Source organism: Myxococcus sp. CA040A, assembly GCF_013336725.1.
GTDB lineage: Bacteria > Myxococcota > Myxococcia > Myxococcales > Myxococcaceae > Myxococcus > Myxococcus llanfairpwllgwyngyllgogerychwyrndrobwllllantysiliogogogochensis.
Window position 1 is genome coordinate 170,937 of record NZ_JABUMR010000001.1, and the last position, 224,774, is coordinate 395,710.

A 224,774-nucleotide genomic window follows, 5' to 3' on the forward strand; every position below is an offset into this window, starting at 1 on the left:
GCATCACGATCAACATGGGGATACCCGCTTTCTCTCCGCTAATTGACGCCGGGAAGCCGGCGTTGTGAGGCCTCGAGGTTTCGAAACCTCGCCTGCCAGTTCCGCACAGTGTTCGCTCGCGAGCAACCCGGACGACAGTGCCACTTGCGGCTCGCGCTCCAGGCGACCCAGCATGGAGGGGGGGCAGCGCGGATGTGGGAGAGCACGTGTCGAACCCGGACGTCATCGTCGTGGGCGCGGGACTATCGGGGCTGGCGTGCGCGCGAGCGCTCGTCCAATCCCGCTTGAAAGTGATGCTCCTGGAGGCCGGAGCGGAGCCGGGTGGCCGCGTGCGCACCGACGTGCACGAGGGTTTCCTGCTCGACCGGGGATTCCAGGTGTACCTCACGGCCTATCCGGAAGCTCAGCGGATACTGGATGTCGAGGCGCTGAAGCTCCATTGCTTCATGCCCGGAGCAAAAGTGTGGAGGGGCGGGCGGCTGCACACGGTGGTGGACCCGCTGCGTCAGCCCGTGACGGCGCTCGCCCATCTGTTCGGTTCGGTCGGCACGTTCTGGGACAAGTTGCGGGTGTTGGAGCTGCGGCAGTTGGCGCGCTCGGGCGAGGAGGTGGACGTGTGGCTGCGTCCCCAGCGCACGTCGCGGCGCTATCTGGAGGAGCTGGGCTTCACGGAGGAGATGGTGGAGGGCTTCCTCAGGCCCTTCCTGGCGGGCGTCTTCCTGGACCGTTCGCTGATGACGTCCAGCAGGTTCCTCGAGTTCGTCTTCCGCATGTTCTCCTCGGGGGACGCGGGCGTGCCGGAGCAGGGGATGGGCGCGATTCCCGAGCAGCTCGCCGCGAAGCTGCCTCCCGGGTGCCTGCGCGGACACGCCCCCGTGGCGGAGGTGTGGGGCCACCGTGCGCGGTTGGCGGACGGGGAGATGGTGGGTGCGCAGGCGGTGGTGGTGGCCGCGGACCCGCCGGCCGCGGCACGGCTGCTGCCCGGCATGCCGGTGCCGATGATGAACGCGGTGACGTGTCTTTACTTCGCCGCGCCCGCGCCTCCGGTGGAGGGGCCCTGGTTGGTGCTCAATGGCGAGGGGCGAGGCGTGGTGAACAACGTGGCGATGATGAGCGAGGTCTCTCCGGCGTATGCGCCGCGCGGACAGTCCCTCGTGTCCGTGTCGGTGCTGGGCGTGTCCTCGGATGGGGAGGCGCTGCGCGCGCGGGTGTGCGAGGAATTGAAGGAGTGGTTTGGCGCGGGCGTGGCGGAGTGGCGGCATTTGCGGACGTACTCGCTGCCGTTCGCGTTGCCCGCGCAGACGGTGGAGGCGCTGGAGCCTCCACACCGTCCGGTTCGACTGTCACCCGGGCTCTACGTGTGCGGTGACCATCGGGACAGCGCGTCCATCCATGGTGCGCTGGGCTCGGGGCGACGCGCGGCCGAGGCCGTGCTCACGGACCTGGGGCTGTACTCGTAGCGAGGGCAGCGCGCACGGTGGGCACCGCGTTTGCGAGGCGAGCACCGTGTTCGAGCCACATCTCCGCGCGCGTGGGCTCATGCCGCGGCCCAGCGAGCGCCGCGCTCCATCTCGAATCGACGAGCGCGGCGTTCAGGCTTCGGCTCAGCGAGCGCGGTTCTTGCCCTTGCGCTTCGTCGCCCCGCGAGGGGCCTTGGGCGCCTTGGCCTTCGCCGCGGCACCTCGCGTCGCCTTGACGGACGTGGAGCGCTTGGCGCTCACCGTCGCACCGCGCCGCTTGCGGCTGAGGGCTCCCCCGGACCGCTTGCTGGTCGCGGTAGGACGCCGCCGCTTCGCGGCCTCGGCCGCGCGCTCCGCACGAGGTGCCTTCGCGGCGCTCTTGCCACCCGCGCGCTTCGCGGCCTGCTTCCCACGCGCCTTGCCGCTTCCCACCTTGCGACGGGCATTCTTGCGCGCACGGCCCTTCGTCTCCTCGCCCACACTCGCCGGAGCCGCGCTCACGGTGGGCGCCACGGGGGCCTTCGCGACGGGCGCCACTTCCCGCACCACCGCCACGCTGGCGGTGACCGGCACGGCGACGCTCGCCGCCGGAGCCACGGGCGCCGTCCTGGCTCGGGTCACCGTTCGCCGGGGGCCCGTCGCGGCAGCTCGCTTCGCCCGGGGCGGCGGCGCACCCAGCAGGTCCTCCGCGGCGCCGGCCTCCTCCGTCCACTGCAAGGGGAACGACTCCGCGGTCAGCGGACCCGAAGCCAGGAGCAACGGCGCCGCCAGCTCATCCGCGCCAGAGGCCACGGCCGCCATCGCCGTCACGAGGCTGAGCGTCGTGGGCGCCGCTCCACCCAGCGGATAGAGCGCCACCGAGCCCATGTCATTCCAGCCCACCACCAGATAGCGGAAGGCATCCGGGTGGCGCGCGCGCAGCGTGCTCATCACCAGGACGAAGGCGTTGAAGCCCCCGTCATCGAAGCGCACCAGCCACTGGTTGCCGAGCGGCTGACGCACGCGCCGGCGGGGCTTGCTGAGCTCGGCTCGGACCACTCCCTGGATGGCGGCGCGCGCCGAGGGGGCCGCCGTCGGAAGGATGTCGCAAGTGAAGACGGCGAAGGAGGTCTGGGACATCCGGCCATCATTCCCTATCACTCACAAGGCTGTCTAATGCCGCGGCCTCGATTTGCGCGAAAGGCCGCCAGCGCTGTCCACCAGACGTCGGCGGAACAGTCCCGCCACGGACCTCCAGCCCCGGATAAGCAGGGCGGAGGTCCATGGCCGCCGCCGTCAGCTCGCGGCCTGCGTGGGCACCGCCGGGGCCGGAACCTCGGGCACCGGCGCCTTCGCGGCCTGCCCCGCCACCTGCGTCAGCAGCGACGTCAGCCGACGCGCGAAGCGGTTCGGGTCGGAGATGGTGCTGCCCTCGGTGAGCAGCGCCTGGTCATGCAAGAGTTCAATCCACTCGGACACCTGCGCCTGCGCGGGGTCCTTCTCGTGCACGGCCTTCAGGTGCTCGATGACGGGGTGCTTGGGATTGACCTCCAGGATGCGCTTCACGCGCGGCATCCCCTTGCCCCGCTGCTGGAGCAGCCGCTCCAGGTACGCCGGCGAGCCGCCCTCCGGCACCACGAGGCACACCGGCGAGTCCGTGAGCCGGTCCGACACGCGCACCTCGCGCACCGAGTCCTGCAGCACGTCCTTCATCTTCGCGGTGAGTCCCTTCAGCCCCTCCGAGTTCTGCTCGTGCTCCTTCTTCTGCTCGTCGGTGGACTGCAGCTTCAGGTCCGCCTGGAGCGCGGACACCAGCGGCTTGCCCTGGAACTCGCGCAGCCCCTGCGCGGCCCACTCGTCCACCGGGTCCGTCATGAAGAGGACCTCGTAGCCGCGCTGCTTCAGCGCCTCCAGGTGCGGGCTGTCCTCCACCGCCTTCCGGGACTCGCCGTACATGTAATAGAGCGCCTCCTGGCCCTCCTTCATGCGCGACACGTAGTCCGAAAGCGACGTCAGCCCCTCCTCGCGCGAGCTCTCGTAGCGCAGGAGGCCGCCCAGCTTGTCCTTGTGCTCGGCCTCGGTGGCCAGGCCCTCCTTGAGCACCGTGCCGAAGGACTTCCAGAACGCCGTGTAGTCCTCGGGCTTGTCCTTGGCCAGCTTCTCCAGGAGGTCCAGCGACTTCTTCACCACGTGCTTGCGGATGGCGCGCACCACCTGCGAGTCCTGGAGCAGCTCGCGCGACACGTTCAACGGCAGGTCATCCGAGTCGATGACGCCGCGCACGAAGCGCAGCCACTGCGGCACCAGCTCCTCGCAGCGGTCCATGATGAACACGCGCTTGACGAACAGCCGCACCCCGCGCTGCTGCTGCGCGTTCAAGTCGAACGGCGGGTTCTTCGGCACGAAGAGCAGGCCGGTGAACTGCTGGTTGCCGTCCGCCCTGAAGTGCGTCCACGCCAGCGGCACGTCCCAGTCATGGGTCAGGTGCTTGTAGAACTCCTGGTACTGCTCGTCGGTGATTTCGCTCTTCGAGCGCTGCCACAGCGCGCTCGCCTTGTTCACCACCTCCAGCGCGACCTCCGTCTTCGCGTCGTCCCCCGTCCCGGTGGTCTTCTTCACCTGGAGCTTGATGGGGTGGCCCACGTAGTCGGAGTACTGCGTAATCAGCGAGCGCACCCGCCACTCGTCCAGGAACTCCTTCTGGTCCTCCTTCAGGTGGAGGATGACGGCGGTGCCCCGGGCGGCGCGCTCGGCGGGCTCCACGGTGAAGGAGCCGTGGGCCTCCGAGGACCACTTCCACGCCTGCGAGTCCTTGCCCGCCGCGCGGCTGACGACTTCCACCCGGTCCGCGACGAGGTAGGCGCTGTAGAAGCCCACGCCGAACTGGCCGATGAGCTGCACGTCCTTCTGCCCGCGCTGGGTCGCCATCTGGAGGAACTCGCGCGAGCCGGAGTGGGCGATGGTGCCCAGGTTCTTCACCAGCTCGTCATGGGACATGCCGATGCCGGTGTCCTCGATGGTGAGCGTGTTCTTCTCCGCGTCGGGGGTGATGCGCAGCTCCAGCTCCGGCGCATCCGACAGGAGCTCCGGCTCCGTAATCGCGCGGAAGCGCAGCTTGTCGAGCGCGTCCGAGGCGTTCGACACCAGCTCACGCAGGAAGATCTCCTTGTGGCTGTAGAGCGAGTTGATGACCAGGCTGAGGAGCTGGTTGATCTCCGCCTGGAAGGCGTGGGTTTCCCGCTGGGGGGCAGCTTCGACGGTCATGGGTACAGGGCCTCCGGGCGCCCGGGTGGGCGGCAAGCGTCGTCTCCCCATAACCATGGAAAACAGCTTGTCGAGGGGAGGGCGCCCGGGAGCCTGCCGTCGGGCCGGGCCCGTGAAGGCCTGGCACCCGGGTCCCCCCTCGGGTGGGTTACAGGGGAGGGTAGATGGGCGGGTAGTTGTAGCCGAAGTTGCTGTCCCAGTACGTCTGTCCGTTCACCTCGTAGCGGACGTAGTAGGCCGGGGTGCCCGTCCCGGCGGGAATCCGGGCCTGCCAACGCTCCACGCCCTGGGCGTTGGGGCTGGAGACGTAGGAGTAGCCCACGGAGTACCCGGTGGTGAAGGTGGCGGCGACCTGGTGCGAGGTGGCCCACCCGTCCGTGGAGTACACCACGGTGACGTTCTTCGAGTAGGCGAGGTTCTTCACGTCGATGCCGATGTCCACGTCGCCGGTAGGCTGCCAGTAGCTCGTGCCCACCAGCACGTTGGCGCGCGGCAACAGCGGCCCGTCCGCGCGGCCCAGGTGGTAGTTGGCCCCGCCGTTGTTGTCCCAGTACGTCTGGCCATTCACGGTGAACTTCGCCACGAACTCCAGGTCGCGCGTCGGCTGGGGCGTCGTCCCCCAGCTCTGGTACTGCCGCGTCACCTTCCACAGCTCCAGCCCCGCGCCCGCGTCGCCCGCGTACGAGGCGGCCAGGTCCGTCCAGGTGCCGTCGGGCTGCTTGTCGTGGATGGCCACCTGCTTCTCGTAGGCCAGGTTCTTCACCACCACGAAGTACGTGACGTCCTGCCACGTCTGCCCGTAGCGGGTGCCCACGGTGCTCACCGCCTTGAGCAGCTTCACCTCGTCCGCCGCGAGCGCGGAGGCCGACGAGAGGCCCACGGTGAGCCCGGCCAGCACGCACAGCGCCGCGCGCCACCGGGAGAGGAGAGAGAGTCGGTTCGTCGTCATGAAAACCTCTTCATGAGCCAGCCCCTCGGCCGGCTCCAGGAACCTGGGGAATCCAGGGCTCTCCCATGTTGGCAGCAGGCCCCGACGCGCGTCGCGTCACGCGTCATGGGACCGTCTGGTTGAAATGTTCTGACGTACACGGGGGCGACGCATTGTTGGGAGGGCGGGCGGGGTTGGAGTAGGGAAGAGCCATGAACCGAACCCTCCTGTCCCTGCTCGGGGCGGTGCTGCTGTCCGGCTCCGCTGTCGCCGAGGAGAAAGCCCCCACCTCGTTCCCCGACGCCGCGGAGCTGCAGCGGCTCACCGCGCGCTTCGCTCCGGTGGAGCTGCGGGTGGACCTGAAGGCCCTGCCCGACAACGAGCGCCGCGCGCTGGGCCGCATCGTCCAGGCCTCGCAGTTGATGGACGCGCTGTTCCTGCGCCAGCGCTGGGCGGGCAGCGAGACGGTGCTGCTGAATCTCTTGAGGGATGAGTCGCCCCTGGGCCGCGCGCGCCTGCACGCGTTCCTGTTGGACAAGGGCCCGTGGAACAGCCTCGACGAGGGGCGGCCCTTCCTGCCCGGTGTGCCCCCGAAGCCGGAGGCCGGCAACTTCTACCCGGCCGGCTCCACCAAGGCGGAAGTCGAGGCCTGGATAAAGGCGCTGCCCGAGGCGCAGCAGAAGGAGGCCACCGGCTTCTACACCACCATCCGCAAGGGCACCGACGGCAAGTTCATCACCGTGCCGTACAGCGTGGAGTACCAGGGCGAGCTGGCGCTGGCCGCTTCCCTGTTCCGCGAGGCCGCCGCGCTGACGAAGCAGCCCACGCTCAAGGCGTTCCTCACCTCGCGCGCGGACGCGTTCCTGTCCAACGACTACTACGCCAGCGAAGTCGCGTGGATGAAGCTGGACGCGAGCATCGAGCCCACCGTCGGACCCTACGAGGTCTACGAGGATGGCTGGTTCAACTACAAGGCCGCCTTCGAGGCGTTCGTCGGCCTGCGCGACGAAGCGGAGACGGGCAAGCTGTCCAAGTTCAGCGACCACCTCCAGGAATTGGAGAGCAACCTCCCCATCGACCCGAAGCTGCGCAACCCGAAGCTGGGCGCGCTGGCCCCCATCCGCGTCGTCAACAGCCTCTTCTCCTCGGGTGACGCCAACCGCGGCGTGCAGACGGCGGCGTACAACCTGCCCAACGACGAGCGCGTCACGGAGGCCATGGGCTCCAAGCGCGTCATGCTGAAGAACGTGCAGGAGGCCAAGTTCGAGCGCGTCCTGGTGCCCATCTCCAAGGTGGCGCTGTCCGCGAAGGACCAGAAGGACGTGGCCTTCGATGCCTTCTTCACGCACATCCTGATGCACGAGCTGATGCACGGCCTGGGGCCGCACAACATCACCGTGGGCGGCAAGGCGACGACGGTGCGGCAGGCGCTCCAGGTGGCCTCCAGCGCGCTCGAGGAGGCCAAGGCGGACATCTCCGGCCTGTGGGCGCTCCAGCGACTGATGGACACGGGGGTCATCGACAAGTCGATGGGCCGCACCATGTACACGACGTTCCTGGCCTCCGCGTTCCGCTCCATCCGCTTCGGCACGGACGAGGCGCACGGCAAGGGCGTGGCCCTCCAGCTCAATCACTTCCTCGACACCGGCGCGGTGAAGGTCAACGCGGATGGAACCTTCTCCGTGGTGCCGGAGAAGATGCGGCAGTCCGTCGCCTCCCTGACGAAGCAGCTGATGGAAATCCAGGGCAGGGGTGACCGGAAGGCCGCCGAGGCCCTGCTGGCGAAGATGGGCGTGGTGCGGCCTCCGGTGCGCAAGGTGCTGGAGCGCCTGAAGGACGTTCCGGTGGACATCGCGCCCCACTACGTCACGGCGGACGAACTCGTTCGCGAGGCCACCGCACCCGCGGCCGACGCCGGCGTGCGGAAGTAGCCACGGTCGCTGGTTCGCCCCCACGCGCGGTGCGTTTCCCGTGCGCGGCGGGCGGACCGGCCCCATGAGTCAGGAGAGATGGAGAACTCGGCCCGCTATCGCTCGGCCCCGCTTGGCCCCTGGGGCGTCCTCGTCGCGCTCGTCATCCTGGGCGCGTGGGGAACGCATCTGTCGTGGATGCTGTTGTCGCCCGAGCTGCCCTGGGACTCCCCGCTCACCTGGCTGCATGTCGCCTTGCAGGCATGGCTGTGCACCGGCCTGTTCATCACCGGCCATGACGCCATGCACGGCACGGTGGCCCGACAGTCCTGGGTGAACGAGACGGTGGGCACCGTCGCCTGCTTCCTCTTCGCCGGCCTGTCGTACCGCCGACTGGTGCTCAACCACCACGCCCACCACGAGCAGCCCACGGGCGACGCGGACCCGGACTTCTCCACCCGCACCCAGTCCTTCTGGCCGTGGCTGGGGACGTTCATGGCCCGCTACACCACGCTCCCGCAGCTGGGGGTGATGGCGGCCAAGTTCAACATCTTCGTCTTCATGGGAGTCTCCCAGCCGCGCATCCTCGCGTTCTGGGTGCTGCCCGCCGTGCTGGGCACGCTGCAGCTCTTCTACTTCGGCACCTACCAGCCGCACCGGCGCCCGGAGACGCCGGACATGGCGCCCCATCACGCGCGCACCCTGCCGCGCAACCACCTGTGGGCCATGCTGTCCTGCTTCTTCTTCGGCTACCACTGGGAGCACCACCAGTCCCCTGGCACGCCCTGGTGGCGACTGTGGCGGGTCAAGGACGCCCGCGCCGACGCGTCGCGCGCCGCCTCCGCCGCCCGCGATGTAACCGCCGGACGGGTGGGCCCGTTATAAAGGGGCATGAGCGACAAGCCGCCCGTGGAGCCGCCCGGCTCCGAAGTCACCCCTGAACCGCTCTACCTCCGCCGCCGCGAGCTCCTGAAGAACGCGGGCCTGTTCGCCGGCACCGCCGCCGCCGTCGCGGGGGGCCTGTACCTCCTGAGCGGCAAGCAGCGCCGCGCCATGGACGCCTATGTCCCGGACGCGGGGCAGGTGACGGGGCCCGTGGCGAAGGCGACGGGCGTCTTCGACACGGACGAGCCGCGCACGCCGTACGAGGACGTCACCACGTACAACAACTTCTACGAGCTGGGGCTCGACAAGAACGACCCGGCCCGGCTCGCGCACCTGCTCAAGCCCCGGCCGTGGACCGTCACGCTCGACGGCGAGGTGCACGAGCCCCAGACGGTGGACATCGACCAGCTGCTCTCCTGGTTCTCCATGGAGGAGCGCGTCTACCGGATGCGCTGCGTGGAGGCCTGGTCCATGGTGATTCCGTGGCTGGGCTTCCCGCTGGCCGCGCTGCTCGCCCGGGTGAAGCCCACCAGTCACGCGCGCTACGTGTCCTTCACCACGCTGATGGACCCGGAGCAGCTCCCCGGCCAGACGCGCCCGGTGCTGGACTGGCCCTACGTGGAAGGGCTGCGGCTGGACGAGGCCCTGCACCCGCTCACCTTCATGGCCATGGGCCTGTACGGCCGGCAGCTCCCCGCGCAGAACGGCGCGCCGCTGCGGCTCGTCGTCCCGTGGAAGTATGGCTTCAAGGGCATCAAGTCCATCGTCCGCATCAGCCTCACGCGCGAGCAGCCCTTCACCACGTGGAACCTCGCGGGGCCGGAGGAGTACGGCTTCTACGCCAACGTGAACCCCGCCGTGGCGCACCCGCGCTGGAGTCAGGCCACCGAGCGGCGCATCGGCGAGGGCTTCGAGCGCCGCCCCACGCTGCCCTTCAACGGCTACGCCGAGCAGGTGGCCCACCTCTACACGGGGTTGGACCTGCGGAAGAACTACTGAGCCATGGCCTCGCCTCCGCATCCGTGGCTCAACCCCGCGCTCGCCGTGGGCGGCCTCGCGCCCCTGGCGCTCCTCGCCGTGCAGGGGCCTCAAGGCGCGCTGGGGCCCAACGCGGTGGAGACGGCGCTCAACCAGACGGGGCTGCTCGCGCTGGTGCTGCTGCTGGCGTCGCTTTCATGCACGCCCGTGCGAATCGTCACCGGGTGGACGTGGCCCGCGCGCATCCGCCGCACGCTGGGCCTGTTGGCCTTCACGTATGCGTGCGCGCACTTCCTCACGTACCTGGTGCTGGACCAGGGCCTGTCACTGAAGGCGCTGCTGGAGGACCTGGTGAAGCGCCCCTTCATCACCGTGGGCTTCACCGCGCTGGTGTTGCTGGTGCCGCTGGCCGTCACCTCCACGAACCGTTGGGTGCGCCGGCTGGGCTTTCCCCGGTGGCAGCGGCTTCACCGGCTGGCCTACGTGGCCGCGGTGTTGGGCGTGGTGCACTTCGTGTGGCGGGTGAAGCAGGACGTCACCGAGCCGCTCGTCTACGGCGCGGTGCTGGCGCTGCTGTTCGCGGTGCGCGTGGGAGAGGCGATGCGAAAACGCCGGGCCCGCACCGCTTCGGCGGCCCGGAACCCGGCGTGAGTGACGGCGCGAGCCGCTTGGGGGACTACTTGCGCGGCAGCGGGAGGATGGTGTCCACCAGCGTCATGAGCTGTGCGCAGCTCACCGGCTTGCGGACGAAGGCGCTGATGCCGGCCTTCTGACCCAGGGCGCGGACCTCCGCCACGTTCGGGTCTCCCGTCATCATCAGGATGGGGACCTTGGCCAGCTTGGGGTTGGCGTTGGCGCGAATCTGCGCCGCGAAGTCGGCGCCGTTCATCCCGTCCATGTGGAAGTCGGTCAGGATGAGGTCGATGGTCTCCGCCTCGGCGACCTTCAGTCCCTCTTCGGCGGACTCCGCCTCCAGGAACTCGAAGTTGCGGGCCATCAGGTAGATTTTCAGCAGCGTCCGGATGGAGCGGCTGTCATCCACCAGCAGGACACGCTGGGGCACCGCGCCCGCGGTGGTCCGGCCTCCCAGAGGGCGCGCCGGGTCCGTCGTGGTGCGGTTGGGTACGGGCTCTGGGGAGGGGAGGGTGCCGGCCTTCATCGGATCATCAACCTCTGGTGGGGCTGTCCCCCTGGAGACCCAATCATGTTGACGGAAGGACATGCCGAAGTCAAAGCACCGTCCTTCCTCTCGTTTTTCGAGCGTGGGGCGTCCCATACCCCACTTGACGAAGCGGGAATCAGGGGGCCTCGAGCACGAACGCCTGGCTCTCCACCCCGGTCAACCCGATGCCCGTGGCAATCGCGGGCGCCAGCTCGTTGGGCACGCGCCACGTCTGCCCGGTGGATTGGATCAGCACCACTGAGTAACGCCCCTTCGGCAGTCCCTCCAACCGCGCGGGAGCGGCCGGGTCCCGAGCATCCAGGGCGACCGCCTGCACGCCGATGTGCAGCTCCGCCACGGGGACGGGCGTCATGCGCGGGTTTCCAGCCTCATCCGTGAGCGCCGGGTAGAGCGCGTCCGGCACGAGCGCCGCCGCCAGCACCACCAGGTCCGGCTGACCATCGCGGGTGCCGTCGGCGTGCGGATAGTCGGTGCCATTCGCATCGAGGATGCCGTTGCGGTCCAGGTCGTTGTCCTCGAGCAACCCGGGGGAGTCCGCCAGCTTGCGCACGACGACGCGCGGCCAGAGGTCGCCGAATCCGTCGCGGTTGGCGTCATCCGGGACGCCGTCGCGGTTGGCGTCCACGTAGCTGACGAGGAACGCCTTGGGGCGCTGCTCCACCGCGCCGCCCTCGATGTTCTGGGGCACCAGGCGCAGCACCTTGGGCGGCCCGCCCGCGGTGAGCACGGCGTCTCCGCCGACGATGACGCTGGCCTGGAACGCGGGCCGGTCCACCGGCACCTGCGCGCTCGCCTGGGAGAAGCTCACCGTGACGTTGGTGAGGGGCAGGGGATGGCCCTCCTGGTCCACGGCGACCTCCAGCGTCAGGGGGATGCCAGTGGTGGGGTCCACGGCGGCGCCGCCGACGTCACCCTGGTTGGGCTCGCTGGTGACGCCGTACCAGGGATTGAAATCGGAGCGGTGGCAGGGCGCCGCGCCGGAGCGGCAGGAGTCCACGTCGATGAAGCCGCGCAGCGTGTAGCGCCCCGCCGCGACGAGGCTGAGCGAGAACGGCGCGGTGAAGGGGCCGGGCGCGTCGGTGCCGAGCGCCGGGCCGAAGAGCTGCTCGGCCGGAACGACGGTGAAGGCGATGGGGCGGCCGGTGCCCTGCGGCGGCGGTGGCCGGTCCGCGTCGTAGATGAACACCACCGCGTTGCCCCGCGAGCGCGACTGCACGACGAGGCTGCCCTCGATGCGGGCGGTGTGGATGTTCTGCCGTCCGTCCGCGGTGGGGACCACCGTGGGGGACTCGCAGCCCGCGACGAGCAGGGACGCGGCGAGGACGCCTCCCAGCGACTGCTTCCAGGAAGGGAGGGTGCGGCTCATGGAGTCACCGTCAGCGTCGCGTAGACGCGCCGCTCGATGCGGTTGCCGAAAGGATGTTGGGAGTGAGCGGAGCCGAGCTGGCTGCCCACCAGCGCGACATCCACCGTGTTCTTCACCGCCGCGTAGCCGACGCGCGCGTTGATGACGGCGTAGGCGCCCAGCGGGTTGGACAAGAGCTCGATGCGGGTGGGGTCCGACGCGGCGGGCTCGCGCTCAATCCACGTGGTGGACGAGGTGTAGGCCACGTCCACGCCGAACTCCAGGTCCGCCTTGGTGCGGTAGGTGACGCCACCGTACAGCTTGAGCTGCGGCGCCTGGCTGCACGGCCCACACGCCTCCTTCTCCTCCAGGTCCGACGTCACGTTCTGGAAGGCGGCGCTCGCCTTGATGCCCAGGCCGTCCACGGGGGCCAGGGTGAGGCCCGCTTCCACGCCGCGCGCGGTGTAGATGGAGTCCTCGTTGACGAAGCGCGAGCGGCCGATGAGGTAGTTGCCCGAGGCCGCGTCATACGACTCGCCGGCGGGCAGCCGCTCGAAGGCGGACAGGCCGATGAGGTCCTTCACCCGGTTCTGGTAGAGGGCCACATCCCAGTCCATGCCCAGCTCCGCGGACTCGCCGCGCCAGCCCAGCTCGAAGGCGGTGAGGCGCTCGGGGCGCAGCGCGGTGTTGCCGGTGGTGAGCGCGCTGGCGCCGTTGACGCCCTGCACGGGAACGAGGAGGCGCGTGTAGCTCTCCAGGAACGTCGGCTCACGGAAGGCGGAGGCCGCGCTGATGCGGAACGCGTGGCCTTCAATCGGGATGAACAGCGCGGAGATGCGCGGCGAGTGCGCGAGGCCCGGCGTCCCCGCGTCCAGCAGCGGGTGCCGGTCCACGCGGTAGCTTGCGACCAGGCGCAGGGGCTCGGCCAGCCGCCACTCGTCCTGCACGAAGGCCGCGGCGTGAATCTCCTCGCGCAGCGGGCCCAGGTAGTCCCAGCCCACGCGCTTGAGGCGCCCCTCGACGCCCACGTTGAGCTGATGCTCGCCGCCCAGATAGAAGGCGCGCGCGAAGAGCAGCTCGGCGTTGAAGAGGTTGGAGCTGATGTCCGTGCCCAGCGAGCGCTGTCCAATGGGCTCGTACTGGGGGCCTGCGCTGCCGGAGATGTGGTTCCAGAACGTCTTGAGCTTGAGGGGCCCCAGCTCCACGTCGCCCTTGGCGTAGGCGCCCAGGCCGTCCATGAAGTAGTTGCGCAAGAGGCCCAGCGGATAGATTTCCGTGGTGTAGCGGTGCACGCCGCCGGACAGGCCCACCTGCTTGTCGTCCGCGAAGGTGTAGACGGCGGACAGGGTGGCGCGCGCGCCGCGCATGCCGATGTCCGGGTCCGGGTCCCTGAGCACGATGTCCGGACGGTTGCTGGCGTAGTCGCGGCTCCACTTGTCCGCCTGCGAGTACGCCACCGACGTGCGGTAGCGCAGCGCGCCCGTGTTGCCGTGGCTGAGGAACGAGCCCGCCACGCTGTTGCCGGTGCCGGCCGTGACGTTGAAGCGCGCGCGGGGGCCGGAGCCCGGGGGCTGGGTGATGATGTTGATGACGCCCAACATGGCGTTGGCGCCGTACAGCGCGCTGCCCGGGCCGCGGATGACCTCGATGCGCTCGATTTCGTCCAGGCCGATGGGGATGGTGGACCAGAGCGTCAGGCCGAGGAAGTCCTGGTACTCGGTGCGGCCGTCCACCAGCACGAGCACCTTGTTGGCGATGCGCTGGTTGAAGCCGCGCAGCGACACGTTGGCGCTGCCGATGCCCAGCGACATCACGTCCGCGCCAGGCACCCGCCGCAACAGCTCCGGCAGGCTGGTGGCGCCGGACAGGCGGATGTCCTCGGCGGTGATGACCGTCGTGGCGTTGGGCGCCTCCAGCGAGGACTGGGCGCGGCGGCTCGCCGTCACCACGCGCTCCTCGTAGGGCACCGCGCCGTCATCGCCGCTCGCCGCCTCCGTGAGGCCGGGCAGCGCGGACGGGACATATGTGGACGGCGTCGCGGTGCCCGGGCCCGTCGTGGGCATGGTCTCCGCGCGCTCAATCGCCTTCTCCAGCCGCTCCAGGAGCGCGCCCAACTGCTGCTGCGACTGGATGCTGGCGGGCGGGGGCGGCATGGGCAGCGCGGAGTTGTCCTCCGGCTGCGCCGCGGCCTGGCTCGCGCGCTGCTTCTCCTCGAGCGCGGCGATGGTGGCCTCCACGGAGGCCGCGTCCGCCGGACTGCTGGTGACGTAGCGCTTGTAGGCGTCGAGCGCCTCCGCCGTCCGGCCCGCGTCCTGGTACGCGCGGGCGATGTTGTAGAGGACGTTGGGGTGCGGCTTGATGGCGTAGGCCTGCTCCAGCTCGGCGATGCCCTCGTCGTATTCCTTCTTGCCGATGAGGCTCATGCCGCTGCGGAAGTGGCGACGCGCTTCGAGACGTGCGTCCGCCAGGACCTGCGTCGCGCACAGACACAGCGCGAGCAGGCCCACTCGTTGAAGGGCTTTGTAGTGTCTCACTAGTACGGGTTGTCCTTGAATTTGTCGTTCGAGTCAGAAGCCCGCGGGGGACGGGGAGGACTCGACTTCTTCTTGAGCTTTTGGGTGACGAGCTGCTTGGTACCGGAGCCCGTGGCGGTGATGGTGACGGGCTGATAGCCGTCCATCGTGAAGGTCAGCACCGCGCTGGCGCTGCCATCATCGTCCAGGGGCACCTTGAGGTTCAGGGGCGTTTCGCCATGGTCCTTGCCGCGGTAGCGCACGCGGGCGCCGCTGGGCTCGCTGGTGATTTCGAAGCGCACCGTGGGGCCGTTGCCGGGCACGAGCGGCGCCAGCGCCAGCTCATCATCCGCGGCGCCCAGGGCGGCCGTCGCCGGGGAGTTCGCGGCGGCGGCCGGCTGGGTGGGGACGGCCGGGGGCTGCGTCGGGTTGGCGGGCGCCGTCGCGGTGATGGGGGGCGAGGCCAGGGGCTTGGGCATCGGCGTGGAGGGGCGCAGCGCGAACGCCAGCGCGACGGCGCCGCCCAGCAGCAGCGAGCCGCCGAAGATGGCGAGCGGCACCATGCTCTTGCCGGGCTTCGCGGGTGGCTCCTCGACGGCGATGTCCAGCGCCATGGTGCTGGGGCCGGAGCCGGCGCCAGGCGCGCTGATGGGGCCGCTGCGAGGTCCGCTGCCGACGCCCGTCAGGCGGGGGCCGCTGAAGACGCCGCTGACGCCGACGGCGTGCGCGACTCGGCGCATGGCCTCCAGCACCTCGTCCATGGACTGGTAGCGCTCCACGGGGAGCTTGGCCAGGCACTTCATCACCAGCGCCTCGACCTCGGCGGGCACGGCGTGGCCGGGCCAGATGGCGCCGAAGGGCGGCGGCGGCTCGTTGATGTGCTTGACGATGACGTCGATGCTCTGCGCGGCGAGGAAGGGCGGCTGGCCCATCAGCATCTGATAGAGCACCACGCCCATGCTGTACACGTCGCTGCGCGGGTCGGCGATGTTGCGCGCCTGCTCCGGCGCCATGTACTGCGGCGAGCCGAGGATGATGCCCGCCTGCGTGAGCGACGTGTCCTGCTGCGCCTCACTCTCGCCGATGAAGGACTTCACCAGGCCGAAGTCGAGCACCTTGACGATGTCGTGGTCCGTCTCCTGGTTGAGGACCATGACGTTGGCGGGCTTGAGGTCGCGGTGGATGAGGCCGACCTTGTGCGCCTCGCGCAGCGAGCGGGCGATCTGCTGCGTGATGTTGAGCGCGCGCGCCCACGGAATCGGTCCCATCTGCGTGAGCAACTGGCTGAGCGTGAGCCCATCCAGGTACTCCATCGCGATGTAGTAGATGCCGTCGTCCGTCTTGCCGTAGTCGATGACGGTGACGGTGTTCGGATGGCGCAGCTTCGCGGTGACGCTGGCCTCCAGGAAGAAGCGCTTCTGGAAGCCCGGGTCCTTGCCCTCGTCGTTGTAGTGAGGGTTGAGGACCTTCAGCGCGACCAGTCGGTCCAGTGGCGCCTGCATGGCCTTGTAGACGCGGCCCATGCCACCGGCACCCAGGGTCTCCAGGATGCGGAAGCGCTCATTGAGGACCCGTCCAAGAAGCGGGTCCACCAGCTCGGGTGGGGCGCCATTCGTCGGGGCGTTGCTTTCGATCATGTCTGCCCCCACCGACCGGGAAGGCACACGACGCTCCGGTCGAACATGCGCTGGAATGCTAACACCGCAATCGTCCACTCCCCAAGCGACCTGCCAGGTTGGCGCAGTGCATCAAACGCCGAGAAACCGGCCTGGGCGCGCCAAAGTCCAGCACCGGACATCGTTTGATACGAGGCGTGTGTCAGCTGGGACGGCTGGACTGGCACGGCGAGCGACTGGGAGTGCGAGGGCCACGAATCCGAGCAGGCGTGGGGGCGTCTCAAGGGAGCGGCCGAGCGAGGTGGAGCGCGTTAGGGTGGCGTCATGAGCGTCCACCTGACCGAGTTGCTTTCTTCCGCGCCGCCCTACCCGAGGCGGGTGGTGTGCATGACGGAGGAGACGACGGAGGTGCTCTACCGGATTGGCGCGGGGGAGCTGGTGGTGGGCGTGTCGGGCTTCACGGTGCGCCCGCCCGAGGCGCGCAAGAAGCCCCGGGTGTCGTCGTTCCTGGACGCGAACTTCGAGCGGATTCTCGAGCTGAAGCCGGATCTGGTGCTGGGGTTCTCCGACCTGCAGGCGGACCTGGGCCGTGAGCTGTGCAAGCGCGGCGTGCCCGTGTACCTGTTCAACCAGCGCTCGCTCGCGGAGATACTGCAGACGGTGCGGGTGACGGGGGCGCTGGTGGGGCGCGCGGAGGCGGCGGAGAAGCTGGCCGCCGAGCTGACGGCGAACCTCACGCGACACGCGGAGGCGGCGCAGAAGCTGCCTCGACGGCCGCGCATCTTCTTCGAGGAGTGGCACGAGCCGCTCATCTCCGGCATCCGCTGGTGCTCGGAACTGGTGGAGCTGGTGGGCGGCGAGGACATCTGCCGCGAGTCGCGGGCGTCGCAAGGCGCGAAGGGCCGCATCTTCGAGCCGGAAGAGGTGGCGCGGCGCAACCCGGACGGCGTCATCGCGAGCTGGTGTGGACGCAAGGCGAAGCGGGACAAGATCGCCGCGCGGCCGGGCTGGTCCCAGGTGCGCGCGGTGCTGGATGACCAGCTCTACGAGGTGAAGAGCAGCCTCATCCTCCAGCCGGGGCCGGCGGCGCTGTCGGACGGCGTGGAGCGTCTGGCGCGCATCGTCGCGGCCGTGGCCCGGGGCGAGAAGCTGCCCGTGCCGAAGGGCGCGGACCTGCGCGGAGCGTGAGTCGCGGGCTCGGACCTGTCGTGACGAAGCGCTCCCTCGATGGAGGGAGTGACACGCGGAAGGCGCCTTCGCGCCGACGTCGAGCGCCTATGCTGGATGCCACAGGACACGCGACTCGGAGGTGTGACGTGGAAGGGTTTCCGCTGCGGCTCAAGTGGCAGGGTTCAACCGCGGGCGAGTACAGCCGCGATGCGGTGGCTGGCACGGACGGCAAGCCGGACCTGCTCGTGAGCTCGGGTACGAATTACGGAGGCAATGACGCGCGCTGGAATCCGGAGGACCTGTTGGGCGCGTCGGTGGCGCAGTGCCACCTGCTCACGTTCCTCGCGCTGGCGAAGAAGCTGCGGCTGGACGTGCGCTCCTACGAGGACCAGGTGACGGTGTTCCTGGACACGGTGGAGAAGGTGAAGCGCGTGAACAAGGTGCGGCTCGCGCCGCTCATCCGCGTGGCGCCCGGCACGGACGTGGAGAAGGTGCGTGAGATGTTCGTGAAGGCGCACAAGTACTGCTTCATCGGGCAGAGCATCACCGCCGAGGTGGTGATGGAGCCGACCATCGAAGTGCAGTCGGAGGGGTAGGGCGTGTCGCGGGCCGTGGCTCCGAAAGGGCCACGGCTCACCGCTTCGCGCGAGGCTTCTTCTCCGCGACCTTCTTCACGACGGTCTCGGTCGACGTCACGGGGCGGCCACTCTCCGAGCGAACTTCCAAGGCGCGCACCGGTCGCCCCTGCTCCGTGTCCACCAGGACGGAGTGGGCCTCGTCCGGCTGGAAGCAGTGGTGTTCACCCCACTGCCTCAGTCCGACGAGCACCTGGAACAGGTCCCGCCCCTTCCGCGTCAGGACGTACTCGTGGAACGCGCTGCCATCCGAGGCGGGAACGACCTCCAGGATGCCGTGCGTGACGAGGTGGCGCAGCCGGGTGGAGAGGATGTTCTTCGCCATGCCCAGGCTCTTCTGGAACTCGCCGAACCGGCGCACGCCGTCGAACGCGTCGCGGATGACCAGCAGCGACCACTCGTCGCCGATGATGTCCACGGACCGCTCGACAGGGCACTCCGCCCGACTGGGAGGCTTCTTCTTCGCCATGTCGGGTTGAAATATCAAAACCCCGTCGCTAATTCCGGGTGGTTTCATTTTGAAACCATATTGCGGCGGGTGGTTCATGCGGAGTGGGGCGGAGGCGCGGAGCGCCGAGGGTGGAGACGTGCGCCCGGTGGAGGAGGTGGCTGCTCGGTCGGAGGGTGACGCCGCGCCGCCGTTGTCGCGTGCCGTGATGGCGTTGTTCGCGGTGGCATGCGGGTTGGCGGTCGCCAACGTCTATTTCGCCCAGCCGTTGTTGGATTCGATGGCGCGGGACCTGGGGTTGCGTCCGGCCCTGGTGGGCATCGTGGTGACTGTCACGCAGGTGGGGTACGGCCTGGGGTTGTTGCTGGTGGTGCCGCTGGGAGACCTGGTGGAGCGTCGCCGGCTCGTCGCGGTGCAGATGTCCTTGTCCGTGTTGGCGCTCGTCGTCGTGGGACTCGCGCCCACGGGGGCGGTGTTGCTCACGGGGCTGGCGGTGGTGGGCCTGCTCGCGGTCGTCATCCAGGTGCTGGTGGCCTTCGCCGCGACGCTGGCCGCCCCCGCCGAGCGAGGCCGCGTCGTCGGGCTGGTGACGAGCGGTGTGGTGATTGGCATCCTCATGGCGCGCACCGTGGCGGGGTTCCTGTCGGACCTCGCGGGCTGGCGTTCGGTCTATCTGGTCTCGGCGGGGGCCACGCTGTTGCTCGTCGTCGCGCTGGTCCGTGTCCTGCCGCGCGAGCGCGTGAGCACGCACCTGTCCTATTCGGCGCTGCTGCGCTCGGTGTTCACGTTGTTCGTGGAGGAGCCCGTCTTGCGCGCGCGGGCGGTGCTCGCGCTGTTGATGTTCGCCTCGTTCAGCACCTTGTGGACGCCGATGGTGTTGCTGCTCGGAGCGCCTCCGTTCTCGCTCTCGCATTCGCAGGTCGGCCTGTTCGGCCTCGTGGGCGTGGCGGGCGCGCTGGGGGCGTCACGGGCGGGGCGGCTGGCCGACCGGGGCTGGGGGAACTGGACCACCAGCGTCGGACTCGTCGTCTTGCTGGTCTCGTGGTGGCCCGTCTCGCTGGCGCCGAAGTCACTGTGGGCGCTGGGCGTGGGCATCGTCGCCCTGGACCTCGCCATCCAGGCCTTGCATGTCACCAACCAGAGCGAGCTGTACGCCGTACGTCCGGAGGCGCGCAGTCGGCTGGTGGCCGGCTACATGGTCTTCTATTCCATCGGCAGTGGCGCCGGGTCCATCACCTCGACCCTGGTGTTCGCGCACGCGGGTTGGAGCGGCGTGTGCGTCCAGGGCGCGGCCATCGCCGCCGTGGCCCTGCTGTTCTGGGGGCTCACACGCTTCAGGGCGAAGGAGCCTGCTCGCTGAACCGGTGCCCCGCGCCTGGGGCGTCCCGCGTCTGTCACCTCGCGGTGGAGGCCGATGGTTCGTTCGCGGGGCACGTTCACCTCACGGGGCGGGAGGCGCTTCGTGACGCAGCATGACTTGGAGGTCCTCCTGAATGGGCAGGGGCGTGAAGATGCCCACGTTCGAGCCCCCGGTGTTTCCCAGCGGCGCGCGTCCGAGCCAGGACCCGGGCGCGGCGAGCAACAAGCGGGGGAGTTGTCCGAACAGCTCCCGGACGTCACCGTGCCGCCAGGCCCAGACGAACATGGCGCCATGCACCTGGAGGTGAGGCCATGCATGGGCCTGGCTCAGGACATGGGCACGTTCCAGGAAGTGCCACGCCGCCTGGAAGTCGCCCCGGGTCTGGGACTCGGAGGCGCTTTGGAGTTCGTGGTCGAAATGGGCTCGGAGGGTGGGGTGCATGGGGAGCTGGCGTCGTTCACAGGCAGGGGGAGACAGCGTCGTTGGATGCGAGCGGGCGACAATTCCGGGCCGTGTCCGATTCGAGCTGCAGGGTGACGTGCTCGATGCCGAACCGGTCATGGAGCAGGCGCTTGAGGTGGCTCAGGCGCGAGTCGTCCAGCGGTTGCTCGCTCACGACGAGATGCGCCGTGAGTGCCGCTTCGGTGGTGCTCATGGCCCAGACGTGGAGGTCATGCACCTCGGCGACGCCGGGTGACTGGGTCAGCTGCAGCCGCACGGAAGGCATGTCGATGTTCGCCGGAACGGCATGCAGGGCCAGGTTGACGGAGTCCCGGAGCAGCCCCCAGGTCCCCACGAGGATGAGGAGCGCGATGCCGAGCGTCACCCCGGAGTCCAACCACATCCAGCCGGTGAAGGAGATGAGGGCGCCGGCCAGGACGACGCCGAGCGACACGCCCGCGTCGGCGGCCATGTGCAGGAAGGCGCCTCGGATGTTGAGGTCGCTCTGGCGCCCCTTCCAGAACAGCAGCGCGGTGGCGGTGTTGATGAGCGTACCCACTCCCGCCACGAGCATGACGGTACCCGTGGCGACGGGAGCGGGTTGCCCCAATCGTTGCACCGCTTCCCAGCCGATGGCGCCCACCGCGACGAGCAGGAGCAGCGCATTGAGGAGCGCGGCCAGGATGGACGCGCCGCGCAGTCCATAGGTGTAACGCTCCGTGGGCTTGCGACGGGCCAGCACACTGGCGCCCCAGGCGAGCACCAGCCCGAGCACATCGCTCAGGTTGTGTCCGGCGTCGGCGAGCAACGCAAGCGAGCCCGAGATGAAACCGAAGGTGGCCTCGACGGCGACGAAGGCCAGGTTGAGGCCGATGCCCAGCGCGAAGGCCCGGCCATGTGTCGAAGGAGTGTGTTGGTGGGAGCCGGACATGGGCGACGACGCCTCCAAGGCTGAGTGCTCGTGGCGGGCCCGCCCTTCGTGATGAGAGGGGCTGTCCGCCTTCACCCAGGAAGACGCCCGCTCCTGGTCGGGATTACACCCGGGTTTTTCGGTGGGGACCTTCCGCCTCGGAAGAGGCGACGCCGCACTCCAGGGACTGTCACTCCGAGCGACCCGACGAGCGACCGAGGGCCGAGCCGGCCCGTGGCTCGGCTTCCTCGTGGACAGGACGCACGAGAGGTTCACTGAGGCGCCATGACGGAGCCGTGGGCCGTGGCTCGAGCTCTGCGTGGACAAAGAGGACGCGCGAGGTTCACTGAGGCGCCATGACGGAGCCTCGGGCCGTCGAGGAGCCTCATGGGAGGGCGCACGGCCCGGGACAGAGTCAGGTGCGGGGGATGTTGTCCTGGAGGTGTTCGAGCGCCGCGTGCCAGCGTGTGAGCTGTTCCGGGGACACATCGAGTCGCGCGAGCCACGCCTGGAAATAGCGCTCCAGCTCGGCGGACCTGGGGTGGCTGCCTCGGTGATGGCGGATGAAGTCCTTGTAGTTCTGGACCTTGTCGGCGCGGAGCATGTCGTTGACCTCGGGCTCGGCGCTGAGCGCGATGTCGTCGGGCCCCTTCAAGTCCGGTCGATGGGACAGCGCGGCATTGGCGGTCTCCCGATAGTCCAGCGCGAGCGCGAGGACGCGCGGCTCATCGCTCACTCCGTCGACGGGAGGCCCGGAGAGGTCCGCCCCGGTGGCGAGAGCGTAGGCCCAGGCGGCGGCTCGTGCGTCATCCTCCTGAACCAGCGGGTGCAGGCAGTACGCGCGTTGGGCGTGGTCGCTCGCGCCCAGGGCTCGGAGGACCCACAGGCCCTCGTCGATGTGGTGCAGGTATGGGATGCCGGAGCGTCGAGCGCGGCGCTGTCCGTAGAACGTCTGAATCGCGCGGTACTCGCGGGCATCCGCGTCCATCTGGCGAGGATGACAGTCGGCGCTCCACGCCGCAATCCGGAGGGCCGTGCGATGAAGATGCTCACGCGGAAGGCCGCGCATGCCAGGATGGCGGCGTGGCGCTCCCGCTGCTCGTGCTCATCGTCGTTCCTCTCACCCTGTCCTCGTTCCAGGCGGAGCCCGTTCCCGAGACGCCGGCTCCCGCCGTCGCGTCTCCTGCTCCATCGCCAGGCGAGGCCCGTGCGACGGAAGAAGGGGAGAAGGCTCCGGCGGGGACCTCCGTGGAGCCCGCGCCAGCGCGTCCCCAGGGCCTCTCCCAGGAGAACTACGAGGAAGCCCTCATCGTCGAGGCGCTGACGCGTCACGGCCGTCAACTGGAGTCGTCACCCGAGGGCATGCCGCTGGCCGAGGTGCTCGTCGACACCGAGGAAGTGGTCGCGGAGAGCGACCCGTATCCGAACTTCCTCAACATCTTCCACATCCGTACCCGCGAGGAGGTCGTCCGACGCGAGGTGTTGCTCCCACCGGGGCAGCCGTATTCCACGCGGCTCGCGGACGAGACGGCGCGCAACCTGCGCGGGCTGCGGTTGTTCTCCGTGGTGCGAGTCGTCCCGGTGAAAGGGAAGGTGCCCGGGACGGTGGCGCTGCTCGTCGTCACCAAGGACATCTGGTCGCTGCGCCTCAACAGTGACTTCTCCGCGGTGGGCTCTCTGCTGCAGTACCTGCGGCTCCAGGGCACGGAGCAGAACTTCCTGGGCCGAGGCAAGAAGCTGGCGCTGGACTTCACCCTTCGCCTGGACACGCTGAGCTTCGGACAGAGCTACACCGACCCGCGCGTGCTGGGCAGTCGCTGGTCCTTGAGTGAGTCCGCCGCCCTCATCATCGGACGCGAGAGCGGCAAGGCCGAGGGCTCGCGGGGAAGTCTCTCCGTCAGCCGTCCGCTCTATTCGTTGTCCACGCCGTGGAGCGTGAGCACGTCCGTCGCGTGGAACGTGGAGACCAATCGCATCTACCGGGGCGCGGAGATATGGCAGCTCCCGTATCCCGACGGCCCGACGGTGCCCTACGTGTACCGCACGGAGGAGGTCGCGGGCGCGGCCTCGTACACGCGCTCGTATGGCCTGCGCTACAAGTGGAACGTGAGTGGCTCGCTGGGCGCGTACCACTACTCCTACGACCCGCCTTCCTCGTCGATGCTGACGGAGGGACAGTCCGACTGGTTCCGCCGCAACTACCTGCCGCGCGCGGAGGACGCGGGCTACGCCTCGGTGTCCCTGCGTGCCTTCGAGGCGCGGTACGAGGTGCTGCGCGACGTGGACTCGTACGTGCTCTCGGAGGACTACCAGATGGGGCACTGGGTCTCCGCGACGGTGCGCTACGCGCCTCCTGTCTTCGGGGACGACAACCACTTCACGGAGGCGGGGCTCGCGGCGCGCTACCGCCTTCGCTGGGGCGAGGCGCTCACCACCGTGTCCGCGTCAGGCGCCATCCGTCGGCAGCTCGGTGAGGGCGCGACGTGGAACAATCGCCACTGGGCCGCGGAGCTGGCGCAGGTGTCGCCCAAGATTCTCGGGGGACGCTTCGTCGCGCGCGGCCTGCTGGATGTGAACATCGATGACCTGTTCGACCGAATCACGCTGCTGGGCGGTGGCAACGGGCTTCGCGGCGCGCCGGCGGATGAGTACTCCGGCAAGCGGATGCTGCTGGTGAACGTGGAGTACCGCACCGCGCCCGTCGTCATCAAAACGGTGCACGTGGGCGGGGTGCTCTTCCTGGACTCGGGCAGCGCGTTCAACGACAGGCCGGACATGGTGACGTCGGTGGGCGTGGGCCTGCGCGTGCTGTTCCCCCAGTTCAACGTCGTGCCGTTCCGCCTCGACTTCGGCTACGTGCTCAACGGAGACCGTCCTCCCATCGGGAGTCGCTTCTCGCTCGCGGGCGGTCAGGTCACGGACCTGCGGCCGAGCTTCCTCGACTCGCCGCTGTAGCGCGTCCAACTGTGCTGCTCCCGCTCACAGCGGCTCGCTCAGCTTGTCGTTGTAGCGCTGGGTCGCCACGAACGGGTGCCGGCTCGCTCACGGCGGCTCGCTCAGCTTGTCGTGGTAGCGCTGAGTCGCCACGAACGGGTGCCGGCTCGCTCACGGCGGCTCGTTCAGCTTGTCGTGGTAGCGCTGAGTCGCCACGAACGGGTGCCGGCTCGCTCACGGCGGCTCGTTCAGCTTGTCGTGGTAGCGCTGAGTCGCCACGAACGGGTGCCGGCTCGCTCGCAGTGGCTCGTTCAGCTCGCCACGTTCGCACGGAGTCATCTCGAACCGGCGCCGCCGTGCCTCACGGCGGCTCGACGCGCAGCAGCTCGCGGAACAGCACCTCCGCCGCATCGCGGAACAACTCACCGGAGGCGAGCAGCCCGCCGCAGTGATGCGGCTCGCGCGCCAGCGTCATGGCCACCGTGCGCTTCAGCACCGCGTCCCAGAAATCCTCGGAGCCCTCGGGCAGGAGGAACTCGCGGATGATGGCGCGAGGCCACGGAATCACCGTCGTCGGGTCCGCGTCGCTCAGCGACGTGAAGCAGTCCAGGTCGATGTCGAGCAACACCTGGTCCGCGCGCTCCAGGACATCTCGCACCGCGTCACCGGGGGCGGGGTGATTCCACGCCTCGGACGCGCGGTCCACGGTGGGCACCACCACCAGTCGGTGCGAGCGACCCTTCGTGTCCACGTAGGTCTCGCCCGCGAAGGAGCCCCGGGGCCGAGTCCTGGCCACCAGCAAGGCATCCCCCACCAGCCCCGCCTCCATCGCCGCGAGGATGTGGTCATAGTTGCGCACATCCAGCGACCACCGGGCGTGCTCGTCCAGCGCGCGCAGTCCCGCCGAGCGGTCGGGCACCTTCCCGGGCTCTCGCGGCACCACCACGTCCAGGTGCCTGTCGAGCGTCACCAGGAGGGCAGGGGAGCCCGACTCCCCGAGCGCGCACGCCCACGAAGGGAGGGCCAGCCGATGGGGGTCGAAGACATAGGCGTCCGAGGGCCCTCGCCCGCCTCCCAGCCCCAGTCGGATGATGCCCGCCAGCCTCAGGTGCCGCGGGGCGTCGTCTTCGGTCTGCATCCCTCGGGAATCCTCACATCTGTTGTGCGTTTGCTCAGCTTGCGCGGCGGCCGAGTGTAGGCTCCCCCGCACCTTTCCGTGAAAGGAGCCCCGCCACCGGCGGGATTTCGACGACCCATGCGCCAGGTACTTACCGCCGCGCTCCTCTTCGTGAGCACGTCCGCACTCGCCCAGGAGATGAAGCCCCTACCCATGTCCCAGACGGAGCGGAAGCAAGACACCTTCCTGCGACAGCTCACGGAGACCCGCAACTTCTCGAGCGGTCGTCCGGTGAGCATCAAAATCACCCCCGACGAGAAGCAGGTCCTCTTCCTTCGCACCCAGCCCACCTCCAACGTGCAGACGCTCTACGCGTTCGACGTGGCGTCCGGGCAGACGAAGGAGGTCCTCACTCCCGAGGCGATTCTCAAGGGCTCCGACGAGACGCTCACCCCCGAGGAGAAGGCCCGCCGCGAGCGCATGCGCGTCAGCGCCCGAGGCTTCACCTCGTACCAGGTTTCGGATGACGGCACGCGCCTGCTCGTCCCCTTGTCCGGCCGCCTCTACGTGGTGGAGCGCGCCAGCGGCAAGGTGACGGAGCTCAAGACGGGCCCCGGCGTGCTGGACCCGCGCTTCTCCCTGGACGGCAAGCAGGTGGCCTATGTCCGGGACAATGACGTCTACCGAATCGACGTCGCCGCGAACAAGGAACAGCGGGTCACCAAGGGCGGCTCCGACGCGAAGTCGCACGGCGTGGCCGAGTTCGTCGCCCAGGAGGAGATGAGCCGCTTCTCCGGTTACTGGTGGAGCCCGGACGCGAAGTCGGTGGCCTACACCGAGTCCGACACCGCCGAGGTGGAGAAGCTCACCATCGTCGACGTGATGCACCCCGAGCGCGGCGGCGAAATCTTCGCGTACCCGCGCCCCGGCAAGCCCAACGCCAAGGTGCGCCTGGGTGTCACCCCCGTCACCGGTGGCAAGACGACCTGGGTCCAGTGGGATTCGGCGAAGTACCCGTACCTGGCCACCGTGACGTGGGCGAAGGGCGCCCCGCTCACCATCCTCGTGCAGAACCGGGTGCAGACCGAGCAGCAGCTGCTCGCGGTGGACCCCGCCACGGGCAAGACGCGCGAGCTGCTGGTGGAGAAGGATTCCGCCTGGCTCAACCTGGAGCAGGACTTCCCGCTGTGGCTCGAGGATGGCAGTGGCTTCCTCTGGTACACCGAGCGCAACGGCGGCCCCGAGGTGGAGCAGCGCAAGGCGGACGGCTCGCTGGAGCGCACCGTGGTGAAGCCGGACGCGGGCTTCCGCGGCATGACGCGCTTCGTCCAGAAGGACCACACCCTGTACTTCAACGGCGGCCCCAACCCCACGCAGAGCGCGCTGTGGCGCGTGAAGGCGGGCGGCGCGCCGGAGCGCGTGACGGGCAACAAGGACGGCGTCGAAGGCGGCTCCGCCTCACGCGACGGCAACGTGCTCGTCGTCAACGGCTCCAGCCTGAAGAGCATGAGCCGCACCCAGGTGCTGCGCGCGGATGGGACGAAGCTGGGCGAGCTGCCCGAAGTCGCGCAGGAGCCGCCCTTCATCCCCAACACCGAGGTGCGGCAGGTGGGCCCCAAGGGCTTCTGGGCCTCCATCACCCGCCCGCGTGACTTCAAGCCGGGCAAGAAGCTGCCCGTCATCGTGGAGGTCTACGGCGGCCCCACCACCACCGTCGTCCACCACAGCATGGCGGCGCACCTGATGCCGCAGTGGATGGCGGACCACGGCTTCATCGTCGTGAAGTTCGACGGGCGCGGCACCCCGCTGCGCGGCGCCGCGTGGGAGCGCGAGGTGAAGTACGACTTCGCCACCATCACGATTGAAGACCAGGCCGCCGCCATCCAGGAGCTGGCCAAGGTGCTGCCGGAAATCGACATCAACCGCGTGGGCATCGAAGGCTGGAGCTTCGGCGGCTACATGGCCGCGCTCGCCGCCCTCAAGCGCCCGGACGTCTTCAAGGCCGCGGTGGCCGGCGCCCCGGTGGTGGACTGGCTCGACTACGACACCCACTACACCGAGCGCTACCTGGGCCTGCCCCAGGAGCACCCGGAGGCGTACGAGAAGAGCTCGCTGCTCACCTACGCGAAGACGGACAAGCCCATTGGCAAGCTGCTGCTCATCCACGGCACCGCGGATGACAACGTGTACTTCTTCCACACGCTCAAGCTCAGCGATGCGCTCTTCCGCGCCGGCAAGCCCCATGAGCTCCTGCCGCTCAGCGGCCTGACGCACATGGTGCCGGACCCGCTGGTGAAGGAGCGCCAGTGGGAGCGCGTCATGGAGCACTTCAAGAAGAACCTGTGATGTGATTCCGGGCTCCGGGCGTTCGCGCCCGGGGCCTGTCGCCGTACCCCGCAAAAGCAAGAGGCCCGGTTCCCTCAACTCCAGGGGCGGGCCTCCGTTCATCGGCCCTCCGCGCGGAAGGGCCAGGACCTACGACGACGTTTCAGCCCGCGCGAACGTTCTGCGCCTGCAGGCCCTTGGGGCCGCGCGTCACCTCGAACTCCACCTTCTGACCCTCGGCGAGGGTGCGGAAGCCATCCATGTTGATGGCGGTGTGGTGGCAGAAAACGTCCTCACCTCCGCCGTCCTGGGTGATGAAGCCGAAGCCCTTCGCGTCGTTGAACCACTTCACGGTACCGGTTGCCATTGCACTTCCTTCAGTCTCGCGGGGCGACGTGTGAGAGCCGCCCGTTCTTCCCGCCCCCCGACGACCGGGAGACAATGTCCAGTTGTAGTGAAACGCCTGCCTGGAAGTCCAGCCAGCGGCCTGGAATGCCCGAGTTGCACTGAGCTCGGGCCTCCCTGGTAAGTCGCGGCGCGGCGCGTCACCTACAACTCAGACGTCGAGGAGAAGGCGCTCCGGGTCCTCGATGCACTCCTTCACGCGCACGAGGAACTGGACGGCCTCGCGGCCATCGATGAGCCGGTGGTCGTAGGTGAGTGCGACATACATGATGGGGCGGATGACAATCTGCCCGTCGCGGACGACGGCGCGGTCCACGATGTTGTGCATGCCCAGGATGCCCGTCTGCGGCGGGTTGATGATGGGCGTGGACAGCATGGAACCGAAGATGCCGCCGTTGGTGATGGTGAAGGTGCCGCCCTGGAGGTCGGCCAGGCCCAGCTTGTCGTTGCGAGCCCGGGTGCCCAGGTCCGCGACGCCCTTCTCCAGCTCCGCCAGGGACAGCTTGTCCGCGTTGCGCAGGACGGGGACGACGAGGCCGCGGCTGCCGCTCACCGCCACGCCAATGTCGTAGTAGTGCTTGAAGATGACGTCTTCGCCGTCAATCTCCGCGTTGACCTGCGGGAAGGCCTTGAGGGCTTCAATCGAGGCGCGGACGAAGAAGCTCATGAAGCCCAGCTTCACGCCGTGCTTCGCCTGGAACTTCTCGTTGTACTTCTTGCGCAGCGCCATCACCTCGCCCATGTCCACCTCATTGAAGGTGGTGAGCAGGGCGGCGTTGGACTGGGCCTGGATGAGGCGCTCCGCCACGCGCTTGCGCAGGGGCGTCATGCGGACGCGCTCCTCGCGGGCGGCGTTGGGGCGGGGGCCCGAGGGCTGGGCGGGGGCGGCGGGCTGGGAAGGCGTGGCCGGGCGGTTGAGCTGACCGAGCACGTCCTCCTTGGTGATGCGGCCGGCGGTGCCGCTGCCCTTGAGCTGGGTGACGTCCAGCTTGTTGTCCTCCGCCATCTTCCGGGCGGTGGGCGTCATCCGCGCGTCCGCGCCAGCGTCGGCGGGAGCGGCGGCGACAGGGGCCGGGGCAGCAGCGGCGGCGGGAGCCGGAGCAGCGGCGGGCTTCGCGGCGGGAGCGCCGGCACCGGCCTCGATGAGGCCGAGCACGTCACCCACGCGCACCTTGTCGCCCTCCTTGAAGGCGACGCTGGCCAGGGAGCCGGCCGAGGGCGAGGGCACGTCGATGGTGACCTTGTCGGTCTCCAGGACGACGAGCGGCTCGTCCGCGGACACCGCGTCACCCTGCTTCTTGTTCCACTTGCCGACGACCGCTTCGGTGATGGACTCGCCCAGCGGGGGCACTTTCAGTTCAACGGCCATTCTTGGTCCCTCGGAAGATGGCTTCCTCGATGATGAGCTGTTGCTCGATTTCGTGAGTCTTGGGGAAGCCGGTTGCGGGGCTGGCGGCCTCCGCGCGGCCGATGTAGCCCAACTTCACCTGCTGCTGCGAGCGCGACGAAGCCAGGTCGTGCAGTCGCGGGAACATGAAGTGCCACGCGCCGGCGTTCCGGGGCTCCTCCTGCACCCAGAAGACCTCCGCGAGCTTCGGCAGCTTGCCGACCAGGTTGGCCAGCTCGTCGAAGGGGAACGGGTAGAGCTGCTCCAGCCGGACGATGGCGATGCTGTCGTCCTTGCGCTCGTCGCGCGCCTTCACCAGGTCGTAATAGACCTTGCCGCTGCAGAGCAGCAGCCGCGTCACGCCTTCCGGGGCGACCTTGTCCAGGATGACCTCCTGGAAGGAGCCCGTGGCCAGCTCGTCCAGCTTGCTGGTGGCCTCCGGCCGGCGCAGCAGGCTCTTGGGCGACATGATGACCAGGGGCTTGCGCACCGGGCGCAGCACCTGACGGCGCAAGAGGTGGAAGATCTGCGCGGGCGTGGTGGGGTAGCAGACCTGGATGTTGTCCTCGGCGGACAAATCCAGGAAGCGCTCCAGGCGCGCGCTGGAGTGCTCGGGGCCCTGGCCCTCGTAGCTGTGCGGCAAGAGCAGGGTGATGCCGCTGAGCCGGCGCCACTTGCTCTCCGCCGCCGCGATGAACTGGTCGATGATGATTTGCGCGCCGTTGGCGAAGTCACCGAACTGGGCTTCCCAGATGGTGAGGCCGTCCGGCACGTCCAGGCTGTAGCCGTACTCGAAGCCCAACACGCCCATCTCCGACAGGGCGCTGTTGACGACCTGGAAGCTGGCGCGGCCGGTGGCGAACTGCTTGAGCGGCGTGTACTCCTCGCCCGTCTGCACGTCGTGCAGCACCGCGTGGCGGTGGCTGAACGTGCCGCGCTCGCAGTCCTGACCCGACAGGCGCACCGGGTGGCCCTCGGAGAGCAGGGTGGCGTAGGCGAGCGTCTCGCCCTCGCTCCACTGCAGCTCCTCGCTGTCCAGCATGCCCAGGCGCTTCTTGATGACGGTGCGCTCCACGTCGCGGTGGACATGGAAGCCCTCGGGCACCGTGCTCAGTTGCTGGAGCGCGCCGCGCAGCTTCGCCTTGTCCACGCGGGTGGCGACCTGGGGCGCGTTCTTCACCGAGCCGCCCTGGTAGGGCTTCCACAGGCCCTCCAGCGCGCTGGGCTCCTTGAACTGGCTCTCCTGGCGCGCGCGGACGAGCGCCGCGTCGAACTCCTGGAGGCAGCGCTGCTTGATGGCCTCCGAGTCCTCCGCGGAGATGCGCGACTGCTCCGCCAGCGCCTTCGCGTAGAGCGTGCGCACCGTCGGGTGCTTGCGGATGAGCTCGTACATCGCCGGCTGGGTGAAGGACGGGTCGTCACCCTCGTTGTGGCCGTAGCGCCGGTAGCAGATGAGGTCGATGACCACGTCGCTGTGGAACGTCTGCCGGTACTCGGCCGCCAGCCGCGCCACATGGACGCACGCCTCCGGGTCATCCCCGTTCACATGGAAGATGGGGATGTCCAGCATCTGCGCGATGGCCGTCGCGTAGATGGAGGAGCGGGAGTCATGCGGGTCGGTGGTGAAGCCGACCTGGTTGTTGATGACGACGTGGATGGTGCCGCCCGTCGCGTAGCCCTTGAGGCCGGACAGGTTGAGCGTCTCCGCGACGACGCCCTGGCCCATGAAGGCCGCGTCGCCGTGGATGAGCAGGGGCATGACGCCCACGCGCTCGGTGTCCCCGCCGCGCTCCTGCTTGGCGCGCACGCGGCCCTCCACCACTGGATTGACGGCCTCCAGATGGCTGGGATTGAAGGCCAGCGACAGGTGCACGTTCTTGCCCTGGCGCGTGGTGTGGTCCGACGAGAAGCCCATGTGGTACTTCACGTCGCCGCGGCCCAGGTACGCCTTGGGGTCCTTGGGGCCGTCGAACTCGCTGAAGATCTGGCTGGGCTGCTTGCCCAGGATGTTCGTCAGCACGTTGAGGCGGCCGCGGTGGGCCATGCCGATGACGATCTCCTTCAGGCCCATGCCCGAGCCGACCTCGGCGATGGCATCCAGCATGGGGATGAGCGCCTCGCCACCGTCCAGGCTGAAGCGCTTGGCGCCCACGTACTTGGTGTGGAGGAAGTTCTCGAAGCCCTCCGCGTAGGAGAGCTTGGTGAGCAGGTGGCGTTGATCCTCCACGGTGAAGTCCGTGCGGTTCTCGCTGTGCTCCATCCGCTGCATCAGCCAGCGGCGGCGCTGGCTGTCGAGGATCTGCATCACCTCCACGCCGATGCTGCCGGTGTAGGTCCTGTGCAGGCGCGTCAGGAGGTCGCCAAGCTTCACGCGCTGCTGCGGGAAGGTGTTGCTGCTCTCCACCTCCTGCTCACGCTCGCGCGCGGAGAAGTGGCTGTCGTCCACCATGCCCACGTCCGCGACGTGCTCCAGCGCGGGGCGCGGGCGGCCGAGCGGATCCAGGTTCGCGCGCAGGTGGCCGCGCAGGCGGAAGGCGAACAGCGCCTGGTCCACCTTCGACTGCAGCTCCAGCGCCTGGGCCTGGGCCGTGCTGGCGGGAGCCACGGGGGCAGCGGCGGCGGGCGCGGGCGTCTGGGCCGCGGCCGGAGCCTTGCCATTGGCCTTGGCCGCGGGTGCGGCCGGCGTGGGGGCCTCCAGCAGCTTCGCGTTGAAGATGGGACGGCCGGCACCATCGTTTCGCTCGAACACCTCGCGCCAGCTTGAATCCACGCTGGCGGGGTCCTCGAGATAGCGGGCGTAGAGCCCCTCGATGAAGTCGATGTTGGCGCCGGAAAGGAACGTGTCCTGGAAGTTCGCCATGGCGGTGTCGTCTTTTACTGGAAGGGCGCCCCGTTGGGGGTTTTTCGCGGCATCTTTGTTGAGCCTCGGGGGGCACCCCAGGGGTATGGCCGCTTCAGGGGAGCAGGAGGATTCATGCCCCTGTTGAGCGCAGCTTCACCCTTGGAATTCCCACGGACCGAAACCCTGCTTCCTCCCCGGGATGGGAAGACCCGGACACCCGGGGACTCCCATCGCCCGTTTCGTCCCGTTTCGGGCGAAAGGAGTGCTAGACAGCCCGCTCCCCACCCCTTCCTCTCCCACGAGGCCGCCGCACATGCTGCTCCAGGGTAAGAAGCTGCTCATCACCGGGGTCCTCACTCCCCAGTCCCTCGCCTTCGGCATCGCCGAGCACGCGCTCGCGCAGGGCGCGGACATCGTCCTGACCGGCTTTGGCCGGGCCAAGTCGCTCACCGAGCGCAGCGCCAAGCGCCTCAAGGCGGGCACCGAGGTGTTGGAGCTGGACGTGACGAACCCCGCCCACTTCACGGCGCTCACGGAGTCGCTCAAGCAGCGCTGGGGCCGGGTGGACGGGGTGCTGCACAGCATCGGCTATGCCCCGGACGACGCGCTGGGCGGCAACTTCCTCAACACGCCCTGGGAGAGTGTCCAGACGGCGTTCCGCATCTCCGCGTTCTCCCTGAAGGAGCTCGCCGTGGCGTGCATGCCGCTGATGCCCCCGGGCGGCTCCATCGTCGCGCTGGACTTCGACAACCAGAACGTGGCGTGGCCCATCTACGACTGGATGGGCGTGTGCAAGGCGGCGCTGGAGTCCACCGCGCGCTACCTGGCGCGCGATTTGGGCCCCAAGGGCATCCGGGTGAACATCCTGGCCGCGGGGCCGCTGGCCACCATGGCGGCGAAGGGCATCCCCGGCTTCAAGGCGCTGGAGCAGGGCTGGGGCAAGCAGGCCCCCCTGGGCTGGAACTCCAAGGACAGCCACGACATGGTCTCCAAGACCGCGTGTGCCTTGTTGTCCGACTGGCTGCCCTCCACCACGGGCGAAATGATCCACGTGGACGGTGGCTACCACGCGATTGGCGCACCGCCGGTGGACCTCAAGACGGACGAGGGGGCACAGCCCGCAGCGTCCAAGCCGGCGAGCGAGTAGGCCGGAGGGGGCGAACCCCGAGGTCATCCGACACCTGCCCGCCCGCTGTCACGGCGGGCGGACCCCCCCGCTATCTACCGTGTGAGGCCTCACGGTAGAGTCTCCAACGTTTCGCAGGGGTATCCCGCCGCGTGGGCGAGCCTTTGCGCAGGAGCCGTGGCACCGTGAGCACCAACAGCACCAAGGTCTTGCTGGTGGACGACAGCCCGACCGTTCGGAACATCGTCAAGATCTACCTCATGAACCTCCGGGTGGAGGCGCTGGAGGCGGACGATGCGACACGCGCACTGAAAATCCTCCAGCTCGTCCCGGTGAATCTGGTCATCGCGGACATCAACATGCCGGGGATGGATGGCATCACCTTCGTCAAGGAGGTGAGGGCCAGCCGCAACGCGCAGCTGCGCACGGTGCCCATCCTGCTGTTGACGGCGGAGAAGAGCGTGGACCTGCGCCAGCGCGGCACGGAGGCGGGCGCCAACGCCTTCATCCAGAAGCCGGTGTCCCACCACGAGCTGACGGAGACCGTCCGTCAGTTCCTGTCCAAGGCCTGATGCCGTGAGCCTGCCGTCCCTGCTGCTCGTCGACGACAGCGACGCCATCCTGGCGCTCGAGCGCGCCATCCTCTCCGGCCACTACACCATCCACACCGCGAGCAACGGCCGCGAGGCGCTGGAGAAGGTCTCCCGCCTGCGGCCCGCCGCGGTGTTGCTGGACCTGTCCATGCCGGAGATGGACGGTGACGAGGTCCTCCAGCGGATGAAGTCCGACTCCGCCACGGTGGACATCCCCGTCATCATCATCTCCTCGGAGAAGTCTCGCGCGGAGGCGTGCATCGGGTTGGGGGCGGAGACGTTCCTGGCCAAGCCCTTCCGCGCCGACGAGCTCCTGCTCGCGGTGGGAGAGGCGCTGGCCAACTCGCGGCGGCGCGCGCGCACCGGCTCGCTGCTGGTGCTGCGGGTGACGGTGGGCACGCTGGAGTTCGCCATTCCCCTGGACTCGGTGCGCGAGGTGCTGCTGCACCCGGCGACGCGGCCGTTGCCCACGGCGCCTTCGTACCTGCGTGAATACGTGGAGGTGCGGGGCGAGGCGCTGTGCGTGCTGGACGTGGCGCGGCGGCTGAGCGTGGAGCACTCGATGCCGCGCGTGGAGCGCATGCTGGTGGTCATCCAGGTGGACGGGGTGGCGCTGGCGCTCGCGGTGGACACGGTGAAGGACCCGGAGGAGTACGCGGCGGCGGACATCGACCGGCGCGAGCGCGTGGGGGGCGCGGACCACGGCCCGCTGCGCGAGGGGCTCATCGGCATGTTGCGCTCGGGCGGCCACCTGCTGCCCATCCTGGACCCGCGGGTGTTCGTCGCGCGCGGCCTGCTGCGGGAGCTGCCTCGGATGGTCGAGGCCGCGGAGGCCAGGCGGAGCGCATGAGCGCAGAGCTCGACCCGCGGCTTTTGACCCGAGCGCGGGAGGTGGTGTCATCCATCACCGGCTTCCGCGACGACGCCATCGCCAACGAGGCGATGGAGCGCGTCGTGCGTGGAGAGCTGGCGCGCGGACGCTCGTCGGCGGACCTGCTGGGGGAGATGCTCTTTCCCCAGTCGACCCTGTCCGGCACGTTGGTGCGCGCGGCCCTGGTGGGGGAGACGTACTTCTTCCGCCAGCCCGAGCACTTCCGCTACCTCTCCCAGGTCGGCGTGCCCGCGGCCCTGCGCCGGGGCTCGCTGGCGCTGCGCGGCTGGAGCGCGGGCTGCGCCACGGGCGAGGAGGCGTACTCGCTGGCCGCCGCGCTGCAAGCCTCCGTGCCCCACGGCTTCCCGGTGGAGGTGCTGGGCACGGACCTGCACGAGGCCAGCCTGGAGACGGCGCGGCGTGCCTCGTACGGCACCTGGTCCCGGCGCGAGTCGGCGCCCCGCCTCTTCCCGCTCTATCTGGACGGCGTGGACCGACAGGTCACCATCCTCCCCGTCGTCCGGCGCATCACCTCCTTCGCGCAGTCCAACCTGCTGGCGCCGCTGCCCGAGCGCTTTGGCCGCTTCGACTTCATCTTCTGCCGCAACGTGCTCACCTACTTCTCCCTGTCCGCGCGGGAAGCGGCCATCGCCCTGCTGGCCCGGGCGCTCAATCCCGGCGGGTTGCTCTTCCTAGGCGCCGTGGAAGCGGACCGGGTGCCCGCGGGCATGGTTCGCGAGGGCACGCCAGAGCTCCAGACGTTCCGTCTGCTGGGGCCGGGCGAGTCCGCCTCGCCCACGCCCGTGCCCCGCTTCGTGGAGCGCGCCGCGCCGCCCGCGCCCCTCATCCGTCGTCCCATGGCCACGCCCGTGCCCGTGCGCGCGCAGGTGACGCCGCCGCCGCCGCCCGCGCGACTCCACCTGGAGGCGCTGGAGCGAATCGAAGGGGGCGACGTGGACGGTGCGTCGGCGGTGCTGGAGTCGCTGGTGCGTCAGGCGCCCGACTATCTGCCGGGCCTGCTGGAGCTGGCGCTCCTGCGCGAGCGCTCCGGGGCTCGCGAGGCGGCGGTGCCTCTGATGCGGGCTTTGCGCATGCGCGCGGAGAGACTTCCTCCGGACCAGCTCGTGGACGGGCCCGAAGCCCTTCCGGCGCGGTTCTATCAGGCGTCCGCTGACGCCTACCTCAACCTGGGGGCGCTCGAATGAAAATCCTTCCTCGGAGCATGGAGGAGGCTCAGGAGCAGGAGGCGGTGGAACTCCTGGAGAGGCGCGCGTCCCGGCTGCGTGAGCAGGCGGAGACGACCGTCGAGGAGGCGGTGCATTGGATCGCCGAGTTCCCCCTGGGCGAGGAGCGCTACGCGCTCTCCCTGGAGATGCTCCGCGCGGCGCTGCCGCTGCGCATGGTGACGCCGGTGCCGCTGTCCGCGCCCCATGTCGTCGGGGTGCTGCGCTTCCAGGGCCAGGTGCTCTCCGCGCTCAGCCTCGCGTCCATGCTGGGAGGCCATGGCTGGCGGCAGGACCCGGCCGTGCTGCTGGTGGTGGACCGAGGCGACGGCGAGCTGTGCGCGCTGGACTGTGAGGCCATTCCCCGGCCCACCACCCTGCCCATGAGCGTGGTGGAGGCCGCGCGCGTGCGCGCCGAGGGGCCGGTGATGGAGGTCTTCACCCAGGACCGCCAGCTCATCCACCTCATCGACCTCAAGCGCCTGTTCACCACGCGCTCGACGGGAGGACGCAATGCCCGTTGACCCGATGCTGCAGGGGCTCGTCACGGGCTTCGCCGTGGAGGCCCAGGAAGTCATCCAGAAGGTCACCATGGACCTGCTGGAGCTGGAGCGAGAGGGCCTGGATGCGGGCGCGCTCGCCAGGCTCTATGTCCGGCTGGGCCGGCACCTGCACACCCTGAAGGGCAGTGCCTCCAGCCTGGGCCTTCAGGACTTGGGCGACATCGCCCACAAGCTGGAGGACGCGCTGGCTCCGCTGAAGGCGAGCACGCGCAAGATGCCCCGGTCCGTGGTGGACGTGCTGCTGCACGGCCTGGACCTCTTCATGCTGCGCGCCCAGGCCCACGCGGATGGGCGGGGTGACGCGCTGCCGGACCCGGCCGCCGCGCTGGCGCAGTTGGTGGCCGAAGGGCCCCCGCCCGAGACGGTGGGAGCGCTGCTGGCGGGCGCGGCCACCTCGTCGGCCCCCGTCGAGCCCTCCGCGACGCCCGAGGAGAACGCGCTGGTGGAGGCCGCGTCGGCGCTCAATCCGCAGGACGCGGTGCCAGAGTCGGCGGACACGGGCTGGCGGGTCAGTGTGCGGCAGGTGACGTCGCTGATGCGCGAGGTGGAGCGCCTGCGCGAGGTGCGCCTGCGGGTGGAGGAGCGCGGCCGCGAGCTGGACCGCGTGGTGACGGTGCTTGCCAAGCAGGGGCTGCTGGCGGAGACGGCCGAGGCGCGCACGCTGCTGTCCGGCACGTCGCGCTCGCTGCGCACCGATGGCGAGGAGACGAGCGACATCGTCGACGCGCTGGAGGACGGCCTGAAGGCCATCACCACGCGCCCGGTGCGCACGATTCTGGACCCGCTCCAGCGCATGGTGCGAGACCTCTCGCGCCAGCTCGGCAAGGAGGCCCGGCTGTCCGTCGTGGGCTCGGAGCTGTCGCTGGACAGGCGCCTGTTGGAGAAGCTCCAGGGCGCGCTGGTGCACCTGCTGCGAAACGCGGTGGACCACGGCCTGGAGATGCCGTCCCAACGCGAGAAGGCGGGCAAGCACCACGAGGGCGCGCTCACGCTGCGCATCGAGCAGCAGGGCAACCTGCTCTTCCTGGAGTGCTCGGATGACGGCGCGGGCATCGACGTGATTCGCGTGCGCAAGGTGGCCGAGTCGCGCGGGGTCGTCACCTCCGACGAGGCGGAGCGGCTCAACGAGAACCAGGTGCGCGACCTCATCTTCCGCCCCGGCTTCAGCACCCGCTCCGACGTGACGGACACCTCCGGCCGCGGCGTGGGCCTGGATGCGGTGCGCGCGTCGGTGGAGGGGCTGCAGGGCCGCATCGAGGTGAACAGCACGCCGGGCCAGGGCACGCGCTTCGTGATGACGCTGCCGGTGGACCTGGGCAGCTCGCCGGTGCTGGTGGTGCGCGCGCTGGAGCAACTGGTGGGCCTGCCGATGCTGGCGGTGGAGGCCACGCAGCTGGCGCGCGCGGACTCGCTGCGCATCGGCAAGCGCAAGGCGCACCTGGAATACCAGGGGCAGTTGTTGCCGGTGGTGGACCTGGGCGCGCGGCTGGGCCTGCGGGCCCTGGCGCCTCCGGTGGAGGGACAGCCGCTGCTCATCGTCCAGAGTGGTGGCAAGCGCGTGGCGCTGGGCGTGGACGCCGTGGTGGGGGACCGGGACCTGGTCATCCGCCCGCTGCCGTCCGAGGTGCGGGACGTGCCCGCATGGCAGGGCGCGGCGACGCTGAGCCGGGGTGAGCTGTTGCTCATCTGCCGGCCGGACTGGCTGGTGACGGAGTCGGGGCAGGCCGCGGTGGCCGCGCAGCGCCGGGCGCTGGTGGTGGACGACTCGCTCACCGCGCGCGCGCGCTGCACCGGGCGATGCTGGAGGCGGGTGGCTTCAGTGTGCACCTGGCGGCCAGTGGCGCACGCGCCCTGGACCGGCTGGCGACGGACACGTACGACGTCGTCATCTGCGACCTGGACATGGAGGAGATGGACGGAACGCAGCTCATCGCCCGCCTGCGCGAGAAGAAGGAGACGTCGTCCTTGCCCGTCATCCTCGTCTCCGCGCATGACAGTGCCTCCGCGCGGGAGCGGGGCATGGCGGCGGGCGCGGATGGCTATCTCAGCAAGCGCGAGTGTGCCGCGGGTCGGCTCCTCGCCGAGGTGCTCGACGTGATGAGTCGCAGGGGAGGGCGCGCATGAACACCCGTCGCCCGATTCGCGTGCTGGTGGTGGACGACTCGCCCACCATGGCCAATACGCTCACGGCCCTGCTCACCGAGGACTCGCGCATCGAGGTCGTCGGTCGGGCTGGGGATGGCAACCGGGCCGTGCAGCTCGCGCGCCTGCTCCGTCCAGACGTCATCACCATGGACCTGCTGTTGCCGGGCCTGGACGGGCCGGCGGCCATCGCGGCCATCATGTCCCAGTCCCCCGCGCGGGTGCTGGTGGTGAGCGCCGTGGCGGAGCAGCGGGGCGTGGACCTGGGCTTCCAGGCGATGAGCGCCGGCGCGCTGGAGCTCATCGGCAAGCCCAACGTCACCAACGTGGAGGAGCTGCGCCGGTGGGGGCGCGACCTGGCCCACTCTGTGTGCCTCATGGCGGAGGTGCCCGTCATCTCCCGCCGCCAGCGCACCAACTCCGTCACGCCGCCGCCCATCGGCGCGAGGGTGGACGTCTTCGGCGTGGTGGCCTCCACGGGAGGCCCGCCCGCGCTCGCGGAGCTGTTGTCCAAGCTGCCCCGCGACCTGCCGGTGCCGCTGCTCATCGCCCAGCACATCACCGTGGGCTTCACCCAGGGCATGGTGCGCTGGCTGTCCCAGGTGACACCGCTGACGGTGGACGTGGCCCGGGACGGCGAGCGGCTGGAGCCGGGCCGGGTGTACTTCCCCCAGGACGGACAGGACTTGCTGGTGGACTCCGCGGGCCTCGCGCGCATGCAGCGCAGCCGGGGAGGGCCCTGCCCCAACGGAGATGTGCTGCTGTCGTCGCTGGCCTCGGCGTTCGGCCGGCGCAGCGGTGGCGTGGTGCTCACCGGCATGGGCGAGGACGGCGCGCGGGGCCTGTTGGCCATCCGCAACGCCGGGGGTGTCACCTTCTCCCAGGACGAGGCCACGTCCGTCGTCTATGGCATGCCGCGCGCGGCGCTGGAGCTGCGCGCCACGGACCAGGGCGTGCCGCTGGCCTCCGTGCCGGACCTCATCCTCCAGAGCTGCATCCCTCCCAACTTCCGCTCCGGTGGACGCGGAGAGGGCGGAGTGGGCCGATGACCTCGCCCGTGCATGTTAGCCCCGAGTCGTTCGCATTCGCCCCGCGCTCGCGCGGGCGTCGTCCCGAAGTTTTCCGGGTGGTGATGCCGTGAGCACCGAACAGACCTCGTTCACCACGCAGCTTGGCCAGCAGTTCCGTCAGTCGCTCGGACTGGCGCCGAAGCTCGTCCTCGTCACCACGCTCGTCAGCGCCACGGTGGCCGCCATCCTCACCGGCATCGCCACGCGGCGGCTGGAGAGCGACCTCATCGACAGCCACATGGGCGAGGGGCAGCTCTTGTCCCGCAGCCTGGCGGTGGCCGCCGAGCAGGGTGTGACGGCGGGTATCGCCGCGCTCCAGCCCATGCTGGACGTGTCGCGCACCAGCGAGGACATCACGTACGTCTTCCTGACGGACGCCACCGGCAACGTCCTGGCGCACAGCCTCCCTGGCGCCTTTCCGCAATCGCTGAAGGAGGCGACGGCGGCGCAGGGCGAGGTGAGCGCGGAGACGGGCTGGGGCGCCGTGCTGGAGGTCGAATCCGAGGGGAAGACGCTCCACGCGATGAACGTGTCGGCGCCAGTGGCCGGTGGCCGGCTGGGCGCGGTGCACGTGGGCATCTCCCGGGACCACATCGACGACCTGGTGTCCGCGCTGCGCTGGCGGATGATGGGCTTCGCGCTCCTCCTGGTCGCTCTGGGCGTGGCGGTGGCGGCGGCCTTCGGGCGCAGCATCGTCCGGCCCATGCGCGAGCTGACGGAGGTCGCCGGCCACATCGTCGAGTCCGGAGACCTCACCCGTCCCATCCAGGTGAAGAGCGGCGACGAGGTGGGCCGGCTGGCCAACTCCTTCGCGCAGATGGTGGCCCGGCTGCGCGAGGTGACGCTCAACCTTCAGCAGGCCGCGCAGGCGCTCACGCAGTCCACCGAGCACCTCAACACCTCCTCCACGGACCAGGCGCAGACCATCTCCCGTCAGGCCGCCGCGCTCCAGGAGACGCAAGTCACGGCGCAGGAAATCAAGCAGACCTCCATGCTGGCCGCGCAGAAGGCGGAGAGCGTGCTGTCGGTGGCGGAGCGCGCGGATGCGCTGGCCCGCTCGGGCGAGGCCGCGATTGAGCAGACGATGGCGGGCCTCAACGACATCCGCGTCCAGGTGGGCGAGATTGCCCAGAAGATTCTCGAGCTGGGCGAGCGCACGCAGCAGATTGGCGGCATCACCCAGACGGTGAAGGACCTGGCGGACCAGTCCAACATGCTCGCGCTCAACGCGGCGATTGAGTCGGTGCGCTCGGGTGAACACGGCAAGGGCTTCGGCGTGGTGGCGCGAGAAATCCGCGCGCTGGCGGACCAGTCCATCCAGGCGACCACGCGGGTGCGCGAGCTCCTGGACGACATCGCCAACTCGGTGACGGCCGCGGTGCGAATCACCGAGCGCGGCGCCGAGCGCATGGAGGCGGGCCTGGCCCAGGTGCGCACCAGTGGGCAGAACCTGCGCGAGCTGTCGTCCATCGTCCAGGACAACGCCGCCGCCGTCCGTCAGATTGCCGCCGCCGTGAGCCAGCAGAACGTGGGCATCAATCAAATCACCCTGGCCGTGAATGACCTCTCCAAGATGATGGATGAGACGGTGGCCCGCATCGGCTCCACGGGTGAGGCGGCCACCACGCTGCAAATCATCTCCGAGCAGCTCTCCAGCGCCGTGAAAATCTACCGCGTCGAGTAGCGCCGCCCAGCGGCACCCTGGATGCGAAGAGGCCCCGACTCCCTCACCTGGGAATCGGGGCCTCGTCATTTCCGGACGTCCGCGCGCGGGCTGCTACGCCAGCGCGGGCTCGGGCTGCACCGCAATGGCCTGGAGCTTGAGCCCCTCGCCACCCGGGTCCACGTCGTAGCGGGCGGTGCCGCCGTTCTTCAGGTCACCGAAGAGCAGCGCCTCCGCGAGGAGCTTCTTCAGCGCGTTGTCCACGAGGCGCGCCATGGGCCGGGCACCGAAGGCCGGGTCATAGCCATGCTCGGCCAGCCACGCGCGGGCGGCCGGCGTCAGCTCCAGCTTCACCTTCTTCTCGTCCAGCATCTTCTGGAGAAGGCGGACTTCCTTGTCGACCACCTTGAGGATGATTTCAGGCGGCAGACCGGAGAAGAGAATCCACCCGTCCAGCCGGTTGCGGAACTCCGGCGTGAAGGTGCGCTCAATCGCCTTCTTCGCGCGCATCGCATCGGCCGGCTTCGTCAAATCGCCGAAGCCGATGGACTTGGTGCTCATCTCCTGGGCACCCGCGTTGGTGGTGAGGATGAGGACGATGTTGCGGAAGTCGGCCTTGCGGCCGTTGTTGTCCGTCAGCGTCGCGTGGTCCATCACCTGGAGCAGGATGTTGAAGAGGTCCGGGTGGGCCTTCTCGATTTCATCCAGCACCACCACGGCGTACGGATGCTTGCGCACCGCGTCCGTGAGCAGGCCACCCTGGTCGAACCCGACGTAGCCCGGAGGGGCGCCGATGAGCCGGCTCACCGTGTGCTTCTCCGAGTACTCGCTCATGTCGTAGCGCAGGAACTCCACGCCCAACGTCTGCGCGAGCTGCTTGGCCAGTTCCGTCTTGCCCACGCCCGTGGGGCCCGAGAAGAGGAACGAGCCGATGGGCTTCTCCGGCGCACGCAGACCCGAGCGCGCCAGTTTGATGGCGCCGACCAGGTCCTTGATGGCGCTGTCCTGCCCGAAGATGACCGCCTGCAGCTCCTTCTCCAGATTCTGGAGCTGGACGCCTTCGCTCGCGGACACGCTCTTGGCGGGAATCTTCGCCATCTTCGCGACGACGGCCTCCACGTCCGCGCCGGTGACGGTGTTGGTGCGCACGCCCTCCGGCTTGAGCTTCTCCGCCGCGCCCGTCTCGTCGATGACGTCGATGGCCTTGTCCGGCAGGAACCGGTCATTGATGTGCTTGGCCGCCAGCTCCGCCGCCGCGCGAATCGCCTCCGGCGTGTACTTCACGCCGTGGTGCTCCTCGTAGCGGCTCTTCAGCCCCTCCAGGATGAGGACGGTGTCCTCGACGGAGGGCTCGGCGACCTCAATCTTCTGGAAGCGCCGCGACAGCGCGCGGTCCTTCTCGAAGGACGACTTGAACTCCTGGTACGTCGTCGAGCCGATGCAGCGCAGCTTCCCGCTCGCCAGCGCCGGCTTGAGGATGTTGGACGCATCCATGGAGCCGCCACTGGTGGCGCCCGCGCCGACAATCGTGTGGATTTCGTCGATGAAGAGGATGGCGTCCTTCTGCTCCTGGAGCGCCTTGAGCACGCCCTTGAGCCGCTCCTCGAACTGGCCGCGGAACTTGGTGCCCGCGAGCAGCGAGCCCATGTCCAGCGAGTAGACGACGGCGTTCTTCAGCGGCTCCGGGACGCGGCCCTCGTGGATGTAGAGCGCAAGCCCCTCCGCGATGGCCGTCTTGCCCACGCCCGCCTCGCCCACGTAGAGCGGGTTGTTCTTCCGGCGGCGGCTGAGCACCTGGATGGTGCGCTCCAGCTCCTTGTCGCGGCCGATGAGCGGGTCGATTCGCCCCTCCTTGGCCTCGATGTTGAGCTGGGTGGTGTACACCTCCAGCGGGTTCTTGCGCGGAGCCTCTCCCTCGTCATCGTCACCCGCGGGCGCGTTGCCACCCGGGGCGGCCTCGGACGCGTCGTCGTCGCCGGCCTCCTCGTCCTTGGAGATGCCGTGGGAGATGTAGTTGAGCAAATCCAGCCGGGTGACTCCCTCCTGCTGGAGCAGGTAGAGGGCCTGGCTCTCCTCCTCACGGAAGAGGGCCACCAGCACGTCGCCCCCGTCGATGAGCTTCTGCTCGGCGGACAGGGCGTGCATGGCGGCGCGGTGGAGCACGCGCTCCACGCCAATCGTCTGCTGCGGCTCGGCCTCCACCCCGTCCGGCAGGCGTTCGACCGTCTCCTCCAGGAAGGAGACGAGCCGCTCCTGGAGGCGCTTCACGTTGGCCCCACACGCCTTCAGGACCTCGCGCGTGCGCGAGTCCTTGGTGAGCGCGAGGAGCAGGTGTTCCAGCGTCAGGTACTCGTGGCTCATCTTCCGCGCCTCTTCCAGGGCGGTGCGGAAGCTGGCCTGCAACTCTTTGGCAATCAGCGGTCCTGCCACGGTTCAACCTTCCTCGGGTTCCATGGAGAGCCGCAGCGGGAACCCATTGTCCCGAGCCGCGGCCTCCACCGTCTTGAGCTTCGTCTCGGCGACCTCGAACGTATAGACGCCGGCCACTCCGACTCCGTTGTAATGAACGTGCAGCATGATCTGCACGGCATCCGACTCCGACTTGTGGAAGACCTCCCTCAGGACGGCCACCACGAACTCACGCGTCGTGTAATTGTCGTTGTGCAGAAGCACTTTGTAGAGCGTCGGTTTCTTGAGCTTCTGCTTGGGTACGGTCTCCGTGACGACGGAGCTATCGTGCTCGTCCTTCTGCGCCATAGGTTCTTCGGACTCCCTTTGATGACCGCGGAAGCGGGCCGTTTCAGGCCTCTCCCTTGAAACCTGTCTCCGCCCGCCACTGAGGCAGCCCTCCCCGGACGGCTGCCCGCTCGTGCTCCAGGAAGCCACGCACCGCCCGCTCCAGCCCGGGGTGGAGGAGCAGGTGGGCACTGTACGTGAGGCGAGGCTCGAAACCCCGGGTGAGCTTGTGCTCACCCCCCGCGCCAGGTTCGAAACGCGTCAGCCCCTGCTCAATCGCCTCCGTCACGGGGTGGTAGAGGCAGACGTTGAAGTGCAGGAACGGATGCTCCTCGAAGCAGCCCCAATAACGGCCGTAGAGGACCTGTGGCGCCCTGAAGTTGAACGCGCCGGCCACCAGCGCCCCTTCCCTCCGGACCTCCACCAGCTCGCAGCGGTGCTGGAAGTTGGAGAGCATCCGCGCGAAGAAGTCGCGCGTGAGGAAGCGCGCGCCCCACGGGTACTTGTCCACCGTGGAGACGTAGAGGCGGTACAGCGTGTCCACGTCCACCGACTGGAGGGCCTCGCCTCGCAGGGTGCGCAGCGTCAGGCCCTGTTCGGCGGGGGCGCGCATCTCCCGCCGCAGCTGGTTGCGCCGCTTGGAGTGGAAGCGGGCGAGGAAGTCCTCCATCGACTGGTAGCCGGCGTTGCGCCACTGGTACTGGACGCCCAGCCGCAGGGCGAAGCCCTGGGCCTCCAGCGTGGGCAGCTCCTCCTCGGTGGGAAAGAGGACGTGGATGCCGGAGAGGTGCTCGGCGCGGGCGAACTCCAGGGCGCCGGCATACAGCTCCGCCTCGCGGGCCGCGCGGTCCTCGCCGGGCGCCACCAGCACGCGCCGGCCGGTGGCGGGAGTGAAGGGGACGGTGAAGACGAGCTTCGGGTAGTAGCGCAGGCCCGCGCGCTCGGCGGCGGTGGCCCAGGGCGCGTCGAAGATGAACTCTCCCTGGCTGTCGTCCTTGAGATACGCGGGCGCGGCGGCGACGAGGCGCGACCCCCTCCACAGCGTCAGGTGCCGGGGGTGCCAGCCTCGCTCCGGCACCGCGCTGCCGCTGTCCTCGAGCGCGGCCAGGAAGGCCCACTCCAGGAAGGGCAGGGCCGCCTCGTCCACGAGCCCGTTCCACAGGGACGCGGGCACCTCGTGGATGGAGGGCAGGATGCGCAGGGTGGTGGGCAGCGGGGTGGACATCGGCGTCGGCGCACGGTGGGTTCGTGGGGTCAGCCTATAACGACGGCGGGCCCCCCTTGCCACGGCCGGCCGGCCCCTACTTCCCGCGTGTCAATTCGGCGGCAAGGAAGCGGCCTGCTTCGGCCAGGCCAGCGTCACCTCGTCGACGTCCCTCCTCGGACTCCATGACCCGGCGGGCCGCGTCGCTGGCGGTGCCTGCCTCCAGGTCCGCCAGGACGAGGAACGCGCTCCATGCGGGTGACGCGGGCGCCACGCGGCCCGGGCGGGTGGGGCGATCCGACAGGGTGGTGGCGACCTTCTCCAGGAGCCCGTCGTCATTGAGCCGCTTCGCGGTGCCCTTCATGGAGGCCCACGCGGACTCCAGCAGCGCGGGCAGCATCCTCCCGGCGAGGGCGGCGGAGAGCCGCTGTCCGGCCTCCTCCTCGTCGATTTGATGCGCCTGGGCGTAGGTGGGGGCCAGCTTGGCGATCACCACCGCACGGGTGGCGAGATGGGCAAGTCGGGGAGGGTAGGACATGGGCGCTCCAGTGGGCGCCGTCGACGACCCGGGCGCGAGTTACCAGCGGACCAGCAGACGGTAACCGTCCGCGCTGCGCTCCTCTACCGTGATTCGCGGCTGGGCGTTGGCCAACTCCAACATCCGTTCCAGGCCACCGGCCATCAGGTCCGGTCTGTTGTAGCGGTCGGTGATGTGCAGCCGCCGGCCTCGCTCACCCACCTGGGACATGGTGATTTCGATGTCCGCGCGGCCCATCATCGCCAGGTAGCGGGGGATGCGCTCCGCGGCGCGGGCGGGGCCAATCATGGGCAGGGCCACCGCCGCCACGCGTCCCACCAGCGTCTCCGCGAAACCGTTGACGAGCGTGCGGCCGACCTGCCGGTAGCCCTCCTCGTCATTCAGCTCTCCGAAGGCCTCCTGCCGGGCGAGGGCCGCCGCGCGCTGCCAGACCTGGACGGGGTAGTCCATCTCCGGCCGCTTGATGTCGTAGCCCAGCGCGGCCAGCTCCTCCACCAGCCGGCCCGACGCCTTCAGGCCCCGCACGAACAGGCCCTCCAGCACGCTTCCAGGGATGCGGGGCGGCGGAGGCTGGACCTGCTCGACGGGTCGGCGCAGCGGACTGATGGCCATGTGAAGCTCCCAGGGGAGCAGAGGTCCGTCCACCATAGTGGAGTTCCGTTTCTGCCGCGAATTCGGGCTGTTCTTTTATTTCCCGATGAGTCACGGGAAGCGGACGTGGCGGGGAGGGGGGCGGCGGTTTGATTCCCCGAGGGTCGGGTTGCTATGGGGCCGCGAGCGCCTTAGAGGAGAGGACCGAGGAGAACTGCATGTCGGTGAACATCCAGCTGGAATGGACCCCCAACCCGAGCACGCTGAAGTACGTGGTGGATCGGCGACTGTTGGCGGGCGGCGCGGTGAGTATCACGAATCCCCAGGATGCCCAGGCGAAGTCGCCCCTGGCGCGCAAGCTCATGGACGTGCGCGGCGTCACGGCGGTGATGATTGGCACCAACTTCGTGACGGTGACGAAGGGTGACGAGGGTGAGTGGGACGAGCTGAATGACCAGGTGATGGAGACGCTGGATACGCACCTCACGGCGAACGAGCCGGTGGTGGACGAGGAGGCCATCGCGGCGGCGCGTCAGGCGACCGCGAGCGACGGTGGCGGTTCGGTGGAGGCCCGCATCCGGGACATCCTGGACGCGGAGATCCGTCCGGCGGTCGCGATGGATGGTGGCGACATCACGTTGGACCGCTTCGAGGACGGCATCGTCTACCTGCACATGAAGGGCTCGTGCGCGGGCTGTCCGTCGTCGACGGCGACGCTGAAGATGGGCATCGAGGGGCGCCTTCGGGAAATCATTCCCGAGGTCCTCGAGGTGGTGTCCATCTGAGGCGCAACGTCAAGGCTTCACAGGTCCGGCGGGAGCTCCTGCCGGACCAGTCGCAGGCGCTCCTGCGTGAGCTGCACCTGCTCACGCGCGAGGGTCACCTCAACGCGGATGCGCTGCGCAAGCTCAAGCAGGTCAACCACCTGATGGGCTTGTTGCGTCCGGCGGTGGAGGACGTGAAGGCGCGTCATCCCGAGTCCTCCGTGTTCGTGGACGCGGGCAGCGGCAATGCGTACCTGGGGTTCGTGCTCTACGAGCTGTTCCTGAAGGACGCGGCCACGGGCACGTTGCTGTCGGTGGAGGGGCGGCCGGAGCTGACCGAGCGCGCGAAGGGGCGCGCCGAGCGGCTGGGCTTCTCACGGATGCAGTTCCAGACGGCGCACATCGACCAGGCGGCGTATCCGGAGCGCGTCCATCTGGTGATGGCGCTGCATGCGTGTGACACGGCCACCGACGACGCGCTCATCGCGGCCGTCCGTCATGGCGCGGACCACGTCGCGGTGGTGCCGTGCTGTCAGGCGGAGGTCGCCGCGCAGCTGAAGGAGCACCGGCAGGCGGCGCACGGGAGCATGGGCCTCCTGTACGCGCATGCGTGGCACCGGCGCGAGTTCGGCTCGCACCTGACGAACGTCATCCGCGCGCTGACGCTGGAGTCGTTCGGTTATCAGGTGACGGTGACGGAGCTGACGGGCTGGGAGCACTCGTTGAAGAACGAGCTGATCCTCGCCAGGCGTGTGCACCGGGACAACCGGCGAGCGCGCATCCAGCTCGAGCGACTGCTGGCGGAGACGGGCGTGAATCCGAAGCTGACGCGGGAGCTGGGCGTGAAGCCCGCCGCGTCGGTGGGCGTGCCGTTGCCCGCCGAACCGCTGCCCGAGGCGCCGCAGGCGGCGTCCTCCGAGGAAGCCGCACAGACCGCTGAGAGCTGAGCGTGTGACGAGGAGGCTCGTGAAGGGCCTCCTCGTGGCACGTGGCCGCCGCGCACGGGTGTAGAGCGTGCGCGGACCCGAGGTTTGCCTCGTGCCTCATGTGAGACTAAGTTGTCTCATATGAGACGGACAAGAGCCGCCGCTCCTTCCCCCGTAGCGTCTGGCTCGGATACTCGAGCGAGCATCTTGAGCGCGGCGGCTCGTGCGTTCGCGGTGGACCCCTCCGCGTCACTCGTCGATGTGGCCCGGTCCGCGGGAGTCGGACGGGCGACGCTTCACCGGTACTTCAGCTCCCGCGAGGAGCTCATCCGCGAGGCGGGGTTGGACTCCCTGGTGCAGCTCGAACAGGCGTTGAAGGCGCACCGGTTCGAGCGGCTGGCTCCCGATGTGGCCCTGGAGTCCCTGGTGGGCGCGCTGACCCCCTGGGGCGACAGGCTCCGGTTCCTCCTGGTCGTCTCCGAGCTGAGTCAGGAGCCTTCGCTCAAGGCCGCTGAAGCCCGGGTGGATGAACAACTCATGCGCATCCTGCTTCGCGCCAGGGACGAAGGCGTGCTGCGCCAGGACCTGCCGAGCGCGTGGTTGTTCGCCACCTTCGAGGCGCTTCTGTATGCGGCCTGGACGTCGGTCGCCCAGGGTGACCTCGCCGCGAACGATGCCGCTCGAACACTTCACGAGACGCTGCTCCACGGCCATGGCACCGGGCGCCCCGCTGGCTCCAAGAAGGCGCGCCCACGATGACTCCGAAGCCCACGGAGCGGCTTCGCGGCATCGATATCGCTCGAGCCTGCGCCATCTGCGGGATGTTCGTGGTGCATGCGTTCCTCGTTCTCGGGCCTCCCAGTTCTGGCCTTTCGGGCTGGGAGCGCATCGTGTTCAACCTGACCGAAGGGCGCGCCGCCGCCACCTTCGTCCTCCTGGCGGGCCTGGGGGTGGGGCAGCTGCTCTCGCGACGGGAAACCACCGACTCACGTCGCGTGCTGTGGCGTCGAGCCCTCTTCCTGGGGGGGCTGGGAGTGCTCAACCTCATCGTGTGGCCCGGCGACATCTTGCGGCTCTACGGCGTCGCGCTCTTCGCCGCGCCGTGGTTGCACCGCTGGTCATCCAAGGCCCTCTCGGGGCTCGTGGCCGCGCTCATCCTCACCTTTCCGCTCGCGGCCGTCCTCGTGGACTGGGATGCCCGTTGGGACTGGGCCACGCTCACCTACCGGGGCCTTTGGACTCCCTCCGGCTTTGTCCTCAACCTGGGGGTCGATGGCTTTCGTCCCTTGCTCCCCTGGTTGGCGTTCTTCGTCCTGGGCCTGCGGCTGGCCCGGCTCGACTGGCGCGACAGGGCCACGCAGCGGCGAATGCTGTGGGCGGGCATCTGGCTGTTTGTCCTGGCGGAGCTCGCCTCGGCGGGGCTGGTGCGGCTCGCGATTCAATGCGCGATGGGTGAGCGGTTGGGGGCACAAATCGTGACGGCGCTCCTCGGTACGCACTCCATTCCGCCCATGCCGTTGTTCATGCTCTCCGCGCTGGGCATCGCCTGCCTGGTCCTGGGTGGCGGCTTCGTGCTGGGGGACCACCTCCCGCGACGCCTTCAGGAGGCGCTGGTGTCCACGGGGCGTCTGGCGTTGACCTGGTATCTGGGCCATGTGCTGCTGCTGGTGGGGCTCGCCCTCGCTGGATACGGCAACCGCCTCTCCGCGCCTGCCGCCATGGGGGTGGCGTTCGCTGGGTTCGCGGGTGTCGTCGCCGTGTCGTCCTTGCGAGGCGGAGCACCCATGCTGCTGGAGCGAATGCTCCGGCGCTTCTCCACACCGAGCCCCCGTGCTGACAAGGCGATGGAGTCACCGCCCGAATCGCCTCGCGAATGAGTCAGAAGGGCGCGGGGCAGTCGAAGGTGATGCCTGCCCCTGTTCCAGGATGCTGGAGGGTAAGCGACTCCGCGTGGAGCATGAGTCGCGCTCCCCCGCGTCCGTAGAGCCGGTCGCCGACGATGGGCGCACCGAGCCCGAGCGGGTGCGAGGCATGGACCCGGAGCTGATGAGTCCTTCCCGTGAGCGGAAAGAAGGCCACGCGGGTTCGCCCGTCGCGCCGTTCGAGGACTCGCCACTCCGTCACGGCGGGCTTGCCGTGGACGGTGTCGTGAATCTGTCGAGGGCGGTCATTCAGGTCGACGCGCATCGGGAAGTCGATGCGGCCCTGGTCCTCCTGGATGAGCCCCTCTACCCACGCGACGTAGCGCTTGCGCACTTCACGGTGCACGAACTGGCTCTGCAGTGCCGCATGCGTGCGTGAGTCGCGCGCCGCGACGAGCAGGCCCGACGTGTCCAGGTCCAGTCGGTGTACCAGGAGCGGGCCGGTGGCCTCGGGATGACGCGCTCGAAGCCGCGTGAGCACGGAGTCCGTGAGCGACTCTTCGCGCCCAGGCACGGACAGCAGCCCGTGGGGCTTGTCGATGACGACGAGCCACGGGTCCTCGAACAGGACGGTCAGCGCGCCAGGGGCCGCGGGTGGCGGCACGAAGGTTCGTGGCGGGGAGACCTGAAGTCCTTCCAGCATGAAGGGGAGCAGGGGACCGCACTTGTCGCGACAGGCGGCGTAGTACGCGCCGGAGACACGTCCTCCCGCTGGAGGCGGTGCGCCCCACCAGAACTCCGCGAGCGCGATGGGGCGCAGCCCGTGAGCATGCGCGTATGCGAGCAACTTGGGGGCGGCGCAGTCGGCGGCACCGGAAGGCGGCTGGCCGCGCTCGTAGAGGGCTCTCAGGAGGCGACGCTCACCGCGCGCGCTGGTGATGGCGTAGGTGTCGTGGATGCGCCGCATGAGCGCGCGACTCACCATGTGGCGCAGGCGCTCCAGGGCGCGGAGTCGTCGTTCCCGTCGCGCGAGCTGCGGCTCGATTCGCTGTCGCTCCTCCGCGTGGGTGGCTTCCAGACGGCGTCGCTCGGCTTTGTCCCCTCGACTCTCCTGGTCGAGCGCATGGAGCGCGGCGCGTTGCGCGGCCTCGTCCCGCGTATCCGGTGCGGTGGTGTCCATCGAATCGGCTGAACCCCGCCGCTCCCGCGCGGCCGTCTCATCCCGAGCGGGCCACGCGAGAGGCCGCACTGAATCGGCCGGGCCTCCTCGCTCCCCAGGGGGATGGGAGTCCATGGGAACTCCTGGATGCTCCGGAGATGGCCGCGTCCTCGTGAGCTCCGCCCGACGTGCATGACGCTGCTTTCGACGCGCCTCGTGTCGCTCACGCAGCGCCGAGAGCTCCGCCGCGTGTCGAGCCGACTGGGCCTCATGGGCGGCCCGAAGCGCGATGAGCTCGGGCTCGGACCCCAGGGCTTCGGAGCGAGCCAGCAGCGCCTTCACCGTCGCCTCGCCCTCGGGCTCCAGGCGTGCTCGTGCCTCACGGTCGAACAGCGGTGGGACGAAGCCCTCGATATCCCAACGTCCGGCGAGCATCCCCGAGAAGGCTCTCAGGAACCCGACGCGTCCATCGGGCTGGCGCACCACCAGCACGCCGAACATCTTCCCGCCTTCGGGACTCTCCAGCAGGGACAGCGGTACGTCCGCTGTCAGGTGTCCCGAGCGGAGCTCCACCTGGAGGACCTCCGCGGCCTGCCGCGCGAGCGCCGAGGGCCCCAGCTCATCGAAGGGGCTCGGGAAACTTCCCGGTTCATCGGGAAGCTTCGTCCGGGGCTCGAAGAGAGTGACACGCGGGTCCACGTGTCCACCGCTAACATGAAACCCGGGCCCACTGCGAACGGGCCCGGGAGCCGAGCGCTCCCTGCGTTACTGGAGCGCGACCTTCCCATCCGGCTTGCGCTGGAAGCGATACAGCACGAAGCCGACAGCGAGCGCGATGGCACCCGCGATGAGGTTCTTCCGCTGGGCGCTCAGCGCGAACACGACACACAGCGAGGCGGCGGCGATGGGAATCACCGGTCCTCCCGGGATGCGGAACGCATTGGCCGGCTGCTGGAGCTTGCGCCGCAGCACGGGCACGGCCACCGCGGTGCCGAAGTACGTCGCCAGCCGGGCCACCACGGAGAGCGTGGCGAGGAACTCGAACGAACCGGTGAAGGCCAGTGGGAGCGCGATGGCGGTCTGGGTCACGATGGCGACCATCGGCGTGCGGTAGCGCGGGTGCAGCGTGGCGAGCGCCGCCGGACCGAAGCCATCCTGCGCCAGCGCGTAGAGATAGCGAGGCCCCGCGAGCACCGTGTTGCTGTTGGTGCCGAGGATGGACAGCACTCCACCCACCGTCATCAGGAGCCCGCCTCCGTTGCCCAGGAAGCGCGCGGCGGCGTCCGCCAGCGGCGTCTTCGAGTCCACGACGCCCGGCAGCGTCCCCAGGGCGACCCACTGCACCGCCGTGTAGATGAGTGTGACGACGCCAATCTGGACGATGAGCGCGAAGGGCACGTCCCGGCGCGGATTCTTGAACTCACCGGCAGGCGCCGCGGTGTTCTCGAAGCCCGCGTAGGCGAACAGGAGCAGCAACACGGCGGCGCCCAGGTCGCCGTCACTCTTCGCCACCACCGAGGTGGCCAGCGGCGCCGACACGAAGAAGATGCCCACGGTGATGAAGACGAGCAGCGGCACCGTCTTGGTGATGGCCAGGAAGACGGCGGTGCGCGCGCCGCCCTTCACGCCGACGACGTTGATGGCGGTGAGCGCGAGCAGGGGAATCGCGATGGCCAGGCCCTGCCCCACACCCTCGTTGGCTCCAGGCCACAGGTAGCCGAGCGCGCGGGAGAAGCCGACGGACAGCGAGGCCACCGAGGAGACTCGGGCGAGCCACGTCATCCACCCTACCTGGAAGCCCACCAGCTCACCGAAGGCCTCGCGCGTGTAGAGGTACGCGCTGCCGGGCTTGTCGAAGTAGCTGGCGGCTTCCGCGAAACACAGCACGAGCAGCAGCACGGCCAGTCCGGCCACCACCACCGCGCCCGTGCTGGCGGAGCCGAGGTTGGCCGCGGCGGCGGCGGGCAGGAGATACACCCCGCTGCCAATGACGTCGTTGATGGAGAAGCCCACCAGCTCCCAGCGGGAGACAGCGCGCTTCATTCCAAGGTCTTGGGGAGTCGAATCGCTACCAGTCGTCATGGTGGGGTGGGGGAGGCCGGGGTGGACCTGACAGGGAGGACCACTGGAGCATATACGGGGAGAAACCGCGAATTCAGGGACTCCCGAGCCCCACGCGAGCCGTGACTCCGGCGCGCGAACCTCACCCCTTCAAATACGACTCACGCCGTCAGCAGCAGCCGACACCGCAGCCCGCCATTGCGCACGGGAAGACTGCGCGCGCCGGGCAGCTCCAGCGCCTTCACCAGGGCGGAGTCCTCCGGAACCAGCAGCGCCGCGCGCCAGCCCGCGAAGCCCTTGCGAACCAGGGTGCCGAGCGCGCGGTAGAGGCCGGGCAGGTCCTCCCCTTCGCCCAGGCGCTTGCCATAGGGCGGATTCGCGACCAGCAACCCGGGCCCACCCGGGGGCGCGGTCAACGTGCGCAGGTCCTTGCGCTCCAGCGCGAGCGTCATGCCCGCGCGCCGAGCGTTCCTGCGCGCCGTGCCCAGCGAACCCGCGTTGATGTCATAGCCATACACGGCCGCGCGCGGTGCCGTCAGCGTCTCCGCCTCCGCGCGCGCCTTGCGAGTGGCCCAGGCGCCCGCGTCGAAGCCCGGGAAGGACTCGAAGGCGAAGCCATGCAGCAACCCCGGCGCGCGGCGCATGGACATCCACGCGCCTTCCACCAGGAAGGTGCCCGAGCCGCACATCGGGTCCACCAGGGGCTCCGTGCCGTCATACCCGGCCAGCATCAGGATGCCCGCCGCGAGCGTCTCCCGCAGGGGCGCGCGGCTCACCTCTTGTCGATAACCCCGGCGATGCAGCGGCTCCCCGCTGGTGTCCGCGCTCACGGTGAAGTCATTGCCCTCCACTCGGACCAGCAAGGTGAGCCCCGGACCGCCTTCGTCGTCGAGCGGCCCGGCCCGGCCCACCTCGGCCAGTCCCCACGCCTTCGATGCCGCCGAGAAAACAACGCCCTGGCTCGGGACACCCGCGCGGTGCAGCGTCACCGAGAGCCGGGGCGGCGCGCCCCTGTCCCACGTGCGTGACAAATCCAACGCGCGCAGCCCGCGAATCAGCGCGCCCTCGTCACTCGCGTGGAAGGAGCCCAGCCGCAACAGCACCCGGCTCGCGGTGCGCAAGCGCAGGTTGGCTTCCTGATGCAGCCCCGTGGGCCCCTGGAGTTCCACCCCGCCTTCGACGAGGGAGGGCTTCCAGCCCAGCGCGGAGCACTCCGCCTCCAGCGCGGTCTCCAGTCCGGGAAGGGTGGACACGTAGACTTGTTCTTCGGCGCGGGCGGTCGTCACGGGAAGCCCCATTGTCCGTGCTCCTGCGGCGACCGCAACGCTTCATTGCGGAATCACGGCGGTGATGCGGCCGGCGACTCGGACTCCAACGGCCTGGGCACCCGGGGCGGGTCGTCCGCGTAGACGCCCCGATACTCGGGAGGCAGCAGCTTCGCCACCCGGCGCATCATCGCGTCCACCAGCGCCTGCCGCGTGTCCTCCGCGCCAGCGACCTCCGGCTCCAGGTCCTCCATCCGGAACGCGGGGCCCACCCGCACGCGGACGTGGGCGTGGTACAGCCGCTCGCCGCCCATGTCCGAGTCGTTGATGGGCATCAGCTTCTCCGTCCCCATCAACGCCACCGGTACCACCGGCGCACCTCCGCGTTTGGCGATGAGCGCCACGCCCTTCTTCGCCTGGTGCAGCGCCCCATCCCGACTGCGCGCGCCCTCCGGGAAGATGAGCACCGAGTCGCCGCCCTTGAGCGTCTCCACCGCCCGGCGCACCGCCTCGATGTCCGGCGAGTTGGGCTTGATGGCGATGGTGTCCATCACCTCCGAGGCCAGCCGCGTCATCACCGTGCTTTGCAGCTTCACGCCCGCCAGGAAGTACAGCCGCCGGGGACGGAACGCGCGGAACAGCGTGAAGCCGTCCGCATTGGACAGGTGGTTGCAGATGTAGAGACAGGGCTCGTCGGGGATGTTGCCCCGGCCCTCCACGACTTCGTCGGCCAGCGCATCCCACACGCCGTCCATCAGGGTGCGGACCACATGTCGCCGGACACCTTCCGGCAGTCGGGCCATCAGGGAAAAGAGAATGCGGAGCACGCGTCGGTCGCCTCCACCTCGGGACGGCCCGAGAGCATGGTCCGGTCGGAGCCCACGCGTCCGACCGTTACCGCCAGGGCTTCAGCACCGCCACTGGCCACCAGAAGATGTAGTCCTGCGGGGGCTCCAGGTCAGTGCTCGCGAGGAGTCCGCCTCCTGCCCGCAAGCCGTCCCGTCGTGCAGCCAACGCTCCGGACCGACTCCGGGACGGGGCAAAACCGTCCATGTCACCCACCCGTGACCCCCTGGGCGTGCGCGAACCCATCGGCGAGCACCCCGGGTTTGCGCTAAGGGAGGGAGCCATGAGCGCCGCCGAATCCACCCTCTCGCGCAGCAGGAAGCCCGTGGAGTACGAGGTCACCGTCGCCCACGTGCGGATGGACACGCACGACACCGCGACACTCTTCCTCGACTTCGGCGAGCCCCGTCCGGACTACAAGGCCGGCCAGTTCATCAACATCGACCCGCACCAGTTCCACGCGCTCGGGCGCCTGTCCGCCTACTTGCAGGAACAAAAGGGGCGCAAGGAGCCCCAGCGCTCGTACTCGCTGGCCTCCGCGCCCCATGAGCCCCATGTGGCCATCACCGTGAAGGACGAGGAGTTCATCCCCGGCCTCACCCGCTACCCGCCGCTCCTGTCCCCGTTCCTCGTCCACGGGCGGCTCACCGGCGCGCGACTCAAGGTGCTCGGCTTCATGGGCCCCTATGTGCTGCTGGACGACGTGGACCAGCGCACGGACCACGTCGTCCACATGGTGGCCGGCTCCGGCGCGGTGCCCAACTTCGGCATCATCAAGGATGCGCTCCACCGGAATCTCAAGGTGCGCCACACCTTGCTCATGTCCAACAAGACGTGGAGCGATGTGCTCTACCGGGACGAACTGGAGGCGCTGGAGCGCCAGCACCCGGACCGCGTCCGGCTGGTGCACACCCTCACCCGTGAGCTGGACGAGTCGCGCTTCGGCGCCAACGTGCGCAAGGGCCGCGTCCACCAGGCCCTGCTGGAAGAGCTCATCCCGGACCGGGCCACGTGCCTGGTCTACGCGTGTGGCCCCGCGATTACGCCGTGGGACCGCCGCAAGGCGCTGGAGACGCGCACTCCGGCCACGCCGCGCTTCATGGAGACGGTGCTCGGACACCTGCACGCGCTCGGCATCGACGACAAGCGCATCAGGCGGGAAACGTACGGGTAGGCCCCAGCGGGAGCACCACCTCGAAGCGAGCGCCCCGCTTGGGCCGGCCGCTCGCGCGCACCTGTCCTCCGTGCGCGAGCACCACGCGCTTGACGATGGCCAGCCCCAGGCCCCGTCCGTTGGCGCGCGTGAGGAAGAAGGGCTCGAAGACGCGGCGCGGGTCCACGTCGGGAATGCCCGGGCCCTCGTCCTCCACCACCAGCCGCACGCCGCCCTCCACGCGCTCCACGTTCAGCCGCACGCGCCCGCCCGGCGGTGAGGCCTGCACCGCGTTGCGCACCAGGTGCGTCGCCGCGAGCTGGAGCAGCGTCTCATCGCCCATGATTTCGGGCACGTCCGGCGCCTCGTCCACGGTGAAGCGCAGCGTGGGCGCATCCGGTGGACCATGCAGCTGGCCCAGCGCGCGCCGCACCAGCTCACCCAGGTGCACCAGCCGCGGGCGCGGCTCCAGCGGACGCACCACGTCCAGCAAATCCCTGACGATGTCCTCCAGCCGGATGGCCTCTTCCTCCAGCATGCCCACCGCGGCCTGTCCCGTGGGGCCCAGGTGCGCCTCGCGGCGCAGCACCGCCACCGCGTTGAGGATGGCGCCCAACGGATTGCGCACCTCGTGGGCCACCACTCCCGCCGCCTCGCCCAGCACCGTCAGCCGCTCGTGCGCGACCAGCTCCTCCTGGAGCCGCGTCACTTCGACCAGTCGCTCCGCCGCCACGCGGTGGTGACGCACGTTCTCCAGCGCGCCGCCGAGCAGCTGCGCGAAGAGCTCCAACGTGCCCGCGGCGGCCGGCGTGAGGTCCAGGCCCTGCGCGGAGAGGATGCCGAAGGGCTGGCCCTCCACGAAGATGGGCGCATCCAGGGCGCGGATGCCGGGAGGGTAGGCGCGCTGGATGTCCTCGAAGACCTCGCTTGTGTGGACGCGATGGGCCGCGCCGAGCGCGTCCTGATGGAAGGCCGCCTTGCGCCGCGCGAGCACCTCCGCCAGGTGGGGCAGGGTGCCGAGGGGAAGGCGGACCTCGGAGATGGGCATGCCGTACTTGCGCTCGGCCAGCGCGACGATGGCGGGCTCCTGCCGCATGGGGCCGTGCCGGAACGTGTCTCCTTCGACCAGGAGGATGGCCGAATAGAAGCCCTGCCGGTGGACGGCGTCGATGGCCGTCTCGAGGACCTCCTGCTCGTCGCGCGCGCGCAGCATGTCCGCGGCGGCCGCGCCCAGCGCCTCGGTGAGCCGGCGGGTGGTGTCCACGCCCTCGGCGTCGTGCAGCAGCACCACCGTCTCTTCCTGCGTGGCGCCCGGTGCATAGGTCGCCGCCACCGTGCGCTCCTTCCCGTCGGCTCTCCGGATGCGCAGCCACAGCGGGTGCTCCGGCCGGGTGCCGTCCCGGGTGAGGGCCTCGTGGAACGCCTCCACCCAGCCGCGCTCGGCGGGGATGAAGCGGGCGATGAGCGCGGTGACGGGCGTGGCCTTCAGCTCGTCGAGGGGAATTCCCAGCAGCGAAGCCAGGGCCGCGTTGGCGACCACCACCTGATCGCCTCGGGTGACCGCCGCGGGAGTGGGCAGCCCGGCAAGCAACCAGTAGTCAGAAGGGGCGGCGGAGGCGTCGGGAGGCACGGAAGTCATCCTGGCGGACGGCGCGAGGGGGCCGGGAGGGGGATGCAATCGATTTCGGGGTGTCCCGTAGGAAAGGGGGAGGGGACACAACGAAGGATGGACACCATGAACTTCATGAACGTGATGGGCCGCGATGACCTGGAGCTCAAGGCGGTGATGGCGGTGATGGCGGCCTTCGTCATGACCGGGGCCGTGTTCCTCGGTCAGCTGCTGTAGCAAGCCACCCCGAGCGGGCTCACCCGCTCAGGGCTTCTTCGGAGGCTTGCGGCTCACGAACTGCTGGATGAACTCCCGCTCCTCCTTGCGGAGGCTGCTGAGCCGCAACCCATAACCTCGCGGGTTCTTGCCGTCCTCCAGCGAGTTCTCCCAGATGACGGAGCTTCGCAGCGTCATCACGCGCGAAGGGTCATCGAACCGCAACGTCAGCTCCACCAGGGTGCCCAGCCGCAGCGGCTTGTCCGTGGCGATGAAGAGGCCGCCGGAGGAGAGGTTGATGATGCGGTGGTCCGTGAAGATGCCGGTGTTCTGCATCGACACCTTCACGTCCGCGTGGATGCGATCATCCGCGCGGCGCTCCAGTCCCACGAACTCCGCGCTGGAATAGGTGGGCGCGGCGACGGCCTTGCGCAGCGGCACCGCCGGCGGTGGTGGGGCGGGCGGCGGCAGCGTGTGCGTGCGCTGCACCGGCGGCGAGACTGGCGCGCGCGCGGCGACGGGCGCGGACGTCGCATGCATCACCGGCGGCGGAGGCCGGGCGGGCATCACCGGCTGCGGCGGTGGCGCGACGGGCGGCGCGATGACGGCCACGGGCGGCGGCGCGACGGCGGGAACGCGAGTGGCCACGGGCGGCACCACGGCGGGCGCCACCGAGGCCACTGGCGGAGGAGGCGGGGGCGGCAGCGGCCCGTCCATGTCCAGCCGGGGAGGCAGCGGCCGGGCCTGTTGGTAGGCGCCCTGCGCGTACAACACCTCCACCTCGCGCATGCAGCGCGACAGGAAGTCGAAGATCTCCGCCGACACCTTGCGCAGCTCCGGATGCGTCTCCGGTGACAGGTGTTCGGGCGAGAAGCGCTTGGCCATGCGGAAGAAGGCCAGGCGCACTTCGTCCAGGCTCGCGTTCGGCTTGGCTCCGAACACCTCGTGGGGCGGCAGGTTCTGAAGACCCCGGAGCTGGGTGCGCAGGCGCTCGGCCTGCTGCTGCTCCACCGAGGGCGAGGGCCGGGTGGCCGCGAACAAGTCACGCAGCTCGGGCAGCTCCTGGACGGCCACCCATTGGGTGCCGTCGCGGGAGGCGCGCACGGCGGCCTTCAGCCTCCCGGAGGAGATCAGCTCTCGAAGGGCCTGGAGGGCGAGGGGGCCCAACACGCGGCCCAGGTTGTCCGCTACCCAGTAACCGACAGCAGGAGACGACACGCAGACACCTCTGAAGTCAGTGAGCGAGCGCCTGGCGCACGGCCGAGGCGATTTCCAGCGGATGGAAGGGCTTTCCCACGAAGCCCACCGCGCCCGCGGCCATGGCCTGCTCCACGACGGGCTCCGCATCCATGCTGCTGATGACGAGCACCCGCGTGTTGGGCGACACCTGCTTGATGGCGCCGAGGACTTCCAGCCCACTCTTCTTCGGCATGAAGAGGTCCAGGAACATCACCGCGGGCTGCTCGCGCGCTGCCACCGCGAGGCCTTCCTCTCCGTCCGCGGCTTCGAGCAACCGCAGCTCGATGCCCGTGTCGGCGATGACGTCCTTGAGGATGCGGCGCACGAAGCTGTCGTCGTCGACGAGCAGCAGTGTCGGGGTGTCGGACATGGCGCCGCATGATACTTGGACCGCGCAACATCCGCGCGAGGACCTGGAGCGCCTGCCTGCCTTTTTAGGTTAAGGGGTGAGCATGCCCATCGCCCAGGCTCTCTCTCACTTCGAGTCCCAGAAGACCGCCTACCTCGAGGACCTCATGGCCCTCGTGCGCATACCCAGCGTCTCGTTTCCTGGCTTCGACTCCGCCCGGGTGCGTCAGAGCGCTGAGGCGACTTCTCGACTCTTGGGAGACCGTGGGTTTGAAAACATCCAGCTACTCGAAATCGAGGGCGCCCACCCCTACGTCTATGGCGAGGTGTTGCGGGCTCCAGGCGCACCCACGTTGCTGTTGTATGCCCATCACGATGTGCAGCCAGCGGGCGACGAGTCGCTGTGGAAGAGCCCTCCGTTCGAGCCGCAACTGCGCGAGGGCCGGCTGTACGGGCGTGGCACGGCGGACGACAAGGCGGGCATCGTGGTGCACACGTCGGCGGTGGACGCGTGGCTGAAGGGCTCCGGTCGGCTGCCGCTCAACGTGAAGGTCATCATCGAGGGTGAGGAGGAGATTGGCAGCGGGCATCTGTCCGCATTCCTGCAGAAGCACTCGGCGCTGTTGAAGGCGGACGCCATCGTCCTGACGGACACGGCGAACTTCGACACGGGGCTGCCGTCCATCACCACCGCGCTGCGGGGGCTCGTCACGGTGGACGTGGAGGTGCGCGCGTTGAAGCAGGCGGTGCACTCCGGCATGTGGGGTGGACCGGTGCCGGACCCGGTGATGGCGCTGTGCAGGATGCTGGCGACGTTGACCCACGCGGACGGCTCCATCGCGATTGAAGGGCTGCGAGAGCAGGTGAAGCCGCTCACGCCGGGCGAGCGCGAGAGCATCCAGTCCCTGCCAGGGAACGAGGCGTCCTTCCGCGAGCAGGTGGGGCTGTTGCCGGGCGTCCAGGTGTTGGGAGGACGGCACCCGTTTGAGATGAACTGGCGGCAGCCGAGCATCGCCATCAACGCCATCCAGGCGAGCACTCGCAAGGACGCGCGCAACATCATCTGCGACGCGGCATGGGCGCGCGTGGGCATCCGCATCGTCCCGGACCTGGAGGCGCGGGATGTCGAGCAGCGGCTGAAGGAGCACCTGAGCAAGGTGTGTCCGTGGGGGCTGGAGGTGAGCTTCCACACGGAGGGGGCCTCGGGTTGGTGGTACACGGACCCGTCGCATCCGGCGTTCCAGGCGGCCTTCCGTGCGCTGGAGAAGGGCTATGGGACGAAGGCGGTGGCCATCGGCTGCGGCGCGTCCATTCCCTTCGTGGAGCCCTTCGCGAAGGAGCTGGGCGGAGTGCCCGCGCTGCTCATCGGCGTGGAGGACCCGTACACGTACGCCCACTCGGAGAACGAGAGCCTGCACGTGGGGGACTGGGAGAAGTCCATCCGCAGCGCCATCCATTTGTACGAGGAGCTGGCGAGCGCGCTCACCGCGCGGTGAGCGTGGGCCTTTGGCTCCGGGGCGTTGGGTGGGTCAGGCTTCGTCGTCGGGCAAGAGCGTGCGGAGCAGGTCGTCGTCGGGACCGAGCGGGCGCCATCCGGGGGGTGGTGGCGTGGCGCGGAGGGCTTGCCGAGCCTGCCTTACTCTCTCCTCATGTGTTTCGGGGGTGTAGCTGCTCCAGCGGGCAAGGGCGGAGGCGACATCGAAACGATGGGTCTCGTCCTGTGCGGCCGGCCACCCATTGGGAAGGTGCTGGGACAATTCACGCACGAACTGCCCGCGCACCAGCCGGGTGACCTTGTTGCTTCGCTCCGCTTCGGCGACCAGCCCTGTGAAGACCTGCACACCCGCGACGTCATCTTTTCCCAGCTCTTCGGCCAGCTCCACCAATGAGGCGGTCGGACGTGCCTCGGCAAAAGTGGTCAGGGAGTCGTAGCCGCGCGCGCGGACGCGCTCATAGAGCCGTGCCTTCCAGTTGCCTTGCCAGGAGCGTCCGTCTGTCATCGCTTTCGTCCTGGAGTGAAGTTCATCGGGATGTCGTAGTCCCGCAGGTACCGCGCGAGAAGCTTCAGTATCTCGTCCCGAGTCAACTTCTGGCCAGCTTCGAACTCAGCGTCACGTAGCGCTCGAATAATCATCTGATTCCATTCCTTGGGCCAGGTTCGCCCGAGTCGCCAGTCGCCTCCGCCGTGAACGGCTTCGTGGTGCGATTTCTCCAGCCGGACACAGAATTGGTCGATGTCCATGGGGCCCTTGAAGCCGCGCTGCTCGAACCATTCACGGTGCTCTCGTGGCAGGACATGGTGCTTCGGAGCGTCCGCCATGCCTGCCCCGGCTTTGCCCGTCTCGTGCATGCCGCGAACCTCGGGGCTGTCGCCCAGGGCTTCACGCACGCCCTTGGGCAAGTCCCGGTGCGATTGAGCCATCAGCACCTGTCCGGCGTGGATGCGGACGGCCGCGCTGGCGACTGGCATGGAGATGACTCCAGCCTGTACGAGCCGTCGCATCATCTCCACCCACTCCGCGGAGACGACCAGGGACGAACCCGCCATCACTCCACCTGGGCCCACAGAGAGGCGCGCGCCCACGAGGACGGGCCCCGAGGGAGGCAGCCGGGGGAGTGACACGCGCAGCGTCGAAACCAGGGCCACCATTTCGATGAACTGCGCCGCCGCGATGACTTGCCCTGTACGCTCCATTGCCACGCGCGCACCCTCGCGAATGGTGCTGAACTCCTGGGTCAGTTTCCCCATCAGCTCAGGCATCGCAGCCGCCGTGGCCTCCACGCGTTCTGGCTCCAGGGAGGAGAGAGCCGTCATCGCCGGCTCCAGGCGCTTCTGTACGCGGTCCATGTCCGTGAGCAGTTGCTCCACGCTGTAGTAAGGGCACTGCTGGAGCACGGCGTCGGCGAGTTGGAGGACGTCGAACCAGGTCGCCAACAACATGGCGCCAGCCATGGCCGCCTGGAGGCGAGGCCCTGCCATCTTGAGAAGGCCCACCGCCATGTCCGGGTCGTCCACCGACTCGGAGACCTCCACGAGCGTGGCCGTTCCTCGGAGTGCGTCACGAAGCCAGGGTACCTGGGTCGAGCCGTAGGCGAAGTAACGCGTGAAGAGGTCGGCGTTTCCACCAAGGCCCCGCGTGTGAGCCGCGAGCCTGGGGATGGCACTGGAGAGTTCCTCCGTGGAGCCCTTCACTTTGTCCACCGCCGCCACGACTGCTTGCCGAGTCAATATGACTCGCTGCTGGCTGTCCGCGATGGCCACTGCCTCATTCTCGCGAGGGCGGTCGCGTCGTTCCCGTGTGCCGGAGTGGCGCGGACTGGAGTCGTCAGCCAGGCCGTCCCGCTGCGAATAGCGCCGGGGCCTGCCCGCTCCGGAGGCGGGCGACTGGGAGGCACAGCCCGTCACCAGCATCACCAGACTCAACAGCACGGCATGCGTACGCAGGGCCCACCTCCAGCGCCACTTTCCTCATGCGTCCCGGGGGGGGCATCTTCCAATGACAACGAGCCGGGGACCTTGCCGTCCCCAGCCCGTCGTCGCTTCAGGTGCCCCTCAGGGCCTCGGCGCTCAGCAGCTCGGGCTACAAATCCGCCAGCAGCGGAGGTCATTATCATCACAGCTCGAGCAGCACGGAGCGGCGACCGTCTCCTCGCTTCCCAACGTCGCGGAACCCACGGCAACAGCAGCTCCCAGCACGAATCCGATGAGCCCCATCTTCAAGGTCTTCTTCATCCGGCCTCCTGTGTTGTGCGGTTGTTTGACATGGGGCGGGCCGAAGCCCGTCCCATCCGATAGTGTATAGAGTTCGAGAGGCCCTTGAAAGGGTAGACCCAGACGAATGAGCAATCATTGCCAGGACGCGCCTGCTCACACACAAAAAAAGTGGAAGATTCCGTGGAGGATGGTCATCGGGGTGGGCGCGCTGGTGCTGCTGGCGGGGCTCCTTCGCGGCTTCGTCGTGCACCCGAGGCTCATCGTCTCGGGCTCGATGGAGCCGACGCTGGCAGTGGGTGACCGGCTGGTGGTGGATACCCTGTCCTACCGCGTCCATCCGCCCCAGGCCGGGGACGTCGTCGTCTTCGAGCCGCCTCCCGAGCTCGTGCGCTCCGGTGACCTGCGCCAGCACATCGCCATCAAGCGGGTGATTGCCCTGCCGGGTCAGGAGGTGCGGGTGCGCGACGGGCAGGTGTTCGTGGATGGACGGCTCCTCCAGGAGCCCTACGTCGCGGCGGCGCCCACCTACCAGTGGGGCCCCGCGCGCGTGCCCGAGGACAGGCTCTTCGTCCTGGGTGACAACCGGAACGCCAGCAGCGACTCACATGTCTGGGGTCCCCTGCCGCGACGCTCCGTCACTGGCAAGGCCTGGTTGCGCTTCTGGCCGCCGGAGCGCGCGGGAGCACTGTGACGGGAGCCGGCCTTGCCCCGGTCGGGGGGCGCCGGCGCCTCAGCCAGACGCGCCCCAATGGAGTCCCTTGTCTGCCTTTGCCAGAGGCCGCTTGAGAGGCTTCATCACCAGACTCAACGACAGGAGATGCCGTTTCCAACGCCGAAGGCGTCTACGAGGACGCCCGCGTGTCGTGGACCCGTGCCTTCCGCCTCGGCTACTTCTTGACGCCGAGCTGCGCGAGCGCGGCCTTCACCCAGTCCTTGATGGACATGGTGTCGAACGGAATCGCATCGCGGCCCGGGTACTTCTTCTCGAAGTACGTCACCGCCGCCACGCCCATGGCGAACGCGGTGCCACCGCTGGCGGCGCCCTTGAGCAGCCAGCCCGCGATGGGAATCCATCCCACCGTCTCTCCGACGATGCTGCTGGCCGCCTTGCGCGCGACGATGCCCGCGCCCAGCGTGGGCACCAGGCCGAGCGCCTCACCGAGGCTGAGCTTCTCTCCGTAGATGCCCGCCACGTGGTAGATCATGTACGCCTCGATGGCGGACGTGAGCGCAGTGTGCGCACCCGGCACCGGGATGGGAATCGCGGCGGCACCCGCGGCGCGCAGGGCGCTCTCCTCGACCCAGCTTCGCGCGGCCTTCTCTGCGGACATGGATGTTCTCCCAATCAGTCGTTCGTTCCCACCTTAAGGACTCCGACCAGGGTTCGAAAGAGGGCGCACCACCGGGGTCTTGGAACGCAGTTGCGACACCTGCTCGAGCTTCTCGACGGAGCGGTCGGCCGGGTCTACGAGGAAGAGGGCTTCGCCTACCGTCCTCGCTACACGCCGTTGGTGCGGGCGCTGATGCAAGACGAGCCGATGACCATCGGTCAGCTCGCCGAGGCGTCCGACACCACCCAGCCCGCCACCACGCAGACGCTGGCGTTGATGGTGAAGGACGGGCTTGTGCTCTCGGAGCCAGGGCCAGTGGATGGGCGTCAGCGGTGGATTCGCCTCAGTCCGTCGGGACGGGCGCTGCTCCCGCGACTCCAGTCGCGTTGGAAGGCCACCTCGAGCGCCGCGGCCAGCCTGGATGCTGAGCTTCCCGTGCCGCTCTCCGAGGTGCTCGAGCGCGCCATCCAAGCCCTCGAAACGAAGTCCTTCGACGAGCGAATCGCCAGTGCGCGGGGACGGCAATCGAAGCGCCGTGGCGCGTAGGTATGATGTCCCCGTGCAGCGCGGAAGAGCCATCTCCAACCGAGAGAAGCAGACCCATGAAATCCATCTTCATCAACAGTGAGCGGCGTCTCCGCAATGGCTGGAAGGTGCTGGGCTCCGTCGCGTTGAGCGTGGCCCTGATACTGGGCCTCGTCCTCCTCCAGAAACAGCTGCCTGTCGAGCTGCGGCGAATCGTCTCGGGGCCGCTCTGCGCCTTCTTCGGCGTCCTCCTCTCGAGCTGGCTGTGCCTTCGACTCGAGCGTGAGCCCCTGTCCTCGCTCGGAATCCTCCCGGTGCGGCGCTCGGCCCGTGACTTCGGGCTCGGGATCTTGGGTGGCGCGGCATTGGTGGGGGCGGTGGCCGCGGTCGTCTTCTCGCTGGACGGGTTCCATCTGGAGCGAGCGGCGAGCAACGGAGCCGCCGCCATCTTCAAGGTCTCCTGGTTCATGCTCGGAGTGGCCCTGTTCGAGGAGACGCTGTTCCACGGCTATGCCTTCCAGCGCGCCATCCGAGGGATGGGGCCGATGTGGACGCAGCTCGTGTTCGCGGCCGTCTTCAGTCTGGCCCATGCCTTCAATCCCGGCATGGACGGAGGGGCGCGCACGGTGGCTTTGACCGCCACCTTCCTGGCCGGATGGATGCTGGGGCTCTGCTACCTGCGCACGGGAGGACTCGCGCTTCCCGTGGGTGTGCACGTGGGCTGGAACGGGTTGCTGGGCCTGCTGGGCTTCGGCGTGAGCGGCGAGGAGTTCAAGGGGATGTGGATGCCTGTCTTCCACGGCCAGCCCGAGTGGCTCACCGGAGGCCGTTACGGGCTGGAGGCCTCCGTCGTCACCCTCGTGGTGCTGTGCCTGTTCATCCTCGCCCTGTCGCGCTGGAAGGGAACGCGACAGAGCGAGGCGCCCACCCCGCTGACAGGCGCACAAGGCCAGGGAGCCTGAGGACGACGCCCTGGCTCACCGCGGACGGAACCGGTCCGTGGCCTCCACGAGCGCGGACGTGGTGCCTGGCTCGTTCGCCGAATGCCCCGCATCCGGAACGATGACCAGCTCCGCCTCCGGCCACGCTTGATGCAGCGCCCACGCGCTCTCCGGTGGGCACACCACGTCATAGCGCCCCTGGACGATGACCGCGGGGAGATGACGGATGCGCGGCACGTCATCGAGGAGCTGCGTGTCCGAGCGCAGGAACCCACGGTTGAAGAAGTAGTGGCACTCGATGCGCGCGAAGGCGAGGGCGAAGTCGTCCGCGCTGTTGCGTGCCACCAGCTCCAGGTTCGGATGCAGATAGCTGGTTCGCGCCTCCCACACGCTCCAGGCCCGCGCGGCCTCCTGTCGCGTCGCCGCGTCCGCGCTCGTCAGGCGCCGGTGATACGCGCCGAGCAAGTCCCGTTGCTCCTCCAGGGGGATTGGCGCCAGGTAGTGCTCCCACGCGTCGGGGAACAGGGCGCTGGCGCCGCGCTGGTAGAACCAGTCCAGCTCCTGTTTGCGCAAGAGGAAGATGCCGCGCAGCACCAGCTCCGTGACGCGCTCCGGATGGGTCTGCGCGTAGGCCAGTGACAGCGTGCTGCCCCAGGAGCCGCCAAAGAGCTGCCAGCGCTCGATGCCCAGGTGCTCGCGCAGACGCTCCATGTCGGCCACCAGGTCCCAGGTGGTGTTCTCCTCCAGGCTCGCGTGCGGAGTGCTCCGGCCGCAGCCGCGTTGGTCGAAGAGGACGATGCGATAGGCCGTCGGGTCGAAGAACCGCCGCTGCTTCGCGTCCGTACCTCCCCCTGGGCCACCATGGACGAAGACCACGGGCTTGCCCTTCGGGTTGCCACACTCCTCGAAGTACAGCTCGTGGAGCGAGGAGACCCGCAAGCGGCCCATGCGATAGGGCTCCAGCGGGGGGTACAGCATCCGCGACGGCGGGGACTGAACGGACATGCGCCTTCCAGGACAACGAGAGAGTCTCTCACGCTAGCAGACCGGTTCTTCATCGCCGGCCGGCCCGTGTGTCACCGTCCGGAGGTGTTCGCGTGTCCTCTTGCCTGGGGTGGGGACTGTCGGGCAGGGCACATGCCGCACGCCACGGCCGCGCCCTGAACGCGATGTGACGACGATGTTGCCCGCGCGCGACGTGGAGGTTGCGGGAGCGGTGGATGCTGCTTCCCGTCTCCTCACACCCCGGAGCGTTCCATGAATCTCGCTTCCCTGATGACGCCCCCTCGGAAGAACGAAGACCACGCCGCGCCCCGTCGCCTCCAGCTGGTTCGCATCCAGGCCACCGTCCTGCTTCAAGGCGCGGTGAGCGCGGCGCAGGACAGCGTGAAGTCCTTCCGCCACATGCGCGACGTGCTCACGGGGGCCTACTCGCAAGCTCGCGCTTGAGCGACGCGAGGACCCGTGGAGCGGGCCTCACTGGGGCGCTCACAAGCCTTCGCTCGCCGGCGTGAGCCACCGCGCACCTCATGGTTCGCTAGGAGGCCGCATCTCGCGGGCCATGCCAAGGCCCGCGTGACTCGGAGTTCACGCGGGGCACCGTGTCGCGGGCCGTGTCGGAGCCCGCGACCTCTCCGTGTGTCAGGAGGGCGCGCCAGGGTTCGGGCTGGTTCCCGGGTTCACGGGCGCGTCCTCCTTCGGAGGAGGCGGTGGCACGCCCTTGCCCGCGGGCGCCACCATCCGCACCTCGGAGGCATCGCTCATCGCCAGACCGTCGCCCTTGGGCTCCGTCTCCGTCACCGCGATGACGTCACCTCGGTGCAACTGGAGGAAACGCTCGTTCTTCTCCGTGCGGTGACGCTCCTGCATCGCCAGTCCCACGCGGCCTTCCGGCCCGCAGCCGATGTAGCGGTGCCGTCCCTTGCCCTCCAGCGGCTCGGAGACGATGCGGAACAGCCGACCCGGCGGAAGCTCCGGCCACTCCTCGCCCTTGGGCGCCAGCAGCAGGTAGCTCATCTTCAACGCTTCCTTGTGCAGGCTCGCCGCGCGCGCCAGCTCCTCCACGACGCGAGGCATCGGCCAGGGCCGCTCCGCGTGGCACCAGTCCGTCTCCTTCACCAACGCCGGACACGCACCCCGGTACATGCACGGCGCACGCACCGCATAGCCGCGCGCCACCATCGCATCGCGCACGTGCAGCAGGCCGCGGCTCGTCTCCCGCAGCGCGGGCTCCATCACCAGCAGGCTGCCGCCGCGCTTCACCTTCGCCAGCGCCGCCTCGAGCAGCGCCGCCCGAGGCGTCGTCGCGCTGTCCCCCGTGCCGTACAGCTCGTTGATGACGTGGCCCATCGTAATCAGGTCGTACTGCCCCTCCGGCAGCACGGCGGCCTTCTTCGTCGGGTCCCACTCCCGGGTGGCCAGCGCCTCGCCGGCCTCCGTCGCCAGTGCGCGCGCGAGGTTCAGCGCGGCCTTGCTGCGGTCCGCCGCCGTCACTTCCTTCCCGCCCGCGTCCATCGCCGCGAAGGCCACCGGACCCGGGCCGCTGCCCAAATCCAGCACCTGTCGGGGACGGTTTGGCAGCTCCCCCAGCACCTGCCGGGCCTGCGCATACGAGACCGGCCAGTAGAAGAGGAGGTAGGCGCCCAAAAGCTTCGGGTCGTCCATGTAGCGCGCCCCCGCGAGCTGACGCTCCCGCGTCAGGCCCAGCGAGAGCTGGCGCACGCCGGCGCCCACTTCCTTCACTTCCTGGGGCGTCAGCCGCCCCTCCGGCCCGTCACCCTTGCCGCGTGACGCGCGCCACACGGCGATGAGCCGCGGCATCCACCGCTCCAGGTCCTTGCTGTATCCGTTGCTCATCCCGCCAAGCCTTCGACCGAGGGGCCGCTCCCGGAAGCCGCCCATGTCAACCCGTTGTCACCCCGCCACTTGCTCAACTCCACGGTCGCCACCCGGGGGCGTCCGCGTTAAACCCTTGTCGCACATGATCTCCGTCCACGGGCTGCGCAAGCACTACAAAGTCCACAAGCGCCCGCCAGGCCTCAAGGCGGCCCTCCGCTCGCTCTTCCATCGCACCTACACCTCCGTGAAGGCGGTGGACGGCATCTCCTTCGACATCCGTCCGGGAGAGCGCGTGGGCTTCCTGGGCCCCAATGGCGCCGGCAAGACGACGACGCTCAAGGTCCTCTCCGGCCTCCTGCACCCCTCCGAGGGCGAGGTCCGCGTCGACGGGCACGTGCCGCGCCTGCGCGAGGAGGCGTTCCTCAAGAAAATCATGCTCGTCATGGGGCAGAAGCAGCAGCTCCTGTGGGACTTGCCTCCGGCGGAGACCTTCGAGCTCAACCGCGCCATCTACGACGTGCCGACGTTGCAATACAAGCAGACGTTGGACGAGCTGGTGGGGCTCCTGGAGATTGGCGACCTCATCGGCAAGCCGACGCGCCAGCTTTCCCTGGGCGAGCGGATGAAGTGCGAGCTGGCGGCGGCCCTCATCCACCGGCCCCGCGTGCTGTTCCTGGACGAGCCCACCATCGGCCTGGACGTGTCCATGCAGGCCACCATGCGCACGTTCATCAAGGACTACAACGAGAAGTACGGCGCCACGCTCATCCTCACCAGCCACTACATGGACGACGTGGCGGCGCTCTGCCCGCGCGTCATCGTCATCGACAAGGGCCTGTTGTCCTACGACGGAAGCCTGGAGGCGCTGGTGCAGCGCGTGCGCCCGGAGAAGCGCGTGGTGCTGCGGCTGTCCGAGCAGGTTGACGCCTCGCGCCTGGAGCCCCTGGGCAAGCTGGTGACGCACGAGGCGGGCACCGCGGTGCTCCAGGTGAAGCAGGACGCGGTCAACGCCACCATCTCCCGCGCCCTGTCCGGACTGCCGGTGACAGACCTCACCGTGGAGAACGCGCCGCTGGAAGAGGTCATGAGCGAGCTGTTCGCGGAGAACAAGGCCCGCAGGCTGCAGGCCGCCGAGTCGGTGACGGCATGAATGCCCGAGGTCTGCTGCGGGCCCTGCCCACCATGCTGCGCGTGAGCTTCGCGGAGTCGGTGGCCTACCGGGCGGAGATGTTCGTCTGGGTGCTGTCCACCACCATGCCGCTGGTCAACATGGTGCTGTGGATGGCGGTGGCCAAGAGCGCCCCGGTGGGCAACTTCGGCCAGGCGGACTTCGTGGGCTACTTCCTGGCCACCTTCGCCGTGCGTCAGCTCACCAGCGCATGGGCCGCGTGGCTCATCAACTGGGAGGTGAAGCAGGGCACGCTGGCGATGCGCCTCCTGCGTCCCATCTCTCCCTTGTGGGGCTACGCGTCCGACAACGTGGCGGGCTTCCCCATGCGCGTCGTGGTGGCCCTGCCCGTGGTGCTCCTGAGCATCGCCCTGGTGGGCGCGGACAAGGCGGTGCCGCAGCATGCGTGGCAGTGGGCGCTGTTCATCCTCGCGGTGCTGGGCGGCTGGGCCATCACCTTCCTGGCCAATGTGGCCATCGGCGCGCTGAGCCTCTTCCTCGACAGCAGCCAGAAGATGATGGAGGTGTGGATGGTCCTCTTCTTCGTCTGCTCCGGCTACATGTACCCGGTGGAGTTCCTGCCCGAGGGCCTGCGCACCGTCATCGACTGGCTGCCCTTCCGCTACCAGATGGGGCTGCCAGTGGAGTTGATGACGAACGCGCATGACCTGCCCACCGCGCTGGGGCTCCTGGCAAGGCAGTGGGCGTGGGTGCTGGGCATGGGCGCGCTCGCGGTGGGGCTCTGGAAGCAGGGCGTGAAGCGCTTCGCGGCGTTCGGAGGGTAGGGGCATGGTGCGGCGATATCTGCGACTGCTGACAGTGCAGCTCAAGGCGTCCGGCCTCCAGGCGCTCCAGTACCGGGCGGACTTCTTCACCGACGGCTTCACGTCGCTGTGCTGGGTCTTCACCGCGCTGGCGCCGCTGTTCGTCGTCTACGGCAGCCGGCCGGAAGTCGAGGGCTGGAGCTTCGGCGAGGCGCTGCTCGTGGTGGGCTGGTTCACCCTGTTGCAAGGCATCCTCGAGGGCGCCATCAACCCCAGCCTCACCGGCGTGGTGGAGCACATCCGCAAGGGCACGCTGGACTTCGTGCTGCTCAAGCCCGCGGATGCGCAGTTCCTCGTGTCGACGCAGCGCTTCCTGCCGTGGCGCGCGTTCAACGTGCTCACCGGCCTGGGGCTCTTCCTCTACGCCTTCATGCTGCTGGGACGCGGGCCATCTCCCTTGGGGCTCCTGACGTCCGTGCTGCTCCTGGGCACCAGCACGCTGCTCTTGTATTCGCTGTGGATATTGACGGTGAGCGCCGCGTTCTTCGTCGTCCGGGTGGACAACCTCACCTACCTCTTCACGTCCATCTTTGACTTCGCGCGTTGGCCGTCATCCGTGTTCAAGGGCGTGGCGAAGGGGGCGTTGACCCTGGTCTTCACCTACGTGATTCCCCTCGCCTTGATGACCACCTTCCCGGCGGAGGCCATGCTGGGCCGGCTGCCAGCGCAGTCCCTGGTGGGGGCGGTGGTGGGCTCGGCCATCTTCGCGTGGGTGGCGCGGCGCGTCTGGATTCGCTCCATCGGCCACTACACCTCCGCCAGCAGCTAATCCCTTTCATCTCGACCGAGTCTTTCGAGCCGGCGAGCGCTCGCTGACTCGGTGGTGGGGTGTATCAACCCCACCTGTCTCATCTGGTGTCGACACATCTTTTCAAGGGCGGAATTGGCCTCCTTCCTCGGGACTGGGGTAAGGGCCGCCGCGTGCGGCTCGTCGGGCGCACACCCCAAGGAAAGGACCCCCACCCATGAATCGATGTATCGGGCTCGGCCGACTGGCCGCGCTTGTGTCGGCGCTTGTCCTAGCGGGATGCTCACACGAGGAATTTGCAGAAACGTCGGAAGCACAGGCGACTGCGGGCTTGGACGTGAGCCAGGGTTGGACGCCCACGCCGAGCATGTTGCTCCAGCGGATGGACCACACGGCGACGTTGCTGCGCACCGGGCAGGTGTTGGTGGTGGGCGGGCAGTCCTCGTCGAGCGCGGAGCTGTACGACCCGAAGGGCGTGCGTTGGCTGCCCGGGGGCTCGCTGGGCGCCGCGCGGCGTCGACACAGCGCGACACTCCTGAACAACGGCAAGGTGCTCGTCGCTGGCGGTGACTCCGGCGCGTCGTCCACGGGCACCGCGGAGCTGTATGACCCCACCGCGGGGACCTGGGTCGCGACGGGGAACCTGGACTCGCTGCGCTCCGGCCACACGGCGACGTTGCTGTCGAGCGGGAAGGTGCTGGTGGTGGGCGGAGAGAACGGCGCGAGCGCGGGACTGGCCACAGCCCAGCTCTATGACCCGGCCACGGGGACGTGGTCCGCCACGGGTGCGCTGCGCAGGGCGCGCGTGGGACACACGGCGACGCTCCTGGGCAATGGACGGGTGATGGTCACCGGGGGGCGAGTCGGACCGCGAGGCTCGTTCGTGAATGACGTGGAGCTGTATGAGCCGAGCACGGGGCTCTGGACCCTCGCCGCGGGGATGCTCGGAGTGCGCTCGGGGCACAGCGCGACGCGACTGCTGTCCGGCAAGGTGCTGGTGGCGGGAGGCTTCATCGATGAGCTCACGGCCTCGCGGACCTCGGAGCTGTTCGACCCGGGGACGGGCACCTGGACTTCGGTGGCGCAGGGACTGCCAGGAGAGCGGGCGCGGCACACGGCCACGCTGCTGCACTCGGGCGAGGTGCTCGTCAGTGGTGGCACGGATGGCAACAGCCCGTATCTGCAGAGCGCGGCCATCTTCGACCCGGCGCTGGTGCGCTGGAGCGTGACGTCTTCGATGAGCACGAGTCGGCTGGGGCACACGGCCACACTGTTGCCCCAGGGCGACGTGTTCGTCGCGGGAGGAAGCGCGGAGGGAACGCAGGGGGCCTCGTCGGCCGAGCGCTTCTCGGTGCCCACGCCGCCCTGGCGCCCGACGGCCGTCATGTCGTCGGCGCGGTATCACCACTCGGTGACGTTGCTCGACTCCGGCAAGGTGCTGGTGGCGGGAGGCACGAGCACCGGCGGCAGCGGGCTTTCGGGCGCGGAGCTGTACGACGAGCACCTGGTGACGTGGACGCAGACGGGGAGCCTGGTCGCGCCGCGCTTCCTGCATGGGGCGGCCGAGCTTCCATCGGGCAACGTGCTGGTCGCTGGCGGGCAGGCCAGTTCCTCGTCCTATCTGTCGTCCGCGGAGGTGTATGACCTGGCCACGGGACAGTGGAGCAGCACCGGCGCGCTGGCGGGGGCCCGTTCGCGGCACACCACCACGTTGCTGGAGTCGGGGCAGGTGTTGGTGACGGGAGGGCGGATGTCCTCCAGCTTCAGCAGCATCCTCGCCACGGCGGAGTTGTATGACCCGCCTTCCGGCACCTGGCGCACGACGGGTCCGATGAACGTGCGTCGCGTCAACCACACCGCGACGATGCTGTTGTCCGGGCAGGTTCTGGTGGTGGGCGGCACGACGCCCACGGGCGACACGGCCACCGCCGAGCTCTACAACATGCACACGGGCCAGTGGACGCAGACGGGCTCCATGTCGGGCACGCGTTATGGACACATCGCGGTGGCGCTCCCCGGAGGCAAGGTGCTGGTGGCGGGCGGCTGGGGCCTGGGCGGCGCGCTGGCCACGGCGGAGATCTATGACCCGGCGCAGGGCGGCTGGACGACGGTGGCGCCCATGACGAGCAGCCGCTACGGCGCGCTGGCGTCGGTGTTGTCCTCGGGCCGCGTGCTGGTGCTGGGCGGGGACGCCGGGGCGGGAACGGGCCTGTTGTCCACGACGGAGGTGTTCGACCCGGCGCTCGGTCAGTGGACGTCCGCGGGCACCATGTCCAACGCGCTGTCGAGCGGCACGGTGACTCGGCTGGCCATCTCCGGGCGACTGCTCGTCGCGGGAGGATTGGGGACCAGCGGAGCGCTGTCCTCGGCGGAGCTGTACACGCCAGCGCTCTGACGATGGGGCTCCTGTCGCCCGCGTCCCGGTGTGGACGCGGGCGGGAGGGGCTTGGACGTCGCGCTGGCAGGATTGCCCAGGCGCGCCTGTCCACGCCGACTTCCTGGGTTCACGCCCCGGGCTGAGGCGCCTCCGCCTCCTCGGACTCCACGCCGTAATAGGCCAGGCACTCCACCTCGCGACCTCTCACGACGCGCCGACCGTCCAGCGGTCCACCGTGCGCGGTGACGATGGTGCACTGTCCCTCGTCGCCTTCCTGGTCGAAGTACAGCACCACCCAGTCGTGCGTCGCTTTCTGCTGATGTGCCATCGCTGTGTTGGAGAACAGCGCCCGCACGTTCCACCCGTCCAGCTTGCGCCGCATCACCGGCAACCACGCCTCCCCCGATGGATTGAACCGCCGGGGCGCGATGGTCCGCAGCTCTCCCGCGTCCGCCTTCCGGCGGTACTCCTCATCCACCTGGAGCAACAACCCCACGTCGGGCCGAGGCCCTTCATCCTGGCTCTCGCGCTTGCGCGCCGCTCCTCGCCGGTTCCGGCCCAGCCGCGCCTCGAGCAGGTCCCGCACCTGCTGCCCGCGTCGCGGTCCAAAGCCCTCCACCGCTTCGAGCCTGCCGTCATGAGCCGCCTGCTCCAACTCCTCCAGCGAGCGCACACCCAGCTCTTCATGAATCCGCCGCGCCAGCTCCGGACCAATGCCCGGCACACTGGCGAGCAACTGCTCGGGCGAGGACTCGTCCTCCAGCCGCTGCAACAACCCGAGCTGCCCCGTGCGCACCAGCTCCGCCACCGCCGCGGCGATGCTCTTGCCCACCCCGGGCAGCTCCCGCAGCCCCGCCTCGCCCTTCGACGCCAGCAGCTCCGCCACGGACTCCGGCCATTGGCCAATCGACCCCGCCGCCTTGCGGTAGGCCGTCACCCGGAAGGGCATCGCGTCCTGCTCCTCGAGCAGGTCCGCCACCCGCTCCAGCGCATCCGCGATGCCAATGTTGTCCTTCCATTCGACGCCCATGGCTCCCTCGAACTTGGAGCGTCGGGCGCGAGGCGACCACCCCCGGCGATGCAATCCAAGCGGGCAGGGGAGCCCTCGTTCCTCAGGGTGCCTTGTCGAGCGCGTCCGCGACGATGGCGTCCGCCTCGATTTCCACCAGAATCTCCGGGGAGATGAGCTTGCTCACCTCCACCATCGACGTCACCGGACGGATGCTGGCGAAGAACTCCCCATGCGCCCGGCCCACCTGCTCCCAGCGGGAGATGTCCGTGACGTACATCCGCGTGCGCACCACGTCCTTCAGGCCCGCGCCCACGGCCAGGAGCGCGGATTCGATGTTCCGGAGCGCCTGGACGGCCTGCAGGTAGGCATCCCCGACCCCGACAATCTGCCCCGCCGCGTCGGTGGCCGTGGTGCCCGAGATGGAGACGAAGGGCCCCACCCTCACCGCGCGCGAGTAGCCCACGACGGGCTCCCAGGGGGTACCCGTGGAGTGATGGGTCCGCTGCATGGCTGCCTCCGAAGGCGAGAAAGTGTGGGCAGACCCTCCCACGGGCCTCGGGCGGACCGCCAGGGGCTCCTTGTTGGCTGCAAGGAAACACGGCCCGTGGTAGTTGGCCCCGGGTCATGACGAACGAGCTCGACAGGGAGGTCGCCCGGCGGCGCACCTTCGCGATCATCTCCCACCCCGACGCGGGCAAGACGACGCTGACGGAGAAGCTGCTGCTGTACGGCGGCGCCATCCATCTGGCCGGCAGCGTCAAGGCCAAGCGCGCGCGGCGCCACGCCACCAGCGACTGGATGGAGCTGGAGAAGGAGCGCGGCATCTCCGTCACCTCGTCCGTCCTCCAGTTCGTGTACCGGGACCACGCCGTCAACCTGCTGGACACCCCGGGCCACCAGGACTTCTCCGAGGACACCTACCGCACCCTGGCCGCGGCCGACGCGGCGGTGATGCTCATCGACGCCGCCAAGGGCGTCGAGCCCCAGACGAAGAAGCTCTTCAAGGTGTGCCGCCTGCGCGGCATCCCCATCTTCACCTTCGTCAACAAGCTGGACCGCTACGGCCGCGAGCCGCTCGAACTCATGAACGAGCTGGAGCAGGTGCTCGGCATCCGCTCCTATCCGATGAACTGGCCCATTGGCATGGGGCCGGAGTTCCGCGGCGTCTACGACCGGCAGGCCCGCGTCGTCCACGTCTTCTCCGCCGAGGGCACCCACGGCGAGTCGGAGGTTGGCGAGCGCTCGGTCTCCATCGACTCGGAGGACATCAAGTCGGTGCTCACCGAGTCGGAGCTGGCCAAGCTCCACGAGGACATCGAGCTGCTCGACATCGGAGGTGACGAATTCACCCGCGAGAAGAGCGACTCGGGCCAGCTGACGCCCATGTTCTTCGGCAGCGCGATGACGAACTTCGGCGTGCGCCCGTTCCTCGATGCCTTCCTGGACCTGGCCCCCGCGCCCACCTCGCGCCTGACGACGCTGGGCCCGCGCGAGCCCAACAACCCCAAGTTCGCCGGCTTCGTGTTCAAGATTCAGGCGAACATGGACCCCGCCCACCGAGACCGCATCGCCTTCATGCGCGTGGTGAGTGGCCGGTACGTGAAGGGCATGAACGCGTTCCACTCACGCCTGGGCAAGGAAGTGCGTCTGGCCAAGCCGAGCCAGTTCATGGCCGCCGAGCGCACCGCGATTGAAGACGCCTGGCCCGGAGACGTCATCGGCCTGTTCGACCCGGGGCAGTACCGCATCGGCGACACGCTGGCGGAGGGCACCGACGTGGAGTTCGAGGGCGTGCCGCGCTTCAGCCCCGAATACTTCGCGGTGGTGCGCTCCAAGGACCCCTTGCGCCGCAAGCAGATGGAGAAGGGCCTGGAGCAGCTCTCGGAAGAGGGCACCGTGCAGATCTTCCAGCAGCTCAGCATGGGCATGAAGGACCCGATTGTCGGCGTGGTGGGCGCCCTCCAGTTCGAGGTCCTCCAGTACCGGCTCGAGCACGAGTACGGGGCGAAGATTGCCCTGGACCGGCTGCCCTTCAGCCACGCGCGCTGGGTGGTGGGGCCGAACTTCGACCCCAAGTCCTTCGACTGGGAAGGCAACCGTCAGACGGTGCAGGACCGCGACGGTCTGCCGCTGGTCCTCTTCCGCGACGACTGGGCGCTCCAGCACGCCGAGGACAAGCACCCGGACCTGAAGTTCCTCAACGAGGCGCCCATGCTGCGCAAGCTGACGGCGGTCGCCTCGGGGAGCTGAGCGCTACTTGTAGACGTTCACGGTGCCGCCCCGGAAGGCGGAGTCGCGCAGGACGAGGCCTTCCTTGTAGAGGCGGGCCGTCTTGGGGCCGACGAAGAAGTCCTTCGGCTGGCCCCGGCGGAACGTCTTCTTCACGTGCTCCTCGATGTCCATGAACAGGCGCCGGAAGCGGTCCGGCGCCGCGTTCTTCCGGCCCGTCTGCGCGGTGATGTCCAGCTCCGCCCAGAGCTTGCCGCTGAGCAGTTCGCCCTCCTCGTTGGTGCGGCAGCGCTCCAGGAAGATGACGGGGGAGCGCACCTCGTCCACGCGCCAGTAGCCCTTGTCCGGGCCGCGCTTCATCTTGTCGACGATGGCGGGGCCCAGGTCGCTGGCCACCAGGTACAGCTCGTCCTCGGGCAGTCGCGCCATGTTGTCCTGATGGGCGCGGAACGTCGTCCAGTCCGCTGGAACGCGCCGGGGGTACACCTCCAGCACGAAGCGCTCCAGGAAGCGGAAGAAGGCGAGCTCGTCGTCGGGAATCATGAAGAACTGAAGGACATTGGCCATTGCCCGGCCCTCATACCCTTGTGTTCCTCCCCGCGAAAGCCCGGGGTGCGGCGGGTTATAGAGAGTTCATGGATACCTGGCTGCTTTCCCGGATGCAGGAGCTGAAGGACCTCCAGGGGCTCATTGGCCTCGCCACGTGGGACCAGGAGACGTACCTGCCCGCCAAGGCGGGCCCCGCGCGAGCCCACCAGCTGTCCACCCTGCAGGGCATCCACCACGAGCGCCTCGTGGACCCTCGGCTGGGGGATGCGCTCGCCAGGGCGGCCACCGAGGCGGGCCTGTCCGACGACGAGCGCGCCATGGTGACCGTGCTCCAGCGCGAGCGGGAGCGCGAGGTGCGCGTGCCCGCCGCCCTGGTCCGCGCCCTGGCCGAGGCCCAGAGTCACGGCCTCCATGCCTGGCGCGAGGCCCGCAAGGAGCGCCGCTTCGCCCGCTTCCAGCCCGCCCTCCAACGCCTGCTGGAGCTGCGTCGCGAGCAGGCGGATGCGTACGGCCATGATGGCGAGCGCTATGACGGCCTGCTGGAGGGCTACGAGCCCGGCATGCGTGTCTCCCGGCTCACCCCGGTGCTGACCACGTTGCGCGAGCAGCTCATCCCCATGGTGGGCAAGCTCTCGGGCGCGAAGCGACAGGTGCCGGCCCTCTTCGACGGGCGTCGCTACGACAAGGACGCGCAGTGGCGCTTCACGCTGCGGTTGCTCGGGGACCTGGGGTTCGACCTGGAGGCGGGCCGACAGGACGTGAGCATCCATCCGTTCACCGGAGGCACGCACGCGCTCGACGTGAGGCTCACCACGCACGTGGACGAGTCGAACCCGTTGTCCGCCATCTTCAGCACCATCCACGAAGCGGGGCACGGCCTGTTCGAGCAGGGCTTCTCGCCCGAGCACTACCGCACGCCGCTGGCGGCCTCGCCGTCCATGGGGCTGCACGAGTCACAGTCGCGGCTCTGGGAGAACCTCGTGGGCCGGGGTCGCCCCTTCTGGGAGCACTACTTCCCGCTGCTGCGCGAGAGCTTCCCCGACGCGCTGGCCCAGGTGGACCTGGAGGCGTTCCACACCGTCGTCAACGACGTGCGCCCGTCGCTCATCCGCACCGAGTCCGACGAGGTGACGTACAACCTCCACATCGCCGTGCGCTACGAACTGGAGCTGCTGCTCATCCGCGACGAGCTTCCGCTGGAGGAGCTGCCCGCCGCGTGGAACGCGCGCATGGAGCGCTACCTCGGCGTCACTCCGCCCGATGACACGCAGGGCGTGCTCCAGGACATCCACTGGGCCTGGGGCGAGCTGGGCTACTTCCCCACGTACTCGTTGGGCAATCTCTACTCGGCCTCGCTGTACCGCGCCGCCGGGCGGGAGCTGCCGGACCTCGAAGGGCAACTGCGCCGGGGGCAGATGCTGCCGCTGCGCGACTGGCTGCGTGAGCGCATCCACCGTCAGGGCTTCCGCCTGCCCGCCGAGGAGCGGGTGCGCGAGGTGACGGGACAGGGCCTCACCGACGCGGACTTCCTGGGGTATCTGCGCGCGAAGTACGGCGCGCTCTACGGCATCTCGCTCTGACCCCTGTCAAAAGACGCGCGGACTCAGAACGAGAACAGGAGCGGATGACACGAACGGGCCAGCCGCAGCGCGTCCTTCGCGAGCGTGTATGAGCCGGGGTCATCCGCGTCCAGCCAGGCCGTGCGCGCGACGAGGCTGCTCAGCTCGAAGCACAGGCTGGTGGTGCGCCGCGCCAGCCGGCTCTCCTTGCGCAGCGCGCGCACGTTGAGTTCGCACAGCTCCGCGCACTGCCGCAGCACGCGCACCGAGGCGCTGCTCAGCGTCTGTCCCTGCGCCACCATCCGCGCCATGCCTGCTTCGCAGGCCGCCTGGCACTGGAGGCTCGCATCAATGCAGCGCGACACGTCCGCGCGAGCACCGCCCAGTCTCGCTCCAGTCATCGCTCGCACCTCCGAACCGCTAACCAGGGTATGCACGCCGAGCAGGGGGGCAACTGGAAGTGAGGCATGAGATGCCCGATGTTAAACGGTCACCATGCCCAAGCTCACGCTCGTCCCTGACGAAATCGAAGAGTAAGCCCGCGCGCACACCGCGGCACCCGCGCCACTCTTCGAGGAACTCAAGGACATCACCCACGCACGCACGTCCTCTCCGGGTATGCAGGTCGGACCCGTCGAAGGCGCCTTCCTGAGAATGCTCGTCTCGCTCACGAGTGCGAGGCGCGTCCTGGAAATCGGGACCTTCACGGGATACTCGGCGTTGATGATGGCGGAGGGGCTTTCCGACGACGGAGAGCTCATCACCTGTGACATCAACCCGGAGACGGCTGAGATTGCCCGCGCCTTCTTCGCGCGCAGTCCGCATGGCCGGAAAATCCAGCTCCGACTCGGGCCTGCCCTGGAAACCCTGAAGACGTTGCGGGGTCCGTTCGACCTGGTCTTCATCGACGCGGACAAGGGGGGCTACAGCGCGTACTGGGACGCGGTGGTGCCGCTGGTGCGTCCCGGAGGGCTGCTCGTCGCGGACAACGTGTTGTGGTCCGGGCGCGTGCTGAGTCCCGAGTCCGCGCAGGACCACGCGGTGGTGGACTTCAACGCGAAGGTCGTCGCGGATGCGCGCGTGGAGCCCGTGCTGCTGACGGTGCGCGACGGGATGATGCTCGCGCGCAAGCGGGTGACTCAGTAGCGCGCGAGGAAGCGAGTCAGCCCGGGCCGCAGGGCCTCGCGCTGGGCGATGCACTGGTCCACGCGCTCCAGGGACTGTGCCAGCGCACGCTCGCCGCCCTCGAAGTCCCGCGCGCGCGGACCGAAGAAGCGCGCCACCTCTTCACGGTGTTCGGCGTCGCAGAAGAAGCCGCCACCCGAGAGCAGCCACGTGGAGAGGTCCCTGGGCAGTCGCTCGCGCAGGGTGTCGAAGTGCTCGCGCAGGAAGCCGAAGGCCACCTCGCGCGTGTGCGCCTCCGAGAGCTGACCGAAGAGGATGGCCAGCGCCTCGCGCGTGTCCACCTTCGCGTCCAGCAGCAGCTCCAGGCTGGCGCGCGCCAGCGCTGCATCGCGAAAGCTGCCCAGGGCACCGAAGAGCAATCCGCGCTCCTGCTCCGTGGCGGCGGTGCGCGCGGCGTCTCGCAGGCGTTGGTGCAGGGCGGCGTCTCCCGCCACCGCGGCGGACTGAAGCACCGTGGCGGCGTCCTCGGGTGGCAGCGCGGTCCGGTCCTCGAGCCAGCGCAGCGTGAGGCGGCGAGCCTCCGCGCGCAGCTTCGGGTCTTCGCCCTCGGTGGCCGCCATCCACATCAGGGTGGGGCGCATCAGTCGCAGGTCCTCGCTCTCGCCGGGACGGGAGACGAAGCCCACCGAACGCGCGCGGTTTCCGAAGAGTCCGCGCACGAAGCGCGCCCGGTGCGGACGGAGTGCATCCGGAACCAGGTCCGTGTGCACGCTGCCCACCACGCCCGCGGCGCTGTTCACCAGGTCCGAGCCCCCTTCGCCCAGCCGAGCCACCAGCGTGAGCGCCTGGCTGACGTCCAGCTCGCCGCTGGAGAGCAGCGCCTGCGCGTCCGCCATCAGCACCAGTCGCTCGGGGATGGTGAGCTGCCGTCCGCCCTGGCGCGTGAGGCGCTCCAGCCCGTCTCCGCGCAGCAGCGCATGGTAGTAGCCGCGCGCGTCCGCGTTCGGGTGGACCCAGTCGGGACACCCCTTCGCCTCGGTTAACTCGAGTGTGCCCGTGGGCTCGGTGAGCACCGTGCAGACGCGGCCTTCCTTCGCGCCGACGGCGTAGCGCACGCACAGCGGCACCTGCCAGGGCCGTGAGCCCGCCGCGTCCCGGGCCCCGAGCGGCAGGTAGCGCCGCTGCTCCAGCGCGAGGCGCGGCGCTCCCTCCTTGGGGCACTGGAGCGTCATCGCCACGAGCGGCACGCCGGGCTGGTCCAGGAACGACGAGAACACGGGCGCGACGTCCCGCCCGGCCGCGAGTGACAGCGCCTGGAAGAAGTCCTCGGTGGTGGCGGTGCCGCGCGCGTGGGCCTGCAGGTAGTGGCGAACGCCGCGCTGGAATGTGTCGGCTCCCACCCAGGACTCGAACATGGCGAGCACGGCGGCGCCCTTGCCATAGGTGATTCCGTCGAAGGCGCTGTGGATATCACCGGGCGCTTCGATGGGCTGGCGGATGCTGCGCGCGGTGACGAGCCAGTCCTCGCGCATGGCGTGGCCTCGGGCCTCCACGCGGCGGATGTCTCCACGCCACTCCGGACGCCAGCGCTTCACCACCTTGAAGGCGAGCCAGTCCGCGAAGGACTCGTTGAGCCACAGGTCGTCCCACCACGCGGGGGTGACGAGGTTGCCGAACCACTGGTGCGCGAGCTCATGCGCCTGCGTCTCCGCGAAGCCGCGCTGGCGCCACACGGTGTCCTTGCCCGGCTCCGCGAGCACCAGCGGCGCGCCGAAGGTGACGAGGCCCGGATGTTCCATCGCGCCCCCCAGAAGCCCCGGCACCGCGAGCACGTCCAGCTTCGGGTAGGGGTAGGGCGTGCCGAACCACGTCTCCAGCTCCGCGAGCAGGGGCGGGGTGACGGACGCGGCCCAGGTCGTCTCGGCCGCGCGGCCCTTGGGCACCACGATGCGCACCGGCACGCCGTTCTGTCCGGCCCGCCCCGCGTCCACCGCCTCGAAGGGGCCCACCGCGAAGGCCACCAGGTACGTGGGCAACGGCGGAGTCGTCTGGAAGCGCACCGTCTTCCAGCCGTCCGTCCCCGCCTCCTCGGCGCGCACGGGCGTGTTGGCGAAGGCGGAGTCCTCCGCACGCACGCGCAACGTCAGGACCCAGGGAATCTTGAACGCGGGCTCATCGAAGCAGGGAAACGCGCGCCGCGCGTACAGCGGCTGGAACTGCGTCATCGCGTACCAGTGGCCGTTGTCCTGCTCGCGGAAGACGCCGCTGTCTTCCTTGTCGTACGCGCGGCCCGTGTACTCGACGTGCAGCGTGACGGGGCCGGGCTGGAGCGGCTCGCGCGGGATGAAGGCGAGCAGGTCCTCCCCGACGGGCAGCGCCTCCGCGGACACCCGCGTGTCCCCTACGCGGAAGTGGCTCTGGCTCACGGTCAGCTCCGAGGCGTGGAGCCACAGCGCGCGCGTGGGCTCGGACAGCGACAGCTCCACGTCCACGATGCCTCGGAAGGTCTCCTGGCGAGGGTCCAGCTCCAGCGTCACCGTCTGCCGCGTGGGCCGCGCGTGCCAGTCCAGCCGCAGGCCCGGCGGCGTGAGGACGCGGGCGTCTTCCACGGGCGGAGGCACGACGCGCGGGCGAGGCATGGGTGGGGGCGTCAGCGCCGCGGCTTCACGGGCGCCGCCCGCGCAGCCCGCGAGGAGGAGCGCCAGCAACAGGGCGATGACCGCGCCAGGGTGTCCGAACCGCATCGGGAAGCTCCGTCCGCCAGACCAAGGGCGACTCGTGACGGAGGTCATTCCATCACCGCCTCCGCCGCGACGGTAGCGCTTAGACGCGGTGTCAGATGTGACGCGGTGGCGCGGTGGGGCCCTCAGCCGACGACGGGGAAGGCGGCCAGCAGCTCGATGAGGGCGGGGCCGTACAACTGCAGCCGCTTGTCACCGAAGTAGGGCACCTGTCCGAGCTCCTCCAGGCTCCGGGGCGGCTGCGCGAGCAGCGCGTCCATCAGCGGGTTGGTGAGCACCACGCTGGGCGTCACCTTGCGCTCGGTGGCCTTCTCCACGCGGAACGCCTTGAGCGCGTCCTCGCGCTTGCGGCGGTTGGTGTCCTTGGGGCCCTTGTTCTCGCGCTCCTGGGGCAGCTCCCCGTTGCGCGACTTCTCCAACTGCGCGCGGACGATGGCGAGCACCTCGTCGCCATGGGCGCGCACGAAGGCGCCTCGCACGCCCGCCGCGCGCGCCAGGTCCTTGGGCGTGGAGGGCAGCCGCGTGGCGATATCCGCCAGCGCCATGTTGGAGAGCATGCGCCCCATGGGGACGTTCTCCTGCTCCGCCCACTCCAGCCGCTTGCGGTGCAGCGCATGGGCAATCGCGTTCGCCAGCGTCAGCTGCGTGGGGGACAGCCCGGAGCGCGGCAGCTTGGGCTTGAAGTCCGCGCCCACGTCGGGCCGGGCCACGGCCTCGTCACAGAGCCTGTCGCAGTCCAGCACCACTTCTTCCAGGATGCCCGCCTCGCGGCATGACTCGCGCACCTGCCGGCCCAGCTCGCACAGGTAGCGCACGTCGTTGGCGATGTAGGTGTGCATGCCCGGGGGCAGGGGGCGCAGCGAGAAGTCGGACTGCTGATGCTCCTTCGGCAGCTCCACGCCCAGCTTCTCCCGGGCCACGTCCGCCAGTCCCACCTTGGGCCAGCCCAGCAGGGTGGCGGCCCGGTGCGTGTCGAACAGGCCCCGCACCCGCACCCCGCCCTCGGCCAGGAACTGCAGGTCGCCCTGGGCGGCATGGAAGTACTTGGTGCGTTCCGGGTCGGCCAGCAGCGGGGCGAGCAGCCGGGCCTCCACGCCGGGCTGGAGCGTGTCGAAGAGGAAGACGTCGTCGTCGGTTGCGACCTGGAGGAAGCACAGCCGGGCGCGGAAGGCGTGCATGGAGTCGGCCTCCAGGTCCACGGCCAGCTCGCGGGCCGCCCCCAGCTTCTGGAGGGCGCTCTGGGCCCCGGCGGAATCCACCACGTCCACGTCACCCTGCGGGTAGGTAGGCATCGAGCTGAGCAGGCTAGCGGACCGGACCGCCTGAATGACGTGTTTTTTCCCGGGCCGCCGCTAGGATGGCCACGCCGATGAATGACGTCCAGCGCCTGGAAAAGAGTCTGCTTGGCCACATGGGCCGGGCCATCGCGGACCACCGCCTCATCGAGGACGGGGACCGCATCATGGTGGGTGTGTCCGGAGGCAAGGACTCCTACACCATGCTCTACCTGCTCCGGGAGCTGCAGCGCCGCGCGCCGGTGAAGTTCGACCTGCTCGCGGTGAACCTGGACCAGGGACATCCCGGTTTTCCGGGGCACATCCTGGAGGAGTACTTCCAGCGAGAGGGCTACGCGTACAAGCTCCTCAAGGAGGACACGTACAGCATCGTCCTGGAGAAGACGCCCCCCGGCAAGACGCAGTGCTCGGTCTGCTCGCGCATGCGGCGGGGCATCCTCTACACGGCGGCGGTGGAGCTGGGCTGCACCAAGATTGCCCTGGGCCACCACCGCGACGACCTCATCCACACGCTGTTGCTCAACATGTTCTTCGCCGGCTCCATCAAGGCGATGCCGCCCTTGCTCAAGAGCGATGATGGGCGCAACGTGGTCATCCGGCCGCTGTGCTACGCGCCGGAGAAGGACATCGCGAAGTTCGCGGAGCTGAAGGCCTTCCCCATCATCCCCTGCGATTTGTGCGGCACGCAGGAGAACCTCCAGCGCAAGCGGATGCAGCGGCTGGTGGAGGACCTGGGCAAGGAGATTCCCAACGTCCGGCAGAGCCTTCTCAACGCGATGGCCAACGTGCGGCCGTCGCACCTGCTGGACCGGGCGCTCAACCCCGACCCGCTGAACGCGAGCGAGGCGGAAGTCGCGGCGGCGCCCACTCAAGACACGCAGGACACGCAAGGGGGAGCCAGTCCATGGCTCGAGAGCAGGCAGTGAGCGCGCGCAAGGAACGTAACGCCGCGCTGGTGGAGGCGATGTTGCTGGCGGCGATGGCCGACGGCCGTGTGTCTCAGCGGGAGATGCAGACGTTGCTCAGCCGCGTGCTGGAGCGGCCGGAGTTCGAGGGCACGCGTCCCGAGGAGCTCAACGCGCTGGTGGAGACCAGCGCCGCGCGGCTGTCCGAGGCGCGCAACCTGGAGGACGTGCTCGCGTCGCTCAGGCGCAGGCTGCCGGACCACAAGAACCGGATGCTGGCCTTCGGACTGGCGGCGGCGGTGGCGCTGGCGGACCAGCGGGCGACCCGCACGGAGCTGGGGCTGCTCAAGACGTTCCAGGCCGCGTTGGGCATCTCCGAGGACGAGGTCGCCCAAATCATCGACGTCATCGAGAACGGCGGCAGCCTGGCGGAGGCCCTGGGAGAGCCGCTGGAGCGGCTGTACGCGGAGGTCATGGTGCTGGTGAGCGCGGCGGACGGGCGGCTGAAGGAGGCCGAGGCCCGGGCGCTGGTGGAGAGCTTCGCGGCGGACCCCCTCTTCGAGAACGTCAGCCCGGAGCGCGCGCAGAACTTCGTGAGCGAGTCGGTGGCGGCGCTGTCCGCCGAGGGGCTGCCCCAGCGACTCCACGTCCTGGCGCACGGCCTGACGACGCACACCCAGCGGGTGAAGGCGTTCCGGCTGGCCACGAAAATCGCCCACGCGGGGGGCGAGCCCAGCCTGCCGGAGCAGCGCATCCTGGACATGCTCCAGGCGACGTTCGGTCTTGCTGACGACGAAGTGGCGCGACTGGGCAGGGAGGGGTAATCAGGGGGCAGAATGACCCTTCAAGTCCCTTCCACCTCCAGGCACTCCTTCCGTTTCGGTCTGCCGCCGTCCCTGGGCAACGAGACGGCGCGAGAGCGCGCGGACCGGCTGGCGGCCTTTCTCCAGAGGGCGCTGGGCAAGCTGGTGGAGGTGAGCGTCGCGTCCAGCTACGAGACGCTCGCCAAGGATTTGCTCTCCGGGCGCGCGGACGCGGCCTGGGCGCCTCCGTTCGTGTGCGCGCGGATGGAGGCCATGGGGGTGCGGGTGGTGGTGCGCGGGGTGCGCCGGGGCATGTCCTCCTACCGTTCGGCGCTGGTGTGCCGGGCGGGGGCGGGGCTGACGGTGGAGCGGCTCAAGGGCACCACGGCGGCGTGGGTGGACCGGGATTCGGTGGCGGGCTACCTGCTGCCCACGGCCTACCTGAAGGCGCAGGGGTTGGAGCCCGCGCGGGCCTTCTTCGCGCAGCACTTCACGGGCTCCTACCGGGGCGCGCTGGAGTCGGTGCTGGAGGGCAAGGCGGACGTGACGAGCGTCTTCTGCCCGCCGTCTTCCACGGGGCTGACGTACGGCACGGGCGTGGAGGATGTGCTGGGGGCGGGCGCGGGGCGCCGCTTCGAGCTCATCGCCTACACGGACGAGGCGCCCAATGACGGGGTGCCGGTGGCCATGGGGCTTCAGCCTCAGGTGGTGACGGCGCTGGAGTCGTCGCTCCTGGCCTTGCAGTCCTCGCCGGACGGGGTGTCGCTGTTGAAGGACATCTTCAACGCGGAGCGCTTCGAGCCCGCGCCGCGCATGGGCTACCGCGCGCTGTATCGCGTGGCGCTCGCGAGCCTGTAGCAGGCCGTTTCACGGACGGCCGCACGGCACGTGACGGAGTCGTTTCGCGGCTCGCGTTTGGCGCGGCGCGGCGCGCGATTTCGCGTGGGTGGCTCCGGGGAGGCGGTGCAGGATGCCGCGCATGAGCGACCTCAAGAGCTACGAAGGCGGCTGTCACTGTGGGCAGGTTCGGTACGAGGTGAAGCTGGACCTCTCCCAGCCCGCGGTGACGTGTAACTGTTCCATCTGTCAGAAGACGGGCTCCATGCTGAGCTTCACCCCGATTGCGCAGTTCACGCTGCGCTCCGGGGATGCGGCCCTCACGGACTACCAGTTCAACAAGAAGGTCATCCACCACGTCTTCTGCTCGAAGTGTGGCGTGCGCTCCTTCGCGCGTGGCGTGGGCCCGGACGGCTCGGAGATGGCGGCCATCAACGTGCGTTGCCTGGACGGCGTCGACCTGGGCGACGTGAAGACGATGCAGTTCGACGGCAAGAACCGCTGAGCGGGTGAGTGGAACCCTCGGGCACGGGCTTCCCGTGTCCCGGGCAAGTGGGTGTCTCAGACGGGGCCGGCGTTCAACCCGGGCCCGGACTCACCCGCACCTGGCTACGAGTCTTCGGGCTCACCCTGAGGGCCTGGGCGGGTCGGCACGCGCTTGGGCGCGGAACCCGTTCGGCCGGGAGGAGGCGAGGGCGCCTTGCCGGAGCCCGTGCCGCCCCTGGCCGGAGCAACCGGAGCCGGCGAGCCGCCACTGGTGCCCTGGCTTCGCGGAACAGGCGCGGCGGTCGTCGAGGAAACCGCCCCCGCGCGTCGAGGCCCCATGGGCGAGGTCGACGACGAGGACACGCTCCCCTGAGGCTTCGACGGCAAGGCCGGCGCGGAGGGCGATGAGCTCCCCGGCTTGCGCGGAGGCACTTGCGCCGCACGCGGCGCGGCCTTCTGCGCATGGTTGCCCGTGTCACCCGCCGCCGCTGCCGCTGCCGCGGCCTGCTGGCGTGCGGCGATGCGCGGGTCGTAGTGGATGACGGTGGGCTCGGCGGCGAGCCGCTCCTCCTCCAGCTCCTCCGAATACGTGTCCTGCATGAAGGCCGCGAGGTGCGCCGGCGTCGCGTGCAGCTTGTGCTGCACGAGGAACTCATCCAACGCGAGCTGGACCTCGCCGGCCGACGCGAAGCGCTCGTCGCGCTTGCGCGCCAGCGCCTTGAGCACAATCGCGTCCAGCTCCTTGGGGATGTCCGACGACAGCTCCGACGGGGGAACAATCTTCGTCCCCACCACCGCCTTGAGTGTGGCGATCTCCGTGTCGCGCTTGAACAGCCGCTGGTGCGTCAACAGCTCGTAGAACACCGTCCCCAGCCCGAAGATGTCGGAGCGATGGTCCAGCGGCTCGCCCCGCGCCTGCTCCGGGGACATGTACGCGTGCTTGCCCTTGATGGTGCCGACCACCGTCTGGGAGAACTTCCCGGACGCCTTCGCCACCCCGAAGTCGATGATCTTGACGCCGCCGTTGTAGCCGACGAGCACGTTCTGCGGAGACACGTCCCGGTGGATCAACGCCAGCTTGCGGCCCGACGGGCTGCGCGCGTTGTGCGCCGCATCCAACCCCGCCGCCGCGTCCGCGATGATGCGGCACTTGAGCGCCAGCGGAATCGACAGCTTGCGCTGCTGGGCCCTGAGTCCCAGGGGCCCCACCGCTTCGCCATGCACGTACTCCATGGCGATGAAGTACTGCCCGTCCACGTCACCCAGGTCGTAAATCTGGGCGATGTTCGGGTGGTTGAGGTGCGCGGCGATGCGCCCCTCGTCGAGGAACATCTCGATGAACTCGTCGTCCTCGGACAGGTGGGGCAACAGCCGCTTCACCACCAGCAGCTTCTGGAAGCCCACCGGCCCCTTCTGCCGCGCGAGATAGACGGCGCCCATCCCGCCGATGGCGATTTTCCGCAACAGCTCGTAGCGGCCGAATGTCTCCACGTCCGCGCCAGGATAGCCGTGCCGGGGCCACGTGCGGAAGCCCGCGCCGCGTCATTTCCCCGCGACGACAGCGCCCCGCATCCAGACGGATGCGGGGCGCCATACCTCAGGGAGCGGCGGGCGGTACCTTGCACACGCTGCGGTAGCGCACCTCCACCGTCTGTCCGGGCCTCGGCACCGCCGCGCCTCCGAAGACGATGGCGTTCGCATCCTCGTCATACGACCACTGGGCCTCCGGCACCGACTGGCCCTGCACGCGCACCGTCATCTCCGCGGCGCCCGCGGGCTCCGCCGTCAGCGGGAAGTCCGCCTGCAGGTCCCCCGCGCGCTGGATGACCGAGTCCAGCAGGGGCCGGTAGTCGCCCTCGCAGATGGACTCCGCCCGGCCGCCCGTGCCACGCGCCACCGCCACGAAGCGGTCCGCGTCACTGCCCGCCGTGGTGCAGCGGCTGTCGGTGGGCACCAGCGCGTAGAGCTGGCTGCGGTGTGACATGCCCGTGCCCTTCAGCGTCTGGAGGAACTGGATGTAGCTGTCCGGCACGAAGCCCGAGTTGTCGTCCTCGTCCGCCAGCACCACCACCGCCATTCTCGCCGCTGGCCGCGTGAAGCCCCAGTTGCCGTCGTTGGGCTGCGCGGTGCGCGGGTCGTCCGTCTGCTCGGACAGGGGCGCGGAGAGCGCCTGGCGCATCGTCTCCAGGCCCTGCACCAGGTTGTGGCACAGGCCCACGTCGATGTTGGACTGGAGCCCCGCCGCCGCGTTGGGGCTGTTGCTGGAGAGCACCCGCGCGCGGTTGCCGTCCACCGGGAACAGTCGGCCCGCCTCGCCGCCGTTGGCGCCACCCCCACACTGGGGCCCGCGCTGCACGAGGCCCGTGCTGGTGACACCCACGCGCACGTCCACGTTCTGCTGCCGCGCGTAGTCCAGCCAGCCGGGAATCGCCGACTTCAGGCGCTCCTGGTACGGGTCCATGGTCGTCGTGTTGGAGACCACGAAGAGCACGTCGAGCTGGCTGTCGGTGCCCTGCGTGTAGCGGTCCACCTGGATGCCCTCGTGGTTCGTCTCGCCAATCAGCGGCACCAGGAAGGGCGCGGCCTCGTTCGCGGCGCGCAGGTACATGGGCGTGTAGTGCTGACCCAGCACGTTGCGCGCGTAGTCCACCTCCAGCTCGAAGCCCTCGCCGGCCAGCAGCGTGCGCGGCTGGGTGATGGGCGTCAGCAGGGAGAACTGGGTGCTGGTGCCATTGCCGATGTCGGCGCCCGTGACGGTGATGGGCTCGCTGCACCGGTTGGCGATGTACGTCTTGCGCGGCGCCGCGGCGCAGTCGTAGCGGATGGGGCCGAAGTCCACGTAGGCGGGCGTGGCGACGAGGCAGCTCGCCTTCGACACGCCCTTGAGGGGCAGCGTCACGGTGGGCGCCGCCGGGTTGTTCACCGTCAGCTTCAGTTCGCCCGTGTACTCACCCTCGGCCGAGGGCCGGAAGGCCACCATGGCGCTGAAGGCCGTGTCGTAGAGCACGACGCCACCGGTGAGCTTGCCGCCCGGCATGAAGAAGGCGCCATTCGCGTCGTTGGAGAGGTGCACGTCCTTCACCGCGCACTCCGCGCGGCCCGGGTTGCGGAAGTAGAAGCCCAGCACCGCGCCTCGGCCCGGCACCACGTTGCCGAAGTCCATCACCGGCTGGGGCAGCAGCTCGTACACGCACGGTCCGCTGGTGCGTGCCCGACCCGTCAGGATGACCTCTCGCTCCGGGTTGAACACGTCGTCGGAGCGCACGCGCAGCCGCGCCTGGAAGCTGCCTTCCGACGTCGGCTCGAAGTAGACCTTCAGCTCCAGCGCGTCGTTGCCCGGCGCGATTTCCAGACCGCCGGACTCGAACGCGGGCCACGCGCCCGCCGTCCACGGATAGCGCTGCGTGCCGCGCGTGGGCACGTCCACGCTGAACTGGGTGCTGGCGCCGTCCGCCGTCACGCCCACGAAGCGCAGCGAGCCGTTGGTGCCCGCGTTGGAGATGCGGATGACCCGCTCCACCTTGCCGCCCACCGGCAGCTCTCCGAAGTCCAGCGCCACCGGCGTCACCGCCAGGGTGGGGCGGCCGCCTCGCGCGTCCAGGATGACCTCCGACCGCCGAGGCTTGTCGGAGGCGTAGTGCACCTTGAGGTCGCCCACGTTGGGGCCGGAGAAGCGCGCGGCGAACTCCATCTTCAGCTCCACCACCTCGCCCGGCGCCACCGTGGAGCCCTCCGGCTTGGAGAGCGGCACGAAGGCGTGGTCGCTGGTGACGAGCTGGGCGATGGTCACTGGCCGCCAGGTGATGTTGCGCGCCCGCGTGAAGGACTGCGTGCGCTCATGCACCGGAATCAGGTCGAACGGCACCGGCGCCGGGTCGAACACGAAGGCCGTGGCCACCGAGTGCCCCTTGAGGTCCACCACCGACGCGGTACACGTCTCGCACGAGCGCACCTCCAGTCGCGCGTCCATGGCGCCCAGCGCTCGCGGCAGGTACTGCGTGCTCACCTTGCGCGAGGACAGGGGAGGAATGGTGATGGTGTCCGGCGTGAAGGGGTCCGGCCAGTCGCCGCGCACCGCCAGCGTCAGCGGCAGGTCCACCGGGTTGGTGATGGTGACCTCCAGGTTGCGCTCGCTGTCCACCTCCAGCGTCTCGTAGTCGAGCACCGGCGGGTCGATGACAATCTGCGTGGGCGTGCCCAGACCCGTGACGCGCACCTGCGCCTGCGCGCCCTGGTTGGCGTCGGTGGAGACGTACACCGTCTCTTCCGTCACGCCCTCGCCGAGCGGATGGAAGCGCACGCGCACCAGATGGGATTCGCCCGGCATCACCCGGCCGCCACCTTCCGCCAGCTCCACCTCGTAGGAGGGGTTGCCGACAATGGCCAGTGCCTCGATGGCGAAGAAGGGCACATAGCCGACATTGCGGATGCGCACCTCGCGCTCCCGCCACTCGCCCACCGGCACCTCCCCGAAGTCGAGCACGTCCATGTCCACCACCGCTGTCGCATGCACCGCGCGGGTCTCATCACCCTCGTGGCAGCCGACCAGTCCGGTGGCGACGAGCACCGCCAACGCGAGGACTCGCCCCCTCAACCCCATCCCCATTGTCCGCTCCTCACCCTTCTCCCCACACGCACCCGTCTGGGTCCGGTGCGTGATCCGCCGACTTCCCTCTCTCCAATTCGCATACCAACCCGTGGGACCTAGGGTGGTGTCCTGAATTCAAGGGGTTGAGATGCGCAGTCGCCGGAGAGGGCCGCGGAGGGAACGGAGTTACCCTGGAAGGTGAAAGAGTTTTCCAGGGGTTCTGACCGGTGCGGGCCTCTTCAGCGGATGAAGTCGGCCAGTGCGCGGGCGACTTCGGCGGGCTGCTCCATATGCACGTGATGTCCCCCCGGAATCATTTGAGGGGGCGCCACGAGGGTGCGCAGGGCCAGAACCCGGCGATCCAACTTCGGAGCGTCGGGCCACAGGCCCTCCTGGCCCCGGATGAGCTGCACCGGGCAGGTGAGCGCGGCCTGGAGCGCGAGCCACTGTGCTTCGTCGTACCCTTGCGCGAAGCGGCGACGGTGTCGTGAATCGAACGTGAAGGCCACCCCCCCTTCGTACGGCTCGGTGCCGTGCTCGGCCAGATGCAAGGCGGCGGCCTCCGGCAAGGAAGGGTTGTTCTCGCGCAGGCGAGCAGCCGCGGACGCCACATCCGGGTAGCGCTTGCGATTCGGGGGCCGGCGCGAGTCATTCAGGAAACCTCGCAGCCGCGCCACCGCGACTTCGGGCGGGCCGCCGGTGGGACCCATGCTTTCGATGAGCGACAGGCCAAGCACCCGCTCCGGCCGCACGGCCGCGTACGTCAGCGCGACGATGCCGCCCAGCGAATGGCCCACCAGGTGCGCCTTGCCCAGCCCCAGCCCATCCAGCGCGGCCTCCATGTCCAGGAGGTGGTCACCGGACTGGTAGTGGGCCTCGGGCGGCGCGTGCGCGCTCTGGCCCATGCCCCGGAAGTCGAGCAGCGCCAGTCGCCAATGGGCGGGCACATGCTCGATGACGCCATCGAAGCTGTGGGAGTGGTCCAGCCAGCCGTGGAGGAACAGCACGGCGGGCGCGGTGTCGGCGCCCGGGCGCCAGCGCACGTGAAGGCGCAGACCCTGGGCGTCGACGAAGCGGGATTCGAGCGAGGTGGACACGGGCGGCTCCTCCCCGTGGCTTACCCCAGCGCGTGTCCTGTCTCTAGCGCGGCGGCGAGGGAGGCCGTGGCGGCGCCCCGGTATCGGGCTTGGACATCACCAGCGCGAGCTGCCGCGCCTGATTCTCCGTCGCACAGCGATACTCCTGGACCCTCCCGTTCTCCTTCTCGATACGGAGTACCCAGACGTCGTTTTCCTTCGTGACATTCGGCCGCTGAGACATGTGGCGGTTCCTCCCCACCCTGGGGCACAAGCACGTCTCGTGCCCGACAGCGGGTTTGGAGCCAAATGCTCGATATCCGGGCACTGCACCCCGCATGGAGAGGGTCAGGTGACAAATTTGGTTCGCCCAGGCGACAAATTTTGGATCATGACCCTGACAGTCCTTGCGTAGTACCCCAGGGCTGGGTCAGGCGAGACCTGTATCACTGAGAGGGATTGGATGTTTCAGAGGGCGTCCGGCCACTCCCAGGCGGAGCGGTAGTCCTCGGTCGTTTGAGTCCCTTCGATAAAGCGTGCGTAGAAGGGATGCGCGCTGAGGGTGGCGGAGTCGCCCACGACGAAGAGGTGTCGGCGGGCGCGGGTGAGGGCGACGTTCATCCGGCGCAGGTCGTTGAGGAAGCCCACCTGTCCCTCGCTGTTGGAGCGGGTGAGGGAGACGAGGATGGCGTCCTTCTCCCGGCCCTGGAACGCGTCCACCGTGTCCACCTCGACGTCGGGGGCGAAGGACTCCAGGCGCTCGCGCAGGCGGTGGGCCTGGGCGCTGTAGGGGGTAATCACCGCGAGCTCCCGTTGGGACAGGCCGGCCGCGAGCAGCGCGCGGGCGCGAGCCTCCACCAGGTCCGCCTCGCCGGTGTTGAAGAGGCTGCGGGTGGTGGGCTCCACCTCTTCATCGAAGCCCTTGCCCGCGGTGTCGAGGAAGAGGACGGGCGGGGCGTCCAGTTGCGTGTCGGGAGGCAGGACGTCCGCGAGCGTGCGGTCCGCGACGGACGGGTGGGCGCGCAGCTCGCCGCCGTACATCTCGCGGGAGGGGAAGTCCATGATGCGCGTGTTCATCCGGTACTGCTCGCGGAGCATGCGCTTGACGCCGTCGCCGTGGTCCGCGAGCAGCCGCTCGAAGAGGCTCACCGCGAGGCCCGCGCGGGCGGCCTCCTGGGAGAGCACGGTGGGGGGAAGCTGCTGCGGGTCTCCGGCGAGGATGACGATGGGCGCGCGCAGGAAGCCCAGGAGCGCGAGCGGCTCGGTGGCCTGGGTGGCCTCGTCGAGCAACGCCAGGTCGAACTTCTCGCCGGAGAGCACGCTCGACTCGAGGCTCGCGAGCGTGACGCAGACGACGTCCGCGTTGGCCAGCACGGAGCGCACCGCCTTGCGCTCCAGCGCGCGGGCCTCGTCGAGCATCGCCTTGGCCTCCGTCGTGGACGAGCGCGCGTTGGAGAAGCGCTCGCGGCTGCGGCCCTGGGTGCGCTGGCGCCGCGCGTAGCCCAGCAGGGAGAACGCCTCGTCGAAGAGGTCCCTGGAGATGATGCGGTCCGGGTGCTCCTCCACGACGATGTCCAGCGTGTGTTCCTGGAGCCGGGCGGCGACGCGGGCGGGGTGGCCCACGCGAATCGCTCGCAGGCCCTGGGCCAGGCACAGGTCCAAGAGGTGGTCCACGGCGGCGTTGCTGGCGGCGGTGCACAAGAGGCGCTGGCCCCGGGCCACGGCTTGCGCGGCGACCTCCGCCAGCACGGTGGACTTGCCGGTGCCCGGCGGGCCGTGAACCAGGAAGAAGTCCTCGGCGGCGAGCGCGCGGCCCACCGCGTCCAGTTGCTCCGGGTTGAGGGGCCGGCCGGCCTCGAAGGGGCGGGGCGTGTCGCTGCGCGGGGGCTCGTTGCCCAGGAGGACCTCGCGCTTGCGGCGCTCCAGGCCCTTGTCCATCGCCTTCACGCGCTGGAGGCCGTTGCGCATCCGCTCGTAGGTGATGTCGTTGGGGACGACGTCCAGCCGCAGCAGGCCCTCGTGGACATACGGCGGAGGCGAGCGGTCGAAGGCGAGCTGGAGGCGCGTGGCGCTGGCGCGTGAGATGAGGGCCTTCGCGGGCTCGCTCACCTCGGCTCGGCGGGGGAACACGGCCACGAGGTCGCCGTTGTGGAGCCGGGAGGGCAGGCGCGCGCGGTCGGCCCGGGCCAGCGTGAGCAGGACGCGGCCACCCAGGCCGACCTCCTCCTCGACGGTCTCCAGGTCCAGGACGGACAGGCCCTGCTCCTCGCGCTCATGGAGGGACAGGCCCTCGGCGAGGGTGGCCAGGCGGGCTTTCTCGGCCTCGCGCTCGCGGGCGAGCAGTGAGCCGAGCTGGTCGAAGAAGGAGACGTCACGGGCCATGGGGCCCTGTCATGCCACCCGGGCGCGACGACGGCCAGTGTCTCGGATGGCGCCGTGTCGCGCGGTGGGCGGGCCGGTGCCCCGCGAGGGAACACCGGCCCACCCGACGTCGGGGGACGACTACGGCTGGATGAGGCCGCCGCTCACCACGAGCGCGTACAAGGCGTCGATGGCGCGCGTCGACAGGTTCGTGTCCTGGACAATCTGGTCGCCCAGCACTTCCACCGTCCACTTGCCCGCCTCGGGCTCACGGACGAAGACGTTCTCCACGGTGTCCACCGTGTTGGACACACCGCCGGGCGTGGAGACGTTGCCCGCGGACAGCCCGTTGTTGCCCCAGTAGATGACGCCCGACGGCGACGTCACGCGCACCGACAGGTCATTGATGCGTGCCTGCGCGGCGCCCACGGTGCCCGCCGGGTCCGTGTAGACGAGGGTGACGTTGAACTCCTTCTCACCCTGGGGCACGGCGACCGAATAGGTGTTGATGCCCAGGGGCAGGAGGTTGTCCGTCTCGTTGATGATGCTCGTCTGCGCGGCGCGCGTGTACAGGCGCTCCAGGTCCGCATGGCCCCAACCCTGGCGCACGCGCGTCAGGTCGCCGTTGTTGCCACCCAGGAGCCACTCGTAGCGGGACGCCAGGTTGATCATCAGCGCCTTGGCGGTGGCCATCTTCGGGCGGCTGTCGAAGACATCCGTCCCGCCACCGAAGCCGGCCCACACGCCCTCGTGCCACATCTGGAACATGAGGCCGAAGTGGCCCGCCGTCTGCGGGGTGGCCGCGCTGGTGCCGCTGAAGTTGTAGTACGACGTGTTGCTCGAGTTGTTGGCCGAGCGGACCGCGTCATAGAAGAACGAGAGGTCCGGCTTGATGCGGCCGTCGGCCGCGGGGCCGATGCTGGCGCCACCGTTCCACCGGTCATCCCCGGGGGTGGCGTTGTCGTAGTGGTAGAAGCCACCCACGGAGACGATGTTCTTCGCCCACGCCTGGGGCCGCGAGTTGCGCGTGCCGGAGTTGCTCTGCGACTGCGTGCTCAGGATGGGGTGCTTGAACAGGTAGTCGTCCACCTCGGCGGAGATGGTGGTGTACGCGGTGCCCAGCGCGCTGCCCACGCTCGACGTCTGGAACACGGCGCGGTACGGGCCCGCCGGGTCCGTCAGCTCGCGGTTGATGTCGTAGCGGGACTTGGGGCCGCCGAACTGACTGGACTGGCTGTAGAGGAAGAAGATGCCCTGGCCGTCGGGCAACAGGCCACGCGCGTTGAGGTCCACGCCCCTGGCGAAGTTGATGCTGTAGCAGCTCGTCCCGTGCGCGCTGCCAGCGGCGGACGTGCTGTGGATGAGGGGAGGAGTGGCCCACTCCTGGTGGGTCGTGCGCAGCTCGGTGTCGAAGATTTCCCCGCGCACGCCCTGGCCCGTCCAGGCCTCGTACTTCTCGATGTGGTTGGCGCCGCCCACCTCGCGCACGTTGTTCATGTCCACTTCACCCGGCCCACCCCAGCGGTCGATGTATTGCACCGCATTGGAGCGCACCAGCCGCTCGAGCTGGGGTTGGGTGAGCGTGGCCTCCAGGCGCAGGCCTCCCGCCTCGATGAGCTCCACCGTGCCGCCCAGCTTGCGCACCGCTTCGGCGACCTCTCCCTGTCGCTCCGCGCCGCGCTCGCCCACCATGATGGAGTAGCGCTGCGGCTCCAGTCGCGCCGCGCGCCCCGTCAGGGCATCGCGCAGCACGCCTTCCACGCGGTACTCGGGATGGTACGGCCCCACCCAGCGCACGAAGGGCAGCTCCGTCACGCGCTTGCGGGTGTCCGCGCTCATCTCCACCAGGAACGTGTGGTCCGTGAGGAAGCGCAGCACCTTGCCGCCCTCTCGCTCCAGGGCCTCACGCAGCTCCGGCAGTGGCGTCGCCTGGAGCTGCACGAGCGACAGCGTGTTCTCCGCGTCCGCGGCCAGCAGGCCCGCCACCAGCGGCACCGCCTCGCGCAGCGGGTCGAAGCGCGCATGCTCCAGGCGGACCTGGTACGTCGTGGGCTGCGCGCGGCCCACCAATTCCGTGCCGCCCCGGCTGTAGGCGAAGAAGTCCTGGCGCTGTCCGTCCGCGCCTTCCTCCTCCCAGACGTGCAACTGCAACTGCGTCTTGGGGACCGCCAGCGTCCTCAGCGCATGGATGATGTTGTCCGTGCGGTGGAAGACGCGGCCTGTTCCCGTGACGAGCGCGTGACGTCCGCTCACCGAGGCCGCGAGGCCCGTGGCGGGCCGCGCCGCGCTCGCAGCCAGCGTGTCGACGATGCGCGCGGGAAGCGCCGCGCCGCGCTCGACTCCCGCGCGTGACGGCTGCTTCGACGCCGCGAGCACCGGCAGCGGTGCGAGGAGGCCCCAGCCCAGGGCCATGACAGAGAGCCGACGCCAGCGTCCCGCATACGACGAGAAGGGGGTTTCCATTCGGTGTCTCCTGTTCGGGTTGCGCTTCGTGCTGCTCCCGCCGCCTGCTGCTCCAGTCCGAGCGGCGGATTACGACAGCTCTTGAATTTGTGTAATTCGAGACTTAATTGTTAATCCAGATAATCGAGCCAAATCAACACAATCGGGGTGGCGGGCGTGTGGGCTGTGCAAAGCCACACAGCGCGCGGAGCGTCGGGTAGACGTGCGCGCTAGAGGTGCCGTGCTCTCTGAGGTCGCCCTCACCGGAGCGCTCGTGCCGAGCGTCAGCCGAGGCTCGGGCGTCGCGTCGGGAGGGGCTCCATCATGGAACTCATCCTCTTCATCGGGTTACAGGCCTCCGGCAAGAGCCGCTTCTTCCAGCGCCGCTTCGCGGACACGCACGTGCTGGTGAGCAAGGACCTGTGGCCGCATGCGCGGCGCAAGGAGGCCCGGCAGCGCGGGCTCATCGTCGAGGCGCTGAGCGCGGGGCGCTCCGTCGTGGTGGACAATACGCACCCCACGTTGGAGCAGCGCGCGCCGCTCATCGCCCTGGGGCACGAGCAGGGTGCGCGAGTTCTCGGCTTCTATTTCGAGTCGCGGCTCGCGGACTGCCTGGCACGGAACGCGAAACGAGAGGGCCGTGCCAGGGTGCCGGAGGTGGCGCTGTACGCCACGGTGAAGTGCCTGCGGCGGCCAAGCATCGAGGAAGGTTTCGATTCGCTGTCCCACGTGAAGTGGGCCGCCGACGGCGGCTTCATCGTCGAGGACTGGAAGGAGGAGCGAGATGTGGGACCCGGATGAGTTGGCCCAGAGGATGCGACGAGGCGAGATGTTCCACGACTTGCGCCTCCTGCCTGGAGCGTGGGCGGTGGTGCGCGTGGATGGACGCGGTTTCTCCCGCTTCACGCAGGAGCGCTTCGAGAAGCCCTTCGACCCGCTCTTCCACCGGCTGATGGTCCGCACGGCCAGCGCGTTGCTGGAGGAGCTCCAGGGCGCGTACGCGTACACGCAGAGCGACGAAATCTCCGTGCTCTTCCGGCCGGACTGGTCGCTGTACGACCGCGAGGTGGAGAAGCTGGTGTCGCTGTCCGCGGGCCTCGCGAGTGCCACCTTCACGCACGCGCTGGGCGTTCCGGCCGTGTTCGACGGGCGCGTGTGGCTGGGCGCGGATGAGCGCTCGGTGCTGGACTACTTCGCGTGGCGCCAGGCGGATGGCACGCGGTGCTCGCTGCACGGCTGGTGTTACTGGACGCTGCGCAAGGAGGGGCTGAGCGCGGCGCAGGCCACGCGCGAGCTGGACGGGCGTCCGGTGTCCTTCAAGCACGAGCTGCTCTTCCAGCGGGGCATCAACTTCAACGAGCTGGCGCTCTGGCAGCGCCGGGGCTCGGCCATCCGCTGGGAGCACTACACGAAGGAAGGCGTGGACCCTCGCGATGGCTCACGCCACCTGACGACGCGCCGCCGGCTCGGGGTGGACTCGGAGCTTCCGATGAAGGAGGCGTACGAGCGGTATCTGCGCGAGGTGCTCGCCGCGCCCCCCGTGGAGGCGCGCTAGCCGGAGGTGCTGGACTCCAGCGCCATCACCCGCCACAGCCGGGGCTTGTCGTACTTGGGCGGAATCATGCCCACCGGCCAGCCCTCGGCCGTGACTTCCGCGTACTGGTAGGTGCGCCCACCGTGACGCATGCGGGTGCCCGTGCCCGGCAGGCCCACGCCCACCGCCGCGTGGGCCAGCGGGTCCGAGTAGAGAATCACCGCGTCGATGCCCACCTGCCGCAGCAGCATCACCGCGAGCACCGCCTTGGAGTCGCAGTCGCCCTTGTTGCGCGCGGGCACCAGCGCGGGGGGGATGATGCCGAAGGGCTCGTCCAGGGGCAGCTCGTACTGGATGCGCTGCACGAAGTTGAGGATGAGCTGCGCGGCCTGCGCGGAGTCCAGGTTCCGCTCGCGCACGGACGTAACGAAGCGCTCGCCCAGCGCCTTCACCGGCCCCTCGTTGCTGCGGATCAGCTCCTCGTAGATGCACCGCATGTCGGCCGAGCAGCCGCGCGGAGGCTGATACGTGAAGCGCTCACCGCCGAGGGAGCGGTAGCGAAGCCTGCGCCCGAAGACCTTGTGCTGGTCCTCCAGCCACGCGTCCAGCGTGTCGCCCAGGCCGTACGTCAGCCGGTTCCCCGGGGGATGGATGCTCTCCGCGTTCCAGTCATACGTGCGCGCGCGCGACAGCGACGTGTCGGCGGGAATCAGCACGGTGCCCAGCTCCACCGCGCCCTCGCCCACGGGCGGGACAGGCACGTTCGAGCGCACGTTCATGTCCGCCAATTGGCCCATCATCCCCAGGCCACAGCAGCACAGGCAGCTCCCCACGCCGAGCAGGGCGAGGAGCAGCTTGAAGGCCATCTTCATGCCGGAGCTGGTGGACATGGGCTCGACGAACGCCCTCCCGCTATCCGGGAGCGACCATCGTCCCCTCGGGAAGCTGGGGGAAGGGGATGAGCCCGTTGAGGGCCGCCTGGAGCCCTGGCGCCGTCAGCAGCGCGAGGACGAGGAGGATGGCGGAGAGGATGAGCGCGGCGGCGATGTTTCCCTTGCGCACCTCCGCCAGCTCATCGATGCCGGGTGTCATCCTGTCAAACAGGAGGATGCCCAGCGCGAGCACCGCGACGCCGACTCCCAGCGACAGGCCCACGTGCAACGCGGCCACCGCGAGCAGCTTGCCCGCCATCATCGGATGGAAGGGCTGGGTGCGCACGGTGAGGTCCACCGCGTCCGAGGTGGCCTGCACCGCGTGTTGCACGAGCATGCCCAGCGACACGAGGCTGGTGGCGTGGACGATGCCGGCGGCGGTGTTGCCCTGGCGCAGCTCCTCCACCGGATTGGTGCCGAGGATGCGGCTCAGGCCGCGCAGCGCGAGCCAGATGCCCAGCGCGGCGACGAGGCCGCCCAGTACGACTTTGACGAGACCGACGAGGAAGAGGGCGAGGTCCATGCGGAGCACTTCCGGCGCCATGGGAGCGCCGGTGGCCGCACTCTACACCCGTCGTCCCCGGCTCACCCGTACTTGAGGCCGGGGATGAGCGCGCCGGACGTCCAGCCTCGGCCATTGGCGTTGAAGATGCCCACGCCGTACGCGGAGCCTCGCGCTTCAATAGTGCGCCCGTCGCCCAGGCTGATGGCCACGTGGCCGGGCCGGTACAGCAGCGCGCCGCGCGTGCGCAGGGCCTCGTCGACGGAGATGGTGGTGCCCTTCTGCTTGAAGTACGGCACCTGGTTCATCGTGCCGTCGGGGACGGAGACGCCCGCCTGGTGCGCGGCCCATTGCACCAGCTCCGAGCAGTCGAACTTGGACGGGTTGGGGTCGTTCAGGTTCGTCTCCGCGCCGAAGACATACCGGTCTCCCTTCTGCGCGAGCGCCTTCTGGACGAACGCCTCCGCGGTGCCCTTCGTCCCTGGCTGCGGCTTGGGTGGAGGCTTCACGCCCCCCGCGTTCAGCGCGCCCCAGGTCTTCGGGCCGACGATTCCGTCCTGTTTCAGGCCCTTCGCCTTCTGGAAGGAAAGCACCGCGGCGCGCGTCTTCGGCCCGAAGTCCCCGTCGATGGGGCCCGGGTTGAAGCCCGCGGCGGCCAGCTTCTTCTGAAGCGTTGTCACCGTCGCGCCCTTGGAGCCCTGACGCACGGTGGGAGGCGTGGCTGCCGCGGCGGTGGTGGCGGTGGCGACTCGGCGCGAACCCGCACTGGACACAGTCGACATGAGGGGGACCCCGCTTAATGAGTAAAGACGGTTTCCCTGGTTATCGATGACTGCGATTGGAAGTTGTCATGCCCTCCGGGGAGGGTCAGGGCTTCTTGCCCCGCACCCACCACACCCGAAAGAAATGCAGACGGCGGCCCTGGAAAGTTCCAACCAGCTCGGCTGGGTCTTCCATTGACTCGTAATGACTGGTCAACGCGGGCGGCGGGAGGGGCCCATCCTCTTCCACCCAGAGCACATCTTTTCCCGGAGGGACGAGGGGTTCGGGCCACACGTCGTACTGGCTGAAGCGCACCAGGCCCGCGGTCCCCACGGGGATGCCCGAGTAGTGGGCAATCATTGACGCGAGCTGGTAGTTGCCGGCGTACACGGCGACGACGTCGCCTGGCTTCATTTCGGGGAAGAGCTTCTCGGGTGCGGACAGCGCGCGCAGCACCTCCCAGCCGTGCGTGCGCCACAGGGCCGTATCGCGCTTGAAGCGCAGCATGGGGAAGAACAGGTGCAGCGTCACGGCGAGCACCACCGCGAGGCCGGAGAACGCCGCCGCGAGCTGCCAGGGGCGCCGCATGCCCGCGACGCCCACGCACACGGAGAGGTAGGCCATGGTCGTCCAGTTGACCTCGCCTCGCGCGCGCGACGCCGCGTAGCCGAAGAACAACAGGGGCACCAGGGCCGCCATGCGCAGCAGGAACTGCTCGCGAGGCCCTCGCAGCGCGTACACCAGCGCGAGCGGGAAGATGACCGGACCGCCGAAGGCGAACTGGCCTCCGAGGAACTCGCCCAGCGTCTTCCACCCGCCCTGTCCCTCCAGGCCATGGCGGAGCTGGAAGGCGATGCCCACCCAGTCGTGCCGTGCGTTCCACAGCAACACTGGCACGAGGAACAGCGCGGCCAGCGCGCCGGTGCCCCAGGCGCCTCGGGGCAGGCGTCGGTGCTTCAGCGCGGTGACGAGGAAGGCCACGCCCAGCAGCACCGCGGGGAACTTGGCCAGCACCGCGAGGCCCGAGGCGAGCCCCGCCCAGAGCCAGCGCTCGCGCCACAGCGCCCACAGCGCGAGCGTCCAGAGCAGCAGCAGGGCGGTGTCCGGTGTGGCCCAGACGCCGGCCACCATGCCTCCGGGCACCACGCTCCACAGGGCCGCCGCGCGCCAGGCGGCTTCACGGCTCTGGTACACGTCCCGGGCCAGTCCCCACACGGCGACCACGGTGCCGGTGCCGCAGAGGAACGCGGTGCCGTGGATGCCGAGCGCGGCGATGAGCCAGGCGATGAGCGGCGGATGGTCGTAGTAGCCCCAGTCGAGCCGCTGGGCCCATTGCCAGTAGTAGGCGGTGTCGAAGTAGACGTCGGTGCCGAGCGCCAACACGACTCTCACCGCGAGGGCGACGCCCAGCAGGGTGAGACACGTCTTGAGGCCGAGGCCGACGGGGGTGGGCGGGGCGGGGGCGGGGGAAACCATGCTCACGTCTTGGGCCCAGCGTACCTCGCTCCCGTTCTCCAGTGGAGGGTTGTGCCCTTGGGGCTTGCCGTGTTTTCCCGGGCTCCGTATGCCGTGCCGTGGCCGTCCCTTGCTTGGAGTCCGCATGTCCTCCCACCCTCCGTCGTCAGGTTCCTCCAACCGTCTGGCCCAGGAGCCGTCGCCGTACCTGCGCCAGCATGCCGGCAATCCCGTGGACTGGTTTGCCTGGGGGGACGAGGCGCTCGCGCGAGCGCGGGCGGAGGACAAGCCCATCCTGCTCTCCGTGGGCTACTCCGCGTGCCATTGGTGTCACGTGATGGCGCACGAGTCCTTCGAGTCGCCCGAGACGGCGCGGCTGATGAACGAGGGCTTCATCAACATCAAGGTGGACCGGGAGGAGCGGCCGGACCTGGACCAGATCTACCAGGGCGTGGTGCAGCTGTTGGGGCAGGGTGGGGGCTGGCCGCTGACGGTGTTCCTCACGCCGGACCTGAAGCCCTTCTACGGCGGCACCTACTTCCCGCCCGAGGACCGCTACGGGCGCCCCGGCTTCCCCCGGCTGCTGATGGCGCTGCGGGACACGTGGGAGAACAAGCGCGAGGAAGTGAAGCGGCAGGCGGAGCAGTTCGAGGAGGGGTTGGGCGAGCTGGCCGCGTACGGACTTGATGCGGCGCCCGGAGTGTTGACGGCGGCGGACGTGGTGGCGATGGGCAAGCGCATGGTGCAGCAGGTGGACCTGGTGCATGGCGGCTTCGGCGGCGCGCCCAAGTTCCCCAACCCGATGAACTTCTCCCTGCTGCTGCGCGCCTGGAGGCGTGGGGGCGGCGCGCCGCTGCGGGACGCGGTGTTCCTCACGCTGGAGCGCATGGCGCTGGGGGGCATCTATGACCAGCTCGGTGGCGGCTTCCATCGCTACTCGGTGGATGCGCGGTGGTTGGTGCCGCACTTCGAGAAGATGCTCTACGACAACGCGCAGCTCGTGCACCTGTACGCGGAGGCGCAGCAGGTGGAGCCTCGGCCGCTGTGGCGCAAGGTGGTGGAGGAGACGGTGGAGTACGTGCGCCGCGAGATGACCGACGCGGGCGGGGCCTTCTACGCGGCGCAGGACGCGGACAGCGAGGGCGAGGAGGGGAAGTTCTTCGTGTGGCGTCCGGAGGAGCTTCAGGCGGTGCTGCCTCCGGCGCGCGCGGAGCTGGTGACGCGTCACTTCCGCGTCACGTCCCAGGGCAACTTCGAGCACGGGGCCACGGTGCTGGAGGTCGTGGTGCCAGCGGAGTTGCTGGCGCGCGAGCGGAGCCTGCCGGTGGAGGAGGTCGCGCGCGAGCTGTCGGAGGCGCGTCGGGTGTTGTTCGAGGCGCGCGAGAAGCGCGTGAAGCCGGGCCGGGATGACAAGCTGCTGGCGGGCTGGAACGGGTTGATGATTCGCGGGCTGGCGCTGGCCGCGCGTGTCTTCGAGCGTCCGGACTGGACGAAGCTCGCGGTGTCCGCCGCGGACTTCGTGCTGGCGAAGATGTGGGACGGGACGCGGCTGGCACGCTCGTACCAGGAGGGGCAGGCGCGCATCGATGGCTTCCTCGAGGACTATGGGGACCTGGCCTCGGGGCTCACTGCGCTCTATCAGGCCACGTTCGACGTGAAGTACCTGGAGGCGGCCGAGGCGCTGGTGAAGCGCGCGGTGGAGCTGTTCTGGGATGAGGAGAAGCGGGCGTACTTCACCGCGCCACGCGGACAGAAGGACCTGGTGGTGGCGACCTATGGCCTGTTCGACAACGCGTTTCCGTCCGGGGCGTCCACGCTGACGGAGGCACAGGTGGCGCTGGCCGCGCTCACGGGCAACGAGCGGCACCTGGAGCTTCCGGCGAAGTACGTGGGGAAGATGCGCGAGGGCCTGGTGGCCAATGCGATGGGCTACGGCTACCTGGGGCTCGCGGCGGACTCGCTCCTGGACGGCGCGGCGGGGGTGACGTTCGCAGGTTCACGCGGCGCGGTGGCGCCGCTCTTGAGCGCGGCGAACCACGTCTATGCGCCAACGTTCGCCTTCGGCTGGAAGGAGGCGGGCAAGCCCGCGCCCTCGCTGCTCAAGGAGTTGTTCGAGGGGCGCGAGCCGGTGGGCGGGCAGGGCGCCGCGTACTTGTGCCGGGGCTTTGCTTGCGAGCGGCCTCGCACGGACGCGAAGGAACTGGCCGAGCGCCTGACGGAGACTCCCAAGGGTACGTAGACGGCGAGCGCGGAACTTGAGGCCCGCGCTCTGAATGGGCGGGCCCGGCGCTTCATCTCGTAAGGTGGCCCGATTGGTCTCGGCGGGCGCGGACCGGTGAGGTTCCTGCGTGGTGGCCCGGTGCTTCACCTTGTGAGGCAATCCGCCATGCCTCGGCGGGCGCGGGCCGGTGAGGCCCGCGTGCTTCCGCGAGCCAGGACTACTTGACCTCGGTCACCTTCAGCGTGCCGATGAGGGGTGTGATTTCGGCGTTCCCCTCGTAGCCGAAGGCGAAGTGCGTGGCGTCCGCGACGGGCTGGTTGAACGTCGGGTCCAACTGAGTCCACTCACCCACGAACGCCTCCACCCACTCGTGCCAGTAGAGCGCGGGCACGCCGTCCTGGTTCACCATGTAGATGACCCCATCCACGCGCCGAGCGGGGATGCCCGCCGCGCGCAGCAGCGCCACGGACAACAGCGAGTGCTCCGTGCAGTCCCCACGCTTCTGGCGCAGCACATCCGTGGCCCGGTCCGCGCTGGCCCCGTAGTCCTTCTCCAGATGGGTGGCCACCCACGTGTTCACCTTCTGCGCCGCGCGGTACGCGTCCTTCTCGTCACCGATAATCTTCTTCGACTGCTCGCGGATGGCCGGGGCATCGCTCTCCACGATGAGGTTGGACTTGAGGTTCTCCCCCCCATCCGGGTCCGCCAACGGTCGCGGCTTGCGCGCCGCCGTCGAGGGCGCCGCGGCCTGCAACGTCACCTCCACGCTCCCATCCGGCCGCGCGGCGAACTTCTGCCGGTATGTCCCCACGCGGAACTTCTCCGGCAGGCCCGTCACCACCAGCTTCACGTTGCCAGGCACCGCCCGCGCGGACTCCGGCAGCGGCTTGGGCAGCACCACGCGGGTGAGGCCAAACACCTCCACCAAATCCATGCGCTTGGCGACGGCCTCCGTCTCCTTGCGCGCCTGCATCGTCTGGCCAAAGTCCACCAGCACCATCTCCCCGCGCTGGGTGACGTAGGAGACCACCGGCACCTTCTCCTTCTGCGAAATGCTGCTGGCCTTGCCCAGCTTCACCTTCACGCCGTTCACCGTCCGCTGCTCGGCGGGCTCCATGGTGGTGGTGAGGCCGTAGGTCTCCAGGTCCATCCCATCCAGCACGAAGCCGTCCACCTTCGCCTTGCGAGCCAACGCCACGCGCGCCTGGTCCGCGTCCTCGACGCGCTCCTTCGTCGCGGCCACCGGCAGCACCTCGTCCGCGTGGCCCAGGCGCTTGCGCACCACGCGCATGCCGCCCTCGGGCGTGGCCGTGCCCTCCAGCGTCTGGTCCCCGCCGTCGCCTCGCTGCACCACGCTGAAGGACAGCAGGCGTCCGCCGGGCTTCGCCTCGTAGACGCGCTCCTCGCGGTGGTTGCGCTCCGACAGGCGCGTACCGACGAGGGCCTTGAACACGAGCTGGTTGATGCTCTTCACTCGCGCCGGCTCACCGGGCATCACCACCAGGTCCGTGAAGAGCCAGCCCACCTTCTTGTCCATGAGGTACAGACCGAAGAACTCGCCACCCTGGGGGCGGGGAGCCTTCACCACGTCGGACAACGCGGCGGGCGCGGTGGGAGCGGGGGCCTGGGCCCAGGCGGCGGAGGCGCCCGTCAGCAGGGCGCACAGGGACACGAGGGCCAGGGACATCGGTCGGAGCGTGCGAGTCATCACGCCCCTTCTAACGGGGGAGGCGGTCAAAGTCTTCAACCGCCCCACACCCCGTGCGGTGGCCTACAGCCGCTTGGTGAGGATGATGAGGTCGTCCCCCACCTTGTAGAAGTCGCGGATGCGCGCTTCCTCGCCGTACTTCATGGACGCGTAGAAGCCGCGCGTCGGGCCGTAGGCCTCCGTCGCGCTCGTCTCCACGCGGATGAGCCGGCCGTTGCGCCGACGCAGGTCTCCCTCCATCGCGGACACCAGCGCCGCGCCCACACCCTGACCGCGCACCTCCGGAGAGGACGCAATCCAGTACAGGTCGTAGCAATCCTCCGTCATCGGCGTGGGGCCGTAACAGACGTAGCCAACCAGCTGGCCGTCCCGGTCCGCGACGATGATGGCGTAGTCCGTGTTGCCCGGCGTAAGCGCGATGCCGACCAGCTCGATGGCGACCTCAACCTCCTGCGGCGAGAAGGTTTCGATCTTTCGAATCAGCGCGGCGAGGGGCTCCCGGTCCTTTCCTTCGATGGGACGGATGTCCATGGGCTCTTTCGGAAGCGACCTCCACCAGTCGGGCGGCGAGGGCTGGGTAGTCCAGGCCCGCGGCGGCAGCGGCCCTGGCGAACCCCGCACCCGGATGAAGGTCGCAGTTGGGGTTGATATCGATGACGTAGGGCACACCCTCCGGAGACACCCGAAGGTCGACCCGTCCATAGTCCTGACAGTCGAGCGCTGCAAAGGCTTCCAGCGCGACCTGCACACAACGAGCTTCCAGCGCCGCATCCACCTGGCACGGCCCGGCGGGCGTATCCCGGTACTCGGGAGAGCCCTCCTCCCACTTGGCGCTGTACGACACGATGTTCGGCCGGTCCTCGAAGGTCCGACCGAAGTGGATTTCAGTCAACGGCAGCGCACGGCGCGGCTGGTTTCCCAACAGCGGCACGTAGATTTCGCGGCCGGGGATGAACTGCTCCACCAGCGCGGGCTGGTGGAAGGTGCGCAACACCGCCTCGCAGGCGCGCACCAACGCGGAGCGCTCGTACACGACGGAGTCTCCCGTCACGCCCATGCTGGCGTCCTCGCGCGCGGGCTTGACGATGAGGGGCCAGGGCAGGTCCACCGCCAGCGCGTCCTCCAGTCGCTCCACCACGCGGAAGGCGGGCGTGGACACGCCGCGCGCGCTGAGCAGCTCCTTCGCCTTGGGCTTGTGCAGCGCGAGCCCCAGCGACAGGGCGGACGAGCCGGTGTAGGCCAGCCCCAGCGCATCCAGCAGGCAGGGGACCGCCATCTCTCCCCGGCTGTCCGCGGCGAGCGACTCGCAGAGGTTGACGACGAGGTCCGGCTGCCGGCGCCGCAGGATGTCCACGAAGTCCAGCCGGTCACCCTCGATGGCGAGCGGCTCGGCGACGGTGTCTCCCTGGGTGAGCGCTTCGGAGAGCGCGGCGGCGACTCGCACCACGTCCTCTCGGGCCTCCCGTCCCGGGTCATCCTGGAGGAGCTCGTGGTCGCGGTTGTGCAGCAGAATGATGTGCATTCGGAGGTGCCGGGAGGGTTACCACGTCCCCCGTTCCGAGCCCAGTCCACTGGTGACGGTTGGTTACCTCCTGGGCTACCTCCCGGAAGGGCTTGCAGTACGGTGGACTACCTCCGATAGGGGTATCCAGGAGTATGGAAAGGGCACCATGCGCATCCGCGACCCCATCCACGGCACCATCCCGGTGAGCGAGTCGGAGAAGGCCGTCATCGACAGCCGCCACTATCAGCGGCTCCGCTACGTGCGACAGCTCGGCTTCGGGGACCTGGCCTTCCCGGGGGCCACGCACACCCGGCACATCCACTCCCTGGGCGCCATGCACGTCGCCTCGAGGGTGTTCGGGGCGGTGGCCGCCCGCTCGTCGCTCCCCGAGGACGTGCGCGAGCGCTTCTGCACCGCCGTCCGCCTGGCCGTTCTCTGTCATGACCTGGGCCACATGCCGCTGTCGCATGCCTCCGAGCGCATCGCCCCGAAGCGCTCACTGCTGCGCCTGCCCGGCTGGCTGGACTCGGTGGCGGAAGGCGAGCAGGCCACCCACGAGGACTACACGGCGAAAATCCTGCTCGACAGCTCCCTGACGCCCATCATCGAGCGCGAGTTCGGCGCCCAGGGCATCACCCCCATGGGCGCGGTGGCGCTGATTACGGGGGCAAAGCCGCCCAAGGACCCGGGCTTCACGTGGGATGGCGTGGACTGGACGCCGCTGCTGCGCGCCATCGTCTCCGGCGAGCTGGACGCGGACCGCATGGACTACCTGCTGCGCGACTCCTTCTACACGGGGGTCAACTACGGCCGGTACGACATGGATTGGATCATCGGCAACCTGAACCCGGCGGTGAAGGACGGGCGGGCCTACCTCGCGCTGAGCCGGGCGGCGGCGTTCGCCTTCGAGGACTTCCTCCTCAGCCGGTACCACATGTTCGTCTCGGTGTACCTGCACCACACGTCGGTCAGCTTCGACTACATGCTGCGGCGCTACTACGAGGAGTCGCCCGGCGAGTTCGAGATTCCGTCGGACCCGGAGGCCTTCCTGCTCTGTGACGACTCCGCGCTCTGGTACACGCTGCGCCGCTCACGCAACAAGTGGGCTCAGCGCATCATCACCCGTCAGGGCTTCAAGCTGCTGGCGCAGTACACGGAGCGGGACGCCGGGTACGATTTGGACGTGCTGCGCAGCGCACTCGTCTCGTCGGGCTTCGAGCACTACGTCGTCGAGTCGGTGAACGTCCTGAGCAAGTACGCCTCCGGGCCCGCGAGCCCGGGGCCGAGCCTGTTCATCATCGACGCGTCCACCGGACGGCTGACGGAAGTGGCGCGCTACACGGCGCTGTACCAGCGCTACAGTGGGGCCGTCCGCCTCACGCGGCTGTTCGTGCGGCCGGACCAGTCGGAAGCAGCGCACGAGCTGATGGGCCAGCTCCTCGGTCAGGCGGTGCAATCATGAGTGAGCGTCTTCCCGGTCTGGGCCTCGGTCTGGACCTGAGCCATGTCCCCGCCGAGCCCCGCGCCTCCGCCGTGGCGCTCCTGTACCGGCGCGTGGGCCCGGGTGTGGAGGTCTACTGGGTGAAGCGCGGCAAGGCGCTGACCTTCGCTGGCGGCTTCTACGCGTTCCCCGGAGGCAAGCTGGACAAGGCCGACGCGGACGTCCCCGTGCGGGGCGTCAGTGGAGAGGAGGCCGCGTTGCGCTCGGCCGCCGCGCGCGAGCTCTTCGAGGAAGCCGGCGTGCTGATGGCCGAGGGCGCCGAGGCGCTCTCCCAGGAGAAGCAGGACGCGCTGCGAAAGGCGCTGCTGGCGGGACAGCGCGGCTGGGGCGAGCTGCTCCAGAGCGAGGGCCTGGCGCTGCGCGCCGAGGACTTCCGTGTCGCGGGGCGGTGGATTACTCCGCACGCGGTGCCGGTGCGCTTCGACACGCACTTCTATCTGGTGGAGTTGCCGCCGCACGCCCGCACGGAGCTGTGGCCTGGAGAGCTGTCGGAGGGCGCATGGGTGTCGCCCGCGCTGGCGTTGGCGCGCTGGGGTGACGGCTCCGCGTTGCTTCATCCGCCCGCGGTGCATGCGCTCCAGGTGCTCGGAACCTTCACGGACGAGGCGGACGCGAGGGCGCGGCTGGCGACGCCGCCGTACTGCCCGGGCTACATCGCGCAGCGCATCGAGTTCCAGCAAGGCGTGCGCGTGGTGGCGCTGGAGACGCCCACGCTGCCGCCCGCCACGCACACCAACGCGTACGTGCTGGGCAACGGCGAGCTGCTGCTGGTGGACCCGGGCTCCGGAGACGTGAAGCAGTACGCGAAGCTGCTGTCGCTGGTCGCGGGCTTGAAGGCGGACGGGCTCAAGCCGGTGGCGGTGGTGCTGACGCATCATCATGGCGACCACGTCGGCGGCGCGCGCGCGGTGAAGGAGCGGCTGGGCATTCCGCTGTGGTGCCATGCGAAGACGGCGGAGTGGCTCGACTTCCCCGTGGAGCGGTTGCTGGAGGACGGCGAGGTGCTGGAGCTGGCGGGGGAGGTGCCCCAGCGCTGGCGGGTGCTGCACACGCCCGGGCACGCGCGGGGCCACATCTGCCTCGTGGATGAGCGCAGCCGCGCGGCGGTGGTGGGAGACATGGTGGCCGGCGTGGGCTCCATCGTCATCGACCCGCCCGAGGGCAACATGCGCGACTACCTGACGCAGCTCGCCCGGCTGCGCGACTGGCCCGTCGGCACGCTGTATCCCGCGCATGGCCAGCCGTTGCCGGATGGGCCCGCGAAGCTCCAGGAGTATCTGAATCACCGCGCCCAGCGCGAGGCGCTCATCCTCCAGGCGGTACCGCCCGAGGGTGTCACGCTGGCGCAGGTGGTGGAGCGGGCCTACGCGGACACGCCGCCGTTGTTGCATCCGGTGGCGGAGCGCAGCGCGCTGGCCACGCTGGAGAAGCTGGTGGCCGAAGGCCGCGTGCGCGAGGAGTCGCTGCAGTACTTCCGCATCGGCGCGTGAGCCCGAGGGGCGGCCTTCAGAACCGCCCCATCAGCCCCAGTCGTGGACCGTGCTCGGTCATCCCCGCGACGGGCAGCAGCCGCACGCCGGAGTCATGCCGCGTCTGCGCGGGCGTCGTCACGGGGCGCTGCGACTGATGGGACAGCTCGTAGCCCGTGGTGGCTCCGGCGACGGGGAGCAGCAACAAGAGCGCGGCGAGCGCCTTGTCGTCATCGTTGGCGCCGAGGATGAGCGAGCCCAGGAGCGCGCCGCCCCAGCCCACCAGGCTTCCTCCGACGGTGGCGAGCAGCGTGCCCTTGCCGTCCATGAGCCGGCCGCCCGCCCAGGTGCCCGCGGGGATGCCGATGACGACGCCGGTGAGGCCGCCCACCAGCGAGACGACCTGACACTCGTCGCAGCCCACCGTGGGCGCGCCGAGCAGATAGCCCACCACCAAGCCCACGGCGCCGCCCGCGATTCCGCCCGCGGTTCCTCCCACGAACTCCACCGCGACGCGGGGCACCGGGTCCTCCACGGCGGCCTTTCGGCTGGGCCGAGCCTCTTCCGTCACCTCGGTGCCGGCGGGCGGGGTGGGGGTGGCCTGGGTGTCGTCGTCGTCCTGGTCGTCCCGCGACGTGCTGTCTCCGGGCGAGACGGGGACGAGCGGGGGCGGAGACAGCTCCGGGGCGGGGCGCTGGGCCGGCTCGTCCTCCTGGGGGACGGGCTGACCCCGGGCGGAGCCCGTGCTCGACAGGAGCAGGACGACCAGCCAGGCGGAGAGCGCGCGCGAAAAACTCACCCGTACAAACTACCGCAAGCCCGGGGGTGTCGTCGCGTCAACTGGCGGACACCTCGGTGACACGGTCGGCGCGAGCCCGGCGCCGCAGCAGCACCAGGGCCACCGGCGCGGCGGCCAGCAGGGCCTGAGGCAGCAGGGACACGAGGTCCGGGTAGATGCCCAGCAGGTCCAGGGTGAAGAAGCGCACGGGCACCAGCGGCAGCGCCCCCACTTCCTGGAGCGAGTGCAGGCCCTTGCCCAGCAGCATCACCGCCGTGACGACGAGGACCACCGTGGACACGTTGAACAGCGTCTTCATGGGCAGCCGGAAGCCCAGCCGGTTGATGAAGAGGACGAGGATGGCGAGCGCCACCACTCCCACCAGCGTGCCCCAGGCCACGCCCTCGGGCGAGTCCAGCGCCAGGCCCTGGAGGAAGATGGCCGTCTCGAAGCTCTCGCGCAGCACGGCGGTGAAGGCGATGAGGAACAGGCCCACCATGCTGCCTCGGCCGAGCGCGCCCTGCATCTTCTGGCGCAGCTCGCCCATGAACTGGCTCATGTTGGAGCGCGCGTTGAGCCACATCGCGGCGTACACCAGCATGCCCACCGCCACGAGCGCGGCCACGCCCTCCAGCCACTCGCGCTGAGCGCCGGCCAGCAGGTGTCGGCCAAGCAGGTAGGCCCCGGCGCCCACCACCAGCGCTGACGTCCAGCCGGCATGCACCACGCGCACGTGCTCGGTGGCCTTCATCTTCTTCAGGGCCGCCAGCAGCGCCGCGACGATGATGGTGGCCTCGAAGCCCTCGCGCAGCAGGATGAACACGGTGAGCCACAGCGTGGACACCAGGTCCGCCGCGGTGCCGCTGCCCCGGCGCGCCTGGTCCAGGAGCGACACCAGCTCACGGCCCTCGTCCTGGAGGCGCGGACTGCCGTTCTCCGCCGCGAGCCGCGCGTTCAGGAAACCCTGCTCCAGCTTGAGCACCAGCGCCGAGTCCCGTGAGCTGAGCTTGGGCTCCACCGGCTCCAGGCCATTGAGGTACGCATCCAACAAGGCCGCCTTCGCCCCGGCCGCGTTGCCCGCCGCGCCCTGCCGCAGCGCCTCCTGCACGCCGTCGCGAGCAATCATCAGCGAGCGCTCCTCGTCCACTTGCGGCAGCTCGCGGCGCAGGCACGCGAGGTGCTCCGCGCCGAACGACTTCACCAGCTCGTCATCCGTGGTGTTCGCCAGCCGCTCCAGCGACGCGCGCGGCGGAGGGCTCTCGCACGGCGGCTGGCGCAGGGTGAAGACGAAGAAGGCCAGCGACCAGCGCTCGTCCTCGCTCAGCGTGGGATAGGCCGGCATCGCGGTGCCCGGCACGCCGAAGCTGGTGGTGTTGAAGGCCTTGTAGGGCGTGAGGCCGCCCATCAATTCCGCGTCGCGGAAGTTGGCGGGCTGGGGCTCCATGGTGGCGGCGATGGGCAGGTTGGCGCTGCCGTCCGCGCCGTGACAGGCCGCGCAGTTCGTCTGGAAGAGCTTCTCGCCGAGCTTCAGGTCCGGCGGGTGACGCGGGCTGCGAGCAAGGCCCCCGGCGAGCACCAGGTCCTCCACCAGCGCACCGCAGTCCCGGCTCACACCCTCCGCGTCGCGCGACTGGTCCACGCGCGCCTGGATGGCCTTCACGCGCGGGACGAAGACCGCCGCCGCCGCGCCCAGGCCCTGGGCCGCGTCCACCGCCTCGGCCGCGAAGCTCTTCTGCTCCGCCAGCTCGAACGCAGACTGGGACTCGATGGCGGCCGGATAGTCCGCCTCCAGGTACTGGAGGATGCCCACCAATCGGTGCCACGTCCGCTCATCCGCGCCGGCCTCGCCCGCCACGGCCGAAAGAGGCACCGCGAGCACGAGGCACAAGGCGACGGAGACCACACGATTCATGGTCCTCGTCTACCAGCGGGGGATGAGGGTTTCAATTTTGCGAATCAATATCAAAACGGGCGTTTCAAGCGCGCGAAGGGGCGGTGGTGCCGGCAGTGAAGTTGCCAGGGCCTGTCCACTGCTCGACTTCCAGGGAATGGATGCGCAGGCGAGCGAGGCGCCAGTCACCGCCCCGCAGGCGGCCGATGGCGAAGGAGCCGATGGAGAGCGCGCCGATGGCGACGGCTCCGACGGCGAGCGCGCCGAGCGCGGTGGCGCCCAGGGCGCTGGCTCCGACGGCGAGTGCGCGGAAGGCTCGGGCTCGCAGGGGTCTGCGGATTCGCTGGGCGTCGAGCTGCCGGGAGAGGCGAGCAAGCGTGGCGGTGTTGGCGAGCGCGAGCCCGGTGGCACCGGCCAGCGACGCCGTGCGCAGGGTGCGGCTCATGAGGTGCTGCGGCAGCGGGAAGGTGAGGGTGGTCCACATGCCGTTGGAGGTGGACACGGCCTCGCGTGGGAGCCACTCGTCGGCGCCCGGTGCGCTGCCTGGCGGACGAGCGACGGAAGGAGGGATGTGCCCCTCAGCGCTCGTAGGTGAGGAACGCGTACGGAGGCTCTGACTCCGGGTGCTGCTCTTCCTCGACGAGTCGCCAGCCGGACAGGTCGACCTCTGGGAACAAGATGTCGCCCGGGTAATCGCGAGCGATGCGCGTGAGGTAGAGGCGCTGCACGCGGTCCATCGTCTGGGCGTAGAGGTCCGCGCCGCCCGCGATGAAGACCTCGTCATCGCCTCGGGCCCGCGCCTGTTGGAGCGCCTGCTCCACGGAGTGGGCCACCGTCACACCATCGGGCGCGAAGTCCTGCTGGCGCGTGACGACGATGAAGGCGCGGCCCGGCAGCGGACGGCCAATGGAGTCATACGTCTTGCGGCCCATGATGAGCGTGTGGCCCATGGTGAGTCGCTTGAAGCGCGCGAGGTCCGCGGGCAGTCGCCACGGCAGTTGGTTGTGGGCGCCGATGACGCGGTTGGATGCCAGGGCGACGATGGCCGACAGCTTCATACGGCGACCGGGGCCTTGATGGCGGGGTGCGGCTCGTAGCCTTCGAGCTGGAGGTCCTCGTACTTGAAGGCGAACAGGTCCTTCACGTCCGGGTTGAGACGCAGGCGGGGCAACGGTCGAGGCTCGCGCGAGAGCTGCTCACGGGCCTGCTCGACGTGGTTGAGGTACAGGTGCGCGTCGCCCATCGTGTGGATGAACTCGTGCGCCTCCAGGCCCGTCACCTGCGCGACCATCATCGTCAGCAGCGCGTACGAGGCGATGTTGAAGGGCAGCCCCAGGAAGATGTCCGCGCTGCGCTGGTAGAGCTGGCAGGACAGGCGTCCGTTGGCCACATAGAACTGGAAGAGGACGTGGCACGGCGGCAGCTTCATGTCCGGCAGGTCCGCCACGTTCCACGCGCTGACGAGGTGCCGGCGCGAGTCGGGGTTCTTCTTCAGCCCGTCCACCAGGGCCTTCATCTGGTCGATGTGAGCGCCGTCCGGCGCGTTCCAGGAGCGCCACTGGTGGCCATAGACGGGCCCCAGCTCGCCGTGTGCATTGGCCCACTCGTCCCAGATGGTGACGCCGTTGGCCTGGAGCGTGCGCACGTTGGTGTCGCCCGCGAGCATCCACAGCAGCTCGTGGAAGATGGACTTCACGTGCAGCTTCTTCGTAGTGACCAGCGGGAAGCCGCGCGTCAGGTCGAACCGCAGTTGTGGGCCGAAGACACTGAGCGTGCCCGTGCCGGTGCGGTCGCCCTTCTTCGTTCCGTGCTTGAGGACGTGGTCGAGCAGGTTCAGATAGGGCTGCATGGGGCCATGCCGTCTAGGCGCCGCTGCCTCGCGGATCAAGCCCCGTGTCGCGCGAACTGCCAGCTACCCCGCAGAATGTCGCATGTCTCCGCGCATGCACCGACGCGCCTTCTCATTGGACGTGTGGCGCGCACCACCGGTACAAGCCGGAAACATGAAGATTTATACCAAGACGGGTGACGCGGGAGAGACCGGCCTGTTCGGGGGCGGTCGCGTCGCGAAGGACGACGCCCGCGTGGATGCGTACGGCGAGGTGGATGAACTCAACGCGACGCTCGGGCTCGCGAGGGGCTTCACGCTGCCGCAGGAGCTGGACGCGATGCTGCACCGGCTCCAGGACCAGCTCTTCACCGTGGGTGCGGTGATGGCGACGCCGGCGGGCACGAAGGCGTCCGCGCACATCCCGGCGCTCAAGGCGGACTGGGCGGAGGACATGGAGCACGCCATCGACCGCTTCGAGAGCGAGCTGCCGAAGATGACCCACTTCATCCTGCCCGGAGGCACGCAGGGCGCCGCCGCGCTGCACCTGGCGCGCACCGTGTGCCGTCGTGCCGAGCGCCGCGCCGTCCCGCTGCTGCGCGACGGGACGATTCCGAAGGACGTGGTGGTTTTCCTCAACAGGCTCTCCGACCTGCTCTTCGTCATGGCGCGCGTGGCCAACCACCGCGCCAATGTGCAGGACGTGAAGTGGATTCCGGAGAAGCCCTCCGCGTCGTAGCGCTCCCAGGTTCGCCGTCGTGCTGCCCACCGCCCATCTTCGCGACCTCGCCCGGTCCGTTGGCTTCGACCTCGTGGGCTTCGCTCGCGCGGAGCCCATTCCTCCCACCTTTCTCATGGAGTGGCTGGAGGCGGGCTTCGCGGCGGACATGGACTGGATGGGCGAGCGAGCCGCCGAGCGGCTGGACGTGGACAGGCTGCTTCCGGGCGCCAGGACGGTCATCTCCTTCATCAACAACTACTGGCGTGATGACGAGGAGTCGGTGGGCTCGCCCATCGCCCGGTATGCGCGGGGACGCGACTACCACTCCACGCTGCGCGACAGGATGAAGTCCTTCCGCAAGGCCGTCACCGTGATGTTCCCCGGCCTGGGGACGTACGGGAGCGTGGACAGCGGCCCGCTGATGGAGAAGGTGTGGGCGGCGCGCGCGGGGCTCGGCTACGTGGGGAAGAATGGCTGCTTCATCACCGAGCCGTATGGCTCGTGGGTGCTGCTGGCCACGCTCATCCTCGATGCAGAGGTCGACGACTATGGGACGGGCCCCGCGGCGGACCGGTGTGGCGCGTGTCGCCGCTGTCTCATGTCCTGTCCCACGGGCGCGCTGGTGGGCAACGGCCGTGTGGACGCGCGGGCGTGCCTGTCCTACCAGACCATCGAGAACCGCGAGCAGCAGGTGCCGGAGGCCTTCCGGCTCAAGTTCGACAACCTCATCTTCGGGTGCGACATCTGCCAGCAGGTGTGTCCGCTCAACCGGCGGCCGGTGTTCGCCGAGCACCCGCGCTTCGCGCCGCGCGCGGTGGCGGAGCTGGGGACGCTGGAGCTGGCGGGGCTGACACCGACACAGTACGAGCAGCTCATCCCCGGTACAGCGCTGGCACGTGCACGGTACGATGTGCTTCGCCGCAACGCTGTGTACGCGCTGGGCGTGGCCAGGCAGGCGGACTCGCGATACCTGCTCGAAAAGCTCTGCGGCGATTCGAGCGAATTGGTACGTACCGCGGCTCAATGGGCGCTCTGCAAGCTCGACCCCTGAACTCCTCCGAGTCTTCGCTTCGCGGGGTGTACGCCGCGTTGCTCATCCAGGTCGTCATCAGCGCGGGGACGTACCTGGCCGCGAAGCGGGCCATGACGGAGCTGCCGCCGCTCACCGTGGTTTTGTGGCGCTTCTGTCTGAGCGGGTTGGTGTTCGTCGCGCTGCTCCTGGTGCTGCCCGGGCCCAAGCTGCCGCCGCGCGATGCCTGGCGCCGCATCTTCGTCCTGGGGCTCCTGGCGGGCCCGGTGAACCAGGTGTTCTTCTTCACCGGCCTGTCACGCTCCACCGCCGCCCATGGCGCGCTCCTCTATGCGCTCACGCCGCTGGGCGTGTATCTCTTGAGCCTGGTGCGAGGACAGGAGCGGGCCTCCACGCGGACGCTGCTGGGCATCGCCACCGCCTTCGCGGGCGTCGTGGTGCTGCTGCTGGGGCGAGGGCTGGCGGATGCACGCGGCTCCCTGTTGGGGGATGTGCTCATCCTCGGCGCGGTGCTGGCCTGGGTGGCCTACACGACGGAGGGGAAGCCCTTCGTCGCCGTCCACGGTCCGCTGCGCGCGACGGCGTGGTGCATGACGATGGCCACGGTGTTGATGCTGCCCTTCGCTCCGTTCGTGGCGAAGCCCGAGGCGTTGATGGCCGCGAGCCTGGCGGCCAAGGGCTGCATCGTCTACCTGGGGCTGCTCACGTCGGTGGTGGCGTACGTGCTCTGGTACTACGCGCTGTCGAAGGTGTCGGCGTCGAAGGTGGCCATCTTCTCCAACCTCCAGCCCGCGGCGACGGCGCTCGCGGCCTGGGCGCTGTTGGACGAGGCCCTGCACTGGGAAATCGTGGTGGGTGGGTTGCTCGTCCTGGCGGGCGTGCGGCTCACCCAGACGGTGATGGCCCGTGCTCCGCCGACGGCGCCCCTGCCTCCCGTGGCGGGGCGCCCGGCAACCTGAACGGCTACTGAGGGTCCCAGCCCGCGTTCACCGTCACCCGGTCCAGTGCCCGCACCGTGACGTAGGGGACGAAGCCCGCGGCACGCGAGCGCGTGTACGCATCCGCGACATGGGCGGACTGGGTGGCGTAGTCGGTGGACAGCACCAACTTGCCCGCGGCGCGAACCCGGGCGGCGTTGGCGCGGTTCTCCGCGCACCAGGACGCGTTACAGGCGACGTCGTCGGACCAGTACATGTCCTCCATGCCCAGGCCGTCGATGACAGGCAGGTACGCCGTGTCGTCGATGAGCTCCGGGGAGTTCTGCGGCACTACCTTGAAGGACGGGTTGCGTGCCTTCGCGTACTGGCTGATGCGGGCGATGAGGGCCACCATCTTCCGCGCGAGGTCGGCGCGGTTGGTCCCCGCGGAGTTGGCGGGAATCTCCTCGTACGTCACCACCATGTCCAGGTAGCAACCGGTGAAGCCCGCGGCGAGCGCGCGGTCGATGCGGCCCTGGACGATGGGCCACCAGCGCTCGTCCCAGTACTTCACGTACTGCTCATCGGGCCAACCATCCACGGGGCCGAGCTTCAGGTCCGCGGGCACCTGACTCCACTCGGGACGGTACTCCTCGATGGCGCCAATCTCGAAGTAGGCGAGCACCTGCTTGCCGCCGGACTTGAGCGCGGAAATCTCGGCGGCGGTGAAGTAGCCGCTCGAGCCATCCCGCACCAGCTCGACGATGGCGAGGTCGAACTTCGAGGCCGCGATGGCGTCGAGCTTGCCCTGGGGATAGTTCGTGAGCTGGTACGTGAAGCTGCTGACGCCCTCCCAGGGGACGGGAGTGCCCGCGTCGGTGGGCGTGCCCGCGTCCGTCGGGGTGCCCGCGTCCGTGGGGACTCCCGCATCGGTGGGCGTGCCCGCGTCCGTCGGAGTCCCGGCGTCCGACGCCGCCACCTGCACTCGCACCACGAGCAGGTCCAGCAGCGACGCATCCGCCGAGGACTCCGTGCGGTAGCGCAGCTTCACGGGGCCGCCGGAGAGGAACCGCGCGGGGGAGGGGAGGGCCAGTGACGTGGCGGACCACTTCCACGACAGGGCGAAGGCGTTGTCACCCACGATGACCCAGGTGCTCGTCGTGTAGTCCCACGCCTCGAACAGCCAGCGCATCTCCGACTTCAGGGGGCCCCGGAAGTTCACGCCCACCTCGGCCGCGACGACGGTGTCGGCGCTCACGCCCGTGGGCAGCGGGTAGGTACACGTGGCGGAGCTGTTGGGAGCGAACTCGACGTACTCCGCCCAGCGGTCCTGCGTGCCCGACAGCGTCTGGGTGTGCAGGCCCTGCACGCCCTGGCCCGAGCCGATGGAGCCGCGCGCGAGCTGGAGGGTGGAGCAGGTGAGGGTCTGCGCATTGGGGAGAATCGCGCCGCGCTCGTCATCGAGCGTGTCACGCGTGTTGCTTCCTCCACAGGCGGTCAGCAGGACAAGACAGGGCCACATCAACCAATTCACGACGACTCGCATGCAACGTCTCCTAGGGGTGTGGGAACGCGGCGGGCATTAACGTCGTGCGCGTGGCACCAGCAAGGCGAAGTGGATGCGAGCACGCACGATACGCAAGGCCCGCGCTCCCTCGCTGGAACATTCGTTTCCGCCTGGACGGCTCGCATCCGTGGGAGGGGTGGTGCATGGACGGAGCGATGCTCCGTGGTGCGGTGGCGGACGGCCTCGGTCTGCGTACACTCGTGTGATGCTTCGTGCGGGTGAGGACCTGTTCCAGGTGGAGGAGCGGCTGTGGGTGCTGACGGCGCCCACGGGCCAGGGCATCTACGACTTCGGCTTCGACCGGTTCTTCCCCTGCCGTCGCCCGTATCAACTTCCCGAATCGCTGGAGGTGGTGGCGCGCGTGGGCGTGTGGAACGACTACGCCGAGCGCCACCGCGAGCTGGCCGAGGAGGGCGTGCGACTGGTTCATTCGCCGGAACAGCACCTGTTGGCCACGGAGCTGCCGCACTGGTACCCGAGGCTCACGGACCTCACGCCGCGCAGCGTCTGGTACGACGAGCGGCCAGACGCCAAGACGGTGGAGGACGCGCTCGGCTGGCCCGTCTTCGTGAAGGGTGAGCGACAGACGAGCCGCCACCGCAAGTCACTCTCCATCATCGAGGGGCCCGAGCAGTTCGAGCTCGCGATGGCGGCCTATGCGAAGGACCCCATCCTCCACTGGCAGCGCGTGGTGTGTCGCGAGCTGCGACCGCTGCGCCGGGTGGAAGAGGGCGCGCCGGACCGCATCCCCAGCTCGTTCGAGTTCCGCACCTTCTGGTGGCGCGGCGAGCTGGTGGGGTGGGGGCCCTACTGGTGGCAGGGGGCGCCGTACACGATGAACGAGCTTGAGCAGCGCGAGGCGCTCGCCTTGGGGCGCGAGGTGGCGCGCCGAGTGGACGTCCCGTTCCTGGTGGTGGACGTGGCGCAGGAGGTCTCCGGCCGCTGGATTGTCATCGAGTGCAACGACGGCCAGGAGAGCGGTTACGCGGGCGTCTCACCCTTCGCGTTGTGGCGGAACATCCTGGAGCTGGAGCGCGCGCGCTGACCGGGGCGGAGCTCAGTCCCGTTGGGGTACCACGAGCTGGAGCGCGCGCTGACCGGAGCGGAACTCAGTCCCCGTTGGGGTCCCACTCGGAGATATCGGTCTTGGGCTCTGGTGGAACCGACGGGCGCAGCGGGTTGGACGGCGGGGGCGCGGGCTTCTTCGTGGCGGCGACGGGCGCGGGCGCCGGCTCGTCGTCGAGCAGCGGGTCCTTCTTCTCGTCGTCGCTGGCGGCGATGGTGGGCGCGGGCTTCGCGGGCGCGGGCTTCACGGGCTCCATCCGGGGCGTCGGTTTCGCGGAAGCCGTGGGCGCGGGCGGCGCATCCAGCGGCTCCAAGTCACTGAAGTCGGGCTCGGCCTCGGGCGCGGGCTTGGCGGGTGCGGGCTTCGGCTCGGAGTCCGCGGCGCGGTAGACACCCTGTCGCGACACCGGGGGCACGGGCGTGGTGTCGACCGGCGCCGCCGGTTGTACTTCCTCCGGGGGGGGACGGGTGTCCTCGGCGGGGATGCTGTCCGCGCGGTAGCCGTCGCGACGCCCCCGGACCGAGTCCCTGTCCGGACGCGCGTCGCCGAACGGGTCCTCCTCACGGTTCGTCGTGCGCCGGGGCTCCGAGTCCGTCGAGTCGCCGAACGGGTCCTCTTCCCGACTCACGGGTTGCTTCGAGGAGGGACGCCTGCGACGAGGCTCGTCCGCCACCACGCTGTCGGGCAGGCCGCGCAGCGACGAGTGCCGGTCGCTGCACTCACCGCGGTTCTCCGTGCAGATGCCCAGGCACTGGGTGAGCTTCTTCACCGTGCGCCCGCTGCCTCCGTACTCGATGGAGCAGTCCTCCTTGCAGGTGGCGTAGTCCTCCTGACAGCCGGAGGGGACGGCGCCGCGCTGGGCGCTGGCGGGGGTGGCGGCGAGCGCCAGAAGCAGGAAGGGCAGGAGACGCATGGCAATTTCGAAAACTACCAGTCTTCGTGCCTCCCGGCGCCAGGGGGGCGCGCTATGGTTCAGGGGCGCGGCCGGAGCGCCAAGAGGAGGAACATGGCTGTCAGGGTGGGCATCATCGGGAGCCATGGTCTGGAGCAACTGTTGGGGCTCTCTGGTCGGTTGGAGACCCACACCCTCGAAACCCCCTTTGGTCCCCATGCGGGCCCCCTCATTTCGGGCGAATTGGACGGCGTCTCCGTCGTCTACGTACCCCGCCACGGCGCGGGCCACGTCTTCAACGCCACCCGGGCCCCCTACCGCGCCAACCTCTTCGCGATGAAGCAGCTGGGCGTCACCCACGTCCTGGCCACGGGCACGGTGGGCAGTCTCCAGGAGCACCTGCCGCCGCTCCAACTGGTCGTCCCGGACCAGGTCATCGACCGCACCTACCGCCGACCCTGCACGTTCTACGACGACCTCGCGGTCCACGTGGAGCTGGGGTCCCCCTTCTGCGGCACGCTCCGTCAGGTCCTCTCCAACGCGGCGGCCAGCAGCGGTGCCGTGGTGGCTACCGAGGCGACGTATGTCTGCGTCGAGGGCCCCTCGCTCAGCACGCGCGCGGAGAGCCTGCTGTACCGGCAACTGGGCGCGGACCTGGTGGGGATGACGGCCATGCCCGAGGCGCGGCTCGCCCGGGAGGCGGAGCTCCACTACGCGCTGGTGGCGCTGCCCACGGACTACGACTCGTGGCAGCCCCTGCCTCCAGGCCAGGAGCACGAAGCCCTCCTGGCGCGCCTGTCCCACAACGTGCAGGCCGTCACCGCCAAGGGCGCCGCGCTCATCCGCCGCGCGCTGCCCCGTATCGCCGAGGCTCCCTCCGCCTGCCGCTGTGACTCCGCGCTGGCGCTGGCCCTGTGGACCGAGCGCTCCCGCATCCCGGATGAGGTGCGCTCCCGGCTTCGTCCACTGCTGGGCAGATATCTTCCGCCGAACGTCGTCTAGCCGGGCGAGAGCCTGCTCGGCCGCCTGCTGCCGATAGGCGTCGCGAACCCCACCTTCCGTTACCCGAGAGTCGGGAGCGAGGAGGGAAGGATGCGGCTGCCGCGGCTCAAGTACCTGACCTGGCGCGAGTTCACCCGGCGCTTCGTGAAGGAGTTCCAGGAAGACACCGTCACGGACATCGCGGCGCAGCTCTCCTACTACCTGCTGTTCTCGCTGTTCCCCTTCCTCTTCTTCCTCGTCACGCTGGTGGCGTACCTGCCCTTCGCGCCGGGCGCGGTGGACGCGATGTTGGACCGCGTCCGTCCGCTGGTGCCCGGGGATGCGCTGGGTCTGGTGACCGGGCACCTGACGTCGCTGGTGCACCAGCCGCGGCCCAAGCTGCTCACGGTGGGTCTGCTCGTGGCCCTGTGGTCGGCCTCGCGGGGCGTGGACGCCCTGCGCAAGGCGCTCAACCTGGCCTACGACGTGCCCGAGTCGCGCCCCGTGTGGAAGACGCAAGGGCTGGCCATGGTGATGACGCTCATCGGCACCCTGCTCATCCCGCTGTCCTTCGCCGTGTTCCTCCTGGGCGGCAAGCTGGGGGCGTGGCTCGCGACGCGGCTGCACGTGCAGGAGGCCTTCTACGTCCTCTGGTCCTGGGTGCGCTGGCCGTTCACCGCGGGGCTGGTGATGCTGGTGCTGTCGCTCTGTTACTACCTGCTGCCGGACGTGAAGCAGCGCTTCAAGTACATCACCCCCGGCTCCATCTTCGGCACGCTGGTGTGGATGGCGAGCACGTGGGGCTTCACGCAGTACGTGGAGCACTTCGGCAAGTACAACGTCACCTATGGCTCCATCGGCGGCGTGGTGGTGCTGCTGTTGTGGCTCTACATCTCCGGGCTGGTGTTCATCCTCGGCGGCGAACTCAACGCCATCCTCGAGCACGCCTCGGCGGAGGGGAAGGAGAAGGGCGCGCGCCAGTTCGGCGAGCCCGCTCCAGCAGAGCCTCCCCTCAAGACGCCGGGGGCCGCCAAGAGCGCGGCCAGCGCGAAGCGCTCCCGGCTGGCCTTCTGGCGCTGGCGGCGGCGCGTGGCCCGGGGGAAGTCCCCCGAGCCCTCCGCGGCGGAGTTGGAGCGCGGGCCTCCGTCCACGCTGCACTGAGCCCGGGCGGGGAGGTTACTTCCCGCCCAGCTTCTGCTTGATGGCGGGCAGCTGGCCCGGGCTGTTGTTGCTGCCGCGCAGGTTCTTCTTGGCGATGAACTCCTGAAGGTCGGAGATGCGCTGCTTGTTGGTGGGGTGGGTGCTCAGCCACTTCATGACGCCCGGCGTGTTGCCTTCCTGGGCCTGGAGCTTCTGGAAGAAGCTGATGAGTCCCTTCGGGTCGAAGCCGGCGCCGGAGGAGTAGCGCGCGCCGTACTCGTCGGCCTCCAGTTCCTCGCTGCGGCTGTGGGCCAGCATGGCGCCACCACCGACGAGCTGCGCGGCGACCTGCGCGGCCGCGCCCGGGTTCTGTCCCAGCGCGAGCTGGGTGACGGTCTGCAGACCCATCTGGTTCACCATGGCCCGCGCCGAGTGACGGCCGACGACGTGGCCCGCCTCGTGCGCCATGACGCCCGCAAGCTCCGCCTCCGTGTCGGCGGCGAGGATGAGGCCCGTGTAGACGTAGAGGTAGCCGCCCGGCGTGGCGAACGCGTTCACCGTCTTCGGGTCGTCGATGACGTTGATCTTCCACTTCACGCCCGGCCGGTCCTTGGTGGCCTGCTTGATGATGGGCGCGGAGAGGTTGCGCACGTACTCGACGATGGTCGGGTCCTGCACGTACTTGATCTTCTCCTTCTGCTCGAGCTCCTTCTTCACCTGCTGGCCGATCTCCTCTTCCTGCTCATCGGAGACGAAGGTCTTCGCCAGAGCCTTCTCCGCCTGGACGCGCTGCGTGGTGCAGCCCGTCGTCACTCCCATGAGGAGGGCGAGGCTCCATACCGCCGAGAGAATCCGCTGCATGACCGAGGACGCCTTTCTTTGCCGGTTGATGCGTTGAGAGAGCGACTGCCCGGACTCTTGGGCAGCGTCCACCTCCACGGCAAGTCCCTCGTGTGGGTTCCGGCGGAATGAGTGAGGCTCGGGACTCCTGGCTCACGGGTGCGGGAGGGCTCGTGCGCCTCGCGGTACACCCGCCGAGCCTTGTCGTGTCATGCGAGCAGCCGGAGATTTCGGGGTGGCGGGTGTCGAAAGGAATGGGCACCCGAGGAGGTAATGATGTCGCGTCCGGTCTGGGTGGGCTCGCTGAGCTTCGGCCCCGTGACGCTCCCGGTGAGGGTGCACGGCGCCGTCGTGTCCCGGCAGGTCCAGTTCCATCTGCGGCACGACGCGGACGGCGCGCGCATCCAGAACAAACGGGTGTGCTCCGCGGACGGTGAGGAGGTGCCGCTGGAGCACGTGGTGCGGGGCTACACGCTGGCGGACGGCCGGCAGGTCACCGTGACGAGCGGGGAGCTGGAGGCGCTGGACCCCATGGCCAGCCGGGTCATCGCGCTGGAGGAGTTCGTGGACCCCGCGCGGGTGGACTCGCTGTTGGTGGATACGTCGTTTCATCTGATGCCCGCGAAGGGCGCGGAGCACGCGCACGCGCTGCTGGCGGCGGCGCTGCGGGAGTCGGGCCGCGTGGGCGTCGGGCGGTGGGTGCTGTACCAGAAGGGGCACCTGTGTCTCGTGCGGCCACATGCGCGGGGGCTCGTGTTGTCCACGCTGCACGCCGTGGACGAAGTGGTGTCGCGGGAGCAGCTCTCCGAGCAGGGGATGGCGGGGGACGCCGTCGAACCCGGGGAACTGGAGGCAACGCTGCGGCTCATCGAGGCGCGCTCCGCCGACTTCGAGCCCGGGCGCTACCCGGATGTCCACCGCGAGCGGGTGCTGGCGTTCCTGGAGCGCCGGGCTCGTGCGCAGGCTCGGACGCGACGTGGGCCTCGGCCCGCTCCCGAGGTGACTCCGCGCGAAGCCGAGACGGGGGCATTGTTGGGCGCGCTGGAGCGCGGGGTGGCCGCGCTTCGGGCGGGACAGCCGCTGCCGCCAGTGGAAGGGGCGCTGAGGCTGCGCCCCCGGGTTGCGGCCCGCGAGGTCCGGGAACGGGGAGGAGACACCCCGACCCCCGAACGGGAGTCGACCCCAGGCGGGGTGGATGACGAGGGCGGTGAGCCCTCGCCCTGAGGAGATGGCTCGATGGATGCGCGCCGCGTCGCACGGTCCTCCGGGGGACCGGTGGTGATGCTCGCCGCCGAGAGCCACCCACCCTGACGGACTGACCCGATGGGTCCATGCCGTTTCGAGCGGCGCCCTGGGAGCCGATCACCGCCGGGGTGAGTTCCTCATCCTGACCTGATGGGTCCATGCCGTTTCGAGTGGCGCCCCGGGAACCGATCACCGCCGGGGTGAGTTCCTCATCCTGACCCGATGGGTCCATGCCGTTTCGAGTGGCGCCCCGGGAACCCAGCACCGTTGATCGCCGCCGCAGTGCGTCCCTCGTCTTGCCCTGAAGCACTGGCTCGACGGGCTCCTCTTGTTTCGCGCGGCGCCCCGGGAACCCAGGACCGCTGATCGCCGCCGGGATGCGTCCCTCTTCTTGCCCGGGCCCACCGGGGTCGTTCCGCTCCCAGGCCCGTCCGAGAACCTGTCGCCGGGGCCTGGGGTGGGGGTGCTCGGGGCACCGCCGCCGGCGCCCCGGGGCATGTGCGCGAGACGACAGGCGCAAGAAATGCGTGGGCTGGGAGGGCGCCGGTGCTATGTGCCCGAGCGGATGCCTGAGTTACCCGAAGTGGAAATCGCCCGGCGCAATCTGGTGCGCTGGTTCGATGGACGACGCCTCGTGCGCGCGGATGCGGATGACACCCGCGTCTTTCGCGGCGCCGAGCGCGGCCACTTCGCGTTGCTTCACGGCCGGCTGGAGTCCCTCGTCCGGCGGGGCAAGTACCTCCTCTTCGCCTTCGAGGAAGGCCGAGGACTCCTCGGCCACCTGGGCATGACGGGCAAGTTCGTCCGGCGCTCCGAAGGCGATGTCGTCCCCTACAGCCGCGCCCGCTTCCACCTGGACAACGGGCAGGTGCTCCATTTCGCCGACGCGCGCATGTTCGGCCGCATGGAGCCGACGCCCTCCGCGGGCCTGCGCTCCCTGGACGTCGTGAAGGCCCTGGGCCGCGACCCGCTGGCGGATGGCCTCACCTCCGGCCAGCTCGAACAGGCCGTGGCGTCCTCGAAACAGGACCTGAAGATCGCCTTGATGGACCAGGCGCGCATCGCCGGCCTGGGCAACATCCACGCCGCGGAGGCCCTGTTTCGCGCGGGCCTCCACCCCGCCCGGAAGCCCTCCACCCTCACCCCGGACGACTGGAAGCGGCTGGTCCATGCCATCCGGGCCAGCATCGACTTCGGCCTCGAGGAGCAGCAGGGCGAGGAGCCCGTGTACCTCGAGGATGGAGGCTCCGAGAACCCGTTCCTGGTGTATGGGCGCGGTGGCGGCCCGTGCTCCAAGTGCGCCTCGCCGGTGGAGTCCTTCACCCAGGCCGGACGCACCACTTATGCCTGTCCGAAGTGCCAACCCCGGGGGAGGACAGGGAAATGACCCTGGACGTCCTGTCGTTGACGGCGCGAACTCGCGTCCCGGTTGGCGTTGACACCCCCCTGTCCCGTGGCTTGAATCGCCCGCCTTTCCGACCCGGCCGCCCCGAGCGGCCCTGGAGATCGTTGCCCATGTCTCACGTCCTGCTGGCGGCGCTGCTCGTCGCTTCCTCCACGGCCACCGCCCAGGTGCCGGCTGGGGGCACGCCTCCGCCCGCGCCCGCGGAGGCCGCGCCCGCCCCCGCCCCCGCCGAGCCGCCGGTTGTCGCTCCCGCGGCGCCCGCCGCCGTGCAGCCCCCCGCCGCCGAGGGCGAGTCCGTTACCCGTGACGACCTGGAGGCCACCAAGCAGGAGCTGCGCGGAGAGATTCGCGCGGAGGCCGCCAAGCAGTCCCTCAACGGCGAGGAGTGGAGCGAGGAGTACCCGGAGGAGAAGCGCAAGCTGGAGGTCTTCACCCTCGACGGCTACTTCCGCCTGCGCCCCACGCTCTTCTACAAGTTCGACCTGGGCAGGGTCCCCGTCCCCAACCAGGATATCTTCCCCGCCGTGTCGGGCCGCCGGGGGGAGAACACCCAGTCCTTCGCGACCATGCGCCTGCGCCTGGACCCCACGTTCAACGTGTCCGAGCAGGTGAAGATCAAGCTCCAGGTGGACGGCCTGGACAACGTGGTGATGGGCTCCACGCCGGACTCGCTCTACCCGGGCGACCAGCGCAACGTGTTCACCATCTTCTCCGAGGACCAGGAGTCGCTGGGCGACACGCTGTCGGACTCCATCAAGCTGCGCCGCGCCTATGGCGAGGTGAACACGCCGGTGGGCATCCTGCGCTTCGGTCGCATGGGCAGCCACTGGGGTCTGGGCATGCTGCGCAACGACGGCAACTGCTTCGACTGCGACTACGGCGACACGGTGGACCGCATCCAGTTCGTCACCGAGCCCTTCGCGGGCTGGTACGTGACGCCCATGCTGGACTTCAACTCCGAGGGCTCGCAGTACCGGGGCGGCGCCCAGGGTGAGCCGGTGGACCTGACGCAGGCCGATGACGCCCACAGCTGGGTGCTGGCCATCGCCCGCCGGGACACGGATGCGCAGATCCGCTCCAAGCTGGACAACAACCAGGGCGTGCTCCAGTACGGCCTGCACTTCACGTGGCGCACGCAGAACTACGACAACGTGAAGGACGCCAACAACCAGCCCACGGGCGCCTTCATCCCCCGCGACGCCTCGCTGTACATCCCGGACCTGTGGCTGCGCTACGAGGAGCGCAACTGGCGCCTGGAGTTCGAGCTGGCGGCGGTGCTCGGCAACATCGGCAACCGCGCGCTCGCGGCGAATCAGACGACGTTCGACCAGAGCCTGAGCGTCGCGCAGTTCGGCGGCGTGGCCCAGGGCGAAGTGAAGGTCGCGGACAACAAGCTGACGCTGGGGCTGGAGCTGGGCTTCGCCTCCGGTGACAAGGCGCCGGGCTTCGGCAACTACCCGGGGCGTAAAGGCTCGGGCACCAACGACTACACCAACCCGGGTGACGTGGAAGGTCCTCAGTACCGCTGCGACGGCGGCGGCTGCTCCGACTCCGCCATCCGCAACTTCCGCTTCAACCGCGACTACCGCATCGACCTCATCCTCTGGCGTGAGCTGATTGGCGGCGTCACCGACGCGTTCTACGTGCGCCCGTCCGTGAAGTACGCCGTGGCGCCGGGCATCGACCTGTATGGCCGCCTCATCTACTCGCAGGCGCTCTACGCGGAGTCGACGCCGTCCTTCACCAGTAAGTCGCTGGGCGTGGAAGTGAACGCAGGCGTGGACTACACCACCGAGGACGGCTTCCTCGCGGGTATCGCCTACGGCATCCTCTTCCCCATGGGCGGTCTGCAGGCCTACACGGATGCCCTGAAGGCGGATCTTGAGACGCCGCACAGCATCCGCGGCTGGCTGGGCGTGAAGTTCTAGCCATGAAGCGCGCCCTCACGTCGCTCGGGGTCGCCACCGTCCTGGTGTTGGGGATGGTGGCGTGCGGCATCAAGGGTCCGGCCAAACCGCCTCTGGCGGCGCCGGTGCCGGCGACGGAGACCCCTCCGCCGCCGTCGGACACCGCGCCCGTAAGCGTGGAGTCCTCAGGGCCGTCGATTACTCCGACGACGGACGGCGGGGTCCTGACCCCCACCACCATCGTCGACGCTGGGACACCGTGAGCTCCTTTCCGTATCGCAAGGGCGTACTGCACGCGGAGGCGGTGCCGCTGCCCGCCATCGCCGACGCGGTGGGCACGCCCACCTATGTCTATTCCACCGCCGCGCTGACCCAGCACTTCCGCGCGGTGACGGACGCGTTCGCCGACGCTCGGCCCCTGGTCTGCTACTCGGTGAAGGCCAACTCCAACCTCGCCATCCTCCGGCTGTTCGCGGGGCTGGGCGGGGGCTTCGACATCGTCTCCGGCGGCGAGCTGGCCCGGGTGCGGCACGCCGGCGGCGAGGCGGCGAAGACGGTGTTCGCGGGCGTGGGCAAGACGCCGGAGGAGATGGAGGCCGCGCTCGCCGCGGGAATCCTCCTCTTCAACGTGGAGAGCGCCGAGGAGTTGGAGGGGCTGGACGCCGTGGGCCGTCGCCTGGGACGCCGCGCGCCGTTCGCGTTGCGCGTCAACCCGGAGGTGGACCCGCGCACGCACCGCTACATCGCCACCGGGTTGAAGACGTCCAAGTTCGGCGTCCCCTTCGAGGAGGCGGTGGACCTCTACGCGCGCTCGAAGAAGATGAAGGGCGTGCGGGCCGCGGGCCTGGACTGTCACATCGGCTCGCAGCTCACCCAGAGCTCGCCCCTGCGCGCGGCGCTCACCAAGGTGGCGGGGCTGTACCAGGCGCTGAAGGCCCAGAAGCACACGCTGGAGTACCTGGACGTGGGCGGGGGCCTGGGAATCACCTACTCGGACGAGACGCCTCCCTCGGCGGCGGAGTACGCGCGCGTCGTGCTGGACGCGACCAAGGACACCGGCGCGCGGCTGGTGCTGGAGCCGGGACGTTCGCTGGTGGGCAACGCGGGGGTGCTGCTCACGCGCGTGCTCTACCGCAAACAGACGCCCGCCAAACGCTTCGCCGTGGTGGACGCGGGCATGAACGATTTGCTCCGTCCGGCGCTCTACGAAGCCCACCACGCCTTCATTCCGCTCCTGAAGCGGCGGGGCAAGGCGGTGGAGGTGGACGTCGTGGGGCCGGTGTGTGAGTCCACCGACGTGCTGGCCAGGGCCCGTCCCCTGGTCCTCCCCCAGCCGGGCGAGCTGTATGCCTTCCTCAGCGCCGGGGCTTACGGGATGAGCATGGCTTCTAACTACAATTCCCGTCCCCGCCCGGCCGAGGTGCTGGTGGACGCAGAGGCGTGGCGGGTGGTGAGGGAGCGCGAGCGCACCGAGGATCTCTGGCGCGGCGAGCGGGCCTGAACATATAAGCGCCGGAATGAAGACCTTCGAAGGTTCCATGACGGCGCTCGCGACTCCGTTCCGGAACGGCGCGCTCGACGAGTCGGCTTACCGGGCGCTGGTGCGCCAGCAGATTGAAGGCGGCACCAGCGTGCTCGTGCCCATGGGCACCACGGGCGAATCCGTCACCATGTCGGCCGATGAGCAGGCCCGCGCGGTGCGCGTGGTGGTGGAGGAGGCGAAAGGCCGCGTGCAGGTGCTGGGCGGCGCCGGCTCCAACAACACCGCGGAGGTGATTGCGAGCGTTGGGCGCGTGCGCGACGCGGGAGCGGATGGCTCGCTCATCGTCACGCCGTACTACAACAGGCCCACTCAGGCGGGGCTGGTGGAGCACTTCCGCGCGGTGGCGCGCGCGCACCCGGGCTTCCCGATTGTCGCCTACAACGTCCCGGGCCGCACGGGCGTGGACCTGCTGCCGGAGACGGTGCAGCGGCTGTGCGACTTCCCGGAAGTGGTCGCCATCAAGGAGGCCACCGGCAACATGGCCCGGGCGGTGGACATCCTGGAGAAGTGCGGAGACCGGCTGACGCTCCTGTCCGGCGACGACTTCACCGTGCTGCCCTTCATCGCGTGCGGTGGCAAGGGCGTCATCTCCGTGTCCTCCAACGTCGCGCCCCGGCTGATGGCGGACCTGGTGGCCGCGGGTCGCACGGGTGACTTCGCCAAGGCGCGTGAGCTGCAGGTGAAGATGAACAACCTGCACCGGCTGCTCTTCGTGGAGTCCAGCCCCATCCCCGTGAAGTGGGGGCTGCACCTGTTGGGCCTCTTCGGGCCGGAAGTCCGCCTGCCGCTGGTGCCGATGACCGCGCCCAACGCGGAGAAGCTCGGCGACGAGCTGCGACTGCTGGGCCTGCTGAAGCACTGAGCGCCACGACACGACACCGAGGAGCGCGGCCACATGATTCGCATCGTCATCACCGGCATCACCGGTCGCATGGGCAGCACGTTGCTGCGTCTGACGCGTGACGCGGAGGACCTCCAGGTGGTGGGCGCCACGGAGCGGCCGGGCAGCGCCGCGGTGGGCCTGGACGCGGGCCTGGCCGCCCGGCTGGGCGCGCTGGAGGTGCAGGTGGTGGATGACCTGGCCCGCGCGCTCGACACGGCGACGGCGGACGTCGTCATCGACTTCACCAGCGCCGAGGTGAGCGTGGCCCACGCGAAGGCGTGCGCGGCGCGCGGCGTGGCCTTCGTGTGTGGCTCCACGGGCTTCTCGCCGGAGGCCACGGCGCTCTTGGTGGAGAGCGCGAAGGTGATTCCCATCGTCGCGGCGCCGAACATGTCCGTGGGCGTCAACGTGGTCATCCGCGTGGCCGCGGAGCTGGCGCGGGTGCTGGGGCCTGGCTTCGACGTGGAGGTCCTGGAGGCGCACCACCGGATGAAGAAGGACGCGCCCAGCGGCACCGCGCTGCGGCTGGCGGAAGTGCTCGCCTCCGCGCTGGGGCGCACGCAGGACGACCTGGCGTTCGCCCGTCACGGACAGATTGGGGCTCGGCCCCCCGACGAGATTGGCGTGCAGACGTTGCGGGGCGGGGATGTGGTGGGCGAGCACACCGTGTACTTCTTCGGTGAGGGCGAGCGCATCGAGCTGACGCATCGGGCCACCAGTCGAGACCAGTTCGGCCTGGGAGCGCTGCGCGCGGCGCGCTGGGTGGTGGGCCGCCCTCCGGGGCTGTATGACATGGCCGACGTACTCGGCTTCCAGAGGACTTCATGACGACCGCCCGCTACTGCCGCTTCCTCCACGAAGGCCGTGCGAACCATGGCCGCGTCGAGGGCTCCGAGGTGGTGGTGCTCTCCTCGGCCCCCTGGGTGGGCGGGGTCAAGGACACGGGCATCCGCCGTTCGCTGTCGGCGGTGACGCTGCTGGTTCCCTCGGACGCGTCGAAGGTCGTCTGCATCGGTCAGAACTACCGCAAGCACGCGGAGGAGATGGGCAAGCCCGTCCCCACCGAGCCGCTCATCTTCACCAAGCCCTCCACGGCGCTCAACGGCCCGGGCTCGCCCATCCGCATCCCCAAGGCGAGCCAGGAAGTGCACTACGAGGCGGAGCTGGCGCTCGTCATCGGCGAGCGGCTGAAGAACGCGGACGAGACGACGGCCGCGCGCGCCATCTGGGGCCTGACGTGCTTCAACGACGTCACCGCGCGCGACATCCAGAAGCGCGAGACGCAGCACACCCGCGCCAAGGGCTACGACACCTTCGCGTGCGCGGGCCCGTGGGCGGTGACGGGGCTGTCCCCGTCGGACCTCCAGATTTCCTGCCGGGTGAACGGGCAGGTGCGCCAGGACAGCCGCACGTCGGACATGGTGTTCAGCCCCGCTCGCCTGGTGGCGTTCATCTCCCACATCATGACGCTGCTGCCGGGGGACCTCATCAGCACCGGCACGCCGTCGGGTGTAGGGAAGCTGTCGGCCGGCGACTCGGTCGAGGTCGAAATCGAGGGAATCGGGACGCTGCTCAATCCAGTTGAGATGGAGCCGTGAGCACCATCATCTATGTCGGGTTGGGCTCGAACGAGGGGGACCGCGAATCCCACCTCGTCGCCGCTCTCACCGCGCTGTCCCGCATCGATGCGGTGGCCGTGCTTCGTTGTTCCTCACTCTTCGACAGCGCCCCGGTGGGGCCGCCGCAGCCGCGCTATCTGAACGCGGTGGTGGCGTTGGACTGCGATTTGTCGCCGCAGCGGCTGCTGGTCATCCTTCAGCAGATTGAAAAGGACCTGGGGCGGCGGCGCGAGCAGCGTTGGGGCCCGCGCACCATCGACCTGGACATCCTCTTCTGCGAGGGCCAGGTGGTGGCCGACCCTCACCTTCAGGTTCCCCATCTGGAATTGCACAAGCGTCGCTTCGCCCTGGAGCCGTTGGCGGAGCTGTCGCCTGCCTTGCAGCACCCCGTGCTGGGAATGACGGTGAAGGAGCTCCTCGGGAAACTCGCCCCGCAGGATGTCCGCAGGAGTGAGGCCACCGCGTGGCCCGAAGCGAGCCTGCCGAGCAACGAGACATGAACCTTTCCCTGGCCCTGGCCACCGCGGCGCTGCTCGCCGCCGAGCCTTCCCCGTTGCCCCCTGGTCACCCGCCCGTCCCTCCGGGGACCCAGGTGTCGCCCGCGAAGCCGTCCGCTCCCTCGGGAGGCGCGCTTCCCGAAGGCCATCCCGCCGTGGAAGGTGGCGCATCGCCCACCGCGGCGCCCACGGGGGAGCTGCCCTCGGGTCATCCTCCGTTGTCCGGCACCGGCAAGGCGCCGCCGTCCGCGGAGGAGCTGCTGCGACAGCTCGACTCGACGGAGGGGCTGCAGGGGCGGGAGAAGACCTTTGAAATCGCGGCGTCGCTGGGGCGCCTGTACTACCTGAACGGCCGCAACGCGGAGGCGGGCACGTACCTGCTCCAGGCGGACGAGCGCGCGAAGCCGGTGCGCGACGTGTTCCTCGCGCAGCGCAAGAAGCTGGGCAAGGCGGCGCTCGCCACGGCGGAGGCGGCGGGCTGCGGCTTCACGCCCGGGCAGGCGCTGGAGGCGATGGGCGCGGTGGCGCAGGAGCGCGCGAAGAAGGGCGACGTGGCGGGCGCGGCGGCGTGTGCTCGCGCGGCGCTGGAGCCCGCGCTGGAGACGGGCGTGATGCGCGCCAATGCGCTCTTCCTGTCGGGCAACGCGGCGGGCGCGCTGGTGGCGTACGGCGCGGTGCTGGAGGTGGAGCCCCGGCACGAGGAGGCGCTCTACGGGCGCTCGGCGGTGTTGTTCGAGACGAAGGGCGAGGACCTGACGGCGCTGAAGCAGGCGCGTGAGGGCTTCGAGGCGGTGCAGGCGATGAATCCGGCCTCATCCCGCGCGGCGGCGGCGAAGCGGCTGGTGACGCTGGTGGATGAGACGGTGAAGGCGGGGGGCCGGGCGAAGCTGCTCGCGTCGCGTGCCGAGGACCGTCGCATCCGGCTGGCGCAGGCGCCGGCGGCGCAGGGGCCGGACGCGCCGCGCCCGCTGACGCGGGAGATGGTGGACGCGGTGCAGAACACCGAGCGCACGCCGGAGCTGGAGCAGGGCCTGGCGAAGCTGGTGGACGAGGGCGAGGAGCACCTGTCGAAGGGGCGCTTCCAGGAAGCGCTCGGCAACTACACGCGCGTGGTGCCCTTCCAGCCGGAGAATGGCCGCGCGAAGGCGGGCATGGCCTGGGCGCTGACGGGCCTGGGACGTCCCATGGCCGCGCGTGTGTGGGGCGTGGCGGTGCAGACGGACCCGGCGTCGGTGGAGAAGCTGGGCGACACCCTCAAGGCCAAGGGCGACGACAAGGGCGCCAAGGCCCTGTGGGAGAAGCTGGCCACGGACGCGCCGGACTACGCCAACAAGGCGGGGCTCCAGGCGAAGCTCACGCAGTAGGCGCCACATCGAGCACGGGCGTCACGCGACGCCCGAGGCTCGGAGGCGCCGTCTGCTCCGTGGCACGCCGTCGAGCTCGGCGCGCTGGGCGCCTCCGTCGGAGTGAGCCACCCGGAAGCAGCCACGCGACGCCCGATGCTCCGAGTCGCTCGTCTGCTCCGTGGCACGCCATCGAGTCCGGAGCGCTGGGAGCCTCCGCCGGAGTGAGCCACCGGGAAGCAGCCGCCCGATGCACGGAGTCGCTCGTCTGCTCCGTGGCACGCCATCGAGTCCGGCGCGCTGGGAGCCTCCGCTTCCGTCGGAGTGAGCCACCCGGAAGCAGCCACGCGACGCCCGAGTGCTCAGACGAACTTCGCGGCGAGCAGGTCCTGCACGTCGAGCAGGCCCACGGCGCGGCCCTCGACGTCGACCACGGGGAGCTGGTCCACGCGCAGCTCGCGCATCTGCGCGGTGGCGGCGATGACCAGGGTGTCCGGCGTCACGCACCGCGGCTGCTTCCCCATGATGTCGCGCACGGGGATGGCGAAGTCGGTGAGGCCCTGCTCCACGCGGCGGCGCAAGTCGCCGTCCGTGAAGATGCCCACCAGCCGTCCCCGTCGGTCCACCACGCACGCGGCGCCCGGACGTCCCGGCGTCTTCGTCATCACCCCGACGACCTCCGACAGCGGCGCGATGTCGCGCACCAGTGGGTTGGCCGGGCCTGTGCGCATCAGCTCGAAGACGCGCTGCACGGAGCGGCCCAGCTTCCCACCGGGATGCAGGAGCGCATATTCATCCGTGCCGAAGGGGCGCGAGCGCATCACCGCCATGGTGAGCGCGTCGCCCAAGGCGTGCAGCGCGGCGGTGGACGCGGTGGGCACCATGCCCATGGGGCACGCTTCCGCGATGCGGCCGATGTCCAGCACCACGTCCGAGCCCTTCGCCAGCGGACTCTGAGCATCCCCCGTCAGCGCGATGACCGGCGTGGCCATGCGCTTGAAAGCGGGCATCAGGCGCAGCAGTTCCTCGGTGGAGCCGCTGTTGGACAGGGCGAGGATGACGTCTCCGCGCGCCACGCGGCCCAGGTCTCCATGCACGGCCTCGGCGGGGTGCAGGAAGACGGAGCGGATGCCGGTGGAGGCCAGCGTGGCGGAGAGCTTCTGGCCGATGTGGCCCGCCTTGCCCATGCCCGTGACAATCACCTGGCCCGCGCACGCGCGCACCAGCCGCACGGCCTTGAGGAAGGGCGCGCCCAGCCGCGTCGTCACGCCAAGGATGGCGTTCGCCTCCGCCTCCAGCACATCGCGTGCGCATGCGAGCAGTGCCTCGTCGTCCGGCTCGGGCTCGGGCGAAGGGGCTGGCGTGGAGCGGCCGGGGAGGGCGCGCAGACGGGGCTTCTTGACGGCGGAGCGAGGGGAGCGGGCCATGGCGTCGGCTTCGCCTTGTACCTGCCGGACACCACCGTGGCCACCCTTGACGCGTGGGGGGGCATCGGTTACGCGCCTGCTCGCCCGGCCCCCCAGGCCGATTCCTTTTCCAGCCCTTCACCGGGCCACCCAGGAGAGTGACGAGATGAAGTTCTTCATCGACAGCGCGGACGTCGAGGAAATCCGCAAGGCCCACGCCATGGGCTGCGTGGACGGCGTCACCACGAACCCGTCCCTGCTGGCCAAGGTCGGCCGCGGGCTGGAAGAGACCATCCGGGAGATCTGCTCCATCGTCGACGGCCCCATCAGCGCGGAGGCCGTGTCCCTGGACGCCGACGGGCTCATCGCCGAGGGCCGCGTGCTGGCGAAGATTCACGACAACGTCGTCGTGAAGATTCCCATGGGCGTCGAGGGCGTGAAGGCCGTCAAGGCGCTGACCGCCGAGGGCATCCGCACCAACGTCACCCTCATCTTCTCCGCCAACCAGGCCCTGTTGTGCGCCAAGGCCGGCGCCACCTACGTGTCGCCCTTCGTCGGACGGCTGGACGACATCTCCCAGGACGGCATGGAGCTCATCTCCAACATCCTGGAGATCTACCAGAACTACGATTTCGACACGCAGGTGCTGGTCGCCAGCGTGCGCAACCCCGTGCACGTGCTCCAGTCCGCCCGCATGGGCGCTCATGTCGCCACGCTGCCCTACAGCGTCATCACCCAGCTGGCGAACCACCCGCTCACCGACGCGGGCATCAAGAAGTTCCTCGCGGATTGGGAAAAGGTCCCCAAGGCGAAGAAGTAGACGCACCCTGGGTCCCCGGAGGGCCTTCGTGGCCCCCGGGGTGTCGCTCGCCCCCCTGGGCTCCACTTTCCCAGGCGGGTTGGGCTGGAGATTTCGCGGCGCGGCATGTATTCGTTGACTTCCGAATCAACACGTCGACGCACCCCGAGGAATCTCATGGAATTCCAGCTCACCGAGGACCAGCGCGCGCTCCAGCAGGCGGCGCGCAAGTATGCCCGCGAGGTGGTTCGCCCCAAGGCGGCGCACTACGACGAGACGGCCACCTTCCCCCGGGACCTGCTCGCCACGGCGTTCGAGCTGGGCCTGCTCAACATGGCGGCCCCCGCGGAGTACGGCGGCGTGGGCCTGTCGCACCTGGACCAGACGATTGTCGCGGAGGAGCTGAGCTGGGGCTGTGCGGGCGTGGCCACGTCCATCATCGCCAACGACCTGGCCAACCTCCCCATCATCCTCCACGGCTCCGAGGACCAGAAGAAGCGCCTCTTGAGCCACTTCGCCGAGCGGCTGAAGTTCTCCTCCTTCTGTCTCACCGAGCCGGAGGCCGGCAGCGACGTCGCCAACATGCAGACGACGGCGCGCCGCGAGGGTGACGAGTACGTCATCAACGGCGCCAAGTGCTTCATCACCAACGGTGGCCACGCCGAGCAGTACACGGTGTTCGCCACGCTGGACAAGACGAAGAAGCACAAGGGCATCACCTGCTTCGTCGTGGAAGGTCGCCCCGCGGGGCTGACCGTCAGCAAGCACGAGAACAAGATGGGCCAGCGCGCCAGCGACACCGTGTCGCTGACGTTCGAGGACGTGCGCGTCCCGGTGAAGAACCGCATCGGTGAAGAGGGCCAGGGCTTCGCCATCGCCATGGCGACCCTGGACAACAGCCGCCCGCTCACCGCCATGTTCTCCGTGGGCATCGCCCGCGCCGCGCTCGAGCACTCCATGGAGTACGCCTCGCAGCGCAAGACGTTCGGCAAGCCCATCATCGAGCACCAGGCCATCCAGTTCATGATCGCCGACATGGCCATGAACACCCACGCGGCCCGCATGCTCACCTACGAGAGCGCGTGGCTGTTGGACCAGGGGCAGCGCAACACCCTGCAGTCCAGCTACGCCAAGTCCTTCGCCGCGGACATGGCCATGAAGGTCGCCACCGACGCGGTCCAGGTCTACGGCGGCTACGGCTACATCAAGGAGTACCCCGTCGAGAAGCTGATGAGAGACGCCAAGCTCATCCAGGTCTACGAGGGCACCAGTCAGGTCCAGCGGCTCGTCATCGCGAAGGAACTGTTCAGGTAGAAAAGCAGAACTGTGTCCGGCGGCCGTTTCCCATTGCCGCCGTGACACCCGGATGCCTATTAACCCAGACCGTTCGCGCGTCGCGTCAATGCGGACCGCACGGACTGTTTTCCAGCCTTCATAAACGCCTCCCGCAAGGAGAAGCCCAGCCGTGAAGATCCTCGTCACCGCCAAGCGCGTGGAAGACCCCGAGTCCAAAATCAAGGTGAAGCCCGACGGCTCGGGCATCGTGCAGGAGGGGCTCAAGTACAAGATCAACCCCTTCGACGAGATTGGCGTGGAGGAAGGTCTCCGGCTCGTCGCCAAGCACCAGGGTGAAGTGGTGGTGGTGTCCATCGGTGGCAAGGAAGTGCAGGAGCAGCTCCGGCACGCCCTGGCCATGGGGGCTCACCGCGCCGTGTGGGTGAACCACACCGGCCCGTTGGACCAGTTCGGCATCGCCGCCCTGCTCCAGAAGGTGACGGAGAAGGAGAAGCCGGACCTCGTCATCCTGGGCAAGCAGTCCATCGACGACGACCAGAACCAGGTGGGCCAGTACCTGGCCGAGTTCCTGGGCTGGGGTCAGGCCACGTTCGCCTCCAAGGTGGAGTCGATGGAGAGCGAGCAGGAGAAGAACAAGGTCCCCGCCGTGACGCTGACCGCGGACGGCAAGGCCGTGCGCGTGATTCGCGAGGTCGACAACGGGCTTGCGACGCTGGAGTGCCAGCTTCCCGCCGTCGTGACGACGGACCTGCGCCTCAACACGCCGCGCTACGCCAGCCTCCCGGGCATCATGAAGGCGAAGAGCAAGCCCATCGAGGAGCTGACGCCGGAGAAGCTGGGCGTGGATGTCGCCCCGAAGATCCAGATCGTGAAGCTTTCGTCCCCGCCCGCGCGCAAGGCCGGCATCAAGGTGCCGGACGTGGCCACGCTGGTGGACAAGCTGCGCAACGAGGCGAAGGTCGTCTAACCCTCTCGGAAGATACGGAGACACTCCCATGCCAATCGTTCTCATCGTCGCCGAGCAGCAGCCGGACGGGCACCTTCGCAAGGCCTCTCTCAACGCCATCACCGCGGGCAAGCAGCTGGCCGACAAGGCCGGCGCGGAGCTGCACATCGCCCTCATCGGCAAGGACCCCGCGAAGGTCGCCGACGAACTCAAGGGCACCGGCGCCAAGGCCGTCCACGTGGGCGCCGCCGCGGAGCTGGAGCACTACCTCGCGGAGACGTACGCCCCCGTTCTCGCCACGCTCGCCACCGAGCTGAAGGCGGACTACGTGGGCATGGCGTCCACCGCCCAGGGCAAGGACCTGCTGCCCCGCCTCGCCGCGCGTCTGAAGGCCGCCATGGCCACGGATATCACTGGCCTGAACGGCTCGGGCGCGGACATCACCTTCAACCGTCCCATGTGGGCCGGCAACGTGTTCGCCGAGGTGAAGCTCACCACGCCGGTGAAGGTGTTCACCGTGCGCGCCACGGAGTTCGCCGCCGCCGGTACGGGCGAGGGCGCCGCCGAGGTGAAGGCCTTCGCGCCGAAGGTCGAGGCGTCGAAGACCAAGTTCGTCGAGTTCAAGGAAGTGAAGAGCGCTCGCCCGGAGCTGACCGAGGCGCGCGTCGTCATCTCCGGTGGCCGTGGCACCAAGGGCGACTTCAAGGAGATTGAGGCGCTGGCGGACGAACTGGGCGCCGCGGTGGGCGCGTCCCGCGCGGTGTGTGACGCGGGTTGGGTTCCCAACGACCTGCAGGTCGGCCAGACGGGCAAGGTGGTCGCTCCGTCGCTGTATATCGCCGCGGGCATCAGCGGCGCCATCCAGCACCTGGCGGGCATGAAGAGCTCGAAGACCATCGTCGCCATCAACAAGGACGCCGAGGCGCCCATCTTCCAGGTGGCCGACTACGGCATCGTCGCGGACCTCTTCAAGGTCCTCCCCGAGCTGCGCACGGAGCTGCACAAGCTGAAGTAGCACTCCGGCCCGCAAGGGGCTCAAGACGAGGGGCGACGTGGGGCAGTGTCCCCGCGCCGCCCCTTCGTCGTTTCCGGTGTTCGCGCCTACAGCTCGATGTCGCTGTCGCGTCCGCGCTCCGGGGCGTCTTCGTCTCCACCGGGCGGCTCCGTTGGAGGTGGCAGGGGCGCTTCTTCCGCGCCTTCGTCCTCGGGGAACGCGTCGGGCGCTTGGGGCGCGTCGTCGCGCAGGTCGATGCGCGTGCCGTCCTCCAGCTCCACCGCGAGGGTGTCGTACCGCCACTCGCCCTCGCCCTGCTTCTTGGCGTCGACGTGCAGCATGCCGTCCGCCTGGGGTCCGTCGAGGGGAATGGCCAGCCGCGCGTGCGTCACGCCGTTGACGGTCCGCACCGACGTCTGCTTGGGCAGTCCGTTGTCGATGGGCGAGCCCAGCGCGGTGCGCACCTCCGCGTCGGAGCGGGCAATGGCCACCGCCTCCGTGAAGGCGTCCATGTTCTTCAACGACGAGTAGCCGAGCCCCACGAGCGCGAAGCCCAGGCAGCCGCACGAGGCCAGCACGCCCAGGCAGCCCACCGGCACGAACCACTTCCAGTTGCGGCTCCACCACCCCTGCTGTGGCGCCAGCGAGCCCTCGGGCGTCGCGTCCATGACCTCACTCCTCCTTGAGCCACCTCCCGGCGGGGCGGCGCTCCTCTCTTAGCGAGCCCGGAGCGCGCGGGATAGGGCCCCGGGTTCCAGTCGCCTCGCGTCGGTTGGTGTGGGAGAGGGGAGCGGATAGATTCCGGCGGACGAGCGACAGGGGAAGGCTCGTGTGGGGCCGGACTTCCCTGGAGGTGGCGCGTGCCGCCGCGGAAGACGCCGTCCACCGAGGTGCTGCTGGACGTGCTGGAGGCGCTGCCTCCGGGCCAGAAGCTCTGGGTGCGAGGTGTAAGCCAGGACCTGTATCCCCTGCTGCGCGTCGGTGACGCGGTGAGGGTGCTGCGCTGTGGGCCAGGCGCGACGTCGCGCGGGGACGTGGTGCTGGTGCGTCAGGCGCGGATGCTGACGGCGCGGGTGGTGGTGTCCACCCGTCCCTGGAGGACGGCCACGCTGCTGGGCGCGGAGGAGCGCTCGGGTGGGGAAGTGCTCGGCCGGGTGGTGGCGCTGCGGCGCGGCCGGTGGCGGGTGCCGTTGCCCAGGCCCTTCCGGCCGGCGCTCTGGGTGGCCCAGCGGACCCTGGCGACGGCGTGGGCGAGGCCCGAGACCCGGCTAGTCTATCGGGGTGTGAGGGACTTCTTCTTCTCCGGCTGGTCGAAACCGCTGCGGCGCCACCTGGTGGGGCCGCTGGCGGTCCGACTGCTGCGGGCGGAGGACCAGGACGCCCTGCTCCTCTTCGCGAGCGAGCGACTGGTGGTGTCCGCCAGCTTCCTGCGCCGGCAGCTTCGCGAGCGTTGGGGGCTGGAGGACTCCGAGCGCCGGGGCGCGGCGGCGGGTGCGCTGGACGCGAAGGGGAGGCTTCACGGCTTCGCCTGGGTGGACTCGTATCGGCAGGAGGGATTGCCGCTGGAGGGCGTCTGGGTGCGTTCGTTGGTGGTGGCGCCTCAGGCCCGGCGGATGGGCGTGGCCACGCAGCTGCTGGCCTGTCTGCTGGCGGAGGCGCACCGACAAGGGGAGCCGAGCGTCCAGGCGGATGTGGACGAAGACAACGCCGCGTCGCTGCGAACGTTCGAGAGGGTGGGCTTTCGTCGGTCATCGGACGCGCTGACCCGGCGGACGAACGAGGCCTGGGACGCCGCGGGGCGGTCCAAGCGACTGGTGGTCCTGGAGCGAGACTCCGGGCGCTGAAGTCGCCGGGGTTGCGTGAGGGCTCGCGGTGAGTCAAAAGCACCCGCGCCGCGCCTTCGCGTCGTGAGGACTTCCGTGAGCATCTCCACTCCCGACAGCATGGGGCGCGGGCCGACTCGCCTGGAGCGACTCAAGGGCCTCCAGGCGGACGGCGCGCTGCTCTTCATCACCCTCATCTGGGGCGTCACCTTCGTGGTGGTGAAGGACGCCCTGAGCTTCGCGGACCCTTTCACCTTCCTCGCGCTTCGCTTCGGGGTGGGCGCGGTGGTGTTGAGCGCGTTGGCGGGGCGACAGGTGTTCTCCCCGACGAACCTGCGCCATGGTTCGGTGCTGGCCACCTTCCTGTTCCTGGGCTTCGCGCTCCAGACGTGGGGGCTGACGCTCACCACGCCGTCGCGTTCGGCGTTCATCACCGGGATGGCGGTGCTGTTCGTCCCGCTGTTGTCGCTGCTGGTGTTCCGGCGGATGCCGAAGCCCGCGGCGCTGATGGGCGTGGCGTTGTCGGCGGTGGGGCTCTACCTGCTCACGCGGCCCGCGCCGGGCGAGGGGGGCGGCTGGCTGAGCGTGGGAGAGCTGCTGTCGTTGGGTTGTGCGGTGGCGTACGCGGGGCACATCACCCTCACGGAGCGCTACGCGTCGAAGGAGGGCGTGCTGGGGATGGTGGCGGTGCAGATGTGGGGCGTGGCGCTGTTGTCGGCGGCGTGCCTGCCCTTCGTGACGCGCAAGGTGGAGTGGACTCCGTCGCTGGTGACGGCGGTGCTGGTGTGCGGGCTGTTGCCGAGCGCGCTGGCCATCAGCATCCAGACGTGGGCACAGGCGCGGACGTCGGCGGTGCGCGCGGCGGTCATCTACGCGTTGGAGCCGGTGTTCGCGTCGATGTACTCGGTGGTGCTGGGCTACGAGGTGCTGGGCGCGCCGGAGGCGATGGGCGGTGGGCTCATCCTGACGGGGGTGCTGGTGGCGGAGCTGGGGTCGCCGGCCTGGATGTGGTGGAAGTCAAGGCGACGGGGAGTGCAGGGGATGGGCTGACGCCGGGGGCTGCTCCCCGGGCGGACAGGCGGAGGTCGCGAGAGAAGCGGCCCACGGGTGGGTGGACGCGCTATATCCGGGACCCTTCTCATGAGCGTGGAGCTGCGTCGAAACGGGTTGCACCTGACGGGCACCCTCCTGTCCCTGGATGCGAAGCGCAAGTCGCCGCTGAGCTTCGTGAGCCACGGACATTCGGACCACATCGCCAGGCATGAGCGCACCATCGCCACGACGGCGACGCTGCGCTTCATGGAGCACCGGCTGGGGCCGGTGAGTGCGCCGCTGGCCGCGCCTTATCGCCGTCCGTTCGAGTTGGGGCCGTTGGTGCTGGAGCTGTTGCCGGCGGGGCACATCCTGGGCAGCGCGCAGCTTCGCGTCATCCGCGCGGATGGGCGGCGTGTCGTCTACACGGGGGATTTGAACGTGGTGCCGTCGCTGACGGCGGAGGCGACGGAGGTGGCGGAGTGCGACACGCTCGTCATCGAGTCGACCTTCGGTCATCCGCGCTACCGCTTCCCGCCGCGCGACGAGGTGTGGGGGCAGGTGGAGGCGTGGATTCGGCGGCAGCTCGAGCGGGACGCGGTGCCGGTGGTGCTGGGCTATCCGCTGGGCAAGAGCCAGGAGGCGATGAAGTTTCTGGCGGGCAAGGGCTTCTCGCTGGTGGCGCACTCGTCGATTTTCGAGGTGGCGCAGCTCTACGCGGAGCTGGGCGTGCCGATTGAAAACTTGCGGTGCTTCCACGGGAAGGTGGAGCCGGGCGAGGTGCTGTTCTTCCCGCCGCACCAGGCGCGGGGCGGAGCGCTGGCGCATCTGTGGCCACGAGGCACGGCGGTGCTGACGGGATGGGCGATGGACCCGGGCGCGGCGCGGCGGTACGGCGCGGACGTGGCGTTTCCGGTGTCGGACCACGCGGACTTCCCATCGCTGATGGCCTACGTGAAGGCGACGGGGGCGAGCGAGGTGATTACGTGTCACGGCTTCGCGGAGGAGCTGGCGCAGGCGCTGCGGGACGCGGGCGTGGATGCCCGGCCGCTGGGAGGCAAGCCGCAGCAGTTGTCGCTGCTGTGAGGCGGCGAGGGCGTGGACTGGAGTAGAACGGGGCCATGCCTTCCCGTTCTCCGCAGCTCGTGGGCCGTGCGGTCCGCGTCCTGGTGTGCACCGAGAAGAAGACCTTCGTGACTCGGGAGTTGCCCGAGGTGCGGGTGACTTTCGAGGGAATCGAAGGGGACCGGCACGCGGGGCACACGAGGCCGGCGGACGTGCGCACGCCGTGGTACCCGAAGGGGACACCCATCCGGAACACGCGGCAGCTCTCACTGGTGTCGACGGAGGAGCTGGCGTTGGTGGCGGAGACGCTCGGAGTGCCGAAGGTGCTCGCGTCGTGGCTGGGTGCGAACCTGGAGCTGACGGGGGTGCCAAGGCTGACGCACGTGCCGCCAGGGACGCGGCTGTTCTTTCCCGACGACGCGGTGCTCGCGGTGGAAGGGGAGAACGAGCCGTGCATCGGACCGGGGAAGGTCATCGAGGAGCACCATCCGGACCGGGTGAAGCTGGCGAGTCGCTTCGTGAAGGCCGCGTGGGAGCGCCGGGGCCTGGTGGCCTGGGTGGACCGGCCCGGTGTCATCCGCGCGGGAGATGACGTCCGCGTGATGTTGCCGAAGCCGGTGTCGTACGTGCTGCCCTAGTCGGCGGGAAGGTTCAGGGACTTTTCATATTCCCAGAGGAGGGGCCAGAACCGTTCCCAGGCTGCGTCCGCAGTGGGGCTTTCCCCGATGATGGCCCCGATGGCTCCGCCCGATGTGCTCCATCCGAATCGAGTTCGAAGATATCGGGCGAACTCGCCATTGAAGTCGATTAACGGCTCTTTGATGCCATGGGCCCTGACTGCCTCTGTATATCCGGTGATGAGGACCATGAGGCTGCGGAGCTGCAGGCCACGCTCCTCTTCGAGATAGGTGAGGTAAATCTCGGGGGATTTTTCGACGAGTCGAAGCATGTCGAAGATGGAGGCCATGAAGTTCCCTAGAGGTCATGCCGAGGGCGACTGAATGCGGCTGCCTGTCATGCGGTGTCGTGGAGATGGTGAGCGTACCAACGAGAGTCCTGTCAGAGGGGCTGGACGGCTCGGTGTTTCGGCTGACCCGATGGGCTGGTTGATGATGCTGTCCATCCTGCTCGCGGTGTCGGGCTGCGCGACGACCTCCGAAGGTTCAGGTGGCAATGTCTGGCTGGGTCATGGCGCGGTTCCGGCGCAGAGCGAGTCCGAGATGCAGCGGGCCGCCGAAGCAGAGGTCGCACGCGTCGTCGAGCAGGTAGGCGCGATTGTTCGCGACATCGACTCGGTAGGGGCTCGCCTGACGCTGACGTACTGGTCGGAGCGAGGTGCGCTCACCTGGACTGGCTACGAGTCGCATGGGCGCGTGGGCCATCGAGGAGGTCTGGCAGGAGCGGCGGATACTCGGGACGCGCTGAGAGAGGTGCTCGCTGGCTACGGATTGGCGCGTACGGGGCAGGTGGTGTTGTCGCTGCGCCGGGCCGAGACGAAGTGGTCGGTGGACTATGCGTTCCATCGCCACGCGGAGCGCCCGCCCGAGGCCAGGACGCTTCCGGTGCAGTGGGCTGATGGCACTGGGCCCGACGAGGTTCCATCGGGGCTGGCACGTCTCCTGGCTGGGGTAGGTGTCCCCGACGGGGGCGAGGCCTGGCTGGAGGCCGACGTGGTGCTGGATGACGGTCGCGTGGTCGGGTGGGAACTGCACCGCTTCCAGGTGATTCGGAGTGGAGCAGGTGGTTCTCCGTTAGCCCCGGCGTCGCGCGCTGGGCGTGAGGTGGTTCGGCTCACACGCGCCTTCCAGGACGGCATGGGGCCGCGCACGGTTCGGTTCGGAATCCGGCTGACCCACGGTCGGGGTGAAGGTGACGGTTGGGTGGAGTCCGTGCGAGTCGTCGGTTTCGAGACGCCGGCGGGGCTCGAACCGGAGGTCGCCGCTGAGTACCGCGCGATGCACGAGGACATCGTGCGGCGCTGGCGCGAAGGTGTCGTGGAGGGCTTCACCTGGCTGGCTCAGCGCGGCGCGCAGGAGCTGGCGCTCTGGTACGTGGGCGCTGTCGCCATCAGGGGCGCGGGCTTCCTCGCGGTTCGAGGTGGTGGCATCGTTCGGAAGGCGCTGCGTCAGGGCAAAGAGGCTGCGAGCGGCTGGTTGCGGACCATGCTGTCCCGTGTGTCCCAGAGCGAGGGCCGTGCCTTCGAGCGTCTGTGGGCGAAGGTTCAGCTCGAAGGAGAGCGAGCGCTCACCACCAGCGAACGGAGCGAGTTGCGTGCGCTCATGGCTCGCATCGAGAAATTGGCGTCAACGCCGCTCGATTTTGGGGAGAAGCATGGGCTGCGGAAGGCCGCGCGAGCCGCTTACAAGAATGTCCATTCGGACCTGGCCCGCACCATGGACGCATTTCCGGAGCGGTACCCGGTCCACCATCGACGTCCCCTGGAATATGCACACCTGTTCCCCGAGCAGGACGTCAATGCTTCGAGCAGGCTCGCCGTGGTCCAGGACTTCATTCACGAGCGAGTGAGTCGTGTCTGGACGAAATTTCGGACTGCCCAGCGAACCGCGACGCGTGACGAGGTTGATGCCGCGACGCGAATCATCGACTCGCATTTCGAGTCCTGGTACCACCGTGTCGAAGTTCCACGGGGTGAGCAGGCTTTCATCGAGCGGGCCGAGCAGGCCGCGCTTGAGGCGTTGAGGGCACGTTTCCCGAAGGTGAACTGAGCGGAGTTCGACGATGGAGCATCTGCCACTGCCTGGGTTCGACCGATTGCTCTCCGTGTGCGAGCGGGAGTCCATTGAGATGCGCCTGACCTCTGCCGCCCAGCGTCCTCTCGAGGCAGGGCAGAGCGTGGGTGGGCACCTTCTGGACCCGATGTTGGCGGCCTTCTATTCGAGGTCGGGCAGCGCGAGGTTCGCGGATAACGCTTATCTCCTCCGCGTCAATGACGACGAGAACCAGCTCGAGGAGAAGAACCACTGGTGGCGCGAGAGTTGGCAGAAGAGCCTGGGCTTGACGGTCTGCGTCTTCGGCGGGGAAGCCAATCTTGCCTACTACTTCGCCACGGTCCCTGGCCTGGCGGATGCGCAAGGATGTCAGCCCGTCGTTGAAGTGGACACCTACGAGCTCGACGGGCCGGTCGTGATGCCGCTCGCCTCGAATGTGGACCGCTTCTTCGACCTGTACGCGCGCTATCTGGAAGCGCTCGTCGCCCACGAGGACTACGCGGAGCGGGGTTCGGCGGCGCTCGGCTTTCCCTGGAAGGTTCCGCACCTGGTCGCGCGAGATGATCGCCTCGTCCAGCTCATCGAGGAAGGGCGCTTCGACTTCCCCCAGGCGGGCCACGACGCCCGCACCTGGGCCCACCAGGTCAGCGAGGCCCGCCGACGCATCATGTGACGTAGTCCGCGCCCTCTGCCCGCGACGCATGCACACGCTGAAGGAAGCGCCGCATGAGGAACGCGATTTCATCCAGGTGCGTCTCCAGCGCCCAGTGTCCCGCGTCGAGCAGATGCAGCTCCGCATCTGGCAAGTCTCGCAAGTACGCCCGCGCTGACTCCTCGGGCATGTACCCGTCGTGCGGCCCCCACACAATCAACGTCGGCGGATGGAACTCACGCAGGTACGCCTGGAACCTCGGCATCCACGCCAGCGTCGTGCGCTGATCCGCGAGCAGCTGGACCCAGTGTTCCTTCCGCCGCTCCCGCTGCACCAGCAGCCAGGACAGCGTCCACAGGTCCGGGCTCACGCGGTCGACCAGATGCTCCGGAATCTCTCCGATGAACTCGCCCCGGAAGCCCTCCTCGCTCACCGCCGCGGCGAGCTTCTCTCGCCCCTTCGCCGTCGGATTCTCCCAGTACTCCCGAAGCGGTTGGTACTTCGGTCCGAACGCGTCCTCGTAGATGTCGCCGTTCTGGATGACGAGCGCCGCCACGCGCTCCGGCGCCTTCAACGCGAGCCGGAACCCGAACTGCGAGCCGTAGTCATGCAGGTACAGCGCGTAGCGCGTGAGCCCCAGCGTCTCCACGAACCGCTCCAGGTACCGCGCGTAACCGTCGAACGAGTAGTCGAACCGACTCGCGTCCGGAGTCTCGCTGTACCCGAAGCCCGGATGGTCCGGCGCAATCAACCGCCACGAATCCCCCAGCGCCGGCAACAGGTTCCGGAACTGGAACGACGAGCACGGATAGCCATGCGGCAGCAGCACCACGGGGGCGTCCTCGGGGCCGGCCTCGCGATAGAAGATGTCGATGCCGTCCACCTTCACCGTCCTGTGATGGACCCCTGGCATGAGCACACCTCCTCGTACGAGCCCTCGCGTCGTGAACGCGGAAGTCGGGACGCGAGGGCCTGTTGTCCTCAGCCAAGCTGCGCATCCACGAGCCGCCGGGAGAGCACCCGTCGCGCCTCATCGCAGGGACGCCTCCAGACCATCCAGGCTGGCGCGAGGCCGCTGTCTTCCAGGCTCACCCCAAGGCCCCCGCGTGCCTTCGCGGAACGGCCTCCGAGCGTGGTTGCTCAGTCCATGAACCAGAACATGTATTTCGGTGTGCTGGCGAACGCGAGCACCGTCGTGGCGAGGCTGAGCAGCACGCCGATGGCGAACGCACGCGTCATCCGCTTCTTCTCATGGAAGAGCCGATAACCGATGCGAGGCACCGCCACTGCCGCGATGGGGTAGAGGAGAAGAACGCCCACTTCGAATGGCAGGCAGCGGGCATCGCGGAATGGATAGAGCCCGACCGGGTCGAAATCGTGGACCCGCGCTTCGCCGACATAGGCCCGGTAGATGCCCAGCGCATAGTAGGGATAGTTCCGCCACCCGATGACGAAGGCGCTGAGTAGCAGGCTCATCTGAAGCATCGCGGGCCCCGGATGGGTCTGCCTCCGCCTCCAGCCGATGAAGGCGAAGGGCAGCGCGAGGACCGGAATCACGAGCCCGGCGACAATCAGCGCCGTGCGGACCGGATACAGCGGGTCCTGCTCATGCGGGGCATTGTAGGGACCGTCGATGTAGATGCGCTCGAACGGCACCATCGACGCCGCATACGGCACCGCGGCGAACAGGGCGCCAGTCAGCAGCACCTGCGCCATGAGGGCCCACGAAGCACTCCGCTCCAGCGGTGCCGCCGTCACTCGCGTGTGGTCGACCATGACCTAGCGTGGACTCACGCCCGCTTCGACGTCAACGCGCGCCCCCGTGCGTCGGCGCCTGGACTCCAGAAACACCTCGGGGCCGCCGAGTCCCGAAGAGGACTCCAGCGGCCCCGAGGGCCCCACCGTTCAACTCGCCGTCACTCCGCGTCGGGCGACTGAACGATGAGCTTCTCCTTGCCACACACGTCACAGCGCAGGTGGATGAACAAATCCCCGTCGCTCTCCTCGGGCACCGAGCCCTCGGGAACGCCGAGCTCCGCCTTCGCCAGCGCCGCCACCTTCGTCGGGATGTCCTCGGCCTTCAGCGACTGGACGTAGGTCATCTCCCGCTCGTGGCACTCGCGCGTCTCCGGCCCGTGCAACCACGCCGGCTCCATCCCCTCCGGCAGCCGGCTGACCAGCTCCAGGTTGGACACCGACTCGGCCAGATACGCCAGCCGGCGCAACCGCGCCTCCTCGGGCAGCGCCGAGAAGACCTGGAAGCCCTCGAACAGCGTGTCGCGGTTGTCGCCCGTGGCCAGATGCGCCAGCTCCAGCGCCGCCTCGCTCGACTCCAACGCCTCGTCCCAGTTGTTGTCCGGGTTGAAGCCCGCCTCCAACAGCGACGTGTACAACTGCGTCGCCGCCAGTCGCCGCCGAGCCTCCTGCAGGTGCTCCACCACCTCGTGCGTCAGCCGCAGCTCCAACAGCGCGCCCGTCGTCCGAGGGTCGATGGACCCCGTCAGGTCATCCACGTCCACTTCCTCGCGCAGCGCCGCCTTCAACACCTGCGCCGCGGAGAAGCGGAACAGCGGCAACACGCCCACTTCGCGCAGGTACATGGCCGACACGGCCGCGTCCTTGGCACCCATCCGCAGCGCCTTCTGCGCCTTCTCCACCACGCCCGGGTCCGCCGACGGCTTCTTGTTCTCCAGCCGCGTCTTCACCGCCTCGCGGTAGAGCGTCTCCAGCGAGCTGCCCGGAGGCATCCGCTGCGGCACCAGCGGCCGCAACCCCGGCACATCCAGCACCCACAACGGCGGCATCGCCAGGCGCTTCAGGCCCCGGAAGAAAAGCGAGCCGGGCGGGTCCTGCGGCTTGAACGGCGGCAGCTCCTCCGCCGGCTCTCCCATCATGAGCGCCGCGGCCTGCACGCCCAGCGCCTTCTCCCGCTGTTCGCGGGTGAACGCGGTGATGCCCTGGGCCGGAGGCGGAGGCGGCGGAGGCGCTTCCTCTCCGTCCAGACCGACCACCCGGTCCATGTCCACATCGTCCATCTCCACGTCGTCCAGGCCCTTGGCGCCCGTGAAGTCACAGCGGAGCAGCTTCAGCTTCTCGAAGGTCGCCCCTTCGAGGTTGGCCCCCCGGAAGTCACAGTCCTGGAGCCGTCCGCCGTGGAAATAGGCGTTCGACAGGTCCGTGTCCCGGAAGTTGATTTTCGACAGATCGCACCGCTCCCACTCGGAGCCGACGAGCCCGAGGCCCGACAAGTCCGCGTTGGCGGAGAAAAGTTGCGTGAAGGTGGCGCCAGTGTGCTCGGTCGGGACCTGACCGCCCTTGCGCAGTCGGTTCCACTCGGCCGACCCGTTCTGGAGGAGCTTCTCGATACTGGGGGCTTTCGGCATGGACCGGGGATTATTCGTATGGTCTGGTCCGCGCGCCAGCACAAATGATCGAGTACCGAATCGAGACCGACACCGCCGGGATGCGCCTGGACAAGCTCCTGCGCAAACGGCTCCCCACTGTCCCCGTGAGCCACCTGTTCAAGATGATTCGCACCAAGAAGGTGCGGGTGAACGGGAAACGTGCCCAGCCCGAGCAGTTGCTCGCGGACGGAGACGTGCTCACCATCCGTGGAGACGAGCAGACGCTCAGGGGAGAGGACCGTCCGAAAGTGGACCGTCCACCCCCGCCGGTGGACCCCAGCCGGCTGGTCATTCTGAGAGAGGACGACTGGTTGATGGCCGTGGACAAGCCCAGCGGGATGGCCGTCCATACCGGAAGCGGCATCACCGGCGGCACGCTGGTGGACTACGTGCGCGCCTATCTGGGACCCAAGGCCGTCCGAAACGACTTCACGGCCTCACCCGCCCACCGCCTGGACCGGGAGACCTCCGGCGTCATCCTGGTCGCCAAACGGCGCCCGGCGATGGTGCACTTCACGGAGGTCTTCACCCATGGCCTCTCCAAGAAGCGCTACATCACCCTGGTGAAGGGGAAGATGCCCAAGGAGTCCGGGGTCATCGACCTGCCCCTGTCGGAGCACCAGCAGACGGCCGAGTCCAAGGCCCGTCGCGGGGTGAACATGCAGGAGGCCCTCACCCGATGGAAGGTCGTCAAGCAGTCGGGCGAGGTGGCGCTCCTGTCCTGCTCCATCGAGACCGGGCGCACCCATCAGATAAGAAGGCACCTGGCCTCCATTGGCCACCCCGTGGTCGGGGACAAGAAATACGGTGACTTCGCCTTCAATCGCGACGTGCAGGCGCGCTGGGGGCTCAAGCGGTTGTTCCTGCACGCCGAGCGCATCGAATTTCCCCACCCCGAAGGCGGGGCGAAGGTGGCCGTGGAAGCCCCCATCCCCCCCGAGCTCCGAGACGTGCTCAAGCGGGCCGCATTGCTGCCCTGAGGCCGTGACGCCCGCGAGGTTCCGATACACGTATGTCCGACTCCAAGACGACTGACCGAAGCCGCTCGAAGCTGGTGCTCAAGGGGGTTCCCCCCGGGCGCTGGTGGAAGGTGCTGCTGAAGCTGGGTGGGTGGCTGGCCCTCACGGGCGCCACGGCGGGCGCGGTGGGCCTGGTGGCCATCTACTACGTGTACTCGGACGGACTGCCGGCCATCCCCAAGGTGGACGAGTACTGGCCGCCCATCGTCACCGAGGTCTACACGGACGACGCGGTGCTCGCGGGCGAGTTCTACAACGAGCGGCGCAAGGTCGTCCCCTACGAGCGGATTCCGAAGCGGCTGGTGCAGGCGTTCATCGCCAGCGAGGACTCCAGCTTCTTCGACCACTTCGGCGTGGACATCCTGGGCACCTCGCGCGCGGCCTTCAAGACGATTGGCTCGAAGCTGGGCCTGCGCTCCGGCGGCATCCAGGGTGGCTCCACCCTGACGCAGCAGACCGCGAAGGCGGTGCTCATCTCCGCCGAGGGCTACAAGTCCGCCACGGCGAAGACGCTCACCCGCAAGATTCGCGAGGCCATCCTCGCCCTGCGGCTGGAGCAGTCGCTCACCAAGGAAGAGATTCTCTACCTCTACCTGAACAACGTCTTCCTCGGGCACCACAGCTACGGCGTGCAGAGCGCGGCGGAGAACTACTACCGCAAGGACGTGCGCGATTTGACGCTCGGGGAGATGACGCTCATCGCGGGTCTTCCCCAGGCGCCCAGCCGCTACTCACCCTTCCTGCGTCCGGACGCCGCTCGCAAGCGCCGCGCCTACGTGCTGCGCCGCATGCTGGTGGAGGGGATGATTTCGCAGGCCGAGCACGACACGGCCAATGCGGAGGTGGTGAACGTGTTCCCCGTGGAGGACGTCTTCCACGAGTTCGCCCCGTACTTCGTGGAGCAGGTGCGCAAGGACGTGGTGGAACGGTACGGCAACCCCGTGCTGCTCAAGGACGGCCTCAAGATTTTCACCACCATGGACAGCGAGCGCCAGCGCGCCGCGCAGGACGCGGTGATGGATGGCCTGCTCTCCGTGGACAAGCGTCAGGGCTGGCGCGGGCCGGTGCAGCAGCTCACGCCGGAGGCGCTCAAGGCCTTCATCGAGCGCGCGAAGAGGTACATGGGCAAGGAGGACCTCACCGAGGGCCGGCTCTACGTTGCCGCCGTCACGCAGCTTGACTCGGACGGCAGGGGCGCGGACATCCAGGTGGGCCCGCATGCGGGGCGGCTGCCGCTGCTCGGCATGCGCTGGGCGCGCAAGGTGAACCCGGAGGGCTACTACCCGGCGATGATGATTTCGTCGGTGAAGAAGGCCATCGCCGTGGGCGACCTCGTCGTCGTGCGTCACGTGACGAAGAAGGACCTCACGGACGACAAGGAGCAGTGGGACAAGAAGCTGGCCGAGGACATCCCCGAGGAGGGCGTGAAGCTCTTCCGGCTGGAGCAGACGCCCGAGGCCCAGAGCGCGCTCGTCTCCGTGGACCCGCACCGCCAGTACCTCACGGCCATGGTGGGCGGGTACGACTTCGACGACAACGAGTTCAACCGCGCCTTCCAGGCGTGCCGTCAGCCGGGCAGCTCGTTCAAGCCCTTTGTGTACTCGGCGGCGCTGGAGCAGCTGAACTGGACGGAGGCCTCCGTCATCGTCGACTCGCCGATTGTCGAGCACGACCCGGACAACAAGGTGTCCTGGAAGCCGGCGAACTACAGCGAGGAGTTCGTGGGCGACGTGCTCTTGCGCACCGCGCTCGTCAACTCGATGAACATCCCCGCGGTGAAGACGTTCGGCGCGGTGGGCGTGAAGAACATGGCGGCGTGGAGCACGAAGCTGGGCATCACCACGCCCATGAACATGGACTTCTCCGCGGCGCTCGGCTCCTCGTGCGTGTACCCGGTGGACCTGGCCAACGCCTACGCGACGTTCAACCGTTACGGCCGCAAGAAGCCCACGTACTTCGTGCGCAAGGTGGAGGACCGCTTTGGCCGCACGCTGGAGGACCACACCGCGTTCGACGACGCGTGGGCTCCGCTGCAGGACCGCGTGGCCGCCGGCTACGCGCGCCTCTTCGAGCCTGGTGAGCAGGTGATGAGCGCGGAGGTCGGCTTCATCCTCACGCACCTGCTTCGTGGCGTGGTGCTCCAGGGAACGGGTGGCCCGGCCACGCGCCTGGGCAAGCCCGCCGCCGGCAAGACGGGGACGACGAACGACTCCTTCGACGCGTGGTTCGCGGCGTACACGCGGGACCTCGTGACGGTGGCGTGGGTGGGTTACGACTTGAACCCGCATCCGCTCGGTCGCTACGAGACGGGTGGCCGCGCGGCGTTGCCCATCTGGCTCAACTACATGAAGCGCGCGCTGGAGGGCCGGCCGCAGTCGGAGTTCTACCCGTGGCAGTCGATGGACCTGGTGCGGCTCCACATCGACAAGAAGACGGGCAAGATCGCGAGCCCCGGCGCGAAGGGCTCCGAGCTGATGTTCTTCAAGAAGGGCACCGAGCCGAAGGACGCCGTGCCCGACAAGAACACTGTCGACGTGGACCAGTTCATGATGGGCGCGCAGTAGCGCTCACCGCCGTGGACCTCCGGGCCCCGTGCGCCTCCCTCGGGAGGACGCGGGGCCCGAGTCGTTTCAGGCGCCCATGCGGAAGCGGCGTGCGGGCTCCACGTGGCGCTGGATGGCCGCTCGGAGGGAGGCGATATCGGGCCCCGCTTCCAGCACGGAGCGCGTGGCGGTGGGGATGACCTGCGCCTCGCGACCGGCGAACAGGCTCTTGAGGTCGTCGAAGCCCGCGCCCTGCGCGCCGATTCCAGGCGTCAGCATCAGCGCGCCGCCCAGCCTCTTCACGACGCCCCGGTCCGAAGCGGGCAGGGTGGCGCCCATCACCGCGCCAGCGGGCAGTTCGCCTGGCCCCGCCTTCTCGTTCAGCTCGCGCAGGCCATCCGCGAGCACCTCCGCCACGGTGCGACCATCGGCCCCCATGGACGTCTGGAGCGACGTGCCCTCCGGGTTGGAGGAGCGCACGACGAGGAACGCACAGGCACCGGACGCCCGCGCCCGCTCAATCGTCTTCACCAGCGCGCCCAGGCCCAGGTACGCGGTGAAGGTGGCGGCGTCCGCCTCGTACGGGCTGCCCGCGCCGAAGACGGTCTCCGCGTAGGCGTCCATGGTGGTGCCGATATCACCGCGCTTCACGTCGAGCAGCGTGAGCGTCCCCGCATCCTTGAAGCGATACATCAGCGACTGGAGCACCAGGAGTCCCGAGGGGCCGTGGCGCTCGAAGAACGCGCTCTGCGGCTTCACCACCGCGACGCTGTCACCGGCCGCCTCCAAGATGCGCTCGCAGAAGTCGGAGAGGCCCTTCGCGGTGTCGGGCAGCCCCCAGCGCGCGAGCAGGTCCTTCGACGGGTCGACGCCGAGGCAGAACGGGGAGCGCTCGTCGGCGAGGCGGGCGAAGCGCTGGGCGAAGGATTGAGGGGACGTCATCGTTCCAGCTCCTGGCTAAGAGGAAGGGTCAGCGCAGCCGACGGGCGGCGGCGTCGAAGAGGGGATTGGGCAGCACCTTCGCCAGCCGCGAGGGAAGGGCCAGCTGCCACGGGAAGGACAGCTCCGTCTCGCCGCGCAGGATGGCCGTGCCCATCAGCTCCACGGCCGCGTCCGTCTCCATCAGGAAGGGCATGGGGAAGTGGTTGTCCGCGGTCATCTCGCTCTTCACGAAGCCCGGGTAGATGCAGGTGACGCGCACGCCGGTGCTGCTCAGGTCCACGCGCAGGCTCTCCATGAACGTGGCGAGGAACGCCTTCGAGGCGGAGTACGCGGCGTGGCCCGCCAGCCCCCGGTGGGCCGCGAGGCTGGAGATGCCCACCACGTGTCCGCGGCGGCGCTCCACCATGCGCGGCAGCACGGCCGTCAGCGTGGCGGCGGCGCCCGTGACGTTGGTGTCGATGATGGCGCGCACCTTGTCCCAGTCCAGGCGCTTGCCGTGCGTGACTCCGCCGACGCCGGCGTTGGCCACGACCAGGTCCAGGCCGCCACACTCCGAGTCGAGCTCGCGCAGGCGCTCCAGATGGGCCTCCGTGCGCGTGACATCCAGCTCCAGCGGCTCCACCGTCGCGCCAGCGGCCTGGGCCTCGGCGGCGAGGGCTTGCAGCTGCGGCAGCCGGCGCCCGGCGGCGAAGACGCGCAGGCCTCGCTTGGCCAGCCACAGCGCCAGGCCCCGTCCCAGCCCGCTCGAGGCGCCCGTCACCAGCGCCGTCCGGTAGCTCATCTCCGCCATGGTGTCTCCTCCTGGCTGCGTGGCTGCTTCTCGCACGGTTGGCGGCGGAATTGGGACACAAATCCATGCCGCGCGGCGGCCCCGGCGATGGGGCGGGGCCTCGTCTGTCCGGTTGGAACCGGGGCGCCGCGTTGTTGACGAGCGTGCACGCACTGGCCCCGCCGGGCGTGCCTCGCCAGGCAGCAGGGCGATGACGCGGGGCCTGTTCGTCCGCACCTTGTCTACACGAGGAGAGACTCGGACATGACGCCCTCGAATTACGTGCTCGCGGTAGACGACGACCCCGACATCCTGCTGGCCTTCAAGGACGTGCTGGAGCTGGAGGGGCATCGCGTGCTGCTGGCGCGAGGAGGGCGCGAGGCCTTGGAGTTGCTGCGCCATGGCGCGCGCCCCTCCGTGATTCTGTTGGACTTGATGATGCCGGACGTCAATGGCTGGGAGTTTCGCGACAGGCAGCTCGCCGACGCCTCGCTGGCGCCCATCCCGGTAGTCGTCATCTCCGGACAGGGCGTGAGCGCGCGCGAGGTGGCCGCGCTCGGCGTGGAGGACTACCTGCGCAAGCCCGTGGACGTGGAGCAGCTGCTCGGCGCCATCTCGCGCTACGTGCTCGCCGAGCAGGAGCACCCCCAGCCCGTGTGAGCCGGAGGCGCGCGCCGTCGCACTGGACGACGCGGGCCTGGCTCATGCGCTCAGTGCATGCCGGAGGGCGCGCTCTCCAGCTTCGCGACGACCTGATCCACGGAGAAGCTCGACGGACGCTGACGCGGCGGGAACTCTCGGAAGCTCGAGAGGAACCGGGCCACGGCCTGCTGCGCGGGCACGAAGTAGAAGGCGTGGTCGATGAGCCAGGACTGGTAGCCGACGGCGTCCTGCGAGCGCTCCAGCGGGTCGGCGCGCAGGTCGAAGGCGAGCGGCGCGCGGCGGATGGTGAAGGGCTCACCCCAGGCCTCGATGCCCTTGGCGTTCTGCTCCGCGAAGACGAGCTTCATGCGCCCGTGGCGCACGGCGACCAGCTCTCCGTCGTCACCGAAGTAGAAGAACTCCGTGCGCGCGGAGGGCCCCTTGCCGGACAGCAGCTCCCGCTGGTCGTAGCCATCCAGGTGGACCTTGAAGCTCTTGTCGTTGGCCTCATGGCCGCTCTTGAGCTTGTCCACGATGTCCGGGTCGCCCGCGGCCGCGAGGAACGTGGGCAGCCAGTCCTCGGAAGAGAACAGCTCGTTGATTTGCGTGCCGGGCTCAATCACGCCGGGCCAGCGCACGACACACGGCGCGCGGAAGGCGCCCTCCCAGTTGGTGTCCTTCTCGCCGCGGAAGGGCGTCATGCCGCCGTCGGGCCACATGCACGTCATCGCGCCGTTGTCCGTGGTGTAGACGACGATGGTGTCCTCCGACAGGCCTACTGAGTCGAGCTTGTCGAGGAGCTGCCCGACCATGCCGTCATGCTCCACCATGCCGTCCGGGTAGAGGCCGAGCCCCGTCTTTCCGCGCGACTCCGGCTTCAGGTGCGTGTGGACGTGCATGCGCGTGGTGTTGAACCACATGAAGAAGGGCTGGTCGGACTTCTTCGCGTCGTCCAGGTAGTTCATGGCGGCGGAGAGGAACTCCTCGTCCACCGTCTCCATCCGCTTCTTCGTGAGCGGGCCGGTGTCCTCCACCTTCTGGCCGCCCTTGCCATCCGACTTGCACCGCAGCACGCCGCGCGGACCGAAGCGCTTCCTGAAGGCCGGGTCCTTCGGGTAGTCGGGGTTCTCTGGCTCCTCTTCCGCGTTGAGATGGTAGAGGTTGCCGAAGAACTGGTCGAAGCCGTGGACGGTGGGCAGGAACTCGTCGCGGTCTCCCAGGTGGTTCTTGCCGAACTGCGCGGTCCGGTAGCCCTGGGCCTTGAGCAGGTCCGCGATGGTCGGGTCCTCGGCCTGCAGGCCGACCTTGGCGCCCGGCATGCCGACCTTGGTGAGCCCCGTGCGGAACGGACACTGGCCGGTGATGAAGGCCGCGCGACCCGCCGTGCAGCTCTGCTGCGCGTAGTAGTCGGTGAGGAGCGCGCCTTGCTTCGCCAGCCGGTCGATGTTCGGCGTGCGGTACCCCATCACCCCGAGGTTGTAGGCACTGACGTTCCAGTAGCCGATATCGTCACCGAAGATGACGAGGATGTTGGGTTGCTTCTTCGTTTCCTTCTTCTTCTGGGCCGCCATCGAATCCCCCGGACGTGAATGTGGAATAGGAGTGAGCGTGGCGGCCCCGGGGAACAAGACGGGGCGGACGGGGGAACAGGCCGACGGTGCGACGGCCCGGCCCGACTTCGTGGCTCGTGGACACCGGACTGCGTTCGGAGGGCGATGGCACGGGCGCGGGCCCGTGGTCACCTTGCGACGTTCCGCGAGTCCCGGGTGGATGGATGCCAGGCGTCAGGTCGTGGGGGCTGTTGCTGTTTCTCCTGATGTCGCCCCTGGCCCGGGCGCAGGACGCTCACTACTGGACGCGACAGTTCGGCAACCGGGCATGGCTGCTCGGCGGCGCGTTCATCGCGAACCCGGGTGACATCAGCGCCGTCTATTACAACCCGGGGGCGCTCGCGCTCCTGCACACGCCGGAGCTGGAGCTGACGGGGACCGTCTTCGAGTCCATGCGCCTCTCCGTCCAGAACGGCCTGGGCAACGGTGAGGGCCTCACCGAGTCGAGGGTCGATGTGCTGCCCTCCCTTATCGCGGGCTCGCTGCGCTGGGGCTTTCTGGGCAGGTCCCGGCTCGCCTATTCGCTGCTGACGCGGCAGGGGTTCACCGCGTCGCTGGAGTCTCGCGAGCAGGGCACGGGGGTGGACCTGGGCGGGGTGCCAGGCATGGACCAGCTCGCGGCGGACGTTCGGTTGGACCAGGACGTGGGGGAGTACTGGGCGGGGCTCACGTGGTCCTTTCCCCTGGGACGACACGTGGGCGTGGGCGTCAGCCCCTTCGTGGCGGTGAGGGACCAGGAGACGAACATCCAGGTGCTGGCGCAGGGCTCGGGCCCCGGAGGCAGCGCGCTGCTGTCCACGCTCGGCCGCGACTTCCACCTGCGCCACGTGCGGCTGCTCGCGAAGCTGGGGGTGAGCTACCAGCGGGAGTCCATGTCCGCGGGCCTCACCGTGACGACGCCGAGCGTGGCGCTGTGGGGGGAGGGTGAATCGAGCTTCGAGCGCGCGGTGCTGGAGCGGGGCTTCGGGCTGTCGTCGACGCCCGCGTCCGCCTTCGACTTCCAGGAGGGGCTCGCCGCGAGGTTCCAGTCGAGCTGGGCGGTGGCGCTCGGCGTGAGTGGGACGCTGGGGGGCACGTCCGTGTATCTGGCGGCGGAAGGCTTCGCCCGGGTGAAGCCCTTCACGCTGGTCGATGCCGCGTCGTTCTCTCCCCGAGACTCCCAGGAGGTCATCGACCCGGACGTCGACGTCGCGCTCGCGCCGCTGGTCAACGTGGCGCTGGGCGTGGAGCAGCGGCTGGGGTCCCGGCTGCGCGCCTACGTGAGCGCGCACACGGACTTCAGCGCCGTGACAGCGACACCTCGCATGAACGCGCTGCTGGCGGGCTGGGACCTCTACCATGTCGCCACCGGACTGCACTTCACGGCGGGCCGCGCCCGCTTCACGGTGGGCGGTAATGTGGCCTGGGGCCAGGAGGTCACCGAGCGCCTGGCAGACGCTCTCCAGCGAGCAGGCCTCCAGCCCCTGTCCCCGAGCCAGAAGGTCCGCTTCCTCCAGCTCAGCGTCATCATCGGCGCGAGCTTCGCGCTGGCGCAGAAGGACGAGAGTCCCGACGAGGACGCCGATGACGAGGCCCCGTCGATGCGGTGACGCGGCTTCGCATGGAGCGCGACACGGCGTCGCCCCGGAGGGCTGCTTTCCGCGTGCCTGACGGGTCCCCACCTCCAGGTGCGGGCGGTTCGGGTTCGTCGAAGGGAGACGGGCTTCCGTCGGAAGGGCAGGTCGCCAGGAGGGCGGCGCGCATGAGCGAGGCACCAGAGTCCGGGGCGCTGCTCGACGAGGACGCGACCGTGGCCTTGCTGCTCGACCTCGCGCGGGCGCTGCACCTGTCCTACGTGCCTTCCTTCGGCGTGGAGAATCGCGTGAAGAAGGCGGCGCGGGCCTGGGGGCTGGAGGTGGAGGTCTTCACCCTCCAGACGCTCGCGCTGACGGAGGTGCGCTCGGGCGCGAGTCGCCGCGTCGACTTCCACCGGCTGCCCTTCAATCCGCATTGGAACCTGACGCGTGCCGCCTCGCTGCTCCTTCTGTCGGAGTCCATCGCACGAGGGAAGCGCACGGTGGCCGAGGCCCGCGCCGAGCTGGACCGCATCATGGCGTCCCATCAGCTGCACCCCGAGTGGCTCGTCTACCTCGCATATGGCGTGTACGGCGCGGCGGTCGCCGCCCGTGTCGGCGGCGGCTGGTGGGAGCTGGTGGCGGCGCTCGTGGTGGGGGTGCTCGCGGGAGGCATTCACTTCGGCACGCTCAAGTCCGAGCGACTGGACCTGCAGAAGAGCTTCCTCGCCGCGTTTCTAGGGACACTGCTCGCGTTCGGTCTGACCTTCGTGCTGCCAAGGTTCGATGCGGCGCGCGCCCTCTTCGGGGGCGTGACGCTGCTCGTGCCGGCGATGGTGGTGACGCTGGGCTCGGCGGAACTGGTGGGCGAGTCGGTGGAGGCGGGGATTTCACGGCTCACCTATGGACTGCTGCGCTTCCTCATGCTGGCCGTGGGCATTGGCGCCGCGGGAACGCTCTGGAGATTGTTCGGGCCGCTTCCGGTGCAGATGCATGCGAACGCGCTCCCTGATGCCGTGGTGCTGGTCATCATCGCCGTGGGGGGCCTGGCGCTGACGCTCTGCATGTCCGCGAGGCGGCGCGATACGCCGTGGATTGTCGGCGCGGTGCTGCTGGCCTGGGGCGTTCAGGAACTCACCAAGGGCGTGTTCGGCGACAAGGGCAGCCCGCTCATCTCCGCCTTCGTGCTGGGCGTGGCGGGCCAGCTCTACAGTCGACTGCCGGAGCGACTCCCGTCGACCATCATCATGCCCGGTCTGCTCCAGCTCGCGCCGGGCTTCGTCGGCACGCGGGCCATCCTGGCACTGCTCGGTGTGCCGGGGCAGGGTGACGACGCCCGCGTGTTCCAGATGCTCCTCGTGGCGCTGCAACTGGTGATGGGCCTGATGTTCGCCTTCATGCTCGGGCTGTCGCATGACGCCCGGACGCGCACGGAAGACACCAGGCGCGCGAAGCCGGCCGAGTCGTCCCGGCACGTGTGACGGCTTCACGTGCTGCCTCAGTGAGAGGGTGTCGGGAGCCGCTCCTCGTACCAGCGCCGTGCATCCTTGAGCTGCACATGGGTGTCACCGGGCTTCACTTCGATGGCCCCTGAGAGGATTCCCACCTTCGCGTAGATGAGCGCGTGCGTGCTGCCTCGCGCCGTATCCATGCGGCCCTCCAGTTCGAGCCCGTCCGCCTTCGCATGCAGCGCGCGTACCTGCAATCCCGCGTCACTCATCCGCGCCTGCCCGGTGACCCTCAAGTCCCGTGCCTCCAGCAAGGGCGACAGGAACCCCGGGAGCTTCTTCTCGGCCGTGAGCAGCGCGACGAACGGGTCCGCGTTGGAGAAGTGCGCGGAGAAGTGTGCCTCCAACTCGACGGGCTCAAGGCTCAACCGCGCGTGGGGCAGGTCGAAGCGCCCACTCCATCCGCGAATCGTGATGTGCGGTACGTCCGCTGAAACGTGGTTCAGGTGAATCGCCGAGCCATCCAGGCCCAGGCTCTTACCGTGCAGGCGCAGCCGCCGCGCGTCGATTTCGGCGGAGGCCTTGCCGAGCATGAGGATCCCCGCCCACCGTCCTTCCACGAGGTTCGAAGAGAGGTTCAGCTGCAATCGCTGTGAGTCCTCGTGTCCGCTCGTGCTGTCCGACGCCTCCAGCGTGGCGTGACCCGACTCCACGTGGAAGGTCTTCCCCATCCACGCGTTGAGCATCCGCAGGTCCACGGGCCGACTGCGCATCACGTGCAGTTCGTGCTTCACCTGGGGCTTCGCGTCGGGGGCATCCGTCTTCGCCCGCAGCGTGAGCGAGACCTCCGGTATCTCGAGCACGCGTCCCGCCTTGCCCTCCACGTGGACAGGGGTGAAACGCATCTTCATCACGCTGTGAGCCCCGGTGCCTCCGGCCTCCGTCACCTCGCCGTGAACACTCCAGGGGGCACGCGCGCGCACGGGGCCCACCCGCAGCTCCAGCGGAGCACCGCTCGCATCCACGCGACTGCCCGCGGCCAGGTGTCCTCCCTGGATGCGCACCTCCGCGTCGAGCTGTCCGGCGCCCTCACGCAGCAGGTCAGGATGCTCCCGGGACACCAGCGCCCCGAGCCACGCGAGGTCGAGGATCTCCAGGCGCACGCCCAGCCGTCCGTCGAACTTCGCCACCCGGCGCGGCTCCTCCGGAGCGGCTCGGATGGCATCGAGGTCCAGCATGCCCGACACCTCCCGCACACGCGCCACGGTCCGTCCCTCCTGCTCCAGCGCGCCGTCCTCCAGGTGGAGCGTGTCGAGCGTCACGGTGAGTCGTTGGCCCGTGACCAGCCGCACCGAGCCCTTCGCCTGACCCGGGCCCACGTAGCGCACCGGCTTCAACGTCAGCTCGCGCAGGTCCTCCAACTCGATGTCCCGCAGCTCGATTTCCCACGGATGCGCGTGCCAGCGTCTCGTGGGCGCGGTCTCCAGCGCGGGCATGGGCTCCGCGTGCACGCTCACACCTCGGGCACGCACCCCTTGCGCGTGGACCCGCCGGGACAGGAGCGCGAAGAGGGACGCGTGGGCTTCCACGGTCTCCGCGTCGATGCGCCACTCCGCGCGAGCATCCCGCTGCCACACGGAGAAGCCTCGGAGGTGCACGGGCCCGGGCCACAACCACCAGCCTCCGCGCCACTCCACCCGCGTCCTCGGCGTGGCCCTGGCGAACTGCGCGGGCACCAGCCCGACATTGAGCACCAGGTTCAACAGCCCTTCGAGGGCCAGCACCAACACGAGCCCCCAGCCCAGGAGGAGGCGCCACCGGCCTCGCCGCGCGCGAAACCAGGGCGGGGCGCGCGACGCCCGGGGCGCTTCGACGGACATGAAGCCCTCCCGGGCACGGCGGGTCCGTCAGGAGGTAGCCACGCGCGGGCATCCAGGCATCGCACCCGGGGGCAGCGTCACGTCGACATCCGACGAAGCCCCGGCCCCCGGAGGCGAAGGGCCGGTGCTACGACAGCGCGCTCCAGTACGGCTTCATCACCTGACGGCTCGCGGCCAGCGCGTCCTTCGCGTCCGTGTGGACGTCTCCCGTGGGGAAGCTGTCGGTGCGTCCGGCGAGCACCTCGATGCAGGCATGCACGGACTGCGACAGGCCCTCCAGCGAGTAGCCCCCTTCGAGCAGCAGCACCAGCTTGCCGTCACAGACGCGCTCGGCGAGCGCGCGCATCGCGGAGCACATGGCGGCGAAGCCCCGCTCCGTGACGTCCATGCCGCCAATCGGGTCGTGCTGATGCGGGTCGAAGCCCGCCGACACCAGCACCAACTGGGGACGGTAGGCCTCGGCCACCGGCAGGAGCAGCTCCTCGAAGAGCATCCCGTAGTCCGCGTCCGAGTTGCCGCCCGGCAGGCCCACGTTCACGGTGTAGCCCTCACCCGCGCCCCGGCCCACTTCGGGCGTGGCGCCGGTGCCCGGGTAGTAGGGGAACTGGTGCACCGACTGGTACATCACGTCGCGGCGCCCCCAGAAGGCCGCCTGCGTGCCGTTGCCGTGGTGGACGTCCCAGTCGAGCACGAGGACGCGCTCGGCGCCCAGCCGTCGCCCCGCCTCCGCCGCGATGGCCGCGTTGTTCAGCAGGCAGAAGCCCATGGCGCGGTCCGGCTCCGCATGATGTCCGGGAGGACGCACCAGCGCGAAGGCGTTGCGCGCCTGTCCCGCCATGACGGCCTCCACGGCCTGCACCGAGGCGCCCGCGGCCAGCCGTGCCGCATCCACGCTGTCCGGAGAAACGTGGGTGTCCGCGTCAATCTGGGCCTGGTGTCCGCTGAGCTTGCGCAGGCGCGTGAGCAGCTCCGGGGTGTGGACCGCCATCAGCTCCGCGTCCGTCGCGGAGCGGGGGGACGCCATCACCGTGCCCCGCACCGGCGCGCGCGCGAGCACCCCGAGGATGCGCTGCAGGCGCGCGGGGGATTCCGGGTGTCCCTCTCCCGGGTCGTGCTGGAGGAAGAGGGGGTCGGTCAGCAGCAGGGTGGGCTTCATCGGGTATGACCTTACGCATCCAGACGGGGGGAAGTCAGGCTCCCGCCGGGCGGAGGGGCGGACGAGGGCTCCACCCCGGTTCTTGCCCTGTCGGTGTTTCCATTCCTACAGTGCCTCGCCTTGGCTCCGCGCTTCAAGAAACCCGGCCTGCGCAGCATCCTGCTCGGCTCCTTCGCCGTGGTGCTCGCTATCATCCTCGGGACGCTCTTCTTCGTCGTCCCCGCCCGGGTGGAGGACTTCCTGGAGACGCGCCTGACGAAGCACGGCGACGACAAGGCCCTCCAGGCAGCGCGAGATCTGGCCAACACCTCCGTCTCCGTGCTCCCTCCGCTGCTGGAGGCCCTGCACGGAGGAGACGACGACTTCGCGCTCATCGCCGTCCTCGGCGCCGACGGCCGGATGCAGGCCGTCCATCCCCCTGGCGCGGAGGCGTGGCTGCTGAAGAACCTGAGGCAGCGGCTGGAGGGCAGTCCCGGCGCGCCCCTGGATGGCGCCCTGTTCGACAATGGCAACCGGGCGATTGTGCGCCCGGTGGTGCTGCGCGAGGGCCCAGGCCAGGTGCTGGTCGCGGTGAACTTCTCGTCGCTGGACGAGGTCGTCACCTCGCTGCGCCAGGTGGTGCTGCTGGCGTTCGGCATCGGCCTGGCGCTCTTCCTCGTCGTGGCCTTCTTCATCTCCCGCGCGTTCATCCTCGTGCCGCTGGACGCGATGATGACCATGGCGCGGAGGCTCGCGGAGGCGGACCTCACCGGCCGCGTGGACATCAGCTCGCGAGACGAGCTGGGCCTGCTGGCGGAGGCGCTCAACCGCATCGCCCAGAGCTGGCGCGACACGCTGGGCCGGGTGCGTGGCGTGTCGGACGTGGTGGCCGGGGTCATCGAGCAGATCCACCGCACCGGCACCACCGTGTCCTCTGGCGCGAGCACCGTCCAGGCCCGCGTGGAGGAGACGTCCTCCTCCATGGTGGAGATGATGGCCTCGCTGCGCGGAATCGCGGAGAACGTGGAGGTCCTCTACCAGAGCGCGGAGGAGAGCAGCTCCTCCATCATGGAGATGGCCGCCACCAATGACGAGGTGGCGGAGAACGTCACGGCGATGGCCGCCAGCGTGGAGGAGACCACCAGCGCGATTGAGGAGATGACGTTCTCCATCAAGGAAGTGGCCAAGAACATCCAGGAGCTGTCGTCCTCCACGGAGGAGACGTCTTCGGCCATCAGCCAGATGGATGCGGCCATCGGTCAGGTGGAGGCGAACGCGAAGGAGACGGCGCGCCTGTCCGAGCAGGTCTTCGACGACGCCCAGACGGGCGTGGAGGCGCTGCGCAAGACGCTCACTGGCATCGACCGCATCAAGGACACCAGCCGGGCGACGGCGGACGTCATCGACAGCCTGGGCCGGCGCATCTCCGAGATTGGCAACATCCTGAACGTCATCGACGACGTGGCCGAGCAGACCAACCTGTTGGCCCTCAACGCCGCCATCATCGCCGCGCAGGCGGGAGACCACGGCAAGGGCTTCGCGGTGGTGGCCGAGGAAATCAAGGACCTGGCCGAGCGCACCGGTGCGTCCACCAAGGAAATCGCCGAGCTCATCCGCAGCATCCAGGAGGAGAGCCGCAACGCCGTGGTGGTGATGAACCAGGGCGCGCGCAACGTGGACGAGGGCGTGCAACTGGGCCGCGAGGCCGAAGGGGCGCTGCGCAAAATCAACGACAGCACCCAGAAGTCCACGCAGATGGTGAAGGCCATTGCTCGCGCCACCGTGGAGCAGGCGCGCGGCAGCAAGCAGGTGACGGCCTCCATCCACCGCATCAGCGAGACGGTGCAGCAGATTTCCAAGGCCTCCAACGAGCAGGCCAAGGGCGGCGAGCAGATCATGAAGAGCGCGGAGAAGATGAAGGCGCTCACCGCCCACGTGCAGCGCAGCAGCCAGGAGCAGGCGCACGGCAGCAAGCAGATCACCCGCTCCATCGAGAGCATCAACGAGATGGTGACGCACCTGAACCGCGCCCAGAAGGAGCAGACCAAGGGCAGCGAGCAGGTGCTCAAGGCCGTGGAGACCATCAAGGGCGTGTCCGAGCACCAGACACGCTCCGTCAAGCAACTGGAGGAGGCCATCGACAACCTCCAGCGGCAGGCGGAGATCCTCCGGGGCGAGGTGCGTCGCTTCCGCGTGTAGGAGTCGTGCGCTGCGCCCGCGAATGGCTTAGGACTGGGTCGGCATGCCGACAGAGCGACAGGTTTCCGAGCGCTGGGTGGTCTTCCTGATTGGCGCGGTCCAGTTCGTCAACATCCTGGACTTCGTGATGGTGATGCCGCTGGGCCCGGACTTCGCGAAGGGGCTGGGCATCGCCTCCTCTCACATCGGCACCATCGGCGGCGCGTACACCGCGGCGGCCAGCGTGGCGGGGCTCGCGGGCGGCTACTTCCTGGACAGGTTCGACCGGCGCAAGGCGCTGGCGGTGTCCATGCTGGGCCTGGTCCTCGCCACGGCGGCCGGAGGGCTGGCCACGGGCATGTCCACGCTGCTCATGGCGCGCGTCGTCGCTGGCATCTTCGGTGGGCCCGCCACGTCGCTGTCCCTGTCCATCATCGCGGACCTGATTCCGGTGGAGCGGCGGGGCAGGGCGCTGGGCGCGGTGATGGGGGCCTTCTCCATCGCCTCGGTGGCGGGGGTGCCCATGGCGCTGAAGCTGGCCGAGCACGGAGGCTGGCGTCTGCCCTTCTTCGTGGTGGCGGGACTGGGCCTGCTGGTGGCGCTGGGCGCCATCTTCTTCCTGCCACCGGTGCGAGGACACCTGGTGAACGGTCGCGGGCCGGTGCAGACGGTGGGCGTGCTGGAGCTGCTCGGTCGCCGCGAGGTGCAGCTGTCCTACCTCATGACGGCGGTGGTGATGATGGCGGGCTTCGTCCTCATCCCCAACATCTCCGCCTACCTCCAGCAGAACCTGGGCTACCCGCGCGACCTGCTGTGGCTGCCGTACTTCGTCGGCGGCATCGTGAGCTTCATCACCCTGCGACTGGCGGGGCCGCTGGTGGACAGGCTCGGGGCCTTCAAGGTCGGCACGGCCGGCTCGCTGCTGGTGCTGGTCGCCACCTATGTGGGCTTCGTGCGCTACCCCCAGTGGCTGCCGATTCCGCTGCTCTTCGTGCTCTTCATGACGGCGATGGGCGTGCGCAACGTGTCCTACAACACGCTCACCTCGCGCGTGCCGGACAACCCGGTGCGCGCGCGCTTCATGTCGTTGCAGTCCGCCGTCCAGCACATGGCCGCGGCCCTGGGCGCCTTCCTCAGCGCGCAGCTCCTGACGGACCTGCCGGACGGCACGCTGGGCGGAATGGGGCTCGTGGCCGGGGTGTCCATGGGCATGTCGCTCTTGCTGCCGCCGGTGTTGTGGGTGGTGGAGCGTCAGGTCCGCTCGAAGGAGCAGGCCCGGGCGCTGGCGGTGCCTGCCGAGCAGGGCCTGGCCGTCCCCTTGTCGCCCCAGGCACACCCACACCAGTAGTGTGTGGGCTCGGTGGTGGGCCCGGTTGCCCCCCGCCCACGGTGACGGGCGGACGTCCGGAAGCGTCGAGCGGTTGCGCCAGGGGGCCCGGGGCGCGATAAACCGGGCTGCTTCGGGGAGCCCGTCAGGACATGTTCAACATCGGCGCAGGCGAAATGGTGCTCATCGCGGTGGCCGCGCTGCTCATCCTCGGGCCGCAGCGGCTGCCCGAGCTGGCGCGTGCCATCGGCAAGTTCATGCGGGAGTTCCGTCGCCAGACGGACGAGGTCCGCAACGTGGTGGAGCGCGAGTTCTACACCATGGACCACGAGCTGAACCGCGACCCCACCCCGCCCATCCGCCCCGGGACGGCCTTCGCGCACTCGCCCGCCCCCCAGGCGCTGCCGCCGGACACGCACCTCGCGCCGCCCGCCGACTCTGTCTCCGAGTCCACGGAGCCCACGCCGGAAGCGCGGCATCCGCGCGCGCCGCTGGGCCTGGATGGCGTGGACCTCCCCGAGCCCGCGCCCTCGCCCGTGTCCGAGCCTGGGGCGCCCACGGCCGTCTCCGAGCCCGTCGCGCCCACCGAGACGCCTTCCTCCACCCCTTCTTCCGACGCCGCCGAGAGCGTGGGCGCGGATGGCCTGCCCCGCCTCGCGCCGCTGCCTGGAACCGTGGCGCGCAACGCGCCGAAACGGAGCTGACCCCTGAGTTCCCAGACTGCCGCTGACTCCGACCTGCGGATGAGCTTGATGGAGCACCTGTCGGAGCTCCGCGGGCGCCTCTTCAAGTGCACCCTGGCCGTCTTCATCCTGGGGACGGTGTCGCTGTTGTTCGCCAAGCCCATCTTCGGCGTGCTGATGCGGCCGGTGCTGGACGCGCTCCCGGAGGGCAACCGCGCCCTCATCTACACGTCCGGCATCGAGGAGCTGAACGTCCTGATGAAGGTGGGCGTGTACTGCGGCATCTTCCTCACCACGCCCGTCATCCTCTGGCAGATCTGGGGCTTCGTCTCGCCCGGCCTCTTCCCGGAGGAGCGGCGCTACGCGGCGCCCTTCGTCATGTTCGGCTCGCTCGCCTTCATCGCGGGCGCGTGCTTCTGCTACTTCGCGGTGCTGCCCTCCATGTTCAAGTTCCTCCTCAACGAGGAGGAGACGCTCGCGTTGGAGCAGCGGCTGGACACGGCCCGACTGCGCGCGGATGACGCCCTGCGCTTCCTGCGCGTGGGCGACGCGGAGCGGGCGGGCGCGCTGGCGAAGGAGACCAGCGCTTCGCTGCGCGCGGATGGAGAAGGTCAGTCACCGGCCCCCGAGCGGGCGCCCTCGCAGTCCGTGGAGCTGAAGTCCCGGCTGGCCGGACTGGGCAAGCTGGTGGACGCGGCGGCGGACGGCTACGGCGTCCAGTCGCGCGGCGTGTTGCGGCAGGCGGTGGAGAAGAAGGTGGTGGCGGTGACGGCCTACGCGAAGCAGGACTACGCGGCGGCGTCGGTGGCCATGGACGAGGCGGCGAGCCTGCTGGCGGGCGTGGCGCCCACGCGCACCGAGGAGCTGTCCGGCCTGTGGAAGCTGGAGAAGGAGCTGTCCGCGGGCGAGGCGCGGCACGAGGCGGCGCGGTGGACGCGGCCCATGCTGACGATGCACGAGCAGCTGTCGCTGGTGCTGCTGCTCATCCTCGCCTTCGGCATCATCTTCGAGCTGCCGCTGGTGATGGCGCTGCTCGGCGTGGTGGGCGTGGTGCAGTCGAAGTGGCTGTTCAAGTACCAGCGCCACGCCTTCGTGGTGTGCCTCATCGCGGCGGCCATCATCACCCCGACGGGTGACGTGGTGAACCTGTCGCTGATGGCGGGGCCCATGTTGCTCTGCTACGAGCTGGGCGTCCTGCTGGTGTGGTTGGTGGAGCGGCGGCGGGCGCGGAACGCGGCCGAGACGGGCATCACCCCGGCGTCGTAGTAGGGTCCGCGACCATGGTGGGCTCCCGCCGGCACTTCCGGGCCAACGTCCGATATCTGCGCGCGCTGCTGCGCCGCTTCCGCACCACGATGGGGCTGGCCGTGGCCCTGTTCGTGGTGGGGCCCTTGATGTTCCATTGGCGCTACAGGGGAGCGGACGGGGACCCGATTTCCTTCGGTGAGGCCCTGCACCACGTCTACTTCCTGCTCTATGGCCAGCCGTCGCTGCCCTACGTGCACGACTGGCTCATCGAGCTTTTGAACGTCGTGATTCCCCCGGCGGGAATCGCCCTGGTGGCGGACGGCGTCGTGCGCTTCGCCTACCTCTTCTTCGCCCGGCACAAGAACGACAAGGAGTGGATTGAAGTGGTCACCGAGACGATGAAGGGCCACGTCGTGGTGTGCGGGGCGGGGCGGGTGGGCTACCGCGTGGTGGCGCAGTTGAGGGAGATGGAGAAGGACGTGGTGGTGGTGGAGAAGCGCGAGGACGCGGCCTTCGTCTCCGCGCTGCGGGACGAGAACGTGCCGCTGCTCATCGACGACACGCGCAGCCCGCTGTGCCTGCCGCGCACCAACGTGAAGGACGCGTCCGCCATCGTCTGCGCGACGGACGATGACCTGGCCAACCTCAACATCGCGCTGGATGCACGGAGGATGAACCCGAACATCCGCGTCGTCATCCGGCTGTTCGACGAGGACCTGAGCGGCAAGGTGCGTGACACCTTCAAGGCGGAGGCGCTCTCCAGCTCGTCGCTCGCCGCGCCCGCCATGGCGCTGGCGGCCCTGGACCCGCGCATCATCCACTCGTTCCACCTGGGCAAGCACCTGATGGTGGTGTCCAACTTCGAGGCGCGCGAGGGCCTGCCCGGCCTGACCATCTCCGACATCCGGGACAGGTTCGGCGGGCTGGCGCTGTCGCTGCTGCGCGGCAGCCACGAGCGGCTGCACCCGGTGGGCGAGGAGGTCATCCGCCCCGGTGACATCCTGGCCATCCAGGCGTCGTATCCGGAGTACCGCCGCCTGCGCGCCTTCGCGTGCGAGGCGGAGCCGCCCACCTGGTCCCACCAGGACCCGCCGCCGCTCCCGGGGCAGCGCAAGGTGGGCTGAGTCCCGGCGTCACACCGTCCTCGCTGTCGCGGGGCGGGTGGCGCTGGTGGAAGCGAGCGCGGCGCCGCCGTGCTCCAGCGCCGAGGGAAGCGCGAGGGCTTGAGTGAGCAGGGCCGTGAGGGGTTCCCACTCGACGAGGAAGCCGTCGTGGCCGTACAGGCTGGACAGCTCCGCGTGCTCCGCATGGCGTCCGAGCGCGCGCAGTCGCTGGGCCAGGGCCTCCATGTGCTCGGGGAAGAAGAGCTGGTCCCTGTCGATGCCCACGCACAGGGCGCTCGCGCGGATGCGCTCCAGCCCACCGTGCGGCGCACGAGCGAGGTCGTGGTGGTCCATGGCGCCCAGCTGCGCGAGGTAGGCGCGCGCGTCGAAGCGGGCCTCCAGCTTGCGCCCCTGGTGCTCCAGGTAGCTCTGCACGGGGTAGAGCGCGCGGGAGGACCACGTGGGTGGACGCTGCTGACTGGCTTCGAGTCCGGGCTCGGCGCGGTAGGTGAGCATCGCGAGCTGTCGTGCCAGCTCGAGGCCGCGGTGGGGGGCCTCGGGGAAGCCGGGGTCCAGGAGCAGCGCCTGCCGCGCGACGTGGTTGAGGCCCACCACCCATGAGGACGCGGCTTCGGCGGTGGCGATGGGGGCCATGCGCGCGAAGCGCTCGGGAGCGAGGGCCGCGAGGCAGAGGACAATCATCCCGCCCAGCGAGCCGCCGGTGACGAGGTCCACCTCCTGGATGCCCAACGCGTCGAGCGCGAGGAGGATGCTTCGGGCCTGGTCCCACGGCGTGACGGTGGCGGGGAGGTGTTGCTCGTCTTGTCGGAGGTCCCCCTTGGCGAGCGTGGGCGCGGGGCCGAAGCGCGTGTCGTCCGCGCGGCGGGGGAAGCCTTCGTCGGCGGGGCCCGTGGTGCCGTAGCAGGAGCCGAGGTTGTTGAAGCACAACAGCCGCACGCGCGTCGGGTCCAACGCGTGGCCGGGGCCGATGACGGGCTCCCACCAGCCGCCTTCGCCTCCCGCGCGCATGTCTCCGGTGAGCGCGTGCACGAGCAACACGGTGGGCACTCGCGCGGAGGGGCGGGTGGTGCTTCGACGGCGGGCGCGCTCGACGGCGTGGTGTTGCTCGGCGAGGGTGCGACGGACGACGCGCGGCGAGGTGGCCTGGGCTTCTTCGTTCGGGAGGAGCCGGGCGCGTGCGTGGAGCCACGGCAGGTCGTCCTCGGGGCCCCACCACCAGCCGCGCACGAGGTGGGGCGTGAGGCGGGCGCCTGCTTCCAGCGTCAGGTCCGGCGTGGTCACTTCAAAGAGGCGCGGCGTGGGCGCGCAGGGGAGGGAGGCCAAGGGAGACTCCGGACAAGCGGGTGTCGTCGCGGGCGCGCGGGGGCGTCCGGGAGGGAACGAGGTTCAGCTCGGGCGTGACGGGCTTCGCTCGGCTCCTACGGGGTGGAGCGAGGGCGCTGAAGGAGGGCCAGAAACGACGAAGCCCACCGACCCTCGCGGGTGGGTGGGCTCGGTGGCTCGCCAGGGTCGGATGGACGTCAGCCGACACGGGCGGGCGGGAGCCCACCTGTCATCGACATTCGACGCATGGCGAGAAGGGACATCATCGCCGCTAGGGATAAACGCTCGCCCCACGCGAGTCAAGCGGGCCTGCCTCGCCAGGGCGCGGCGTGAGAGGCGTGTGACACTCGCAGCGCCACGGTGTCGTGGGATTCCACGACGGCGCGGGAATCCCTCTCACGGGTTCGTGACGTGGGCGTTCGCGGGGAGCGGCGCGAGCGCGCCGATGTGGCCGGGGCGGGCCTTCACGCGCGCGAGCCAGGCGGACACCGCGGGGAAGTCCCCCAGGTCCAGGCCTATGTCAGGGGCGAGGTGGGTAAAGGCATACAGGCCGATGTCGGCGACGGTGGGGCGCTCGCCCACGAGGAAGGTGTGGTGCTGGAGGTGGCGCTCCAGGGACTTGAGGGCGTTGCGGCCCGCCTCGACGCGCAGGAGGAAGCTCTCCGGGTGACGAGGGGCTCGGCCTGTGAGCTTCCAGAAGCGGGCGGTGCCGATGTTGGGTTCCACGGCGTTCTGCTCGAAGAAGAGCCACTGGTGGACCTGCGCGCGCTCGAAGGCGTCTTGAGGGAGCAGTGGGGTTCCCTCGGCGAGGAAGAGGAGGATGGCGTTGGATTCGGCGAGGAAGCGCCCGGGTTCGGGCTCCAGGACGGGGATGCGGCCATCGGGGTTCTTGTGGCGGAGGAAGTCCTCCGTGCGGCTCTCGCCCGCGAAGATGTCCACGGGGACGAGCTCGTAGGGCCTGTCGAGCCAGGACAGCAGGAGGCGCAGTTTGTAGCCGTTGGCGGAAGGCGCGTAGTCGTAGAGGCGCACGAGGGGCTCCAGGTGGGGACTGATGGGTGGCAGCATAGGCTCCTGCGCCCGGGCGAGCGCCCCGGTCTTCGCGGCCCGTGGCGTTCCGAGAGGGCGCAAGAACCGGGTTGAAGGGGCGGGGTCCGGGGGCCATACCGAGGGGAGGACACACCTTCCAGCCAGGAGCCGGGACATGGCGACCAGCGACTACGCCCGAATCGAGCAGGCGATTCTCTATCTCGATGCGCATGCGCGCGAGCAGCCGTCCCTGGACGACGTCGCGGCGCACGTGGGGCTCAGCCCCTTCCACTTCCAGCGCCTCTTCACCCGCTGGGCGGGCATCAGCCCGAAGCGCTTCCTCCAGGTGCACACCCTCAGCTCGGCGCGTCGGCTGCTGGCCGAGCGGCGCAGCGTGCTCGACACGTCGTTCGCCGTGGGGCTGTCGGGGGGCGGGCGACTGCACGAGCTCTTCGTCACGCTGACGGCGATGACGCCGGGGGAGTTCAAGCTCGGGGGCGAGGGGCTCACGGTGCACCACGGGGTGCATGTGTCGCCCTTCGGAGAGTGCCTGATTGCCGTGTGTGAGCGGGGCATCTGCGGCCTGCACTTCCTCACGGGGGCGTCGGAAGCGCAGGCGCTGGCGGAGCTGCGAGCGCAGTGGCCGAAGGCGACCTTCGTGGAGTCCATTTGGGAGACGGCGCCGTGGGTGGAGCGCATCTTCCCCGAGGCGCCGCCGAGTGGGCGCACGCCGCTGTCGGTGCTGGTGAAGGGGACGCCGTTCCAGGTGCAGGTGTGGCAGGCGCTGCTGCGCGTGGCGCCGGGAGAGGTGGCGACGTACGAGGACCTCGCCCGGGCCATCGGCAAGCCGAAGGCGGTGCGCGCGGTGGGCACGGCGGTGGGAGGCAACTCCGTGGCGTTGCTGATTCCCTGCCACCGCGTGCTGCGCAAGACGGGCGTCTTCGGGGACTACCGCTGGGGACCCGCGCGCAAGCAGGTGATGCTCGCATGGGAGTCGCTGCGGTACGGGGCGGAGAACGAGGACGGCGAGCTCCGCGTCGAGGCCGCCCGGTCCGAACTGGCTTGAGTCGACGGGGCGCTAGGCGGCTTCGTCGAGCGGCAGCTTCTCCGCGAGCTCCTCGATGAAGTCGTCGATGGCGTAGGGCACCGATGCGTCTCGTTCGGGGCCCTTCCGCGAGGGATGGTCGAACTCACCGGCGAGATGGCCAACGACCTCATGTCCGAGATGCGAGGCCAGCTCCGAAGGGCTCATCGAGTCGAAGGCGTCCACGTAGGTATAGACGTCGTTGGTTTCCGGAATGCGCCACCCGCGAACGGATGACAGCTTCTTCCAGATGGGCCGCTGCACGAGCTCGTAATCGAAGAAGACGAGTCGCGGCACGGCGAGGGCACCCAGCGGCGGCGTGGGTTGCCCCCAGATGAGCCGGTTGAGAATCTGCTCGTTCGTGAGTCCTTCGTTCCAGGTGTAGGCGGAGTGCTCCAGGACCCGGATACGGAACGACTGGGAGTTCACGATGCGCTCGAGGATGTCGAGGGCCTCGCGCAGTCTGGCTCCGCGAGAAGCGTCGATGTTCACCTGCCGCTTGACCTGAAAACGCACCATGTTTCCTCCTGGGTTGTTTCAGCGAGAGGGCTCAGCCCAGCGCCGCGAGCGCCGAGACCTTGGCGATGATTTCGGGCGCCGAATGCACCAGGCTGGCAATCAATGTGAGCCATCCGATGACGCCCGTGGCCGCGCTCGCGACGAGTCGGATGACCAGTGACAGGACAGCCCCCGCCAGCCCCAGCGCGGCCGTCACCCGCTCCAGGCGCCGCAAGAGGCTTCGCGCCTCCTCCAACGGAGCCTCCTGGTCGATGAGCAGGACGGTGTCGCAGTCCATGTTGAGCCGGCAGCCCATGTTCAGCCGTGGGGCGGGGGGGAGCAGCTCTCCGCCCAGGAAGATGCCGATGCCGTCCACGAAGGCCGTGGCGGCCCGGCTCACCGCGCCGAGCACCTCGTTGGCGACGCGGAAGAGTGAGCGAAAGACATTGCGCGCCAGGGTCCTGACGAAGTCACCGACGGCCTCGAAGATGGTCGACAGGGACTGTCCGAGTCGCACGACCTGCCGCTTCAGCCATTTGAAGGTGCGCTTGATGCCGTCCCAGAGAAAGAAGTCCGAGTTGTCGACCTCGCTCGTCCAGTAGTCCTGGAGCTCGGCTTCGTTGGCCCGGACGAAGCCGAGGATGTCGTCGCGAGAGACATCCTCTTCGCGCTGCTGGCGTGCGAAGTCCTCGAACAGCTCCGGGGTGACCTGGTGGGTGGCGCTCTCCATGGCGGCCACGGTGAGGGGCCGCTTCGGATTGTTTCGCCAGTAGAGGTCCAGCGCCTTGAGCATCTTCTGCTGGGTGATGGGCTCTCGAATGTCGCCCAGGGGATAGCCGTTCAGCCACAGCTCGTTGCGCGCGAGTCGCAGGAGAAAACGCCGTGCGGCGGAGAGGTTCTGTTCGGACAGTGCCAGTCCCTCCAGCGCCTGACGCACGGGAGGGGCGGCCTTCGCCACCTTGTCCACGAGGGCATCGTGAGACAGCACCAGCTCCATGGCCTGTCGTTCGGAGATGTTGCTGGAGGGGATGAGTCCCAGCTCGGCGGCGACGGCGCGGAAACGGGCGAGTTGGATGCGCAGGTTGTTCGTGTCGCTCGGGTCGACGGGGACGTTGGGGCGCAGGCCCAGCGTCGTCAGGCGGAGCTGGACGGCGCGCACGAGCACGGGACGCGCCGTTCCACCGACGGGGTACCACTTGTCGATCTGGAGCGGGTCCTCCAGCGTGACGAACTCCTGGAGCGCATCCCACGTGGCCTGCTCGATGGTGGCGCCACTCGCCTCCAGCCCGATTTCCCTGCGAAAGACGTTGAGCCCCTTGAGGAGCTCCGCATTCATCTTGTCGCTCGTGGGGTCTCCCACGGCGTAGCCGAGGTGGCTCAGGCGCAGACGGACGGCGCGCACCACGAGCTGGTACCGCTCGTAGTTGGCTCCCTGCGACGAGGGCGTCAGGGCGGAGAGCGGGACGAGCCCCGTTCGCTGCTCCAGAATCTGGAGGTTCTCTTCCAGGTTCAATGCGTTCGCGAGGGGCTCTTCCCCACCGGCTCTCAGCGGCACGCCCTGCGCCGCGGAGAGTCTGCGGGGGCCATTGAACAGGGCCGCGACATGACCCTGTGTCGTCGATGGAGGCGGCATGTGGGAGCTCGGCCGGGGGCTCAGGTCTTGGAGACAATCTCCTTGAGGGTGTCGGCGAAGAAGTCCACGACGGCCTTCCGGGCAGCGAGGCTGGTCTCCACGGACTTGCGGTGCACGTCCAGCAGCTCCTGAAGCCGGGGAATGTCCTGCTCATCCGTCTGGAAGAGCTTCGTGTCTCCGTCGAACTTGATTTGAGTCGCCGCGACCAGCTTGATGACTGCTTCTGTCGTCACGCCGTTGACTGTCTTGGGCAGCGCGCTCTGCGTCAGGCTGTCCCAATTGATGACAGGATTGCCTTTGTTGTCGTTCTGGATGACGTGTTTGACCTGGCCTGTGTAGGTGATGACCTCCAGCGTCACGAGGTCATCGACCGCCGCATTGAGCTTCTCGAGCGCTTGCCTGAGTCCCATGTGTTTTCCCCCAATAAAGCTCGCGTCGACTCGCGGAGCCTGATGCTGGGATTCTACAGCGACTCCGAACAGCGCCGTCAAGGCGAGGACTCAGGGGGCTTGTAGCGCACGGGTCGCGAAAGACCTTTCCGGTGGCCCGCATGGCGTTGAGCCGAGGGTGGGGATTTTCGCGGGCTTGTCTGTATTTGGAGTCCGTCGACGGGCGCGTTCTTGGGTGAAGTCGGACCCCATGAGGTGTCAGGATGGAACGGCTTCGTCATGGCGTTCCTGGCCCTTCCTCCGCATGCCGCGCTCTCTCCCCTGGTGATGGGGTACTGGTTCATCGAGGACCTGGAGGGTTCGTACGAGGGCAAGCCCATCCGGACGACGCCTCACGCGGGCGCCGTGCTGACGCTCAACTTCGGTCGGCCCTGTGCGAGTGAGTTCGCCGCGGGAGCGCCCCGCGCCTCGCTGCTGGGCATCCAGAGTCATCCCCGGAACTGGAGCTCCGGAGAGGGCTGCTCCTTCGTGATGGTGATGCTGCGACCACCGGGGCTCGCGCGTCTCTTTCCCGCCTTGGGGAAGGACAGCCGCGACGACATGTTGGAACTCGGTGGCGTCCTGGGGGATGGCGCCGCGCGGCGGCTCTGCGATGACCTCGCCGCCGCGTGGGCTCCACGTCGTGTCGCCGCGCGCCTTGATGACTGGTTGCTGCGACGCTTGTCCGTGAACCGTGCCTTCGTCGGTGTGAGCCAGTTGGGGCATGCCTGGACGACCCTGCTGCGGACTTCGCGCGTGGACGAGGCCGCGAGAGAGGTGTCTGTGTCCAGACGGCAGCTCGAGCGCTGGTTCAGCCTGTACGCAGGGCACACGCCCAAGCAGCTGCTCGGGCTCGACCGGATTCAATCCAGTCTCCACGCGGCCCAGACGGGGAAGGGAGACCCGCTCCAGGGCTTCAGCGACCAGGCCCATCAGATTCGACAGTGGCGTCGCCACCTGGGGATGACGCCAGGAAGGTACTCACGTGCTTCGAAGTCGATTCTCGCCGAGTACTTCGCCCAGGCCCGGGATGCCGCGCCCGAAGGACTGGCCCACTTCTTCTGACGGATGCTCTCTCGCTCCACCGTGGCGAGTGCCGGGGGCTTGTCGCATTCGTTCAATACGCTCGTGGGACGGCGCTCCAGACTGTCTTTCCTCTGGATGAGAGAGGAGCCAGCGCGATGGGGCAGGGGACGTTCGTCGAGTATCGAGAAGGCGGGACTGACTGTGAGGCGTACGTCACCTGGGACTCGCGAAGCGATGCCCGTCGACCTTGCGTCCTGCTCGCACACGCGTGGGATGGGCTGAACGCCCCGATGCGAGAGAAGGCGGAGGAGCTCGCGACGCTCGGCTACGTGGGCTTTGCCCTGGACGTCTATGGCAAGGGCGTGAGGGGCGGCGTGGCCGATGACAACTCCCGACTGATGGCGCCGTTCATGGCGGACCGCGCGCTCTTGCGCAGGAGGCTGGTGGCGGGATTCGAAGCGGCGCTCCGTCATCCCCTCGTGGATGCCGACCGGGTCGCTATCATCGGCTACTGCTTCGGTGGCCTGTGCGCCCTGGACCTCGCGAGGAGCGCCGTGCCGGGCCTGAAGGCCGCGGTGAGCTTCCACGGTGTCCTCAAGCCACCGCGGCTCGAGCCTCAGGAGCCCATCTCCGCCAAGGTCCTCATCCTCCATGGCTGGGAAGACCCGACCGGACCGTCTCCCGACGTGCTGGCAGTGGCACGCGAGCTGACCGAGGCCGGAGCCGACTGGCAGCTTCATGCCCATGGCCACGCCATGCACGCCTTCACCTATCCGGGGTTGCACAACCCCCAGGCGGGGCTCCAGTACCACCCGGCCGCGGCGAGGCGCTCCTGGGCCGCCATGCGGACCTTCCTCGACGAAGTCTTCGAGCCCGCGCCACGGTAGGTCCTGCCGTGGGGCCATGAGCGGCTCACGGAGCGAGGAGCCCGGCGGCAGGAATTGCTTCGCCGACCCTGGGCGCTCGCTTCGCGATTCAGTCGGTGCTTGCTGGAAGGACTTCCCACTCGGTCCGCTCAGGACATCCGGGCGACGAGCTTGAGCGGCAGGTTGCGCAGGAAGAACCCCACCAGGGTCCACGGCCAGCCGGGGACGTAGGCACTCACCGGCTCGCGCTCAATCGCCTTCACCAGCGCACGAGAGCCCGTCGCGGAGTCCACGGCGAAAGGCAGGTTCTTCGCCCCCGCGTTCAGCTCCGTGTGGATGTAGCCGGGATAAATCGTCGACACCTTGATGGGCGTGTTCATCAGCTCCGCGCGGATGCCCTCCGTCAGCGTCGCGAGGCCCGCCTTCGTCGCCGCGTACACGGTGAGATGCCGAGGCAGCCCCCGCATCGCGCTCATGGACGAGATGGTGACCAGATGTCCCTGGCCCTGCTTGCGCAGGATGCCCACAGCCGCCTCGCACTGCGCGACCGCGGCCACGAAGTTCGTCTGCGCCGTCTTCGCGTTGGTGGCGAAGTTCCCGGTGCCAATCCGTTTCCCCACGCCGATGCCCGCGTTGATGATGATGCGGTCCAGGCTGCCGAGGTCTTTCGCGAACGCCTCGAAGACCTCGAACACCTGCTCGTGCTCGTTCACATCCAGCGCGCGCACGGAGATGTGCAGGTCCGGATGCTTCGCCAGCAGCTCCGAGCGCAGCGCCTCCAGCCGGTCCGTGCGCCGGGCACACAGCGCGAGGTTGCGCCCCCGCGCCGCGAACTCGCGGGCCATGCCCTCACCCAGTCCGGAGCTGGCGCCGGTAATCAGGATGTTCTTGCGCATGGCGGTGTTCCTCAGCGGTAGGTGATGAGGGCGCGCTGAGGGCCCTCGAAGTGGGCGTGCTCGTTGAGCGTCGACATGTAGCGGCCCCGGTCACTGTAGATGACCTTGGTGATGCCACAGTTGGCGAGCGTCCAGTTCAACCGGAACGCGTGCTCATCTGGAATCTGGAGCAGGTGCTGGCAGATGGCGGTGACAGGGCCGCCCGAGGTGAACACCAGCGCCGTCTTCGACGGCCCGAGACCCTGGATGAGCGCGTCCAGCGCCCGCACACAGCGTTCCCGGAACTTGGGCCAGGGCTCCGTGTACTCCGCGTCGTGTTTCCCGGCGACCCAGCGCCCCACGGCTTGGGTGAAGAGTTCCTGGAACGCCCGGCGCGGGTCCGCGGCTCCCAGGAGGTCCTCCGCCAGGGCCGCGTGATTCGCGTAGCGCGGCGTGTGCCGGGCCACGAGCTCATCGTGGTCGAACTCGTTGAATCCCGGCGTGCGCGTGGGCAGGAGGCTCGTGCCCATCGCGGTGAGGCACGTCTCCGCCGTCTGCCGGTGGCGGGTGAGCGTGCCGGTGACGACCGCGTCCACGGTCAGCCGTGGCTTGAGCGCCTCACCGAGTACTCGCGCCTGGATGTAGCCCGTCTCGGAGAGCTGGTCATAGTTCTCCGCGCCGAAGGACGCCTGACCATGACGGATGAGATACACGACGCCCATCAGCGGCCACCCTTCCGGATGAGGCGCTTGCAGCGCCAGTCGAAGTACGTCACCAGCGACCAGAAGTTCTTGAACGCCGGATTGCGCGTCTGCTTGTGGTGATAGCGGTAATAGATTTGCTGGATGATGCCGGCGAGCCGGAAGATTCCGAAGACCTCATAGAACGTCCAGTTGGCGGGCTTCAGGCCGGAGCGCTGGAGGTAGTAGTCGACGACCTCCTGGCGGCGCAGCATGCCGGGCACGTGCGTGGGCTGGCGCCGCGTGGCGCGCATGAAGAAGTCGTCATCGGCCTGGACCCAGTAGGCCAGCGCGCTGCCCAGGTCCATCAGCGGGTCGCCCAGCGTAGCCATCTCCCAGTCGAGCACGCCGATGACATGCGTGGGGTCTCCCGGGTCCAACACCACGTTGTCGAAGCGCCAGTCATTGTGGATGACGCAGGTGGCGACGTCGTCGGGGATGTGGTCCTTGAGCCAGGCGCGCACGTACTTGAAGCTCGGCACGTTCCACGTCCGGGCCTTCTCGTAGCGGTCCGACCAACCCTCCACCTGGCGCCTCGGGTAGCCGGCCCCCTTGCCGAGCGACGACAGGCCCACGGCCTGGGCGTCCACGGCGTGCAGCTCCAGCAGCCGGTCAACGACGTTGAGGCAGAGCTTGCGCGTCTCCGCGGGGCTGAGGTTCATGCCCCGGGGCATGTTGGCGCGAGGGATGATGCCCTCGATGCGCTCCATGACGTAGAAGTCCGCGCCGATGATGGCGGAGTCCTGGCACAGGCCCACCATCTCCGGCACCCACGGGTAGGTGGGCTTGAGCGCCTTCTGCACGCGGAACTCGCGTGACATGTCGTGCGCGGACTTCGCCTTCGTTCCGGCGGGCGGCCGGCGAAGGATGAGGTCGCGGTTCGGATACTTGAGGCGGTACGTCCAGTTGGACGCGCCCCCCGAGAACTGCGTCACCGTGGGCGAGCCCTCGAGCGTGGGTACCTGCTGCTTGAGCCAGGCATCGACGGCGGCGACGTTCAGCTCCTCACCGGCGCGGATGGAGCCGGGTGCGTCGAGCGAAGTGGAAGGCGTGGCGTGGGTTGCCATGGTGGGTCACTTCCTGGAGAAGCCGCGCTTGGCCAGCTCGATGCGGGCGATGACGCCCTTGTGCACCTCGTCCGGCCCGTCCGCGAGCCGCAGCGTGCGCGCCTGTCCGAAGAAGCCCGCGAGCGCCGTGTCGTTGGAGACGCCCGCGCCGCCGTGAATCTGGATGGCGTCGTCGACGATGCGCTGGAGCATGCTCGGGGCGACGACCTTGATGGCGGAAATCTCGGTCATCGCGCCCAGGGGACCCACCTGGTCCATCTTCCACGCGGCGTAGAGCGTAAGCAGGCGGGCCTGGTCGATGGCGATGCGGGCCTCGGCCACGCGCTCGCGGTTGCCACCCAGGTTCATGATGGGCTTGCCGAAGGCCGTGCGGTTCATGCCCCGGTCAATCATCAACTCGAGCGCCCTCTCCGCCGCGCCGACACAGCGCATGCAGTGGTGGATGCGGCCGGGTCCCAGTCGGCCCTGGGCAATCTCGAAGCCCATGCCCGGACCGCCGATGATGTTGGAGAGCGGCACGCGCACGTTGTCGAAGCGCACCTCGCCGTGGCCGTGGGGCGCGTCGTACTCGCCGAAGACGGGCAGCATGCGCTTGATGGTGACGCCCGGCGCGTCCAGGGGCACGAGCACCATGGAGTGCTGGTGGTGACGGTCGCCCCCGGCGTCGGGCGTGCGCGCCATGAAGATGGTGACCTTGGCGTTGGGGTGCCCCAGGCCGGTGGACCACCACTTGGTGCCATTGAGGATGACCTCGTCGCCTTCGACGACGGCGGTGGCCTCCATGTTGGTGGCGTCCGAGGAGGCCACGCCCGGCTCCGTCATGCAGAACACCGAGCGGATTTCACCCGCGAGCAGCGGCTTGAGCCAGCGCTCCTGCTGGGCGGGGGTGCCGTACTTCCACAGCACCTCCATGTTGCCGGTGTCGGGGGCATTGCAGTTGAAGACCTCGGGGGCCATCAGGCTGCGCCCGGTCTCCTCGGCGATGGGGGCGTATTCGAGCGTGGTGAGGCCCGGGGCCAGCTTCTCGTCCGGGAGGAAGAGGTTCCAGAGTCCCTTGGCCTTGGCGCGAGCCTTGAGGTCTTCCATGACGGAGGACACAGGCCAGGTCTTCCAGTCACCGCCACGAGAGGCCTCCATGACCTCCTGGTAGTAGCGCTCCTCGGCGGGCTCGATGTGCTCGCGCATGAACTGCTTCACGCGCTCCAGGTAGTCCTTGGCTTTGGCGCTCGGCTCGAAGTTCACGGTGCAGCCTCCTCTCACGAGAGGAGGCCATCCTTGGCACCCGTCTCTTGTTGAATCCACTGAATGTTGGTCATGTGTCGTCATGAGCCCAGTTCAGGATTCAGCGCGACGGCAGGGGGCCCCCGACCTCAACCTCTTCAGGGTGTTCGACGTCGTCTACCGGGAGCGCAACCTGACGCGCGCGGCGGAGGTGCTGTTCCTCAGCCAGTCCGCGGTGAGCCATGCGCTGACCCGTCTGCGCGAGCAACTGGGGGCGCCCTTGTTTGTCCGCGAGGGACGCGGGGTGGCGCCTACGCCGCTGGCGGAGCGACTGGCCCCGGAGATTCGCGAAGCGCTGGCCCTGCTGCAGCAGGCGGTGCATCACACCCGGGGCTTCGAGCCCACTCGGGACGTGGGTACCTTCACGCTGGCGATGAGCGACATGCTGGAGCCGTCCATTGTCCCCCGGCTCGTGGCTCGGCTCCGGGAGCACAGTCCCAAGGCACGCATCAGCAGTGTTCGGTTGGAGCGGACGCGGCTGGAGCGAGACCTCGCCTCCGGCAAGTTGGACCTGGCCATCGACGTGGAGCAACCCACCAGCGCCCAGTTGAGGCACACGGCCTTTACCCACGACGCGTTCTGCGTGGTGAGCCGCAAGCGCAGGCGGCTGGACGTGACGGCGTACATGGGCGCGCGACATGTCACGGTGTCCTCGCGGCGCACGGGGTTGGCGGTGGAGGACCTGGTGCTCAGCCGTCTGGGATACCAGCGCGAGGTGACGGTGCGCTGCCGGCACTACGAGACGGCCTGCCGCATCGTGTCCGGCTCGGACTTGATGTTGACGATGCCCCGGCGCCGCGCGGAGGAGATCAACGCGGAGTTGGACAACCACCTGTTGCCCATGCCGCTCGCGCTGCCCCGACTGGAGCTGCACCTGTACTGGCACCGCTCCGAGGACAGCGAACCGCGCAGTCAGTGGTTGCGAGCGGAGCTTCAATCCCTGGCGAAGGGACTGATGGGCGCCTCGCGAAGATAGTGCTTCCGGGTGTCTGGATTCGTGAGCGCGGGTCTCGGGTTCGTCCCATGCACGCGGCACATTCCCCCTGGGTCGAGCGCCCGGGGGGCCATGGCCTCCAGGGTCAGTCCGTCACGCCTCGATGTCGAACGCGAGCGACGCGCGCTCACCGGGCTCCACGTGCAACAGGCCCTCACCGGTGGCCAGTGCTCCGGCGGCGGCCGTCCACGGCTCCACACAGACGAAGTCCTTGCCGCGCAGGGTCCACACCACCAGCATCTTGAACTCCGGGCTCCACGACAGGTGCACGGGCCGCGAGCCCGGTCCACGTCCCAGAATCGTCCCCGGGCCCGAGTGGTCCCTCAGGTGCAGGTCCACCTCGTCCAGCGTCAGGTCGAACCCGGTGAAGGGCACCTCGAGCTTGTTCCGGTTGTCCCACGCGTGTGTCGCGTCCGTGTCCACCGTGGCCACGGCCTTCGCCGCGTCCGGCACCCGGAAGTACGGATGGAAGCCCAGGTGCAGGGGCAGGGGACGCGTGTCGCGGTTCTCCACGTCGAAGTCCAACGTGAGCCGCGTGCCCACCAGGGAGAAGGTGAGCTGCGCGTCGAAGGCCCACGGGAACTGGCGCAGCGTCTCCTCGGTGGAGGACAGCCCCAGCACCAGCAGCGAGTCCTCCGCCTGGCGCACGGTCCACGGCAGCCTGCGCGCGAAGCCGTGCTGCGACATCGTGAAGGACTTGCGGTCCGCCGGGTACGTGTCACCCGGAAGGGGCCCGGCGATGGGGAACAGCACGGGGATGCCACCGCGCACGTTCTTCGCCGGGTCCGCCACGGTGGCCTCGTCGAGGTAGAGCACCTCGTCGCCGTCCACCGTCATCCTCGAGACGAGGGCCCCGCGTGAAGGAATCACCTCCACGCGGCACCCACCGTCCACCAACGCGTACGTCTCCAACCCGGCGATGCCGGGGAACACTCGGCTCATACGAGCCTAGATACCCCCATCGTGGGGGTCGCTGTCCATGAAGGGATACGGCACCTTCACGGGCGGCGCGAAGTTCTCCTTCACCGTGCGAGGGCTGGTCCACCGGATGAGGTTGAGCAGCGAGCCCGCCTTGTCGTTGGTGCCCGACGCGCGCGAGCCGCCGAAGGGCTGCTGGCCCACCACCGCGCCCGTGGGCTTGTCGTTGATGTAGATGTTGCCCGCGGCGTGGCGCAGCTCGCTCATCGCCGTGTCGATGGCCTTCCTGTCACGGCCGAAGATGGCGCCCGTCAGCGCGTACGTCGCGCTCTGGTCCACCTCGCGCAGCGTCTCCACGTACTTCGCGTCGGGATACACATACACGCCGACCAGCGGCGCGAAGATTTCCTCGCGCAGGATGCGGTGACGCGGGTTGGTGAGCTGCACCAGCGTGGGCTTGACGAACCAGCCTTCCTTCCGGTCCGCCTCGCCGCCCGCAACGATGCTCGCCTCGCCGTCCTGCTTCGCCAGGTCGATGTACGAGGAGACCTTCTTGAAGGACTTCTCGTCGATGACGGCGCCCATGAAGTTGCGGAAGTCCGTCACGTCGCCCATGCGGATGTCGCCGATGAGCCCCTGGAGGCGGGACTTGAGCTTGGGCCACAGGGACTCGGGCACGTAGACGCGGCTGGCCGCCGAGCACTTCTGCCCCTGGTACTCGAAGCCGCCCCGGACGATGGCCACCGCGAGCGCGTCCACGTCGTCCGCCGCCGACGCGTGCGCCACGATGAAGTCCTTGCCGCCCGTCTCTCCCACCAGTCGCGGGTACTGCTTGTACCTGCCGATGTTCTCTCCCACCGTCTTCCACATGGAGTTGAACGTCGGCGTGGAGCCGGTGAAGTGGATGCCGCCCAGATGCGGGCTCGCCAACGTCGGATTGCCCACCGTGGGGCCGTCGCCGTTGAGCATGTTGATGACGCCGTCGGGCAGGCCCGCCTCGCGCAGCAGCTCCATGAAGTACCAGGCGCTCAGCGCGGCCGTGGAGGACGGCTTGAACAGCACCACGTTGCCCATGATGGCGGGCGCGGTGCAGAGGTTCATCGCGATGGACGTGAAGTTGAACGGCGCCACCGCGAACACGAAGCCGTCCAGCGGACGGTAGTCCAGCATGTTCCACGTCTGCGGCGAGGACTCCGGCTGGATGGCGAGAATCTGCTCGGCGAAGTGGACGTTGTAGCGCAGGAAGTCGATGGCCTCGCACGCCGCGTCGATCTCCGCCTGGTGGGCCGTCTTGGACTGACCCAGCATGGTGGACGCGTTGATGAGCGGGCGGTAGCGCGTGGCGAGCAGCTCCGCGGCGCGCAGGAAGATGGCGGCGCGCGAGGTGAACGACATGCGCGCCCAGTCCTCCTTCACGGCCAGGGCGGCCTGGATGGCCTGCTCCACGTGGCTGGCGTCCGCCTCGTGCAGCGTGGCCAGCACATGCGAGTGCCGGTGCGGCATGCGGACGGTGTCCGTCTTGCCGCTGCGCACCTGCTTGCCGCCGATGAGCAGCGGGATGTCAATCTGCTCACCGGCCATGCGCTTGAGCGTGGCCTGGAGTTCACGGCGCTCGGGAGCACCGGGCGCGTAGGGCAGGATGGGCTCGTTTCGGGGAGCCGGGACGCGGGGGATGGCGTTGATCACGCGGAAGACCTCGGGACGGGGCGAAGAAAAAGGGCGGGCGAGCATTAACCAACCCGCTCCACCGGGGAAGCGTGGAAGCGGGCCGTCGTCAGCGCCCGGACACCCGCTGTCAACCCCCAGGCAGGCCGGGTATTTCCCACCACCCCGCCTGGCGGCTCATACCGCGCGAGGGGGGCACATTGACCGCGCGACACAGCGCGCGGTTACGATGGGGCATGCGCATCCCGCCCCCGAGCCCCGTGATGCCGCCTGTTCCTGGCCTCGTCGCCCTGGAAGAGGCGCTCCGGAAGGACCTCGAGCGGCTGGAGTATCCCCGGCGCTCCTGGGTGCTCCCCCGACGCACCCGCGCAGGGCAGGCCGTGCTGGATGTCCTCATCATCGGCGGAGGGCAGAGCGGCCTCACCGCCGCCTTCGGGTTGATGCGCGAGAAGGTGACGAACCTGCTCGTCGTCGATGACGGAGAGCAGGACCTCGCCGGGCCGTGGAAGACCTTCGCGCGCATGCACACGCTGCGCACGCCCAAGCACCTCACCGGCCCCGACCACAACCTCCCCAACCTCTGCTTCCAGTCCTGGTTCGAGGCCCAGTACGGCGAGGCCGCCTGGACGTCCCTGGAGCGTATCCCGAAGGAGCTGTGGGCGGACTTCCTCGGGTGGTATCGGCGCACGCTGGGCATCCCCGTGCGCTGCCGCTCGCGCGCGGGTGCGCTGACGTGGAGCGCGGAGGACGACTGCTTCCAGGTGCCGCTGGAGGACGTGCGCACCGGGCAGGTCGAGGTGCTCCCTGCGCGAAAAATCGTGCTGGCCACGGGCATCGACGGCTCGGGACGCTGGGAAGTCCCGGCGGTGGTGGCGGGGCTGCCGCGCGAGTTGTACGCGCAGACGCGCGAGGACATCGACTTCGAGGCGCTCCGGGGGCGCAAGCTGGGCGTGCTCGGCGCGGGGGCCTCCGCGTTCGACAACGCCTCCGTCGCGCTGGAGCACGGCGCGGGCGAGGTGCACCTCTTCTACCGGCGCAAGACGCTGCCCACCGTCAACCCGTATCGCTGGGCGGAGTTCGTCGGCTTCCTCAAGCACCACGCGGACCTGCCGGACGCGGACAAGTGGCGCTTCATCCACCGCATCTTCGAGATGGGGCAACTGCCTCCCGCCGACACGTACCGCCGCGCCCGCGCGTATCCCCAGTTCCACCTGCACGCGGAGAGCCCGTGGGTGGGCGCCGAGGAAGTGGACGGACAGGTCCGCGTCACCACGCCGCAGGGGCACTACACCTTCGACAAGCTCATCGTCGGCAGCGGCACCGTGACGGACCTCTCGCTGCGGCCGGAGCTGGCGAACCTGCACCAGGACATCGCGCTCTGGAAGGACCGCTTCACGCCGCCCTCGGGCCAGGCGCACACGGACCTGCTGCGTCATCCGTACCTGGGGCCCGGCTTCGAGTTGCAGGAGAAGCACCCGGGCCGCGCGCCGCATCTGGCGTCCATCTTCAACTACACCTTCGGGTGTCTGCTCTCGCTGGGCTTCGGTGGCGCGAGCATCTCTGGCATGAAGTACAGCCTGCCTCGACTGACGGCGGGCGTGACGCGGCAGCTCTACGTGGATGACCGGGACGCGTTCTTCAGCGCCCTGGAGTGCTTCGACGAGAAGGAATTCGAACCATGAGCGGTGGTGAGTTCGGGCTGCGCAGCCGTCGCGTCCTCGCGGCGGGAGGGATGCGCGAGGCCGTGGTGGTGGTGAAGGACGGACGGGTGGAGAAGGTGGCGGGGCCGGGAGAGGCCCTCGGGGCCCTGACGGTGACGGACGTGGGCAACCACGTGGTGATGCCCGGCGTGGTGGACTGCCACGCGCACATCAACGAGCCCGGCCGCACGGAGTGGGAAGGCTTCGCGACGGCCACGCGCGCCGCGGCGGCCGGAGGCATCACCACCGTCGTGGACATGCCACTCAACTCGCTGCCGCCCACCACCACGCTGGAGGCGCTGAAGCTCAAGGCGAGCGCCGCGCGTGAGTCCAGTCAGGTGGACCACGGCTTCTGGGGCGGCGTGATTCCGGGCAACGCGAACGAACTGGAGGCGCTCATCGACGCGGGGGTCGCGGGCTTCAAGTGCTTCCTGTGTCCCTCCGGCGTGGACGAGTTTCCCCCGGCGGACCGCGCGGTGCTCGACGTGGCGATGCCGATTCTCGCGCGGCGGGGCATTCCGCTCATCGTCCACGCCGAGCTGGAGTCTCCGCTGGCGGAGGCGGACGCGGGGGGGCCTCGCACGTACCGCGCCTATCTGGAGTCCCGGCCTCGACGCTGGGAGCAGGATGCCATCCGGATGATGGTGGAGCTGGCGCGTCAGCACCGCTGCCGGGTCCACATCGTCCATCTGTCGTCGGCGGATGCGCTGCCGTTGCTGGCGGACGCGCGCCGGGAGGGTCTGGATGTCTCGGTGGAGACGTGTCCGCACTACCTCAGCTTCACCGCCGAGGAAATCGAAGACGGGGCGACGCACTTCAAGTGCGCGCCACCCATCCGCGAGGCTGAGAACCGTGAGCGGCTCTGGGCCGGGCTGGCGCGGGGCGACATCGAGCTGGTCGTGTCGGACCACTCGCCCTGCACGCCGGCGCTGAAGCTCCTGGAGCGTGGCGACTTCAGCGCGGCGTGGGGCGGAATCGCGTCGCTCCAGCTCAGCCTGTCGGCCGTGTGGACGGAGGCGCGCAAGCGAGGACATGGCCTGGAGACGCTGGCGCGCTGGATGTGTGAAGCCCCGGCGAAGCTTGTGGGACTGCACGGCACGAAGGGGACGCTCGCGCCCGGCGCGGACGCGGACCTGCTGGTGTTCGACCCCGAGGCCACCTTCATCGTGGAGCCCACGCGGCTCCAGCACCGTCATCCCCTGACGCCGTACGCGGGCCGCACGCTCTCGGGCGTGGTGGAGACGACGTTCCTGCGCGGGATGAAAATCTACGAGCGAGGACAGCCGTTCCCTCGCCCGAGTGGAACCTGGGTGCGTCGCCCGTCCTCGGCGCGCATCGCCGCTTGAAGCCTCTGGAGAGTACACACCATGCATGCACCGGAAGAGGGGAAGCTGCGCGTCGGCTTCACCGAGCTCATCGATTTGGCCGCGGAGAAGGTTGGCGGCAAGGCCCTGCTGGCCAGTGACGAGTTCTTCGCCGGCAAGGAGAACCTGCTCAAGCCCGGCCGGGGCGTCTTCATCCCCGACAAGTACACCGAGCAGGGCAAGTGGATGGACGGCTGGGAGTCGCGCCGCAAGCGCGTGCCCGGCCACGACTGGTGCATCCTCCAGCTCGGCCTGCCCGGCGTGCTGCGCGGCGTGGACGTCGACACCAACCACTTCGTGGGCAACTTCCCCGAGTACGCCTCCGTGGACGCGCTGGAGGTCGAAGGCTCGCCCTCCGCGCAGTCGCTGGTGGACGCGAAGTGGACGCGCATCCTTCCTCAGCTCCGGCTGCAGGGCGGCTCGCGCAACCTCTTCCCCATCCTGAGCGAGCAGCGCTGGACGCACCTGCGCCTCAACATCTACCCGGACGGCGGCGTGGCGCGTTTTCGCGTCCATGGCGAGGTGCGGCCGGACCTGACGCGGCTGACGCATGCGAATGGCTCGGTCGACCTGGCGGCGGCGGAGAACGGCGGCACGGTGTCCGCGTGCAACGACGCCTTCTTCGGGCCGAAGGACAACCTCATCCTGCCGGGCCGCGCCGCGAACATGGGCGAGGGCTGGGAGACGCGCCGCAAGCGCCTGCTGCCGGGCTTCGACTGGATTGTGGTGAAGCTGGCCGTGCCCGGCTCCGTGGAGCGCGTGGAGGTGGACACCGCGCACTACAAGGGCAACTTCCCGGAGAGCGCGTCCCTGGAGGGCATCACTCTGCGCGAGCCGGTGGTGGACTTCGCCAACGCGCATGACCTCGTCTGGACGGAGCTGCTACCGCGCACGAAGCTGCAGGCGGACCACCGGCATGACTTCGAGTCCGAGCTGAAGGCGAAGGGGCCCTTCACCCACGTGCGGCTGAAAATCTTCCCCGACGGTGGTGTCAGCCGGCTGCGCGTCCACGGGCGGCCGGCATGAGCGCGCTGCACCGGCTCAACACGCTGGCCCCCGAGGCGGCCAGGGAGGAACTCTTGCGCTGCTGTGGCTCCTCGCGCTGGGTGGAGGCCATGGTGCGCGCGCGGCCCTTCCGTGACGTGGAGCACGTGTTGTCGGAGGCCGGGTGGTTGTGGGAGCAGACGGGGCCCGACGACTGGCAGGAGGCCTTCAAGCACCACCCGCGCATCGGGGATGTGTCCTTGCTGCGCGCGAAGTTCGCGTCCACCGCCACCTGGTCCTCGCAGGAGCAGGGCGGGGTGAACGGCGCCGCAGAGGCGGTGATTCAGGGCCTGGCTGACGGGAACAAGGCCTACGAGGAGCGCTTCGGCTTCATCTTCCTGGTCTGCGCGACGGGCAAGAGCGCGGAGGAGATGCTGGGGCTTTTGCGCGCGCGCCTGGGCAATCCTCCGGACGAGGAGCTGCGCATCGCCGCTGGCGAGCAGGCGAAAATCACCCGCATCCGATTGGAGAAGCTGCTGGCGTCATGAGCACACTTTCCACCCATGTCCTCGACACGCACCGCGGCCGTCCGGCCGCTGGTGTCCCCATTGCCCTGGAAGTCCAGGTGTCCTCCGGCGAGTGGAAGGAGCTGGCTCGCGGCGTCACCAATGACGATGGCCGCGTGCGCGACTTCCTGCCCGCCGGCGCGCGCGTCGAGCCCGGCGTCTACCGGATGTCGTTCGACACCGGGACGTACTTCCGCTTGCTCGGCGTGAAGGGGTTCTACCCGTCGGTGTCGGTGGTGTTCGAGCTGGCCGCGCCCGACGAGCACTACCACGTGCCCTTGCTGCTCAGCCCCTTCGGCTACTCCACGTACCGGGGGAGCTGAGGGGCTTCAGGCCTTGTTGGCGGCCTGCGCGGAGGCAGCGGCCTGGACGGGGCTGCTTCCGCGCCGCAGCAGGGCGTGGATTTCGGCGATGAGCAGCGCCGGCTTCACGGGCTTGACGAGATACGCGTCGGGCACGGGCAGGCTCGGGTCGCTGTCCGAGCGGGGCGCGTAGCCACTGACGAAGACGACGGGGATGTGCTGGAGCGTGGGCTCCTGGCGGCAGCGGCGGCACAGCTCGTAGCCGTCCATGCCCTCCATGTTCACATCCGAGAGGAGCAGGTCCGGCGGCTGGCTCAACGCCAACGCCAGCCCGGCCTCGCCATTGGCCGCCACGGCGCAGTCGAAGTCGCCGGACAGCAGGAGGCGCAGCGTCTCGCGCATCGTCCAGGAGTTTTCGACGATGAGGACCTTGGGCTTCACGATGCTCGGGCTCCTCCGGTGATGGTATCGGGCCCCGTGGGAGACGGCCTCGGGTGGAGCATCACCGCTCGGCGCCCGCCGTAGCAAGGGGTCCTCCCTCACCCCCAGACCCAGGTACAAGGTGGATGCCGACGGGTGCTCCCGGGGCGGTGCGTCGAGGGCAACTCCCCGGGTGGCGAAGCTTCACCAGTCCACGTCGGGATGCCTCCAGGTCGGAGCCTGGGAACCGCTCGCGCGCGGGGACCTGCTCGGACGTGCACGCCTCGCCCCGCTCCGCGCGCACGTGTTCCCATGGGTAGCCCGGAGGGCGCGGGGATTGGATGCGTGGCCACCATGCTTCATGCCCGCGCGTCGTGTGGGTGTCGCCTGTCCGACGGGCGCGCGGAACTGACGGTGCGCTGGACTCGTGTTGGCGAATATCAGGCGGCCTGGTTCGGACGGCGGAGGAAAGGGGTTTCCTCCGTTCCAACGGAGTGTGTCCGATACATGGAAACGTGATATTCCATCGACTTCTGGATTCTGCCGACCTTCCGGTCCCGCCTTCGTGAGCGACGAAGAGAAGACAACCGTCCTTGACGAGCGCAGCCCTCCTCCGAGCTCCTGGGGGGACCGCATCCGCACGCCCGTCACCCTGCCAGGAGACGCGGCCGGAGCGCGCCGCTCGCTGGAAGTGGGGATGGTGGTGACGGGGCGCTACCGGGTGGAGGGACTGCTCGGTGAAGGCGGCATGGGCCGCATCTGGCTGGCGGAGGACCTGCACGAGAAGCGCAGGGTGGCGCTCAAGGAGATGCAGGTCCCCGCGGGGCTGACGGCGGGGAAGACGGAGGAGCTGGTGCTGATGTTCCGGCACGAGTTCTTCGCGATGAAGAAGCTCCAGCACCCGGGCACGTTGAAGGTGTTCGACTGGGGCATGACGGAGGCCGGCAACCGCTTCATCACGATGGAGGTGGTGGACGGGCAGGACCTGAGCACGCTGGCGCGCGAGGCGCCGCTGGACACGCGCACGCTGTACCGGGTCCTGCTGCAGATGGCGCAGGTGCTCGCGTTCATCCACTCGCGCCTGTACGTGCACTGCGACATCAAGGCGAGCAACGTGCGCATCACCCGCTCCGGCGCGGTGAAGCTGATGGACTTCGGGGTGATGCACCAGTTGGGCACCCCGAGCCCCGGCAAGCTCAAGGGCACGCTCGAGTACCTGGCCCCCGAGTGGCAGCGCGGCGCGAGCATCGACGGGCGCGCGGACCTCTACTCGCTGGGCGTCATGGCGTACTACCTGGTGACGCGCCGGCTGCCCTTCAAGCGCAACACCCCGGCGGCGCTGTTGGCGGACCACCTGACGCGGCCGCCGCCCCGTCCCTCCACGCTGTGTCCGGTGGACCCGCAGCTGGAGGAAATCATCCTGCTGTTGCTGGCGAAGGACCCGCGCGAGCGCTTCCAGGACGCGAGCGAGCTGATGGAGGCGCTCTGCCACGCCAGCGGTGAGCCGATGCCGGAGGAGCCCCTGTCGGCGCGCTCCAGCTACCTGCACGTGCCGGAGGTCGTCGGGCGCGCGGCGGAGCTGGAGGCGCTGATGAACGGGCTGGCGGAGGCGGACTGGGGACAGTCGCGCGCGGTGCTCCTGGGCGCGCCCGCGGGCGTGGGCAAGACGCGGCTGCTCCAGGAGTTCGAGCTGCAGGCGAAGCTCGCGGAGCTGCCCTTTGGCCGGGGACAGTGTCGCGCGGAGGGGCAGGCGCCGCTGACGCCGATTGCCCAGGCGCTGCGCGCGCTGATGCCACACACGCCGACGGAGGTGATGGAGCGGCTGTCCCCGCGCCTGTCTCGGCTGTTGCCCTCGCTGTCGTCGGCGGAGTCCGCGGGCGTGGCGCAGGTGCCCGGCGAGGAGAAGCTGGGGTTCTTCGGCGCGCTGGCGGAGTGGGTCCAGGCGCTCGGCAAGCGGATGACGTTCGTGCTGTGCTTCGAGGACCTCCACTGGGCGGACACCGCCTCGCTGGAGGTGCTCAACGTGCTGATTCGCGCGCTGCAGGGCACGCGCGGCATGGTGGTGGGCACGTTCCGCTCGGGAGAGCTGAGCCGGCTGAGCCTGGCGTTCCAGACGGTGGACGAGAAGCTCACCTGGCGCATGGACCTGGAGCCGCTGGCCGCCGAGCACGTGGGCACGCTGGTGGGCCTGGCGCTGCCGGGCCTGCAGGTCCCCGCGGGCTTCGTCGCGCGGCTGCACGAGACGACGGGGGGCAACGCCTTCTTCGCCACCGAGTGTCTGCGCGCGCTGGTGGAGGAGGGCGCGCTGACGCGCGTGGGCGGCCGGTGGACGGCGGAGGCGGGGCTGGACACCCGGCCCCTGCCGGAGAGCATCCAGGCCGTGGTGCTGGAGCGGTTGTCGTCCGCGCCCGTGGAGCAGGTGTCGCTGTTGCGCAGGTTGGCTCCGGCGGGACGGAGCCTGGAGCTGCCCATGGTGCGGGCGCTGGCGGAGCTGCCGGAGTCGGAGCTGTTCGCCGTCCTGGACGGCATCGTCGAGCGGCAGTTCCTCCAGGAGGAAGAGGGCCGGTACGTCTTCACGCACGACACCGTGCACCAGGCCATCTACGACAGCACCCAGGACGACGAGCGGCGGGCCGCGCATGCGCGGGTGGCGCTGGCGCTCCAGACGCTCTACTCGCAGCGGCCGGACCTGTCCCGCACGGTGGGCTGGCACTACCTGCGCTCGTCGGAGCCGGAGCTGGCCATTGGTCCGTTGCTGGACGCGGGCCGCGCGGCCATGGAGGCGCAGGCGCTGCTGGAGGCGACGCTGCTGTTGAAGGAGGCGTCCACGCTGCTGGAGGCCGCGCCGGACTTCCCTGGACGCGACCGGCTGCTGTTGCGCATCTGGGTGACGCTGGTGGAGGTGGGCTACGCGAGCGACCCGCCCAGCTCCCTGGCCTTCTCGGAAAAGCTCTTCGCGCACTGGGCGGCGACGGTGGACCTGGTGGAGGGCCGGAGGCTCGCGCTGGCGCAGTTGGACGCGGCGTGCGCGGCGCCGGAGGACGAAAGGCCCGCGCGACTGCGTGAGTTGTTCCGTGAGCGCGCGGCGGACGCACAATCGTCGCCCGAGGACATCTTCTGGAAGCAGGCGGAGCTGCGCATCCTCCAGGCCATGGCGCTGGCCATCGTCGGGCGCACGAAGGACCTGGACGTGCTGCTGGAGCGCGTGCGGGCGGAGCAGCCCGAGGTGTCGCCGTATCGTGCGGGCGCGTTGCTGGCGCCGGCGGTGCTCAGCGCGTACACGGGGCGCTCGGCGGGCGTGGTGGAGGCGCAGTTCGAGCAGCTCGCCCGGCTGCGGGGGATGCGCGAGGTGATGGGCCGGCTGCCGAGGCGCCTGGCGTGGGCGCTGGGCATGGGCGGCTACATGATGAACATGAACCTCGCGTTGCGTGGCGAGCCGCTGGACGCCCAGGCGACGCGGGACGGCTACGCGGTGGCGGAGGCCCACGGCTTCACCGACGTGCGCGCGTTCCACCTGTTCTCCGTGGTGACTCGCGCGGCGTTCACGGGAGACGGCGCGGCCTTCGTCCCGGCCTTCACCGAGAAGACGGACCTGGTGCGCAGGCTGGGCAACCCCCGGTTGATGGAGCGCAACCTGGCCATCTTCACGCCGCCCTACTACCTGGAGCGCGGCGAGCACGAGCATGTGGCCGCCGTGGTGGCGCGCGCGGAGTCGCTGGCGCGGGTGCTCCCGGAGGACCGGTGGTTGCAGTGCCACGTGCAGACGTATCAGGCGTGTCGGGACGTGCTCTTCGAGGACGCGGCGGCGGTGCGTCAGTCGTTGCCCCGGGCCCTGAGCTCGGCGCGCGAGGGTGGCATCCGGATGGAGACGCTGCTGCGCGTCTACCAGTCCCGCTTCGAGCGGGAGCAGGGGAACCTGGAGGCCGCGCGCGAGGCGGCACAGACGGCGCTCTCCCGCGCGGTGGACCCGGTGCTGGCGAATCCCTGGGATGAAGTGCTGGCGCGGCGCGCGATGGCCGTGCTGCTGCCGGGCGAGGAAGGGTTCACGCACCTGCGTCGCGCGCTGGCGCTGGCGGAGCTGACGGGCAACGTGCTGCAGGTGGGGCTCGTGCATCTGGCGCTCGCGGAGCGTGCGGTGTCCGCGGACGCGGCCGTCGTGGAGCTGGAGGCGGCGGAATCGGCCTTCACGGAGGCGCGGGCGTCCAACCTGCTCGCGCAGGCGACGTCGCTGCGAGGAGCGCTCCAGCGGAGCGCGGAGTCCCGGCAGAGCGCCTGAACGCGGGTCGAGGCGACGTCGCTGCGAGGGGCGCTCCAGCGAAGCGCGGAGTCCCGGCAGAGCGCCTGAACGTGGGTCGAGGCGACGTCGCTGCGAGGAGCGCTCCAGCGGAGCGCGGAGTCCCGGCAGAGCGCCCTGAGCGCGGGTCGAGGCGACGCCGCTGCGAGGAGCGCTCCAGCGGAGCGCGGAGTCCCGGCAGAGCGCCTGAACGTGGTGCGAGGCGACGTCGCTGCGAGGGGCGCTCCAGCGGAGCGCGGAGTCCCGGCAGAGCGCCTGAACGCGGGTCGAGGCGACGTCGCCTTCGAGCGCGCTTCAGCGCGGAGGCGACACGGTGTGCCTGAGGGAACTCCCGCGTTGGTGCGTGAGCCCTCCCCCATGCGTGAGGTGTTCGGGGACCCCGAGGCGCACTCGAGCAGTCGCTCTTTCCGCCAAGCTCCCCCGAGAACGCGGTGCGCGAGGGCGTTAGAGTTCCGCCCATGGCCCTCGCACCCCTGCGCTTCTGTTTCGACTATCTGTCTCCCTACGCCTATCTCGCGTGGACGCGCATGCCCGCGCTCGCCGCCCGCCATGGTCGCGTGGTGGAGCCCGTGCCGGTGCTGCTCGCCGCCGTGCTCAACGCCACCGGCAACATCGGCCCGGCGGAGGTTCCCGCCAAGCGTGGCTACGTCTTCAAGCACACCTTCCGCATCGCTCACGAGCTGGGCGTACCCTTTGGCCCACCCCCCACGCACCCCTTCGTCCCGCTGCTCTCCCTACGCGTGACGGCCGCGGTGGACGACCTGGAGGCCCGGAGCCGGCTGGTGTCCGCCCTCTACGCGGAGGTCTGGGGCGGAGGGAAGGGCGCCGAGTCGCCCGAGCAGGTGGCGGTGGCCATCCAGGCCGCCGGGCTGGACGCCCCCACGCTGCTCGCCGCCGCCCAGCGGCAGGACATCAAGGACCGCGTGCGCCGGAACACGGACGAGGCCATCGCCGCGGGCGCGTTCGGCGTGCCCACCATCTTCGCGGACGGGGAGCTGTTCTTCGGCGTGGACTCGCTGGGCCACCTGGAGCGCTTCCTCCGGGGCGAGGACCCGCTGGCGTCGGTGGACCTGGCCCGGTGGAAGGATTTGCCGGCCACCGCGTCCCGACGCTGAAGGGGGGCCCTGGGAGCGCCGGTTTCCGCTAGGGTGCCCCGGGTGGATGGGCCGCTGGTCGCCCGCCACGTTCCCAGGTGCTCACCGCATGAACGTTCTCGCCGAGCTGGGCATCGTCGTCGCTGGCCTCGTGCTCGCCATCGTCCTGCTGGCGCTCAACTTCTGGCGCGCCATCCTCTTCCTGTTCCCCCACAGCGTCCGCGTGGAGCCGGAGGCCCCGGCCGACCAGATGGACATCCCCTTGGAGCTGGCCCAACTGGCCATCCAGCTCCAGGGCCTGGGCTTCGTGGCGCTCGGCAGTCACGAGGAGAAGCCCCGCCTGCGGAAGGCCACGCTCTCCTACGACTGGGCACACCCCGTCGAGCGGGTCTTCGCCACCATCTACCAGACCCCGGACGGCGAGCCCCGGCTCTACTTCCTCACCCCCCTGGCGCCGGAAGGCTTCGTCATCACCGCCGGTTATCGCCGCCCCGCCCTGGACGTCCCCGGGGTGTACCGGAGCGGTTCACTGGCGGACGCTTCGCCCGAGCGCCTGCTGCGCGCCCACCTGCGCCGCATGGAGGGCGTCACGCCCACCGGGGACTTCTCCTGGGAAGGTCGGGTGGAGGCCGGGCGTTCCTGGTACCGCGGGCTCGGCCGGAAGGAGATACGTCGGCAGAACCTGCAAGGGCTGTTGTGGACGGTGATGGCGCTTGCCATCGTCGCCAGTGCCTTCCTGGGGCGGCGCGCGTCCTGAATCCCCGCCACCCCGTCACTGCGCGCGTGCACCGCGCGCCCCTTGAGAGTAGGTAGACGAGCACCATGAAGAGCGTGTCCAAGACCGAGGAAATCTTCTTTCTTTCCGGCAAGCGCACCCCGTTCGGGACCTATGGCGGCAGCCTGAAGGACCTCAGCGCCACCGACCTCGCCGTGGAATCGGCGAAGGCCGCCTTCGCCCAGGCGAAGGTGTCCCCGGAGCTCGTGCAGCACGTCGTGTACGGCAACGTGGTGCAGACGAGCGCGGATGCCATCTATCTGCCCCGCCACGTGGGCCTGCGCACGGGCGTGCCCATCGCCGTGCCCGCGCTGGGCGTCAACCGGCTGTGTGGCTCCGGCTTCCAGGCCTTCACCACCGCCGCGGAGCTGATGCTCACCGAGCAGGCGAGCTGCGTGCTCGCCGGTGGCACCGAGTCCATGAGCCAGGCGCCCCACGTCATCCGGGGCGCGCGCTGGGGCCTGCCCCTGGGCAAGGGCAACCTGGAGGACATGCTCTGGACGGCGCTGACGGACAGCTACACCGGCCAGCCCATGGCCATGACGGCCGAGCAGCTCGCGATGGACTACTCGCTCACGCAGGAGCAGGTGGACGAGTACGCGGTGCTCACCCAGAAGCGCTTCGCCGCAGCCCAGGAGGCGGGCCGCTTCCAGGACGAAATCGCGCCCGTGACGCTCAAGGGCAAGAAGGGCGACACCGTCTTCGCCAGGGACGAGCACAACCGTCCGGAGACGACGGTGGAGGGGCTGCGCAAGCTGCCCAAGGTCTTCAAGAAGGACGGCGTGGTGCACGCGGGCGCCGCCAGCGGCATCTGCGACGGCGCGGGCAGCATGGTGATGGCCACGCGGAGCTTCGTGGAGAAGCACGGCCTGAAGCCCATCGCCCGGCTGGTGAACTGGGGCGTGTCCGGGTGTGACCCCAAGGTGATGGGTATCGGTCCCGCGCCCGCCATCCGCCAGTTGCTGGAGCGCGCGCAGGCGAAGCTCGCCGACGTGGACCTGTTCGAGGTGAACGAGGCCTTCGCGCCGCAGTACCTGGCGGTGGAGAAGGAGCTGGGCCTGCCGCGCGAGCAGACCAACGTCAATGGCGGCGCCATCGCCGTGGGGCACCCGCTGGGCGCTTCTGGCGCGCGCATCACCACCACGCTCGTCTATGAGCTCAAGCGCCGTGGTGGACGCTATGGTATCGGCTCCGCCTGCATTGGCGGCGGCCAGGGCATCGCGGTGCTGGTCGAGGCGCTCTGATGCCTGCACACGACTTCCAACCGGGACGCGAGATGAGCAACGAGGTGGACGCGAAGACGGCCCGTGAGCGGGCCAAGGCCATCGCCGAGCAGCGCCGCGCGGAGCGCCGCAACCGCAAGCGCAAGTGCGTGGTGTGCGGCGTGGAGGAGAGCGACAAGACGCCGCTCACCGCCCACCCGGAAGGCATTGGCCCGGCCTGCAAGGACGAGGTCTCCTGCCAGAGCCGCAGGGCCGCCGCGGGGCGGTGAACTTCCTGGGGCCTCGCGTCAGTGGACGCGCGAGGCTCCTGGCCCGCAAAGCGCCGGTGTCGGCTGCGCGACTGTGGGAGATGTGCCCCTGGACGTGGGGCCGGGCCTGGGTGGCCCAAATTCGCCCGAGGCCGGTAAATCGGGCCCGTTTCTTGATAGCGGAATCGTCTCGGGGTAAACGTCCAGAATCTCAGCTTGAGACTTGAGACGAGGGTCGGAATGGGCGTTACGAGCTTCACGGGAGTCAAGGTGTTCTCCACCACGCTCGCGCGTGATCGCGAGAACATGGGTGAGAACATCACCAAGTGGCTCAAGGAGAATTTGAACAACGTCGACGTGGTGGACAAGGTGGTGACCCAGTCCTCGGACAAGGAGTTCCACTGTCTGACCATCACGATTTTCTACCGCGCGAAGGCCTGACTCGTCGGCCAGCAACGCGCGGAGTCGATGTGCGAGGGCGCTCTCCCGGGACCGGGTGGGGCGCCCTTCGTCGTTTGGGGTTGCGAAGCGGAGAGGGTTCCACCACCTTTGGTCGGCTGTTGAGCCCGTAGTGGAGGATTGAATGCGACCGATGCGCAGCTTCGGCGGCAGGGGTGGCGGAGGCTGGGGCCTGCCCGGTCTGGAGTCCATGTCGTCCAAGCTGGCGGTGGGGTTGGTCGCGGGGTCCGTCCTGTACCTGCTGCTGCGCTACCAGGGGTCCACGCAGGGCGTGTTGCTGCTGCTGTCGCCCAACACCGTCTTCGGCAACCTCTTCCTCTGGCAGCCGCTCACCTACGGCTTCATCGAGAGCGAGCCCATCAGCATCCTCTTCGGAGCGCTGCTGCTGTGGAGCATTGGCGGCTCGCTGGAGAGCTCCTGGGGCTCGAAGCGGCTGCTCATGGTGGCGGTGGGCTGCACGGCGCTCGCGGGCTACGTGCTCGGCGTGGTGGGCCTCTTCATGCCGCTGCCCATGGGGTACCAGGGCGGCTGGGTGATGGGCACGGTGCTCTGGGTCGCCTACGGCTTGTCGATGGGCCGGGGGCAGACGAACTTCTGGGGCATCCCGCTGTCGGGCAACGCGTTCGCCGGCATTGGCGCGGGCTTCGTCGTGCTGCGCATCCTCACGGCGGGCCTGGCCAGCCAGCTGCCGCACGTCATCGCGATGGTGCTGGTGTTCGCCTACGTGCGCGGCGCCAGCCCCAAGCGGTTCATGCTGCACTTCCAGCACTGGCGCCTGCAGCGTCAGCTGCGAGGCAGGTCCAAGCACCTGAACGTGGTGCCCAAGGACAAGGACCGGCCGGACCGGGATCAGTTCCTCAACTGACCCCCGTCGTGCCGTGCCTCAGTGGGCCGCCTCCGGGTGGCCGTACTGCTTCAGCTTCCGGTAGAGCGTGGCCACGCCGATGTCGAGCTGCTCGGCGGTGCGCGCCCGGTTGCCCGCGTTCTGCGCCAGCACCGCTAGGATGTAGTCCTTCTCCATGTCCTCGAGCCGGCGCGGGTTGCCGGCGGGGATGAGGCTGGGCGGCGCGGCGCGCACTTCCTCGGGCAGGTCATCGCGCTCCACGCGGCTGCCCTCGCACAGGGCCACCGCGCGCTCCAGCGCGTTGCCCAGCTCGCGCACGTTGCCCGGCCAGTCGTAGCGCAGGAGCTGGTCCGCCGCGTCGGGCGCGAGTCCGGACACCTTGCGGCCCAGTCGCTCCGCGGCCTCGGCGAGCAGCAGCCGGGCCAGGGGCAGGATGTCCTCGCGCCGCTCGCGCAGCGGAGGGATGCGCAGCTCGATGACGCGCAGGCGGTAGTAGAGGTCCTGGCGGAAGCGGCCCGTGCGCACCTCCTCGCTCAAGTCGCGGTTGGTGGCGGCCACCACGCGCACGTCCACCTTGCGGCTGGTGTTCTCGCCCACGCGCCGGACTTCCTTCTCCTGGAGCGCGCGCAAAAGCTTGGCCTGCATGGAGGCCGGCACCTCGCCCACCTCGTCCAGGAAGAGGGTGCCGCCGTGCGCGGCCTCGAAGAGTCCGGGCCTGTCGTTCGTCGCGCCGGTGAAGGCGCCGCGCGCATGGCCGAACAGCTCACTCTCCAGCAGGCTCTCCGTGACGGCCGCGCAGTTGACGGCGATGAAGGCCTTGTGCGCGCGCGTGGACTCGTCGTGGATGAGGCGGGCGATGCGCTCCTTGCCCACGCCGCTCTCTCCGGTGACGAGCACCGTGGAGTCCACCTTCGCCGCGCGGCGCCCCAGGTTGATGACGCGCAGCATGGCCTCCGCGCGCGCCACCATGCCCGCCGGGTCCTCCGTCACGCCCGCGCGCGCCAGCGACTGCCGCTTCGCGCGCAGCTTGCGCTCGGCCTGCTTCAGCGCGTCCGTCACCTGGCCCAGCACGCCCTCCATGCACTGCGTCTCATAGAAGCGCAGCACCTCCTTGCACTCGGTGCTCCACTCCTCGGAAGGACGGCCGACGATGTGGCACGCCGCGTCCCCCTGGCCCACGCAGCGCACCTCCGTGCAGTAGATTTCCCGCCCGTTGACGTAGCTCATGTAGCCGGACGCGAAGCCGGTGAGGCTCCAGCACACTGGATGGTCCGCGCGGCCCAGGTGCAGCAGGTGCTGCTCGGCTTCATACGAGTCGCGCCACTGCGCCTCGGCGAAGGGCTCCGGGCCCTCCTCGGGCTTGCGCTCCACGCGCTCCACCCGCACCTGCCCTTGCAGCGTGTGCAGCCGTCCGCCCGCGCGGCGCCACAGCGACTCGTCCTTCCACGGCACCGCGCCCTTCATCGCCTCCGCGGTGCGCCAGCCGTGCGCGTAGCCCAGCCGCGTGAAGATGCCGCGCGCGGCCGTCACCCCCATCAGCTCCACCAGCTCCTTGCGCAACAGCCCCAGCGCCACCGGGTCCATGAGGAGCACCCGCTGCCCCGCGAAGTGGATGAGTCCGCCCCCCGGCTCGAAGGACAGCAGCTCCCCCAGCTCCAACGCGTCGAATGGCCCCGCCACGGTGTCCCGCTCCCTTCCAAAGTGATGTCTCTCTCTATCGTTTTGAGAGGCTCCGCGCACGCAAGGATGTTGAGAGGTCGTTATTTCAAGGGGTTGGAATGAGCTGGGCCCTGGTCCTGGGGTTGCAGTAGAAGGCCCCCATCATGGGAGACGGACTGGACAGGCGGGAGGTCTTGCAGGGCGCGGCGGCGGCCGGCGTGGCGGGCGTCCTGGGCGCTGGCTCGAAGGGCGGACGGGCTGCCGCGCTCTTCGTGTCGCACGGCTCGCCCATGGTGGCGTTGGACGCGGATGCGTATCCGCGCGCGCTGAAGACCTTTGGCGACGGCGTGGCGACGGCGCGGGCCGTCGTCGTGGTGTCCGCGCACTGGGAGACGCCGGGCGAGGTGCGCGTCACCGCGAGCGCGAAGCCTCCGCTCGTCTATGACTTCTCTGGCTTTCCGGAGGCGCTGTACCGGCTGCGGTACGCGGCGCCGGGCGCGCCGGACGTGGCCTCCGACGTGGTGGCCCGGTTGGGCGCGGCGGGGCTGAAGGCCGTCGCGGATATGGAGCGCGGCCTGGACCACGGTGCGTGGGTACCGCTGCTTCATACGTTTCCACAAGCAACGTTGCCGGTGGTGCAGGTGTCGATGCCGCTGGGCGCGAGCGCGGCGGACGTGGCGAAGATGGGCGAGGCGTTGCGCCCGCTGCGCGCCGAAGGCGTGCTGTTGATGGGAAGTGGTGGCATCGTCCACAACCTGCGCCGTGTGAATTTCCATCAGAAGGATGCGTCCCCGGAGCCGTGGGCGCAGTCCTTCGACACCTGGGTGGCGCAGAAGCTGGAGGCGCGGGATTTCGTGGGCCTCCAGTCATGGTTGGATGCACCAAATGCGAGGCTCGCGCATCCGAGAGCCGAGCATTTGTTGCCGCTGTACTTCGTCCTCGGAGCGGCCCTCCCCGAAGACCGTCTCACTTCAGTTTTCGAGGGCTTCCATCACGGAACCTTGTCCATGCGCAGCTTCGCGCTGCGCGCCTGAACCCGTAGTTCATCGAGGAGCACACCCCTATGAAGACGACCCTGAAGAGCGCGATTGCCCTGCTGGTGGCCCTGCCGTCCCTCGCCCTGGCTTCCACGTGGGACGTTGACACGGCCCACTCCGGCGCCGAGTTCTCCGTGAAGCACATGATGGTGACGAACGTGAAGGGCTCCTTCGGCAACGTGAAGGGCACCATCAACCTGGACGACAAGGACATCACCAAGTCCACCGTCGAGGCCACCATCGACGCGACGACCATCAACACGAACAACGCCAAGCGCGATGAGCACCTGAAGGCGCCGGACTTCTTCGACACGGCGAAGTTCCCGACCATCACCTTCAAGTCCACGAAGGTGGAGAAGGCGGGCGAGGGCAAGCTGAAGGTCACCGGCAACCTGACCATGCACGGCGTCACCAAGCCCGTCGTCCTGGACGTCACGGGCCCGACGAAGGAGTCGAAGGACCCCTGGGGCAACACCCGCACGGGCGTGGAGGCCACCACGAAGCTGAACCGCAAGGACTTCGGCCTGACCTACAACCAGGCGCTGGAGACGGGCGGCGTGGCGGTCGGTGAGGAAGTCACCGTGAACCTGGACCTGGCCCTGACGAAGAAGGCGGACGCCGCGGCTCCTGCCCCGGCGAAGAAGTAGTCGTCGCTTCGTTCATCGACGCTGAATGAAAGAGGGGCTCCCACGGTGGTGGGGGCCCCTCTGTCGTTTCAGGATGTGCCGCGTGCCTGCAGTGGCGCTCAGCCCTCGGCGACGGCCTGCACGCTGGAGCGGTAGATGAAGATGCGGGCGGTGTTGGTGCGCTGGTCCGCGGGGACGACGAAGAAGCCGGGTGTCGTTCCCTTGAAGTCCTGCGAGAAGCCGGCGACCTGGCGTCCGTCGTTGAAGGTGACGCGAATCTTCTGGCCCTCGGCCTGGGGCTGACGCGCGCCCGCGGCGAGCATGAAGAAGATGGCCTTCACGCGCTTGCCGGGAATCTGCTCCGGCGCGTAGCCGCTCTGCTGCTCCAGGGAGATGACCTCATCGAGCAGGTCCGCGTCGCGGATGGTGCCGCGCTTCACCTGTCCTTCGACGGTGTGGATGATGACGCGATGCTCACCTTCGATGAACGAGGTGATGGGCTCGGTGTGCATCGGCGGGGTGACCGCGAAGAGCGGCTCCCGTGAGGCGGCGAGTGTCTGCGTGCGCTCGGCCAGGGACGCGGAGGCCCTCGCGGCGGGGAGCGGGCTGGCCGTGTAGGGATTCGGCTGGGCCGGTGCGGGGCTTCTGAGCGCGGAGCTCAGCGCCGCCGCGGCCACGGCGGTGGCGGCGAGTGGAGGCGTGTCCTCGGGCGGTTCGACGGCCTCTTCCACCAGTTCGATTTCGGCGAGGTCCTGCTCGAGTTCGACGGGGACCTCCTCCTCTTCGAGGGGCGCGGGCGGCGTGTCGAGGCCGGACTCGGAGGAGGAGAAGTCGTTCACCGGGGCGCCGAACGGATGCGCGTCCTGGGCCTGCCAAGGCGTGGTGGCCGGGGGAGGGGACTCCTCGGACCAGGAGGCGTCCTCGGTTTGGACCTGCTCGGTGGGGAGCGCGTCCTCGGAGGACAGCTCGACCATGGGCTCCACGTCGACGGACGCGTTGCTCCACTCGGTCTGTTGGGCGGCGGCCTCGGCGTAGTGGCCTTCGTGGGCGGTTTGCTCACTGTCCCACGTCGAGGTCGGAGTGCCGGAGTCGGGAGAGCCGCTCCACTCGGACTGGGGGACGGGCTGCTGCTCGGACCACTCGGCGGTGGGCTCGGGCTCCGCTGAGACCCACTCGGGTTGGAGTTCGACGGGAGCGGCTTCGGCCGTGTTCCAGGCGGACGAGGGTTGCGTGCCGGGCGCGGACCACTCGGCCTGCGCGGGGGCCACTTCCTCCGGGGTTTCAGACCACTCGGCCTGGACCGCGTCGGCGGGGAGTTCTTCCGTGGAGGCCCACTCGGACTGCGACGCGGGAGTGCCGGCTGCGTCCGTGGTGGCCCACTCAGCCTGGACGGCGTCGGCGGGGAGTTCCTCCGTCGCGGCCCACTCAGGCTGAGCGGTGGCGGTGGCTACCTCGCCCGTGGATGCAGACCAGTCGGTCTGGACGGCGTCGGCGGGGAGTTCCTCCGTCGCGGCCCACTCGGCTTGTGCTTCCGTCGAGGCGGCGTGCTCTCCCGGAGTCTCCGTCGTGGCCCATTCGGCCTGGACGGCGTCGGGTGCGAGCTCTTCGGTCGTGGCCGCCCACTCAGGCTGGGCCGTGGCAACCGGCTCGCCTGTGGACTCCGCGGACCACTCTGATTGAACAGCGTCGGGAGCTAGCTCCTCCATCGCGGCCCATTCAGGCTGCGCGGTGGCGGTGGCGGTGTCACCCGTGGACGCGGACCATTCGGTCTGGACCGCGTCGGCGGGGAGCTCTTCCGTGGCGGCCCACTCGGGCTGTGCGGTGGCGGTGGGTGCTTCGCCCGTGGAGGTGGTCCACTCGGTCTGCACCGCTTCGGGCGCAATCTCTTCCGTCGTGGCGGCCCACTCGGGCTGCGCGGTGGCAACTGCTGCGTCGCCGGTGGCTGCGGACCACTCTGTCTGGACTGCGTCGGCGGGGAGTTCCTCCGTCGCGACCCACTCAGGCTGAGCAGGGGTGGCTTCGCCAGGAGAGGTGGACCACTCGGCCTGGACTGCGTCGGCGGGGAGCTCTTCCGTCGTGGCCCACTCGGGCTGCGGCGCGGGAGTGCCGGTTGCGTCCGTGGTGGACCACTCGGCCTGGACTGCGTCGGCGGGGAGCTCTTCCGTCGTGGCCCACTCGGGCTGCGGCGCGGGAGTGCCGGTTGCGTCCGTGGTGGCCCACTCCGTCTGGACCGCGTCGGCGGGGAGTTCTTCCGTCGTGGCCCATTCGGGCTGCGCAGGGGCGGCTTCGCCAGTGGAGGTGGCCCACTCGGTCTGGACCGCGTCGGCGGGGAGTTCCTCTGGGGTGGCCCACTCGGGCTGAGCGGTGGCGGTGGCTGCGTCGCCCGTGGTGGCGGACCAGTCGGTCTGGACCGCGTCGGCGGGGAGTTCTTCCGTGGAGGCCCACTCGGACTGCGACGCGGGAGTGCCGGCTGCGTCCGTGGTGGCCCACTCAGCCTGGACCGCGTCGGCGGGGAGTTCCTCCGTCGCGGCCCACTCAGGCTGCGCGGTGGCGGTGGCTACCTCGCCCGTGGTGGTGGACCAGTCGGTCTGGACAGCGTCGGCGGGGAGCTCCTCCGTCGCGGCCCACTCGGGCTGTGCTTCCGTCGAGGCGGCGTGCTCTCCCGGAGTCTCCGTCGTGGCCCATTCGGCCTGGACGGCGTCGGGTGCAAGCTCTTCGGTCGTGGCCGCCCAATCAGGCTGGGCCGTGGCAACCGGCTCACCCGTGGACTCCGCGGACCACTGCTGCGTGGCGTTGGACGTAGCCTCGCCCGTGGTCTCCGCGGACCACTCGGTCTGGACGGCGTCGGCGGGGAGTTCCTCCGTCGCGGCCCACTCGGGCTGTGCCTCGGTCGTCGACCACTCCGACTGAGCGGCCTCGGGCGCGAGTTCCGTCGGCGCTGCCCAGGCCTGCTCGGCATGGCCTTGCTCGGCCTCGGTGGATGCGGCAGCCCACTCGGATTGGAGCTCGATGCCCTCGGAACTCGCCGTGGCGGAGTCCCCCGTGGACGCGTCGGAGGACACCCACTCGGGTTGCAGCTCGATGGGCGCGCCCTCTTCCGTCGCCCCGACATGCTCCGAAGCGAGGCTCGCGCTGCTCGCCAGGGGCTCCAGGTCACCCGACTGAGTGCCCCATTCGCCCTCGCCGGAAGCGTCGGCCGGAAGGTCCAGTCCTCGCTCATCCGAGGTCGAGAACTGCCCAGGCTCGAGGAACTCGCCAGCGCTCGCGAGAGGCACGGCCTCCTCGGGATTGCCGCTCAGGTCGAATCCATCCTGCGAAGCCGCAGCACTGAGCGACGCCGCTGTCCCCGTGAAGTCGGTCGCCGCGTCGGTGTCGACCGCGATGGTGTCGGCCTGGAGATCGGGCCCGACCTGCACAGCGCGAAGCTCCAGTGAAGGCACCGTGTCCGTGCTGAAGGGCGACTCCACGGCAGACGAGGCTTCCGCCTCCACGCCAAGGTCCCCCACCTCGAAGGTAGGGGGCTCACCCTGAGCCGCCGTCTCCTCGAAGGGTGTGGCGCTCACTTCCTCGGTGCTCACCGGCTCGGCGGAGAGGAAGTCCTCGGACGCTCCTTCGGTGCTCACATCACCGCCATCGAGCGCAATCTCCTCGACGGCGGGCGAAGTGGCGACGTCGGAGTCTCCCTGTGCGCTCTCTACCGACGGCGAGGCGTCCCAGCTGCTTGAAGTCGCGTCGAGAGACAGCTCCCCGGCATGCGACTCCGGAGCCGATGCCGCGAACTCTTCCGCCGAAGCGGGCTCGAGCATGTCGGACGCATCGAGCGAAATCTCCGCGCCAGCGGCATCGTGAGCCGCCGCCGTGGAATCCTCGGTGCCTGCATCCCGCGGCGCGAAGGTGGACTCGCCCACGCCAGGGTCCTCGGACGACTCGTAGGCCGAGTCGCTCAAGATGCCCGTGTCCTGGGCGGCGAAGTCCAGGTCCGCTCCCGCGTCGTGCGCGGCAGCGTCGCTCGCCGAAAGCTCCTCCGTCACATCGCTCGAGTCGAGCGACATGGGCTCGGCGTTCTCCATCGCCCCGACGTCGATGACGTCATTGGCGTCGGCGAGGTCCGTCGCGGACGACTCCATCGGGTCCACGGCCAGGGGCGCGGAGGCCCAGGCTTCGTCGAGGGACGAAGGGGCCTGTTCCTCGGCCAGCATCGGCTCGCTGTCCGCTGTCGCGTCGAGCAGTTCGACCTCCGAGGAGGGAACCTCCACCTCGGACTCGGAGGCGGTGAGCGTCGTTTCCTCGGAAGGCTGTGCCGCGAGGAGGGAGGACGTCGAGGGCTCCTCGGCCGATTCGACCTCCAGGGAGAGGTCGGCGAAGGACGACTCGAGCGAGGTCTCCGGCTCACGTCGCGGAGCGGCCTGCTCCACCTGCGTGTCGAGCTCTCCGAAGTCCTCTTCCGCGGCCAGCTGTGATGCCTCGCTCGGCGCGACGTCCTGGTGGCTCAGCGGCGGCTGTCCGCTCTCGAGGTCGTCGGTGGCGTCCTCGAACGCGTCCGTGGTGGGCACATCCGTTTCCGAGACCTCCAGCACGTCCTCGAACGACGAGGCGTCGGACGTGGCCACGGTCGGCGCGCCAGCAGGGGGCGTGGGACTCGGGGCCATCCACGGGGCCGGCTCACTCAGGGCGGGGATGTCGATGTCGTCCGCGCTGAGGGCCAGGTTCTCCGGCTCCGGGGCGGCAGGCGTGTAGGGGGCCTGGGCCGGCTGCTCGTAGCCCGCGTAGTAGGACTGCTGCGCGGGGTCGGTGGCCTGGGCCTCTTGAGACTCGGCGGCGGGCCAGCCCTGGTTCGGATCATGCCCCTGCTGCTGCGCGTAGGCCTGATTCGGATCGTAACCCTGCTGCTGCGCGTAGGCCTGGTTCGGGTCGTAGCCCTGCTGTGCGTAACCCTGGTTCGGGTCGTAGCCTTGCTGCTGCGCGTAGGCCTGATTCGGATCGTAGCCCTGCTGCGCGTAGGCCTGATTCGGGTCGTAACCCTGCTGCTGCGCGTAGGCCTGGTTCGGGTCGTAGGCCTGATTCGGGTCGTAGCCCGGCTGCGCGTAACCCTGATTCGGATCGTAACCCTGGTTCGGGTCGTAGCCCTGGGCGGGGTAGGCGTACCACTGGCCGTCGGCGCCGTAGTAGCCCTGGGGCTGCTGCTCGTAGCCAGCGGGGTAGGCGTACCACTGGCCGTCGGCGCCGTAGTAGCCCTGGGGCTGCTGCTCGTAGCCAGCGGGGTAGGCGTACCACTGGCCATCAGCGGCGTAGTAGCCCTGGGGCGCCGCCTCCTGCTGCTGCCAGGTGGAGGCGTCGGACGCGGGGGTGTCCTGGATGCCGAGGAGGCCACGCAGCTCTCCCCAGCGCGCCTCCTCCACGGGAGACAGGCTGCCCAGCTTCCGCTTCTCGTCGAGGAAGCGAAATTCTCTCATTGCTGCACGCGTGTCCGACATCCGTCACCTTGCTGCGGACGGCGGACTGCCCGGTTACCGTCGCAGCGCAAATGGGGGGGCTGCGAGTGTAGGAGACTCCCGGGGAGGGGTAAACCAAATGGACCAAGCTTGCCCGGCCGCTACCTCTGCCGGACGATCTTCTCGATCTCCGAATCGAGGTCTTCCAGGGTCATTCCGTAGTGGGTCTTCAGCGCCGCCTCGAAGGGCACCTGCCGCTTGCACACATCCCGGGTGAGGGTCAGCAGGCGGTGGGCGCCCTCCCGGCGCATCAGCTCCTGGACCGCCATTCCGGAGATGGCATACGCCATGGTCGCGCTGGGGGTGTTGATCGGGGAGACCTTCATCATCTGCTTGACGCTGATGAGGGACAGGGCTGGGTCGGCGAGCACCGTCCGCATCTGATCCACCATCTCCAGGTCGGGGCCCGGGACGTCCAGGTACTTCCACTCCACGAACATGGAAAGCCCCTCGTTGTACCAGAGGGGAAGGCGGACCATGTCGCCGTCGCCCCCTCCGCAGATGTCGGCGACCGTGGCATGGACGTACTCGTGGATGATGGTGGCCTTGGTCTCCTTCGTCAGCTCCTTGGCGTTGTTGATGGCGATGGCGTTCTCGAAATACTTCCCAGCCACGACCCTCGCCACGCGCGGACCGAAGGCCGTCGCGAACTCCTGGCCGGTGTAGAGCACGACGGACACGGGGGTCTCGCGTGCCTCGCCCAGGACGCCTCGGGTGAAGTGGTAGGCATCGCTGAGAATCTCGACGATGTGCCCCTCGTAGTCAGCGCGTTGGCCGAAGTCGCGATCATTGTTGAAGTAGCTGATGACGAACCGGCTGTTGGAACGCACCCGCATGCCCCTGGCGTCCACCCCGGACTCGAAGCCGAGCTTGGGCCCCCGGATGCTCATCCCCGGCCGCGTCTCCAGTGACACGACGGAGGCCTCCTCGCCCCCCATCGCGCTCGCGGGACGTGTCTGCCCGGGCTGAGGGGCGGAACTTCCAAGGCGCCGGGAGATGCGCGTGGCCTCGGACCGGGCCGCGTCTTCCTGAAGTGTCTGCTGGCGGGCCTTCTGGAGCAGTCGTTTGGCCTCGGCCGACTCCTTCGCGCGGGGAGGCACCTTCTCGAACGCCGCCTGGGCGCCCACGAAGTCCTGCTCCTCCAGCAGCAGCTTGCCGAGCTCCAGCGGGAAGCTCCCGTCCTTGGGGAAGAGCGTCACGCCCTTCACCAGGGCGGACTCGGCCGCTGCCCGCTGCTCCGTCTTGCGCGCGGCGCTCGCCAGGCAGCGGATGGCCGGCGCGGACTCCTCGTACAGGATGGCGCGCTCTCCCATCGAGTACGCCATCACCGTGTCGTCCTTCATCAGCGCCTGGCAGCCCTTGACCAGCGCGCCGGAGACCGTGGCCCGCTGCTCCGCCGGAACCGCCTTCGCATCCCCTGACGCGAAGGCCAGGTACAGCTCCTCCCAGGACTTCTGTCCGGAGAGTTCTTTCGCCTTCTGGGCGGGCGTTTGCGGCGTGGTGGCGAGCAGGAGCGCGACGAACAGGAAACGCATGTCCCCAGTATGGCCGAGCCCCGCCGCGTGCGCGCAAGACCCCAGCTACTTGCGGGCCACCTGCCAGCCCAGCTCCTCCAGGGCTTGCTCCAGCTCGCGGATGTGGGCCGGGCCCGTCGTCTCCAGCGTCACCTCCACCATGGCCTCGCCCAGCCCCGCCTTCGAGAAGGCGCGCTCGTGGTGGAGGTCCACCACGTTGGCCCTCAGGTCGGCGATGCGCGAGGTCAGCCGCGCGAGCATCCCAGGCCTGTCCGGCAGCCGCACCTCGAGCTGGACCAGGCGTCCGGCCTTCACCAGTCCGCGCTCGATGATGCGGCTGATGACGTTCATGTCGATGTTGCCGCCGCTCAGGATGATGGCGGTGCGCTTGCCCTTGGCCTGGGGGACGCGGCCATTGAGCACCGCCGCCACGCCCACCGCGCCCGCGCCCTCCACCACGCTCTTCTCCTGCTCCAGCAGCGTGAGGATGGCGGCGGCGATCTCCTCCTCGTCCACCGACACCACCGCGTCCACGTACTTGCGCACCATGGGGAAGGTGAGCTCCCCCACCTTCTTCACGGCGATGCCATCCGCGATGGTGGTCCCCGCGGCGGGCAGCTCCACCAGCTTCCCGGCTTCAATCGACGCCTTCATGCTGTCGATGGTGGACGTCTGCACTCCCACCACAATGATGCCCGGCTTGCTCTCCTTCAGCGCGCACGCCACGCCGGAGATGAGCCCGCCTCCGCCAATGGGCACCAGCACCACCTCCACGTCCGGCCACTGCTCCAGGAGCTCCAGCCCCAGCGTCCCCTGGCCCGCGATGACATGCGCGTCATTGAACGGGTGCACGAAGACGAGCCCTTCCTCCTGCTGGATTCGCAGCGCCTCCGCGTAGGCCTCGTCATAGTTGGAGCCCTTGAGCACCACGCGCGCGCCGTACTCGTCCCGCGTGCGCGACACCTTGATGAGCGGCGTGCGCTCCGGCATGACGATGGTGGCCTTCACCCCCAGCCGACGCGCGTGGTAGGCGACCCCCTGCGCGTGGTTGCCGGCGGACGCGGCGATGACCCCGCGCTTTCTCTCCTCCGGCGTCAGCGTCAGCAGCTTGTTGAGCGCGCCGCGCTCCTTGAAGGCGCCCGTGCGCTGGAGGTTCTCCAGCTTGAAGTACACCGCCGCGCACTCCGTCCGCTCGGTGAAGTAGTCCGAGGCGGGGCAGGGCGTGGGGCGGATGGCGTCGCGCAGACGCTCCCGCGCGGCGAGGATGTCCTGGAGGGTGACCATGAGCGTGCGCGTGTAGCGGAAGCGCGCCCCGGGCGGAAGGGACAGTCGGCACCGGAGTGCCCGCCCTCCCGGGTTGCCGCGATGCGGCAGGCTCGCCCGGCGGGAGGACGGACGGGCACGCCCGCGCGCGTCAGATGCCGCGCAGCACGGTGGCCTTGCCCACCCGGCCGATGGCGAGGATGTAGGCCGCCGTCCGCATGGAGACCTTTCGCGAGCGGGCAATCTGCGCCACGCGCTCGTAGGCCTCCTTCATCGTCTTCTCCAGCTCCGCGTTGACGCGGTCCTCTTCCCAGGACAGGTGCTGGAGGTTCTGCACCCACTCGAAGTAGCTCACCGTGACGCCACCGGAGCTGGCGAGCACGTCCGGCACCACGAAGATGCCGCGCTTCTCGAAGATTTCGTCCGCTTCCGGCTGGGTGGGGCCGTTGGCGCCCTCGATGATGAGGCGCGCGCGCACCGCGTTCGCGTTGTCGCGGGTGAGCACGTGGCCGAGCGCCGCGGGGATGAGGACCTCGCAGTCCGCCCCGAGCACGTCCTCATTGCTACACGCCGTGCCGCCACCGAAGCCCGTCACCGTGCCGGTGCGCTTGACGTGCTCGAAGAGGGACGGGACGTCCAGGCCCTGCGGGTTGCGCACGCCGCCCAGCACGTCCGACACGGCGACCACCACGCCGCCGTCTTCCCACAGCAACTGCGCGGTGTGGCTGCCCACGTTGCCGAAGCCCTGAATCGCGAAGCGCGTGCCCTTCACCGGCAGGCCCAAATCCCTGAGGATTTCGCGGCACACGTACAGCAGGCCGCGCCCGGTGGCCGCCTCGCGGCCCTTGGAGCCGTAGAGCTCCAGCGGCTTGCCCGTGACGACGGCGGGCGAGTGGCCGTGGTAGCGCGAGTACTGGTCCATGATCCACGCCATCACCTGGGGGTTGGTGTTGACGTCGGGGGCGGGGATGTCACGCGTGGGGCCGATGACGTCCTGAATCTGGTCGACGAACTTGCGCGTCAGCCGCTCCAGCTCCTTGAGGCTCAGCTGGGAGGGGTCGCAGGCGATGCCGCCCTTGGCGCCGCCGTAGGGCACATTCACGACGGCCGTCTTCCACGTCATCAGCGACGCGAGCGACGCGGACTCGTCCTGGTCCAGGCCGGGGTGGTAGCGCAGGCCGCCCTTCATGGGGCCCCGGCTGTTGTCGTGCTGAATCCGGTAGCCCAGGAAGGTGCGAATCTCGCCGGAGTCCATCTCGATGGAGACCTGGACCTTCACCTCGCGCAGCGGCGTGGCGAGCAGCGTTTCGATGGGGGTGCCCACGTCCATGATCCGCGCGGCCTTGCGGAAGAAGTAGTTGGTACCCTCGACGGCGCTCATGTTTCGCAGTGCTCCTGGTGGCTGCGGTGGGTCCAACCGGTCCCGCCCCGCGCGAAAGACCTTAACAGAAGGGGTGCGCTACCATAGGAAACTGCCATGTCTCCCGGCCCTCCGGATGCTTCCGCGGTGAACGGACACCTGCAGGGCCTGGCCCGGCGGATTCGCGCGCTGCGAGAGCGACGCGGCCTCACCCAGGAAGACTTCGCCGCCCGGTGTGGCATCTCCGTGTCCTTCGCGTCACTGCTGGAGCGCGGAGAGCGAGGCCCCAGCTACGAGACGCTCCTCCAGGTGGCCGTCGCGCTGGAGCTGCCCTTGTGGGAGCTGCTCCGGCTGGATGACGTGGACGACGCGGGAGCCCACCGGTTGGAGGGCTTCGCCCGGGTCCGCCGGCTGTCGCGACAGGACGTGGACCGGCTGCTGGAAGTGGCGGAGGTGATGTTCAGCGCGGGCCCCATGCCGTCGCGGCCCACCGGGCCCGAGCCCGCGCGCTGCGAGGAGCCCGAGTGCGAGCGGCCCGTGCTGGCCCGAGGCCTGTGCACCGCCCACTACCACCGGGCCCGACGCAGGAAGGCCGCGGAGCAGGAAGGCGCCTGACCCGGGAGGGGGCGCCTCCCCGAGCCATCTCGGAAGCGCCCAGGCCAGCAAGACGCCTGCTCCGAGTCCTGGCTCGCGGCGGCCCCGGGAAGCACGTGCCTCCCGGGGAAAACACCGGATTACTTCTTGCGAGCGCGCTCGACCTTCAGCGTGCGCTCACCGTGCTGCTTGCCGTGCGTGGTCTCGAACCCGGCGGCGTCCTCATCCGCGACGAAGACGTACGCGTAGGTCGGGCGCAGGTCCATCCGCGCGACCTTGCCGGCCGGAGCGCCCGCGGCCTCGAGCGCGGCGGTGACGCCCGCCTCATCCAGCCCGTCCTGCCTGCCCAGGCCCACCCACAGGCGCACCTGGCCCGGCAGGTCCGGCAGCGCCTCGTGACGCGGACGACGCTCCTCGCGCGAGCCGCGCGGGCGGTGCCGCTCCAGCTTCAGCGGCTTGTCGCCGTGCAGCTTGCCGTTGAGCGCCTCGAAGGCCGGAGCGTCCGCCTCGGCCACGTAGGCGTAGCCGTAGGTGGGGCGCAAGAGCGCCTTGAGCACCTTGCCGGCGGGCGCGCCCGCGGCCTCCAGCGCGGCGGGCAGCTTCGCCTCGTCCATGCCGTCATCCATGCCCAGGTTGGTCCACAGCTTCACCTCGCCGGGGCCCGCGTCAGGAGACGGGGGCGGACGGGTGCCGGGCTCGCGCTCGGTGCGCGGCTTGCTCTTCTCCACGCGCAGCGTCTTGGTGCCGTGCTGCTTGCCGTTGAGCGTCTCGAACCCCGGGGAGTCGTCCTCCGCGACGAAGACGTACGCGAAGGTGGGGCGCAGCTCCGCGCGCACCATCTTCCCCAGCGGCGCGCCGGCGTCTTCCAGGGCCGTGGCGATGCTGCCCGGCCCCAGGCCGTCCGCCGTTCCCAGGTTGACCCACAGCTTCACCTCGCCAGGGCCCGCCTCCAGCGCCGCGGCGCCTCGGCTCGCGCCCGGGTCTCTCTCCCGACGGGGTTCGTCACGACGCGGACGGCGCTCGCGGTCCGGGTGCTCCGGGCGGGCCATGGGCTTCTCGCCCCGCTCACGCCGCTCCTCGCGCTCGCGACGCTCACCGCCGCGCTCGCGCTTGTCGTCGCGCCCGCCGCGTCCTCGGCCCTCGCTCCGGCTCTCGCTCTTGCGCTCGGGGGCCGGCTCGCGGCGCTCGGTCTCCTGGGCGGCCTGGGCCTTCTCCATGCGCAGGTGGCTGAAGAAGTACTTGAGCAGGAAGGCGACCAGGTCGTCCGCGTTCGGCTTGTTCTTCAGCTGCGCGGCCAGGGGCAGGAAGCCCTCGAAGATGGAGGAGCCGGAGGCCTCCTGGATTTCGCGCACGTGGCGCTCCGTCCACAGACGCATCGCCTCCTCGGGCGCGGGCATCTCCTGCCGCTCGAACTTGATGCCGTACTTCTTCTCCAGCACGGTGTACGTCGCCAGCTCGCGCCCGGAGAAGAGGTTGATGGCGGTGCCCTTGTTGCCGATGCGGCCGGTGCGGCCGACGCGGTGCAGGTACACGGCCGGGTCCTCGGGCAGCGAGTAGTTGATGACGTACTCGAGGCCGGAGATGTCGATGCCGCGCGCCGCGATGTCCGTGGCGACCATGAAGGCCACCTCGCCGCGCTTCACCTTGCCCATCACCCGCTCGCGCTCCTTCTGCGGCAGGTCTCCGTTGAGCAGCTCCGCGTCGAAGCCGTTGCGGTTGAGCACCGCGGTCACCAGCGCCGTGTCATCCCGCGTGTTGCAGAAGATGATGGCGTTGGGCGGCTCCTCCTTCTCCAGGATGTAGATGAGGTTGCGCGGCTTGGGGAAGGCGTCCGACACGTCGTAGCGGACGTGGTGGATGTGCTCCACCGTGAAGACGTCGCCGGACAACAGCAGCGTCTCCGCGTTCGTCGTGTACCGGGCGATGAGGTTCTGGATGTCCGTGGGGACGGTGGCGCTGAAGAGCAGCACCTGACGCGCCTTCGGAAGACGGTCGAGGATGCGGGTGACTTCCTCGTAGAAGCCCTGGTTGAGCATCTCGTCGGCTTCGTCCAGCACCGCGTGGTCGCAACCGTCCAGCTTCAGGTTGCCCCGGTTGATGTGGTCGAACACCCGGCCCGGCGTGCCGACGATGATGGGCGTGCCCTCCTCGAACGCGTCCTCCTGCTGCTTCATGGAGGCGCCGCCGTAGATGGCCGCCACCTTCACGCCCTTGTTCTTGCCCAGGGACCGCAGCTCGTCCGCCACCTGCATCGCCAACTCGCGCGTGGGGCAGAGGATGAGGGCGCGCACGCGCTTCTCGTCCGCGGGAATCTTCTCCAGCAACGGCAGGCCGAACGCGGCCGTCTTACCGGTGCCAGTCTTGCTGCGGACAATCAGGTCCTTGCCCTCCATCACCGGCCGGAACGCCCGGGCCTGGACAGGGGTGGGATGGGTGTAGCCGCGCTCCGCCAGCGCGCGGCGGAGGGGCTCTGACAGGTTCATTTCGTCGAAGCCGATGTCCGCGATGTATTCGGCGGGACGGGTCGGGGCTTCTTCGGTGGCCGGGCTGCCCGGCGCGGTGGGCTCTTGGATGTCGCTCATCAAGCAGGGGCATAGCTCCTGCATTACCCTCTGGCAACAATCGCGGCACTTTGGGGTATGGAGCGCCCATGGCGAGTGGAGGGAAAAGAACCAAAGGAACGACTTCCCGGCCCCGTGCGAAGCGGGCGGCGGGCAGCGCGCCCGCCCAGGCGGAGGTCGTCGAGGCGGAGGTGGAGGAGCCAGGGGCCCAGACAGCGTCGGACCCGGATTCCTTGGAGCCGGACGTGGCCGAGCTGGTTGACGCGGAGCCCGAGGTGGAGGTGGTCAGGCCCGTGCCCTCCCGGGCCCTCGTCAAGTCGAGCGAATCAGCGCTCTCCAACCGGGACCCCCTCCAGGCCTACATGACGGAGGTGCAGCGCCACCCCCTGCTGACGCGCGAGGAGGAGCTGGAGCTGTCGCGCCACTACCGCGACACGGGCGATGTGCGCACCGCCTACCGGCTGGTGGCCTCCAATCTGCGGCTCGTGGTGAAGCTGGCCCACGAGTACCACCGCAACCCGCTTTCCCTGTTGGACCTGGTCCAGGAGGGGAACATCGGGTTGATGCAGGCGGTGAAGAAGTACGACCCGGAGCGGGGCGTGAAGCTGAGCAGCTACGCGGCCTGGTGGATTCGGGCGTACATCCTTCGCTACATCATGGACAACTGGAAGATGGTGAAGCTGGGGACGACGGAAGCCCAGCGGAAGCTCTTCTTCAAGCTGCGCCAGGAGCAGGACAAGCTCGTCGCCCAGGGCTTCGAGGCCAGCCCCAAGCTGTTGGCGGAGCGGCTCAACGTCACCGAGCAGGACGTGGTGGAGATGGACCAGCGGCTCGGCCACGACGAGCTGTCCATCGACGCGCCGCTGGGCGGGGACGACGAGGGCTCCCGAGGCACCCGCGCGGACCGCTACCTGCCGTCGGGCGCCATCCCCGCCGACGAGCGACTGGGCGCCGAGCAGCTCAAGGCCCTCTTCCGCGAGAAGCTCGCCGAGTTCTCCCGCACGCTGGAGGGCAAGGAGCGCTTCATCTTCGAGAACCGCCTCACCTCCGACGAGCCGCTGACGCTCCAGGACATCGGCGACAAGTACGGCGTCAGCCGGGAGCGCGCGCGGCAGATAGAGGCGGCGCTCATCCAGCGGATGCGCGAGTTCATGCGTGAACACATCCCCGACTTCGACCTGGTGGCGTCGCCCAAGGCCTGAGGGGGCGGGAGCGCGCGGCGAGGGCGGGGAGCGCTATGCTGCCCGCTGTCGTCACCGCTTCCTCCTGGGGGTTCTCCATGGGCCGCATCTTCCGCGCCTCGGGCGTGTGTCTCGTCGTCGCCGCGTTGCTGACGCTTGTGGGTTGTGCTGGCTCGCTTCGGCAGAACTACCTGCGCGACAAGGCGGCGGACCATGTCTACCGACGGCCGCTGCCGGACTTCTGGCCCGACGTGAAGGCGCTGCTCAAGGAGCAGGGCTACTCGTGGAAGGAGATGCCGGGCCGCTTCGTGCTGGAGACGGAGTGGCGCGACTCCGGAGGCGGCACCCTGGGGCCCACCTCCTCCTCGCGCTTCCTCGTCGAGGGCCTCACGCTCAATTCCGGGGGCGCCATCCTCCGGGTGATGCGGGGCAACCGGGTGGCCCAGAACATTGGCGTGGGCAACGTGGACCAGCGAATCGCCACCGGCGGCTCGCAGCGCGCCCAGGAGGAGCAGGCCCAGGCCCGCCTCGACTCCACCACCAGCGGCGTGCTGCCCACCCAGCAGAACTACGCGCGCGACTTGGAGCTGGAGCTGATGTTGCTCCAGCGAATCGACCCGGCGTCGGCCGCGAAGCTGGAGGCGGACGCGGTGAGCGCCCACCCCTGAGCCTCGCGGCGGCGCGGCGTCACTTCTTCCAGGGCCGGGAGATGACGCAGGCGTTGATGCCGCCCACGCCCATGGACAGCTTGCCCGCGCAGCCAGCGGGCGCCGCGACGGCCTCGTCGAACACGAAGCGGCCGTGGACGCGGGAAATCTGCTGGTTGAGCTCCTTGGGCTTCAGCGGCGTGGGGAACACCTGCCCGCGCCCGTAGCCCAGGTACTGCGCCGTCAGCTCCCAGCCGCCGCCCGCGGACATGCCGTGGCCGAACGTGCCCTTGCGCGCGGTGATGAGCACCGACGCGGGCAGCACGTCCCGCAGGTTCTGCACCTCCAGGTAGTCACCCGGGGTGGCGGTGGCGTGCAAGTCCCAGCTCCCCACGTCGTCGGCCGAGCAGCCCGCGGCGGCCAGCGCCTCGCGGATGGCCAGGGTGGGGCCTTCCTTGGACGGGGTGATGATGTGGTCCGCGTCCGCGGTGACGCCCACGGAGACGGGCTCCATGCCCAGCGGCTTGAAGCCCTTGGACGTGAAGTAGTCGTAGTCGCCCAGCACCCAGACCACCGCGCCTCCCGCGATGTGCGTGCCGCGCAGCGCGGTGAGGGGCTTGGAGATGGCGGCGTCGGCGGAGATGACGCGGGCGTTGTAGAAGCCGCCCACGACGAGCGGGTTGGGCGCCGCGTCCGTCATGCCCATGACCACGGCCTTCGCCTCGCCCAGCTGGAGCGAGTTCATGGCCAGCTTCAGGCCATAGCCGAAGGACGAGCACGCGGCGACGGGAGCGAACGTCATGCCGGTGATTTGACCCAGCATCGAAATCTGCGAGGCGGGCGTGTTGTGGATGTTCCACAGCACGTTGGAGGAAACGGCGTTCCAGGGCGGCTCCGGCGCGCTCCACTTCTTCTGCAGCCGGGCGTTGCGGGTGCGCTTCTCCTTGATGACGGCCAGCTTCGCGGACTCCACGTCGGCGCCGTCCGGCACGCCAATGGCCTCGATGTCGCGCAGCTCCGCCAGGTACTCGCGCAGCTCCGTGGACTGGGCCGTCCAGAAGTGCCACCACGCGTCCTCGGCCTCGTCGCGGATGCCTTCTTCCACCGACGACGGCTCCGGCGGCAGGCCCGCCAAAGGCTCGCGCGTCTCCAGCCACTTGCGCATCACCGCGTTGCGCTCCGGCGCGGACCAGAAGCGGTCCCACCGGCGCTGGGCGCGGTACAAGTCCAACGAGATGGACTGGATGGTGGGCAGGTCGCCCAGGCCCGTGCCCACGTAGACGTGCGCGCGGGGCCCCAGGGCCTGCAGCTCCTGCTCCAGGCCGGGGTTCTGCGACAGCGACTGGATGAACGCGCCGATGGCGAACTGCGTCGGCTGCCCCATCTTCCGCTCCAGCTGCGAGAAGCGGTTGGCCGGGAAGCGCTCGTCAATCCAGGGCTTGTAGTCGGCCAGCTCGAACTCCGGCGTGCCGACGAGGAAGTTGTCCGGCCCGAAGCCGTTGAAAGGGGACAGCCAGCTTTCGGAGGACGTGAGGTTCCTCTCGAACGCCTCGATGTTCCTGGACCGGGGGGCGACGACGCCCCAGCCGAAGATGCCAACTCTGCGCACGGTGTGACTTTCCTTGGCCGCTACTCAGGGGGCGAGCGGCTCGATCTTCAGATTGTCGAAGTGGACCCGGCTCTTCCAGCCGGAGAAGCCGAAGTACTGATTGCGCGTCCCTTCCAGGGGCGAGGGGTCCTGGAGGGTGAGGAACGGCTGCCCGTCCAGCTCCCAGGAGAGGGTGCCTGCGCGTCGGGTCAGCTTGAAGTGGTGGCGCTTGCCGGGCACCACGGAGGCCCCGTCGCGCGTCACCCGGTCCGGCGTGTGCTCGCTGCGTCGGGCGATGGCCGACTGCGTGTTGCGCCAGCCGCCGAAGATGAACACGTAGCCCGTCGCCGTGTACTGCAGGCGCAGGTCTCCGGCGTAGAAGGAGCGACCGTCACCCCACGCCTCGATCTTGATGTCGCCGTCCGGGCTGTCCGTCCACGCGTCGAACTCAATCGTCGCGTCGCGGGGGATGGGCCGCTTGAGCCACACGGGGCGGTTGTGGACCATCTCCACCACCAGCGCGCCGTCCACCAGCTTCGTGGCGGAGGGGTTGGTGACGTTCCACGCCTCTCCCAGCGTGTCGCGGTTGAAGTCGTCCGCGTACGGGCCGGGAGGAATCACGGGCGCGGGGGGTGCGACGCGGGCGGGCAGCCGGTCCGGCGAGTCCACGCGCAGGTTGTCGTAGAAAATCTGCGACTCGAAGCCGGACAGGCCCAGCCGGTCATGGCCCTTGCCCTTGAGGGGACGGGGGTCGTCGAACTCCAGGAAGGCTTCTCCGTCGATGCTCCAGCGGAGGAGCGTGCCTCGGCGCTCGATGCGCCAGTGGTACGTGCGGCCGGCCTGCACCGGCGTGCCGCGCGCTTCCACGCGGACGCGGGTGTCGTCCTTGAACACGGAGGCGATGTCCGCGGCGTCCGTCTTCGCGCCGTCGTCCGCCTTGTCACCCTGGGCCCCGGCCTTGCGCGCCGCGCGGCGCTTGAGCGCGTCGATGTTGGGCGCGCCCATGTCCAGCCGGGCCAGCACGGACATCGAGTTGTTGAACCCGCCCTGCACCAGGACGTACCCGGAGCTGGGGTCCACGCCGTTGCCGAAGACCTCCACCCGGATGTCACCCTCGGGCAGCTCCGAGCGCACGTCGAACTCGATGGCCACGTCGTCCGGCAGCGGCGCCTGGAGCCACAGCGGGTTGTTCTTCACGCCCGGTGCCAGGAGCTCGCCCTGAATCACCCGCCAGTAGCCACCCACGGAGAAGAAGTCCCGCTTCACCACGCCCGGGTCCGCGAAGTCCTGGGTGTAGGGCACTGTCGCCGTCACATCCGCGTCTCCGCGGAACAGGGCGTAGTGGATGAGGGGAAACTGGATGACGAGGACCAGCGCGGCGAGCACGGCCCAGCCCCGGCGCGACATCCCTTCCGGCTTCACCCACGCGGTGCTCGCGGTGGGCTCCTGCCGGGGGGCGGGCTCCGAGGGGGACTCCTGCTTCTTCTCCGACTCCTTGCGCCTGACCTGGCCCATCAATCCTTCGGGGGTTTTCCGGGGGGAAAGGCGGCGGAATGTACGCGCCACGACGCTGGAGGTAAAGCGCGGCCGGCGCCCGTCGGAGGTCGGCTACTTGACCCCCCAACGTTTCTCGAGCGCCCGCTGCTCCGCCTGCCGCAGCTTGGCGCGCTCCTTTTCCCCGCGTTGTTTGTCGGCTTCTTCAGGGGAGGGGCGCATGGCGAGCTGGTACACGGCGCCGGCCACGGCGAACAGGCCGGCGGCGATGATGACGCCCCAGGGCCTGCTGGCCACGGCGGCCACCAGCCCGCCGAACTGGTGCAGCGCCGCCAGCGCGCCGATGACGAGCACCCAGCCGCCCACCGCGGAGGCCACCAGGGCGCTGACCACCCGGTGTAGCAGCGCGCCGACGAGCCCGCCGATGATGAACCCCGGCGCGAAGCCGAGCAGGAAGTCCTGCGGCCCGGCGATCTGCCCGGCCAACAGGCCCAGCGGCACGCCCAGGCCCACGAAGGTGATGGCGGGCGGGAAGAGGAAGCCCAGCGCCAGGAGCACGGCCGCGACGATGGAGGGCGCCCGCGGGTCCAGGTCCGGCAGGCCCAGCTTCGCGGTGACGGCGCCCGTCCACACCAGCCCCAGGAGCGCGCCGATGGGCCCGGCCAGCACCCGGAACACCCGGGGGCCTCCGCCCACCAGCAGCAGCGTCACCCCGGCGACACAGCAAACGATGCCCGCCCACATGGGGAGCAGGCGGTAGATGCCGACCCAGCCCGACGGGTTGAGCTCCTGATAGGCCTTGAGGGCCTGGAGGAGGCCTTCCATGGCTCCAACTCCTTGCATTGCGGCGCACCCGACGTTTGCCCCCAGGGGGCACGAGGGCGCCGACGATGTAGCTTAAGCGTAGCGGGTCAAGGCCAATAGCAGCAGGACGACGAAGACGGCGGCGGCGAGCAGGGCGAAGCCAAAGAGGGCCTTGGGGGTGGAGGTGCGGCGCAGCAGTTCCTCCGCCTCGGCCCGGTCCTCGGGGGTGGGACTGCCCGCCAGCAGACGCTCGGCCTCGCGTCGCGCGCCGGCGACGTCGCCTGCCTCCTTGCGAGCCCAGGCCGCCCGGACCTCGGGAGAGCCGGGCTGCTCGGGCGTCTGTCCGCCTTTTGCCATGGGCCCGCTCTATACCGGGGAATGCGAGTACCCGTCGACGGTATATAGATGCGCTCTATGTCCGTGCGGCGTCTGACCCGTCGAAACCTCCTGCTCGGCTCCGCCGCGCTCGCTCCGTTGCTGGCGGGGCGTGCGCACGCGTTCGGCGAGAAGAACCGCTTCATCCCCGCGGTGGCGAAGCACGGCGGTCGCTGGGATGCGCGGCTGTCCGGCCTGCGGCGAATCGCGTGGGAACTCCAGCGCCGCACGTCCGTGGAGGTGGTGCCGGACGCGCGCCCCTTCGCGCTGAGCAGTCCGGACCTCTTCGAGTACCCCTTCCTCTACTTCGGCGGTGACGGGGCCTTCCCTCCACTCAACGAGGCGGAGGTCTCCAACCTGCGGCGCTACCTGACGTACGGCGGCTTCATGCTGGCGGACGCCAACGACGGCAGCGACGGGGACGGCTTCGACGCCAGCTTCCGTCGGGAGATGGCGCGGGTGCTGCCGCAGAACCCGCTCGCGGAGGTGCCCTCGGGGCACGTGGTGTTCAAGTCCTTCTTCCTGCTGGACGTGGCGCCGGGCCGGCTGCTCAACAAGCCGCAGATGATGGCGGCCAGCCTGGGCAAGCGCGCGGCGGTGCTCTACTCGCAGAACGACGTGGCCGGGGCGTGGAGCCGCAACGAGTCCGGGGACTACGAGTTCGACGTGAGCCCCG

The 224,774-nt window shown here is 69.3% G+C and carries 193 protein-coding genes and 2 pseudogenes (2 of these 195 cut by a window edge); 102 read left to right on the plus strand and 93 right to left on the minus strand.

From position 1 onward, the window contains the following. On the minus strand, nucleotides 1-16 hold the start of the coding sequence (aroF, locus tag HUA75_RS00715) for a 3-deoxy-7-phosphoheptulonate synthase (protein WP_141648895.1). It extends 1,010 nt beyond the left edge of the window; only the first 16 of its 1,026 coding nucleotides appear in the window; it begins with the start codon at nucleotides 14-16; its stop codon lies beyond the left edge, outside the window. A 190-nt stretch (nucleotides 17-206) separates the two neighbouring features. Between aroF and HUA75_RS00720 the strand changes: the two genes are divergently transcribed. Next, a complete protein-coding gene (locus HUA75_RS00720) occupies nucleotides 207-1,460 on the plus strand; it encodes an NAD(P)/FAD-dependent oxidoreductase (RefSeq protein WP_174457619.1) in 1,254 nt (417 codons plus the stop codon). Between the two features lie 144 nt (nucleotides 1,461-1,604). Here HUA75_RS00720 and HUA75_RS00725 read toward each other — a convergent pair whose 3' ends face one another. The 3 genes from HUA75_RS00725 to HUA75_RS00735 form a co-directional block, all read right to left on the minus strand. Continuing rightward, nucleotides 1,605-2,579, minus strand: a complete 975-nt coding sequence (locus HUA75_RS00725) for a hypothetical protein (protein ID WP_174485279.1) — start codon at nucleotides 2,577-2,579, stop codon at nucleotides 1,605-1,607. Nucleotides 2,580-2,735: 156 nt separating this feature from the next. Further along, a complete protein-coding gene (gene htpG, locus HUA75_RS00730; protein ID WP_141648892.1) occupies nucleotides 2,736-4,703 on the minus strand; it encodes a molecular chaperone HtpG in 1,968 nt (655 codons plus the stop codon). Nucleotides 4,704-4,851: 148 nt separating this feature from the next. Further along, nucleotides 4,852-5,652 (minus strand): endonuclease, encoded by an 801-nt coding sequence (locus HUA75_RS00735; RefSeq protein ID WP_174485280.1) that lies wholly within the window; start codon nucleotides 5,650-5,652, stop codon nucleotides 4,852-4,854. Between the two features lie 191 nt (nucleotides 5,653-5,843). On the opposite strand from HUA75_RS00735, the gene HUA75_RS00740 reads away from it, so the two are divergent. The 4 genes from HUA75_RS00740 (at nucleotide 5,844) to HUA75_RS00755 (ending at nucleotide 10,055) form a co-directional block, all read left to right on the plus strand. After that, on the plus strand, nucleotides 5,844-7,562 hold the full coding sequence (locus HUA75_RS00740) for a hypothetical protein (protein WP_174485281.1): 1,719 nt from the start codon (nucleotides 5,844-5,846) through the stop codon (nucleotides 7,560-7,562). 78 nt (nucleotides 7,563-7,640) lie between these two features. Then, nucleotides 7,641-8,426, plus strand: a complete 786-nt coding sequence (locus tag HUA75_RS00745) for a fatty acid desaturase (protein WP_174485282.1) — start codon at nucleotides 7,641-7,643, stop codon at nucleotides 8,424-8,426. Nucleotides 8,427-8,432: 6 nt separating this feature from the next. Further along, a complete protein-coding gene (gene msrP / locus HUA75_RS00750) occupies nucleotides 8,433-9,425 on the plus strand; it encodes a protein-methionine-sulfoxide reductase catalytic subunit MsrP (protein WP_141648227.1) in 993 nt (330 codons plus the stop codon). Between the two features lie 3 nt (nucleotides 9,426-9,428). Further along, the gene (locus HUA75_RS00755) at nucleotides 9,429-10,055 is read left to right on the plus strand and encodes a sulfite oxidase heme-binding subunit YedZ (protein ID WP_174485283.1); all 627 of its coding nucleotides are present in this window, start codon (nucleotides 9,429-9,431) and stop codon (nucleotides 10,053-10,055) included. A 25-nt stretch (nucleotides 10,056-10,080) separates the two neighbouring features. On the opposite strand, the gene HUA75_RS00760 is transcribed toward HUA75_RS00755, so the two are convergent. From HUA75_RS00760 to HUA75_RS00775, 4 genes are all read right to left on the minus strand, one after another. Continuing rightward, nucleotides 10,081-10,563, minus strand: coding sequence for a response regulator (locus tag HUA75_RS00760; RefSeq protein WP_141648225.1), 483 nt, complete (start codon nucleotides 10,561-10,563; stop codon nucleotides 10,081-10,083). Between the two features lie 139 nt (nucleotides 10,564-10,702). Then, nucleotides 10,703-11,953, minus strand: a complete 1,251-nt coding sequence (locus tag HUA75_RS00765; RefSeq protein WP_174485284.1) for a hypothetical protein — start codon at nucleotides 11,951-11,953, stop codon at nucleotides 10,703-10,705. After that, nucleotides 11,950-14,466, minus strand: a complete 2,517-nt coding sequence (locus tag HUA75_RS00770) for a TonB-dependent receptor domain-containing protein (protein ID WP_371746026.1) — start codon at nucleotides 14,464-14,466, stop codon at nucleotides 11,950-11,952. The genes HUA75_RS00765 and HUA75_RS00770 overlap by 4 nt, the downstream gene beginning before the upstream one ends. Then, entirely contained in the window at nucleotides 14,466-16,082 is a 1,617-nt protein-coding gene (locus HUA75_RS00775) for a serine/threonine-protein kinase (protein WP_174457611.1), read from the minus strand. Before HUA75_RS00775 ends, HUA75_RS00770 begins: the two co-directional genes overlap by 1 nt. A gap of 303 nt (nucleotides 16,083-16,385) precedes the next feature. On the opposite strand from HUA75_RS00775, the gene HUA75_RS00780 reads away from it, so the two are divergent. Both HUA75_RS00780 and HUA75_RS00785 read left to right on the plus strand, forming a co-directional pair. Further along, complete coding sequence (locus HUA75_RS00780; RefSeq protein ID WP_174468734.1) at nucleotides 16,386-17,249, plus strand: ABC transporter substrate-binding protein; 864 nt, start codon at nucleotides 16,386-16,388, stop codon at nucleotides 17,247-17,249. Between the two features lie 128 nt (nucleotides 17,250-17,377). Beyond that, nucleotides 17,378-17,827 carry an OsmC family protein gene (locus HUA75_RS00785; protein WP_174457609.1) on the plus strand — a complete coding sequence of 150 codons (450 nt, stop codon included), beginning with the start codon at nucleotides 17,378-17,380 and terminating at the stop codon, nucleotides 17,825-17,827. Nucleotides 17,828-17,864: 37 nt separating this feature from the next. Here the strand turns inward: HUA75_RS00785 and HUA75_RS00790 are convergent, their stop codons facing one another. Next, nucleotides 17,865-18,335, minus strand: coding sequence for a helix-turn-helix domain-containing protein (locus HUA75_RS00790; RefSeq protein ID WP_141648220.1), 471 nt, complete (start codon nucleotides 18,333-18,335; stop codon nucleotides 17,865-17,867). 76 nt (nucleotides 18,336-18,411) lie between these two features. Here HUA75_RS00790 and HUA75_RS00795 point away from each other — a divergent pair, with 76 nt between their 5' ends. Further along, nucleotides 18,412-19,674 (plus strand): MFS transporter, encoded by a 1,263-nt coding sequence (locus HUA75_RS00795; protein WP_174485285.1) that lies wholly within the window; start codon nucleotides 18,412-18,414, stop codon nucleotides 19,672-19,674. An 81-nt stretch (nucleotides 19,675-19,755) separates the two neighbouring features. Here the strand turns inward: HUA75_RS00795 and HUA75_RS00800 are convergent, their stop codons facing one another. The 3 genes from HUA75_RS00800 to HUA75_RS00810 all read right to left on the minus strand — a co-directional run bounded on the left by HUA75_RS00800 (nucleotide 19,756) and on the right by HUA75_RS00810 (nucleotide 22,013). Continuing rightward, nucleotides 19,756-20,115 carry a DUF3703 domain-containing protein gene (locus HUA75_RS00800; RefSeq protein ID WP_174485286.1) on the minus strand — a complete coding sequence of 120 codons (360 nt, stop codon included), beginning with the start codon at nucleotides 20,113-20,115 and terminating at the stop codon, nucleotides 19,756-19,758. A gap of 16 nt (nucleotides 20,116-20,131) precedes the next feature. Next, nucleotides 20,132-21,046 carry a cation diffusion facilitator family transporter gene (locus HUA75_RS00805; protein WP_141648870.1) on the minus strand — a complete coding sequence of 305 codons (915 nt, stop codon included), beginning with the start codon at nucleotides 21,044-21,046 and terminating at the stop codon, nucleotides 20,132-20,134. A 394-nt stretch (nucleotides 21,047-21,440) separates the two neighbouring features. Further along, nucleotides 21,441-22,013, minus strand: a complete 573-nt coding sequence (locus HUA75_RS00810; protein ID WP_174485287.1) for a hypothetical protein — start codon at nucleotides 22,011-22,013, stop codon at nucleotides 21,441-21,443. 95 nt (nucleotides 22,014-22,108) lie between these two features. Between HUA75_RS00810 and HUA75_RS00815 the strand changes: the two genes are divergently transcribed. Beyond that, on the plus strand, nucleotides 22,109-23,980 hold the full coding sequence (locus HUA75_RS00815) for a BamA/TamA family outer membrane protein (RefSeq protein ID WP_174485288.1): 1,872 nt from the start codon (nucleotides 22,109-22,111) through the stop codon (nucleotides 23,978-23,980). 340 nt (nucleotides 23,981-24,320) lie between these two features. Here the strand turns inward: HUA75_RS00815 and HUA75_RS00820 are convergent, their stop codons facing one another. Further along, nucleotides 24,321-25,097, minus strand: coding sequence for a UPF0489 family protein (locus tag HUA75_RS00820; protein WP_141648867.1), 777 nt, complete (start codon nucleotides 25,095-25,097; stop codon nucleotides 24,321-24,323). Between the two features lie 117 nt (nucleotides 25,098-25,214). On the opposite strand from HUA75_RS00820, the gene HUA75_RS00825 reads away from it, so the two are divergent. Continuing rightward, a complete protein-coding gene (locus HUA75_RS00825) occupies nucleotides 25,215-27,422 on the plus strand; it encodes a S9 family peptidase (RefSeq protein WP_174485289.1) in 2,208 nt (735 codons plus the stop codon). A 142-nt stretch (nucleotides 27,423-27,564) separates the two neighbouring features. Here the strand turns inward: HUA75_RS00825 and HUA75_RS00830 are convergent, their stop codons facing one another. From HUA75_RS00830 to HUA75_RS00840, 3 genes are all read right to left on the minus strand, one after another. Next, nucleotides 27,565-27,768: a cold-shock protein gene (locus HUA75_RS00830; protein ID WP_015352191.1), complete on the minus strand. Its 204-nt coding sequence runs from the start codon at nucleotides 27,766-27,768 to the stop codon at nucleotides 27,565-27,567. A gap of 189 nt (nucleotides 27,769-27,957) precedes the next feature. Beyond that, entirely contained in the window at nucleotides 27,958-29,175 is a 1,218-nt protein-coding gene (gene odhB, locus HUA75_RS00835) for a 2-oxoglutarate dehydrogenase complex dihydrolipoyllysine-residue succinyltransferase (RefSeq protein ID WP_174485290.1), read from the minus strand. Further along, nucleotides 29,165-32,053: a 2-oxoglutarate dehydrogenase E1 component gene (locus HUA75_RS00840; protein WP_141645698.1), complete on the minus strand. Its 2,889-nt coding sequence runs from the start codon at nucleotides 32,051-32,053 to the stop codon at nucleotides 29,165-29,167. The genes odhB and HUA75_RS00840 overlap by 11 nt, the downstream gene beginning before the upstream one ends. Nucleotides 32,054-32,348: 295 nt before the next feature. Between HUA75_RS00840 and fabI the strand changes: the two genes are divergently transcribed. The 8 genes and pseudogenes from fabI (at nucleotide 32,349) to HUA75_RS00880 (ending at nucleotide 41,307) form a co-directional block, all read left to right on the plus strand. Next, complete coding sequence (fabI, locus tag HUA75_RS00845) at nucleotides 32,349-33,182, plus strand: enoyl-ACP reductase FabI (RefSeq protein ID WP_174485291.1); 834 nt, start codon at nucleotides 32,349-32,351, stop codon at nucleotides 33,180-33,182. Nucleotides 33,183-33,346: 164 nt separating this feature from the next. After that, complete coding sequence (locus HUA75_RS00850; RefSeq protein WP_141645696.1) at nucleotides 33,347-33,733, plus strand: response regulator; 387 nt, start codon at nucleotides 33,347-33,349, stop codon at nucleotides 33,731-33,733. A gap of 4 nt (nucleotides 33,734-33,737) precedes the next feature. Next, nucleotides 33,738-34,604: a response regulator gene (locus tag HUA75_RS00855; RefSeq protein ID WP_141645695.1), complete on the plus strand. Its 867-nt coding sequence runs from the start codon at nucleotides 33,738-33,740 to the stop codon at nucleotides 34,602-34,604. After that, nucleotides 34,601-35,830: a protein-glutamate O-methyltransferase CheR gene (locus tag HUA75_RS00860; RefSeq protein ID WP_141645694.1), complete on the plus strand. Its 1,230-nt coding sequence runs from the start codon at nucleotides 34,601-34,603 to the stop codon at nucleotides 35,828-35,830. Before HUA75_RS00855 ends, HUA75_RS00860 begins: the two co-directional genes overlap by 4 nt. Then, on the plus strand, nucleotides 35,827-36,372 hold the full coding sequence (locus HUA75_RS00865; protein WP_141645693.1) for a chemotaxis protein CheW: 546 nt from the start codon (nucleotides 35,827-35,829) through the stop codon (nucleotides 36,370-36,372). The genes HUA75_RS00860 and HUA75_RS00865 overlap by 4 nt, the downstream gene beginning before the upstream one ends. Next, nucleotides 36,362-38,535, plus strand: a pseudogene (locus HUA75_RS00870) (response regulator). Before HUA75_RS00865 ends, HUA75_RS00870 begins: the two are co-directional and overlap by 11 nt. Further along, a complete protein-coding gene (locus HUA75_RS00875; RefSeq protein ID WP_141645691.1) occupies nucleotides 38,532-39,602 on the plus strand; it encodes a chemotaxis protein CheB in 1,071 nt (356 codons plus the stop codon). Before HUA75_RS00870 ends, HUA75_RS00875 begins: the two are co-directional and overlap by 4 nt. A gap of 88 nt (nucleotides 39,603-39,690) precedes the next feature. Further along, on the plus strand, nucleotides 39,691-41,307 hold the full coding sequence (locus HUA75_RS00880; RefSeq protein ID WP_141645690.1) for a methyl-accepting chemotaxis protein: 1,617 nt from the start codon (nucleotides 39,691-39,693) through the stop codon (nucleotides 41,305-41,307). A gap of 93 nt (nucleotides 41,308-41,400) precedes the next feature. Here the strand turns inward: HUA75_RS00880 and clpA are convergent, their stop codons facing one another. The 5 genes from clpA to HUA75_RS00905 form a co-directional block, all read right to left on the minus strand. Next, nucleotides 41,401-43,716 carry an ATP-dependent Clp protease ATP-binding subunit ClpA gene (clpA, locus tag HUA75_RS00885; protein ID WP_174485292.1) on the minus strand — a complete coding sequence of 772 codons (2,316 nt, stop codon included), beginning with the start codon at nucleotides 43,714-43,716 and terminating at the stop codon, nucleotides 41,401-41,403. Nucleotides 43,717-43,719: 3 nt separating this feature from the next. Then, nucleotides 43,720-44,043 (minus strand): ATP-dependent Clp protease adaptor ClpS, encoded by a 324-nt coding sequence (locus tag HUA75_RS00890; RefSeq protein WP_141645688.1) that lies wholly within the window; start codon nucleotides 44,041-44,043, stop codon nucleotides 43,720-43,722. A gap of 43 nt (nucleotides 44,044-44,086) precedes the next feature. Beyond that, a complete protein-coding gene (locus HUA75_RS00895) occupies nucleotides 44,087-45,247 on the minus strand; it encodes a GNAT family N-acetyltransferase (RefSeq protein WP_174485293.1) in 1,161 nt (386 codons plus the stop codon). A gap of 76 nt (nucleotides 45,248-45,323) precedes the next feature. Then, nucleotides 45,324-45,764, minus strand: coding sequence for a hypothetical protein (locus tag HUA75_RS00900; protein ID WP_174485294.1), 441 nt, complete (start codon nucleotides 45,762-45,764; stop codon nucleotides 45,324-45,326). A gap of 39 nt (nucleotides 45,765-45,803) precedes the next feature. Beyond that, entirely contained in the window at nucleotides 45,804-46,376 is a 573-nt protein-coding gene (locus HUA75_RS00905; protein ID WP_141645685.1) for a DUF2378 family protein, read from the minus strand. 197 nt (nucleotides 46,377-46,573) lie between these two features. Between HUA75_RS00905 and HUA75_RS00910 the strand changes: the two genes are divergently transcribed. From HUA75_RS00910 to HUA75_RS00925, 4 genes are all read left to right on the plus strand, one after another. After that, entirely contained in the window at nucleotides 46,574-47,140 is a 567-nt protein-coding gene (locus HUA75_RS00910; protein WP_141645684.1) for a NifU family protein, read from the plus strand. After that, nucleotides 47,041-48,066, plus strand: coding sequence for an SAM-dependent methyltransferase (locus tag HUA75_RS00915; protein WP_371746027.1), 1,026 nt, complete (start codon nucleotides 47,041-47,043; stop codon nucleotides 48,064-48,066). Before HUA75_RS00910 ends, HUA75_RS00915 begins: the two co-directional genes overlap by 100 nt. A 186-nt stretch (nucleotides 48,067-48,252) precedes the next feature. Beyond that, entirely contained in the window at nucleotides 48,253-48,804 is a 552-nt protein-coding gene (locus HUA75_RS00920) for a TetR/AcrR family transcriptional regulator (RefSeq protein ID WP_174485295.1), read from the plus strand. Beyond that, complete coding sequence (locus HUA75_RS00925) at nucleotides 48,801-49,922, plus strand: DUF418 domain-containing protein (protein WP_174485296.1); 1,122 nt, start codon at nucleotides 48,801-48,803, stop codon at nucleotides 49,920-49,922. The genes HUA75_RS00920 and HUA75_RS00925 overlap by 4 nt, the downstream gene beginning before the upstream one ends. Nucleotide 49,923: 1 nt before the next feature. On the opposite strand, the gene HUA75_RS00930 is transcribed toward HUA75_RS00925, so the two are convergent. The 4 genes from HUA75_RS00930 to HUA75_RS00945 all read right to left on the minus strand — a co-directional run bounded on the left by HUA75_RS00930 (nucleotide 49,924) and on the right by HUA75_RS00945 (nucleotide 55,219). Beyond that, complete coding sequence (locus tag HUA75_RS00930) at nucleotides 49,924-51,765, minus strand: pseudouridine synthase (RefSeq protein ID WP_371746028.1); 1,842 nt, start codon at nucleotides 51,763-51,765, stop codon at nucleotides 49,924-49,926. Between the two features lie 66 nt (nucleotides 51,766-51,831). Beyond that, complete coding sequence (locus HUA75_RS00935; protein ID WP_217440586.1) at nucleotides 51,832-53,109, minus strand: APC family permease; 1,278 nt, start codon at nucleotides 53,107-53,109, stop codon at nucleotides 51,832-51,834. Nucleotides 53,110-53,288: 179 nt separating this feature from the next. Further along, nucleotides 53,289-54,425 (minus strand): class I SAM-dependent RNA methyltransferase, encoded by a 1,137-nt coding sequence (locus tag HUA75_RS00940; protein WP_174485297.1) that lies wholly within the window; start codon nucleotides 54,423-54,425, stop codon nucleotides 53,289-53,291. 41 nt (nucleotides 54,426-54,466) lie between these two features. Continuing rightward, nucleotides 54,467-55,219, minus strand: coding sequence for a lysophospholipid acyltransferase family protein (locus tag HUA75_RS00945; RefSeq protein ID WP_174485298.1), 753 nt, complete (start codon nucleotides 55,217-55,219; stop codon nucleotides 54,467-54,469). Between the two features lie 302 nt (nucleotides 55,220-55,521). On the opposite strand from HUA75_RS00945, the gene HUA75_RS00950 reads away from it, so the two are divergent. Continuing rightward, nucleotides 55,522-56,412 (plus strand): oxidoreductase, encoded by an 891-nt coding sequence (locus HUA75_RS00950; protein WP_174485299.1) that lies wholly within the window; start codon nucleotides 55,522-55,524, stop codon nucleotides 56,410-56,412. Here the strand turns inward: HUA75_RS00950 and HUA75_RS00955 are convergent. From HUA75_RS00955 to HUA75_RS00965, 3 genes are all read right to left on the minus strand, one after another. Beyond that, a complete protein-coding gene (locus tag HUA75_RS00955) occupies nucleotides 56,390-58,030 on the minus strand; it encodes an ATP-binding protein (RefSeq protein WP_141645677.1) in 1,641 nt (546 codons plus the stop codon). The two genes, HUA75_RS00950 and HUA75_RS00955, sit on opposite strands and share 23 nt — an antisense overlap. Before the next feature lie 234 nt (nucleotides 58,031-58,264). Next, the gene (locus tag HUA75_RS46390; RefSeq protein WP_174457588.1) at nucleotides 58,265-59,434 is read right to left on the minus strand and encodes a TIGR02266 family protein; all 1,170 of its coding nucleotides are present in this window, start codon (nucleotides 59,432-59,434) and stop codon (nucleotides 58,265-58,267) included. 16 nt (nucleotides 59,435-59,450) lie between these two features. Beyond that, nucleotides 59,451-59,825 carry a response regulator gene (locus HUA75_RS00965; protein ID WP_141645963.1) on the minus strand — a complete coding sequence of 125 codons (375 nt, stop codon included), beginning with the start codon at nucleotides 59,823-59,825 and terminating at the stop codon, nucleotides 59,451-59,453. Between the two features lie 82 nt (nucleotides 59,826-59,907). On the opposite strand from HUA75_RS00965, the gene HUA75_RS00970 reads away from it, so the two are divergent. Next, nucleotides 59,908-61,299 (plus strand): M20/M25/M40 family metallo-hydrolase, encoded by a 1,392-nt coding sequence (locus HUA75_RS00970; RefSeq protein WP_174485300.1) that lies wholly within the window; start codon nucleotides 59,908-59,910, stop codon nucleotides 61,297-61,299. Between the two features lie 33 nt (nucleotides 61,300-61,332). Here HUA75_RS00970 and HUA75_RS00975 read toward each other — a convergent pair whose 3' ends face one another. Together HUA75_RS00975 and HUA75_RS00980 are read right to left on the minus strand one after the other, a co-directional pair. Further along, on the minus strand, nucleotides 61,333-61,803 hold the full coding sequence (locus HUA75_RS00975; protein ID WP_174485301.1) for an NUDIX hydrolase: 471 nt from the start codon (nucleotides 61,801-61,803) through the stop codon (nucleotides 61,333-61,335). Continuing rightward, nucleotides 61,800-63,032 carry a DUF2380 domain-containing protein gene (locus HUA75_RS00980; RefSeq protein ID WP_371746029.1) on the minus strand — a complete coding sequence of 411 codons (1,233 nt, stop codon included), beginning with the start codon at nucleotides 63,030-63,032 and terminating at the stop codon, nucleotides 61,800-61,802. Before HUA75_RS00980 ends, HUA75_RS00975 begins: the two co-directional genes overlap by 4 nt. 673 nt (nucleotides 63,033-63,705) lie before the next feature. On the opposite strand from HUA75_RS00980, the gene lepB reads away from it, so the two are divergent. Then, complete coding sequence (lepB, locus tag HUA75_RS00985; protein WP_254627336.1) at nucleotides 63,706-64,209, plus strand: signal peptidase I; 504 nt, start codon at nucleotides 63,706-63,708, stop codon at nucleotides 64,207-64,209. A gap of 196 nt (nucleotides 64,210-64,405) precedes the next feature. Here the strand turns inward: lepB and HUA75_RS00990 are convergent, their stop codons facing one another. Continuing rightward, nucleotides 64,406-64,849 (minus strand): DUF697 domain-containing protein, encoded by a 444-nt coding sequence (locus tag HUA75_RS00990; RefSeq protein WP_174485303.1) that lies wholly within the window; start codon nucleotides 64,847-64,849, stop codon nucleotides 64,406-64,408. Nucleotides 64,850-64,939: 90 nt separating this feature from the next. On the opposite strand from HUA75_RS00990, the gene HUA75_RS00995 reads away from it, so the two are divergent. Next, nucleotides 64,940-65,395, plus strand: coding sequence for a MarR family winged helix-turn-helix transcriptional regulator (locus tag HUA75_RS00995; RefSeq protein WP_174485304.1), 456 nt, complete (start codon nucleotides 64,940-64,942; stop codon nucleotides 65,393-65,395). A gap of 56 nt (nucleotides 65,396-65,451) precedes the next feature. Further along, on the plus strand, nucleotides 65,452-66,336 hold the full coding sequence (locus HUA75_RS01000) for a CPBP family intramembrane glutamic endopeptidase (RefSeq protein WP_174485305.1): 885 nt from the start codon (nucleotides 65,452-65,454) through the stop codon (nucleotides 66,334-66,336). A 15-nt stretch (nucleotides 66,337-66,351) separates the two neighbouring features. On the opposite strand, the gene pip is transcribed toward HUA75_RS01000, so the two are convergent. Further along, nucleotides 66,352-67,320: a prolyl aminopeptidase gene (gene pip, locus HUA75_RS01005; protein WP_141645955.1), complete on the minus strand. Its 969-nt coding sequence runs from the start codon at nucleotides 67,318-67,320 to the stop codon at nucleotides 66,352-66,354. Nucleotides 67,321-67,572: 252 nt separating this feature from the next. On the opposite strand from pip, the gene HUA75_RS01010 reads away from it, so the two are divergent. Next, entirely contained in the window at nucleotides 67,573-67,764 is a 192-nt protein-coding gene (locus HUA75_RS01010; protein WP_141645954.1) for a hypothetical protein, read from the plus strand. Between the two features lie 192 nt (nucleotides 67,765-67,956). Here HUA75_RS01010 and HUA75_RS01015 read toward each other — a convergent pair whose 3' ends face one another. Then, entirely contained in the window at nucleotides 67,957-69,171 is a 1,215-nt protein-coding gene (locus tag HUA75_RS01015; RefSeq protein WP_141645953.1) for a small ribosomal subunit Rsm22 family protein, read from the minus strand. Nucleotides 69,172-69,295: 124 nt separating this feature from the next. Here HUA75_RS01015 and HUA75_RS01020 point away from each other — a divergent pair, with 124 nt between their 5' ends. The 4 genes from HUA75_RS01020 (at nucleotide 69,296) to HUA75_RS01035 (ending at nucleotide 74,288) form a co-directional block, all read left to right on the plus strand. Next, on the plus strand, nucleotides 69,296-70,303 hold the full coding sequence (locus tag HUA75_RS01020; RefSeq protein ID WP_141645952.1) for an ATP-binding cassette domain-containing protein: 1,008 nt from the start codon (nucleotides 69,296-69,298) through the stop codon (nucleotides 70,301-70,303). Continuing rightward, entirely contained in the window at nucleotides 70,300-71,106 is an 807-nt protein-coding gene (locus tag HUA75_RS01025; RefSeq protein ID WP_141645951.1) for an ABC-2 family transporter protein, read from the plus strand. Before HUA75_RS01020 ends, HUA75_RS01025 begins: the two co-directional genes overlap by 4 nt. 4 nt (nucleotides 71,107-71,110) lie before the next feature. After that, nucleotides 71,111-71,914 (plus strand): ABC transporter permease, encoded by an 804-nt coding sequence (locus HUA75_RS01030; protein WP_174463201.1) that lies wholly within the window; start codon nucleotides 71,111-71,113, stop codon nucleotides 71,912-71,914. Between the two features lie 316 nt (nucleotides 71,915-72,230). Further along, nucleotides 72,231-74,288: a kelch repeat-containing protein gene (locus HUA75_RS01035; protein WP_371746030.1), complete on the plus strand. Its 2,058-nt coding sequence runs from the start codon at nucleotides 72,231-72,233 to the stop codon at nucleotides 74,286-74,288. Nucleotides 74,289-74,397: 109 nt separating this feature from the next. On the opposite strand, the gene HUA75_RS01040 is transcribed toward HUA75_RS01035, so the two are convergent. Beyond that, entirely contained in the window at nucleotides 74,398-75,300 is a 903-nt protein-coding gene (locus tag HUA75_RS01040) for a helix-hairpin-helix domain-containing protein (protein WP_174485307.1), read from the minus strand. Nucleotides 75,301-75,382: 82 nt separating this feature from the next. After that, nucleotides 75,383-75,790, minus strand: a complete 408-nt coding sequence (locus HUA75_RS01045; RefSeq protein WP_141645947.1) for a RidA family protein — start codon at nucleotides 75,788-75,790, stop codon at nucleotides 75,383-75,385. 116 nt (nucleotides 75,791-75,906) lie between these two features. On the opposite strand from HUA75_RS01045, the gene HUA75_RS01050 reads away from it, so the two are divergent. Further along, nucleotides 75,907-77,532, plus strand: coding sequence for a peptide chain release factor 3 (locus tag HUA75_RS01050; RefSeq protein WP_141645946.1), 1,626 nt, complete (start codon nucleotides 75,907-75,909; stop codon nucleotides 77,530-77,532). Between the two features lie 3 nt (nucleotides 77,533-77,535). Here HUA75_RS01050 and HUA75_RS01055 read toward each other — a convergent pair whose 3' ends face one another. Next, entirely contained in the window at nucleotides 77,536-78,078 is a 543-nt protein-coding gene (locus HUA75_RS01055; RefSeq protein ID WP_174485308.1) for a hypothetical protein, read from the minus strand. Nucleotides 78,079-78,146: 68 nt separating this feature from the next. Between HUA75_RS01055 and HUA75_RS01060 the strand changes: the two genes are divergently transcribed. Then, complete coding sequence (locus tag HUA75_RS01060) at nucleotides 78,147-79,640, plus strand: carboxypeptidase M32 (protein ID WP_174485309.1); 1,494 nt, start codon at nucleotides 78,147-78,149, stop codon at nucleotides 79,638-79,640. 23 nt (nucleotides 79,641-79,663) lie between these two features. Here the strand turns inward: HUA75_RS01060 and HUA75_RS01065 are convergent, their stop codons facing one another. Continuing rightward, nucleotides 79,664-80,020 carry a hypothetical protein gene (locus HUA75_RS01065; RefSeq protein ID WP_141645943.1) on the minus strand — a complete coding sequence of 119 codons (357 nt, stop codon included), beginning with the start codon at nucleotides 80,018-80,020 and terminating at the stop codon, nucleotides 79,664-79,666. Nucleotides 80,021-80,183: 163 nt separating this feature from the next. On the opposite strand from HUA75_RS01065, the pseudogene HUA75_RS01070 reads away from it, so the two are divergent. Beyond that, nucleotides 80,184-80,765, plus strand: a pseudogene (locus HUA75_RS01070) (O-methyltransferase); the annotation flags it as partial. On the opposite strand, the gene HUA75_RS01075 reads toward HUA75_RS01070, so the two are convergent. Beyond that, nucleotides 80,759-83,488 carry a M1 family metallopeptidase gene (locus tag HUA75_RS01075; protein WP_174485310.1) on the minus strand — a complete coding sequence of 910 codons (2,730 nt, stop codon included), beginning with the start codon at nucleotides 83,486-83,488 and terminating at the stop codon, nucleotides 80,759-80,761. The pseudogene HUA75_RS01070 and the gene HUA75_RS01075 overlap by 7 nt on opposite strands. Nucleotides 83,489-83,610: 122 nt before the next feature. Beyond that, on the minus strand, nucleotides 83,611-84,777 hold the full coding sequence (locus HUA75_RS01080; RefSeq protein WP_174485311.1) for a ribonuclease D: 1,167 nt from the start codon (nucleotides 84,775-84,777) through the stop codon (nucleotides 83,611-83,613). A 65-nt stretch (nucleotides 84,778-84,842) separates the two neighbouring features. On the opposite strand from HUA75_RS01080, the gene ttcA reads away from it, so the two are divergent. From ttcA to HUA75_RS01100, 4 genes are all read left to right on the plus strand, one after another. Then, nucleotides 84,843-85,706: a tRNA 2-thiocytidine(32) synthetase TtcA gene (gene ttcA / locus HUA75_RS01085; protein WP_174457573.1), complete on the plus strand. Its 864-nt coding sequence runs from the start codon at nucleotides 84,843-84,845 to the stop codon at nucleotides 85,704-85,706. After that, nucleotides 85,685-86,509 carry a TerB family tellurite resistance protein gene (locus tag HUA75_RS01090; protein WP_141645938.1) on the plus strand — a complete coding sequence of 275 codons (825 nt, stop codon included), beginning with the start codon at nucleotides 85,685-85,687 and terminating at the stop codon, nucleotides 86,507-86,509. Before ttcA ends, HUA75_RS01090 begins: the two co-directional genes overlap by 22 nt. A gap of 12 nt (nucleotides 86,510-86,521) precedes the next feature. After that, complete coding sequence (locus tag HUA75_RS01095) at nucleotides 86,522-87,346, plus strand: phosphate/phosphite/phosphonate ABC transporter substrate-binding protein (RefSeq protein WP_174485312.1); 825 nt, start codon at nucleotides 86,522-86,524, stop codon at nucleotides 87,344-87,346. 121 nt (nucleotides 87,347-87,467) lie between these two features. After that, nucleotides 87,468-87,830: a GFA family protein gene (locus tag HUA75_RS01100; protein WP_141647547.1), complete on the plus strand. Its 363-nt coding sequence runs from the start codon at nucleotides 87,468-87,470 to the stop codon at nucleotides 87,828-87,830. Nucleotides 87,831-87,934: 104 nt separating this feature from the next. Here HUA75_RS01100 and HUA75_RS01105 read toward each other — a convergent pair whose 3' ends face one another. The 6 genes from HUA75_RS01105 to HUA75_RS01130 form a co-directional block, all read right to left on the minus strand. Then, nucleotides 87,935-89,302, minus strand: coding sequence for a serine/threonine-protein kinase (locus HUA75_RS01105; protein ID WP_246137676.1), 1,368 nt, complete (start codon nucleotides 89,300-89,302; stop codon nucleotides 87,935-87,937). 106 nt (nucleotides 89,303-89,408) lie between these two features. After that, nucleotides 89,409-92,417, minus strand: a complete 3,009-nt coding sequence (locus HUA75_RS01110; protein WP_141647548.1) for a choice-of-anchor D domain-containing protein — start codon at nucleotides 92,415-92,417, stop codon at nucleotides 89,409-89,411. Between the two features lie 221 nt (nucleotides 92,418-92,638). After that, a complete protein-coding gene (locus HUA75_RS01115; protein ID WP_174485313.1) occupies nucleotides 92,639-93,496 on the minus strand; it encodes an alpha/beta fold hydrolase in 858 nt (285 codons plus the stop codon). A 43-nt stretch (nucleotides 93,497-93,539) separates the two neighbouring features. Further along, entirely contained in the window at nucleotides 93,540-93,719 is a 180-nt protein-coding gene (locus HUA75_RS01120; protein ID WP_141647550.1) for a hypothetical protein, read from the minus strand. Between the two features lie 224 nt (nucleotides 93,720-93,943). Further along, nucleotides 93,944-95,857 (minus strand): AAA domain-containing protein, encoded by a 1,914-nt coding sequence (locus HUA75_RS01125; protein ID WP_174485314.1) that lies wholly within the window; start codon nucleotides 95,855-95,857, stop codon nucleotides 93,944-93,946. Between the two features lie 120 nt (nucleotides 95,858-95,977). Then, on the minus strand, nucleotides 95,978-98,299 hold the full coding sequence (locus HUA75_RS01130; RefSeq protein WP_174485315.1) for a S8 family serine peptidase: 2,322 nt from the start codon (nucleotides 98,297-98,299) through the stop codon (nucleotides 95,978-95,980). A 303-nt stretch (nucleotides 98,300-98,602) separates the two neighbouring features. Between HUA75_RS01130 and HUA75_RS01135 the strand changes: the two genes are divergently transcribed. Continuing rightward, complete coding sequence (locus HUA75_RS01135) at nucleotides 98,603-99,079, plus strand: ATP-binding protein (protein WP_141647553.1); 477 nt, start codon at nucleotides 98,603-98,605, stop codon at nucleotides 99,077-99,079. A gap of 13 nt (nucleotides 99,080-99,092) precedes the next feature. After that, nucleotides 99,093-99,833, plus strand: a complete 741-nt coding sequence (locus tag HUA75_RS01140; protein WP_254627337.1) for a tRNA(His) guanylyltransferase Thg1 family protein — start codon at nucleotides 99,093-99,095, stop codon at nucleotides 99,831-99,833. On the opposite strand, the gene HUA75_RS01145 is transcribed toward HUA75_RS01140, so the two are convergent. The 4 genes from HUA75_RS01145 to HUA75_RS01165 all read right to left on the minus strand — a co-directional run bounded on the left by HUA75_RS01145 (nucleotide 99,830) and on the right by HUA75_RS01165 (nucleotide 103,484). Further along, a complete protein-coding gene (locus HUA75_RS01145; RefSeq protein ID WP_254625332.1) occupies nucleotides 99,830-100,702 on the minus strand; it encodes a transglutaminase-like domain-containing protein in 873 nt (290 codons plus the stop codon). The genes HUA75_RS01140 and HUA75_RS01145 overlap by 4 nt on opposite strands. Nucleotides 100,703-100,724: 22 nt before the next feature. Next, a complete protein-coding gene (locus HUA75_RS01150) occupies nucleotides 100,725-101,267 on the minus strand; it encodes a DUF350 domain-containing protein (RefSeq protein WP_141647555.1) in 543 nt (180 codons plus the stop codon). Between the two features lie 62 nt (nucleotides 101,268-101,329). Further along, nucleotides 101,330-102,028 (minus strand): peptidoglycan-binding protein, encoded by a 699-nt coding sequence (locus HUA75_RS47665; RefSeq protein ID WP_217442055.1) that lies wholly within the window; start codon nucleotides 102,026-102,028, stop codon nucleotides 101,330-101,332. An 85-nt stretch (nucleotides 102,029-102,113) separates the two neighbouring features. Then, nucleotides 102,114-103,484, minus strand: coding sequence for a glycosyltransferase family 39 protein (locus HUA75_RS01165; RefSeq protein WP_174475818.1), 1,371 nt, complete (start codon nucleotides 103,482-103,484; stop codon nucleotides 102,114-102,116). 124 nt (nucleotides 103,485-103,608) lie between these two features. Between HUA75_RS01165 and HUA75_RS01170 the strand changes: the two genes are divergently transcribed. Continuing rightward, nucleotides 103,609-105,702, plus strand: a complete 2,094-nt coding sequence (locus tag HUA75_RS01170) for a thioredoxin domain-containing protein (RefSeq protein WP_174485316.1) — start codon at nucleotides 103,609-103,611, stop codon at nucleotides 105,700-105,702. A gap of 199 nt (nucleotides 105,703-105,901) precedes the next feature. Here HUA75_RS01170 and HUA75_RS01175 read toward each other — a convergent pair whose 3' ends face one another. The 3 genes from HUA75_RS01175 to HUA75_RS01185 all read right to left on the minus strand — a co-directional run bounded on the left by HUA75_RS01175 (nucleotide 105,902) and on the right by HUA75_RS01185 (nucleotide 108,914). After that, the gene (locus HUA75_RS01175) at nucleotides 105,902-107,392 is read right to left on the minus strand and encodes a transglutaminase family protein (protein WP_174485317.1); all 1,491 of its coding nucleotides are present in this window, start codon (nucleotides 107,390-107,392) and stop codon (nucleotides 105,902-105,904) included. A 63-nt stretch (nucleotides 107,393-107,455) separates the two neighbouring features. After that, nucleotides 107,456-107,923: a GNAT family N-acetyltransferase gene (locus tag HUA75_RS01180; protein WP_141646654.1), complete on the minus strand. Its 468-nt coding sequence runs from the start codon at nucleotides 107,921-107,923 to the stop codon at nucleotides 107,456-107,458. After that, nucleotides 107,835-108,914, minus strand: a complete 1,080-nt coding sequence (locus tag HUA75_RS01185; protein ID WP_141646655.1) for an ATP-grasp domain-containing protein — start codon at nucleotides 108,912-108,914, stop codon at nucleotides 107,835-107,837. The genes HUA75_RS01180 and HUA75_RS01185 overlap by 89 nt, the downstream gene beginning before the upstream one ends. Nucleotides 108,915-109,062: 148 nt before the next feature. On the opposite strand from HUA75_RS01185, the gene HUA75_RS01190 reads away from it, so the two are divergent. Continuing rightward, nucleotides 109,063-110,358 carry an HD domain-containing protein gene (locus HUA75_RS01190; protein WP_141646656.1) on the plus strand — a complete coding sequence of 432 codons (1,296 nt, stop codon included), beginning with the start codon at nucleotides 109,063-109,065 and terminating at the stop codon, nucleotides 110,356-110,358. After that, nucleotides 110,355-111,887 (plus strand): MBL fold metallo-hydrolase, encoded by a 1,533-nt coding sequence (locus HUA75_RS01195; RefSeq protein WP_174485318.1) that lies wholly within the window; start codon nucleotides 110,355-110,357, stop codon nucleotides 111,885-111,887. Before HUA75_RS01190 ends, HUA75_RS01195 begins: the two co-directional genes overlap by 4 nt. Nucleotides 111,888-111,903: 16 nt before the next feature. Here the strand turns inward: HUA75_RS01195 and HUA75_RS01200 are convergent, their stop codons facing one another. From HUA75_RS01200 to HUA75_RS01220, 5 genes are all read right to left on the minus strand, one after another. Next, a complete protein-coding gene (locus HUA75_RS01200) occupies nucleotides 111,904-112,665 on the minus strand; it encodes a GlsB/YeaQ/YmgE family stress response membrane protein (RefSeq protein WP_174485319.1) in 762 nt (253 codons plus the stop codon). Between the two features lie 37 nt (nucleotides 112,666-112,702). Continuing rightward, a complete protein-coding gene (locus HUA75_RS01205; RefSeq protein ID WP_174485320.1) occupies nucleotides 112,703-114,556 on the minus strand; it encodes an FTR1 family protein in 1,854 nt (617 codons plus the stop codon). 64 nt (nucleotides 114,557-114,620) lie between these two features. Beyond that, complete coding sequence (locus HUA75_RS46145) at nucleotides 114,621-115,037, minus strand: hypothetical protein (RefSeq protein ID WP_217445888.1); 417 nt, start codon at nucleotides 115,035-115,037, stop codon at nucleotides 114,621-114,623. A gap of 76 nt (nucleotides 115,038-115,113) precedes the next feature. Continuing rightward, nucleotides 115,114-115,593, minus strand: a complete 480-nt coding sequence (locus tag HUA75_RS01215; protein WP_141646660.1) for a dihydrofolate reductase — start codon at nucleotides 115,591-115,593, stop codon at nucleotides 115,114-115,116. Continuing rightward, a complete protein-coding gene (locus HUA75_RS01220) occupies nucleotides 115,590-116,384 on the minus strand; it encodes a thymidylate synthase (protein ID WP_174475814.1) in 795 nt (264 codons plus the stop codon). The genes HUA75_RS01215 and HUA75_RS01220 overlap by 4 nt, the downstream gene beginning before the upstream one ends. A 154-nt stretch (nucleotides 116,385-116,538) precedes the next feature. On the opposite strand from HUA75_RS01220, the gene HUA75_RS01225 reads away from it, so the two are divergent. The 3 genes from HUA75_RS01225 to HUA75_RS01235 are packed head-to-tail and all read left to right on the plus strand — an operon-like array spanning nucleotide 116,539 to nucleotide 119,073. After that, nucleotides 116,539-117,102 carry a cob(I)yrinic acid a,c-diamide adenosyltransferase gene (locus tag HUA75_RS01225; protein ID WP_141646662.1) on the plus strand — a complete coding sequence of 188 codons (564 nt, stop codon included), beginning with the start codon at nucleotides 116,539-116,541 and terminating at the stop codon, nucleotides 117,100-117,102. 19 nt (nucleotides 117,103-117,121) lie between these two features. Next, on the plus strand, nucleotides 117,122-118,135 hold the full coding sequence (gene queG / locus HUA75_RS01230) for a tRNA epoxyqueuosine(34) reductase QueG (protein WP_141646663.1): 1,014 nt from the start codon (nucleotides 117,122-117,124) through the stop codon (nucleotides 118,133-118,135). Further along, entirely contained in the window at nucleotides 118,108-119,073 is a 966-nt protein-coding gene (locus HUA75_RS01235; protein ID WP_141646664.1) for a DMT family transporter, read from the plus strand. The genes queG and HUA75_RS01235 overlap by 28 nt, the downstream gene beginning before the upstream one ends. A 4-nt stretch (nucleotides 119,074-119,077) precedes the next feature. Here the strand turns inward: HUA75_RS01235 and HUA75_RS01240 are convergent, their stop codons facing one another. Then, the gene (locus HUA75_RS01240) at nucleotides 119,078-120,577 is read right to left on the minus strand and encodes an endo alpha-1,4 polygalactosaminidase (RefSeq protein ID WP_174485321.1); all 1,500 of its coding nucleotides are present in this window, start codon (nucleotides 120,575-120,577) and stop codon (nucleotides 119,078-119,080) included. Nucleotides 120,578-120,803: 226 nt separating this feature from the next. Here HUA75_RS01240 and HUA75_RS01245 point away from each other — a divergent pair, with 226 nt between their 5' ends. Beyond that, nucleotides 120,804-121,643 (plus strand): ATP-grasp domain-containing protein, encoded by an 840-nt coding sequence (locus HUA75_RS01245; RefSeq protein ID WP_174485322.1) that lies wholly within the window; start codon nucleotides 120,804-120,806, stop codon nucleotides 121,641-121,643. 64 nt (nucleotides 121,644-121,707) lie between these two features. On the opposite strand, the gene HUA75_RS01250 is transcribed toward HUA75_RS01245, so the two are convergent. Further along, nucleotides 121,708-122,577: a hypothetical protein gene (locus tag HUA75_RS01250; protein ID WP_174457553.1), complete on the minus strand. Its 870-nt coding sequence runs from the start codon at nucleotides 122,575-122,577 to the stop codon at nucleotides 121,708-121,710. A 93-nt stretch (nucleotides 122,578-122,670) separates the two neighbouring features. Here HUA75_RS01250 and HUA75_RS01255 point away from each other — a divergent pair, with 93 nt between their 5' ends. Both HUA75_RS01255 and HUA75_RS01260 read left to right on the plus strand, forming a co-directional pair. Beyond that, nucleotides 122,671-123,558: an MTAP family purine nucleoside phosphorylase gene (locus tag HUA75_RS01255; RefSeq protein WP_141646668.1), complete on the plus strand. Its 888-nt coding sequence runs from the start codon at nucleotides 122,671-122,673 to the stop codon at nucleotides 123,556-123,558. A 90-nt stretch (nucleotides 123,559-123,648) separates the two neighbouring features. Further along, a complete protein-coding gene (locus HUA75_RS01260) occupies nucleotides 123,649-124,698 on the plus strand; it encodes a YihY/virulence factor BrkB family protein (protein ID WP_174485323.1) in 1,050 nt (349 codons plus the stop codon). A gap of 15 nt (nucleotides 124,699-124,713) precedes the next feature. On the opposite strand, the gene HUA75_RS01265 is transcribed toward HUA75_RS01260, so the two are convergent. Next, a complete protein-coding gene (locus HUA75_RS01265; RefSeq protein ID WP_141646670.1) occupies nucleotides 124,714-125,538 on the minus strand; it encodes a M48 family metallopeptidase in 825 nt (274 codons plus the stop codon). A gap of 255 nt (nucleotides 125,539-125,793) precedes the next feature. On the opposite strand from HUA75_RS01265, the gene HUA75_RS01270 reads away from it, so the two are divergent. The 10 genes from HUA75_RS01270 to HUA75_RS01315 all read left to right on the plus strand — a co-directional run bounded on the left by HUA75_RS01270 (nucleotide 125,794) and on the right by HUA75_RS01315 (nucleotide 135,980). Next, the gene (locus HUA75_RS01270) at nucleotides 125,794-126,741 is read left to right on the plus strand and encodes a Ku protein (RefSeq protein WP_174485324.1); all 948 of its coding nucleotides are present in this window, start codon (nucleotides 125,794-125,796) and stop codon (nucleotides 126,739-126,741) included. 586 nt (nucleotides 126,742-127,327) lie between these two features. Beyond that, the gene (gene mutM / locus HUA75_RS01275; protein WP_174485325.1) at nucleotides 127,328-128,149 is read left to right on the plus strand and encodes a bifunctional DNA-formamidopyrimidine glycosylase/DNA-(apurinic or apyrimidinic site) lyase; all 822 of its coding nucleotides are present in this window, start codon (nucleotides 127,328-127,330) and stop codon (nucleotides 128,147-128,149) included. Nucleotides 128,150-128,277: 128 nt separating this feature from the next. Beyond that, the gene (locus HUA75_RS01280; RefSeq protein ID WP_254627338.1) at nucleotides 128,278-130,095 is read left to right on the plus strand and encodes a TIGR04551 family protein; all 1,818 of its coding nucleotides are present in this window, start codon (nucleotides 128,278-128,280) and stop codon (nucleotides 130,093-130,095) included. A 2-nt stretch (nucleotides 130,096-130,097) separates the two neighbouring features. Beyond that, nucleotides 130,098-130,337, plus strand: coding sequence for a hypothetical protein (locus HUA75_RS01285; RefSeq protein ID WP_246137320.1), 240 nt, complete (start codon nucleotides 130,098-130,100; stop codon nucleotides 130,335-130,337). Next, nucleotides 130,334-131,575: a diaminopimelate decarboxylase gene (lysA, locus tag HUA75_RS01290; RefSeq protein WP_174485327.1), complete on the plus strand. Its 1,242-nt coding sequence runs from the start codon at nucleotides 130,334-130,336 to the stop codon at nucleotides 131,573-131,575. Before HUA75_RS01285 ends, lysA begins: the two co-directional genes overlap by 4 nt. Before the next feature lie 16 nt (nucleotides 131,576-131,591). Then, nucleotides 131,592-132,479 carry a 4-hydroxy-tetrahydrodipicolinate synthase gene (gene dapA / locus HUA75_RS01295; protein WP_174485328.1) on the plus strand — a complete coding sequence of 296 codons (888 nt, stop codon included), beginning with the start codon at nucleotides 131,592-131,594 and terminating at the stop codon, nucleotides 132,477-132,479. A 33-nt stretch (nucleotides 132,480-132,512) separates the two neighbouring features. After that, on the plus strand, nucleotides 132,513-133,328 hold the full coding sequence (gene dapB, locus HUA75_RS01300) for a 4-hydroxy-tetrahydrodipicolinate reductase (protein ID WP_174485329.1): 816 nt from the start codon (nucleotides 132,513-132,515) through the stop codon (nucleotides 133,326-133,328). Then, on the plus strand, nucleotides 133,325-134,098 hold the full coding sequence (locus tag HUA75_RS01305) for a fumarylacetoacetate hydrolase family protein (RefSeq protein WP_141644305.1): 774 nt from the start codon (nucleotides 133,325-133,327) through the stop codon (nucleotides 134,096-134,098). The genes dapB and HUA75_RS01305 overlap by 4 nt, the downstream gene beginning before the upstream one ends. Next, a complete protein-coding gene (gene folK, locus HUA75_RS01310) occupies nucleotides 134,095-134,619 on the plus strand; it encodes a 2-amino-4-hydroxy-6-hydroxymethyldihydropteridine diphosphokinase (RefSeq protein WP_141644304.1) in 525 nt (174 codons plus the stop codon). Before HUA75_RS01305 ends, folK begins: the two co-directional genes overlap by 4 nt. Continuing rightward, nucleotides 134,616-135,980 (plus strand): hypothetical protein, encoded by a 1,365-nt coding sequence (locus tag HUA75_RS01315; RefSeq protein ID WP_174485330.1) that lies wholly within the window; start codon nucleotides 134,616-134,618, stop codon nucleotides 135,978-135,980. The genes folK and HUA75_RS01315 overlap by 4 nt, the downstream gene beginning before the upstream one ends. A gap of 341 nt (nucleotides 135,981-136,321) precedes the next feature. On the opposite strand, the gene HUA75_RS01320 is transcribed toward HUA75_RS01315, so the two are convergent. Then, nucleotides 136,322-137,386, minus strand: coding sequence for an SIS domain-containing protein (locus HUA75_RS01320; protein WP_174485331.1), 1,065 nt, complete (start codon nucleotides 137,384-137,386; stop codon nucleotides 136,322-136,324). A gap of 145 nt (nucleotides 137,387-137,531) precedes the next feature. Here HUA75_RS01320 and fsa point away from each other — a divergent pair, with 145 nt between their 5' ends. From fsa to HUA75_RS01340, 4 genes are all read left to right on the plus strand, one after another. Beyond that, nucleotides 137,532-138,185, plus strand: a complete 654-nt coding sequence (gene fsa, locus HUA75_RS01325; protein ID WP_174457545.1) for a fructose-6-phosphate aldolase — start codon at nucleotides 137,532-137,534, stop codon at nucleotides 138,183-138,185. A gap of 156 nt (nucleotides 138,186-138,341) precedes the next feature. After that, nucleotides 138,342-139,478 (plus strand): acyl-CoA dehydrogenase family protein, encoded by a 1,137-nt coding sequence (locus HUA75_RS01330; RefSeq protein ID WP_174463225.1) that lies wholly within the window; start codon nucleotides 138,342-138,344, stop codon nucleotides 139,476-139,478. A 151-nt stretch (nucleotides 139,479-139,629) separates the two neighbouring features. Then, entirely contained in the window at nucleotides 139,630-140,427 is a 798-nt protein-coding gene (locus HUA75_RS01335; protein WP_141644299.1) for an electron transfer flavoprotein subunit beta/FixA family protein, read from the plus strand. A gap of 28 nt (nucleotides 140,428-140,455) precedes the next feature. Then, nucleotides 140,456-141,421, plus strand: a complete 966-nt coding sequence (locus HUA75_RS01340; protein ID WP_141644298.1) for an electron transfer flavoprotein subunit alpha/FixB family protein — start codon at nucleotides 140,456-140,458, stop codon at nucleotides 141,419-141,421. An 86-nt stretch (nucleotides 141,422-141,507) separates the two neighbouring features. Here the strand turns inward: HUA75_RS01340 and HUA75_RS01345 are convergent, their stop codons facing one another. Then, entirely contained in the window at nucleotides 141,508-142,068 is a 561-nt protein-coding gene (locus tag HUA75_RS01345; protein ID WP_174485332.1) for a cytochrome c oxidase assembly factor Coa1 family protein, read from the minus strand. A 192-nt stretch (nucleotides 142,069-142,260) separates the two neighbouring features. Here HUA75_RS01345 and HUA75_RS01350 point away from each other — a divergent pair, with 192 nt between their 5' ends. The 4 genes from HUA75_RS01350 (at nucleotide 142,261) to HUA75_RS01365 (ending at nucleotide 145,958) form a co-directional block, all read left to right on the plus strand. Beyond that, a complete protein-coding gene (locus HUA75_RS01350; protein WP_174485333.1) occupies nucleotides 142,261-143,244 on the plus strand; it encodes a GNAT family N-acetyltransferase in 984 nt (327 codons plus the stop codon). A 75-nt stretch (nucleotides 143,245-143,319) separates the two neighbouring features. Next, nucleotides 143,320-144,273, plus strand: a complete 954-nt coding sequence (locus HUA75_RS01355) for a DMT family transporter (protein WP_371746031.1) — start codon at nucleotides 143,320-143,322, stop codon at nucleotides 144,271-144,273. Between the two features lie 90 nt (nucleotides 144,274-144,363). Further along, entirely contained in the window at nucleotides 144,364-145,341 is a 978-nt protein-coding gene (locus HUA75_RS01360; protein WP_174485334.1) for an MBL fold metallo-hydrolase, read from the plus strand. A 35-nt stretch (nucleotides 145,342-145,376) separates the two neighbouring features. Beyond that, nucleotides 145,377-145,958, plus strand: a complete 582-nt coding sequence (locus tag HUA75_RS01365) for an MOSC domain-containing protein (protein WP_174485335.1) — start codon at nucleotides 145,377-145,379, stop codon at nucleotides 145,956-145,958. Here the strand turns inward: HUA75_RS01365 and HUA75_RS01370 are convergent. After that, a complete protein-coding gene (locus HUA75_RS01370; RefSeq protein WP_174485336.1) occupies nucleotides 145,955-146,287 on the minus strand; it encodes a hypothetical protein in 333 nt (110 codons plus the stop codon). The genes HUA75_RS01365 and HUA75_RS01370 overlap by 4 nt on opposite strands. A gap of 142 nt (nucleotides 146,288-146,429) precedes the next feature. Between HUA75_RS01370 and HUA75_RS01375 the strand changes: the two genes are divergently transcribed. Beyond that, nucleotides 146,430-148,046, plus strand: a complete 1,617-nt coding sequence (locus HUA75_RS01375) for a hypothetical protein (protein WP_174485337.1) — start codon at nucleotides 146,430-146,432, stop codon at nucleotides 148,044-148,046. A gap of 79 nt (nucleotides 148,047-148,125) precedes the next feature. Next, nucleotides 148,126-148,722 carry a hypothetical protein gene (locus tag HUA75_RS01380; RefSeq protein WP_174485338.1) on the plus strand — a complete coding sequence of 199 codons (597 nt, stop codon included), beginning with the start codon at nucleotides 148,126-148,128 and terminating at the stop codon, nucleotides 148,720-148,722. On the opposite strand, the gene HUA75_RS01385 is transcribed toward HUA75_RS01380, so the two are convergent. The 3 genes from HUA75_RS01385 to HUA75_RS01395 all read right to left on the minus strand — a co-directional run bounded on the left by HUA75_RS01385 (nucleotide 148,715) and on the right by HUA75_RS01395 (nucleotide 152,084). Continuing rightward, nucleotides 148,715-149,614 carry an alpha/beta fold hydrolase gene (locus tag HUA75_RS01385; protein ID WP_174485339.1) on the minus strand — a complete coding sequence of 300 codons (900 nt, stop codon included), beginning with the start codon at nucleotides 149,612-149,614 and terminating at the stop codon, nucleotides 148,715-148,717. The two genes, HUA75_RS01380 and HUA75_RS01385, sit on opposite strands and share 8 nt — an antisense overlap. A 227-nt stretch (nucleotides 149,615-149,841) precedes the next feature. After that, nucleotides 149,842-150,417, minus strand: a complete 576-nt coding sequence (locus HUA75_RS01390; protein ID WP_174485340.1) for a hypothetical protein — start codon at nucleotides 150,415-150,417, stop codon at nucleotides 149,842-149,844. A 200-nt stretch (nucleotides 150,418-150,617) separates the two neighbouring features. Continuing rightward, complete coding sequence (locus HUA75_RS01395; protein ID WP_174457538.1) at nucleotides 150,618-152,084, minus strand: pentapeptide repeat-containing protein; 1,467 nt, start codon at nucleotides 152,082-152,084, stop codon at nucleotides 150,618-150,620. A gap of 44 nt (nucleotides 152,085-152,128) precedes the next feature. Between HUA75_RS01395 and HUA75_RS01400 the strand changes: the two genes are divergently transcribed. Continuing rightward, complete coding sequence (locus HUA75_RS01400; protein WP_141644288.1) at nucleotides 152,129-153,085, plus strand: RluA family pseudouridine synthase; 957 nt, start codon at nucleotides 152,129-152,131, stop codon at nucleotides 153,083-153,085. 32 nt (nucleotides 153,086-153,117) lie between these two features. After that, nucleotides 153,118-155,688 carry a penicillin-binding protein 1A gene (locus HUA75_RS01405; RefSeq protein ID WP_141644287.1) on the plus strand — a complete coding sequence of 857 codons (2,571 nt, stop codon included), beginning with the start codon at nucleotides 153,118-153,120 and terminating at the stop codon, nucleotides 155,686-155,688. A gap of 66 nt (nucleotides 155,689-155,754) precedes the next feature. On the opposite strand, the gene pyrF is transcribed toward HUA75_RS01405, so the two are convergent. Together pyrF and HUA75_RS01415 are read right to left on the minus strand one after the other, a co-directional pair. After that, complete coding sequence (gene pyrF, locus HUA75_RS01410) at nucleotides 155,755-156,609, minus strand: orotidine-5'-phosphate decarboxylase (protein WP_174485341.1); 855 nt, start codon at nucleotides 156,607-156,609, stop codon at nucleotides 155,755-155,757. A gap of 28 nt (nucleotides 156,610-156,637) precedes the next feature. Then, nucleotides 156,638-157,399 (minus strand): SDR family NAD(P)-dependent oxidoreductase, encoded by a 762-nt coding sequence (locus HUA75_RS01415; RefSeq protein WP_141644285.1) that lies wholly within the window; start codon nucleotides 157,397-157,399, stop codon nucleotides 156,638-156,640. A gap of 243 nt (nucleotides 157,400-157,642) precedes the next feature. Between HUA75_RS01415 and HUA75_RS01420 the strand changes: the two genes are divergently transcribed. Then, the gene (locus tag HUA75_RS01420; protein WP_141644284.1) at nucleotides 157,643-158,038 is read left to right on the plus strand and encodes a response regulator; all 396 of its coding nucleotides are present in this window, start codon (nucleotides 157,643-157,645) and stop codon (nucleotides 158,036-158,038) included. A gap of 50 nt (nucleotides 158,039-158,088) precedes the next feature. Here the strand turns inward: HUA75_RS01420 and HUA75_RS01425 are convergent, their stop codons facing one another. Then, nucleotides 158,089-159,591: an arylsulfatase gene (locus tag HUA75_RS01425; RefSeq protein WP_174485342.1), complete on the minus strand. Its 1,503-nt coding sequence runs from the start codon at nucleotides 159,589-159,591 to the stop codon at nucleotides 158,089-158,091. Nucleotides 159,592-159,794: 203 nt separating this feature from the next. Between HUA75_RS01425 and HUA75_RS01430 the strand changes: the two genes are divergently transcribed. Together HUA75_RS01430 and HUA75_RS01435 are read left to right on the plus strand one after the other, a co-directional pair. Next, nucleotides 159,795-161,219 carry a hypothetical protein gene (locus HUA75_RS01430; protein ID WP_174485343.1) on the plus strand — a complete coding sequence of 475 codons (1,425 nt, stop codon included), beginning with the start codon at nucleotides 159,795-159,797 and terminating at the stop codon, nucleotides 161,217-161,219. A 152-nt stretch (nucleotides 161,220-161,371) separates the two neighbouring features. Beyond that, the gene (locus HUA75_RS01435) at nucleotides 161,372-162,664 is read left to right on the plus strand and encodes a threonine/serine exporter ThrE family protein (RefSeq protein WP_174485344.1); all 1,293 of its coding nucleotides are present in this window, start codon (nucleotides 161,372-161,374) and stop codon (nucleotides 162,662-162,664) included. 17 nt (nucleotides 162,665-162,681) lie between these two features. Here the strand turns inward: HUA75_RS01435 and HUA75_RS01440 are convergent, their stop codons facing one another. Both HUA75_RS01440 and HUA75_RS01445 read right to left on the minus strand, forming a co-directional pair. Beyond that, on the minus strand, nucleotides 162,682-164,511 hold the full coding sequence (locus tag HUA75_RS01440; RefSeq protein WP_174485345.1) for a hypothetical protein: 1,830 nt from the start codon (nucleotides 164,509-164,511) through the stop codon (nucleotides 162,682-162,684). A gap of 127 nt (nucleotides 164,512-164,638) precedes the next feature. After that, nucleotides 164,639-165,667 (minus strand): histone deacetylase, encoded by a 1,029-nt coding sequence (locus tag HUA75_RS01445; RefSeq protein WP_174485346.1) that lies wholly within the window; start codon nucleotides 165,665-165,667, stop codon nucleotides 164,639-164,641. A gap of 120 nt (nucleotides 165,668-165,787) precedes the next feature. Between HUA75_RS01445 and HUA75_RS01450 the strand changes: the two genes are divergently transcribed. The 5 genes from HUA75_RS01450 to HUA75_RS01470 all read left to right on the plus strand — a co-directional run bounded on the left by HUA75_RS01450 (nucleotide 165,788) and on the right by HUA75_RS01470 (nucleotide 172,206). Further along, nucleotides 165,788-167,845: a HAMP domain-containing methyl-accepting chemotaxis protein gene (locus HUA75_RS01450; RefSeq protein ID WP_141644278.1), complete on the plus strand. Its 2,058-nt coding sequence runs from the start codon at nucleotides 165,788-165,790 to the stop codon at nucleotides 167,843-167,845. Between the two features lie 43 nt (nucleotides 167,846-167,888). Next, nucleotides 167,889-169,172, plus strand: a complete 1,284-nt coding sequence (locus tag HUA75_RS01455; RefSeq protein WP_141644277.1) for an MFS transporter — start codon at nucleotides 167,889-167,891, stop codon at nucleotides 169,170-169,172. Nucleotides 169,173-169,303: 131 nt separating this feature from the next. After that, nucleotides 169,304-169,855, plus strand: a complete 552-nt coding sequence (locus HUA75_RS01460) for a twin-arginine translocase TatA/TatE family subunit (protein ID WP_174485347.1) — start codon at nucleotides 169,304-169,306, stop codon at nucleotides 169,853-169,855. A 39-nt stretch (nucleotides 169,856-169,894) separates the two neighbouring features. After that, on the plus strand, nucleotides 169,895-171,100 hold the full coding sequence (locus HUA75_RS01465) for a twin-arginine translocase subunit TatC (RefSeq protein WP_174457530.1): 1,206 nt from the start codon (nucleotides 169,895-169,897) through the stop codon (nucleotides 171,098-171,100). A 14-nt stretch (nucleotides 171,101-171,114) separates the two neighbouring features. Then, on the plus strand, nucleotides 171,115-172,206 hold the full coding sequence (locus tag HUA75_RS01470) for a TrkA family potassium uptake protein (RefSeq protein ID WP_174485348.1): 1,092 nt from the start codon (nucleotides 171,115-171,117) through the stop codon (nucleotides 172,204-172,206). A 9-nt stretch (nucleotides 172,207-172,215) separates the two neighbouring features. Here HUA75_RS01470 and HUA75_RS01475 read toward each other — a convergent pair whose 3' ends face one another. Then, nucleotides 172,216-173,529 (minus strand): alpha/beta fold hydrolase, encoded by a 1,314-nt coding sequence (locus HUA75_RS01475; protein ID WP_174485349.1) that lies wholly within the window; start codon nucleotides 173,527-173,529, stop codon nucleotides 172,216-172,218. A 396-nt stretch (nucleotides 173,530-173,925) separates the two neighbouring features. After that, nucleotides 173,926-174,594 (minus strand): glutathione S-transferase family protein, encoded by a 669-nt coding sequence (locus HUA75_RS01480; protein ID WP_217445889.1) that lies wholly within the window; start codon nucleotides 174,592-174,594, stop codon nucleotides 173,926-173,928. A gap of 136 nt (nucleotides 174,595-174,730) precedes the next feature. On the opposite strand from HUA75_RS01480, the gene HUA75_RS01485 reads away from it, so the two are divergent. Next, nucleotides 174,731-175,621: a bifunctional transcriptional activator/DNA repair enzyme AdaA gene (locus HUA75_RS01485; protein ID WP_174485350.1), complete on the plus strand. Its 891-nt coding sequence runs from the start codon at nucleotides 174,731-174,733 to the stop codon at nucleotides 175,619-175,621. 12 nt (nucleotides 175,622-175,633) lie between these two features. Here the strand turns inward: HUA75_RS01485 and HUA75_RS01490 are convergent, their stop codons facing one another. Genes HUA75_RS01490 through HUA75_RS01500 form a run of 3 tightly spaced genes read right to left on the minus strand, consistent with a single transcriptional unit; the run spans nucleotide 175,634 to nucleotide 178,180 of the window. Further along, nucleotides 175,634-176,158, minus strand: a complete 525-nt coding sequence (locus tag HUA75_RS01490; RefSeq protein ID WP_174485351.1) for a hypothetical protein — start codon at nucleotides 176,156-176,158, stop codon at nucleotides 175,634-175,636. Nucleotides 176,159-176,189: 31 nt separating this feature from the next. Then, nucleotides 176,190-177,770 (minus strand): hypothetical protein, encoded by a 1,581-nt coding sequence (locus HUA75_RS01495; protein WP_174485352.1) that lies wholly within the window; start codon nucleotides 177,768-177,770, stop codon nucleotides 176,190-176,192. Between the two features lie 20 nt (nucleotides 177,771-177,790). Further along, nucleotides 177,791-178,180, minus strand: coding sequence for a hypothetical protein (locus HUA75_RS01500; RefSeq protein WP_174485353.1), 390 nt, complete (start codon nucleotides 178,178-178,180; stop codon nucleotides 177,791-177,793). Between the two features lie 258 nt (nucleotides 178,181-178,438). Here HUA75_RS01500 and HUA75_RS01505 point away from each other — a divergent pair, with 258 nt between their 5' ends. Continuing rightward, on the plus strand, nucleotides 178,439-179,263 hold the full coding sequence (locus tag HUA75_RS01505) for a helix-turn-helix domain-containing protein (RefSeq protein ID WP_174485354.1): 825 nt from the start codon (nucleotides 178,439-178,441) through the stop codon (nucleotides 179,261-179,263). Nucleotides 179,264-179,379: 116 nt separating this feature from the next. Further along, the gene (locus HUA75_RS01510; protein ID WP_174485355.1) at nucleotides 179,380-180,111 is read left to right on the plus strand and encodes a dienelactone hydrolase family protein; all 732 of its coding nucleotides are present in this window, start codon (nucleotides 179,380-179,382) and stop codon (nucleotides 180,109-180,111) included. Nucleotides 180,112-180,239: 128 nt separating this feature from the next. Here the strand turns inward: HUA75_RS01510 and HUA75_RS01515 are convergent, their stop codons facing one another. From HUA75_RS01515 to HUA75_RS01530, 4 genes are read right to left on the minus strand one after another with little or no spacing between them, the layout of a single operon-like run. Then, nucleotides 180,240-180,986, minus strand: coding sequence for an SDR family oxidoreductase (locus HUA75_RS01515; protein ID WP_174457521.1), 747 nt, complete (start codon nucleotides 180,984-180,986; stop codon nucleotides 180,240-180,242). An 11-nt stretch (nucleotides 180,987-180,997) separates the two neighbouring features. Next, entirely contained in the window at nucleotides 180,998-181,687 is a 690-nt protein-coding gene (locus HUA75_RS01520; RefSeq protein WP_174463250.1) for a histidine phosphatase family protein, read from the minus strand. Further along, nucleotides 181,687-182,772 carry a phosphotransferase family protein gene (locus tag HUA75_RS01525; RefSeq protein ID WP_174485356.1) on the minus strand — a complete coding sequence of 362 codons (1,086 nt, stop codon included), beginning with the start codon at nucleotides 182,770-182,772 and terminating at the stop codon, nucleotides 181,687-181,689. Before HUA75_RS01525 ends, HUA75_RS01520 begins: the two co-directional genes overlap by 1 nt. 6 nt (nucleotides 182,773-182,778) lie before the next feature. Next, nucleotides 182,779-184,014: an acyl-CoA dehydrogenase family protein gene (locus HUA75_RS01530; RefSeq protein ID WP_371745502.1), complete on the minus strand. Its 1,236-nt coding sequence runs from the start codon at nucleotides 184,012-184,014 to the stop codon at nucleotides 182,779-182,781. An 82-nt stretch (nucleotides 184,015-184,096) separates the two neighbouring features. Here HUA75_RS01530 and HUA75_RS01535 point away from each other — a divergent pair, with 82 nt between their 5' ends. Continuing rightward, the gene (locus HUA75_RS01535; RefSeq protein WP_141640741.1) at nucleotides 184,097-185,029 is read left to right on the plus strand and encodes a LysR family transcriptional regulator; all 933 of its coding nucleotides are present in this window, start codon (nucleotides 184,097-184,099) and stop codon (nucleotides 185,027-185,029) included. 111 nt (nucleotides 185,030-185,140) lie between these two features. Here HUA75_RS01535 and HUA75_RS01540 read toward each other — a convergent pair whose 3' ends face one another. Both HUA75_RS01540 and pruA read right to left on the minus strand, forming a co-directional pair. After that, nucleotides 185,141-185,989: an aldose epimerase gene (locus HUA75_RS01540; protein ID WP_174485357.1), complete on the minus strand. Its 849-nt coding sequence runs from the start codon at nucleotides 185,987-185,989 to the stop codon at nucleotides 185,141-185,143. Between the two features lie 6 nt (nucleotides 185,990-185,995). Beyond that, entirely contained in the window at nucleotides 185,996-187,651 is a 1,656-nt protein-coding gene (pruA, locus tag HUA75_RS01545) for an L-glutamate gamma-semialdehyde dehydrogenase (RefSeq protein WP_141640760.1), read from the minus strand. A gap of 215 nt (nucleotides 187,652-187,866) precedes the next feature. Here pruA and HUA75_RS01550 point away from each other — a divergent pair, with 215 nt between their 5' ends. The 5 genes from HUA75_RS01550 to uraH are packed head-to-tail and all read left to right on the plus strand — an operon-like array spanning nucleotide 187,867 to nucleotide 192,567. Continuing rightward, entirely contained in the window at nucleotides 187,867-189,312 is a 1,446-nt protein-coding gene (locus HUA75_RS01550) for an FAD-dependent oxidoreductase (RefSeq protein ID WP_174485358.1), read from the plus strand. Further along, complete coding sequence (allB, locus tag HUA75_RS01555; protein ID WP_174485359.1) at nucleotides 189,309-190,676, plus strand: allantoinase AllB; 1,368 nt, start codon at nucleotides 189,309-189,311, stop codon at nucleotides 190,674-190,676. The genes HUA75_RS01550 and allB overlap by 4 nt, the downstream gene beginning before the upstream one ends. Before the next feature lie 21 nt (nucleotides 190,677-190,697). Continuing rightward, nucleotides 190,698-191,720: an allantoicase gene (alc, locus tag HUA75_RS01560; protein WP_141640737.1), complete on the plus strand. Its 1,023-nt coding sequence runs from the start codon at nucleotides 190,698-190,700 to the stop codon at nucleotides 191,718-191,720. Then, nucleotides 191,717-192,226: a 2-oxo-4-hydroxy-4-carboxy-5-ureidoimidazoline decarboxylase gene (uraD, locus tag HUA75_RS01565; RefSeq protein ID WP_174485360.1), complete on the plus strand. Its 510-nt coding sequence runs from the start codon at nucleotides 191,717-191,719 to the stop codon at nucleotides 192,224-192,226. Before alc ends, uraD begins: the two co-directional genes overlap by 4 nt. Then, the gene (gene uraH, locus HUA75_RS01570) at nucleotides 192,223-192,567 is read left to right on the plus strand and encodes a hydroxyisourate hydrolase (protein WP_174457513.1); all 345 of its coding nucleotides are present in this window, start codon (nucleotides 192,223-192,225) and stop codon (nucleotides 192,565-192,567) included. Before uraD ends, uraH begins: the two co-directional genes overlap by 4 nt. A 6-nt stretch (nucleotides 192,568-192,573) precedes the next feature. On the opposite strand, the gene HUA75_RS01575 is transcribed toward uraH, so the two are convergent. Continuing rightward, complete coding sequence (locus HUA75_RS01575) at nucleotides 192,574-192,987, minus strand: response regulator (protein ID WP_174457512.1); 414 nt, start codon at nucleotides 192,985-192,987, stop codon at nucleotides 192,574-192,576. 676 nt (nucleotides 192,988-193,663) lie between these two features. Between HUA75_RS01575 and HUA75_RS01580 the strand changes: the two genes are divergently transcribed. The 7 genes from HUA75_RS01580 (at nucleotide 193,664) to HUA75_RS01610 (ending at nucleotide 201,924) form a co-directional block, all read left to right on the plus strand. After that, nucleotides 193,664-197,242 carry a protein kinase gene (locus tag HUA75_RS01580; RefSeq protein ID WP_217445933.1) on the plus strand — a complete coding sequence of 1,193 codons (3,579 nt, stop codon included), beginning with the start codon at nucleotides 193,664-193,666 and terminating at the stop codon, nucleotides 197,240-197,242. 476 nt (nucleotides 197,243-197,718) lie between these two features. Then, a complete protein-coding gene (locus HUA75_RS01585) occupies nucleotides 197,719-198,375 on the plus strand; it encodes a 2-hydroxychromene-2-carboxylate isomerase (RefSeq protein WP_174485361.1) in 657 nt (218 codons plus the stop codon). Between the two features lie 88 nt (nucleotides 198,376-198,463). Further along, nucleotides 198,464-199,111 (plus strand): hypothetical protein, encoded by a 648-nt coding sequence (locus HUA75_RS01590; RefSeq protein WP_174485362.1) that lies wholly within the window; start codon nucleotides 198,464-198,466, stop codon nucleotides 199,109-199,111. Nucleotides 199,112-199,176: 65 nt separating this feature from the next. Continuing rightward, nucleotides 199,177-200,373, plus strand: coding sequence for an acetyl-CoA C-acetyltransferase (locus HUA75_RS01595; RefSeq protein ID WP_174457510.1), 1,197 nt, complete (start codon nucleotides 199,177-199,179; stop codon nucleotides 200,371-200,373). A 32-nt stretch (nucleotides 200,374-200,405) separates the two neighbouring features. Continuing rightward, nucleotides 200,406-200,621: a hypothetical protein gene (locus HUA75_RS01600; RefSeq protein ID WP_141640758.1), complete on the plus strand. Its 216-nt coding sequence runs from the start codon at nucleotides 200,406-200,408 to the stop codon at nucleotides 200,619-200,621. A gap of 219 nt (nucleotides 200,622-200,840) precedes the next feature. Next, entirely contained in the window at nucleotides 200,841-201,041 is a 201-nt protein-coding gene (locus tag HUA75_RS01605) for a hypothetical protein (RefSeq protein WP_141640730.1), read from the plus strand. Between the two features lie 142 nt (nucleotides 201,042-201,183). Beyond that, the gene (locus HUA75_RS01610; RefSeq protein WP_141640729.1) at nucleotides 201,184-201,924 is read left to right on the plus strand and encodes a DUF1751 domain-containing protein; all 741 of its coding nucleotides are present in this window, start codon (nucleotides 201,184-201,186) and stop codon (nucleotides 201,922-201,924) included. A gap of 18 nt (nucleotides 201,925-201,942) precedes the next feature. Here the strand turns inward: HUA75_RS01610 and HUA75_RS01615 are convergent, their stop codons facing one another. Next, nucleotides 201,943-203,583 (minus strand): sigma-54-dependent Fis family transcriptional regulator, encoded by a 1,641-nt coding sequence (locus HUA75_RS01615; RefSeq protein WP_141640728.1) that lies wholly within the window; start codon nucleotides 203,581-203,583, stop codon nucleotides 201,943-201,945. 143 nt (nucleotides 203,584-203,726) lie between these two features. On the opposite strand from HUA75_RS01615, the gene HUA75_RS01620 reads away from it, so the two are divergent. Then, a complete protein-coding gene (locus tag HUA75_RS01620; protein WP_174485363.1) occupies nucleotides 203,727-204,596 on the plus strand; it encodes a class III extradiol ring-cleavage dioxygenase in 870 nt (289 codons plus the stop codon). 29 nt (nucleotides 204,597-204,625) lie between these two features. Next, nucleotides 204,626-205,246, plus strand: coding sequence for a YceI family protein (locus tag HUA75_RS01625; RefSeq protein ID WP_141640726.1), 621 nt, complete (start codon nucleotides 204,626-204,628; stop codon nucleotides 205,244-205,246). A 98-nt stretch (nucleotides 205,247-205,344) separates the two neighbouring features. Here the strand turns inward: HUA75_RS01625 and HUA75_RS01630 are convergent, their stop codons facing one another. From HUA75_RS01630 to HUA75_RS01645, 4 genes are all read right to left on the minus strand, one after another. Continuing rightward, entirely contained in the window at nucleotides 205,345-210,678 is a 5,334-nt protein-coding gene (locus HUA75_RS01630) for a hypothetical protein (RefSeq protein ID WP_254627450.1), read from the minus strand. A 140-nt stretch (nucleotides 210,679-210,818) separates the two neighbouring features. Continuing rightward, the gene (locus tag HUA75_RS01635; RefSeq protein WP_174452934.1) at nucleotides 210,819-212,252 is read right to left on the minus strand and encodes a peptidase MA family metallohydrolase; all 1,434 of its coding nucleotides are present in this window, start codon (nucleotides 212,250-212,252) and stop codon (nucleotides 210,819-210,821) included. Between the two features lie 45 nt (nucleotides 212,253-212,297). After that, on the minus strand, nucleotides 212,298-213,515 hold the full coding sequence (gene ilvA, locus HUA75_RS01640; protein WP_174464410.1) for a threonine ammonia-lyase: 1,218 nt from the start codon (nucleotides 213,513-213,515) through the stop codon (nucleotides 212,298-212,300). A 130-nt stretch (nucleotides 213,516-213,645) separates the two neighbouring features. Next, entirely contained in the window at nucleotides 213,646-214,875 is a 1,230-nt protein-coding gene (locus HUA75_RS01645; protein WP_141640722.1) for a Glu/Leu/Phe/Val dehydrogenase, read from the minus strand. Nucleotides 214,876-214,971: 96 nt separating this feature from the next. Here HUA75_RS01645 and HUA75_RS01650 point away from each other — a divergent pair, with 96 nt between their 5' ends. Then, on the plus strand, nucleotides 214,972-215,469 hold the full coding sequence (locus HUA75_RS01650) for a helix-turn-helix domain-containing protein (RefSeq protein WP_174485365.1): 498 nt from the start codon (nucleotides 214,972-214,974) through the stop codon (nucleotides 215,467-215,469). A gap of 119 nt (nucleotides 215,470-215,588) precedes the next feature. Here the strand turns inward: HUA75_RS01650 and HUA75_RS01655 are convergent, their stop codons facing one another. Beyond that, entirely contained in the window at nucleotides 215,589-218,030 is a 2,442-nt protein-coding gene (locus HUA75_RS01655) for a DEAD/DEAH box helicase (RefSeq protein WP_174485366.1), read from the minus strand. 68 nt (nucleotides 218,031-218,098) lie between these two features. On the opposite strand from HUA75_RS01655, the gene HUA75_RS01660 reads away from it, so the two are divergent. Then, on the plus strand, nucleotides 218,099-219,211 hold the full coding sequence (locus HUA75_RS01660; protein WP_141640719.1) for an RNA polymerase factor sigma-32: 1,113 nt from the start codon (nucleotides 218,099-218,101) through the stop codon (nucleotides 219,209-219,211). Nucleotides 219,212-219,288: 77 nt separating this feature from the next. After that, nucleotides 219,289-219,858 carry a hypothetical protein gene (locus tag HUA75_RS01665; RefSeq protein ID WP_141640718.1) on the plus strand — a complete coding sequence of 190 codons (570 nt, stop codon included), beginning with the start codon at nucleotides 219,289-219,291 and terminating at the stop codon, nucleotides 219,856-219,858. 19 nt (nucleotides 219,859-219,877) lie between these two features. Here HUA75_RS01665 and HUA75_RS01670 read toward each other — a convergent pair whose 3' ends face one another. From HUA75_RS01670 to HUA75_RS01685, 4 genes are all read right to left on the minus strand, one after another. Next, nucleotides 219,878-221,446, minus strand: coding sequence for a beta-ketoacyl synthase N-terminal-like domain-containing protein (locus HUA75_RS01670; protein WP_141640717.1), 1,569 nt, complete (start codon nucleotides 221,444-221,446; stop codon nucleotides 219,878-219,880). 24 nt (nucleotides 221,447-221,470) lie between these two features. Beyond that, the gene (locus HUA75_RS01675; protein ID WP_174485367.1) at nucleotides 221,471-222,940 is read right to left on the minus strand and encodes a hypothetical protein; all 1,470 of its coding nucleotides are present in this window, start codon (nucleotides 222,938-222,940) and stop codon (nucleotides 221,471-221,473) included. 93 nt (nucleotides 222,941-223,033) lie between these two features. Then, complete coding sequence (locus HUA75_RS01680) at nucleotides 223,034-223,744, minus strand: hypothetical protein (protein WP_141640715.1); 711 nt, start codon at nucleotides 223,742-223,744, stop codon at nucleotides 223,034-223,036. Nucleotides 223,745-223,816: 72 nt separating this feature from the next. Continuing rightward, nucleotides 223,817-224,080: a molecular chaperone DnaJ gene (locus HUA75_RS01685; protein WP_174452941.1), complete on the minus strand. Its 264-nt coding sequence runs from the start codon at nucleotides 224,078-224,080 to the stop codon at nucleotides 223,817-223,819. A 57-nt stretch (nucleotides 224,081-224,137) separates the two neighbouring features. Here HUA75_RS01685 and HUA75_RS01690 point away from each other — a divergent pair, with 57 nt between their 5' ends. Next, nucleotides 224,138-224,774, plus strand: the 5' portion of a protein-coding gene (locus HUA75_RS01690; protein ID WP_174485368.1) for a DUF4159 domain-containing protein. Its footprint extends 122 nt past the window's final position; 637 of the gene's 759 nt are visible here — the first part of the coding sequence; its start codon is at nucleotides 224,138-224,140; the stop codon falls past the right edge of the window.

Excerpts from the sequence above, each read along its gene's own strand:
- HUA75_RS00725 (WP_174485279.1), bottom strand. The coding sequence starts at position 2,579 with ATGTCCCAGACCTCCTTCGCCGTCTTCACTTGCGACATCCTTCCGACG.
- htpG (WP_141648892.1), bottom strand. The coding sequence starts at position 4,703 with ATGACCGTCGAAGCTGCCCCCCAGCGGGAAACCCACGCCTTCCAGGCG.
- HUA75_RS00735 (WP_174485280.1), bottom strand. The coding sequence starts at position 5,652 with ATGACGACGAACCGACTCTCTCTCCTCTCCCGGTGGCGCGCGGCGCTG.
- HUA75_RS00740 (WP_174485281.1), top strand. The coding sequence starts at position 5,844 with ATGAACCGAACCCTCCTGTCCCTGCTCGGGGCGGTGCTGCTGTCCGGC.
- HUA75_RS00745 (WP_174485282.1), top strand. The coding sequence starts at position 7,641 with ATGGAGAACTCGGCCCGCTATCGCTCGGCCCCGCTTGGCCCCTGGGGC.
- msrP (WP_141648227.1), top strand. The coding sequence starts at position 8,433 with ATGAGCGACAAGCCGCCCGTGGAGCCGCCCGGCTCCGAAGTCACCCCT.
- HUA75_RS00755 (WP_174485283.1), top strand. The coding sequence starts at position 9,429 with ATGGCCTCGCCTCCGCATCCGTGGCTCAACCCCGCGCTCGCCGTGGGC.
- HUA75_RS00760 (WP_141648225.1), bottom strand. The coding sequence starts at position 10,563 with ATGAAGGCCGGCACCCTCCCCTCCCCAGAGCCCGTACCCAACCGCACC.
- HUA75_RS00765 (WP_174485284.1), bottom strand. The coding sequence starts at position 11,953 with ATGAGCCGCACCCTCCCTTCCTGGAAGCAGTCGCTGGGAGGCGTCCTC.
- HUA75_RS00775 (WP_174457611.1), bottom strand. The coding sequence starts at position 16,082 with ATGATCGAAAGCAACGCCCCGACGAATGGCGCCCCACCCGAGCTGGTG.
- HUA75_RS00780 (WP_174468734.1), top strand. The coding sequence starts at position 16,386 with ATGAGCGTCCACCTGACCGAGTTGCTTTCTTCCGCGCCGCCCTACCCG.
- HUA75_RS00790 (WP_141648220.1), bottom strand. The coding sequence starts at position 18,335 with ATGGCGAAGAAGAAGCCTCCCAGTCGGGCGGAGTGCCCTGTCGAGCGG.
- HUA75_RS00795 (WP_174485285.1), top strand. The coding sequence starts at position 18,412 with ATGCGGAGTGGGGCGGAGGCGCGGAGCGCCGAGGGTGGAGACGTGCGC.
- HUA75_RS00800 (WP_174485286.1), bottom strand. The coding sequence starts at position 20,115 with ATGCACCCCACCCTCCGAGCCCATTTCGACCACGAACTCCAAAGCGCC.
- HUA75_RS00805 (WP_141648870.1), bottom strand. The coding sequence starts at position 21,046 with ATGTCCGGCTCCCACCAACACACTCCTTCGACACATGGCCGGGCCTTC.
- HUA75_RS00810 (WP_174485287.1), bottom strand. The coding sequence starts at position 22,013 with ATGGACGCGGATGCCCGCGAGTACCGCGCGATTCAGACGTTCTACGGA.
- HUA75_RS00820 (WP_141648867.1), bottom strand. The coding sequence starts at position 25,097 with ATGCAGACCGAAGACGACGCCCCGCGGCACCTGAGGCTGGCGGGCATC.
- HUA75_RS00825 (WP_174485289.1), top strand. The coding sequence starts at position 25,215 with ATGCGCCAGGTACTTACCGCCGCGCTCCTCTTCGTGAGCACGTCCGCA.
- HUA75_RS00830 (WP_015352191.1), bottom strand. The coding sequence starts at position 27,768 with ATGGCAACCGGTACCGTGAAGTGGTTCAACGACGCGAAGGGCTTCGGC.
- odhB (WP_174485290.1), bottom strand. The coding sequence starts at position 29,175 with ATGGCCGTTGAACTGAAAGTGCCCCCGCTGGGCGAGTCCATCACCGAA.
- HUA75_RS00840 (WP_141645698.1), bottom strand. The coding sequence starts at position 32,053 with ATGGCGAACTTCCAGGACACGTTCCTTTCCGGCGCCAACATCGACTTC.
- fabI (WP_174485291.1), top strand. The coding sequence starts at position 32,349 with ATGCTGCTCCAGGGTAAGAAGCTGCTCATCACCGGGGTCCTCACTCCC.
- HUA75_RS00860 (WP_141645694.1), top strand. The coding sequence starts at position 34,601 with ATGAGCGCAGAGCTCGACCCGCGGCTTTTGACCCGAGCGCGGGAGGTG.
- HUA75_RS00865 (WP_141645693.1), top strand. The coding sequence starts at position 35,827 with ATGAAAATCCTTCCTCGGAGCATGGAGGAGGCTCAGGAGCAGGAGGCG.
- HUA75_RS00875 (WP_141645691.1), top strand. The coding sequence starts at position 38,532 with ATGAACACCCGTCGCCCGATTCGCGTGCTGGTGGTGGACGACTCGCCC.
- HUA75_RS00890 (WP_141645688.1), bottom strand. The coding sequence starts at position 44,043 with ATGGCGCAGAAGGACGAGCACGATAGCTCCGTCGTCACGGAGACCGTA.
- HUA75_RS00895 (WP_174485293.1), bottom strand. The coding sequence starts at position 45,247 with ATGTCCACCCCGCTGCCCACCACCCTGCGCATCCTGCCCTCCATCCAC.
- HUA75_RS00900 (WP_174485294.1), bottom strand. The coding sequence starts at position 45,764 with ATGTCCTACCCTCCCCGACTTGCCCATCTCGCCACCCGTGCGGTGGTG.
- HUA75_RS00905 (WP_141645685.1), bottom strand. The coding sequence starts at position 46,376 with ATGGCCATCAGTCCGCTGCGCCGACCCGTCGAGCAGGTCCAGCCTCCG.
- HUA75_RS00910 (WP_141645684.1), top strand. The coding sequence starts at position 46,574 with ATGTCGGTGAACATCCAGCTGGAATGGACCCCCAACCCGAGCACGCTG.
- HUA75_RS00925 (WP_174485296.1), top strand. The coding sequence starts at position 48,801 with ATGACTCCGAAGCCCACGGAGCGGCTTCGCGGCATCGATATCGCTCGA.
- HUA75_RS00935 (WP_217440586.1), bottom strand. The coding sequence starts at position 53,109 with ATGAAGCGCGCTGTCTCCCGCTGGGAGCTGGTGGGCTTCTCCATCAAC.
- HUA75_RS00940 (WP_174485297.1), bottom strand. The coding sequence starts at position 54,425 with ATGGGGCTTCCCGTGACGACCGCCCGCGCCGAAGAACAAGTCTACGTG.
- HUA75_RS00950 (WP_174485299.1), top strand. The coding sequence starts at position 55,522 with ATGAGCGCCGCCGAATCCACCCTCTCGCGCAGCAGGAAGCCCGTGGAG.
- HUA75_RS00955 (WP_141645677.1), bottom strand. The coding sequence starts at position 58,030 with ATGACTTCCGTGCCTCCCGACGCCTCCGCCGCCCCTTCTGACTACTGG.
- HUA75_RS00965 (WP_141645963.1), bottom strand. The coding sequence starts at position 59,825 with ATGTCCGACACCCCGACACTGCTGCTCGTCGACGACGACAGCTTCGTG.
- HUA75_RS00970 (WP_174485300.1), top strand. The coding sequence starts at position 59,908 with ATGCCCATCGCCCAGGCTCTCTCTCACTTCGAGTCCCAGAAGACCGCC.
- HUA75_RS00975 (WP_174485301.1), bottom strand. The coding sequence starts at position 61,803 with ATGACAGACGGACGCTCCTGGCAAGGCAACTGGAAGGCACGGCTCTAT.
- lepB (WP_254627336.1), top strand. The coding sequence starts at position 63,706 with ATGGTCATCGGGGTGGGCGCGCTGGTGCTGCTGGCGGGGCTCCTTCGC.
- HUA75_RS00990 (WP_174485303.1), bottom strand. The coding sequence starts at position 64,849 with ATGTCCGCAGAGAAGGCCGCGCGAAGCTGGGTCGAGGAGAGCGCCCTG.
- HUA75_RS01000 (WP_174485305.1), top strand. The coding sequence starts at position 65,452 with ATGAAATCCATCTTCATCAACAGTGAGCGGCGTCTCCGCAATGGCTGG.
- pip (WP_141645955.1), bottom strand. The coding sequence starts at position 67,320 with ATGTCCGTTCAGTCCCCGCCGTCGCGGATGCTGTACCCCCCGCTGGAG.
- HUA75_RS01010 (WP_141645954.1), top strand. The coding sequence starts at position 67,573 with ATGAATCTCGCTTCCCTGATGACGCCCCCTCGGAAGAACGAAGACCAC.
- HUA75_RS01015 (WP_141645953.1), bottom strand. The coding sequence starts at position 69,171 with ATGAGCAACGGATACAGCAAGGACCTGGAGCGGTGGATGCCGCGGCTC.
- HUA75_RS01020 (WP_141645952.1), top strand. The coding sequence starts at position 69,296 with ATGATCTCCGTCCACGGGCTGCGCAAGCACTACAAAGTCCACAAGCGC.
- HUA75_RS01025 (WP_141645951.1), top strand. The coding sequence starts at position 70,300 with ATGAATGCCCGAGGTCTGCTGCGGGCCCTGCCCACCATGCTGCGCGTG.
- HUA75_RS01030 (WP_174463201.1), top strand. The coding sequence starts at position 71,111 with ATGGTGCGGCGATATCTGCGACTGCTGACAGTGCAGCTCAAGGCGTCC.
- HUA75_RS01040 (WP_174485307.1), bottom strand. The coding sequence starts at position 75,300 with ATGGGCGTCGAATGGAAGGACAACATTGGCATCGCGGATGCGCTGGAG.
- HUA75_RS01045 (WP_141645947.1), bottom strand. The coding sequence starts at position 75,790 with ATGCAGCGGACCCATCACTCCACGGGTACCCCCTGGGAGCCCGTCGTG.
- HUA75_RS01050 (WP_141645946.1), top strand. The coding sequence starts at position 75,907 with ATGACGAACGAGCTCGACAGGGAGGTCGCCCGGCGGCGCACCTTCGCG.
- HUA75_RS01055 (WP_174485308.1), bottom strand. The coding sequence starts at position 78,078 with ATGGCCAATGTCCTTCAGTTCTTCATGATTCCCGACGACGAGCTCGCC.
- HUA75_RS01060 (WP_174485309.1), top strand. The coding sequence starts at position 78,147 with ATGGATACCTGGCTGCTTTCCCGGATGCAGGAGCTGAAGGACCTCCAG.
- HUA75_RS01065 (WP_141645943.1), bottom strand. The coding sequence starts at position 80,020 with ATGACTGGAGCGAGACTGGGCGGTGCTCGCGCGGACGTGTCGCGCTGC.
- HUA75_RS01075 (WP_174485310.1), bottom strand. The coding sequence starts at position 83,488 with ATGCGGTTCGGACACCCTGGCGCGGTCATCGCCCTGTTGCTGGCGCTC.
- HUA75_RS01080 (WP_174485311.1), bottom strand. The coding sequence starts at position 84,777 with ATGCCTACCTACCCGCAGGGTGACGTGGACGTGGTGGATTCCGCCGGG.
- ttcA (WP_174457573.1), top strand. The coding sequence starts at position 84,843 with ATGGCCACGCCGATGAATGACGTCCAGCGCCTGGAAAAGAGTCTGCTT.
- HUA75_RS01090 (WP_141645938.1), top strand. The coding sequence starts at position 85,685 with ATGGCTCGAGAGCAGGCAGTGAGCGCGCGCAAGGAACGTAACGCCGCG.
- HUA75_RS01095 (WP_174485312.1), top strand. The coding sequence starts at position 86,522 with ATGACCCTTCAAGTCCCTTCCACCTCCAGGCACTCCTTCCGTTTCGGT.
- HUA75_RS01100 (WP_141647547.1), top strand. The coding sequence starts at position 87,468 with ATGAGCGACCTCAAGAGCTACGAAGGCGGCTGTCACTGTGGGCAGGTT.
- HUA75_RS01110 (WP_141647548.1), bottom strand. The coding sequence starts at position 92,417 with ATGGGGATGGGGTTGAGGGGGCGAGTCCTCGCGTTGGCGGTGCTCGTC.
- HUA75_RS01120 (WP_141647550.1), bottom strand. The coding sequence starts at position 93,719 with ATGTCTCAGCGGCCGAATGTCACGAAGGAAAACGACGTCTGGGTACTC.
- HUA75_RS01125 (WP_174485314.1), bottom strand. The coding sequence starts at position 95,857 with ATGGCCCGTGACGTCTCCTTCTTCGACCAGCTCGGCTCACTGCTCGCC.
- HUA75_RS01130 (WP_174485315.1), bottom strand. The coding sequence starts at position 98,299 with ATGGAAACCCCCTTCTCGTCGTATGCGGGACGCTGGCGTCGGCTCTCT.
- HUA75_RS01135 (WP_141647553.1), top strand. The coding sequence starts at position 98,603 with ATGGAACTCATCCTCTTCATCGGGTTACAGGCCTCCGGCAAGAGCCGC.
- HUA75_RS01140 (WP_254627337.1), top strand. The coding sequence starts at position 99,093 with ATGCGACGAGGCGAGATGTTCCACGACTTGCGCCTCCTGCCTGGAGCG.
- HUA75_RS01145 (WP_254625332.1), bottom strand. The coding sequence starts at position 100,702 with ATGTCCACCAGCTCCGGCATGAAGATGGCCTTCAAGCTGCTCCTCGCC.
- HUA75_RS01150 (WP_141647555.1), bottom strand. The coding sequence starts at position 101,267 with ATGGACCTCGCCCTCTTCCTCGTCGGTCTCGTCAAAGTCGTACTGGGC.
- HUA75_RS47665 (WP_217442055.1), bottom strand. The coding sequence starts at position 102,028 with ATGTCGACTGTGTCCAGTGCGGGTTCGCGCCGAGTCGCCACCGCCACC.
- HUA75_RS01165 (WP_174475818.1), bottom strand. The coding sequence starts at position 103,484 with ATGGTTTCCCCCGCCCCCGCCCCGCCCACCCCCGTCGGCCTCGGCCTC.
- HUA75_RS01170 (WP_174485316.1), top strand. The coding sequence starts at position 103,609 with ATGTCCTCCCACCCTCCGTCGTCAGGTTCCTCCAACCGTCTGGCCCAG.
- HUA75_RS01175 (WP_174485317.1), bottom strand. The coding sequence starts at position 107,392 with ATGACTCGCACGCTCCGACCGATGTCCCTGGCCCTCGTGTCCCTGTGC.
- HUA75_RS01180 (WP_141646654.1), bottom strand. The coding sequence starts at position 107,923 with ATGGACATCCGTCCCATCGAAGGAAAGGACCGGGAGCCCCTCGCCGCG.
- HUA75_RS01185 (WP_141646655.1), bottom strand. The coding sequence starts at position 108,914 with ATGCACATCATTCTGCTGCACAACCGCGACCACGAGCTCCTCCAGGAT.
- HUA75_RS01190 (WP_141646656.1), top strand. The coding sequence starts at position 109,063 with ATGCGCATCCGCGACCCCATCCACGGCACCATCCCGGTGAGCGAGTCG.
- HUA75_RS01195 (WP_174485318.1), top strand. The coding sequence starts at position 110,355 with ATGAGTGAGCGTCTTCCCGGTCTGGGCCTCGGTCTGGACCTGAGCCAT.
- HUA75_RS01205 (WP_174485320.1), bottom strand. The coding sequence starts at position 114,556 with ATGAATCGTGTGGTCTCCGTCGCCTTGTGCCTCGTGCTCGCGGTGCCT.
- HUA75_RS01215 (WP_141646660.1), bottom strand. The coding sequence starts at position 115,593 with ATGAAGCTGTCGGCCATCGTCGCCCTGGCATCCAACCGCGTCATCGGC.
- HUA75_RS01220 (WP_174475814.1), bottom strand. The coding sequence starts at position 116,384 with ATGCAGCCCTATCTGAACCTGCTCGACCACGTCCTCAAGCACGGAACG.
- HUA75_RS01225 (WP_141646662.1), top strand. The coding sequence starts at position 116,539 with ATGAAGATTTATACCAAGACGGGTGACGCGGGAGAGACCGGCCTGTTC.
- HUA75_RS01235 (WP_141646664.1), top strand. The coding sequence starts at position 118,108 with ATGGGCGCTCTGCAAGCTCGACCCCTGAACTCCTCCGAGTCTTCGCTT.
- HUA75_RS01240 (WP_174485321.1), bottom strand. The coding sequence starts at position 120,577 with ATGCGAGTCGTCGTGAATTGGTTGATGTGGCCCTGTCTTGTCCTGCTG.
- HUA75_RS01245 (WP_174485322.1), top strand. The coding sequence starts at position 120,804 with ATGCTTCGTGCGGGTGAGGACCTGTTCCAGGTGGAGGAGCGGCTGTGG.
- HUA75_RS01250 (WP_174457553.1), bottom strand. The coding sequence starts at position 122,577 with ATGCGTCTCCTGCCCTTCCTGCTTCTGGCGCTCGCCGCCACCCCCGCC.
- HUA75_RS01255 (WP_141646668.1), top strand. The coding sequence starts at position 122,671 with ATGGCTGTCAGGGTGGGCATCATCGGGAGCCATGGTCTGGAGCAACTG.
- HUA75_RS01260 (WP_174485323.1), top strand. The coding sequence starts at position 123,649 with ATGCGGCTGCCGCGGCTCAAGTACCTGACCTGGCGCGAGTTCACCCGG.
- HUA75_RS01265 (WP_141646670.1), bottom strand. The coding sequence starts at position 125,538 with ATGCAGCGGATTCTCTCGGCGGTATGGAGCCTCGCCCTCCTCATGGGA.
- HUA75_RS01270 (WP_174485324.1), top strand. The coding sequence starts at position 125,794 with ATGTCGCGTCCGGTCTGGGTGGGCTCGCTGAGCTTCGGCCCCGTGACG.
- mutM (WP_174485325.1), top strand. The coding sequence starts at position 127,328 with ATGCCTGAGTTACCCGAAGTGGAAATCGCCCGGCGCAATCTGGTGCGC.
- HUA75_RS01280 (WP_254627338.1), top strand. The coding sequence starts at position 128,278 with ATGTCTCACGTCCTGCTGGCGGCGCTGCTCGTCGCTTCCTCCACGGCC.
- HUA75_RS01285 (WP_246137320.1), top strand. The coding sequence starts at position 130,098 with ATGAAGCGCGCCCTCACGTCGCTCGGGGTCGCCACCGTCCTGGTGTTG.
- dapA (WP_174485328.1), top strand. The coding sequence starts at position 131,592 with ATGAAGACCTTCGAAGGTTCCATGACGGCGCTCGCGACTCCGTTCCGG.
- dapB (WP_174485329.1), top strand. The coding sequence starts at position 132,513 with ATGATTCGCATCGTCATCACCGGCATCACCGGTCGCATGGGCAGCACG.
- HUA75_RS01305 (WP_141644305.1), top strand. The coding sequence starts at position 133,325 with ATGACGACCGCCCGCTACTGCCGCTTCCTCCACGAAGGCCGTGCGAAC.
- HUA75_RS01315 (WP_174485330.1), top strand. The coding sequence starts at position 134,616 with ATGAACCTTTCCCTGGCCCTGGCCACCGCGGCGCTGCTCGCCGCCGAG.
- HUA75_RS01320 (WP_174485331.1), bottom strand. The coding sequence starts at position 137,386 with ATGGCCCGCTCCCCTCGCTCCGCCGTCAAGAAGCCCCGTCTGCGCGCC.
- fsa (WP_174457545.1), top strand. The coding sequence starts at position 137,532 with ATGAAGTTCTTCATCGACAGCGCGGACGTCGAGGAAATCCGCAAGGCC.
- HUA75_RS01330 (WP_174463225.1), top strand. The coding sequence starts at position 138,342 with ATGGAATTCCAGCTCACCGAGGACCAGCGCGCGCTCCAGCAGGCGGCG.
- HUA75_RS01340 (WP_141644298.1), top strand. The coding sequence starts at position 140,456 with ATGCCAATCGTTCTCATCGTCGCCGAGCAGCAGCCGGACGGGCACCTT.
- HUA75_RS01345 (WP_174485332.1), bottom strand. The coding sequence starts at position 142,068 with ATGGACGCGACGCCCGAGGGCTCGCTGGCGCCACAGCAGGGGTGGTGG.
- HUA75_RS01360 (WP_174485334.1), top strand. The coding sequence starts at position 144,364 with ATGAGCGTGGAGCTGCGTCGAAACGGGTTGCACCTGACGGGCACCCTC.
- HUA75_RS01365 (WP_174485335.1), top strand. The coding sequence starts at position 145,377 with ATGCCTTCCCGTTCTCCGCAGCTCGTGGGCCGTGCGGTCCGCGTCCTG.
- HUA75_RS01370 (WP_174485336.1), bottom strand. The coding sequence starts at position 146,287 with ATGGCCTCCATCTTCGACATGCTTCGACTCGTCGAAAAATCCCCCGAG.
- HUA75_RS01375 (WP_174485337.1), top strand. The coding sequence starts at position 146,430 with ATGATGCTGTCCATCCTGCTCGCGGTGTCGGGCTGCGCGACGACCTCC.
- HUA75_RS01380 (WP_174485338.1), top strand. The coding sequence starts at position 148,126 with ATGCGCCTGACCTCTGCCGCCCAGCGTCCTCTCGAGGCAGGGCAGAGC.
- HUA75_RS01385 (WP_174485339.1), bottom strand. The coding sequence starts at position 149,614 with ATGCCAGGGGTCCATCACAGGACGGTGAAGGTGGACGGCATCGACATC.
- HUA75_RS01390 (WP_174485340.1), bottom strand. The coding sequence starts at position 150,417 with ATGGCGCAGGTGCTGCTGACTGGCGCCCTGTTCGCCGCGGTGCCGTAT.
- HUA75_RS01395 (WP_174457538.1), bottom strand. The coding sequence starts at position 152,084 with ATGCCGAAAGCCCCCAGTATCGAGAAGCTCCTCCAGAACGGGTCGGCC.
- HUA75_RS01400 (WP_141644288.1), top strand. The coding sequence starts at position 152,129 with ATGATCGAGTACCGAATCGAGACCGACACCGCCGGGATGCGCCTGGAC.
- HUA75_RS01405 (WP_141644287.1), top strand. The coding sequence starts at position 153,118 with ATGTCCGACTCCAAGACGACTGACCGAAGCCGCTCGAAGCTGGTGCTC.
- pyrF (WP_174485341.1), bottom strand. The coding sequence starts at position 156,609 with ATGACGTCCCCTCAATCCTTCGCCCAGCGCTTCGCCCGCCTCGCCGAC.
- HUA75_RS01415 (WP_141644285.1), bottom strand. The coding sequence starts at position 157,399 with ATGGCGGAGATGAGCTACCGGACGGCGCTGGTGACGGGCGCCTCGAGC.
- HUA75_RS01420 (WP_141644284.1), top strand. The coding sequence starts at position 157,643 with ATGACGCCCTCGAATTACGTGCTCGCGGTAGACGACGACCCCGACATC.
- HUA75_RS01425 (WP_174485342.1), bottom strand. The coding sequence starts at position 159,591 with ATGGCGGCCCAGAAGAAGAAGGAAACGAAGAAGCAACCCAACATCCTC.
- HUA75_RS01430 (WP_174485343.1), top strand. The coding sequence starts at position 159,795 with ATGCCAGGCGTCAGGTCGTGGGGGCTGTTGCTGTTTCTCCTGATGTCG.
- HUA75_RS01435 (WP_174485344.1), top strand. The coding sequence starts at position 161,372 with ATGAGCGAGGCACCAGAGTCCGGGGCGCTGCTCGACGAGGACGCGACC.
- HUA75_RS01440 (WP_174485345.1), bottom strand. The coding sequence starts at position 164,511 with ATGTCCGTCGAAGCGCCCCGGGCGTCGCGCGCCCCGCCCTGGTTTCGC.
- HUA75_RS01445 (WP_174485346.1), bottom strand. The coding sequence starts at position 165,667 with ATGAAGCCCACCCTGCTGCTGACCGACCCCCTCTTCCTCCAGCACGAC.
- HUA75_RS01455 (WP_141644277.1), top strand. The coding sequence starts at position 167,889 with ATGCCGACAGAGCGACAGGTTTCCGAGCGCTGGGTGGTCTTCCTGATT.
- HUA75_RS01460 (WP_174485347.1), top strand. The coding sequence starts at position 169,304 with ATGTTCAACATCGGCGCAGGCGAAATGGTGCTCATCGCGGTGGCCGCG.
- HUA75_RS01465 (WP_174457530.1), top strand. The coding sequence starts at position 169,895 with ATGAGCTTGATGGAGCACCTGTCGGAGCTCCGCGGGCGCCTCTTCAAG.
- HUA75_RS01470 (WP_174485348.1), top strand. The coding sequence starts at position 171,115 with ATGGTGGGCTCCCGCCGGCACTTCCGGGCCAACGTCCGATATCTGCGC.
- HUA75_RS01480 (WP_217445889.1), bottom strand. The coding sequence starts at position 174,594 with ATGCTGCCACCCATCAGTCCCCACCTGGAGCCCCTCGTGCGCCTCTAC.
- HUA75_RS01485 (WP_174485350.1), top strand. The coding sequence starts at position 174,731 with ATGGCGACCAGCGACTACGCCCGAATCGAGCAGGCGATTCTCTATCTC.
- HUA75_RS01490 (WP_174485351.1), bottom strand. The coding sequence starts at position 176,158 with ATGGTGCGTTTTCAGGTCAAGCGGCAGGTGAACATCGACGCTTCTCGC.
- HUA75_RS01495 (WP_174485352.1), bottom strand. The coding sequence starts at position 177,770 with ATGCCGCCTCCATCGACGACACAGGGTCATGTCGCGGCCCTGTTCAAT.
- HUA75_RS01500 (WP_174485353.1), bottom strand. The coding sequence starts at position 178,180 with ATGGGACTCAGGCAAGCGCTCGAGAAGCTCAATGCGGCGGTCGATGAC.
- HUA75_RS01505 (WP_174485354.1), top strand. The coding sequence starts at position 178,439 with ATGGCGTTCCTGGCCCTTCCTCCGCATGCCGCGCTCTCTCCCCTGGTG.
- HUA75_RS01510 (WP_174485355.1), top strand. The coding sequence starts at position 179,380 with ATGGGGCAGGGGACGTTCGTCGAGTATCGAGAAGGCGGGACTGACTGT.
- HUA75_RS01515 (WP_174457521.1), bottom strand. The coding sequence starts at position 180,986 with ATGCGCAAGAACATCCTGATTACCGGCGCCAGCTCCGGACTGGGTGAG.
- HUA75_RS01520 (WP_174463250.1), bottom strand. The coding sequence starts at position 181,687 with ATGGGCGTCGTGTATCTCATCCGTCATGGTCAGGCGTCCTTCGGCGCG.
- HUA75_RS01525 (WP_174485356.1), bottom strand. The coding sequence starts at position 182,772 with ATGGCAACCCACGCCACGCCTTCCACTTCGCTCGACGCACCCGGCTCC.
- HUA75_RS01535 (WP_141640741.1), top strand. The coding sequence starts at position 184,097 with ATGAGCCCAGTTCAGGATTCAGCGCGACGGCAGGGGGCCCCCGACCTC.
- HUA75_RS01540 (WP_174485357.1), bottom strand. The coding sequence starts at position 185,989 with ATGAGCCGAGTGTTCCCCGGCATCGCCGGGTTGGAGACGTACGCGTTG.
- HUA75_RS01550 (WP_174485358.1), top strand. The coding sequence starts at position 187,867 with ATGCGCATCCCGCCCCCGAGCCCCGTGATGCCGCCTGTTCCTGGCCTC.
- allB (WP_174485359.1), top strand. The coding sequence starts at position 189,309 with ATGAGCGGTGGTGAGTTCGGGCTGCGCAGCCGTCGCGTCCTCGCGGCG.
- alc (WP_141640737.1), top strand. The coding sequence starts at position 190,698 with ATGCATGCACCGGAAGAGGGGAAGCTGCGCGTCGGCTTCACCGAGCTC.
- uraD (WP_174485360.1), top strand. The coding sequence starts at position 191,717 with ATGAGCGCGCTGCACCGGCTCAACACGCTGGCCCCCGAGGCGGCCAGG.
- uraH (WP_174457513.1), top strand. The coding sequence starts at position 192,223 with ATGAGCACACTTTCCACCCATGTCCTCGACACGCACCGCGGCCGTCCG.
- HUA75_RS01580 (WP_217445933.1), top strand. The coding sequence starts at position 193,664 with ATGGTGGTGACGGGGCGCTACCGGGTGGAGGGACTGCTCGGTGAAGGC.
- HUA75_RS01585 (WP_174485361.1), top strand. The coding sequence starts at position 197,719 with ATGGCCCTCGCACCCCTGCGCTTCTGTTTCGACTATCTGTCTCCCTAC.
- HUA75_RS01590 (WP_174485362.1), top strand. The coding sequence starts at position 198,464 with ATGAACGTTCTCGCCGAGCTGGGCATCGTCGTCGCTGGCCTCGTGCTC.
- HUA75_RS01595 (WP_174457510.1), top strand. The coding sequence starts at position 199,177 with ATGAAGAGCGTGTCCAAGACCGAGGAAATCTTCTTTCTTTCCGGCAAG.
- HUA75_RS01600 (WP_141640758.1), top strand. The coding sequence starts at position 200,406 with ATGAGCAACGAGGTGGACGCGAAGACGGCCCGTGAGCGGGCCAAGGCC.
- HUA75_RS01605 (WP_141640730.1), top strand. The coding sequence starts at position 200,841 with ATGGGCGTTACGAGCTTCACGGGAGTCAAGGTGTTCTCCACCACGCTC.
- HUA75_RS01610 (WP_141640729.1), top strand. The coding sequence starts at position 201,184 with ATGCGACCGATGCGCAGCTTCGGCGGCAGGGGTGGCGGAGGCTGGGGC.
- HUA75_RS01620 (WP_174485363.1), top strand. The coding sequence starts at position 203,727 with ATGGGAGACGGACTGGACAGGCGGGAGGTCTTGCAGGGCGCGGCGGCG.
- HUA75_RS01625 (WP_141640726.1), top strand. The coding sequence starts at position 204,626 with ATGAAGACGACCCTGAAGAGCGCGATTGCCCTGCTGGTGGCCCTGCCG.
- HUA75_RS01630 (WP_254627450.1), bottom strand. The coding sequence starts at position 210,678 with ATGAGAGAATTTCGCTTCCTCGACGAGAAGCGGAAGCTGGGCAGCCTG.
- HUA75_RS01635 (WP_174452934.1), bottom strand. The coding sequence starts at position 212,252 with ATGCGTTTCCTGTTCGTCGCGCTCCTGCTCGCCACCACGCCGCAAACG.
- ilvA (WP_174464410.1), bottom strand. The coding sequence starts at position 213,515 with ATGGTCACCCTCCAGGACATCCTCGCCGCGCGGGAGCGTCTGCGCGAC.
- HUA75_RS01645 (WP_141640722.1), bottom strand. The coding sequence starts at position 214,875 with ATGAGCGCCGTCGAGGGTACCAACTACTTCTTCCGCAAGGCCGCGCGG.
- HUA75_RS01650 (WP_174485365.1), top strand. The coding sequence starts at position 214,972 with ATGTCTCCCGGCCCTCCGGATGCTTCCGCGGTGAACGGACACCTGCAG.
- HUA75_RS01655 (WP_174485366.1), bottom strand. The coding sequence starts at position 218,030 with ATGAGCGACATCCAAGAGCCCACCGCGCCGGGCAGCCCGGCCACCGAA.
- HUA75_RS01660 (WP_141640719.1), top strand. The coding sequence starts at position 218,099 with ATGGCGAGTGGAGGGAAAAGAACCAAAGGAACGACTTCCCGGCCCCGT.
- HUA75_RS01665 (WP_141640718.1), top strand. The coding sequence starts at position 219,289 with ATGGGCCGCATCTTCCGCGCCTCGGGCGTGTGTCTCGTCGTCGCCGCG.
- HUA75_RS01675 (WP_174485367.1), bottom strand. The coding sequence starts at position 222,940 with ATGGGCCAGGTCAGGCGCAAGGAGTCGGAGAAGAAGCAGGAGTCCCCC.
- HUA75_RS01680 (WP_141640715.1), bottom strand. The coding sequence starts at position 223,744 with ATGGAAGGCCTCCTCCAGGCCCTCAAGGCCTATCAGGAGCTCAACCCG.
- HUA75_RS01685 (WP_174452941.1), bottom strand. The coding sequence starts at position 224,080 with ATGGCAAAAGGCGGACAGACGCCCGAGCAGCCCGGCTCTCCCGAGGTC.